The following is a 230,686-nucleotide window of genomic DNA, read 5'->3' on the forward strand; positions in this document are numbered from 1 at the left end:
CTAAATCCCCGTCATTGTCTAAGTCGCCATAGGCTGAGCCATTGGAAAAGGAAGGTTGAGCCAAGCCCCATTCAGCAGCCTTGTTTTCAAAGCTCAGATCACCCTGGTTCTGGAAAGCATAATTGGATACTGCCTCTGAAGGAATTAGATCAATCAGTTTGGTTATAATGTTTTTTTCTTTGTTGAGAATTTGCTGCCGGATATCTGAAGCGGCATTAGCCGTATGTTGTATGTAATCCTGATCGGTGATGTCTTTATAAATGCCATTGGCGACAAAAATATCTTTGAAGCCGTCGTTATCCAGATCAGTAATTAATGCGCCCCAGCTCCAGTCGGTGGCATGTACCCCTGCATACCGGCCTATTTCTGTAAAATATACTTCATTTGTCTTTCCATCTGCACAGGAAACAGGGCCAGAGTTAAGCTGTAGGGCATTGCGGATAAATTGCTTGTAATAGCCACTGGTAATGTTAGATTGATACTTATTCCAGTTTTCAAAAGTTGTTTTTGTTTTCATCCGGGCTTCCGTTTCCGGCAACATGTCGGTTACATAGATTTCCGGATATCCATCGTTGTTAATATCTGCAATATCGGCTCCCATCGAGTTCATACTTAACTCCCGCACATAAGTTTCTATGGCTTCTTTAAACGTGCCGTTTTGCTGATTGAGGTAGAGGTAGTCTCGTTCAAAAAAATCGTTGGAGACAAAAATATCCAGCCAGCCATCCTTGTTGATGTCACTCACCGTTACACCTAACCCAAAGCCAATGCGGCTGCTATAAATACCTGCATCCTTGGTAATATCCACAAAATGATTTTGGTCGTTCCGGTAAAACTTGTTTCCTCCTAAGGTATCGGCAATTGTCCGCTGGTCATAAATTAAGTCGTAATTTCCTACCGAACGGAACGAGTTGTTGAGCAGATAGCAATCCAAATCGCCATCGCGGTCGTAATCAAAAAATGCAGCATGTGTCGATAAGCCTGTATGATCCAGCCCATACTCCCGGGCACGTTCTGTAAAGTTGAGATTGCCATTGTTAATAAAAAGCTCGTTGCTCCGTTGCTTTCCGTTGGGGTCACCGGATTTGCATATATACATATCCAGCCAGCCATCTCCATTTACATCTACCATTGTAACGCCGGTAGACCACACACCATCCGAACCAACGCCTGCCTGCCCGGTAATGTCTTCAAACCGAAAATTTCCTTTATTGAGGTATAATTTATTGGATTGCTGGTTGTAGCAGAAAAACAGATCGGGCAGGTTATCATTATTGATATCGCCAATGGCTACCCCACCTCCATTAAAATAATTCCGGAAGGTATAGGGATTAAATTCTTCGGTATAGGTAATCGTGTTTTCTGTAGAAATACCAGTTTGCCGGGCAGGAAGCAGTGTAAAGAGAGTAGCCCCAGTAGGACTAGGAGCTATAGCATTGGGTGTAGAAGTATTTTTACAGGCGCTGAAGGCTGCAATACTCCACCAAATAATAAACAGGGTATATGTACGGTTACTCAAAAAAAACATGTCTTACCCCTTTCCTCAGCATACATCCGTTGCTGCTTCTTTACAAGATACTCTTTACGAGAGTAGTAATCAACTAAATTAAGGAAGAAATGCAAGTAAAATCACTTGCATTCCTGGTAGTATAGTGTCTGTACGAATAGGGATTAGTAGCCCGGATTTTGTTTCAGCTTCTGATTAGCATTAATCTGGTTTTCCGGTATAGGAAACAAGTTTACGTGCGGACTCGGATCTGCCGGATGGAAACGCCAGGCATTGTTGTACCTGCCAAAACGGAGCAAATCCTGCCTTCTGAAAGCCTCAGCAAACATTTCCCGGCCACGTTCTGCCAGAAAAATGTCTTCTGTTATCGCTGGAAAGGGCTCTACTCCACCATGCTCTGCCCGGATCTGGTTAACTATTGCCAGGGTATAGGCATCGTTCCAGTTGCCACTTTGTCTGGCTACAGCTTCTGCCCGCATCAACAAAATATCGGCATAGCGGAAAATTGCATAGTCGTTGCTAAGGTTGCCATTATTGCCTCTGTAAATTTCCCATTTGCCAATTCTTGCGCCAGATTGCCGCCAGGCATTGGGTTGCAATTCATTGATATAGGGAGTAAAGGTCATTGGCGGACCATTCGGATCAGCCGGATCAGCCCCACCATCCAGCACAGGGGAACCATCCGGAAAAGTTTGCGGACCTACAATAAAATTAGATAAGCGTTCATCCACAGTTCCGGTAGTTGGCGTTCCTGCCGGATCAAGTCCTATGACGCTGCCTTGTGGTCCAGGATTTTGTACAGGATCGATATAGGATTGGTAAAACTCCTGCACCGTAGCAAACCCATTCCATGGCTGGGCAGTCATGTTCAACTGGGCTTGTGAAGCCATGTGTAAGGTTATGTGAGGCATGGTGAAACCGGTGGCCTGAATTTCATCGTAGGGTATAGCCCATATAAACTCTGTGGAGCCTTTGTTGTCGCGCTTAAAATTATCGCGGTAATTGGCCATTAAGGCATATTTACCGGAATTAATAATTTCATCGCAGGCTGCAATAGCTTCTGCCCATTGCGGTGTTCCGGTGTATACTTGCGCATTCAGGTACAGCTTTGCCAGCACCGCTTGGGCAGTGTAATAGTTTACACGGCCATAGGTGGCCTCATCAGCCGGGCCAGTTTTCTGCAATGCCGGAAGGTTGTCCAGCAGTTCTTTCTCTATAAAGTTGTATACTTCTTGCCGGGTGCTATTGGTAGGCGCTTCGGTGGCTGTGGCATCTACACTCAGCGGCACGTTGCCATATAAATCTAACAACCAGTAATAATAAATAGCCCGAAGTGCTTTTAACTCTGCTATGTAGGCTTTAGAAACATCAGTACCCAATGGCTCCAGGGTAGCTAAAACCCGGTTGCAGGTATTAACGCCTCTGTAAAGAAAGTTCCAGGTGTTGGTAGGCACAGGATCTTGTGGCGTGTAGGTATGCAGCTTTAACCGGACCCAGTGGCCGCCATCGCCCCAGTCTGCCCCGCGGGTGGGCACTACTATTTCATCGGAAGTTACTTCATAGGCCGGCCAGATATGACTACTGCTACCAAATGCCCCGTACAAGTTTGAATAAGCTCCTCCAATGGCAGAAAGAAGTTCCTGGTCATTTTTATAGAAGGTTTTTGTAGTAACGGTGTCATAGAGTACATCTTCCTCGTCCAGGTCGGTACAGGCAGCCATCATCAGAAGTCCGATTGTGAATATTTTGGTTAGTGAAATGCGCTTCATCTGTTTATTAAATAGCTTGACTAATACAAAGTATGTGTTAAAAACCAAGATTAACTCCCAGTGTGTAAGAGCGGGTAAACACCCAGGTTTCTCTTCTGTCTACACCCGGAGCCAGTGCATTGCTGTCGGTTGGGCTAGGATTAAGTGAATTCTGACTGAGCTGATTGGTATTATCCGAATACCGTACTTCCGGATCAACCCCTGTATAGTCCGTAATCAGGAACAAGTTCTGGCCAGTTACATAAACCCGCAGCGTTTTGAAAGCTGCGTTTTTTGGAAAGCTGAAGTTATACCCAAGTGTAGCATTATCCATTTTTACAAACGATGCCTTTTCCACAAACAAGCTGCTAAATATTTGTCCGTCTGTAATCGCCGGATTAAAATACCGGCTGTTTACCACGTTATAGCTGCTGGCTACATTGGGGTTTTCGTAGAATGCCCGGTAGGTGTTGATAATATCGTGTCCTAAAGAGCCGCGGATGAAAAAGTTAAGGTCAAAGTTTTTATACTTGAATGTATTTGTCCAGCCAAATTCAAATTTAGGAAGGCCATTCCCAATCTGGGTGCGGTCGTTATCGTCAATTTTTCCATCACTGTTCAAGTCTCTGAACTTGTATTTACCTCCTTCATCCACACCTTCGTAAATGAATCCCCACAACATCCCTATTTTTTCTCCCCGCACGGCCCTGGTAATCTGGGTGGCTTCCTGGCCTGGTGTACCTAAGTTGGTGGCTCCTACATACGGGGCAGCATATCTGGGGTCTAAGCTGGCTAACGTTACACTATAGGTAGAAAAGTTACCGGCAGAATTCCATGTAAATGGCCCATCCCGTAATACATCATAGCCTAATGCCAGCTCAAATCCACTGCTTTTTAACTCACCAATATTCAGCCAGGTGGTAGAAACCAAGTTGGGTGGAACGGGAACCGTACCGTTAAAAATCAGATCGGATGTGTTACGTACATAGTAATCGGCTGTACCAGTCAAGCGGTTATCCAGCAAGGCAAAATCAACGCCGGCATCAAATTCCGCTTTCTTTTCCCATTTCAGGTCAGGGTTAGGATTTTTGTCCGGGCCATAGCTTGGCAGATACCGGTTGTTCCCTGCATAGAAAGAAGAGGTACTAGGAGATAAGGTTGGAAGCGATAAATACGACATGGGTGGCAATGCGCCGGTTACGCCATAACTTGCCCGGAACTTCAGGTTATCCACGCCAGGAATATCTATAATCCGGCTCAAATCAAACCCGGCACTTACGGCTGGGAACATACCCCACTTGTTGTTTTCTCCAAACTGTGTAGAGCCTTCCCTACGTAAACTAGCCGTTAAAAAGGCAATATCATTGTAATTCAGGTTTAATCTTCCAAAGAAAGCTACTAAGCGGGAGCCGTTTTTGTAACTATCGGCAGTAGCCCGTCCTTCTCTAAGATCCTGGGCGGTACCTAAATCTTCGGCAGAAACGTCTGTAAGGAAGTTACCTGCCCGGATGGAAAAACCTTTATTCTGGAAGTCCTGGTAAGAGTAGCCTGCTACCCCTGATATATTTAATGCACTGATATTAGTTGAGTAAGAAAGGGTATTTTCATATAACTGGTTGAAGCTTTCTTCATCCGCTTTATAAGCAAACCCTCCTCTGGCAAAACCACTTACGCCCAACAGGTTTCTGGAGTGGAAAGAATTTCTTGGGAAATACGACCAACGGTAATTGCTTACATGCTGTTGTGCATACCTGACTAAAAACTTCAATCCTCTGACTATTTCATATTCGGCAGATCCGGTAATATTCAGCCTTTTCAAATCCTGATCATTGGTGTTTTGCTCCATTACAGCCACCGGGTTGGCATAGTCCACAAAGTTGCTTTCAAAATAGCCGCTGCCGGTAAGGTCATACAAGGGGTCGGTTGTGCGGACCGGCGCTGTTGGATTAAAAATGGCGGCATACTTAAATGCTTCCGGAAAACCTAACTGGCCGGTTCTTTTGGTCATGTTCAGGTTCAGGTTCACCACCAGTTTATCTTTGAACGCTTTCTGTACCAGATTTAGCCGGCCATTCAACTGTTCAAATCCTGTATTAATGGCTACCCCCTGAAAGTCGCGGTAGTTTAACGAAGCATTATATGTTGTTCCGACTGACCCACCTGACAAAGAAACATTGTGTGTATGCGACAGAGCTGTTCTGGAAATTTCATCGTACCAATTAGTACTTGCTCCATAATCGGTTCCTTTACCCAAAGCACGGTATTCATCTGCCGTCATGTTAGGCGTAAATTTAGCTGGGTCTTCAGCCGTTAAAAAGCCATTATAAGTAAATTGGGGTGGCCCTACTTCACCACTGTTGGTGGTAATAATAATTACACCGGCTGATCCACGGGTACCATAAATAGCCGCAGAAGCTGCATCTTTTAACACATCAATGCTTTTTATATCATTCGGGTCAACAGTGTTCAGGTCGGCACCTATCTGGCCATCTATTACTACCAAAGGCTGTGTGTTGGCGCCTAACGTAGATAAGCCTCTTAGCCGGATGGCAGACCGCGAGTTAGGATCGCCACCTGGGCGGGCAATGGAAAGGCCGGCTACTTTTCCCTGCAACAAGCGGGAAACATCGGCTATATTTCCTTTGTTAAATTGCTCTGCATCTATTTTAGTAACCGCACTGGTAATTTCTCCTTTTTTCTGGGTACCATACCCTACGACCACTACTTCTTCCAGTGCTTTTACATCCGATGCCAACGTAACATCAATCGTAGTGCGGTTGTTGATGGGAACTTCCTGGTTAACAAATCCTATGAAGGAGTAGGCTAATGTTCCACTCCCATTCGGCACGGCTAAGGTATAGTCTCCATTTCCATCTGTAGAGGTACCGGTAGTTGTCCCTTTCAGCAATACGTTTACCCCAGGTATTCCTTGCCCCTGGTCATCAGAAACTTTTCCCTTGACTGTAATGCCTTGCGCATAAACCCCAGTCAGTGGGATGCAGAAAAGAAGTAGCAGTATACTATACTTCCATCTCAAGAGTAAAGAGTTAGGCATAGAAGTTATGTTAGTAGTAATAAGGTGAAAATATTTACAGGCACTGTGTTTTTCTTCGTACAGATTTATACAGACTTAGCTGTTCATGTATAAATCATAGCATCCTATGAGCAGGACTTACCTTATCTTTCAAAAAGCTGGAAAACGACTAGTTAAATCAATTTCTTTACTGCTACCTGGGTAACATATTCAGGGAAGAAATTCAACAACTAGCAACAATAAATTAGTTAAATCAACTAACAAAGGCCGTGTACATACCCTAGTCTCAACTTTATCACACATTGTACACTCATTAAAAATTAGTATAATGTAATACAATATTATTTAAATGCAAAATTTAAAAATATGCTGCTTTTAGCAATCTCTGACTGTATTTTGCTTTTTTTTTGCAACTTCCTACGCATGGAAGGTTAGGAAAGTGTTGATAGCTAGCCTTTTTACAGCAAATCATCTGATTTGAATTAGTGTATGGCAACTGGTACTGGCAATAGTTACAGAAGAAGAATAGCTCGAAACAACTATCCTTTTTTATGCATTACTCTGGTAATAAGCAGAAACTGGTAGAATAGCCTCTCTTATATATTGCTCGACTATTTTATATACTGCGCTACGTTCTGCTTTGTAACCAGCTCAAAGGGTATAAGTACTTGTTTTTCGTAAGGCTCTTTTTTTACAATTTTTACGGCTGTTTCAATGGCGGTAGCACCCTGTTGGTGGGCATTCTGGAAAACGGTAGCATCCAGCCGGCCACTTTTTACGGCTTGCAAGGCATCGGCTATGGCATCAATGCTTACCACAATTACTTTGTTTTTCAAGCCAGCATCTTCCAGGGCTTTTAAGGCACCCATACCCATTTCATCGTTATGGGCAAAGACCGCGTTAATCCCTTTGCCATGCGACTGAATCCAGTTTTCCATGAGTGACATAGATTTGGCCCGGTCCCACTCTCCGGTTTGTTCGGCTATCAGTTTCAGCCCTGGGTATTCTTTCAATACTTCTTTGGCCCCTTTCTCCCGTTGTATCTGGGCGGCTTGCCCCATATAGCCATGAATCATAATGACGTTACCTTTGCCACCCAATTTTTCTGCAATAAAACGCATCGCCATTCGTCCGGCTTCGGTATCGTCAGAACCTACAAACGCTGTGGGTGTAGTACTGGTAGCCGAATTTACATTCACGATTGGGATGTTGGCGGCCAGGGCCTTCTGTACAGCTGGCGAACTAGCTTCCACTTCACAGGGATTCAGCACTATTACATCTACTTTCTGAGCAATAAAACTTTCTACTTGTTCTACCTGTTTTAAGGCCGACCGCTGCGCATCATTCACAATCAACTCTACGCCCAGTTCTTCTGCCTTCTTCTCCATCTCATCATGTACATTTACCACAAACTCATTCTGCATACTCAGCATGGTAGCTCCTACCACAATTTTATTCTCGTCTCCTGCTTGCCCGCCACTTCCGGATGAATCGCAAGAAGTGGGAAGAATAGCTAATACAAGTAGTGTAGCTAGAAGATGAATGGATTTTATAAAATTGGTTTTAGTAGGCATGGAAAATAGCAGGTCTTGGTTATTAAATGTATCGTAGAGTATACGAAAGCTAAACATTGTTTTCGAACTATGCGCACCTATGGATAAAATTATGTTCATTTCAACTACGCACGTATCACTAATCCCCCTTCTTCCGGCTTATGGTATCTATGGAAACGGCTACAATGATAATAGCCCCCATAATTACCTGCTGATAATACGAACTGACATTGAGTAAATCCAGGCTATTGCTGATTACGCCAATTAGTAAAGCGCCCAGTAAGGTTCCGGTAATGCTGCCTACCCCACCAGACGTACTGGTACCCCCAATTACTGCCGCGGCAATAGCCGTTAATTCAAAGCCTGCACCTATATTTGGCTGACCAGTAGTAATGCGGGAGGCCAGAACAATACCTGCCAGGGCAGCTAATGCACCACTTAAGGTGTAGACAAATAGCTTTATATTGTTTACATCAATACCAGAGGCTTTTGCTGCTTGTTCGTTGCCCCCTATAGCATAGATATACCGGCCAATAGTAGTTTTCTTTAACAGCAGTAAGCAAATAATAAAAACCACACCTAGTAAAATAATGGGTAGCGGAATGCCGGCAATACTTCCTCCACCAATAAAGTTAAACGAATCAGACAAGTTAGATACCGGGCGGCCTTTGCTGAGTATGAGAGCCAGGCCCCGGCCAATGGTCATGGTACCTAAGGTGACAATAAAAGAAGGTACTTTTGCTTTGGTAACAATAAAACCATTGAATGCCCCAAATGCTATACCCACCAATAAACCTATGGCTAATGGCACAAGTAAGGGATAGGTATCCGGGTGGGCAAAAGATGCGGCTACTACGCCAGTAACAGCCACAATAGAACCCAACGATAAATCAATCCCTCCGGTAATAATTACAAATGTAACCCCAAATGCCAGCAGTGCATTTATAGACACTTGCTTAACAATTACAGAGATATTGGTAAGCGTTAGGAAATTGGGTGTAATTACAGAAAGAACAATACACAACATGACAAAGGCAATCAGAATACCATACTTACCTAACTTTTCCCGGTTAAACGCCTGAACAGAATTGTCAGATTTATGCTGAACGACCAATTTCTCTTGTTCCATTGAATTTTTATTAGGTACTGGTTCCGGCTTTTCAAATACCGTTTTCATCACAAATAATTTAGTACCGTGTTATTGCTCCATTGCATACTTCATAATTTTTTCCTGGGTGGCTTCCGCTTTAGGTATAATTGCCCGTTGCCTGCCTTTTGCCATTACCAGAATGCGGTCGCTGAGGCCGAGCACTTCCGGAAGTTCAGAAGAGATGAGGATTATGGCTATGCCTTTGGCCGTTAACTGATGAATCAGTTTATAAATTTCAGCTTTGGCTCCTACATCTATTCCGCGGGTGGGCTCATCCAGAATGATAATATCCGGTGACGAAAGCAATACTTTGCCAATGACGACTTTTTGCTGATTGCCTCCACTCAGGTATTTAACTGGTTGATCTAGGCCGGCGGTTTTAATGCGGAGTTCGTCAATCATTTTGCTGACTACCGCACTTTCTGATGTTTCATTCACAAACCATCCTTTGCTATATTTTTCCAGACTGGCTAGGGTAATATTCTGTTTAACAGACATGCCTGGTACTAATCCTACGCCTTTTCTGTCTTCGCTTACATAGCCTATACCCTGGGCAAATGCTTCTTTGGTAGAGTCTATTCTCACTTTTTTACCTTTCACATACATCTCTCCCCTATCTACCGGATCTAGTCCGCAAATGGCCCGGGCTACTTCGGTTCGTCCGGCACCCATTAACCCGGCTATACCCAGTACTTCCCCTTTGTGCACATCAAAAGTAATATGGCTGAACGTATGTTTCCGGTGAAGCTCTTTTACAGATAACATAATCTCTCCTTTCGTATGAGCTGCTTGCGGAAAAACAGTCGTTAGTTGCCGGCCCACCATCATAGAAATCAGGGTTTGGCTGTTAAGCTGGGATGCCGGTTTTGTATCTATGTATTTTCCATCTCTCAGCACCGTAATAGTATCGGCAATAGTAAAAATTTCGTCCATTTTGTGGGAGATGTAGATAATGGCTACTCCCTTTTTCTTTAGATCCGTAATAATAGAAAAAAGCGTTTCCACTTCCTTGTCGGATATAGCGGAAGTTGGCTCATCCATAATAATAATTTTTGCTTCATTGGAGATGGCCTTGGCAATTTCTACCATCTGCATTTCGGCTACCCGCAAGCGTTTGAGTTTTTTCTGAGGATCAATGTCTAAACCAATTTTCTGAAGTAAGGCGGTTGCTTGTTGATGAATACGTTTATCATTTACCCACCAGGGAAACCAGGTGATGGTTTCCTTCCCCAAAAACAGATTCTGGGCCACCGTCATTTGGGGTACCAGCAGCAGCTCCTGGTGAATCATAGCAATGCCTTTTTTTAAAGCTGCCTGTGTATGACTATGCTTGCTAAGTATAGGTTGCCCTTCAAAAATAATTTCTCCGGAATCTGCTGTATGCATCCCAATTAATATTTTCATAAAGGTAGATTTTCCGGCTCCATTCTCTCCCATTAAAGCATGCACTTCTCCCCTTTTTACTTTCAACTGCACTTGATCCAGAGCTTTTACCCCGGCAAAGCTTTTTGATAAATTTTGTACCTGAAGAATGTATTCCTGCGCTGAATCCATGTGGTAGGGTATGGTAAAGAAAATCTGACCTGCAAGGGCCTGGTTGTAAAAACGTGTAGGAACGTACCTTGGCACGTTCCTACCGCACTAGCAGAAGATGTATTTCAGTAAACTAACATGTTAAACTTCTTGCTACTTCTCTTTCCAATCCACCCCGGTATCTTTCCAGCTTCTGGAACGGGCCGATTCCAGCACCGCTTCACATACTTTTTGTGTTTCCAGAGAATCCTGGAATGTAGGATGGCAAGGTTCACCAGATTCCAGGCTTTTCAGAAAATCGGCCACCTGATGGATAAAGCTATGTTCATAGCCAATGCCTAAACCCGGCACCCACCACTTATTCATATAGGGCTGGTCGCCATCTGTTACGTGGATAGACCGCCAGCCACGCACAATGGACTCATCCCGGTGATCGAAATATTCCAGACGGTTTAGATCATGTAAGTCCCAGCGGATAGAAGCATTCGCTCCATTAATTTCAAAGGTATACAAGGCTTTATGTCCACGGGCATAGCGGGTAGACTCAAATAAGCCTAGCGATCCATTATCGAAATGGCAATGGAAAATACACGCATCATCAATACCTACCGGCTCCACTTTACCTGTCAACTGATGCATCCGTTGTTTTACGAAAGTTTCCGTTACAGCCGATACATCTTTGATACCTCCATTCAGCCACATAGCTGTATCGATGCAGTGAGCCAATAAATCGCCGGTTACACCAGAACCAGCGGCTTCTACATCCATCCGCCAGGTACCTGTTCCTCCCTGTGGTACATCGGCACTGATGGTCCAGTCTTGCAGGAAGTTAGCCCGGTAATGGAATATTCTGCCCAGTTTACCAGAATCAATAATTTGTTTAGCCAAACTAACTGCCGGAAGGCGGCGGTAATTATACCAAACTGTGTTATTAACGCCAGCTTTCTTGATGGCATCTACCATGCGTTGGCCTTCCGCTAAATTCCGGGAAAGAGGTTTTTCACAGAGAATCATTTTACCAGCTTCGGCAGCAGCTATGGCAATTTCTGCATGGGTATCGTTGGGTGTGCAAATATCAATGGCATCTATATCTTTGCGTGCAATCACCGCTTTCCAGTCCGTTTCGGCTGACTCGTATCCCCATTGTTCGGCAAACGCTTGTACCTTATCTTTACTGCGGGCGCATACGGCTTTTAAGACCGGACGATACGCCAGGTCAGGAAAAAAATCGCCCATCCGTTTGTAGCCATTGGAATGTGTCCGGCCCATGAATCCTGTGCCGATCAACCCAATCCGTAATTCTTTCTTATTACTCATTTGTTTTGAAGTGATTTTGTCAGTAGATAAAAAGTAAAGGAACCTTATAAATGTTATTCGTCAGCAGCACTATACTAACTAACAGACTAGTGACTATGAACTAACAGTGGCTAATTTTTCTTTCTCTGCTTCATTCCAGCCGTGTGCCTGACGTACTTTTAATAGGGTAGCCAGAATATCATTCCAGGTTTGCTGCCGCATCAATACCTCATTGGGGAACATACAGCCATCCCAGCAAATGTGCTTAAAGGCCTTAGTCAGGTTGCCATTTTCATCCCGCAGCCAGTAGCCTGCATCCTGTACTACATCCAGTTTTCCATTGGGATCAGTAGCCTGGCAGTGGCGGCCAGTTTTATCGTGTGAACCGGAACCAAATACGGTACCATCGTTCTGCGCTACGTGGAAATCAATGGTATAGGGCCGGAGTGCTTTGGTAATGGTTTTCAGGCCGTCAGTTAATGTTTTACGGTCGCTCCAGTCAAAGTTTTCTGGCAGGATACGGTCTTCCGGATGGTTGTAGCCCATCAGATACAATAACGTATGTGCCATATCTGCCTGGAAACCCATATTTGGCCTGTTTACCTGTTCTAAGGTGTTTAACATGGTTCGCCAGCTGTGCATCCCCCCCCAGCAAATTTCGCCTTCAGCAGCTAGTTTTTCACCATAATCAGCCGCTACATCACACGCCAGCTGGAAGGTTTGTACAATCAGTTTCTGATTGTTTACCGGATCTTTTTCCCATTCATGCGGAGAGCTTGCCGAATCGATACGCACTACACCATACGGGCGTATGCCCATATCACGCAGCACCTTTCCGAAGTGGCAAGCTTTGCGGACCATTTCCACAAATGTTGCGCGGTCTGCTGCACTTCCCAAAACCGGGCCGCCCCAGATGGGAGCCACCAGACTTCCTACCTTCAGATTCAGGTTGCCTATTTTTTCTCCCAGCCGTTTAATATCATCATCCGACATGTTAACATCAATATGCGGGTCCATCAGGCCAAGGTCTACACCATCGAATTTTACGCCATTTACTTCTGCCTTAGCTGTCATTTGCAGCATGGTGTCGAATGGAATGGCTGGTTCTGAATTAGCGCCTTTTCCTACCAGGCCAGGCCACATGGCGTTGTGAAGTTTAGGAAAATTGTTCTCGTTCATAAGTTTGGTTGATTTATTGGGGTTGAAATATTAGTAACTAAACATCTTTAAGAAATCAGTAAAATTTTAATAACTGACCTTACTTCAGCTTTTTGTCACTTTCTTGTCTTGATACAAGAAAGTAACCAAAGAAAATCAAGAAAAAATAATGCTTCCACGCTATAGGCTCCCCACACCCCGCTATTTTTTCATCCTAACACGCATGGAATATTGTTTTTATAATTTCAAGTCTGGGTTGTTGGGGCCGAAGTGTTTGAGCATGACGATAGGGTCGTTCTTAGATAGGTTGGTAATCTGGACTCCCTCTTTGGCTGCACTTTCTGTAACGAAAAATTCGTCATTGGTGAGTTGTCCGTACCGGATTAAGGCAGGCGTTTCTATATCCCACACACCCATTTTGCCGTGGCCTTGCATCATAATCAGGCCATAAGCAGCGTTATCTTTGATAGTTACGGTAGCCCCTGGCATAACGGTGAGTTCCTTGGCACTGTAGGCTTCTGACTTGTAACAAATCCAGTTTTCGACGTACCCTGCTGCTTTCATTTCATCCACCGAACGTACTGGTTTTGGACGCATAAAATGGTTTTCCATAAAGTTCGGGTCCACATTGGCTTCCCAGTCGATTACCTCTACTAGCTGGTCATAGTCGCCTATGCGTTCTTTTGGAGTACCATTCCACAACAACTCTTCCGGGATAACGGCATCGTTCACCAGAGACTGGTACATGGCAAATATATCAGATGCTTTCTGCGGCTCATAGGTACACAAACTGCCTGGGGCATGCAATATGCCTGGGGGCACATCCCAGCCGGTACCTGGTTCTAAGCGGTAGGCAGAAGAGAAGTTAGTGATTTTATTATCTCCTTTAGTAAAGTTGGCCAGGCACTCGCGGATTTGTTCTTTTGTGGTTCCCGGAGCTATGCCAAAAAAGGTATAAGGAAAATCGCCGCCATGGTTGTTTAATTGTGGAGGAAAATAATAGGCTTCCGGTTTACCCAATTGGCCCACCAGTTTTGCATGTTCATCGTTGTGGTGAATATGATGCGGAAGCGGCCCTTTGTTGTCGAAGAATTTGGAGTACATAGGCCATGATTTATACTGGTTCCATAAGCGGTCTCCAATGATGGCACTTTTCAACTCATCTATGGCATCTTTCAATAAGATTTGCACTTCTTTGTTTCCATCATTGAAAACAATGGCGCTTAAGCCTTCATTCTTGCCGGTTAAAGGACCATTTTTAGCTGGAGTAGTGGAAGAAAGCCAACGCTCATCGATACCGCCGCGTTGTCCACCCAGAACATAATAATCGTCCGGATGCAGTTTAATCCGTCTTCCTGGTACGCAGAAAGAACGGGGTACCCAGGTAGGCGCTAATCTCAAAATGCCTTTGCCCTGGTCTAATGCTTTTCCCGCTAAACTCGTTTTTTCAATAGTTTCCATAAAAAATTTATGTGTTAGGTATTCTAGATTGTTTTACAAATTCGTTGATTTTCTCTTCGGTATGTAACAGGTGTATTTCCAGATCGTATATCCTGCTTTCGCCGGGCTCCAGGTATATAAGGGCATTTTGCTCCCTGGCTTTGGCTTGTCCGATGGGGGGATTCGTACCTGGCTCCAGGCCTGTTACATATTCGCCTTTGCCCCAGTGCTGCCAGTTAGTGAGCCAGGGCAATTGTTTTTTATCAAACTGCATAGCCACCGCTATACCCAGCCGGCGGTTGTGTAAGCCGCAGGTCCACTTTCCGGCTTCATCCGTGTTAGGGATAATAAAGGCGGCCTCTTCTCCGCCTCCGCTATGTTCTTCTAAGGGTGCAGGGCAAGTACGGAAATTGTTTCCTTCGGTAAATAGTTTGTTGGGTTTGCCATCGTAGCGGGCTTGCCATTTTCCCTGCCAGATAATATCCGTACCTTCATCTACCAGAGGCCATCCGAAGTTAAAATGATAGAGCAGCATATGCGGAGCAGTAGTATTGCCCCTATTTACTACTTCATCGGTGATCCGGATAGTTGCCTGGCCTACTGTACTGGAGATGGTTCTTTTTAGCTCTAACCGGTCACCTAAAGGCTGTGATTGCTTAATCCTTCCGGTTATATGCATATCCAGCTTACCGGCTATTGGATCGGGTTGAATAATAGATTCTATTTCTGCCGGGATGTTACTCACCAGGCCATGCAAGCCCCGTTCACCATAGGCATCAGATTCTGGGCCTCCCACATGGCTCAGCCCGCAGGTAGTAAGCAGCCCCCCAGCAAAGGTCCTGAGCCAGTCTATGCCTTTATTGGAGAAAGGTTGTGGAGAAGTAATGCCTGCATGGCTTAACCAGGCCAGACTATGTTGATTATAAAACGCATCCACAATGTCCATAGCCCGGTCTAACACCACTTTATACCGTAATCCTGTGCCGGTATTAATCCAGGCGATACGGGTACCACGGGCGGTGCCATTATCCAGGACGGCGGTTTCTATGCCGCCCAGTTGTGCAGGATTTGATAGTTTATGTTTCCAGTCTGGCGGTGTTGAATTGGTTTCCATAGTGACTATTTCTCTGTTGACAGATGCGAAAAGAATTCTTTCAACATCAGGCTAACAAAAAGTGCCAGAGCTACCTCTGGCTCTCTACTTGATTTATAGTTGCTTCAGGCGGATATTCCGGTATTCTACTTTCATAGGCGGACCCACGTGTACTTGTACACCCAGGTAGCCTTCCATTTTGCGGTTGGCCGAGTCGTTATCTGTTACATCGCTCATCAATTTGCCATTGACATAGTGCTGCAGGCGGTTGCCTTTTACTACCAGATGTATCTCATTCCAGTCGTTGGTTTTTATATGCTTCTGTAATTCTTCGCGGTCGCCTAACGATCCGGTTTCGTTGAGGCCAGTCCAGGCGTTATTTTTCACATTATCGCGCAGGTTGGCACTTGGATTCTCCAGGGGATTGATGGTAGTAATCTGTCCACGGTAAGCCAGGGTAGTTCTTCCGCGTTCTTCGTAGTTCTGTCCGGTATAGCGGTTTTTTCCGTCAATATCCGCCTGGTAGCCTTTCAGGGCAAAGGGTGGATCGGATAGCTTTTCGCTGCGGTAGTTGATGCCGCTGTTACCGGTTTCGGTGATTTTACATTCCAGCTTTAACTCAAAATCGGCTGGTTGTGCTCCCTGATAAATAACAAAGGTATTGGCTTTTAACAGTTTATCCTGGGTAATTTCGCCTACCAGATTCCCGTTTTCCACCCGCCAGTAATTCGGGTCGCCTTCCCAGCCTTTCAGGGTTTTGCCATCAAATATCTGCACGAAGCCATCTTTCGATTTCTTGCCTTTAGACTGGCTACTTGCCGGGAGTGTACAGCTGGTAAAGAGGGCTATAAGCAGCAGAAAGGGTATATAGTTTTTTAATGTATTTGTCATGAGGTCGTTCAGGGTTAGGGGTTGAAATTTGAAAGCTCCATCAGGAAACCTAACAGGTTTCTACAACCTGTTAGGTTCAGCTACATACTTCCTTATTTACTTCGTACTGGCCGCTGCCTGTCCGTTTCCTTTGTACACCTGATGCTCTTTATTGGCGCCAGACATCAGATACGCCATCAGGTCTTTGAGTTCTTCTCCATTCAGGCGGTTAATCAATCCTGGCATCATCAGCGAAATACGGGACAATTTAGTATTTACCACCTGGTTCTTAGGGATTTCACGAATTACATCCGGAGCAAACGGATTTTGAGAGATGTAGTATTTCTCCTGGTCTTCATTCGTTAATCGGCCTAACACCGAGCTGCCATCTTTCATGGTAAACACGGTAGAGGCATATTGGTCTGATACTTCTTTATTCGGGTCGATTATATGCTCCAGCATGTTTTTAGTGGAGAACCTGGTACCCAGCTGTGTTAAATCCGGACCCATATTGCCTCCTTCTCCACGCATGGTATGGCAGGTGATACAACGGGTAGCCGCAAACATAGCCTTGCCTTGTTCGAAATTCCGGTTTGCCAAGCCACTGTCTACTACAGCTGTAGCCTCTTCTACGGTCCATCGTTTGCCCGGGCCTTTTGGCATCGGTGCACCCATTGCCAGGTCGTTTCCGGAACTGCTCAGCATGGAGCCGCCAGAAAGCGTATCGTAACGGGCCACTTGTGCTTTGGGTACATTGCTCAATGCCATCATACGGGCTTTGTTAATAAACCCTACATAACTCACTCCCCCTTTGTAACCAAAAGCATTTTTAAACCAGGCAAAATACTTATCCTGTAGTTCGGGCGTCCAGCCGGTTTTGGCTTGGCTCAGTACAGTAGCTAAATAGGTTTGCTGGGCTGGCGGCACTTTAGACAACATTCCGGCAATATCCATCCCATATTGCGGATTGCGCAAGATCAAATCCTGAGAGTTACTGGCTAGCTTTTCTCCCTGATCGTCTTTCGCATTTTCCATCAGAGCTACTGTTTTCTCTACGGCACCCGGGGCTTCTATATGCACCAGCACTTTAGCAAGCGACCGGTTCAGGGCATTGGTTTTAGCCGGATAATGCGGGTTTAAGTAGGCTACTACTTTGTCTTTAGCGGCACCATCTGGTTTCCCCATGCGGGCAAACACCAGTTCAAAGGCCCGTAACAGATCTATCTGCTGGGATTCTGACAATTTACCATAATCAATCGTGGTGAGTGAAGTAAGCAGCTGGTTTTTTACATCCTTTTTCCCCTGACGTGCTAGTGCAATGGAGGCTCCAATTAAGGTTTGCGGGTCTTTTTCATTCAGGGCACGCTGCTGCCACTCACTTACCGGCTGATGTTCTATGGCAATACGGGCGGCATAGCGGATATGGCGGTCGTCGTGCTTCAGGTTTGGCCAAGCGGCATCTACGGCTCCTTTTTGCGGTTTGCCATGGTATTGTTCCAGGCTTCTTCTGAGCTTAGTTTCCTTATTTATATCGGCAGTAGCGGCTTTGTTAGCTACCAGTTCTACTTTTTTCTGATCTTTTGCATTGCCATACGATACCCGGTACAGATCTGAATCTAAGCGGCGGCCACCGGTCAGAAAGTACATAGTGCCATCGGGGCCAAAAGTACCATCAGTTAACGGAAGCGGAGAACCAGAGATAAATTCTTCAGCTTTAGCCGTATATGAAGCTCCTTTGGGGTCAATCTGAATGGCGTAAATAATACCAAAGCTCCAGTCAAAGGCATACAACGATTTTTTGTATTTGTCGGGGAAGTTAGAAGTTTTGCCATGCTCTAAGCTGGTAGGCGAACCTTGTCCGATATCGATAATAGCTGGCAAGTTATCCGGATAGGCAGGCGACCATTTACTGTTTCCGGTACGCCAGCCAAACTCACTACCACTAGTTACGTGGTTGATACGTGTTGGACGGTACCAGGGCATTCCAAAATCCCACTCCATGTCAGCATCATACGCAAACAATTCGCCTCGTTCATCAAAGGCAATATCGAACGCATTCCGGAAGCCGGCACTGATCAGTTCCCAATTGTTTGTATTCGGATCTACTTTGGCAATCCAGCCTCCTGGGGCATAGCGGTCGTTGGCGTGTCCTCTGGGGTCTTTAATTAAGGGGAATATATTATCTTCCTGCCAGTTAGTAGGAAGGCGGTAGGCATCCATCTTTGGTACATCGGTATGGTTACCGGCTATCACGTACAAAGATTTACCATCCGGAGAAAGTTTAATGCTGTGCGGTCCGTGTTCGCCTTCTCCTTTCAATTGCTTTAGTAAGGTAACTTTATCGAACTGGTCGTTTCCATCCGTATCTTCCAGGCGGTAAAGGCCACTGAGTTTATCAAATTCTTTATTTTCGCGTTCGGCTGACCCACGGCTGTTTACCATTACAAACAAACTATTAAAGGCATAGAGCAAGCCTTGTGCATAGCCCATTCCTACTTTACTGGTAGTATCGCCGGGTTGTACCTGGCCAATAGCCAGCCGTTCTACTTTTGGTTTAGATGAATCCCCAACGGGCGGCAATTGCAGCCGGTATAACGCGCCATACTGGTCTGAAGTAATCATCCGGCCTTTGTCGTCAAAAGTCATGGCTACCCAGGAGCCTTGTTCATTTTCAGAAGGGCTATAGAGGTGCTCTATCCGGAATCCTTCCATGGACTTAATCTTATCAATTTTTGGATTGCCGGTAGTATTGCTCTGTACAGTAGACTCCTTCGTATTTTTTTCGCTGTCGCAGGATGTGCCGGCAAGGCCTAGTATTGCAACCGCTACTACTACTTTAAAACTTAAATAATTTCTAAACATATAAGAGAAGGTAAGTGTACGCTAGCTATTAATTAAAACTCAAAAATTTGCAAATCATAAGCTGGCAGCCCTATTGTTCATAGACTTCGCCAGCTTATGATCTGACAAATTACTTAAACCTGCGGAATAATACTATTTTTATAAATAGTAAAATTAAACAATGATCTTCAAAACTCATTTAGCTGACCGTCTTTATAAGAGAAACGGTCAGCTAGTTATTTTTAGAAATGAGGGCTTAGTGCTGCTTCATCTGCCGGAAGCCCATAATAGATGGATATATTGCTGAAAGCATTGCCACGTGGCGCTGTACCTTCCGGATAATAATAAGCCTGTGGATTGGCTTTAATTCTATTTCCATACGCAGTAATGGTTTCAATGGCTCTGCCTGTTCTTACCAGATCGAACCAGCGTTTGTTTTCAAACGCTAACTCTACCTGTCTTTCTTTGAAAATTGCTTCCTTCTGATCGGCTTCCTGTGATTCGCCCAGGCCGGCACGTTTACGTACCTGGTTCAGATAAAGAGCTGCTTCACCGTTTTTGCCTTGCTCATTTAAGGCTTCTGCTAAAAATAGCAATACTTCGGCATAGCGGTAAATAGGCCAGTTCATGCCATGATTATTATTCAATGCATGAGGAGAGGCGAATTTTTTAATGTACGGATATTCTTTGTTAAGCCTGGCACTTCCGGCCAGCGTAATAAATCCGATAGATGCCTCTTTGCGTTGATCGCCTGCTTCATAAGCGGCAATAATGTCAGGAGTTGGCGTATTGTTTCCCTCTCCATCCAAGGGTTGCGGATTAGTAGTGCCCATAATCGTTACAATCTCTGTCGGGCTGATAGGCCGGGGCATAAACTGATACATAAAGTTTCCGTTCAACCCGGCAGCGCCTTCCAGAAACTGTACTTCAAACACAGATTCTGCATTGTTCTTATTACTGGCATTTTCAGAAAAAGCTTCAGCATAGGTTGGCATTAGCGAATACTGATTGCTGTTTACTACTTCTTTCAGCACAGTCTCGGCTTCTGCCCATTTCTTTTGCTCAATATACACATTGCCCAGTAAAGTTCTGGCGCTGCCAGAAGTTGCCCGGCCGGCTTCTTGTGTTGATTTGGGTGGCAGTAATTGAATGGCTTCTTGTGCATCTTTTACAATCTGGGCAAATATCTCTTCCCGGGAGGCTAAGGGCAAAGCGGCTTCCTGCCGGTTAGGTACAGGAATTAAATGTAACGGAATTTTTTCGAAATACCGGATCAGCTCAAAATAGGCAAGCGCCCGTAAAAACATAGCCTGCCCTTTGATATTATTTTTTGAGTCGGCATTAAACTCTACGGCATCAATTTGCGACAGTACCTGGTTTGCCCGGGCAATAATCAGATAATCCTGACGGTAGAGGTTTAGTACGTGTACATTAGCCGTTACCCCATTAGCGGTAGGCACCGCAAAATCAGCGATATCTTCTTGTTGTTCAGTAGCGCCAAATAAAGGGTTCCGTGAATAATAGGTATTATCCGAGTGCATTTCTCCCAAAAGCCACGCCCTGTCGTTAACAATTGTCCGCAGGGGCACATAGGCTGCATTAACAGCTTGTTGGAAATCGGCTTCGGTTTTATAAAATATGGCTGAGCTTAATTCGGTTTCCGGAACTATGGTCAAAAAATCATCCTTACAACCTGTCAGCGACATGCCTACAAGGCAGGTGAGTATGAGTAGTTTCTTCATTTGTTGTACAGTTTAGTATTTTAAAGATCACATTAGAAATTGAGGTTTACACCAAGGCTGTAGGTGCGGGGAACCGGGTAGTTGGAAAGATCAATACCCTGGCTTAAGTTACCGCCATCGCCGTTACCATCGCCCTGGGCACTGGTTTCCGGATTAGGTCCGCCCCAGTATTTGGTGAACACGTACACCTGCTGCACAGAAGCATACACTCTGGCAGACCGGATAAACTTAGTAACCTGGCCAATATTAAAGCCCAATGTGATATTTTTGATGGTGAAGAAAGAAGCATCTGCAATGAAGCGGCTGTTCATCCAGTCTCTTTCGATACCAGTTACGTTACCTCCACCTACGGTTGTACCATAGAAGCCTTTACCTGGATTTTCCGGAGAACGGAAGCGGTATTTTACTTCGTCTACTAAGTTAAACACACCGTCCAGGTTGGCTGTGCTATACAAGTGGCGTACCAGCAATTGATTGCCATAGGAACCAGAACCTACAATGCTCAGGTCAAACTTGCCGAAATTGAAGCTGTTCGTAATACCATAGGTGAACTTAGGGAAAGGATTGCCGATAATAACCCGGTCGTCGAAGTCGCCACCGTTGGTAATGATGCCATCTCCGTTCTGGTCAGTCAGTTTGATACTACCCACGGTAGAGCGGCCTGGCACCTGTGGAGAATTGGCCAGATCTTCGGCATTCATATACACCCCTTGCGCCTGATGGCCATAGAACTGGCCGAATGGTTTACCTACCTGCGTAATGTGGAACGTACCATATACCCGGTCAATACCTTCGGCTAAGGCAACTACTTTGTTGCGGTTAATGGAAATATTGGCACTGGTGGTCCACCGTAATTTGCCATCTAAATTTACAGTATTCAAGGCTACTTCATGTCCCCAGAAATTGATCTCACCGATATTATCGTTGAAGTTACCAAAGCCGGATTCTTGTGGAATCTGTACACTATAAAGCAAATTGGTGGTTTTTTTGGTATAGAAATCGTACATCAGCTGCACCCGGTCGTTGAATAAACCTAAGTCTATACCGGCATCAAACTGAGTAGTGGTTTCCCATCCTAGATTAGGGTTAGCTAAGGAAACAATAGCTGCCCCAGGGGCTACGTTATTCCCAAACACTGCATTCACAGTATTGTTGATACGGGCATACTGGGTGTAATTACCAATGTTGTTGTTTCCGGTAACGCCATAGCTGGCTCTGATTTTGGCAAAAGATACTTTAGGTACTGCCTGGAAAAACGCTTCATCCGATAGAACCCAGCCTACAGAAGCCGAAGGGAATACCCCCCAGCGGTTGTTTGTGCCGAAGCGGGAAGAACCATCGCTACGTACCGCAGCAGTGAACAAATATTTACCTTTGTAATTATAAGTAAGTCTGGATAATAAAGACGTAAGGCTCCACTCCTGCACATCGCTTCTTGTTCCCCCCCGGTTAATATTGATACCGCCCTGTATGGTAGGCAGCCTGTCGTCGGCATAGGTATCTGCCTGAATACGACTCAAATCCCTGCGGAAACGCTGATTGGTAAAACCACCTAAGATTTCAAAATTATGATCGCCAAAACTCTTGGTATAGGTAGCCAGGTTCTCGTTCAGCCAGGTTACGTCTTCCAGATTTTCCCGGATAGAAACGGCTGTAGTAGGAATAGGTGTGTTAATAGCACTGGTAGCCGTAGAGGGGTTAAAGAAGAAAAACTTCTGATCCAGCATTTGTACGTTGAAGGTAGACTTTAGCACCAATCCCTTAACCGGTGAATACTGGATATATGTATTTCCCAACAAGTTCATCTGCTCGGTTTCATTCACCAGCTCATTAGCTGACCGCACCCAGTTTGGATAGGCAAAGATATTTCCTGTGTTGGCTGGAAAACGGTTAAATTTCGTTAATTCGCCATTTTCATCGTAAATAGGCATTACCGGCCAGGTATGCAACGCATTGAAAAGTATACCTGTTCCCCGGTCTCCGTCGGTTCTGGGTGTATTGTCGAACACATAGTTAGGCGCCAGATTCAATCCAATTTTTACTTTAGGAGAGATGTTATAATCCAGGTTTAAGCGGGCGGAATAGCGTTTGTATTCGTTATTCAAAACAACCCCCTGCTGATTAAATATACCGGCTACTAAAGCGGTGCTTAGTTTATCGGTGTTAGAGGTAATCGTCAGGTTGTAACTTTGCAGCGGGGCAGTCCGCAACAGTGCATCATACCAGTCGTTGTTTTTTCCTCTGTACTGGGAAGGGTCCTTGAATATATCCGGTACTGGGTCTGCTACCGGATTAGGGGAAGCTGCATTCTGATCTTCGTAGTATTCTTTTTTGAACTGAGCAAACTCTTCCGCATCCATCATATCGATCCGGCCACGCATAGGCACTTTTTGAATACCGGCAAACGTGTTGAAGCTAACATTGGTCTGGCCGGCTTTGGCCCGTTTGGTGGTGATGAGTACTACACCATTAGCCGCCCTGGAACCGTACAGTGACGTAGAAGCGGCATCTTTTAGTATAGTAATATCTTCTATTTCGTCTGGGTTAATGGCATTGATATTTCCTGTAATCGGAAAACCGTCTACGACATATAATGGATCACTCCCACCAGTTACCGACAACTGGCCGCGTATCCGTATGTTCATACCTTGTCCGGGCTTACCAGTGGTCTGGTTGATCTGCACGCCGGCCAAGCGTCCCTGCAATTTCTGGGCAACGCTAGATACCGGTATATCTCTCAATTCAGCAGCACTCACTGTTTGTACGGCACCGGTAACTTCTTTTTTCAGCTGGCTACCATACCCCACTACTACTACTTCACTTAAAGACTTAACATCGGCTGCCAGTGTTACATTAACGTTTGTGCGGCCATTGAGGGGTACCTCTTGCGTGGTATAACCTATATAGGAGAAAACTAACGTTCCATTCGCATCTGGAATAGAAAGCGTATAATTTCCATCCATATCTGTAGTAGTACCACTCGTGCTACCTTTAAGCAAAACGTTTACTCCAGGCAAAGCCTGGTTTTCTTCGTCTACTACTTTACCAGTAATAGTAACAGCTACCGGTTTGGTATGCTCATGTACCGCCGCCACTAATGAGGAGCGTACCCGAATTTGGTCTGCCGTAAGCGACTGGCTATAGGTCGGGCTACTTACCCATCCTGCCAGGGCTAGCAAGAGTAAATGTTTTAAGGGGAGTTCACATCTTTTCATAAGTTATCATAGATTAAATGGTATTGGTTTAGGTACTTAACTTCTCTGTTTCTGTTAAACTAGGTGCTGAACTGCCATAAAGCCAGTTTAAAATCAGACCTTGTCCTCCAAAGACTTTCTTTTCCAATAGCTGATTGCCAATAGTGATGTCCTAGAAAATAAACTAGCCTGCATAGGTTTCTTTATTTAAGGAAACTATTTAAATAAAAAATCCTATTTAAAATTAGCCATAAGACATCCTTTAACCTTCCTGTACTCTCCTGTTTTCAATAAAATAATTGAAAAATACAATTTTTGAGAAGAAACAGGCGTCTACAGAGCCACCCGTTTCATGTTGTACTGGTAATTTTCACCTACTTGCGGATCGTTTATAGCCATGGCGGCTCCTAAAGAAGATCCCAGGGGAGAGGGAGAGATAATGATATCGGTGGAGGGGAATTCTTTCCGCAGCAAACTGATAAATACATCACTTTGAGAAAAGCCTCCATCTAAGAATAACTTGTTGATAGGCATGGAACCGGCCGCCAGTTTAATGGCTTTGCTTTGTAGCTGCATCATCTCTATCATAAAACGATGAAATGCATCTTCAAAAGTAGGAAACAACTCCCAACGGGTTTCGCTGGCCGAACGAATGCTGTTATCGGGATACTGAACACTCTGCAGATGAAACAAGGGCTGATCAATTTTCGACCATTTTTCATACAAAGCTTCATCAAAAGTGATAATATGGTGATAATTATGCTCGGTGCGCCCAAAATGTTCAGCCATTAATTTGGTTTGAATGTTAAACTCATTTCCAAAAAATAAGCGGGAGGCTTTTACTGGAGACCCATCGGTACGCATAAAGTTCAGGCAATCTTTGTTGAGCTCTTCGGCTGTCAGCAACTCCTGGTTAAATGGGTTGAAGGTAATGCTCCAGGTACCAGTAGAGAGCAGCAAAAAGGGCTCTTTGCTTGAGAGCAGATACGGAATTAATGCAGCTGAACTATCGTGAATGCCAGTACCTACATCCAGTATCTGGTAGTATACAATCATTTTTGTTTTGCTGGTAGCCGGTACAGAGGCTGGAAATAAGGCTTCTATGCCTTGCTTAGCCACCCAGGGATGATACGTATGATTGGCATAATCCCACAACCCTGTATGGCAACCAATACTGGTATATTCGCAGAGCAATTGCCTGGAAAATACATAGGCGCAGTACTGTGGCAGATGTAACGAATATTTTATTCTCGCAAAGGCCTCTGGCCGCATGTGTTTCAGCCAGTAGAGTTGCAGGCCGGAATTGAGCATACCCAAAGAGGGAGAAGCCGTGCGCGCACAAAACGCATCCCTGCCGCCATTCTCTGCATAAAACTTTTCTAGCAAGGCCTCCGGAAACGGCTTTGTGTAATTATATAGAGGGGTAGCTAGCCTGCCACTACTATCCAGATGCACCATGGAGGCACCATAGGTAGAAAAATTAAGCCTGGATATATCAAATTTCTTCGACTTCATGGCTTTCCGCAGTACGCCCTTCATCCAATCAGTAAGCAGCGTAAGGTCTTCGGTGGGGTAGCCATCTTCGTCTTCTATCAGGGGCAAGGTTTCTACTTCCCGGTAGATTTCGTTGAGGTGTTCGTCGAATATGGAGAATTTCTTATTGGTTTTACCTATATCAAATATGGCCGTATGCATGTAGGTAGGTAGGGGTCGGTAGAAGTTCAGTAGATCAAAAAGAGATGTGTGATAAATGAGTGAATACCGAACAAGGAATTATGAATATTGAAGAAATACTGCTTCGTTATTCGGCATTCCTTGTTTGATATTCTGTAGGTAAAAAGGTTATCGCCTTTTCTATCTGGGGAAGACATTCGCAAGGCCGCCATCCACATTGAGCATGTTTCCGGTAGATTTGCTTAATAGGCCACCTACAAACGCATAGCAGGCATTGGCTATATCTTCCGGTAAGATAATTTCATTGAGCAGTGTCCGCTTAGCATAATAAGAAGGCAATTCTTCTACCGTAATGCCATAGGCTTTGGCCCGCCCTTCTGCCCATCCGCCTTGCCATATTTTACTATCGGCAATTACGGCATCCGGATTTACTATATTTACGCGGATTTTCTCAGGCCCCAGTTCAGCAGCCATCAGGCGGCTCATATGCATTTGTGCAGCTTTTACCGAGCCATAAGCCACATTATTAGGGCCGGCCATTAAGCCATTTTTGCTTACAATGTTCAGTATATCGCCACCTAACTGTTGTTTGCGCAGTACTTCCACGCCATACTTACTTACAATGAATTGGCCTTTCTGCATTACATTGTAGAGTAAAGCCCAGTCTTGTTCGGTATGTTCGGTTAAAGGCTTGGATACGCTTAATCCGGCGCAATTCACAATAATATCTACCCCACCAAAAGCCAGAGCCGATGCATTAAAGGCTTTTTCTACAGTTTCTGCGGACGTTACATCCAGGTGTACAGCTGATACGGCATCTTTTCCAAAGCTTTTCAGAAATTCAACATTGGCACTTTCCAGACGTTCGGCATCATTATCATTCAATAGAACACAAGCACCTTCTTCTATAAATTTTTTGGCAATGGCTTTTCCAATGCCGCCTCCACTACCAGTGATTAGGGCTATTTTACCGGATAAGGATTTAGGCTTGGGCATCCGTTGCAACTTGGCTTCTTCCAGTAACCAGTATTCAATATTAAAGGCTTCCTGCGGTTCCAGAGCTACATATTCCGACACAGCCTCTGCGCCCTTCATTACATTAATGGCATTGATGTAAAACTCACTGGCTACCCGGGCTGTCTGTTTGTCTTTGGCAAAACTGAACATGCCCACACCCGGATACAAAATAATTACCGGATTGGCGTCGCGTACAGCCGGGCTGTTGGGGTGTTTACATTTCTCATAATAGTTTTTATACATTACCCGGTACGACTCAAAAGCAGGCTCCAGTTTAGACCGGACAGCTTTTGCATCTGACAAGTTTTCGTCTGGTTGCAAGGTAAGTACTAGGGGGCTGATTTTTGTACGTAAAAAATGATCCGGGCAGGATGTACCCAGAGGGGCCAGTTTATCTATATCATGCGAGTTAATAAACTCCAGTACTCTGGCATCGTCTGTAAAATGGCCAATCATACGGGTTTCGGAAGAACACAGGCCACGCAGTACAGGAGCCAAAGCCGCTGCTTGCTCTTTACGCTTCTCGGCGGGTAGGGGCTTCGAACGCCATCCACCAAACACCGGACGCTTTTTGTTATAGTTATCCTGCAAATAGGCAGAATACCGTTCAATTACCTCCAGGGTATTAACATAGCTTTCGTAAGCCGTATTTCCCCAGGTAAACAGGCCATGGCCGCCCAGCATAATACCCCGCAGGTTCGGGCTTTCTTTAATACAGGCTTCCAGCTTCAGCCCCAGATCAAACCCTGGTCGTTGCCAGTCTACCCAGCCTATTTGTCCGCTAAACAGTTCGTGGTTAATTTGCTTGCCCTCTTTGCTGGCCGCTATGGCAATAGCAGCATCCGGATGTAAATGGTCTATATGCTTATAGGGCAAAAAGGCGTGAAGTGGTGTATCTATAGAAGGAGCTTTGGATTTAAGGTCGTAAATGCTGTGATTAAAAAGCTCTACCATCTCGTCTTCGTACTGCAATCCGCGGTATACTTTTTTCAAACTAAGCAAACGGTCCAGATATAAACCCGCCAACCCACTTTTCTTGAGTGTACCCAAATCACCACCAGACCCTTTTATCCACATTACATCTACTGGCTGTCCAGTTAAGGGGTCCTTTTCTACCGTTTTAGCACTAGTGTTCCCTCCTCCATAATTTGTCAATCGCAAATCAGCCCCCAGGAGATTAGAGCGGTAGATTAGTAAAGCTACTTCATCCTGACCCAAGGATGCTGCATATTCCTCATCCCACAAGTAGCTTACATATTTAAAATGTGATTGTATGTTTTGCATAACAATAAAGGGTTTGTTAGAAAGTTATATGGCAAATTCAATAATATTTATTACTTTTCCTTCCTGTACCTTCCTGCCTTTTCGAAAATTTTGTCTCAGGGCAAAAGGTCTTGTCTATAAAACACTGTTATTCAATAGGTAGCGTATCTTTTTTTGCCCGCATTTTATAGATCAGGAAGATTTTTACGTTGCTAGTTAATAGTTTTAACCTGTTTTTCAGCTTTTTTATTACAGTAACTTATTAAATACTATGTATCAGCTTAAGTTAAACCCCTCCGACAAAAAGCCCAAATACAAACAAATTGTTGAGTCTATTATTGATGACATTGAAAAAACGGTACTAAAGAACAACGAACAACTGCCTTCTATTAGTGAACTGAGTGAAGAGTACTACCTGGCCCGCGACACTGTTGAAAAAGCCTACAAAGAGCTTAAAGAACGGGGCTATATTACGTCTGTGCAAGGTAAAGGTTTTTATGTGGAAAAAAATACAACCAATAAACTCAAGATACTGCTGGTATTCAATAAACTGAGTTCGTACAAAAAAATAATTTATTACTCCTTCCTAAAAACACTTGGCGACAAAGCAAAAGTAGATCTGCAAATTCACCATTACAATGCTACCCTGTTTAAAGAAATTATTGAGAATAACCTGGGCAAGTACAACTACTATGTAATTATGCCTCATTTCTTCCAGGATGTAGACAAAGTAGATTACCTGAAAATCATTAAAAGCATACCTACCGATGAACTGGTGCTCCTGGACAAAAACTTGCCTGGGCTCAAAACCGATCACCTGGCCGTTTACCAGGATTTTGAGAAGGATATTTACATGGCTCTGGAGTCGGCTATTGACTTGCTGGAAAAATATAAAAAGCTTGTACTGGTTTTTCCAAGGGAGACTAACTATCCATTTAATTATCCCATAGAGATTGTACAGGGCTTCTGTCTGTTCTGCATTGAATACAACAAGGAATTTGACATTGTGGAAACGGCGTATGACCAGATTATCTATCCTGGTACGGCTTATATTACCGTAGAAGAAACCGACCTGGCTGAACTGATAAAAAAAGTACGGCAATCCAGTTACCTGCTTGGCCGCGAAATTGGTATTCTTTCATTCAACGACACCACGCTAAAAGAACTACTTTCCATTACGGTAATGACTACCGACTTTGAAACCATGGGACGTATGACGGCTGCTTTGCTGTTAGAAAAAAAACGCATACAGATTAAAAATACCTTCTCCATGATCAGGCGTACTTCTTTGTAGCCAGTAGCCTTTTGCAATAGCCAAATGAGTAAAATAAACTAGTTTATCTATACTAAAATCCTTCGGATGTTCCAACACACTTGGATGCTTCGAAGGATTTTCCTTTTACGTAGTGTAAAAACTCAGCCGAAATTTTTATCTATCTGCCTGATGACAGTTTAGTGGCTTACTTAAGTTGTTGCAGGAATATATTCTGCTTATTTTGGAAAGCATAAGATGTATCTATGAAACTAATTGAGCAGATCAGTCTGTGGAACCGGGAAGGCAGTTCCGATAAAGTGTATGAGGTAGATTTATGGGAGACAAGCCCTAATCAGTACGTAGTTAATTTCCGGTATGGCCGCAGAGGTGCTCCATTGAAAGATGGCACCAAAACTACCTTGCCAGTTTCCCTAACCGATGGCATACGTATTTTTAACCAGCTGGTGAATGAAAAGAAAAAAGGAGGTTATCAGCAGGCAGCCCATTTTAAAGCTAGCGAAACTGAAGCTGCCAGCCTCCCTCCATCAGGTATTCCTACTGGCGAAGCAACTACGGATAAAAGAAGTGTTATTATAAGTTCTTTGCAAAAAGCTGCGCAGCCTTCCTTTAACGATAAGAAGTGGCCACTTTCACGGATTATCTGGCGGGCAGGCGAATTAAAAATTAAAGAAGCTACGCCCCTGCTTATTCCACTGTTGTTGAAAAGTGATGCCTTGCAGCAATATTGTATATGCTGGTCGCTGGGCAGGTGCGGCGATGCGGCTGCAATTCCGGTACTGGAACAAGTCTATCAGGCAGCAGCTACTAAAGACTTTGTCAGAAGAATGGCCTTCACCAGTATACTAGCGTTAGAGAACGATGCTCATAAACGCCGTATACTAGCCAATAACTGGGTACAGAATATATCCTCTTTTCTGGAGAAGGCTTCTACAGGCCGCGAACAGCAAAGCGGACAAGAGAGCGGTGGTTTCTCCGCATTCTGGCGCAAAACCTCCGGGCAAATGGCGAATCCCACCCCTTCTGAGCAGCCTGGTGTAGATCCAGTATTGGAAAAAATAAGCACAAGCCTGAAACAAGCTATTGAAAGCGGAAAAGATGGGGCGCTAGCTGACATATTGAAACCGGTCATGGGCAAAGATATTACCTACAGCATTCTGGAAAGTATGTACCTGTTTTCTGTAGATTTTCCAAAGATAAGGCCTGCGGTTATTTATTTTTTACAGACAATTCCTTTTAAGCCGGGTTCATTTAAAACGGTTAGGCACATTTTTAAAACTGCCGAGTTCCGGGAAGATGCTGATATATTCGCTTTGTTACTTTACCGTATAGAAAAAGAAAAACCCTATTTTGCTTACGGCTATAGCCGCGAATATGGCGTACGTGATGCATCCTATAATTATATTCAGAGTCCGGTAAAGGAACTGCAAAAACCCAATGCCAGATTAGCCTACTCCAAGCTAACATCAGATTACTTTAAAAGAAGAGGCTGGCGTACCTTGCGAATCTTAGGAGAAGATGGTCAGGAAGCTTATATCTCTATGGCTTCTGCTGTATTGCTAAGTATTTCGGATACCAAAGATAAAGCGGCCGCCAGAGAAGCACGTACGGATACCTGGCACTACGACTCTCAAACTCGCCGGCACACACAGCATGTAACCATTACTCAGTATGACACGTATGCCAACTGGCTAACATTTAATTATATTCTGTATCAGAATAGCCCCAGGTATGAGTTAAAGCAAAATAACAAAGCCTGGCGTTGTAAAGAGGGCTATCTTCCCGGACAACCAGCACCAGACCAACGAGAAGAGGCATTTCCGGAATTGTGGGATAAATACCCTAAAGCTTTGTTGCATCTGCTTCTAACCAGCGATAACAACCGGGTACATGAATTTGCCGTCAGAGCATTAAAAGGCCGAACAGATTTGAAAGAGCTGATGGATTTAGATACATTGGTACAGTTGCTTTCCAGGCCTCATCCGGAAACTGTAAAACTGGCCTTAGCGGTAGTTAATTACTTCTATAACCCACAAAATCCCAACCTGAAATTAATCCGGATGCTGATTCATAGTCCATTACCAGAAGCCCATTTGCTGGTACAACAGTGGATAGAAGCCCAGCCGGAATACTTCCTGAGAAAGACACTTATTTTTGCTGATCTTATTGTTAATCCCTATGAGGAGATATGGGTATGGGTGAGACAGAAACTAGCAACTACTCCCTGGGAAGAAGAAAATGCCAAGATGCTGGCAGGCCGGGTAATTGCTGAACTACTAGCATTGCCCGCAGATAATGAGCTAGCCAATATAGCTGCTGCCGGGGCCGCCCAGACACTGCTTGATTTCTTCTTACCTTTATTAGAGGAAATAAATCTCGACGTGGCGCAAGACCTGCTCAAGCATCCGCTACCAGGTGTGCAAACCCTTGGTGCTGTTATATTGCTGCATCACCGCACAGCGCCAGAGCATCTACCGGCAGGTTTACTTTCATCTCTGATCCAATCTACCGTGCCTGCTGTACGGGAAGCCGGCATTAAATTGTTCGGGAAGTTGCCGGAATCTACGCTGCTGGGAAGTTTTGAGTTGATTACTGCATTTTGCCTCTCACCATTTGCCGAAATCAGAAAAGCCATTAGGCCCACAGTAGCTACGTTGGCTACAACACATGATGATTTTGGCAAACAACTGCTTTTTCAACTGCTCCCTTTTCTTCAACATAAAGAAACCTATGCAGGTTTGCAAGAGGATTTATATACATTATTCACCACCGTCTTGCATCCTTATCTGGTAGAAATAAACCAGGAGCAGGCACTACAAATGCTGCATGCAGGCAAAGGGATGACCCAGCAGTTAGGGTTGTTTCTGTTGACAAAGTATATCAATCCAGCTAACTTAACTGTTCGCCAGATTGTACGGATGGCCAGTCATGAGACGTTAGCTGTAAGGCAGTGGAGCTGGCAAACCTATACAAATGATCCTGCCCGTATGCGTTCTGATGCCGAAGAAGCTCTCCGGATTCTGGATGCCAGATGGGAAGACTCCCGGCAATTTGCTTTTGACTTTTTCCGCACCCATTTCACTGCAGACGAATGGACACCTACACTCTTGATCAGCGTATGCGATAGCACCCGGCCCGATGTGCAAAGTTTTGGCCGGGAACTGATAACCAAGTTCTTTAACGAAGAAAACGGAGAAACCTATCTTTTGCAACTCAGTCAGCATCCGGTACAAACGGTGCAAGTATTTGCTACGAATTTTCTGGAGCAGTTTGCCACCGATAATCTGCAAAACATAACGCAATTGGAATATTATTTTACTACTGTACTTTCTCAGGTAAACCGTTCTGGGGCGGCTAAAGCCAGAATATTTAGTTTTCTGCGTAAAGAAGCCTTAAAACACCAGACGATTGCCCAGCTTATTACCGATCTTATGGCCCGTCAGTCGGTAACCATGGCCGTAGCCGATAAAGCGGCCTGCATTGAAATTATGCGGGATTTGTCAAAAAAATATCCTGAACTTCAGATGCCGCTTGTCATCAAAAATGTAGCAGCCCGGCAGGTAGCTGTGAAATAAAGGACAATGAACAATAACTACTAATCTTATGCTTTTCGATTATAAATTTCATGGCAGCACTTCTGTAGAAAGTAATGCCCACGCTACCCAAATGTCCTTTGCACCGGATGTATCCAGGGAGCCTACGTATTTTATTGGAACACTGGCAAAAAACATTGCTTTCCGGGAAGCTATTTCGGCACTGAATGGGGTAGTAGTATCTGATTTGCGGTTTAAACCCAAAGACAAAACAGAATACAAGGCGTGGGCAGCTCAGCAGGAACTGGCCTGGCTGGCACAATTTACGGCACACCAACCAGAGGTAGAAGCTAAAATCAATACGATTAAAGAAGAACTAAGCACGATTGGTAAAACCCGCGAAACAGTATTGGGTCCGTACTACAAAGCCCGCAGAAAATATTTTGATTACTTGTATGAGAAAGAAAAGGATTTCTGGTTTGTGCTGGACCCAGTTATTACTGTACATCCTGACGAAGTATTTTTTGAATGCTTTAGCCAGGATGAATCTACCTATGGTAAGTTAGGCTGTAACTACGAAGTATTTAAAAATATACAAGAATTCGCTTGTGGCACAACCAATATAGATTATTCTGCTGCGCTGTACAATGAATTTCAAAAAATCAGAGACTACAAAGAAACGCAATTTACGGTTGAGCCTGCTGGTTTCAAGGTGCAAACAGCCAAAGAAGATGATTATACAGAAGTAAAAATAGATTTGCCAGATAGCTGGGTACGGGGATTTCTGCAGGTAAGTTCTGCCATGACATTACCCGCCCGAACGTTTGACCTGCATCCGATGGATGTACATAATATCTGTTATGTGTTACGCCGGCAGAAAGAAAAAACCGGTCCCCGTTCTATCCGCTTCATCCTAAGGCCAGGACAGCCAGTGGTATTACAAGTTGATCCCTGGAATTATAGAATTACCTGTCACCGCTCGATTTATCAGGGTACCGAAGCAGATGAAATACGCCTCTGGGGCCGCCGCCGGTTACTTATTCTAGAAAGGCTTATTCCCCTGACACAAAAATTTACGGTACATGTATTGGGTAGTGGTATGCCATCGTTTTTTATTGCCGATTTAGGCCATATGAATTTTACCCTGGGTTTATCCGGCTGGACAGCCAATGACTGGTCCAGGGCAGGCAACTTTGATTTAATGGCCCCTAGGGCACAGGTAGACAATTTTACGAAGGAGTTAGTATTTAAATCGTTGCGGGAAACCTGGCAGGAAAGTTCGCAATCATTAGCTAAACGATTAAATCTGGAGAAAAAACTGGTAGAAGGTGCACTCGCAGCCTATACACAAGCCGGGCGGGTAATTTATGATTTAGATAAAAAAATATACCGCTTACGGGAATTAAGCCGCGACCCACTTCCTATGGATAAACTCCGTTTCGACAATCCACGAGAGGCTACTGCTACTGAACTAGTGAACAACAAGCGGGTAACAGTAAAAGTAGAAATTTTATCCGATGGCACTACAGAACTTACAGGCACTGTAAAAGAGCAAAATCAATTGCTCCGTCCTTCCCTGGTTATAGATGCTGATGAACGGATGACACAAGCTACTTGTACTTGCTACTTTTACTCACAAAATAAGCTTTTTAAAGGTCCTTGTGAACATATATTGGCGTTAAGAATAGCCCATACTAAGGAGCATTGGTGGGCCAAGTGGATGCCTAATTAACAAGACAATAATTTCATTACATTTTCATACATCTTCTACTGCATACGGATTTGTTTTTCATTTAAAAACTTTACATTTTTAACCCAAAGCAGTGAGATAACTAACTCAAGACCTTGCAAACCGGGCGGTGTATCGCCGCCCATGTTTACAGACTACACTTACGTCACAGGCTTGCTCTTTACTATTGCCGGTAGGCATGGTATATGAGATTACGGTGTGACTTCAGGAAGTTAATGCTCATATACCATGCCTACCGGCTTCGAGTTGAGCATTCCCGTCCACAGAATGTACGAAGGTTTAGTTACTCACTGCTTTTTTAGTATCTTTTATGTCTGAACTTAGTAACCTTCCTCAGGGCACCAGGCCTGCTAACCGCCAGGATTTATACGATCTTATCCGGCAAACTTCCAAAGACGAATTTATTCTGCAAGACATGAAGCGTCTGGGCTTCTGGCCAAAAGACAACGGACAGCCTTCTCTTTCTGAACAGATCATTACCAGAGAAACAGAATTACACCGGGAATTGAGTGCATTGCTTACAGAAAAACGCCGCCTGGAAGATCAGCAAGCTATGCTGAAGGAATTGCGTAAACAAAGATTAGCCGAATCTAGAAAAAAGCGGGAAGAAACCAAGCAGAAACGGGAACAGCAGCGTAAAGACAAAGCAGAAGCCTGGAGAGCTAAAAAGCAACAGGAAATTATTTATTTAGGTGAACAGGTTTCAGGAGGCTTAAATGAAACGCTAACAGATACAGAAAAACTAACTAGCCGGAAGTTACCAGTTATACTAGATGCTGCTTCTCTGGCAAGTACTATTCATATTCCGGTAAATGAACTCCGCTTTCTGGCATTTTCCAGAAAAGTATCTAAAACTACCCACTACAAACGGTATTACATTCCAAAAAAGACCGGTGGCCAACGGCTTATATCTGCCCCGATGGCCCGCTTAAAGAAAGTACAACACTGGATTCTCCAGAATATACTCTATCCTATACAAATACATGAGGCTGCGCATGGATTTTTACCAAACAAGTCTATCGTTTCCAACGCAAAACCCCATGTAGGCGCTGAAATAGTCATTAATATTGACCTGAAAGATTTTTTTCCTTCGGTTACGTATCGGCGTGTAAAAGGGCTTTTTCAAACTTTAGGTTACTCAGAAGCAATAGCCACTATCCTTAGTTTGTTATGTACAGAGCCAGATACAGATGAGGCAGAATTGGATGGAGAAACCTGGTACATTGCTACTGGCGAACGGTATTTGCCACAAGGTTCACCCGCCAGTCCGGCTATTACCAATATTCTCTGCGCCAGGCTCGACAGCCGCCTAACGGGACTAGCAAAAAAGTTTGGTTTTACCTATACCCGCTATGCTGATGATATGACTTTTTCCACCTCCGGCGAAGGAACCAAAAACGTCAATATCCTCAAAAAGAACATAAACAAAGTTGTTGAAGACGAGGGCTTTATACTGCACCCCGACAAAACACTCGTCATGCGGAAAGGTAGCCGTAAAGAAGTAACTGGCCTTGTGGTAAATGAGAAGCCCAATATAGAACGCAAAACCTTACGCAACTTCCGGGCTTTGTTGTTTCAACTACAAACAGAAGGCCTGGAAGGAAAAAAGTGGGGCAATTCATCGGATATAGTATCGGCTATAGAAGGATATGCCAACTTTGTGTACATGGTAGATCCTGTAAAAGGTGCTAAGATGCAACTACAGGTAAAGGAAATTATCCACAAATGGGCCTCTACCCGTCCAAAACGTGCCAGGAAAGCATATCCTAAAAAGGCAGTTTCTCTAACGGAGCCGACGGTTCCTGCCAAAGAACCCGTAATACCACTACAAACCGGCTCTTTGCCATCGGCCAATAATACGCAGGATACCACAGAAGCCAAAAAACCATGGTGGAATCTGTGGAAGAAATAAATTATATTCTATAGCTCTGGTGCATGTTGTAAAGCTTTTAGAAACATCATTAATTAACAGATAATACATAAGTTAAAGCGAAAAATATTTTAACTATTACGCTTTGAAAATTTTACTTTGCAGACAATATACTAAACTTAGTGAAGCGTAGTTTACATGCCAAATCGATGTGATTTATTCTGGGTGTAACCATCAATCATAAAAAGTATATGTATGACGGTAAAACAACATTACGACCAGCATCTGGGCAACTTCTATAGCTGGATAGCAGGCGATTTTAACACACAGCAACAGCAATTTGAAAACTTTCTAAAAGAGCAAAATATCTTTCCTTCTTCTACCAAAGTAGCTTTTGACTTGGGAGCTGGCCATGGCATTCAAAGTGTTGCACTGGCTTACCTGGGTTTCCGGGTAAAGGCGATTGACTTTAATGAACAGCTTCTTATGGAGTTGAAAGCACAGGCAAATAACTTAGATGTAGAAACTGTGCAGGCAGATATGCGCCAGTTCAAAGAGTATATATCAGATACGCCAGAATTGATTATTTGCTGGGGCGATACACTTACCCATCTGGACAGCAAAGCAGACATTTATCAACTCATTCAGGATATTTCCCATACGTTACCCAGAGGTGGCAAATTGCTTCTATCCTTCCGCAACTATACAAATTCCTTAAGTGGCGATAACAGATTTATACATGTCAAGAGTGATGAACAGAGAATTGCTACTTGCTTTTTAGAGTATTTTACAGACTATGTACGTGTAACAGATTTGCTATACGAGAAAAATGGACCAACCTGGGTACAAAAAGTAAGTTCCTATAATAAAGTTATAATCAATCCGGAAGAAGTAAGGCAGGAAATTCAGAATAATGGCCTACGCCTGCTACACTGCGATACGCTGAACGGTATGATCAGAATTATAGCAGACAAATAAAAAGAGTAGCTAGTAAGAATTCCGTCTAGGTGGTTTCATACTTAACTCTCTATCAATACTATTCAAAATCCGAATATACAAAAAAAGTTGTAGCTATACCTTGACATTTTCCGTATAAATTTCATCATTTGTCTGATATCCTAAAAATGATGTAATATGCAGCCTTTTTACCTCTACTACCCTATAAATATACTTCCCAAAAAAACGTTACCCTTATTTGCTTGTAAGGTGTCTGCCGGCTTCCCCAGCCCGGCTAATGATTACGAAGAAAAACCTTTAAACCTGCACGACTATGTAGTAGACAATAACTCTACTACCTATTTTGTAAAAGCAGAGGGTAATTCTATGGTTGGGGCAGGCATTTTTGATGGTACTGTGCTAGTAGTAGATAAATCAGTAGAGGCTAAAACTGGAGATATTGTGGTAGCCTTTATCAATGGTGAATGCTTTGTAAAAAGGTTGCGCTACGAACGAGGCAGTGCATTTTTATGTCCGGAAAACGAAGGGTATCCTGTCTATGAAATAAAAGACAGGGAGCACTTTCAGATATTTGGCGTAGTGATAGCCGTATGCACCAAGTTTAACCGGAAAAGATAAAGCTATGTTTGCCTTATGCGATTGTAATAATTTTTATGCAAACTGTGAACGGGTATTCAACCCCTCTCTCAATAATAAACCTGTCATAGTACTATCCAACAATGACGGCTCCATCATAGCCCGGTCCAATGAGGCCAAAGCTTTGGGTATACAAATGGGCCAACCTTACTTTCAGGCCCGAAAAGTGATAGAGGAACACAAAGTAGCCGTATTTTCTTCTAACTACGAGTTGTATGGGGATATGTCTAACCGGGTCATGACCGTGCTGTCTGGGCTGGCGCCGGAAACAGAAATATACAGCATAGATGAATGCTTTCTGGGCTTTCCTGGATGGCAGGAGGCGGAGTTGCTAACCTATGCCCAGGATATTAAAGAAAAAGTAAAAAACTGGACTGGCATTCCTGTTTCTATAGGACTTGCCCCCACGAAAACCTTAGCCAAAGCGGCAAACAAAGTAGCCAAAAAATCAGAGAAAGTCTGTTTAATCAGAGAAAGTTCAGACATTGATAGTCTGTTAGAAAATCTACCCATTGAAGAGTTGTGGGGCATAGGCCGCCAATATGCGAAATTACTGAAAGCCAATAGCATTCATACGGCTTTACAGTTCAAAAATATGCCGGACGGCTGGATACATAAACACCTCACTATTATGGGTTTGCGCTTAGCATATGAACTTAGAGGAGTATCTTGCTTACCTTTAGAAAAGGTACAACAGACAAAAAAAGCTATTTGCACTTCCCGTTCTTTCGGACACTATGTATCCACGTATACTGAAATGGAGGAGGCAGTATCTTCCTTTGTTTTCAAGTGTAGTGAAAAGCTACGCAAGGAAGGTACAGCCGCTAGTGTAGTTACAGTGTTTATTCACACCAATACATTCAATACGACCCTGCCGCAATATAGCAACAGCCAGACGTTGCGCCTACCAGTAGCCACAGACAGCACACCCGAACTTATTCACTATGTATTAAAAGGCCTGAAAGCTATTTATAAACCCGGCTACGCCTACAAAAAAGCCGGCGTGATTGTAACAGGCATTGTACCCAACCATGCCATACAGCAGAATCTATTTGATGAGGTAGACCGGGCAAAACATACTCAGTTAATGACTACCATCGACCAGATTAATAAGAGGTTACGCAAACATACAGACAAGTTTCAATCACCTGTAAAATTTGCTGTACAAACACATTCCACCAAAGAAGCGAACTGGCCAATGCAGCGAAAATATCTTTCTCCTTGCTATACTACCCGTTGGGACCAGGTACTTAAAGCAAGCTGATCAACTACTTTATGCCTTCAACTGTATACATGGCTATTGCTATATTATCGATTTGACTGCTTTTCTTACCTGTAAATTTTGTATATTTATTCTTATACGCGTGTCCTATGAATCCACTTCAAGAAAGAGCTAATGTACTGAAAGCAAATTTGCAAAAGCAGGCAGAAGCTGAAAAAGGGTATCAACAGCAACATACATATACTGTTCAGGAGCAATTAGCTCATCTGTTTCAAGCAGCTTTTCCTGAGTTGTATCAATTACTTGTTCAATCCCAGGTGAGTATTACAGGAGAGGTAACTCCCCAGGGCCAGAAAGTAATGCTAACCGCTGCTGATAAACAACTCGCTGTTTTTTATGAAGGAGTAAAAAGGACAGCGGATATATGGCGTTTCTATGGAAAGGACTATCAAGCTTCCAGCAAAGAGAGTGAACAACAGCTTATTATCGCTTTGGCCGAAGGCTTTTCTCAAGCTCAATCAAAACGGATAGCCGGAAAATAAGGTATCATTTTCACACAGTAGACTTGTGCATTTCGTATATAAGACGTATAAAATTTAGCAGAATATTTTTTCAATCTTACAACAGCAAGATATAGCTGAAATGTGTACTGCCCAAGTCAAGAAATAGTTGCTAATTAGCTTTTCATAAGTTAATTATAAAACTATTACTATGGAATATTATTATAACTTAGCTGGTGGTTCGGGTATTTACGCCTACGAAATCGGCGACGACAACATTAAAGTTCAATTCAGCAGCGGCAGTATTTACATTTTCACGTATTCCAGCGCCGGACGTGAAAACATCGAGCACATGAAAAAACTGGCTGAAACAGGCAAAGGTCTGAACCGGTTTATTAGCCGGAATGTCAAAGACAAATACTCCCGGAAAATAAGGTCATAATTTACTCAAGCAACTACACCCTTAGATAAATTTCTGGAAATACTATCGCTGCTATAGCCTACTCTGTCTGGTGTTTTCTAAAACAGCATACTCTTCATGTAGAGGAATGGCATAGCCGTAGCTTCAAGGGCAGTCACTAAAGAGTAAATCTATCTTATACAGGTATATTGGTGTTCTAGGCGGACAGATATCAATATGTTACGTTTTTAAAACGAGGATTTGTCCCGTACTTAGTTCTTTCTTAGACTTACATTCATATAAAACTTTCTATTGTTAACCATTTCACTTGATTGATTGGCTTGGTAAGCTAAAAGCAAAACCCTGCAAGTGAGAAGCTTGCAGGGTTTTATTTAACCTTTGTAACTAGTATATCTTTGTAACTGGTACATGTGTCGTTCTGTTTAACTGGAGTTTCCCCAACACATATACAGAATTACTATATAGTATTACTGAATACTGTGTTTTATAGTTGCTTCCATTAATTCCTTTGGGCTCGCAAACTCCTCAACCGATATAGCTTTCAACTTTAATTCTCCTATTTGCTTCAGTATTAATCGGTTGAATTTATTTGTTCGTGCAATGAATTTATCTATCAGCTTTTGTTCGTAAGTAACCCGCTGGTGGTAGCCACTGGCTGTACGAATTCTTTCTGTCAGAAAATCAGCGCCTGCATATAACCAAATGGCCACTACCTTTTTATTCTGTATATTGCTTACCTGGTGAGGTAATAAGGCAGAACCCTCTATGACTATTTTGGTAGAAGTTTGTATGTGAGATTCTATAATGGTAGAAATCGTTGGCCAAAGTTTTTCATAATGTGCATAGACATCGGCTACTAATAGCTCAACCGATAGAGAACTATAATGTTCTTGTACATGAATGGGAACCACTTCTGGAGGATTTTTCCATGGCCTGCCCGGATGCCGGGCCAAATTATCAGTAGAAATCAAATTGGCATGAATGGTTGTGCTCATCAATTCAGCAAGTGTAGATTTACCACCATGAGAAGTTCCTCCGATTAAAAAGATTACAGAATCAGTTTCTATATTCAAAATTTAAATAGTAGTTTATCGATTGCATTACTAATCTGTTGCCAGCATATAGTGAAAATAACTACTGTTATTCAAAAAGCCATATGGGGCCAGGTTTTTAAGGTACAGAATACGGTACAAACCGTTTCTACTTTTCCATCAATGCATAAATCTGTCAGGCAAATAATGTATTACTTGCAAACATATAGGTATGGTTAAACGCATCGGGCCTTATTTTCTGCTAGTTATTTTAATGATGCAGACAGCTGATTTGTTTGCGCAACCCATTGCCCCTACCGTTAAACGGATTGTTTTTTTAGGCAACAGCATAACCTGGGCTGGCAATTACGTAAATTATCTAGAGGCATACATAAGAGCCCGGCATCCGGATAGGCAACTTGAGTTTATTAACGTAGGCTTACCCAGCGAAACGGTCTCCGGGCTTTCAGAAGAAGGGCATGCCGATGGTAAATTTCCCAGACCAGACTTGCATGAAAGGCTGTCACGCGTTCTACAGCAAACAAAGCCCGATATGGTATTTGCGTGCTACGGCATGAACGATGGTATTTATCTACCTTTTAATGAACAACGATTTGCCAAATTTAAGGAGGGTATCCACTGGCTTCATGCAGAGATAGAGAAAACAGGTGCCAGACTTATTCATATGACACCTCCGGATTACGATGAACTGCGGGGCAAAAAAGAAGGCTATGCTGCCGTGCTTGACCGGTATACGGACTGGTTATTGAGTAAAAAGACCGATTCCCGCTGGGAGGTAGTAGATATACATTACCCGATGAAAAAATACTTGCAGGCTCACCGCCAGGTAGATGCCACCTTTGGCTTACATGGCTTTGCGCTTGCTGACGATGGAGTACATCCCGGAGAAACCGGGCACTGGCTGATAGCCCGGGAAATTTTACAGTATCTAGGGTATAAAGAAGTGGCTAAAGCAGCGGATGTAGTAGAAAGTTTAAGCCAAATTGGGGACGCCCCGCAACTGGTAAAACTGGTAACCCAGCGGCAAAATCTGATGCGTGACGCCTGGCTGACAGAAACCAAGCATAAACGTCCCGGCCTGCCTACTGGCTTGCCGCTGAGTGAGGCCATGCGTAAGTCCAATGAGTTGATGCAATCGATAACAACTATTTTGCAGCAGAAGTAAGTAAGCTGGGCGATTATCTTTTTATCAGGCTGAATGCATAAAATACCTCTCTGGCAATTTGCCTGGTACGCTCATCATATTTGGCTTCTTCCTGGGAGGTTCCATCAAATTCCTTCGGATCGTCGTACGGAATGGCAATCCGGGTATCTGCTCCTGGAATAAACGGACAGGCTTCATCGGCCTGAGAGCAGGTCATAATGGCGGCAAAGTCTTTTTTGGGATTTCCTTCTCCATCATATACTTTTGAAAATGCTTTTACTGGCATCTTAGCATCGGTGAATTTTACCTGATAGATTGGATTTTTCTCCTCGCCGCTTTTATTGATTTGGAATCCTACCTTCGCCATCGCTTTTACAGCTCTTGGATTAAATGCCGTAGCTTCTGTACCACCGGAATAAGTTTCTACCCCTTGAAGGCCGTAATAATAAGCGGCTGTTTGTGCCCATATCTGCGAAATGTGGCTTCTGCGGGAGTTATGCGTACAAATAAACGTGAGCTTTACCCTCTTATTCTCTTGTGTCTTTGCCTGGATGTATTCTGATAGCTCTGTCAACAATTCTTTCCTTTCCTCAGGTATCTGGTCAAATTCTTTGGTAACGGAGCTTATGTAGCTTTGAATCGGATTATACAAGGAAGCAGGAACAATAGGTGTTTTCATAGGTTTTGTTTTAAAAGTAGCAGATGTATTAGTAAGGATTACAAACAGCATAACTAAGACAACATTGCGCGTAGAAAAGGTAAATTTCATACAGGATAAATAAAAAGTTTAGAAAGAAACACTAGGCAAGATGATATACAATAATTGCATATAAACGGTGCTGTTATGTATTAAACCTATCGTCAAATTGTAATAATACGATATAGTTAGGTAAAAAAACTTAACAGCAGGTATTTTTTGTAACTTTTGACATAAACAGGTTTACCAGCATATCTTTCGCTTCATTCCATACTTTATTATCTATACAATAGCATATGCTGGAGCCTTCGATCTCTCCTTTGATAATACCTACTTGTTTTAATTCTTTTAAATGTTGAGACACCGTGGCCTGTGCCAAAGGTAATTCATCCACCAGATCGCCACAGATACACGTTTGGTGTTTCAGCAAATATTCAATAATTGCCACTCTGGCCGGATGCGCCAGTGCCTTGGCATATGCAGCCAACTGGTTCTGACTTTTAGTAAAGTTTTCTGTTTTAGTGACTCCCATACATAAAAAATATTATCGCAATATTACGATAACACAAACATCTACGCAACAGTTGTGTAAGTTTTAATTTCATGTATGTAGCAGGAATGCAAAAGCAACCAATCAACATCACTTATTACTTATATGAATGATAAGTTGCATTCCGTTGAAATTTATTGGCTGAGATTCTTATTGCTTTTTAACAGGCTTGAACTGCTTAAAATCAATCTCTGTAGAGGGTCTGGTATCTGCTTTCAATAATTTACGCATCTGTTCCAGCGCATAGGTATTTTCCTCTTTGCTTTCTGAGGCCACACAATCACTGGGAATAACTAAGGAAAAATCACGCATAAAGGCATCATTTGCGGTGAACAACACACAGATATTGCCAGTAATGCCAGCCATAATTAAGGTTTTGGCTTTCAGATAATCCAACAGTACATCTAAGGTGGTAGAATAGAAAGCAGAATGTTTCGGTTTCAGCACAAAATAATCTTCCTCATCTGGCTGTAGCTTCTCTACGATTTTTTTGCCTTTTACACCTTCTTTCAAGCAGTGGTCAAGGAGTTTGCGGAAATCAGATTGCCACTTACCAAAGTTGTCGTTGACGTAAATTACAGGGATTCCAGCTTTTTTGGCTTTCTTTTTCAAGTTGACAATGACCTCTACCTGAGGCAACAGATTATTGTATATGTCATCTCCGTCTACAAATTCAAAGTCATTAATCAGATCAATTAACAACAGCACAGCCGGTGAAGAATCTGGTACATTGCCGTGTAAATCCTGGTTTTTAACTGGGGTTGCCAAAGTTGGGTGTTTCTGTTAAGTAAAAAATATGTATAAGCCGCTTGGCCATACCCTGCACCACGTAGTTCTACTGCGTAAAGTTTATGAATGTGCAGAAAGTACGTATGTACGTAAAAAATGTTGTGGGTATACTATTTTCTGTTTCTGACAGGCAAGGTAAGCGATTTAAATGTACGCGTTAAATTAGTTAACGATTCTTCTACCCCCATCCGTTCCAGAGAAGAGGCTCCTACAAATCCCTGCGCTGATGTCTGGTCCAGAACGATCCGTACATCCTCGGGAGTATTGATTGGCCCGCCATGGGTCAGGAAAAACAGATCAGGATTTATTTCCCTTGCGGCATCTATGATCTTCTGGGTCTGGGCAATGGCATCATCCATGGTGCAGGTAGCTTCTATTACACCAATAGAACCCCCTACGGTTGTGCCAACATGGGCTATAATGGCATCTGCACCGGCTTCCGCCATTAGCCTGGCTTCTTCGGGTTTGGCTACATACACAATAGAGAACAAATCCATTTTATGGGCTATGCGTACCATCTCTACTTCTTTATCGAAACCCATTCCTGTTTCTTCCAGAATCTTTCTGAATTGCCCGTCCACAATGGCATGGGTAGGAAAATTATTAATTCCTGAAAAACCCATTTCTTTCACTTTCAATAGATGATGCCACATCCGCCTTCTCGGGTCCGAGCCATGTACGCCACAGATTACCGGAACTTCTTCCACTACCGGCAATACTTCAAACTCGCCAATTTCCATAGCCACTGCATTGGCATCTCCATACGCCATTAAGCCGGCCGTAGAGCCATGGCCCGACATCCGGAAACGGCCAGAATTGTAAATGATGAGCAGATCGGCCCCGCCTTTTTCAATAAATTTAGCACTGATTCCCGTACCAGCACCTGCGGCAATAATAGCTTTCTGTTGATTGATGGTAGCACGCAAACGGTCTTTTACTTCTTGTCGTGTATAAGGATTTCCCTTACCTGTCCATGGGTTTGGCATAATTCAACGTTAGGTTGTCGGTATAGTATATTAATTTTTATTAAATATTCCTTTGTTGGCTTTGTATCAGCCTCAACAGAATCTGTACGGCTTGCTCGGCAAACACTTCGTCATTAATCGATGCATCCACTTCTACAACAGGTATGTGTTCTGCTATATGCTTTTTAATAGCTTCAAACAAAATTTTATCTGCTTCGGGCTGATGAAATACGCCACCGGCTATCCCTATCTGAGAGATGCCTTTCAAAGGTACTAAAATAGCAGCTGGGGCTGTTGACTGATTCACTTTTCTGGCAAGACTTTCGCCTAGCATGCTGTTCTCTTCCTTGTTGGTTCGCATTAGCGTGACGTCTGGTGCCCAGCTATATAGTTGCCTGCCTTGGTAATGGTCAGGTACAGTATCTAGTTGGGCAAAATTTACCATGTCCAGGCAGCCAGGAACAACTACTTGAGGGATTCCCTTCCGCGCAGCCGCATTCAACCGGTCTGGCCCGGCACTTAAGATGCCTCCACATAACTCGTCGGCTAGTTCTGTGGTAGTAATATCTAAAACAGCCGTAAAATAGCCCTCGCTTATTAATGATTCCATGGTTTTGCCCCCAATGCCGGTGGCATGAAAAGCAAATACTTCAAACCCCTGATTACGGAGCAGTTCACTGCACTTTTCTACACAAGCTGTGGTATTGCCAAACATACTTATGGCAATGCGTTTGCTGTTAATCGCTTCAGGCGTGGGCGTTATTGCTGCCATGGCACAAATAGCCGAAGCCGCCTGGCTAATAAGTAGCTGGCTAATGCTGTTGAGCCCTGAAAGGTCCACGATGGAAGGCATAAGGGTAATATCTTTGCTTCCCATTTGCCTGGAAACATCTTTAGCAGCAATGGTTGTTAAACACAGTTTAGGTATACCTAAGGGAATAGGTTGCATAGCAGAAAGGGCAATATAGGTTCCACCTCCTCCACCCATTCCAATAGCCGCCTTCATTCCTCCAGCTTCCATTAGCCGGGCTACAATGCTGGCAGCACCTTTTCCCATTATTTCTACGGCATAGCCACGGTCTTTTTTATCTCTCAGCTCTGCTATAGTGGTGCCCCCTTCCAAGGCTATCACATCGGATTCATAGTCTACCGGAAAAAGGTTGGTTGTTCCCATAACACCAGTGTTGAGGCTTATAACCCTTTCCCCTTGTGCCAGTATGCAGTTGCGAAGAAAAGAAAACAGTTCGCCTTTGGTGTCAAAACAACCAAGCAATAAAATATAGGTATCCGTTACAGCCATGTATGACTATATAATTGACTTATTGAATTAGCTTACACTTATACTTTCATGCATGCTGTACCGACCGAGATAGCCAGTGCATCTTCCAGCAGGGCAATACTTGCATCCGGCAGACCAGTAGTTTTCACCAGTTTTCTACGCAGATAAAAAAATGCATAACTGGCCGCTATAGCTCCTAATCCACCTAGCAAAGCACCCTTCACTTTTGCCGCGCCGCTTTCTTCACTACAGGCCATGCCCACCACCGCACCTGAGATAGTTCTCACAACTAAAGATGCAGGGATAATGCGGTTCGGCACGTGGGGTAACTTATCTGTGATCAGCTCTGCGAGGGCCAACACCTTAAAAACGGTGGCAACAGTTGAATGCTGCAAATAAGTAAAGGGCGGCGTATGAAGAGGCGGCCAGGCTGGTTTTGAAAGAAAATGGCTTAGAACGGCTGGTGCTGACATGGAACGCATACCGGCTACGGCACCCAGGCCTAAGGCTTTCACTCCTGATTGAGATAGTTTAGTGGTCATTGTGCATATAGTTTAACTAGGCAACCTATACGTAAGCCTATAGCCGTATAGTTACCAGGGTTGTTTTTCCTGTGGCACCCAAGTTACAAAATAGTAGTTGTAAAGACTTCTCCGTAGCTCTGGTAAAGATTTATTCACTGCTTTGCTCTGACAAAAACTGGTTTAGTTCAGCAGGTTTGATATTTTTCTTTACTATTTTTCCATTCTTATCTAACAAAACATTTGTAGGAAAAGCATTGATAGATAATTTATTGGCTTCTTTTCCAGCAACATCCCAGTATTGTGGCCATACAAGCTCATATTTAGCAATTATCCGCTGCCATGCCTCTTTATGTGCCGGTTTATCTGTAGAGATGCCTATAATTTCAAATCCCTTGCTTTTATAGGTGTCATAAATGGTTTTTAATTCATGAAACTGAGCAACACAGGGAGCACAGTTACTATACCAGAAATCAACCAGTGTATAAGTAGCCTTTGAAAATGAAGCTGTGCTATAGTTGTTAGCTTGTTTGTCTACTACTGGGAAAGAAGGAAATGGTTTTCCTATACTGAGTATACTTGCCGTAGCTAACCTGTCTGCGAGCACTTTTCCGGCATAGCTCCCTTTTATTGGACTGGAGAAGTGATAGTAAATAGTATCAAAAATAAGCTCATATCCAAAATTTAACAGGTAAGCAAACTTCCAGAAAGCAAACTGTGAATTCGGATGAGTTTTTACATATGCCAATAAAGTTTCATCATTTTTCTTATACTGCTCCTTCCGTTCCCGTTCTAAGCTAAGATTAACAGAAGCAGGTAATTTGCGTTCGTACACACGGTTTAAACTATCCCGTTTTTTATTCAGCAAATTTCTGTCCTGCCTTACTTGTTTAAATGCCGGAAGATATTCCTGCTCATATTCTTTCATTGCTACATTTTGTACATGCGGCGTTTGAAAGCTGGAGTCAATGTTGAAGTGTACAGCTTGCTTGCCCGCCTCAATTACAAATTCGCCTGAAACATAATTATCACTATACAGTAATTGAAAGCCTTGCGGCGAGGGAAGATAGCCGCTAAATGTAAATTGGCGGTTTTTTACGGGAGCTGTTAAATTCCGTAAAGCTTCCGGGTAAAAGCTGGGATCTTGCAGTAACCGTAATTCTATGGTGCCGATATCTGCATTGATTGTTCCATTCAGGGTAAAGGGTAGTAATTTCTGTGATTGCGCATGAAGGTTTACACTTTGCAGTACGAACAGGATACTTAGTAAATAAAATAGACGCATGAGGGTTGGTGGTTGGTCAATCAAGTATATTATGCATTCAGGTACTTTTTACTTCAGTTGCCGGCTAAACTATCCGCACTGCCAGTCACACACATTCCTGGAGATACTTTTTGTAAGGTAGCAAATATAATACAGTCATTGCCTGATAAATAATTTTCTACCCGGTGGCCGTAACTCAGCAAGCAACAAGCCATTGGATAAAGTTTATAAGGTAACTTACCATGAGAAAAGAGATAAGCAAACTCTGGTAAGTACACCAGATACATTTATATTTGCCTGCTCTTTGTGTTTTATTGATCTGACAGAAATTGCTGTACGGCCACCACTTTAATGGAGATTTGAAGATACAGCTATCTTATATAAAAGCAAGTATATGAGCTGTTTTACAGGCAATATTGATGGCTATACGAACATTGAAGAATACTTGTACGTTCAACGGAAGGTCTGCAGTTATCCGCCTGCCTTTATGGGCAGTGATGAAGCAGAAGTTGTCAATCGAAAACATATGAAAGTGAGCAAGAAAATAGTTCTCTCCAAAAAAATGGTAAATACGAAATGAGCACAGGTCTTCTCGCTCTATTAGATGATGTGGCTGCCCTGGTAAAAGTAAGCGCAGCCAGTCTGGATGATGTTCCCGCACAGGTAGCAAAAACTACAGGTAAAGTGTCTGGTATTGTTATTGACGATACGGCCGTAACGCCCAAGTACGTGGTAGGTTTGGACCCTAAACGTGAACTCTCCATTATTTATAAAATTGCCAAAAGGTCGCTGATCAATAAAGCACTATTGCTCGGGCCTGCGGCTTTGCTTCTGGGCTTTTTTGCCCCCTGGATTATACAGCCGCTGCTTATGCTGGGTGGCGCTTATCTATGCTTTGAGGGCTACGAAAAAGTGCATTCCATGTTCAGCAAGCATCCGGCTGCTCACGAGCAACAGGAAGAAGTAAAGGTAATTACACCGGAGGAGTTGGAAAAAGCCAGAGTAACAGGGGCTGTCCGTACAGACTTCATTCTGTCAGCTGAAATTATTGCCATTGCCTATGCCACTGTAGCCGAAGACCCTCTGGTAACACAAATTGTGGTAATGTTATGTGTAGCTGTGTTTATTACCGCCGCGGTATATGGGTTTGTTGGCTTAATTGTAAAAGCAGATGATATTGGGCTGCATATGGCAAAAAATTCTAAAAAACCCAACATTCAAAAAATTGGCAGGGGCATAGTAAAGTGGATGCCGCTGTTTTTAAAAACACTTGGCTACATTGGCACAGCCGCCATGCTATGGGTAGGCGCAGAAATTATTGCACACGGCATCCCGGTTTTGCATCATGGCTTGCAAGCTATAGAACATGCCCTTGCCGGAGTACCCATTATTGCATGGCTGGCGAAAGCTGTGGTGTGCGCTATTGGCGGACTCATCTTAGGGGCTATACTCGAAAAAATAGTGGTATTGGTACGCAGACTTATTAAGCCCACAGCAAAAGTATAAAATGTATAGTGCCTTTAAAATGCTTTAGGAATGTTTGCAAGCTATGCAAGCATTCCTAAAGCTCATAATCAAATTGAAATAACAGCCAAATTAACAGGAAAGGAAAACAACCTACTTTATCCGCTTAAATTTCAAATGCAGTATTCGTTGATCGTTTACCTGGAAACCGTTGATCTTACCTTTGGCATCTTCGGTAAAGATCAGGTTGCTCAGCCACCATTGTTTGGTTGAAAATTGGTTGGGACTTGTAAGAGTCAGCGGCATGTCTGGGTGTTTCCGGTGTCTTAATACGAGCTGATTATTTTCTTCCACCACCTGATATGTAGTCTCTAATTCATCACTATAATATGTACCTATATACGCTGCCCGTTTTTGAGGTGTAAGGGTAACAGGGGCAAATCTTTTTACATACATCTCCTGATCCCCAATTGTTTGCCTGATACCCGGAACTAAGCCGTTAACCGGGTTATCAAATGCAAAGGTAATGTAGCCATCCAGAATACTGAACTGATTTTTTCCGGTGGGTTTCATTAAAAAAGGTGTCTGATTAATTTTAACAAACAGGCGGCTGCTATCTACATAGATATTTCCTACAAACCCCTGGTCTGAGCTGTAGGAGCCAATATAGGATTTATAAAGTGTAGTATCTGTGGCAAAGTTGGCAGTAGAAGTAAGTTCGGATGTAGGAGCAGATTTATCTTCTAAAAACAAATCGGCTACCTGCATAGCCATTCCATACGGATTAGCGATTGATAAATTACTGAACAGAATAATACCTAAATCCTTTTCAGGAAAGCGGCAGGCTAACGTCCGGTAGCCCGCATCACCTCCGCCATGTGCAATCCGTTTCCATCCTTTATAGGTGTCAATGTTTAAACCTAAGGCATATTTTAATTTTTTGCCATTATTAAGTACCATCGTCTGATACATTTGCTCGATAGCCTCTTTACCTCCTACTTTGCCTGTCTGGTAATTCAGCAGCCATTTGGCTTCGTCCTCCACGGTGGTAAACAAACTGGTAGCGCCAACAGTCGAGTAACTTAATACACTGTGTGCATACTTGCCATTCTCTGCGGGTTGATAAGAATACGCCCTGTTTTTAACTATCTCTTCATAATTGTCGTGGAAATGTGTCTGCTTCATACCCAGTGGCTGAAAAATGTTTTGTTCTGCAAACTGTCTCAAACTCTGGCCACTCACTTTTTTAACAATTTCAGCAAGCAACGTATAGCCCGTATTACAATACATCATCTGGTCGCCCGGAGCAAAATTCAACTCTTTTTGGTGAGAGACCATCTTAATAACCTGCTCCTGAGTAATAACATCATCCATTTGCCAGCCGGCAACACTGAGTGCCTGCCACTGATCCCGAAGGCCGCTTGTATGGGTAAGCAGATGCCGGATAGTAATTTTCTTGCCAAAATCAGGCACATAGGGCAAATACGTACGGATATCATCCTCTAATGTCAGTTTACCTTTTTGTGAAAGCAGCACAATACAAAAGGCCGTAAACTGCTTAGATTCGGAAGCTATATGAAAAATAGTAGACGGGGTTATAGGAATATCATATTCCAGATTGGCCATACCATAGCCTCTACTAAAAGTCAATTTTCCATCTTTGACGATAGCCACTGCAAAACCCGGGGAAGCAGGGCTCTGATAAGGCTTGAAAAGAGAGTCTATTTTAGCTAGCGTAGCTGCTGGAATCTGGCAAAAAACATTGGTGACTTGAAGAAAAAAAGCAGATAGCAGGAGTATGTATTTCATAAAACAGGTGGTTAGGTAAAAGCAGAACTATAGCAAGCATAAAAAGCTTAAAACAGTAGAGATAGTATTGGGTTTCGCTTATGAATCTCTACTAATGTTGGCTTCAGCTACCAATGAATACTAAAGAAAAAATACGAACTAGTCAATACTTGTTTTCAGTATTTTCAGCAGCATATACAAAGACCCATACATTGCCTGAACAAACTCTTATTAATCCATCTGAAGAAAAAATACCCAGAAATGGGTATTTTTTCTTTGGTTTTTCTGTATCATCTTTACAAATGAATAACAATGGCTATATGGTATGCATGAACACCAGTCTCAATAGTGAATCTATATTTTTCAGACAAGCTATTATTTTTTATAGAGATTATCAATCCCCGTTTTTGCCCTTTGGCAGCAAATCAAAAGGCCATAAATGAAGATGTAGTTTCCTGACTAATACTATAACACTCACCTACTAGCTTGCTTATATTTTTTCCTAACCTTACCTATTTTATGCGTATTTCTTTAAAATTCCGAAGTTTATTGTTTTTTATGCTGGCATATAGCTCATTCTTTAGCTGCCAGCAATTCATTGAAATAATTAAACCTACACATCCTAAACCAGTGCAGGATACTTGCCAGGTTACAAAAATCAGCCAGGTAGGAAACGGATCATTTACCCAGTACACCTACGATTCCAAGGGGCGGCTTATAAAGCAAAATAATTCAACTGATAACTTTATAGAATATACCTACGATGCGAATGGCCGCGTAGTAAAAGAAACCAGTTCCTATGGAAATTTTACAGACTATATCTATGATGCGAATGGCCGGCTCACCAAGCGTGTGCACGATTCTAATAACGGCGATCCGGATTCATTCAGGATTATTACCGAAACCTATACGTACAATGAGCAAAATAAACTTATTGAATATAATTTCTCTGCTTACCGGGCAGGTACGCAAAGGAATTATACCTACGATACACAAGGCAGGATTATCAAAATAGTTACCGAAAATGACCACTACTTTGAATATGATCCTACTACCGAGTATAGCTACGATGGCAACACCATTATTGCTAAAACCACTGCTACCCATGACTTTGAGGACACAAAAACTTCTCAGATTACCTATGTATTTGAAAATGGCAATCTGGTAAAGCAGCGCATCGACAAGTCGCCTAATGGAGACAGCGATGGCTATGAAATTACTTACACTTATACAACAGATGTAGAGAAGCTCATTATTCCCAGTATAGTTGATCCAACGGATGTTACGGCAGACATGCTGAAAAGCAAAAACCTCATCTCTAAAACAGCAGATAGTGATGGCACAGTAACTACCTATGAATGGGAATTAAACAAACAAGGGTATCCGGTGAAAAGCACGGTTACTACTCCTACCAGTACTTCTCAGACGATTTATGAATATAGCTGTGGAAAGTAATAAGCCACTTTTTGCTTTCTTCTGCTCAAGAACCTCTTAATAAGATTAAGAGGTTCTTATTTTTTATATCAGAGCTGCGTAGTGAAAGGTTATATTTTATTCAACTCTTCCACAGTAAATGCTTTCTGGCGTCCTTTTAACTTCTCACGGGTTTTTACTACCTCCTCCGCTTTAACCGGCGCAGCATCATTCCGCCACGATTTCCGGATAAAGCTTAATAACTGAGCTACATCCTCATCAGATAAATCTTTATTATATCCAATGCCGGGCATATCGCCGTTTATTTCAGGAGCTTTGTACAGATGTCCTTTTACTTCTACCGGGCCCGTTAAGCCATAGAGCACAATAGATATAAGCTTTTCCTTGTCGCCGGTTACCCACTCCGATTGATTTAACGGCGGTCCCAGAGAAGCTACGCCATTACCATCCTGGCCATGGCAAGTCTGGCAAATGGTGGTAAACATAGCTACGCCCTTGGGGAACTGCTTTTTTAAGATTTCCGGATTGCGGCTTGCCTGCTTATTCTCAATATAGGCCGTTACCCGCTGCAATTGTTTATAAATAGCAACGCTGGTATCGGGTACACTAGCCGTTATCTGACTTAGAAATACACTTTCACGGCCTTCCAAATTGCTGATGACTGCATCTGCCACATAACTGTTGTTGGGATAGGTTTTTGTTGCTTTTGCCAATAACTGATCAGCTGCCGATGGGTCAAATGGCTGGATATAATGAGCTAAAAAAGCTACATAGGGAGCAGCTAACGTATCTTTCTGTTCGAGCATCTGTGTCAGCACTGGCAGGTATTGTGTGTAACTTGTTTTCGTGAGTACGGAGGGTAACACACTCAATGCCTGCATCCGCATGGGCCATACCTTTTCTTGTAACAGGCCACGTACTTCTTCAGTGGTAAGCGCACCTAATCCTTCCAGTGTCCAGAGTGCATGCATAACCAGCAAAGGTTTATTCTTTTCTTGTAGTGCTTGCCGCAGAGCCGGAATAGCTTCTGTCAGTCTCCCGTCAATTAGCTTTTGCTGTGCGTAATCCCGTATCCAGCCGTTTTCATGAGCCAGCAATTTTACTAAGCCTGTGGCATCTTCAGGCAGGCGGCTCAACTTTGCCTTTTTGCCTTTGGGAACCACTTTATATATGCGGCCACTAGTTAAGGGCTGTGTTAACTGGCGAAGGCCGATTTCCTTTTTGAGATAAGTAGTAAGATACGTTTTGTGTTGAATTATACCCCGGTACATATCTACGATGTATAATGCGCCATCCGGTGCATTGTGCAGGTTCACCGGCCGGAAACGTTCATCCAGGCTTCTTAGAAATTCTTTGTTCCGGTAGGCTTGGTTTCCATTCACTACATAGCCTTGTTCCGCTAGAATGTTTCGCTTGATCAGGTTAGCTGACGGTTCGGCTACAAAAACATTAGAGGCATAGGCTGGTCCAAATAACTCTCCCCGGTAAACTAATGGCCCACAGGCAGCCGTAAAATCTACCAACTGAAGGCTATCATTGAGCACTCCTTTCATGTATCCTCTGTTAACACCAGGGGTGGGCCTGGCCGGATACACCTTGTTATCGGCTACTATTTTCTTGACATAGCCTGCCACACTGCGCTGATTGGTGTTGGTAGCTCCTAGCCCAGGTGTAAAGTAATCGCCAAGTAAATTTTCGGAATTGGTATTGTAGTACAAGCGTCCGTAATTATCCTGGCTTATGCCCCACTGGCCCCGGAAATGGGTACGGTCTATTTCCCAGGTATTGCCTCTTTTGCGGTAGCGTTTCGTAGATTTAGCATTATAAATCCAGTTGTCCATAGCCCGGTATAACCCATTGGGTTGGTGCTCTACGTTGCCGCCTTCTGTATACTTATCATCGACTAATACTTTTTTGCCTGGCTGGTCATTGTTTATTGGGTAGTACCAAAGGCGTGGAGGTTCAGCAACCAGTATTCCATCTTCAATTAAACACATAGCCCGTGGCAGAACCAGCGAATCCAGGAACACTTTGCGGTTGTCGGCCATGCCATCGTTGTTGCTATCTTCCAGAATAACTATTTTGCCGCTGGGAATATCTTCACCCGTTCCAACAGTGTCAGGCATATAGCCATTCATTTCTACTACCCATATGCGGCCTTTTCCGTCAAAACTTAGGGCAACCGGGGCACTGATTAAAGGTTCGGCCGCAACTAATTTTACCTCAAATCCATCTTCTACCTGCATCATCTGAATAGACTGCTGTGGAGAAATTACCGGAGACGTAGTAAAATCTATTTTTTCGCTTGGCAATACTTTGTTTTCTGCAACGGCGACTGCCTGTTTTGATTCTTTGGGTTTATTGGCCTGGCAGTATACTAAAAAGCAGGCTGTGAGCAATAAAAGGAAATACTTCAGCAATTTATTCATTTTCAAACATTGTTTTTTACATGGCTACCAGATACACTCTCAAGCTGCAACGTTCGCTGATCCGGCGCATACGTAGCTGATCAATAAGTTAAACACAATAAATACTTCTTATACAAACACTTACTACAATCCTAATGTTTTACTAACCACAATATCACTTGATAAATTTCATTTTGTAGCAGTAATTCTCTTTTAAGGTAGCTGCTTTAGCTACAAGGCAATAGGCTTCATCCGGGAGGTAAGCAGGTGTATAATAAACCAGGCTACAAAATACGCTAGTCCGCAGATGATGAATAGTATATTATATCCAGCGCCGATGTTACCAGCCGCTTTGTAATAATCCAGTAACGATCCTACTAGCAGAGGAAACAATGTAGAGCCAATAGACCCCGCCATGCCGCCAATACCTACCACAGAACTTACTGCTCTTTTAGGAATGATATCAGAAACCACGGTGAAAATATTGGCACTCCAGGCCTGGTGTGCTGCCGCAGCAATACTTATAATGGCTACGGCCACCCAAATATTTGTAGCATACCTGGCCAGTATAATAGGTAGTACAGCAAAGGCCACCAGAAGCAGGGTTGCTTTCCGGGCTTTTAGTACTGGCCAGCCCCGTTTAATTAAGTAAGACGATAAATACCCTCCGCCGATACTACCAAACGTAGTAGCAGTATACACAACCGCTAAATGCATACTCGGCTTTGTCAGATCCAGGTTAAAGGTGGTGGAGAAATACGAAGGCAGCCAGAACAGGAAAAACCACCAGATGGGATCGGTCAGAATCTTGCCAATAATAAACACCCATGTTTGCCGGAAGCCCAGTAAGCGGCTCCAGGGTATAGCTAAAGTACCCTCAGGGGTAGCAGGATCGTGGTCGCTGTGGATATAGGAATACTCTGCCTGAGAGATTTTTTTGTGCCGGGAGGGAATTTCGTAGTAAATCCACCAGAAAAGCAACCATATGAAGCCTATTGCTCCTGTAATTAGAAAGGCTTCCTGCCAGCCATACGCCCCCAGAATCCAGGGAACCAGAATAGGGGCAGCCACCGCTCCAATGCTGGTGCCGGAATTGAAAATACCAGTAGCCAGGGCACGTTCTTTTTTAGGGAACCACTCGGCCACTGCCTTAACTGCTGCCGGGAAATTACCGGCTTCTCCGAAACCTAATAAGCCCCTTACCACCCCAAACCCGAATGTACTTTTTACCAGGGCATGGGCCATAGCAGCAATGCTCCAGATGATGATGGAAATAGAATACCCCAGTTTTGTACCTATTTTGTCGATGAAGTTACCGAATATAACATACCCGAAGGCATAGGAGGCAGCAAAAACCATTACAATATTTCCATAGTCGGTTTCACTCCAGCTGAATTCTTTTTCGAGGGTGGGTTTTAGCAGGCCGATCACTTGCCTGTCTATGTAATTGATGGTGGTCGCAAAAAAAAGTAAGGCGCAAATTGTCCAGCGGTAATTTCCAGTTTTAGTTTCTCCCATGGCGAAAGGTACAGATTTTATTAATTTAGTTTCTCAATTTTATCCTATTCATTTCAAAAATCCTACTAAACTAAATCAATCTAGGTATATCCGCATCATTCTATTAAAATAAGCGTATAGGCTTAAATCTTCTATATGGTCAATAAAACTAGCTCTTCTAGTGTGATTGTGTCCCTAGCTTAATGTAAATCACTGGATTACAACTGCTCACACTTGCGGGCATTAGCTGGCATGGGTAAAATGCAAAGAATAAATATCTTCCACCATCTTAGCTGATCCAATATACAAAGGTGCCCGCTGATGCATAGAATCAGGCATAATATCCAGGATACGGCGTTTTCCGTCACACGCCGCACCGCCCGCTTGTTCAACAATATAGGCTAAAGGAAAACATTCGTACATTAACCTCAGCTTACCTTCCGGATTCTTGAGGGTAGCCGGGTACAGGTATACACCTCCTTTGAGCAAATTGCGGTGAAAATCACCGACCAGGGAACCTATATACCGGCCAATGAGACGTTGTTCGCGGCACTTGTGCAAATACTGCTGAACAGCAACAGGAAAATCATCCATGTTGCCTTCGTTGCACGAATAGATATTGCCAACAGGGGCGGTCCTGATCTGGGGATGGGAAAGAAAAAATTCGCCTAACGAATAGTCATACGTAAAGCCATTGACGCCCCTTCCGGTAGTGTAGACAAGCATGGTAGAGGAACCATACAAAATATAGCCAGCCGCCACTTGCATGTCTCCTTTTTGGAGAGCATCGCCTATGGTGGGTACTGTCCCAGTGGGCGTTACCCGCCGGTAAATTGAGAAGATAGTTCCTACCGATACATTGGCATCTATATTCGAGGAGCCATCTAAGGGATCTATGGCTACAATATACTTTGCTTTGTTATTGCCAGTAGGAATAAGCTCTGTATCTTCTTCTGAGATAATGGCACATACTTCTCCTCCATTCTTTAAAGCCCGGATGAAGCGGATATTGGCAATTACGTCTAATTTCAGCTGGTGTTCGCCCTGAATATTCTGCGAACCAAACTGGCCGCTGATGTCCGAAAGACCTCCACGGTTAATGTCGCGGTTGACAATTTTTCCGGCTAAGGCAATATCCCGCAGCAATTGGGAAAGCTCGCCGGTGGCAAAGGGGAAATCGGCTTCGTTGCGCATAATGAAGCGGTCCAGGGTGATGCCGACAGGTAAGGCTAATTGGTCGTTCATGGGAGAGGCAGGTTTTAGGTGAGGTAAATTTGACGACTACAATGCAAATCAACTATAAAAAGTAAAGAAATGAATTGGTATCCACCGTAGAAATGGATTATAACAAAAAAGTAATACATACCCAAAAAAGGCGGCAGCTATATATGTACCCCTGCTATACTAATTTTGTACCCGGCTATCTAATAAGTACCGTCATGCTTTTGGGCCCATGTGCTCCCAATACCAAGGATTGCTCAATATCGGCTGTTTTAGATGGCCCGGCAATGAAAACGCCAAAACCATATTCCGCCAAGCCAATCCGGTTATAGGCCTCATGCATGTTGGGTACTATCTCTTTTGCATCCACAATAGCTACTAAATGTTCACAGATAAAAGGCATCACCCTGATTTTCAATTCTTCTTCTGTTACCCAAACAGCGCCGTTTTCTGCCACGCCAAACTGGGCTTTAATGATAGCCACATCTACATCCTGTAACGAATGGTGTACAATACTTTCGTATTCGTGCAGATAATGAACAGTAATAGAGGTATCTACAGAAACTACCCGTTTAGCATCCGGAAAGAGCTTGGCTATCACTTCAAGTACACCTTCTTCCTGGTTCAGCAGATAGGATTTTCCTCCAATTGATTCCAGGGTGTCACTAAACCGTTGCACGTCCCCAGGTACAGTAGAGACATAGTCTTGCTGGGGCAAAGGCAGCAGTTCCGGTTGGCTCTTTTTTACAGCGGCTAATATGGCTTCTCTACTGCTCATTTTTTTTCTTTCTGTTTTTTTGATACCATTCTGTAAACGATTCGTTGGGCGGCTCTGGCATTTCCCGTTCCTTATACCAGGGATTGTACTGGTTACTTACCACACCTGGCACCAGTTTCATAGCCCATCTGCCTGCTTTTCCGGCTATATTGAAAAACGTTGGCTTAGAGAGAGTAGTAGCCATGGCTTTCATCGCCATATACTTGGATTTGGGTTGGTAGCCTTCTTCTGTTAGTACCTGCCGCCATTGATACAATTGTTCGTGTATATTAATCTTTACCGGACATACATTGCTGCAAGAACCACATAAGGTAGAAGCAAAAGGCAAATCTTTATACTGTCGCATATCTAAATTAGGCGCTAAAATTGACCCGATAGGCCCGGCAATGGCATTGTGGTAACTGTGGCCGCCACTTCTCCGGTAAACCGGGCATGTATTGAAACAAGCGCCACACCGGATACATTTGAGTGAGTTCCTAAAATCTTCCCGGCCTAGCTGCGTGCTTCGTCCGTTGTCTACCAATACAATATGTAGCTGCTGTCCTTTCCGGGGTTTCTTAAAATGACTGGAATAGGTAGTAATGGGCTGCCCGGTGGCGCTTCTGGCTAATAACCGGAGAAATACACCTAAATTTTTCCGTTTAGGTATAAGTTTTTCTATACCCATGCAGGCAATATGTACATCCGCCAGATGAGCCCCCATATCGGCGTTTCCTTCATTGGTACACACCACAAACTCACCGGTTTCGGCAATGGCAAAGTTGACTCCGGTGATGGCAATACGGCGTGTTAAGAACTTTTCACGCAAATGCACTCTGGCGGTATTAGTTAGAAAAGAGGGATCTATTACGCCTTCCGGTGAACCTAAGTGCCGGTGAAATAACTCCCCTATTTCTTCTTTTTTCCAATGAATACAAGGCAAAACAATATGACTAGGCGTTTCCTCAGCTAACTGCACAATCCGCTCGCCTAAATCGGTATCTATTACATCAATGCCTTCTTCTTTCAGGTAATCATTCAGATGGCATTCTTCGGTAAGCATTGATTTGCTTTTGACAATCTGCTGAATGTTTTGCTTGGATAGAATACTGTGTACGATCTGGTTATGCTCCTTAGCATCCGCAGCCCAATGCACGGTCATGCCATTTGCTTGTGCATTTTTTTCAAATTCTTGCAGGTATTCACTCAGATTAGATAAGGTATGGGATTTGATACGGGAGGCTTCTTCCCGTAAAGGTTCCCACTCGTCTCCTAAGGACCAGGCCGCTTTATCCCGCTTCTGGCGAATCCACCATAAGGTGCGGTCATGCCAGTTTACCCGTTCTTCATCTCGGTTGAACTTCTCTGCTAATTCTGCATGATCTTTTGTTCCGTTGTGATTCATGGGAAGGAATGTTTGCTTACGTGTTTGATTTTATCATCCTGCATTTAGTATTTCCGCAATATGTTTTACCTGCACCTTACTTTTCTGTCGTTTTAAAATGCCTTCCATGTGCATCAGGCAACTCATATCGGCTGCTGTTATGTATTGAGCCCCATGCTCCACATGGTCCTGCACCCGGTCTTTTCCCATTTTGGCTGAAACAGCTTCTTCAAATACAGAAAAGGTGCCGCCAAACCCACAGCACTCGTCTTTCCTGTCTAATGCAATTAACTCAATGCCTTCTACCATACGGAGTAATTTCTCGGGCTTAGAGAAGGGTGCTGCCACTAATTCTGTCATTTGCGACAGATGTAAGCCTCTTTCGCCGTGGCAACTCTGGTGCATGCCTACTTTATATGGAAATTTGGCGTTGAGCTTTTCTACCTTTAACACATCCGTCAAAAATTCGGTTAACTCATAAATAGTATGGCGGATGCTGGCAGCGGCTGGCTCATTTTTTTGCGAATGTAAATGATCTTTTATATGCAATACGCAACTGCCAGACGGACAAACAATATGCGTGTACCCAGCAAAGTTTTTCGTGAATAGCTCATTACAATCCTTTGTTAAGGACTCATAGCCAGAGTTAGCCATTGGTTGGCCGCAGCAAGTTTGCCCTACCGGATAGTTTACCTCACAGCCTAGTTTTTCTAATAGCTCTAATGTTGCAATGCCTACCTGTGGGTAAAACTGATTTACATAGCAAGGTATAAAAAGGCCTACTTTCATCAATCTGGGTTAAAATAATTAGTTATGGGTTTATTTACAAGGTATTTTAAAATGCTTTGAACATCAGTTATACGGTTAAAACTATAAAGCTATAAGCCGGTAGCCACCGTTTTAAGGCCTCTTTCTTTAATCAGGTTTTCCCGTACGTTTAAACTACGGTACACTTGCAAAGGTTGTAAAGCAGCCCCAGCCCGTAAGCGTGCCTCGGCTACCAGCGGCCGCACATCAGTACGGTAGGCCTCTTGTAAAATTTCCTGCGCCCGCACCACATCATTGCTTTCTCTGGCCTTTTCCAGTTCCTGGGTATCTACCAGCAAGGCCTGTGCATAGGCTATTTTAATGGCTTCTACCGATTGCAATAAATCTTCTAAAGGATCTTTGATGTTATGAGAAGCATCAATCATCCAACCTAAGTCAGACGCATGATTCATTCCTCGGGCGTTCATCCCTTCTATCAGTTCATTGAAGATCAAAAACAATTGGTAAGGATTGATGCTGCCGACAGTGAGATCATCGTCGCCATATTTAGAATCATTAAAATGGAAACCGCCTAACTTGCCATCCATTAGTAATAAAGCCACAATTTGCTCTATGTTGGCATTGGGCAGATGGTGTCCTAAATCTACTAAGGTATAGGCTTTGGGGCCTAGCTTGTTGGCATAGTTTAAGGATTGTCCCCAGTCGCCAACGGTCATGGAATAGAAATTGGGTTCAAAAGCTTTGTATTCCACAAACAGTTTCCAATTGTCTGGCAAGGCAGCATATACCTCTTGTAAACAGCCTAAGGTTCTTTCAAAAGCTTTGCGGAAGTTTAACTGACCAGGAAACGAAGAGCCATCGGATAGCCATACCGTTAAAGATTCTGACCCTAACTCTATTCCATATTTGATTACTTCTATATTATGGTCTATGGCTTGTTTGCGTACGGCTTTATCGGTATGCTGCATAGAGCCGAACTTATAACTATGCGCTTGCCCTGCCTGGTCTTGAAAGGTATTTGAGTTCATGGCATCGAAACGTAAGCCATGCTGTGCAGCTAATGCTTTAATAGATGCGGCATTTTGAGGAATGTCCCAGGGAATGTGTAGAGAAATAGCTCCGCTTGAACCATTCAAGGCATGCAGCAGCCCAACATCTTCAATTTTTTCTTCCAGGCTGCGGGGTTCGCCACCACCAGAAAAACGGCCAAACCGGGTACCTCCGGTTCCTAACGCCCAGCTGGGGATAGCAATTTGAAAATCGATTAACTGCTGTAACAGTCCGTCTACGTTTTTTATTTCTGCCGCTACGGATTCAAATTTTTGCTGGTGACGCTGCAATTGATCTTCATTCAGGGATTGCAGTTTATATGGTTCTAGTTTCATAACGTAAAAAATACAAGAAATGAGTAAAAGAAAAATGATAAAAACAGGAGTTAGCTTTCTAAAGAATTGCCATAACCGACGATAATCACCGAGGCTAAAATAACCAGCAAACCAATGATAAATAGGCTCAATACTTTTCTGGGTACACCTTTCCATTCTTTCAAAAACAGCCCCCACATATTGGATATCAAAATAATAAAAGCCATATGTAAAATCCAGGAGGAGGCTCCGTTACCTAATTTGCTTTCACCCATCCCATAGAAGAAAAACTGCAGATACCAGGTAGTTCCGGCAAGGGCTGAAAACAGATAATTCGCTGTAAGAGGAGTTTTGTTGTCGGTATAATCGGTAAAGCTCCGGTTGCGAATATTCAAAATCAGGCACCAGATAAAGTTCGTCGTCAGTCCGCCCCAGAGCAATACAATATAAATTACATTATTCTGAAACAGAGGATTGTAGCCTTCTGCTACGGCCACGTCTGCCATGGGTTCGCCAGCCTCTATGCCATAGTTAAAACAGGCACTGAGTACACCCGAGATAATGGCAAAAGTTAAGCCTTTGGTGAGGTCAAACTCTTTAATGCTTTGCTGCTTTTGTTCCTCAGACAGACTTTTCTCTTTTTGGTTGCCGGCATACCCACAAATAGCAATACCTGCTAAGCAAACAACCACACCTAATAAGACTAACTGCCCTCCGGAACTATTAATCATATCAGAGAAGGTAACTTTCCCTGCTTGTGGCGCATAGTTGTAGTAGATAGAAGGCAGCAGCGAACCAAGAGCGGCTGTAAGCCCAAGCAAAATAGAATTACCCAGCGACATGCCCAGATAGCGGATACCCAGGCCATAGGTTAACCCGCCAATACCCCACAGTACTCCCCAGAAGTAGGTCCAGGCTAAAGTAGATGCATCCGTTTGACTGATGATAGAAGCAAAGCCAGGAACTGTTAGATATGCGGCCAGGGGAGGCACAATAAGCCAGGAAAACAGCCCGCCTACAATCCAGTAACTTTCCCAAGACCACTCTTTTACCCGCTTATAGGGTACATAAAAACTACCGGAAGCAAAGCCGCCAATGAGATGAAAGATAATACCTGATATGACTTGCACTTGATACTTGAAAGTTTAAGATGGATAAATCATTTTATGTTATATACTATTAGTTACTCACCTGGTGGATGATCTTTTTCTCCCTACCGGTATTCCTATTGAGCCGCCACACTCTCAGCAATTGATTTCTGTATAGCTGTCAGCAGCACTACCAGACCCATAAGACCGGACTCTAACAGAGGAGAGGCTTTGTTGTAATGTTGCCAGGTAGTAAAGGTTACTCTGCCCCCTGTAGGCTTGGGTTTACCCTGCTTATACCAGTCTGGCAGCTGTTCAATAGCCCCATTCGATAAGCTGGCAAATCCACTGGCACCTCCTCCAGGGGTATATTTATTTTCTGGTGGCAGTTGCTCATCGCCAATCAGGCGGTTGGGCCATAAATTGGTCACTTGAATTTCCACCTCATTTGTTCCTGCTTTTATGGCTTCCAGATCCAGTGTAATGCCTTCTTTGCTGACATTGCCGTTCATCCAGTGGTACCAGCACTGGGCAAAAGCCGATACTGGTGGATTTAAAAATTCCTCTTCTATTGCCTTATCAGATACTTCTTGAGCAAACCGTTGAACTACTCCATAGGGTGTAATGAGGGCTAGCAGACCAGCGGCGGAAGTGTTTTTTACAAACGTGTGTCTTTTCATAGTTCTAATTCACAAACCTTACTTAGTAACAGGCTACTGGTGCATGTCCAATATCATCGGTAGAAGTAACCCTGGTAGGTTTTGAAAACCTACCAGGGTTGAGCATAAGGTATAGTATAAAATGTATGTTAGTAAAGTACCAGTGTAATTCCATCTATAAATATTGGTAATAAAAAATGGCTTACCTTCCTGTACTCTCCTTGTCTGCTTTAGAATTTTGCCTCATTGTCTACTAATCACCATAAAGAAAACTTGACGGACAGATCAGGTATTTACAAGGCGTTTAAAATAACTGGCAGCTTTGCCCAAAATGCCCTTATTTATTTCTTTACATACCCTTGCATCTCCAGCCAATTTCCAAACCGTTCTACCCAGGTGTCTACCGGCAGGTTTTGCTTCCGCATGCCAAAGCCATGTTTTCCTTTCTCGTACATATGCAGCTCGGCAGGCTGTTGAGCCTCAAGCCACTTGGAATAAATATGGATACTGTGCGGAGCTAAGCCAAGATCATCGTCGCTGGCTGCGGCAATAAATATAGGCGTCTTTACGGATGGAACGGCAGAGCCAACAATGGCATTTTCGTAGGCATAAATGGGAGCAACAAAATTCGGGCGGCTCTCATCGGTAGCACTGTACACGACAGACATGGTTACGGTACCGCCGGCAGAAAAACCCATAAAGCCAATTTTATTCGGGTCAATCTTGTATGTGGCTGCATTCTGGCGGACATATTTTACAGCGGTTAACCCATCCTGTAAAGCAAGCTGCACCACCGGCGCATTAATGGAATCAAGTTTTTTAAAGTTTCTGGAAGCCATTAACGACTGCAGGCTGTTTTCAGGACGGGCAGGATCACTACGGACCAGGCGGTATTTCAATACGAAGGCTGTAATGCCTTTTTCATTCAACCATTTAGCCACCGCATTTCCTTCATGCTCGATAGCCAGAATATGAAAAGCACCACCTGGCGCAACAATAATAGCCGTCCCATTCGGATTGGAGGGTACATACGCCGTAAGCGTAGGTTTGGATACTTCAACAACCATGGAACCACCATTGGGAGAGTTGATCACTTTTTCATCCCAGGTCCATTTTTCTGAACCAGGAGCCGCGCCTTTATAAAGGGGTATCACTTGTTGTGCCCAGGCATAGGAGCTGATCAGCCATACTACACCAAAAAGGATACTATTTTTCATATGCTTTCCTTTCGTTACCTGTTTCTTTTAAGGTATATGCAGCCCTGAAATTATTGCCTGCATATACTTACTGTGCTGTTCTTCTACCGGCTGCTTACTTTATTCACCTTGGCCTCTTTGCCGCCCTCACTCAGCGATACTACTTTTACTGGCCCTAATAAGCCAGAAGGCAGTAATTTTGAATCGGCCTGGTAGAACGGCATGGTGGTATAGGTAATTTTGTTTGTTACCCCAGGTTGTGCATCGCCAATCAAGCGGTTCACCCATAAGTTGGTGACTTTTATTTCTATAGCATTTTGCCCTTTTTTTACAGCATCGGTAATATCTACCCGGAATGGCTTTTTCCAGACTGTTCCTATATTTTTTCCATTCACTATTACTTCGGCTATGTTTTTTACCTCTCCTAAATCAAGTACGTACCGGGCATTTTTATCTGGCTTAGTTACCGTGAAATGGTTGGTATAGGTAGCCGTACCGGAAAAATACTTAATGCCTGTATCTGCATTTTCTGTCCATGAGCTTAGCTGGGTAAATGTAGCACGTTGCGGGGCTCCACGTCCTTCCTGAAACTGAACATTCCAGGTACCCCCTACCTGCGCAACGCCAGATTCGGTTAGAGTTGGTTTAGTGTAGGAGGCGACAGTTGTATTTTCACGGAATACAATAAAGTAAGCATCCCATGATTCAAAATGCAGTGGGACGAGGGTACGCCCTTCTTTAATCTGATAGGATACTTTTTCAACGGCACCAGTCTGCGGATTCCATAGCTCTGGCACTTTACCTGTTACCCGGAAACTGATCTCGGCATCATTCGGGTTTTCACTCCGGTTGTTGAGCCAGTAAATATCTCCTTCTTCATTTTTTCGGTGCACATACAATACTTCGGCTTTGGCATTGTTCACTATTACATCTTCCGGCACATTTACTGATTGGAGTACCTCAGCAGCAGGCTTATTGGCTGATACATTCGGATTACTCCATAGTTCATTCACCAGTGCAGTAAATGCCGCCTGATCGTCAGATAAACTGGGTGATTTCTCGGGTTTACTACCAGTGACTTTCGCACCTGCTTTTATCAACTCTCCGAGTTTTTTCAGCACTGGTAAAGTCATCAGTTTAGCACTTTCATCCAGCACCAGTACGCTGTATGCCATTCCGCTAGGTGTTACGATTTTGCCATCTTTCACCTCCAGTACATTTAGCAGCGCCGTAGCATTCACAAAATCATATTCGTAGCCAGGAATACCAGGTAATTTGTTAGCAAATTGAGAAGTGATGTTATGATTTTCTCCATAGTAATACAGCACATCTACTACTGGTTTGCCTTGCTGAAGCAAATAGCAGCTGCGGCCCAGGTAATCCGTCCAGGCTTTGGCTTGCTCAGCCCATGTCTCCTGGCGACCAAAATACTGGCCAAAAGGCCCTAAGGAAAAACCAGGTTTTTTATCATCCAGCGGCTGATGCACCGAGGTATGAATAACAAACCGGTTCAGGCCGGAAGCCATTTCCATATCGGCAGTACGTTTCAATTTTTCCGGATGAAAAGAAAACGCATTTCCGATAGAAGTCATAGATTCGGCGGCTACAAAGGGTTTTCCATAGATGTGGGCTACCGACGCAGATTCCCGGATATCGGCTTTGCTTCGTACTTCCTCCTCACTGCCGCCAGCCAAACTACCTGGTGTCCACATGGCCGACATAGGGATATCGGCATTGCGTTTTACATCCATGCCATCGGCTAGGTAAATCCGTTTATTTTCATGCGATTCGGTGTAGCGTTTCATGCCACGTTGATGCAGCACTTCTCCAATAACATCGTAATGGTTTTCGGCAATCAGTTCGCCAATGGTTTTTCTAAAATCCCAGAGAAACTTTTCACTGTCTTCCATACTTTGTACCACACGTCCAGTCAGCACCGGAGTCCAGGGTTTGAGGTCATAGCCGCGGCGTTTGGTAAATTCCTCAGGCAGGGCTTTGGTCCAGGTCATGTGGCCTGCTTCGTAACTATCCAGAATCATGTATTGTAGTCCTTTTTCACCCATCTGTCCGCCGGTGGCATCTTTGTACATATCCAGGTAGGTATTAATGTATTTAGTGACTGCTTGCTTGTCGAGTTTATCTACTTCCAGGCCGGTCGCTTCCGGCGAGGCGGGGTGATTCTGGCGGCCTGTTAGTGAGTACCCCAGCCGGATAATTACCCAGTTGCCGGCTGGCGCTTTCCATGATAGAGAGCCATCGGCTTTTAGCTGAGAAGTCAGATCTATTACACTTTCAGCCGGAATGGCATCCGTTTGGGCAGTGGCTGGCAGGGTGCCTGTTTCTTTCCAGGGAGTAAACCCTGCCTTATCTTCAAAAAGGTGAATTCTGTCGGTGTTATGCAGTACAATTTCGGCTACGTTTACCCCTTCAGGTTTAGGTGCTTCAGGCTTTGCTCCCATCATAGCCGCAAACATATTGGGCTGGGGAGGCAAGGTTTTGAAAGTGAACCTGAAATATTTGGCGGTGGTAGGTGGAATACTCAAGGTATTTTGCGGCACAATGCTGCCTGGAACCGTGGCAATTTCCCGGAAATTCACGCCATCATCACTGACTTTCAGTGCCCGGTTCTCCGGGCCACCATTGAACTCCTGCAAGGCCGTCTGGCTGGCACCGGAAATAGAAAAGGCTTTGAAGGTTTGAGGTTTGTCAAATTCATACTGAATCCACATGTCCTGGCCTACTTCTGTAGGAGGCAAATACTTAGCATTGGTCAGGTTGCCATCGGTTAGTTCAGCCACACTAAAGGTGCCGCCGCTGGAAGTAACTTTCGGATTGAAGGAAGGAAAAGCTTTATCACTATCCGGTAACCGGTAGGCAATCACCAGCGCATCCTGATAATAGGTAGGCAAGGGCTTTGTAGAACCTCCCATCAGCGAGGAATTTCCCATTTCTACCTGTTGAAAAGGACCTGTGGCTGACGATGGCTGAGGCAGTTTGCCAGAAAAAGATTTGCCCCCAATAACACGGGTTTCCGTCCAGACGTATTTTTTCATGCCATCTTGTGGCTCTACCCAGGGGCCTCCGGTAACACTCCAGCCTGGAGAACCGGCAATGGCCATTTCGAGCTGTAATTTTTGGGCTAAGTCGGTGGTATGTTTAAAGGCATCTTTCCACTCAGGTGTCATAAACACAAGCTTTTGGGGCACTACCAGGGGAGTAAACAAGCTGGCATCAAAGTTCTGGAAACCACCGATACCAGTGCGGCTCATCCATTCGAGGTCTTTTTGAATACCTTCTTTGGTAATGTTTCCGTTCATCCAGTGCCACCATACGCGGGGCTTAGCTGCATTGGGGGGCGATTGAAAGCTTTGCTGCATTCCATTAGGTTCTGCCTGCTGTGCATTCATCGTTTGGTGAATGCTTAGAGAAAGCAGTGAAAGTAAAAATACTTTTTTGTAGGTACTCATTTTACTTGTGGTTAAATGGTGTTATTTATCACTAGGCACTCATAAAGTCAATCTGTAGTCTTACCAATCATAGGAGGAATAACGCACGTCAGACAGTAATAGGTAGCCACTATACTTAGGGTTTTGATGCAACTTTTTCAGCTAACTTTCTTGCCTTTGGAATAATGATAAATGCGGCTACATACGCTACTGGCATCATAACTGCCCATGCATTCACAAATTTATCAAACCACCCTTCCTCAAACCCATAGTTACGCAGGACACCAACAAAGGCCATAATTAACGTCATGGGTACGACAACAAATAAGGTATTGATATATTTAAAATACTTTCTTCTCATGTTTGTGCCTTGCCCAACAACTTATACAAGAACGGTATATCTTTCTGAGTAAACTTCCTTCCCTTTTGCTGGTAATCACCTTTTTAAATGTTTATCCAGGAAAGCATACACTTTATGCAGATTCTCCGGATCATCGAATAGAGAGCCGCCATGGCCTGCTCCTTCGAGCAACGCAACCTGTACCTTCTCTTTCCCTATAACCTTATATAATGCATCAGCCAATACAACCGATTGTAGATAAGGAATTAAGGGATCTTTTGTGCCATGCTGAATAAAAAATGGCGGGCAATCCGCTGAAATATACGTTTGCGGATCAATGAGCTTTACTTCCTCTGCCGCTTGGGTAATGGGTTTGCCAATAATTGCCGACTCAGGAGAATCCGGTGTGTTGTGCAACATTCCCTCTACTCCCAGCATGTGAAACTGATCGTCCATCGTTAAAAAGTTGATGGGGCCAAACCAGTCTACCACAGCCTGCACCCGGCTCGATTCCTCAGGGTTGCCTAACGACAGGTCTTCCAGCTCGGCTACATCGCCTGATGTTCCTAGGAGCGCAGCTAGATGCCCCCCGGCAGAGGGCCCCCAAACTGCAATTTTATTTTTGTCAATGTTATACGTCTGTGCATGAGCACGAACCCACCGGATAGCAGCTTTTACATCATGCACCATCTTTGGCGATTTAGCTTCGCCACTCAGCCGGTAGTTGATAGAAACCACAGCATATCCCCTGTTTACTCCTTCAAATACTGAACTAAGCTGTACATCTCCTTTATCACCAGTACGAAAAGCGCCCCCATGGATGGCGACAATAACCGGAAAAGGACCCTTACCTGTAGCAGGTAAGCGAATATCCAGTTTTTGTGCAGCTGATACACTGGCGTAGGCAAGGTCGTTCCACATACTTTTTGTTTCTGTATAAAGGGAGATATAGGTATTTACTGTTTCACGGTAGCCTTAGTGCGGAACCCCAGGTGGAATTGGAGGCCTTTCTACAAGTACCAGGTCCAGTTGCATAACCCGTTTAAAATTAGGACCCGGGCCAGGTACTTGTGGATACACATGGTCTGCATAAGGCGTTGCCGAACGGAAAAAATCTTCAAAAATGCCTGGTGTCAGCAAACCCACAAAACGGGTGTACGGACTTTTCAGCTGGTAAGCATGGATTACACCTGCCGGAATGGCTACAAAATCTCCGGGAGTAACTTCTAATAATGATTGATTTGCCCACATCCGCATTTGCCCATCCACACAGAAGAACGACTCTGAATGTTGCTGGTGAAAATGTTTCAGGATCATCTCTCCTGCCGGGCCTTCCGTTCCTACAAATAATAACTTGCCATCAGAAGTTGTATTGTCACTCAATATAGTAAACAACTGGTCGCCAATAATGTACCGGTCTCCTTCCCCAGCTGCCAGTACATAGGGTACAACCGCTTTTGGCAATTCTGTGTTGGTTACCCGCTGGGCCTGGCCGGTAAGCGGTTCCTGACCAAAAACAATATCAGCCACTTGTTGAGCAGGAACGAAATTTTGATCAGCTAACGGGGATATGGCATCCGAAGGCTGCACATACCCGGTATAGGGTTGGCCAAGGGTACGGTATAAATCACTCATACGATGGCCATTAGTGATAGATAGCACCTGGGTACGGTGCGTAGCCATCCGGAAAGCATGCGTTGTCTTGGGAGGAATGCTGACAAAATCACCTTTGATGCAGCGGTAAACAGTATTGTTCATCCATACTTCTACTTCTCCTTCCAGAACAAACAGCACTTCATGCGTTACCTGATGAACATGGGATGGAAAGAAAGCGCCTTTGCCACCGGTTATAACCACCCACTCATACAGATCACCTGTATCGCAACCCCGGGCAAGCATGTTTACTACTAGTCCACCAGCCAGGTACCGTTCTCCTTGTCCGCTACGAATGAAATAAGGCAGCTTCTGCCCGGGTAATTTATCTGTTGGCTCAACTGCTTGCATAGCCCCAACGCCACCCGGCATCTCTGCTCCTTTTTCAAGAATAGCTGCATGATGTTCTGCCCAGGTAAAATGGCTAGCGGATGTGTTTTCTGAAACCGCATTGCCGCCGGTGATGCCTGGGTTAAGTGGTTTTGTAGTTTCCATGGCCCTTCATTTTACATATTTCCAACCTCTGTTTCTGCTGATTTAACTAGCCTACTCATTTTAGTTAAAGATAGCAAACTAAATCATTGAGTTTATGTAGAGTAGATCAAATTTATTGTATTATTTTTTGTTAAACTTTATCTTTATTGAGATTTGTTTTGCACTTTTTGATATGGCTATTTCTACCTATGTTGCTAAACAATGTATGAAAAGGTATGGATAAATTGAGTGTACTGGTTTTATATAACTAAGATGATTTTTAGTTTAAGCACTGTATCTCTAGGTAGAGGTAAATGGAATAGATACATGCGTTGTAGAGTATCCTCCACATCACATAGGTAGATGAATCCAATTGCGCGGAAGGCAGATGTGCAATTCAATAGTACAGAAGTCATTAACCTGCCGGATAACAGGTAGATAAATAGGTTAGTCAGGCATAATGAAGGTAAAGTAGAATTATTTCCTAGAAGTTGATTTACAACAGTAGTTTTTCCCGGAGTTTATATTCCTCCAGGTCGAGTAAGGATAAGTACTTGCGGATCAATTCTTCATCAAAATCAGCATTATGGTTCATTTTATTCAATAACCTGCGTTGCTGCTCTAATAACTCCAGATACATACGCCCAAATTTTTTTTGCTCATTTTCACTTGTGTGGTCTAGCTCTTCCAATTCCCGTTGGAAAAGATGTAAATCAATCTGAAGTTTAGAAAATAAATTGTTTATATATTCATTTTGCAGCCGCTGCTCACCGTATTTTTCTTCTAATACTTGAATAGAGAACTGAGCTAATTTCTTTTGAATAATTAATTCCTGCTGATGTTCTGGGATAGCGGTTCTGTTCTCAGGTTTTACTTTCCGGATCAGCCAGGGAAGGGTTAATCCTTGAAAAACTAAAGTAACCAGAATAACAATAAAAGTAATGAAGAGAATCAGGTTGCGGTAAGGAAAAGCCTCTCCTTCCCCGATTAATAAAGGTATGGAAAGAGCGGCTGCCAGAGATACCACCCCACGCATACCTGCCCATCCCATCACGAGTGGCGCCCTCCATCCTGGATTAGCTTCGGCTACTGTAATAAACCGGCTCATAAACCGAGTAAAAAGGGAAGCTCCCAAGGTGCAAAACAGCCTGGTAAGAATCAATACCAGAGAAATAACTAATCCATAACCTATGGCCGTATATACGCTACTATCTCCCAGTTGCTGCACAATGGAAGGGAGTTGAAGCCCAATAAGCAAAAATACCAATCCGTTGAGTAGAAAGACCAGGCTGTTCCACACAGTTACGCCTTGAATCCGGCTCTGGTAGGTTAATATCTGCTGGCGCTTACCGGATAAGAAAAGTCCGCCACTTACAACCGCCAGCACACCTGAAAAATGGAAGTGCTCCGCGCAGTAATACATGCAATAAGGCGTAATCAGCGTTAAAACAATGGCTATACCGGTTGTGGTGGGCAGCCAGCGATGAATGCCATAAAAAATAGCTCCAACAAGTAAACCGATTACTATTCCCATAAAAACGACGACAAAAAAACTGGTAGCTGCCTCTTGAAAATGAAACTGGCCGCTAATTACAGCCAACAAAGCAAACCGGAATACAATCAGAGAAGAAGCATCATTAAGCAGGCTCTCCCCCTCCACAATGCTGACTAAAGATTTAGGCACGCTTACTCCCCGCATAATGGTGGTGGCAGAAATAGCATCTGGCGGTGAGATAATCCCCCCTAATAGAAATCCTAAGGCTAAGGTAAAACCAGGGATAAGGGCATTGGATACCAGGGCGATAATACAGGAAGTGATAATAACAATGGGAAATGCAAAGCTGGTGATCACCCGCCTCCATCTCCAGAATTCTTTCCAGGAAGTTTGCCAGGCAGCTTCGTAGAGAAGCGGCGGAAGAAAAATAAAGAAAACTAATTCCGGGTCAATGGTTACATGGGAAAAGATAGAAGTAAAGCTGAGTACTAATCCCCCCAGCACCAGTACAATGGGGTACGCCAGCCGAAGCTTATTGGCAATCATGACCAGTGCCAGAATAAGTATGATCAGAAAAACGTATTCGATAAAAAGGCCTTGCATGTATAAAGTGGTTCTTGTAACAAAAGAAGGAAAGCCCTGGTATGGGCTTTCAACTGATTCCAAAATATATAAAAATTTCCTGCGCTTTTTATATCCTTAAAATCTATCTTTTCTACAGGGAGTAGCTATGAGTTGGGTTGTTGAAATCCAAATTTACTGGCAAACGCTTTCTGGTAATCCAACGGACTTTTGCCGGTAATAGCTTTGAAATTTTTATGAAAACAAGTGAAGTTATTGAACCCGCTCTCGTAACAAAGTTGCTTTACACTCAGGTGTCCATCCAATACTAATTTACAGGCATACCCAATTCTAATCTCTGTTAAAAACTGTGAAAACGGTTTGCCTGCCCGTGACTTAAAATACCGGCAGAAGGAACCAGGAACCAGCCCAGCTACTGAAGCAATCTGCTCTAAAGTAATTTTTTGCTGGAAATGTTTTAAGGTATATTCATAAATAGCATTAATCCGCTCATTTTCTGCCAGAGAGAACTTACTTTGAAAACCGATGGAAGAAAGCACTTGTACGTCCGGCGAATGAGCCATGGCAAGCAAGCACTCCATCAGGTAAATGATCCGGTACGGACCTTCGGCGTGAGGAATTTTTTCAAAGCTATCCACTACCTGAGGGTTTGCCTGGCTGGAGAGAAGAATTCCTCTTTTTGCTTTTTCCAACAATGTTTTCAGAGGTTTATTTTCGGGCAAATTAATAAAACGATCACCCCAGAAAGTTTCCGTGAAATGAATCACCGTTGAATAAGGTGTTTTTGGTGCATCATCCTGAAAATAGCTATCATCGTAATGCCAGTAATGAGGCAGGTTCGAGCCGATGAGCACAATATCTCCTGCACCAAACCGCTTAATATGATCGCCCACAAACTGAGTGCCGCCGCCCTTATGAAACTGAATTAGTTCTACTTCCGGATGATAGTGCCAGCGGTTATTAATATTAGGCAACCTATCCTGCCGGACACTAAAGGAATAGACAGGACCAGTATGAACTTTTAACAGCTGCGGTTTCATAGCATGCGATAGATATACCATAAATATAGCTATTGACCAGACATTTATGTTAATATAACTGAATACCTGGATAAGTTTTCATCCAATCTTTCTATATAAATACTATTTCTTTGTATTATTCAACTTGTTATAAAAGCGTTACCTATCAATACACGCATAGTATGACAGTAACCAGTTATATAGGAACAAATAGTAATTTTCAATCATGCAAACCCTTGTCTGTACAAAGCCAGGTAGTTTCCAGTACCGCAGTTGCGAAAAACCAGAACTTAAAAATGGGCACTCAATTATTAAGATCACCCGTATTGGTATCTGTGGCACAGATTTGCATGCCTTTGAAGGTACTCAGCCCTATTTTAACTATCCACGTATTCTGGGCCATGAACTGGCTGGTGAACTGGTAGCAACAGAAGGGGCAACCGGTTTTGAAATAGGGGAAACCGTAACGTTTATGCCTTACCTCAACTGCGGCCATTGCATTGCTTGCCGTTCTGGCAAACCCAATTGTTGTGTAGAGCTGCAGGTAAGTGGCGTACATGTAGATGGCGGCATGGTGGAATATCTCTCTGTACCCTCCTTTGCATTGGTACATGGCGAAGGTTTACCGGTTGACGCCTTAGCGCTGGTAGAACCACTGGCAGTAGGCGCACATGGTGTACGCCGGGCAAATATAGCGCCGGGTGAGTTTGTGCTAGTAGTGGGCGCAGGCCCGATCGGCATGGGTACGATGGAATTTTCCCGGATAGCGGGAGGTAAAGTAATTGCGCTGGATATGAATGAACATCGCCTCCAGTTTTGCAAAGAAAATCTCAAGGTGGATCATATTGTCAATGCTTCTGCTCCGGATGTTCTCCAGCAATTGAAAGAAATTACCGGAGGTGATATGCCTACGGTGGTCTTTGATGTAACCGGAAGTTTAAAAGCGATCAATCATGGGTTTCAATACATGGCACATGGAGCACGGTACGTGTTAATTGGCTTACAGAAAGGAGATATATCTTTTTCTCATCCGGAATTTCATAAACGGGAAGGCACCTTACTGAGCAGCCGCAATGCCAACAGGCAGGATTTCGAACACGTACTGACTGCTATGAAAAAAGGAGAGATCAACCCTACAAAGTACATTACGCACCGGGTAACTTTTGATAAAGTAGCTGATGAGTTTGAATCCTGGCTGAATCCTGCCAGTGGTGTGATTAAAGCCATGGTAGAGATGCCGTAACATGGGAGAATCTTTTAATACAATAAACTACTTTAAAAAGATATTCATGCCTAAACCTACTAATCCCTTCAACTAATGAAGCATTTGTTTTGCTTATTTTTACTTACCATTAGTACTCTAGCCTTTTCGCAGAATAACCAGGGCTTAAAACTCTGGTATGATACACCTTCTGGCGATACCTGGGAAAATGCTTTACCCATCGGGAATGGCAGGTTAGGTGCTATGGTTTATGGAAATGTGGCAAAGGAAACACTTCAGCTCAATGAACATACAGTCTGGTCGGGCAGCCCCAACCGGAATGATAATCCGGATGCCTTAGCTGCACTGCCGCAAGTCCGTCAGTTGATCTTTGATGGCAAGCAAAAAGAAGCCGAAGATCTGGCCAATAAAAGCATACTTACTAAAAAATCGCATGGACAGATGTTTCAGCCAGTCGGCAGCCTGCACCTGACTTTTGAAGGACACGAAAATTTTACGAATTACTACCGGGAGCTGGATATTGAACGGGCCGTAGCCAAAACATCCTATATGGTTGGTGGCGTAACCTATACCAGGGAAATATTAACGTCTTTTCCTGATCAGGTAATTGCCATGCAGGTAACGGCAAGCAAACCGGGCAGCCTTTCGTTTACCGCTTCTTTTGCTACTCCTCAGACTAACCCGCAAATTAAAGCTTCGTCAAAAAATGAATTAACTATTTCCGGAACAACTTCTGACCATGAGGGGGTAAAAGGCCTGGTGAAATTCAAAGGCATTGCCCGCATGAAAACCGAAGGTGGTACCATTTCTTCCAATGATACCTCACTGATTGTGAAAGGAGCTAATACTGCCACCATTTACATTTCCATTGCTTCTAATTTCAATAATTACAAAGATATTAGCGGCGATGAGCAGGCACGGGCTGCTGGGTATTTGAATAAAGCTTATTCTAAATCCTATAAAGCCATTCTCACTCCGCATATAGCCGCTTACCAGAAATACTTTAACCGCGTAAAATTAGACCTGGGTTCCACGGAGGCGGCCAAGCTTCCTACCGATCAGCGGCTGAAAAATTTCCGCACGGCCAACGATCCGCAGCTGGTCACATTATATTATCAGTACGGGCGGTACCTGTTGATTTCTTCTTCGCAACCAGGTGGGCAGCCGGCTAACCTGCAAGGCATCTGGAACCACCGGATGAAACCACCCTGGGACAGTAAATATACCATCAACATTAATGCTCAGATGAATTACTGGCCGGCAGAAAAAACTAACCTTTCTGAACTGCATGAGCCATTTCTACGGATGGTAAAAGAAATGTCGGAAACAGGGCAGGAAACAGCCAGGGTAATGTACGGAGCCAGAGGCTGGATGGCCCATCACAACACCGACATCTGGCGCATCACCGGACCTATTGACGGTGCCCTCTGGGGAATGTGGGTAGCAGGTGGAGGCTGGACCAGTCAGCATTTGTGGGAGCATTATCTGTACAACGGCGATAAAACGTTTCTGGCTTCAGTTTACCCCATTTTAAAAGGAGCAGCCACATTTTATGTAGATTATCTGGTGGAGCATCCCAAATACAAATGGCTGGTGGTGAACCCTGGTACTTCTCCTGAAAACGCCCCCAAAGCCCATGGCGAGTCTTCGCTGGATGCCGGTACTACTATGGACAATCAGATTGCTTTTGATGTATTCAGTACAACTATCAGGGCAGCAGAAATATTAGGAAAAGATGCAACATTTATTGATACCTTAAAGCAAAAGCGCAGCCAGTTACCACCCATGCATATTGGCCAGTATGCCCAGTTGCAGGAATGGCTGGAAGATATTGATGATCCCAAGGATAATCACCGGCACGTTTCGCATTTGTATGGTTTGTTTCCCTCTAATCAGATCTCTGCCTACCGGACTCCGGAACTGTTCAGTGCCGCTAAAACAACCCTGATTCACCGGGGCGATGTGTCTACCGGCTGGAGCATGGGCTGGAAAGTGAACTGGTGGGCTAGAATGCAGGATGGGAACCATGCCTATCAATTAATTCAAAATCAACTCACTCCCTTAGGAACGAATCCAGGAGGGGGAGGAACTTACAACAACCTATTCGATGCACATCCACCCTTTCAGATTGATGGCAACTTTGGTTGTACCTCCGGCATAACGGAAATGCTCATGCAAAGTGCCGATGGTGCCCTTCATCTACTTCCCGCTTTACCCGATGTCTGGCCGGCTGGCAGCATCAGTGGGCTGCGGGCCATAGGTGGTTTTGAAGTGGTGAGCATGCAGTGGAATGGGGCAAAACTGACAAAGGTAGAAGTCAAATCCACCCTTGGCGGCAATCTTCGTCTGCGGGTTCCTAATGCCCTGCAACTAAGCAAAGGCGGAGAGCTGAAAAATGCCTCCGGGCAAAATCCCAACCCATTCTATTTCACAGAACCTACCCCTGCTCCGGTTATTTCCAATAAAGCCAATGTGCAGGTTCTGGCATTGAAAGAAACCTTGCTGTATGATATACCTACGCAACCTGGAAAAGTGTATACCCTTGTAGCCCGGTAACTGAATGGAAGAAGGGAAGCGTACTGTAATGATTGTAAGAGGAATTTCTATTTTTTAATTTAAATTAATAAAACCGATGGTAAAAATCTCCCTGATTATTTGTGCCCTATTCATGAATTGTGTTGCCTATGCACAATCTAATTTTAACAGTAAAACAATTGGCATTGGCGTAGTTGTCGCTGATATAGAACGTTCATTAGACTTTTATGTCAATGGCATTGGCATGGTAAAAACCGGCAATTTCACCATTAATGAAGAGTTTGGTAAACGTTCTGGGCTTACCAATGGCGTAGCGGTTGCCGTAACCATATTAAAACTGGAAAACAGTCCTGATGCCAGTGAGTGGAAACTAATGAGCTTTGGAAAAAAAGCCACGCATCCTAATGAAAAATACATTCAGGATGATACCGGCATGCAGTACATTACTATTCAGGTAAAATCCCTGAAACCCATCATCGAACGATTAAAAAAACAAAAGGTGACTTTCCTGGGAACTACTCCTACACCATTGAGTAAAGAGGCACACTTTGTATTAGTGCAAGATCCGGACGGAAATTTTGTAGAATTAATCGGACCATTGGAATAGAATCAAAAACTATGCATATGCAACCACCCTTATTTATCCGCTTAGTAGCCTTCCTGTTACTTTTGCTGGCTACAGCTTCGTTCGCCCAGCCACCCAGAGGCCCTCTGGTAGTATCCCCACAGGTAAATGCCGACAAAACCGTAACCTTCCGCTACCTGGCTCCCCTGGCAAAAGAAGTTCTGCTCAATGGCGGGCAATTCGGGTCATCAGCGGTGCCCATGACCAAAGATGAGCAGGGCATCTGGAGTGTGACTGTTGGGCCTGTGAAGCCGGATATTTATCCCTACAGCTTTGGAGTGGATGGTGTTACGGTGATGGATCCGGCCAATGTAGCTTTCTTTCCCAACGAACGATTTAAAGCAAGTCTGGTGGATATTCCGGGCGATACACCACTGGTACATGCCCTGAAAGATGTCCCACATGGCACCGTCTCGTATGAATATTATCCGTCTGTTTCCGGCACCACCGGTTCCGTGGTGATTTACACGCCGCCGGGATATACTAAAAACACCGCTCAAAAATATCCGGTATTTTACCTCATCAGCGGTACCACCGATACGGAAGAAACGTATTTCAAGGTAGGCAAAACTAACTTTATCCTGGATAATCTGATTGCGGAAGGTAAAGCCAGGCCAATGATTATTGTGATGCCCTATGGCAACATTGCCGCCAGAGTAGCCGAGCAAACCGGAAAACCCAAACCAGCTGACCCGGTAGTAAGAGACGATGCCGAAGCCGTAAGCCGGGCTAAAGCCTTTGAAACAGATTTATTAACGAATATAATCCCCTACGTAGAGAAAAACTACCGTACGATCAATAACCGCGACAACCGGGCCATCGGCGGCTTTTCCCGCGGAGGCGGACAAACCTTACGGGCTGCTTTCGGAAATATGGATAAATTTGCCTGGGTGTGCAGTTACAGTTCGTATCTGTCGCCGCAGGAAATGGACCGCAACTTTCCGCAGATTGGTGCCAATCCGGAAAATACCAATAAACAATTTAAACTGCTATGGGTGAGTGTAGGCAGTGAAGATTTCCTCTACAAAGGTACGCTTGAATTCATGGACTACCTGAAGGCAAAGAAGGTGAACTTTAAAAGCCTGATCACAGATGGCGGACATACCTGGATGAATGTGAAAACTTACCTGGCAGAAACTGCCCCTTTGCTTTTCAAATAAAAATTTGATCAGGCCTATGAAAATTAATTCAATTCTTGGCGCTTGTTTATGTATCGTTTTTTCGGCATTTTATTCACATATTACTGTTGCCCAGCAAGCGAAACGTATCTCAGTCTTAATTGTTGATGGGTTTAGTAATCATGACTGGCAGCAAACCACGGCTGTAACGAAGTGGATACTAGAAGAAAGCGGGCGCTTCAAAGTGGATGTTTCTACCATTCCTTCTGATAGTATGGCGCGGACAGCCTGGAAACCTGATTTTAACAAATACAATGTAATTGTTCAGAATACCAACAATATACAAAATCCGCGTTTGCGCTGGCCCAGACAGGCAGAACAGGAACTGGAAGCCTATGTAAAAAAAGGAGGTGGTTTATACATCCTTCATTCGGCCAATAATGCATTTCCGCATTGGAAAGAATACGATAAAATGATTGGGATGGGCTGGCGGCCCAGTAGTGGAGGTTATGCCCTGGAAATTAATTCAGACAAAAAAATCATCCGTATTCCGCCCGGAGAGGGTGAGGGAACGGGGCATGCGGACAGATTTAATGCAGTTATTCAGATCCTCAACCGGCATCCGATCAATAAAAACTATCCTGACCAATGGCAAACGGCCAATACAGAGGTTTATTATTTCCCACGAGGACCAGCCGAAAATATGACAGTATTATCCTTTGCCTATGATAGTACTGGTACCCAAAAAATGTGGCCTGTCGAATGGACAATTAACTATGGGAAGGGACGTGTATACAATTCAAGTTTGGGCCACCTCTGGAAGGGTGAAATTTATCCGCCGGCTTACCGATGTACCGGGTATCAAACTACTGTAATCAGGGTTACAGAGTGGTTGGCAACAGGTAAAGTAACGTATCCTGTACCCGTTGATTTTCCAACAAAAGATTCACAGAGCCTAAGAAATGAGCAGGAGTTTATAAACTCAGGCAAGCATTGAAAACGAGAGTTAATTTCAATCATTCATCTGAAACTAATGAAACAACACCTTCTTATCCTAACTATCCTGCTGTTTGTAAACGTTATGGCAAACGCCCAACGGCCACCAGCCCTTAATTCGCCGGAAGTACATCCCGACCACCGCGTTACCTTCCGCTATTTTTCAAAGAAGGCTAACAAAGTAACCCTGAGCGGCGAATTTCTGAAAGCGCCGTTGGCTATGAGCAAAGATACAGCCGGTATCTGGAGCGTAACCGTACCACCCGTTACCCCGGATATTTACCCGTACAGCTTCTGGGTAGACAGTGTGCAGGTTGCCGACCCTAGTAATACCTACATTTTTGCCAACGAACGATTTAAACGGAGCATAGTAGATGTTCCCGGCGACAAGCCGCTTATTCATTCGCTGCAAAACGTACCACACGGAAAAATTAGCTACCACTATTACAAATCCGCCACCCTGGGCACCACCCGCCCTTTACTGGTATATACCCCGCCCGGATTTAATCCCAATGGCAAAACCAGATACCCGGTATTGTACCTGATCCACGGTGGTTCGGACACGGAAGAAACCTGGACAAAAGTAGGCCGGGCCAATCTGATTGCCGATAATTTGATTGCGCAGGGCAAAGCCAAGCCGATGATCATTGTGATGCCTTATGGCAACGTACGCCCCAGCCCAATGCCTGATTTTACCAAAGACGTAGTGAATGACATTATTCCATTTGTGGAGGCCAACTATCCGGTATTGAAAGAAAGCAATGGCCGGGCAATTGCCGGTTTTTCCGTAGGCGGCGGACAAACACTTAATATCGGACTGACTAATCCCGATAAATTTGCTTATGTATGTTCGTATGCGCCTTATACCGCTACGGATGAGTTCAAGCAGAATTTTACCAATTGGTCGCCTAATTCGGAGCAGATGAACAAGCAATTGAAACTGTTTACTATCAGTGTGGGCACCGAGGATTTTTTGTATGAACCCGTAAAAGAAAATATAGCTATGTTCAAAGAAAAGAAGCTGAATGTGGAGCCGGTCATTGTACCAGGCGGACATACCTGGATGAACTGCAAACAATACTTAGCAAGCACCTTGCAGGCTGTATTCAAATAAATAAGACGTGCAGTAGTAAATTTAGTCATTCTCTGAACCTTAATTTTCTCACCGAAAACACTAAACTCATGATACGTAAAACAATAGCGGTACTTTTTGCCCTTGCACTGACTGCTGCAAACTGCCTGGCACAGGAAAGCCTGCCTGCCATAAAGGAAGATTTTAAACCATCTACCTTGAACCAGCCGGGGCAGGAATATCCGCAGGTAAACTCTCAGGGGTACGCAAGGTTCCGTATCCAGGCACCTTTGGCTGACAGTGTACGGGTAAGTCTGGGGCTGGGCGGACGAGGGGGTACCATCCTCACCAAAGGCGAAGACGGCTTCTGGACTGGCACTACGGAGGGCCCTATGGACGAAGGCTTTCATTACTACAATGTAAAAATTGACGGCGGAAAATTCAATGACCCCGGTGCCTTGAATTTCTACGGCTCCGTCCGCTGGGAAAGTGGCATTGAGATTCCGGCACATGATCAGGACTTTTATGCCTTAAAAGATGTACCCCATGGGAAGGTGGAGCAGATTCTTTTCCCCTCTAAAAGTACCAACACCTCCCGCCGGGCTTTTGTGTATACTCCGCCAAGCTATGAGAAGGACAAGTCGAAAAAATACCCGGTGTTGTACCTGCAGCATGGATGGGGAGAAGACGAAACGGCCTGGAGTAACCAGGGACGGGCCAACCTGATTATGGACAACCTGATTGCCGAGGGAAAAATCAATCCTTTTATTATTGTAATGACCTACGGCATGACCAATGAAATAAAATGGGGTGGCATACGGGATTTTAAGATTGATCCATTCCAGACGGTGCTGACTGAAGAACTAATTCCCTATGTGGATGCCAATTTCCGCACCCTGGCGAACCGGGATAACCGGGCCATGGCCGGACTTTCAATGGGTGGGATGGAAACCAGAATGATTACACTTAACAAGCCTGAGATTTTTGGGTACTACGGCCTGCTCAGCGGGGGCCTTTACTCGCCGGAAGACCTTAAAGACAAAGCCAAGCCGAAACTCGTATTCCTGAGTTGCGGCAGCAAAGAACGGCCTGATGGCGTAAAGAAAGCCTCCACCGATTTGAAAGCAGCCGGGTATAATGCTGTTTCTTATATCTCCGAGAACACCGCCCACGAATTCCAGACCTGGCGCCGCAGCCTGTACCAACTGGCTCCCTTGTTGTTTAAGAATTAGGAGTAGTATGTTATATGGTTGAATAATCAATATCGAACAAGGAATGTCGAATAAATACCTTCATTATTCAATATTCCTTGTTCGATATTCTTCTGTTATTTTAACAACCCCAATATAAGCATTCAAGAATCACTCCGGGAAATAAGCCGCCCAAATCACACAAAATAAGATTATGAAGAAAATACTCACGCTGCTGATAGCAATAGTAACAAGCAGCCACCTTGCATTTTCACAACCCACTGATAAAGAAGCGCCCAAGGGCTTTGATCAGGTACGCAGCGGTATTCCAACGGGCAAAATTGATACGATTCAGTATCAGTCAAAAACGGTGGGTACAACCCGGAAAGCCCTGATTTATACGCCGCCGGGGTATCAGAAGAACAAGAAATATCCGGTTTTATATCTCCTGCATGGCATTGGCGGTGATGAAAAAGAATGGCTGAAGGGTGCTAATCCGCAGGTGATTCTGGATAACCTGTATGCCGAGAAGAAGCTGGTGCCCATGATTGTAGTAATGCCCAACGGCCGGGCCATGAAAGACGACCGGGCCGTGGGAAATGTATTTGACCGGGAAAAAATAGAAGCTTTTGCCACCTTTGAGAAAGACCTGCTCAACGACCTCATTCCCCATATCGAAAAGAATTACCGGGTACTAACCGACCGGGAACACCGGGCCATTGCCGGGCTTTCCATGGGAGGCGGACAATCCCTGAATTTTGGCTTAGGCAACCTCAATAAATTTGCCTGGGTAGGCGGTTTCTCTTCAGCTCCTAATACTAAACAACCAGAGGAATTACTGCCAAATCCGGAGGAAGCGAAAAAGCAGCTGAAACTACTTTTTATCTCCTGTGGCGACAAAGACAACCTGATTTCAGTCAGCAAACGCACACACGATTATCTCTACGAAAATAAGGTGCCGCATATTTATTATATTGAGCCGGGCGTACACGATTTTAAAGTGTGGAAAAATGGCCTGTATATGTTCTCCCAGTTTCTGTTTAAGCTGGTAAATATTTCTTCTTTTTCTAAATACACCATCCTTGGTTCACCCGCCTCCACCAATGTCCGTTCGGCCGGCTACCCCCAGATTCTGCCAGATAACCGCGTGGTATTTCGTGTAAAAGCGCCTGAGGCCCAAAAAGTACAGATTGATCTGGGCAAAAAATACGACATGGCGAAAGATACCAGTGGGTTCTGGACGGTTACCACCGATTCTATCAGCCGGGGTTTCCATTATTACTCTTTATTGATTGATGGGGTAGCCCTGGCCGATCCGGCCAGTGAAACTTTTTACGGCATGGGGCGCATGGCCAGTGGCATTGAAATTCCGTATGCAGACGGCGGATTTTATGCCCTGAAAAATGTACCGCACGGAGATGTCCGGACGAAACGTTACTATTCCGCCGTAACTAATTCCTGGCGCAGGTTTAATATTTATACCCCTCCCGGATACGATGCCAATACAACTGAGAAATACCCGGTACTCTATCTGTTACACGGCGGTGGCGAAGACGAACGGGGCTGGGCAACTCAAGGCAAAACCGATTTGATTCTGGATAATTTGATTGCGGAGAAAAAAGCCAGACCCATGCTCATTGTCATGATGGATGGCAATATGGGGGGAATGGGTGGTCCGGCAGGCTTTAATGAAAACGTGTTGCGGGCCTTTGAAAATGAATTAAAGCAGTCAGTTATTCCGTTTGTCGAGAGTAACTACCGGGTAGCTACTGATGCGCAACACCGGGCTTTAGCTGGTTTATCTATGGGCGGATTACAAACCTTGCATGCGGGAATTAAAAATACGGATATGTTCTCCTCCCTTGGCGTTTTCAGCTCCGGCTGGTTTGCCAATAACCCTACCCTTTCTGATCCGCAATATGCCTTTATGAAAGACAATGCTTCTACGATAAATAACAACCTGAAGCATCTTTGGATTTCCATGGGCGGTAAGGAAGATATTGCGCATGAAAATTGCCGGGTGATGATGAAGAAGTTTGATGAGATGGGCATTAAGTACAGTTATAGCGAATATGCCGGTGGGCATAGCTGGCCAGTCTGGCGGCATGATCTGTTTGAGTTTGCACAGCTTTTGTTCAAATAATACAGGTATACAAACGAGGTAAATTAGCTAAACCAGTAGAAATGCAAGCAGAAAAATTTATCACCTACTTGATAGAGAAGCCCTAGCGGTAATAGGTGTGTGCAAGCCAGGCAAGGTATAATAGAAGTAGATTATTTATTCCAATAATGAGATTCTTCGAGTCAGCTGCTTTAATCTTAAACCGCTTGATTGACGCTATGTATTATCTGAACAAGATACCCTTTTTGCGAGCTCAAAGGCAATTCATCAGTGGCTCTGTTTAGCTCTCATAAGTGTAGCATTTGATAAGTATAGAAAATGTAAAGGTGAAATACAGATTAAATTTCTGAAAAGGAACACAAAAGCAAACAGAATATGAAACACTCTTAATATGCGAGCGTGTTATGGTTAAACTTATGTTTTGCTACCAAAATCAAAAGCCCTCTAGCTTCAAATCTAGAGGGCTTTTGATTTTGGTAGCCTCAACGGGAATCGAACCCATATCAAAAGTTTAGGAAACTTCTATTCTATCCATTGAACTATGAGGCCATAGGTCTGCAAAGGTACATAGCAAACGTACAAAAATCAACTTTCCTCCGCTTTATTCGTAAATACCTGGTCTTGCAGATAATTAGGGTAGATGGTGAAATAAATTCTGGAAACATGGGTTGATAACACTTCCCGCAGTTCTTCTATATTGATTTGCTGCGCAGCAGATATAAATACCACGTTTTCTGCGCCTTTGTTCATATAGGTTGCTTTTAACTCTTCTAAGCTAACCGGCACTTGTGTATCTACTGATTCCTCGTTTTCTGGCTGTTGGGGATGTTTGTTGAGCAAGTCTATTTTATTGAATACCAGAAGCATATCTTTATCTGCTGCACCAATATCTGCTAAGGTAGTATTAACAATTGCAATTTGCTCTTCAAAGGATGGATGGGACGCATCTACCACATGCAACAGCAGGTCGGCCTCCCGGATTTCATCCAGCGTAGATTTAAAACTTTCGATCAACGTGGTAGGTAATTTACGGATAAATCCTACAGTGTCTGTTAATAAAAAAGGAATACGGTTGTATACTACTTTACGCACGGTAGAGTCTACGGTGGCAAATAGTTTATTTTCTGCAAATGCCTCAGACTTCGATAATAACTGCATGAGGGTAGATTTTCCTACATTGGTATATCCAACTAAGGCTACACGCACCATCTTATCTCTGGATTTGCGCTGCGTTATACCCTGTTTATCTATTTTTTCCAGTTTGTCTTTTAACAAAGCTATTCTGTCTTTAACAATCCGGCGGTCGGTCTCCAATTCTTTTTCACCAGGGCCTCTGGTTCCAATCCCTCCTTGTTGCTTGGATAAGTGAGACCACATTCTGGTTAACCTTGGATACATGTATTCATATTGAGCCAGTTCTACCTGCGTTTTTGCCTGTGCCGTTTGGGCCCGTTTAGAGAAAATATTCAGGATAAGCAGGCTACGGTCCAGAATTTTGCATTGCAGTTCAGTTTCCAGGTTACGTACCTGGGAAGGAGAAAGGTCATCATCAAAAATCACCATATCTACTTTTTTATCTTTTACAAAGGCAGCCACTTCTTCCAGTTTACCTTTCCCTATAAAAGTTCTTGAATCTGGCTTTTCGAGTTTCTGAATAAACATATGCAGGGTTTCTACACCAGAAGTTTCCGCAAGGAAAGCTAATTCATCCAGATATTCCTGGGTCCGCTGCATGGGTTGTTTTGAACTGGCCAGAGCTATGAGAATGGCTGTCTCTTGCTTCTTGGCTGTATCATATAATTTCTTAGGAGTATTCATCGGTATACTAGCAAAGTTGATTAAAATCTATGTATAATTGCTTGCTCAATTAATAATGTTGACTCATATATACTCATTTTTTCTTACACTACCTCCCCCACTTACCAAAACTACATGTTCACCTACCAACTCATACAAATTCCTATCTTGCACTCATTGGTTCCTGATATCTGATAGCATACTGTTACCATTTATCTTTGTTGCCGGAATAATCACTTTTATTATTTGTTCTTAGGGTTTATTTTGACCATTCGTATGAAGATTGCCATTGTTATTAATGCTTCCTGGAATATATATAATTTTAGAATGGGGCTGATAGAAGCGTTTATGGAAGCAAGACATGAGGTATACACCATTGCACCGCCTGATGAATATTCGGATCGCCTGGTAGCAGCAGGTTGCCATTATGTACCTGTTGCCCTTGACAATAAAGGATCGCATCCCTTAAAGGATCTTCAATTTACGTATAAACTTCACCATTTATATAGACAAATACAGCCTGACGTGGTGTTGCATTATACCATAAAGCCTAATATCTATGGTACCATGGCTGCCGCCTTATTGGGTATTCCGGTCATCAACAATGTATCGGGGCTGGGTACCGTGTTTCTACGCGACAATTTAACCAGCAAAATTGCACATGTACTGTATAAGCTTACTTTCTGGTCGCCTAAGAAGATCTTCTTTCAAAATCCGGATGACCGGGATTTATTTATCCAAAAAAAACTGGTAAAACAACCTATTACTGATCTGCTACCAGGGTCCGGCATCAACCTGAGTTTATTTAAACCAGAACCTTTTAAACGAAACGCAACTTTTTCTTTTCTGCTAATAGGCCGTTTGTTGTACGACAAGGGCATTGTGGAGTATATAGAGGCCATTAAACTATTGAAACAAAAGGGTATACGGGCTACCTTTTATCTGTTAGGATTTAAAGACTATAGTGCAGCAGGTATCCCGGAGACGTTGCTCAAGGAGTGGTTAGATAATGGATGGGTAACCTACCTGGGTACAACCGATGATGTAAGGATTTTTATTAAAGAAGCTGATTGTGTGGTATTGCCATCTTACCGCGAAGGCACCCCCAGAACCCTTCTGGAAGCCGCTGCCATGGCAAAACCGTTGATTGCTACGCGGGTACCTGGCTGCGTGGAAATAGTAGACCATGAAGTAAACGGCTACCTGTGCGAGGTGAAGAATGCCGCAAGTCTGGCAGAGCAAATGCTGCGGATGTACCTGTTAGAAAATGCCAAGTTGCAGAAAATGGGCCTGGCTAGCCGACAAAAGGTAGAGGAGAAATTTGATGAAAAATTAGTTATCCGTAAATACATGGATGCTTTGCAAGACTGTTAAATGCTTATCTTTTGGTCTATTCTATGCAGACTTACCGGTGTTTACTTCTGCTTGTTGCTCAACAAATGAAACTTATAGGCTATTGCTGGTTTCATACAGGTATTACTGGCTCTGTTTCTGCGGCATTTGGTAGAAATTGTTAATTTTACAGTTTACAGCAATAGTACTAACTCATGCATTTCCAGCAAACACCTATAAAAGGTTTAATTGAAATTACTCCCAGGGTCTTTTTTGATGAAAGAGGTTTCTTTTTAGAAACGTATCAACAGCAGGTATTCGCCGACCACGGAATTCCTTACAGATTTGTTCAGGATAACCGTTCTTTTTCCAAAAAAGGGGTAGTACGTGGGTTACACTTTCAGAAAGAGCCTTTTGCCCAGGGAAAACTCGTGCAGGTAATTACAGGCAAAGTATTGGATGTGGTGGTGGACATCCGTCCGGGCTCCTCTACATTTGGCCAGCATGCCAGTTTTATTCTGGATGGAGAGAAAGGGAATATGCTCTATGTGCCGGAAGGCTTTGCTCATGGATTTGCTGCCCTGGAAGATACGGTGTTTGTCTATAAATGTACGAATTTTTACAATAAAGCAGCTGAAAGCGGAATTGTCTGGAACGATCCGCAGTTAGCTATTAACTGGCAGCTGGCTAATCCGGTGGTATCGGAAAAAGACCAACTGTTGCCCACTTTCCAAACAGCTATACACGTATTAACTTAACCCGGCCTTGTGAATTATTTTCCTGTTTATCTGCTTCTTTCTCATAATCTGTAAACTATATGTCTTTACGTATCTTTTTGTGTATACTTTGCCTGTCTATGATTTCGTGCAGAACCGTGCGGGAAAGTATACTTTTCAAAACAGATCATGAGCAGCTGCCAGCAGGATTGTCTCAGAATGTGCAACAGGCAGAAAGAAATTATATAATTCAGAAGAACGATTATCTGGAAATATTTTTATATGCCAATAAGGGAGAGCGGCTGATAGACTTTAATATTCAGAATAATCCAACAGGCAGCAATACCTCTGGAACTACGCAGGCTGTTGCACAAGCCCCCCGTTTTCTGATACAGGAAAATGGCTATGTACGGCTTCCACAAGTAGGAATGATGTACCTGGAAGGACTTACTTTACAACAAGCAGACAGTGTACTGGAAAAAGCCTATACTACTTTCTATATTGATCCGTTTGTAACTACAAAGTTTGCTAACAAACGGGTAGTAGTTTTAAGCGCCAATCAAGGGCAAGTGGTACCCCTGGTGAACGAGAACATGAACCTGATTGAGGTGATAGCGCTGAGTGGCGGCGTACAAAACAATGAAAAAGCCAGCAATATCCGCCTGATCAGAGGCGATCTGAATAATCCGGAAGTACATATTATTGATTTGTCTACTATTGAAGGCATGGCAAAAGCTAACTTGCGTGTACAACCGAACGATATTATTTATGTAGAACCGGTCCGGAGGGTATTTGCGGAATCTTTGCAGGAAATCAGCCCTGTACTAGGTATTATTTCTTCTTTAGTTACTTTAGTAGTATTGGTCACCACCAGGTTTTGATAGCAGGGAAAATTAACAATTATGTCAGGAACGAACGGCAATATACCAGCAGATAATGAAGAAGTTGGCGGCATGGTGTCTTTTAACCGGCAAGCCGAACAAGACGAAGAAGATACCCTCCTGGGAGGTCTTGATCTTATCCGCCTGTATCAGATTCTAAAAAAGAACATCATCTGGCTGATCATGCTTCCGATCATAAGCCTGTTGTGCAGCTATATTTACCTCAGATACACCAAACCACTGTATGAATCTTCTTCCAGCATTAAACTGGAAGTGAAGCGGGAAGCCAATGTCCTGGGTTTAACCGGCGTAAATACCGTAGAAGATGTAGCCGCCAACCTGCCCGGAGAAATAGAACTGATCCGTTCTAATCTGATTTATGAGGAAGTAATCAAACGGATAGACATGGGTATAAGCTACTTTGCATATGGCAATATCCTGGAAGAAGAACGATACAAAAATTCGCCGTTTTCTGTAAAATACGAGTTGTATACTGGTTTTGCGTATGACCGGGTATTTAACGTAACCCTGCTTAATAACCAGCAGTACGAGTTGAATTACCAGGTAGGCGAGCAGGAAATTTCGCAAACCTATACCTTTGGCCAGTCTGTAAAAACGGCCGATTTTCTGTTTGTGGTAGATACTACTCAAGTTTATTCGCCTGAATTGCAGAATACCAAATACTATTTTAAAATAAATAGTGCTGGTGCGCTTACTAATTACATTGCCTCTAATGTGCGGGTAGATATTCTTAACCCGGCAGCTAGCATACTGGGTATATCCTTCACCGATCACAATATTGCTAAAGCGCGGGATATCGTCAATACTATCGACAGTGTGTATCTGACAAAAACACTGGAGATTAAAAACAAAGCCAATAAGCAGAAATTAGAGTTCCTCGACGAACAGTTACGTAATACAGAAGCCAATCTGGAAGAATATGAATCGCAGCTGGAAAGCTTTATTGTCAAGAATAAAACAACGGACATAGAATCGGACGTAGGTAAATTTGTTACCAAAATTGAAGAACTCCTTAACCAGAAAACACTCCTTAACAGCCAGCTGGATCTGTTGCGGAAATTACAGCTTTTAATAGATACCGAAGGAGACCTGGAATCGTTTATCCCTTCCATCCCGCTGCTGACTGACCCGCAACTCGCCGCACTCACTACCGAGATTAACCAGCTACAGCAAGACCGTTCCATTGCGTTGTCTTCCCGCACCGAAGCTACGTTTGCCGTACAGGCTAAAAATCAGGCCATCGGAATTGCCCGGAAAAACATATCTACCCTCATTGTAAAAAACAAAGAACTAGTGATTGATAATGTCCGGCAGATCAATAATAAAATCAGTGAACTGGAAAACACATTTGCCCTGCTTCCTTCCAAAGGTACCGAATACACTAAAATTAAAAGATTTAAGGACCTGTACGACAAGTATTACCTGATGATGATGGATAGAAAGGCAGAGTTAGGTATTGCCGAGGCTGGTACGGTTCCTGAGTTTGTTATACTTTCTCCAGCAAGTACACCTAGCAAACCAATTGCCCCCAACAAAATGATGATTTACGGCAGTGCTGGTGCCTTTGGCTTGTTGTTAAGCATGTTGTTGCTGAGTCTGCGGTATATTTTGCACGATAGCATTTCTAACCAGCGCGAACTGGAAAGAACCACACAAGCTCCTATTCTGGGTGCCATTCCTACCTACCTCAAGGAGAAAATGGATGTATCGCGGTTAATTATCAACAAAAATCCCAAAGCCTCTATCAGCGAATCTTTCCGTACTATCCGCACAAACATGGAGTTTCTTTTACCTAGTAAAAAGAAAAAACGGATAATAACCGTGACTTCCACGGTAAGTGGCGAAGGCAAAACTTTTGTGTCGCTGAACCTGGCGGGCGTAATTGCCTTGTCAGACACCAAGGTTATTATTTTGGATCTGGATATGCGGAAGCCTAAAATACATCTGGCTTTTGATGACGAAAACTTTGCAGGCATTAGCACTATTCTCATTGGCAAGCACAAAATTCAGGATTGTATCCGCAACACAAGTATCCGGTCACTGGATTATATTGCTGCCGGACCTACGCCGCCCAATCCTTCCGAGCTTATCCTGAGGCCTGAGTTTGATACGTTGTTAAAAGAATTGCACCAGTTCTATGATGTAATTGTGATAGATACACCACCGGTAGGCCTGGTTACAGATGGTATTCTAGTGATGAAGAAAGCTGACTTACCTGTATATGTTGTGCGGGCAGATTATTCCAAACGATACTTTATCAAAAACATTAATAAGCTTATAAAGAATAACAACTTTGGCAGACTTTCTATTATCTTGAATGCCTTTAAGCATTTGAGCCAGTATGGGTACGGCTATGACTATAGTTACTACCAGGGCTACGATGAAGATGACAACAGTCCGGCATCTAACGGGCTTTTCAAGAAAAAGAAAATGATCGGGCAAAACTAAATGATGTCTTTCTTTAACAAACTTACTGGTAGATCTGACAAAGGGCCTCCCAAACGAGTGCTGACATCAGATATGCATGCTCACTTTTTACCTGGCATAGACGATGGGGCTTCTTCTATGGAAGAATCTTTGTTCCTGATAAAAAAACTGATGGACTGTGGCTATACAAAACTTGTGGCTACTCCCCACGTGATGAATGATTTTTTTAAGAACACACCTGAGATTATTTATAGCAAGCTTTTTGAGGTAAAAGAAGCAGTAGTAGCTGAAGGCTGGGACATAGAAATAGAAGCAGCGGCAGAATACTACCTCGATGAATGGTTTATGGGTATGCTGCAGAATAATAACCCGCTGCTTACCTTTGGCGACCGATACCTGCTGTTTGAAACTTCTTTTATTAATCAGCCGGCTCAGCTACATGAAGCTATCTTTTTGATGCAGTCCTTAAGCTATAAACCTGTACTGGCACATCCCGAAAGATATGTATACTTCCAGGATAACTTTGAAAAATGTGCCGAACTTTATAGAAACGGGGTCTTACTTCAGATAAACATCAACTCTTTATCCGGCTATTATTCTACGCCGGCACAACTCCTGGCAGAGAAGTTAATAGACAAGAAAATGGTGCATTTTGCAGGCACTGATTGCCATGCTCTTAAACATGTAAAAGCTTTAGAACTAAGCCGCACAAAAAAATACTACACCAAATTACTGGATTCTGAACTGCTCAACTACGCACTCTGATTTTATACATCTTTAAACTAATATTTCTTTCACTACTTTACCGGCTACATCTGTCAGGCGGTAGCGGCGGCCCTGGTGTTTAAATATTAGTTTTTCATGATCAATGCCCAGCATATGCATGATAGTAGCCTGAAAATCGTGCACATGTACCGGGTCCTTTACCACATTGTAACCAAGCTCATCTGTTTCTCCATAAGTAAAGCCGGGTTTTATGCCTGCGCCAGCCATCCATATAGTAAAGCTCCGGGGATGATGGTCGCGGCCGAAATCTTCGGGAGTTAATTTACCCTGCGAATAATTGGTCCGGCCAAATTCCCCGCCCCATATTACCAATGTATCTTCCAATAAGCCGCGTTGCTTTAAATCTTTAACCAGTGCTGCCGATGCCTGGTCTACACTTTTGGCCATAATCTTAATGTCGTTGGGCAGGTTTCCATGCTGATCCCAGCCTTGATGGTAGAGTTGCACAAACTTTACATCGCGCTCGGCTAAGCGGCGGGCTAGTAAACAATTGGCAGCGAACGTTCCTGGCTTGCGGGAGTCGGGTCCGTACATGTCGTAGATATAGTCTGGCTCTTTGGATATATCCATGGTCTCCGGTACAGACGTTTGCATGCGGTAAGCCATTTCATACTGCGATACTCTGGAATTTATTTCCGGGTCAAGCACATGTTCGTATTGCTGCTGATGAAGTTTGGCCAGATAATCCAGCATTCTGCGCCGGCTGGTTTTATCAATGCCATGTGGGTCATTGAGATACAATACCGGATCTTTCCCTGACCGGAACATAACCCCTTGATGCTCAGATGGCAGAAACCCATTACTCCACAGTTTTGCATACAAGGGCTGGTCGCCTTCCCGCCCTTTGGAGAGGAGCACACAGAAAGTAGGTAGATTTTCGTTATCAGACCCTAGCCCATAACTTACCCACGAACCAAAACTTGGACGCCCGGCCTGCTGAGAACCAGTTTGTACAAAGGTAACAGCCGGGTCGTGGTTAATAGCCTCTGTATGCATAGATTTTATGAAACAAACTTCGTCTACTATCTGCCGGTGATAAGGTAGCAAATCGCTTATCCAGGCCCGGCTCTTACCATACTGCTGAAACTCAAATTTTCCAAATGCCAGGGGAAAAGACCGTTGCCCGGATGACATACCTGTCAGGCGTTGGTTACCCCGCACAGAAGGTGGCAACTCCTGGCCAAACATTTCCCGCAGCTTAGGCTTGTAATCAAATAACTCCAGTTGAGAGGGAGCACCGCTTTGAAAAAGATAGATTACCCGTTTGGCTTTGGGCACAAAATGCGGCAACTCAGATTGTAAGGCTTCTAAACCAGTAGCATTCCCCCTTCCAAAAACGGAGTTAGCATTAAGCAGTGAACCTAAAGCAGCTGCACCTAACCCTAACACACTTCCCTTTAAAAATTCCCGCCGGTTTAAGCCCTGGCTCACTTGTTCTGCAAAATCTTTATCTTTCATAACAAAGCAATTTATAAGTTGGAGATTTGTGAATGTAAAAACTTAGAAAGGCGCCACTTATCTTCCCAAATTTTCATATTTCCTCATTTTCACATTCAGGTATCTATCTTTTTACAACAAACTCATCAAAATTCATAATGCTGGAAGCTATAATAGTACAGGCAGCTACTTCATTAGCATCCAGGCTTATATCCCGTTTGTATTCCCCGACACTCAGTAGTTGCCCGGCACGTTTAGGTTCTTTCGTAAAGTCTCTTAATTCATCTTCATACAACTGTTGAAGCAAGGTAAGTTCCTCTGCTCTGGGAGCCCGGCTGGTAAGTGCCTTAAACGCAAAAGCAATTCTTGATTCTGGCGTTTGGCCACCCTCTTTTATCATCCGTTCGGCCAGCAGCCGGGAAGCTTCTATATATTGTGGGTCGTTCATTAGCACTAACGATTGCAGGGGAGTAGCGGTTTTCTGGCGTTTTACAATGCAGATATAACGGTCTGGTGCATCAAAGTTCATCATAGAGGGCGGCGGCGAACTACGCTTCCACACGGTATATAAGCTTCTCCGGTACAAATCATCCCCTTTGCCCTGTTCATAATGCGTTTTGTTACGGGTAGCCAGCGCTTCCCAGATGCCTTCCGGCTGGTACGGATATACGCTTGGCCCGCCTACTTCAGGAACCAATAACCCACTAGCCGCCAGGGCATTGTCGCGGATCATTTCGGCGCTTAAGCGGTAGCTCGGTCCCCGGCTATACAAGTCATTGTTTGGATCGGCTTCGATCACTTTGGGAGAAACAACTGATGCCTGTCGGTAGGTAGCCGACATAACTACCATTTTCATAAATGCTTTTACATCCCAGCCACTATGCATAAAAGTGGTTGCCAGGTAATCTAACAAATCCGGATGTGTAGGTAAAGCCCCCTGGTTACCAAAATCATCCGGCGTGCTGACTAAGCCTTGGCCAAAAGCCATCGCCCAGAAGCGGTTTACAATTACTCTGGAAGTTAGCGGATGTCTGGTATCCAGCAGCCATTTAGATAAGCCCAGGCGGTTCTTAGGTTGTTTTTTATCGAAAGAAATTAGTTTGCCTGGTGTATTGGGTTCTACCGGAGTTTTAGGCGCATCGTACGCACCTCGATCCAAGATGTAGGATGGCAGGGGTTCCTTTCTTTCCTGCATAACCATTACCTCAGGCTGGTCAGTCAATAACTGGTTTTCTTCATCCCGCAGTTTAGTAAGTTTGGCCAAATGCCCGGCATAGGTTTCATCTTCATTCAATAAATAGTACTCGAATAATTGCGCTTGTTCAGCTTTACTAAGCTCAGCAGCTGGCTTCTTTAGCAAGGTGGCTATAGCCTCCTTCTGCCCGTTGATTTCTTGTACTTCTAAAGCCGAGAGCTGGCGTTGGTATACAGCCATTTCATCTACCATTACATTCTGGATACTGCCCCGCATATCACGGCCAATCATGAAAGGCATTTCGCTCCAATGGGTTTTCTTTTCGCCATATAAAATACTCTTATGCAAATTATCTGTGACTACTTTGCGCCCGGTTTCTTTGCCATCCAGGAACAACTTTACACCAGATGCTTTGCTGCTGCCATCGTACGTTAATACCAGATGGTGCCAGGTATTGGGCTTAAGTTTTTCTTTGATGCGCAGATCAATACTATTGGCAGGCCACACGTAACTAAAGCTGACATCTAGGGAATTATCTTTCTTGAGCAGAACACGGTAACCCCGGTAGCCTTCAAATTCCCCGTTACATTTGGCAAATAAGGTTCCTTCTTCTCCCCCTCCCAGTATATTGGTCCAGATGCTGATGGAAAAGGGTTGATGTCTGTCGAAGTCAACTTCTTTGGTGAAATTAATGCCAGCATCGCCAATCAGTTTCCGGCCATTGCCTTCTATTCCTGGAACAACCACCGGTTTTTTATCCATATCTCCGGCAACCTTACCAGTTAGTTTGGTTTTAACCGCATTTTTAAACTCTTTCTCCTGGGCAGGTTCTTCAAAATGAAATAACCCAATTAGCTGCTTTGTATTCAAGCTATACTTATCTGGCGACGTGCGGGAAGCCGCCAGCCATTTTTCGAAATTTTGCTGGTAGTTGGTTGGTTCTATGGCTTTCTGTAGTGGAGCCATTTGCTCCCGGATAAAGGATAATTTTTTATCTGTTTCTTCATTGGTTAGAATAACTGTAGGAGACGCTTCGCCATTATAAGGAATAATGCCCGATTCGTTGTTACTATTGAAGAAAGCAAATAAAGAGTAATAATCTTTCTGGGTAACCGGATCATATTTATGGTCATGGCAACGGGCACATTCCATGGTAAGACCTAAAAAGGCTTTTCCAAAGGTATTGGTCCGGTCAGCTACATACTCTACCCGGTATTCTTCGTCTACTACGCCGCCTTCCTGTGTTTGCGGATGATTCCGGTTAAACGAAGTAGCAATTAGCTGCTCTTTGGTAGGATTAGGTAGCATATCGCCGGCTAGTTGCCAGGTAATAAACTTATCATACGGCAGATTCTGATTGTAAGCATTGATTACCCAGTCGCGCCAGGGCCAGCTGTTGCGCATACCATCGTCCTGGTAGCCATGCGAATCTGCATAACGGGCAATATCCAGCCATTCCACGGCCATCCGTTCGCCATAGTGCGGAGAGGCCAATAGCCGATCTACGGCTCTTTCGTAGGCGTTGGGTGAGGTATCTTTCATGAAAGCATCTACCTCTGCTACTGTTGGAGGTAAACCAGTAAGATCAAATGATACGCGGCGGAGCAATGTTTCTTTACTTGCTTCCTCAGCAGGCTTCAATCCTTTTTGCTCCAGACGGTTCAATACAAAATTATCGATCGGATTTTTTACCCATTCTTTTTGAGTAACTTTTGGCACTTCCGGTTTTGTGGGCGGAATAAAGGACCAATGTTCTTTCCATTGAGCACCTTGTTCTATCCATTTAGTTAGTATACCTATTTCGTAGTCATTCAAGGTAAGATTAGAATTGGCAGGCGGCATCATCTCATCCGGATCTTTAGATACAATCCGCTGGAAAAGCATACTTTTGTCCAGATTGCCTTTGACAATAGCATGACGCTTGCCCAGGCTATCAATAGCCGCAAATGCGCCTTCCTCTGTATCTAGCCGTAAGTTTCCTTCACGGGTATTAGGGTCTGGCCCATGACAAGCAAAACAACGGTCCGAAAGAATGGGTTTTACATGAAAATTAAAATCTACTTGATCAGGTAGCACCGCTTGCAGGCTATCTGAAATTACACTGGAAGATTCTGTACGGTTACAACCTCCCAGGCTGTAGAACATAGCTCCCAGAAAAAGGATAATAGCAGATAGGGATATAAAATTTGTTAATGGCCGCTTCATAAAAGAATATTTACCTGTCAACAGACACATTCTAAAAATATAAACCCTTAAATTTAAGCTTTATATAAAATTTAATCAATATTTCCCTGGAAAGATTCCATTTCGGCTGGTAAAAATTCCTGATCCCTCTTTTTGCAGCTATTCTTTTTTCACAAAAAGCTAAAAATAATGAAGCCACTGAAGTTTATACCTTCAGTGGCTTTATAAAAAATAAGTTGATAATTTTTACTGATGCATTGGTATTTGCTCACTTTTTCCATCTATGGTGAGTGTAGCCAGGTTGTCGCATTGGCCATTGCCGAAATCGTAAACTGCTTCACTGTACCCTTCAGCCGTTAATAAGTATGTACCTTTGGTTATGCCGTATGCACAATAAACATCTAGAGATAATGGAGAGGTAATCTGTGCGGAGAATGCTTTCCCCTGACGGTTAAGACCCGTTATGCCACCGGTCATTTCCCAGGTTATGATAGGCGTATCATTTTCGGTTTCACCCATATCATAACCAAAGTTGATTACGTAATTGCTATTCCATGAGATCTTTGAGCCGTCCGCATAAGTAAGCACGGCATTTTTAAAGTCGTAGGTATAGATCATAGAATTGACCGCATCATTGATAGTGATGCCCACCGTATAATGGCCATCTAGCTTTTTGCTGTTAGCTTCATAGCCTACAAACTCTGCGTTCATCTGTACGCCATTACCTTCCGCGGATACAGTTACGGTAAAAATAATTTTACCTTTACGCAATACGTCATCTGCACATCTTTGTCCGCTACCATAGTCAACAGTAATGGTACCTGCACCAGTTTCTTCATTTACCTGGTGATTTACTGTACCACAAGGTAGTTCCTTTATAGCGGCAATTCTTCCTGTAGCTTGCGGCGAAGCAGAACCATCCATAGATACTGTCATGGCCAGATCATTTAGATTCTGTAATTCTTCAATTACTTCGAGCGTTGCTTTAGCTGTAGTAAAATTTTGCTCGCTTGTGGGTTTTGTTGTGTTGGCAGGACTTACTTCTTTGTCTTTGTTACAACTCGATAAGGTGCCTATACCCAATAACAGAGCAATAGCTGGAATGTAATACTTACTTTTTTTCATGTGTTTATTGTATGATTGAATAAAAGGCTGTTGGCTTAAAAAAGTAACTTATGCCATACAAGGCTCTTTTCCGTGGATACAATCAGCAGAAAAAAAAGTAAGTGAAACAGAAAAGAGTTAGTAAAAAAAGCAGGTAATAAAACTTGTACAATAGCCTGGAAAATGGAAGGGTATTTTTAAAATACGCTGCAAAAGACTAGTAATAAAAATGTATACTATCTTGCTGGGCGCATGTTGTATTACTTATACACTTGCTTCCTTCAGAATGAGTAATCTGTGAATCCATTTGCCAGAAGCCTGAAAACAAGCATTTTCTACAGTAGCACGAACACTAGAGAAACGCCTTCTGCTGCATTATACTCTTTCTCTAGCTATGTAAAATACATCTCAGTTTATAGATGTTCAGCCAGGCGGCTAAGTATGTATTGATGTAAATAGGTACGCAATACTTTTCCATTTTTTACCTCTACTCCGCACACAACAAAACAGATAATTTCTAGAGAATATCACCATCTATTTTATTGTACTTGTCATTACCTGAAATGGAGATGTTTAATGTGAGAGCAAAACAACAGTTGTTAACGCTGCCATTAGCTATATACAAAGCAAGAGTAAGAAGAAATAAAATTTTGTCTATTCATTAGGGGCTTGGTTTATGCGGTTTCCGCAGGCCATGTAAAAATAAAGGTTGCTCCTCTTCCCTGCGATTCTACCCAGACTTTGCCTCCTTTTTCAGAAGTAATTTTCTTGATAATAGATAAGCCTAGCCCGGTACTATCATTGGAGGAAGTATGTAAGGAATAATACATCTGGAAAATTTTCTCGTGGTATTCTTCAGGGATACCCGGGCCATCGTCTTTTACGGCAAACTCAATAAACTTTTCTTTCTCAATGGCACTTATGGCTATAATTCCTTGCTGGGTATCGTGGTACTTAATGGCATTTTCTATCAGGTTTGTAAATATCTGACGCAAATAAATTTCTTCGGTATGCAGCACTGGCATCTCACTTAGTATCTGTACTTCCAGGCCAGCTGGCAAAGCCACAGATGCAATAATTTCCAGAAGCAAATTTTTTACATCGACGGTGGTTTGCTCTATATATTGACGGCCGGATTTAGAGTACGACAGAATACCGGTGATCAGGCTATCCATCCGTTTTACCTGTTCGTTGAGCATTTCAAAATGCATGTTCGCTTGTTCATTGCCCGAGGCCTTAACAGCTTTGTTTATCAATTTGGCAATGCCTTGAATATTGCGTAGCGGAGCTTTCAGATCATGCGAAACAGTGTAGGCAAATTCCTCAAGCTCTTTGTTCATTTTCTGCAACATCCCATTCGCTTCTTCTCTTTCTTTGAGCAGGGCTGATACATTGTTGTGCAGAGATTTAATTTCGTCCATCTGGTGCTCGGTTTGCATCTGCTTAATTCGCAAAGCTTCCATTACTTCCAGCAGTTGTATATTTTGCTGTTTTATTTCTTCATAGGGAGAGATACGGGATTCATTATTGAAGTATTCATTCCAGCCTTCTATAATTGGTTTATTAATTGGAGGATGGTTGGCAGGTATTTTTTTCAGCAGCTTAACTTTTGTGCCATTGTTGAGCTTGCTTTCTATAAAAAACTGATCTACCAGCTTCTTTGCATTGGCAATACCCCACCCCTTACCGCCCAGGGGCTGTATATTTATTTTCAGAATTTCTTCAATATTGGGAATGCCCCGGCCATAATCAATAATTAATGCTTCCACATACAAGTGCTTATCTTGCTCTATAATGCTGAATACAATGCTGCCTTCGCCTACATGTTCCAGCACATTGCGGCATATTTCCGATACAGCGGTCGCAAACTTGGTTTGGGTAGGAACAGGCATGCCCGTTAATTGAGTTAGCTGCCTCGCCCGCTTATAGGCAAGCACAATATCTAATTCATTGGCTATACCTACTTTAACAATGTTCTGGTACGCATATTTATGCATGGGCTTTATTTCTTTTGCTTTCCGGCTATTACTAATATATCATCTATTTTCCGGGTGTGATCTTTGTACAAAACAGCTGCCATTACACTGGGGTCGTGCAGGCGCAGGAGCGGATACTTGCTGAATTCCCACCGCGATTTTAGCCCATCTGAATGCAACAATACAATGGAGGTATCACTCCAGGAGAACTGGTGATTATGAATGGTGTTCGGAATATTGTGTCCCAGAATCCCGTTATAGGATATCAGGCTTTTATTTACTTCCAGAGAAAGCACCTTGCCGCCAATATTACCTATCCCACAAAAAGAAACTTTCCCAGCGGCAGACTGAATGAAGGCAACGGCTCCTACAGCTCCTCTGGTCCGTTTTATTTCCTGATGAATAATTCTTAAGGCACCGGCCGGGTCAACAGCCAGACTTTCGGAAAGTACAGCCACCGCCTGCGTAGAAGCCATGTGTGCTTCTTCGCCATGCCCCAGCCCGTCAGCAGCCATTATTACACACCCATCTTTCACAGGTAAGGCTCTCCAGGCATCCCCACAATAGGTTTCGCCAGTTTTGGCTACCATCACTGCCCGTACGTCTAGTTGATTGAATCCAGTATTTTTTTTCCGGTCTTTTTCGGTGAGATAGATCCGGGATAAGACAACCGTGCCTTGTTCCGGCTGAGAGTATATATCAAATTCGTGCGACAGCCTTTTTATGGCTCCCAGGCCTTCTCCCTGTGAGCCTACTGTAGAAACGCCATCCTGCATCATCCGCAGCACATCTACCATGCCGGGGCCATTATCTACACTGATAATTTCAATACCGGCAGCCCGGCCCATACCCAGGGCTTTTACCAGTATTTCTCCGCCTGAAGTAGTATGTTTGATTAAATTGGAAGCTAGCTCAGAGGCAACAATATCTATTTTGCCTAGTTTGGCTTCTGTAAAGCCATAACTTTCGGCCAGTTTCTGTATCTCCCTTTTCGTCAGGCTAAGATAGCTTCTATCCGATACCGGAAAGCAGTGGTGTGCGTTAAATTCCATTTTTCCAGCGGATGATCGTAACAGTTGTTCCTTTGCCTACTTCACTTTTTATATCAAATTCATTTACTAACCGTTTGGCTCCCGGCAAGCCCAACCCCAGACTTTTACCTGTAGAGTATCCATCTTTCATCGCCAGGCGGATATCGGCTATGCCAGGGCCTTTGTCTGTAAAAGTTAACCTAATGCCGGTTACCCTGTCTTTGCCTATAATTTCCAGAATTACTACGCCGCCATTGGCATATTTCAGCATGTTGCGCACCAGTTCACTTGCAGCCGTTATTAACTTAGTCTGATTGAGCAAACTCATGCCTATTTTGGTGGCAAACTCCTTTACACGGTTTCTGAATAAAATTACATCTTGTTCTTTTAGAATCTGTAGCGATTCCTTAGTCATTACTATCATAATCCTCTTCCTCTCCAGTCTGGTCTTTGCCAATTCTCTTCTGAAGAAGCTCCATCCCCTTTTCTACATTCAATGCCGTGTGTACGCCTGAAAGTGTTAACCCTAACTCTACCAGAGTAATAGCCACGGCAGGCTGCATCCCCACCACTACTGTTTCCGCATCCATAATCTTAGTCATAGAAGCAATATTGCCCAGGATACGGCCCATAAATGAATCTACAATACTTACGGCAGAAATATCGATAAGCACTCCTTTGGCATCTACCTGGCTTACCATGTTAATCAGGTCGTTTTCCAGACTAAGCGCTAAGCGGTCATACAAATCTACCTGAATGGTAACCAGCAGAAAATGCCCCATTTTTAGTATTGGTATTCTATCCATTGTTCTGCCGGTTTTTTTCTACTCGTTTTACTTCCACATTAAGCATAGAGAAGGCTAATTTTAATGCACTAGCCAGGGAGGCCTTGGTTTTTATATGAGAAAGATCTATGCCCAGGTGAACAATCGTTTGGGCAATTTCAGGGCGTATGCCACTAATAATACATTCGGCACCCATTAACCTGGTAGCACTTACCGTTTTCAGCAAATGTTGAGCCACTAGGGAATCTACCGCAGGCACGCCGGATATATCCAGTATAGCTATAGTGCTGCCGGTATTTACAATCTCCTGCAACAGATTTTCCATCACTATCTGGGTACGCATACTATCTAAGGTACCAATAATAGGCAGGGCCACTACGCCTTCCCATACCCGGATAACCGGTGTAGAAATTTCATTCATCTCATCTGTCTGCCGGATAATTACTTCTTCGCGTCCCTTAATGAATGTTTCAAACGTTATGATATTCAGGCTATCTATTAACTTATTGATAGCAATGTAGGAATCAAGTAATACTTTGGGGTCATCGGTATACTCTTTTTCAAGGGTTTGGGTGAGGGCTTGTTTCAGGCTCAACACAAACTGCGCTGTTTCGCGGGGCGAAAATCCATGCCTTGCTCTGGAAACCGAAATGTCGCTTAAAATTCCGCTTACCTGTTCAAAATCCTTAGACTGCGTATTATCTATGTTATCTGAGTTGAGTGTTTTCAGTAGTGCCGTCAGCAACTCATCTGACTGGTTTCTTAGTTCATCATTGGACATCAAATCTTCCCGTAACGCCTGATCCTCCATTTGATTACTCATCCAGGTTTCTAATAAATGCTTTTTACTCTTCTGCAGAAATTTTAAGCTTTGGTTCTTCATAAATGTTAGCGTACGGAATACGATGGTTAGATTATCGTAAGATTGGAAAAATTTGTGTAAAACTACTAATAAAAAAGAACCTATATAGTAGAAATTATTACGAAGACTGATGAAAACTGTATAAACCAGCAACCCCTTTAGTAAAAAAAGTCTACAGCAAAAATATAGAATACTATGCGTATGAACTATCTTTATTCCCGGCTTCTCTGCTAAAAAGTAAAACCACGCCTGGTTAGCAGCCTTGCTTGATTCAGCACTACATTCTGGCAAATTCTTCTGGTATTAGCCCAACAGGCGTGTTGAATCTATTGAGTCTGTTTTCCGCATCTTCAACAACATACCTTCTTCCTTTTCATCTCTGTTTTTCCTTCGCATACACGCGTAAAATAAACGTTGTTATGTCTGGCTATTCTATTGCCACAAATGAATGATAGGCATAAACTTTTGGTTCCTGTCTATAAAGCATGGTTACAGTATTTCTACATATCCTTCAGTTCCATGGACACGAATTGGTTGTCCGTTTTTTATCAGGTTAGTAGCATTTTCCACGCCCACAACAGCCGGCAAGCCGTATTCACGTGCAATTACTGCTCCATGGGTCATCAGGCCACCCACTTCCGTAACCAAGCCTTTTATGGATACAAACAAGGGAGTCCAGCTAGGGTCAGTAAAGGTGGTAACTAATATATCCCCCTCTTCCAAATGGGCATCTTCCATAGTTAAAATAACACGTGCCCGCCCTTCTATTATGCCGGAAGAAACAGCCAGGCCAACCATAGCTCCGGCAGGGAGGTTTTCCCGTTTGTACATACCTGTAACAATTTCACCATCAGACGTGATCACCCGTGGCGGGTTTAGTTTTTCATATACTTCATATTCATTTTTTCGCTGACGAATAAGCTCGTAATCCAGTTGATGGGTGCGCACAGTTTCCCGAAGTTCTTCAAACGTGAGATAGTAGATATCTTCTGTTGAATGAATAATACCAGCTTGCAGGAGGTGCTCCGCTTCTTTCAGCAAAGCCTGCTTATATACGAAGTAGCGATTAACCATGTCGTATTTTGGATATTCCCGGTAACCACTCAAACTCCGGATCAGGCGGATCATTTGTTTTGTATCCCTGGCTTTTTGTTCGCCATCCGGTAATGCCGCCAGCTGTGCTATTAGTTCCTGTTCTTTTTTCAATGCTTCCTGCCGCCCCTGCTCAAATTTCCGCTTGCCGGCACCAGGCGCCAAATTTTTAATGTTACTCAGCATCAGAGGCACAAGTAATTTTGGGTTTTCGCTCCAGCGGGTTTTGGTAATATCTATTTCTCCGGTACACCGCATGCCGTATTTGTTCAGATACGCATCTATAGCTTCCCGGGCTTGCTGTCCGCCTGTAAATTTTACCAGATCATCTAAAAAATTATTATTCTTTACCTGTTGCAAATACTCAATTACTTCCGGATACGGGCGGAGCACGTCGGCAACCTCTACTAGTTGCAGACCCATTTCTGAGGTAATATTGTTTGGCACAGACTGAGAAAGGGTATCTGCCACGTTTTTTTCGCCCAACCACTCCTGTATGTGTTCATTAATCCAGGAGAAAGCATTCATGGCAGCCATAATTACCCTGTGGCTTTGTGGATCAAATAAGATCTTCTTTAACTCCTGGAGATCTTCCAGAATAAAATCAAATAGCGCTGATCCCTGTTTCGCCTGAATGTTTTGTTTTAATGCTGCGATCGAAGTTTGACTACGCCCGATCAGATGGGAAACCACAGCCGGACCATTCTCAAGTAGTACCTGGAAATCCAAAGGAGGCACCCCTTTATTGCTTTTTTCTCCTTCTTTTTCATCCGGCAGTGACGGTTTTATAAAATCTCCCCGCTCAATTACGGTCATAAGTGCGTCTTTTATGAGCGGATCATGTTGTCCCAAAGTTTCTAGTATCTGTTGTCTGCTGCCAGGTGAAGCCAGCATAGGCGTAACATCCACAAATAACCTTCCACCGGCTGTACGCATGGGTGCACGAGTGGTTAACAGAAAAAAAGAGAGCCCTAAGGGTTTTATGGCATCGGTCATCATTTGTTGATGGCCGACAGAAATATAAACATGATTTTCCTGGTCATCTGCCTGGGGCACCGGAAATAAAGTAGTAATTGGCCGGCTCTGAACAATATAAAAGGTATCATCTACCAGACACCATTCAATATCCTGGGGGTGGCCGAAATGCACTTCAATTTCTCTGCCTATGTGGGCAAGCTGCAAAATCTGCTCATCTGTAAGCGCCTGGCTACTCTGCCGCTGAGGGTCAATTTCCTGTGCTGCTGTACCGCCACCTTTTAAAGCATAGCTTGCGAGCTTCTTGGCAGATACCCTTTTATCGATAATCTTGCCGTTACATACTTTATAGGTATCTGCATTTACCAGGCCGGAAACCATGGCTTCTCCCAATCCGAAGCCCGCATCAATGGATAATACCTTCCTGTTACAGTTGACGGGATCGGCTGTGAACAAAATGCCTGAAGCCTGCGGGAAGACCATTTTCTGGACAACCACCGCCAGGTGGACTTTACGGTGGTCAAAGCCATTTTGAAGGCGGTAAATAACTGCCCTCTCAGTAAACAGTGATGCCCAGCATTGGCTGATATGCTTTAAAATTGCCTTCTTGCCGGTTATGTTCAAAAACGTGTCCTGCTGCCCGGCAAAGGATACGGTAGGCAAATCCTCTGCTGTGGCGCTGGAACGTATGGCATAGGCATCTCTTTCGCCGAGTTGTTCAAGCTGCCGGGAAATCTCATGCGTAATAGAGTCCGGAATCGTTATTTCTTCAATCTCCTTCCGGATTTTTGCACAAATTTCACTAATACTTTTCCTATTGTCTGCTTTCAGCATAGCCAACTCATCCAACAGTGAATTAACTGCTTTACTATTTCCAATAATTTCTTTGTAGACTTCTGTAGTAATGCAAAAGCCTTCAGGCACTTGTATCTCCACAATCCGGGATAATTCGCCCAGATTGGCGCCTTTGCCCCCCGTTACTGCATGCTTTGTTTTATCGGTTTCCTGAAAACTGAGGATGTAGGTACGCATATTAGTTGTTTGTGAGCTTGTTGGTTGTTTCGTTCATTAGTTCAATTGCCGCTAAAAAGTAGGCTTCCAAGATTTTGAGTTCCTCCTCTGCAAATGAAGCAATAAGGTTTTCTGATTTGCTCCGGAATTCTTTATAAAGCGGTGCCAAAAGGGCCATTATGGCCGGGGTGTCTGGCTCAATGATAACCTTCCGTCTGTCATCCTGGGCAAACTGCCGTTTAACCAGGTTTTTCTTTTCAAGCCTGTCTATTAAACCTGTAACAGCACCTGTTGTCAGCCCTGTTAGTGTTGCAAGTTCCCCTGCAGTCATTTGTCCTCTTTCTATCAGAAATCCCAGGTATTTATGGTCAGTTCCGGAAAGACCTGCTTTTCGGGCAACGGCTTCATGCATTTGAATAGAGGTATAGGCATAGTGTTGAATCAGTTTCCTCAGCCGTTTAATTAACTCATCATCCATAATATCTTAGTTACTAAATATCTTATTTACTAAGATAGTATAAATATGCATTGTTTCAAATTATTTTTGATAAAAATCACAGGAACTAGTAGAAATACTGATGGAAGGGAATTATTATACAAAGCTTGGTAAAAGAATGGAAGCTATATGGACTGCAAATTTACCCAACATAAATCACTTGTAACGCTTGAGCTAAGGGCAGGATATGCTTTTGGCGGACAAAGGAGAAGCACTTGAACTTATTGGAGCACCAGAGAAAAGTCCGGGGTGAGAAATAATGTACTACCGTGAAAAATTGATTGAGTATTAGCTGTAACACTTTGGTTTAACGTAGTTAACGTTTACCAAAATTGCTTGGCAGAAGTTTCGCGTGGGAAGTAACTACGTGCGGATTTTATACAGGGGGTCGAAAAAACAAGATTTGCCACCGAAAAGGCAAAACAACTACTGATATGTATAGGGAACTATGGCTTTTATTATAGTACAAAAGGGCAACAAACGAAAAGTCTCTATATAGCGTGTCTACCAATTCCACCATTCCGGAGCTCTCCGAAAGCAGGACTCGAACCTGCACGTTCTTGCGAACACTAGCACCCAAAGCGAAGAAATACTTTTCTACGGCACCTTTATAAAATAGGGGTAACAAACAATAAGTCGCTTATGTTGCTCTACCACTGAGCTATTCCGGCATATGAGGTAATAGAGCCGGAAGCGGGATTCGAACCCGCGACCCACCGATTAGATTCGAAGTAAGACTTATTTACGACACCCTGTAGTGTGCCCGGAGGGATTCGAACCCTCGACCCCCTGCTTAAAAGGCAGGTGCTACTAACCAGCTGAGCTACGAGCACAAAATGTTTATTGGTTTGCCCACAGCCATCAGCATTAGTTGCCGGACTAGTTACTTACGGGCAATATATTGGTTTCTTATGGTCCTTTTTCATAGACATCTTATTAAGTTTTTGAACTTTGCATACTTCATAAGCAACGAAGGAGTAACAGGCAACCTGAGTAGCGGGGCAACGCATGCCGGGAGTTGAACCCGGATACCTTTGCTGCACAGTGGCAACTATGATATTCCTCCCCTGAGTGCGCGAAGTAACCCATGTTTACGACATCCTTCTTTACTTACCATGAAAGGGCAACGGCCGAAGGGCGTACAAGTTGGCATTCTACCATTGAACTATCTTTTATTTGCATAAAAGGTGGGAATCGAACCCACAACCTCCAGCGTGACAGGCGAAGTAACGCCCTTCTACGGCACCTTTCTATGTCTGGGGTAACAAGCGGGCAGCCTTCTTTTCATTGCTCTAACCACTGAGCTACTTCTAACTTTTGCCAGAAGGCAGGGCTCGAACCTGCGTCCGATGAGGTCAAACGAAGTATTGCTACCCTACGACACCCATTTTATTTTAGCAAACAGAGCAACAAACAAACAGTGTGTTTTCAAATTACACGTCTGCGATGAAACGCTACTCTACGTATGTGCTTATAACTTTTGTTTTTTAAAAACAGAGAAGGGCTACTAACGAAAAGTCCGTACAGGAATTGAACCTGACTGTCTTTGCAGACAGTTGCAACCAAAAGCGAAGGAATACTTTTCTACGGCACCTTCTCTGTTTTCTATACTTCTATTTTTTGTATCTCTGCTAGGGCATTGCTTCCATCTTCAATAGCCGACAACACATCAAACACCTTGTCAGACCATCCGGCAAGCAGGTATACATCGTTTTGCTGTAAACGGATAGGCGATTGCCCGTAACCCATCAGATCGAACAGGTATAACTTAGCCTGGGGAGCTACTTCTTTTTTGTAGCGGGCCCATGCAGCGCTTAAACTATCGCCTCCATTGCGGCTATCCCACATCTGCAAATCGGTAAAGAACAGCACTTTGTCCATTACTTGTTTTCTGTTGATCAGATCGTTAATTACCAGGTGGCCGTTAGTGGCGTATCCTACCTGGCCTTGCATACTGCGGAGCTTGGCCACATTTGCCAGCACATTTGATTCTGGCAGGTTCACCGTCATCCAGCGTTCGCCGAAAATACCTGTTATCACATTTTTAGACCGGCTACGCAACAGCATACTCAACACCAGGCCAATATCGTAGCACTGAATGGCGCTGTTCTTAGACAAAGGACTGTACATAGAACCAGACACATCGGAAGCAATTAAAACTTTGGTATGCAAATCGAACCCACGGATGTTTTCTGCACTGATGATTATAGCCTTCTCCAGACATTCCATGATATAGCCACTGTAGGAAGATTTTACCTGCTCTATTTCGCGGTAAGCTGCTAGGAAACGGAAAGGCAACTGCTTGGATTTCCGTACGCCCGCCGCACTAGTCAGTGTTTTTCCTACCAACTGTATATGCTCACTACTTACCTCGGCCTGCAAAATATTCCGCAGGTTACGCATCAAGGCCATATATCCCAGTTTTCCGCTGCTAATCAACTCTTCCCATGTTGAGCGTACCGCCTGGCTTTTTTCTTTTTCCGAAGCAAATGACTGCTGACCCAGTTTAGATAATTCTACTTCCCAGGTATAGGGTACTTGCAAGGTGTCGTTTACTATTTTAGTAAAAATGGCCTGTTGCGCTTCATCTTTTGCCTTTGGGTGAACCAGAAATAAGGCATCCCGTAAAGAAACAACGGTATCACGGTTATATTTGGCAAACTGGTATTCATCGAACTTGTTAAAAGCTTCTGCCAACCCTTTTTGCACTTGCTTGGATAATTTGTTCAGTTTTTTAGTACCATTGCGCTTGTTTGCCATCTGGTAATAGGCCAGTAACTCCGTAATTTCATCTGCCCGTCCCACTACGCGGGTGATCATATTTTTCACCAGATTGTCGCCGTTATGCACTTTGGCCAACTCTACCGCCAGCACCATTGGGATGGTACGTAAATACATTCTCTCCCGTGTATAAACTGCTAGCTGCGCCAGAAAACGTGTATCTACTTTGGCAACAAGCTCTATAATGCGGTTTACCCGTTCGCCTCCTTTTTCATAAAAGTTATCAGATAAGCTGGCTGTAACCACAGCTGTATACAGTTCCAGTTCTTGCGTCATGGAGAATGCGCTGGCTCCTTCATGGTTAACTATCTCCGCTGCTTTTGCTTTTAGTGTATTGAACCGCATAATGATACGTGTTTTGTGTATTGTTTCATTTGATGATTCAAAGTTGGGGGGCTCCTGCGCAGCCTTTTTGCGTAGTGAATACTTTTTTCAGATTTTTTTCAATTTTTTTAATTTGTCAGCTAAACACCTGAGAAATGGAGTAACTGCAACATGCGTAGAGATTAAAATTAACCGGCAACAGCTTTTTACAGCAGAATAGATCTGCTTTTTAGGGATTAAGATAAATGGCTTTTACAGGTACCTGTTGTATAATTGAGCTACGCTTCGCCAAAACATTCTCCGAAGGCGTAAGAAAGATTAGCGTGAAAACCCCAGCCCATGTATTCGGAATCTGTAACAATCTGCCGGCAGCGGTCTTTAAACTCCGTATGCAGATTGCTTTTAGTAATTAACTTCAGGGCTTCGTCATAGGAAGAGGTAATGGATGTATAAAAGGCTTCGTCTATGCCGCCAAACGTTTTGCTGTACGCAATTCCATTTTCTACCCGGTATAGCAATAAATCCACTACATCGAAATCGAATACAGCTACTTTTTTAAACTTAGAAATAAGCCTGCGGATGGCAGAAGCTCTGGGATAGCGGTATCCTCTGGCCGGAAAATAAATAGCTTTGATTTTTTTCTTGTAACTATCTACAAAAGCTTTGGTATCGTCGCTTAGCTCCATCTGGTAAAACTCCTTTACCTGGCTAAACTTACTGTATAATTTAAGTACCTCTTCCACTAACTCTTTTTTATCTAACTCATCCAGGTGTTTTTTCAGGGATACCTTTGTTATTTTTGCCATAGTTTTTGAGACAGATTCCACTTCTTGAACGCAAGTTAACAGGTGGTGCTAATTTTATAAGAACTCAACAAAGTATTAACGCTTTTATATTTTGTACGTTTGAATAAATCAGTTATGGAAGCCAAACTTACAGACACTGAACCTCAGGTTGCACTAAATGATGTATTAGCTACAGAACGGACGATCATGGCCAACGAACGGACGTTTCTGGCCTATTGCCGGACGGCTTTTTCCCTGTTTATTGCCGGCCTCAGCTTAATGGAATTTACCAAGACCCACATTCTTATCGCCATCGGTATTTTATTTATTCCCCTGGGCGTAGGTGTGTTTGTATTTGGTTTATGGCGATTTACTAAAAAGAAAAAGGCCATCCGTGCCGGTAAGCTGCTGGGCAACAAGAGATAAAATTCATTTTCTATCCTGTATTTCTTCTGTTCTCCGTAACTTGCAGCAAGTTGTATCCAGAACCGTTCTCCCGGTGATACTATTGTTCGCTATGATGTATAAAAAAATAAACAAATCTTATTGGTATTTTGGAATTATATGCCTGCTGGCTGCGTGTACGCAATCTTCTGAAGCTTTTCTGGAACGTGCCCGGCAATTAATGAATGAGCAAAAATTTAACGAAGCCCTTACGTTTCTCAACCGGGCCATAGAAAAAGATGTAGATAATTTTGAAGCTTTCAATACCAGAGGTGTAGCATATTATGAGCTGAAACAATATCAGGAGGCTTTAATGGATTATGAACAGGCCATTAAGCTGAATCCGCAGTCGTATAAACCCTATTATAACCGGGCACGGGCTAAAATAGCTATGCAGGATATAAAGGGAGCCCTTACTGATTCTAATGAAGCCATCCGCCTGCAACCCGACTCGGCAGATTTATACATTAACCGTGGTTTTATTTATTATCAGCAAAAACAGTTTAAAGAAGCTATGACCGATTTTGATAAAGCCATTTTACTGAATCCGGCCGATGCCAATGCTTACTACAACCGGGGTATTGCCAAGTTTGAAATGCAGGAACTGAAAGGCAGCATTGCCGATTTTAAAGAGAGTGTGCGCCTGGATGGGAAGTCAGGCAAAGCCCGGTTTAGCCTGGGTATAGCCCAGCTGCTAAATGAGGAAAAAGAACAGGGTTGTTCGCAGCTGAAACAAGCCGAACGGCTTGGGCACCCGGATGCAAAAAGTGCCTTACTTACCTATTGCGAGGAGGCTAAAAAATAAAAGGACTTTAGATAAACTAAAGTCCTTTCTTGTAACAATTGCAGTCTTTTTCGAATTCTGATCTATATATTATAGGGGCCTTACATCGATTGCTTTGCTACCTCTTTTGTCTTCGGTAATTTTGTAGGAAACGCGGTCGTTCTGACGGATTTCTTCCTGAATACCTGAAACGTGCACAAAAATGTCTTGTTGTGTCTCATCGTCTACAATAAAACCAAAACCTTTTGTTTCATTGAAGAACTTTACTGTACCTTGTGGCATAAATTGTAATGAAATGTATTAAATAGTAATTTAAAAACACAAAGGTATATATATAGTTTATAATATAAAAAATTTAGTCTGGGTAAATAGCCACCCGTGAAAGTAAGATTTTACTCAATGATTCATCAATTTGCAGGCCGTGTGAGGCATTTTTTCTATATACTGCTTGTATGCCTGATTGCCTGTACCGAAAGCAAAACTTTTGAAAATTTTGATGCAGCCACCTGGAAACAAGATAAACTTGGCTGCCAGGGCGAGCGTAAACGCTTAGCCGGAGACTTTGAAAAAATCCGGCGGGAGTTGTTGGGGCTGACGCAAGAAGAAGTGCTGCGTCTGCTGGGAAGGCCAGATTTTCAGCTGTTACTGGAACGGACGCAAAAAGCCTATGTCTATTTTGTAGAACCTGGCGTACAATGTGAGGGAGACCGGGAGAACTCTAAAGCCCGTACTGTCTCTTTCCGGTTTAATGCCGTAAACCGGGCAACGGAAGTAGTATATGGTGAAGGAAAAATTTTCTGACAGGCTAATTTTCTATTACTGTAATTTATAAACTTACTCTTTATGAAAACAATCCATTATAATCCCAGTCTGATTGAAATAGAATTTGCCAAAATTATAGCGGACCTGCGGGAGGAAATCCAGAAAAAATCGGCTGTCAATACCATTGTCGACATCACGAACAACAGCACGAAAGATAATCCCAATCTGGTACTGAAACTGGAAGATAAGGATGGCGATAAACATGAACTGATCATTCAGTTTATTCAGCGCCCGGATGACCTGGTAGCTAAGTAATTTTTTTATTTCAAGATTTATCTTCTTAAAAAAAATTCCTATGGAGGCCAAGCGCTTTTTCTATTGAAATAGATTACTAGAATCTATCTGCAGAAATTTACTGTCTTGGCCTTCAACTAATTGATAATTCTAATTTGAATGACTGCACTTTGACACAAAGCCAAAGAAAGACTTTTGAAAAAGCCCTTCCTGAAAAACAGGAGGGGCTTTCTTTATAATATATAAACGGAGGTTGATACAAAACTAATTATCAAGCTCAAGTTCTCTAAGAAGTGATTTAGGAAGCTTCTCATACTTTACTAATTTATTTCTTCTGCCATTGCCATATACAAATTTTCCTTGCGGTTTTCCTGCCTCCCAATTTCCCCTGAATACTAATTGACCTCTTTCATTGAATAAAGCAACCGCACCATCCCCATCTAGTTTGCCATTGGTATATTCTTTACGTAGCCTCATCCTTCCATTAGGGAAAAAGTATATTTTTCTTTTGTCAGTAATATGGCTTGCCGGAATACCTGTGTCATACCATGACTGGCTGATTTTTTTATTGTTCGAATAACTAATTTGATAGGAAAGGTTGCCATTTAAGTGAAATGATTTATAAATAAGCGTTTGGCCATCCTGATAAGTTGCCTCTGAGTCCTTTCTTCCAAATAGATCGTAGTATCTAAACAGTCCCTGCTTCTTAAAATTTTGAAACTGTCCTATTTGAGCAACCGTTACACTATCCTCATAAAAGATAGTCCAGTTACCGTCAGGGACTTCTTTAGTCCAGTAAATTTCTTTCCAGTCTGCTTCTGTATGCATAGAATGAAATGGAATGTATGAATGTACATAAAAACTATCTGTACCTACCAAAACTTTCCGGTGATCTTGGCCTATAGCCACAAAAGCTACTTGTATAGTACAAAAGAAAAATATTGACAATCTTTTTATTAGCATAGATGGTCTACAAGCTATTAGGAAAATAAAGATTTCCGTTCACCTTATTTTTTAGAAAAGGTGAGCTACCACAAATTACCGGATAATTTTTATCCCAATGGAATAGACTTTCTCTGTTCCTTTTTTAATCTGCACAGAGGCAATAAGAATGAGCACAGAATTGAGGAGATAAAGCACACCAGCTAACATAACGCCATAGATAGGGGTCCAGGGAGTGGCTCCGGGTAAACGAAGCAGGGTGCTAAAAACCAGTATAAATAACGAGCCAAACGTTAAAACAGACCATACAATCTGGAAATTTAATATCCGTCTGCCCAGTTCGGCGGCTCCTTTTATCTTGTCTTTTTTCATCACCCATAAGATCAGCGGAATAAAGATATTGCCCAGCGGAACAACCCAGAAAGAAAGCGTTGACAGATTTAATAGCTGTAAAAATTCTTTGTCTTCTTCTTTCGTAAAATCAATCAACTCCTCCAGTGGGCAGTCTAAGGCGAGTGCTAGCAAACGGAGCGTTTGCCCCCGGGGTTCTGTTTCTCCACTTTCAATGCGTTGAAGGGTACGTAAATTAATAGAAGCTTTTTCTGCCAGTTGTTCCTGCGACATACCTTTACCTTTTCGCAGAGCTACAATCCTGGCGGCCAATACTGTATGTTTCATACTTATGTCGTTTACATACAAATGTAGGTCTACCTTGGCTCTATTGTAACGGTTCGGTTACGGCATTTCTACGGCATTTGTGTCATTTGATTATTTTTTGTAGTTGGCCGTACTTTTCCGGCTTTTTTACACCTTAATAATAATCCGCTTGTTATACATAATCCATAAAATACCGAGCCATACCAGTACAAAGGATATAGCCCATGCCAGGGAAGCATTTATTGGAGAAAATACAGATGTAAAAAGGGTATTATACAAATACGTTTGCAGGCCTACTTCTGTACCATCCGCATTCGTTACTGTAATCATGCTTAGGATACGTGGAATAAGTCCAGACAGAAAAAACACCGTAATTGCATTTACCCCATACACTACAAAAGGCTTTGTCCATTTTGTAAATCCCTGTATATCAATTAACCAGTAGCAGACGGCCAGTACATGTAAAGCCAAACCAGAAGTATATAGTACAAAAGAACTGGTCCATAGAGCTTTGTTGATCGGAAATACCCAGTCCCAGATAAGGCCGGTAAGAATGGCCAGATTGGCTGCTACAAATAGCCAGGTTAGTTTGCGGGCAGGGTCAATATCAAACCGCAGCCATTGCCCGGCAAGCATACCGGAAATTCCGGTAGCAACCGCAGGTAAGGTGCTCAGTATTCCTTCCGGGTCCCAGGTATTGGTTTGCTTCCATAGATGGCCGTGCAGCAACAGATTATCCAGCCAGGCAGCCAGGTTTTTTCCTGGTTCTAAATAGCCAATACCTACGCCCGGTACAGGCACGAGTGCCATCAGGAACCAATAACTGAGCAAAATAGCTGCCATAAGGTAGGCCTGCGAGCGGATACTGGTTTTCAGGAACAATACAGCACAAATAAAGAATACGATGGCAATCCGCTGCAACACGCCCGGAATACGTACGGTAGCAAAATCGAAACTGGGAAACAAGTGCAGAAACAACCCCAAACCAAATAAAATCAGGCTACGTTTGCCAATTTTGGCTATTAGTTTAGCATGGCCCGATTCTTCGTATTTACGCGTAGATAAGGAGAAAGTGATAGACACACCCACAATGAACAAAAAAAACGGAAATACCAGATCAGTAGGGGTAGCTCCATGCCACTCGGCATGCCGCAAGGGTGGATAAATAGCTCCCCAGTCACCAGGATTATTCACCAGGATCATGGCGGCTACTGTTAGCCCTCTAAAAACATCTAAGGATAATAAACGGCCCGGTGTATGTGTCCCGGATAATTGCTTTTCTAACTCTGCGGCTGATTTAGGAAGTGTACTGGTAGTTGAAGTCCGGCTCATAGGGATTAGGGTACTTTTATACGTGTACTAAGATACATTTTATTATTGGCTTTTCCTCTACCTCACCTGTGTTGTACTTTAAACCTTAAGCAGGCTGCCTATAAAAAAACATGCAGGCCTGAAACCTGCATGTCATTTTCTCTCATTACCTATTTTCAATTTTTACATTCTCAAACGTAAGTTCAGCGAAGCTAAATTTCCAACTTACCTTAATTTCCCATTTTTATCCGGTTCTCTTCAGACTCTAGCCCGGTAGCGCGTTTGCGGGCAGGTTTAATATCATTTTTGCCAAAGCGGTAGGTAAAGGTAACTCTGGCCTGGCGGCTCTCCCATTTATTGGAAATTCTCAAGTCCATATTGCTGTAGTTAATAGCGCCTCTGAACCGCATCATATTAAACACATCATTCACATTCAGTTTCAGGGTTGCTTTTTTGCTCATAAACGACTTTTGCAAGCCAAAACCTACGGCATACATCGATTGTCCGCGAAGGATACCTTCCACAAAGGGAGAGTTATAAAAACCCGATACCTCTGCGGTGAAATCTTTTGGTAAAATAAATGTATGATTCGTATTGACATTTACAGCCAGCTGGGAATTATCTAGTTGCTCATCCAGGAAAGTTGACTGAAACTGGTTATAAAACACATTGACATTATTGTTTGTAGACCACCATTTGGTAATAGGAATGGGCATACTCAGGCCTAAGCTATAGTTCTGGCGGGTATCCAGGTTGGTCATGGTAGCTCTGGTAATCTGGGTTTGGTCATCCTGAATAGTTACCTGCGTAAATATATCTTTGGTATGGCTGTAACCCAGGGTAGTGGTAAAACCGCCTTTATAGGTATGCGACACCTGAAAAGAATTGGTAAACTGTGGTTTCAGGAATGGATTGCCCTGGAAGTACGTATACAGATCCAGAAAATACACAAACGGATTCAAATCCTGGTAACTTGGGCGGTCAATCCGGCGGCTGTAAGAATAGGCCATCTGGTGGTCTTTGCCAATTTTCTGGGATAAAAATACACTGGGGAAAAACTCCAGATAATTCCGGTCTACTACTTTATTTAAGGTGATAGAGTTGCCTTTAGAAATGGTTTGTTCTGCCCGTAGACCCAGTTGTAAACTCCAGATTTTACTCAGTTCTTTGCTGAAGTTTACATAGGCTGCGTTGATATTTTCCGTGTATTTAAAGTGATTGGTTTTGGTCGTATCTACTTCCCAGCTGTTTTCCCGGAACAGGTCAAACTTTACATCATTATCAGTAACTACATAGCTGCTTTTTACCCCTGCTTCCAGCTTGGCCGTTTTACCTAGTGGATGAATATAGTCGGCTTTGAATGATTTAATATCCACTTCAGAAGGAATATCACTCTTCAACAGCAGCGGCACTTGGGTTTCTTCCCCAACTGAATTATAATAGTAATTGCGGATGTTGTCGTTGCCTTGTCCCATAAATTTAGAATAATCTACATCTGCCGTAAATTCCCGGCCAGTGCTGTCGAAAGTCCGTTTATAATTCAGGTTGTAGGCCATGCTTTTCCAGGAGTTTTCAATGTTATTCAACAAAGCTACATTCGATTTCAGATTTCCGCTGCCATCCATTATATCCGTATTGTTTACCACATTCATCTTCCCACTATTCAAAAATCCATTGGCCATAAATCCAAAGGTATTTTTCTTATCCAGATAATAATCCACGCCTACTTTGTAAGAATTATTGTTGAACCTGGAGGTGCGGCGGTTGTACTGGTCAAATAAGCTAACTTCATTTTCGTAATTCACTACGCGGTTCAGTTCAGTTGTGTTAAACCGTTCGTTGTAGCCATAGTTATAATTACCAAATACATTAAATTTACCATTGCGGTAGTTCAAATTAATTCCGCCATTATACTTAGGCAATTTTCCATATCCGGCACCAGCCGTAAGATTGCCGTTCATGCCCATATTTTTATTCTTCTTTAGCTTAATATTAATAATGCCAGAGTTGCCAGCCGCATCGTATTTGGCCGATGGATTGGTAATAATTTCTATCTGCTCAATGGCATTACTCTGCATATTCCGCAGCATATTACTCACCTCTTCAGCCGACAAATAGGTTTGTTTGCCATCAATCATAATAATAACCCCCTGTTTGCCTTTCAAACTGATTTTATCATCTTTATCTACCATAATTCCGGGGGCTTTTTCCAGTACTTCCATGGCTGTACTTCCACTGGAAACAATGCTGTTTTCTACGTTCACCACCGTTTTATCCAACTTCTGTTCAATAAAAGGCTTCTGCCCGATTACCACTACTTCTTTCAAGTTTTTGGCATCTATTTCCAGCTGCATTACTGGCAAAGCTACCTGCAGATTGGCTTGGCTGATAGAGAAAGGCTTGGTATAGAGTTTTTTGTACCCTACCATAGATGCCGCTATTATATATTTTCCTTCCGGTATCTGGTCAAACTCATAGTTGCCATCTACATCGGTAACGGCTCCTTTTACTAAGGAAGAATCCGTGGCGTGTACCAGCATCATGGTCACAAATTCGGCGGGCTTTTTATTTTCATCCAGCATGGCGCCGGTTATTTTGCCCTTCTGCGAACTTTGAGCAAAGCTGCTTAAGCTTATCAGGCAAATACATAAGGAGTAAATATATGTTTTCATCGTATCTCAGGTTGATTAAAGTATGTGAGTTATATCTGATTACTATGCAAAGATAGGTAGTGTGTAATGCATAGAACATAGTATTACACAAGTGGTAATTTTTATGGCTGATGTGTTCTACGAGTGGATAGATGAACAGCAGAAAGACAGAGCCAGAGAATATAAGAGGTATACATTTTTACATGTACAAGCCGATCTTTCTATCTGAGTAGTAAAATAAATCCATCGGTGGATGATATGATATTATTTCCTTTTACTTAAAAGGCCAAGGCAAACGTTGAAAGGAAACAGAAGCAGCTATATTTGAGTTAAACCTATATAAACTAAATGACTGGCAGAATAAACCATACCTATTCTTGTCAATACATGGTAGAACATATAATTTATTTAAACGAGCAGTAGTCCATTGTATGAAAGAGTATCTGGAGTTACGTATCCGTAAAATTATCCGCGAAACGAAAGAAGCCATTACATTACTTTTAGAACCTACCGATGGAGCAACCGTGGACTATAAGGCAGGCCAATTTTTAACTATCCTGCTACGGAATGGAGAAAAGGAATTGCGGAGGTCATACTCATTAAGCTCTACACCAGGTATAGATTCAATATTGGCTGTCACCATTAAAAGAGTAGTGAATGGCGAAGTGTCCCGATACCTGATAGATCATCTAAAGGAAGGAGATATTTTAACTTGCTTGCCCCCTGCCGGAAGATTTACCCTGGAACCTCAGACGGACGTGCAGCGGGATATTTTTTTGATCGGAGCTGGCAGCGGGATTACACCGCTGTTATCTATATTGAAAGACCTACTGGCCCATGAGCCGCAAAGCCATTGCATCCTGATTAAAAGTGACACGAGTGAAGATACCGCCTTATTTCCCAGGCAACTCAGCGAACTGGCTACCCAATACCCCAGCAGATTTAGCTACCATCCACTGTGCAGTAATCCTACACAAGCTGGCACCCACCCTGCCCGGCTCAACATTGGTTTACTTCAAACCCTGATTAAGCAATACTTGCGGCACGATGCATCCCTGGCTCAATTTTATATGTGCGGCCCTTCTACCTATATGCGCATGGTACGGATGACGTTAACCTTTATGGAATTCCGCCAGGAGCAAATGCATCAGGAGATATTTATTACCGAAGAAATACCCGAAACGGCTATACCTGTATTTCAAGATACGTCTCCTAAAAAAATTGAATTGCATTACCGGCAAAACAAATATGCACTAGAGGCCCCTTACAACCAGTCTATCCTGAAAACGGCCCAGGCCAATGGCATCCAACTTCCGTACAGTTGCTTAGGGGGTGTATGTTCTACGTGTGCTGCCCGCTGCACTCAAGGCAACGTGCACATGACGCTTAATAAAGTATTAACAGATAAAGAAGTAGCCGCAGGATGGGTACTTACCTGTGTAGGGTATCCGCTCAGCAGGGAAATAACGATAACATTTGATTAATTTCTATTTTTTACTAATTTTCTCATCTTTATCATTTCTATTCAGAAGCAGAATTTATGTCTTTGCCAAGCATACAATGCCCTTCCTGTGGAGCCCAGCTGGACCTGCAATACCGGTACTCCAAAATGGTAGTCTGTAGCTATTGCGGGCAAACCAGTTATATTAATGCAGGTGCCGCCAGTGCAGCCGGGCAACCAATTTTACTGGCAGACTATGGCTCTGTAGTGTCTGTAGGAAAACGGGGGAAATTAAAAGGCAAATTATTTAGTGTACTGGGCAGATTACGGTTCAATTATGAAGATGGTTTCTGGGATGAATGGCTACTATGGTTTGATGGTGACGAATACACCCAGTACGGGTTGCAGGAAGATGAAGGAGAATTTATCCTATTCAGCAAAAAACCCTTAACCTCGCAGGCACCGGTATTTGATGCCGTGAACGTAGGAACAAACATTTCGGTTAATGGTGCCACGCTGTTTGTAACAGAAAAGAACAGGGCAACCATTAATGGTGGAGAAGGTGAACTACCCTTCCAGGTTATTCCGGGTGAAAAAGCGGATTATATAGATGGAATATCCAATGGCAAACCTGTCAGCATCGAGTATATGCCTGGAGAAACAGAATTCAATACAGGGGAAGCCCTAGCCTTAACAGACTTTCAATGGTTATAACAGGTACACCTAACATCTTTTACCTACTCAATCTTTAGCACAGCTTTCTCATGAGCAGCATTCAACCACAGGGTTACTTCCAATCGGTCAGGCAGTTCCGTTGTACGAATTGTGCCGGAGAAATTACGTTAATTAACAAACGGACCAACTATGTAGGCTGCCAGTACTGCGGAGCCGTGTTAGATGCAACGTCTGAAGCACATCAGGTAATTACCAAACTTCATGCACCTTCCAAATTTCCTCCAAAATCCTTTATCCGCCTAGGCATGAAAGCTGTTTTTCATGGAAAAAAACATCAGGTACTGGGCCGGACCCGGTGGCAGTCAGACTACAAAGAGTACTGGTCTGAAGAGGGTGAAACTGGCTATTCCGACGAACGCTGGGAATACGATGAATGGGTACTGATGAGTGAAGACCGCACCTATTTTTATCTGATTGAAGATGCAGACGGCTATGCTATTTCTACTTCCTTTTTACCCCAGCATCCGAATTTGCCTACAGGCACCAACATCCTTAATTTTCGTACGGCCCGGAAAGAACGGGTGATAGAATATGGCGACTCCAAGGTACTTTATTTTGAAGGTGAATCCACGTACCAGATAAAAGCCGGCGACCAGGTAAAGTTTGCCGAGTATACCTCAAGTGGGAAGAGTTATATTGCGGAGTGGCGGTTGCTAGCTAACAGCAAAGAAATTAAAGAAATAGAGTTTTTCGAAGAGACTTCTATTCCGGAATGGGAAGTACTAGCTGCTTTTGAGGATAATGCGGTAATCCAGGAGGCAAAACAAAAGATTGGCCAGATTAATAAACGCAAGCGGTTCTGGCGGATCACCTACTGGCTAACGGCTCTGGCTTTTGCTATTCTATTAATTCACTCCTTTACCCAAGGCAGGGAAATTTATTCGCAGCAGTTTACCGTTCCGCAAACTAACAAGCCAGCAACAGAAGACGATGACCCTAAAGTACTGGCTACTACTCAACCTATTCCAATGCAGGCCATTAAAAAAATATACCAGCTGGAATTATCAGCCACCATACCCGACAACACCGATCTGTGGACTGGCCTGGAAATTCTGAATGAGCAAGGCCAGGTAATAAATGTGATGGAAGGAGACTTTTTCCGGGCCTCCGGCGATGAAGCCTGGCAAGAAGATGGCGAAAGCGGCGTAGAGCATTGGGAAGAAGCTGAACTATCTAAGTCTTTGCTCTACCGCTTGGATCAACCTGGCACGTATACTGCCCGTATCTTAGCTCTTCCTACCACGGCTCCGGATGCTACCGTAAAACTAACATTAGTGGAAGGGAGTGTTTTAAGCCGTTATTACACCATTGGCCTCATCATTTTTACATTAATAGCTTTGGTAAACAGTGTATCTGCTTCTATGGCTAAGCAGGTAAATCAGCATATCAGGAGTTTGTCCTAGCCTACATTACTTGAAAGGTATGTGTATTGTAGTAAAAGAATTCTTTTCAAAATGGACTTTAGGGCGGTACTGGAATGTTAATTTTTTTATCTTTATCCGGATTTTCTGTGTATGCAAACCTTTACCCGTGTATTGATCATTTGTGGTTTACTCTTCATACTAGGAGTGGCGTATGTTGCTTCCACCCAAGGAGTAGGTGTGTCATCGTTAATAGATCAACAGGTAGTGGAACAAACAAAAACACAGTCTGGTAGCACAGGCAGGAGCTATTTTCTGGGCAGAACAGTCAGGGGAGGCGGGCCAAGATATGGGAAATAAACCTATTCTCTTCAGTATAAGCGGCCATCTGTAAAAAAGAATTTGTTTGATTTTACTCCTGCTTTCGTAGTAAGACATTATTAATAAGTAAAATAGATATTTCTGAACTTCTACACCGTTTAACTCAGCACGTTGACCTATGTCTATTCTTCTGTTTCTGTTACAAGTGCCTATCGTTCCTGCTATTGAGAGAGGAATAATTGGTACGCTGGTTTATTCAGCCATTGGCATTATTATGTGTGTAGTAGGCTTCAAAATTGTGGACTGGCTCATCCCTGGCCATATGGCTAAACAAATTGCCGAAGATAAAAATATGGCTGTAGCCATGGTAGCCGCTGCCATGATTTTAGGTATCTGTATTATTATTGCTGCCGCTATTGCCAGCTGATGGCATAATTTCACCAGTCTATTAGCCCAGGATACGTAATCTTGAGCAATCTTATTAAATAAGCATTCCATCCATTTGTCAGACGAACAACCGCACAAACTTCCCACAGCTGGTTTACCAGTATTACTTACCTCTGTCTTCATTATTGCTACCTGCGGTATCCTGTATGAGTTACTGATCAGTAGTATTTCCACCTATTTTCAGGGCAGCAGTATCTTACAGTTTTCCCTTACCATTGGGCTATTTATGTCTTTTATGGGCGTAGGTTCGTATGCCTCTAAATATTTTCAGGATCACTTACTGGATCACTTTATTACTATAGAAATCCTACTTGGGTTAATTGGCGGCTTATCCGCTTTTATCTTGTATTTTGGTTATTCACTCACCGAAAACTATTATCTCCTGGCTTTTTTACTCATCAGCACCCTGGGAACGGGTATTGGCCTGGAAATTCCACTGGTAACCCGCATTGTGCGGAGTTATAGTAGCTTAAAAGATACCGTAGCCCAGGTACTTTCTTTTGACTACATCGGAGCTTTGCTAGCCTCTATCATTTTTCCTCTGGTGTTGCTCCCCTATCTGGGCACCATGCGTACCTCTTTTCTGATAGGCGTTTTGAACCTGAGTGTAGCTGCCTTTAACAGCCATGTTTTCAAAGATGCTTTGCAGAATGGACGGAAGCAGTTTCAGGTATCTGTATTTCTGGCAATTGTACTGCTGGGTGGCTTTTTCTATTCATTCCGCATTACCAGCTTTTTTGAGCAGTATGTATATCAGGATGAAATTATTTTAACAGAGCAGTCGCCTTACCAACGGATTGTATTGACTAAATGGAACCAGGACTACCGCTTATATATTAATGGGAACTTACAATTTTCTACAGTAGATGAGTACCGCTACCATGAGCCGTTGGTGCATATTCCCATGGCTTTGGTCAATAAACCAGAACGTATTCTGATCTTAGGCGGCGGCGATGGCCTGGCGTTACGGGAAGTACTGAAATATCCATCTGTACAACACATAGATTTAGTAGACCTGGACCCGGCCATGACGCAGTTAGCGGCCTCCCATCCCATTTTCCGGCAGCTCAATACCCAGGCACTAAGTAATGCCAAAGTACATGTATTTAACGAAGATGCCTTTACATTCGTGAAAAATGCCTCACAGCTTTATTCGCTTATCCTGATTGATCTGCCCGACCCGAATGATACCGGGTTAGGTAAGCTGTATGCCAAGGAATTTTACCATATGCTGCAAAAACGGTTAACGGCCGATGGTCTGGTAATTACCCAAGCTACTTCGCCCTATTTTGCGCCGGATGCTTTCTGGTGCATTGCCCATACGATGGAAGAAGTATTTTCACACGTAATTCCCTTCAATAGTTATGTACCTTCGTTCGGCCAGTGGGGGTTTGTAATGGCAGGCAATGCGCTGAAATATGATACTGTTTCAAAAGACGCATTTTTTGGCCGCATTAATAGCCATTTGTTTACTAAAGAACACAAGAATGGCTACCGGTTTTTAACGCCCCAGTTGATTCCGGGCTTATTTGTATTTGACAAAGATACCGAAGAGCGGCCCACAGAAATAAATACCCTGGAAACCCAGATACTGGTAACCTATTACGAAGAAAGCCTGCAAAACTGGGAGTAAGATTGATTACAGCATATAATCGTTATGAAAAACACTATTTAGTAGAAACGCGAACTGCTTATCTGGCAAAATATTCAAAGTGATGTGCTACTAGAGAAATCACACGGCTATTGCCATATACATGTTGGTTGGAGAAATGATAAAATATACGTAGTAAGCCTAGGCGATTAATGTAAATGCTCAGAAGTTTAGTATCTTGTTCCATATTTCATACTACAACATATATGGTGGTTATACTTTTTGGCGTAACAGGCTCAGGCAAAACAACCGTAGGCAGCCTCCTCTCCGCCACCCTCGACTGGAAATTTTATGATGCCGACGATTTTCATCCGAAAGCCAATGTAGAAAAGATGCGGCAAGGCATTCCTTTAACCGACGAAGACCGTACGCCCTGGTTGGCTAGCCTGCGCGAGCGTATACAAAAAAGCCTGGACGAAGGAGAACATGCGGTGCTTGCTTGTTCAGCCTTAAAGGAAACTTACCGGCAGTACCTCCATATATCGGAAGATGTAAAATTTGTGCATCTGAAAGGCTCTTTTGATCTTATACGTGATAGGCTGAGCAAACGCATTGGTCATTATATGAATCCTGGCTTGTTGCAAAGCCAGTTTAATACCTTGGAGGAGCCTAAAACACCAGTTTTTGTAGCCAATATTGGTAAGTCTCCTGCAGAAATTGTGGAAGACATTATTCAATATATCAAACCAATCTGAGTAGATCAATTCCAGCCACACTGGCTTATTTTCTAGTTTACGCTTTAGCAGTAGTACTATATGAATACACGTTTCTTTCTCCTCACTCTTTGTGTGCTTGTTGTTGTTTTCTTTACTAATACTGCTTCCACGCCGCCCGCCCGTACATTGGATGTATACTGGGTAGATGTAGAAGGCGGCGCAGCCACATTACTAGTAACCCCGGCAGGTGAATCGGTGTTGATTGATACCGGGAATCCGGGTGGACGGGATGCCCAACGTATTTATCAGGTAGCCACAGAGGTAGCCGGACTCAAACAGATAGACCATTTAATAGTTACCCATTTTCACATAGACCACTATGGCGGAGCAGCCGAACTGGCTAAAAAAATGCCCATAAAGCGCATCTATGACAAAGGAATTCCTCAGACATTACGTGAAGATGCAGAATTTGCCAGCCGCATTGCGCCGTACCGGCAAATTCAAGCTGAAAGAATAACCTTGAAACCTGGTACGCAGATTAAATTAAAAGCTTTACCGAAAAGAGTGGCCAAGCTTGCTCTGTGGTGCCTGGGACTAGACCAGAAATTTGCGGATAAAGCCGATCCGCAAGCTAATACAGCCAATTGTGATGCCGCTACCGATAAACCTGTAGATACTTCAGATAATGCCAATAGTACTGTGTTTATGATGGAATTTGGCTCTTTTCGCTTTTTTGATGGCGGCGACCTTACCTGGAACGTAGAGAAAACCCTTGTTTGCCCGGATAATCTGCCTGGGGAAGTAGATGTATTTCAGGTAAACCACCATGGCCTGGACCAGAGCAATAACCCGGTATTGGTAAAAGCTTTATTACCCACAGTAGCGGTCATCAACAACGGTACCCGCAAGGGATGCGGCCCAGATACGTTTACTGCCTTACAAAATACGCCTTCCATTCAAGCCATTTATCAGCTTCACAAAAATTTACGGGAAGACGGTGCTACAATTAACACTCAGCCAGAGAAAATTGCTAATATGGAAGAGAATTGTGCAGCTAATTATGTAAAACTTTCCGTAGAGGCTGATGGAGAAAAGTATACCCTATCCATTCCGGCAACTAAACACCAGCAGGTATTCACCACTAAAAAGTAAGTGGATATGGGAAGCAAGCTTGTTGAGATAAGACTACCAGCAACACCTCTATGAAAAAACCAGCTAAACCGGATTTTATTCCGGAATTTAAAGGAAATCTGCGGAGTAATATTATCCGGGTACCGGAGGTCATCAGTGAAAGTAGCGGTATTATTATCTTGGGTAAATGTATTAAATCGCTGCTTTTCAGTACCGATGTAGCAATTATCCGGAATACCAATGCAGATGCCATTATTGCCGTATATCCGTTTACTCCCCAGCCTATTATTACGCATGCGTTGATTCTAGCGGCCGACAAACCTATTTTCTGTGGCATAGGTGGCGGACTTACTTCCGGCAAACGTTCGCTGGAAATTGCCTTGGATGCCGAGTTTCAGGGGGCATTAGGGGTGGTATTGAATAAACCTGCCACCAATGAATTAATTGAACGGTTAAAGAAGAAGCTGGAAATTCCGGTAATTGTAACTACCGTGTCGGAAGAAGATGACTTTGCCGGAAGAATAAGTGCCGGAATAGATATTTTCAACGTGTCCGGTGCCGACCGTACGGAGGCCATCGTAAAAAAGATCCGGACTATTAGTGCTACCATTCCTATAATTGCAACTGGTGGCAAAGATGAGAACAGTATCCGGAAAACCATAGAAGCAGGGGCAAATGCCATAACTTATACGCCTCCAACTACCGGGGAACTGTTCAGAATAATTATGAACAAATACCGGAAAGGCGAAAACTATAAATAATTTATTTTTCTTCGCTAGGAACCAGAATCCATTTCCCTTGATCCCGCATTACCCGTTCAATTACATCCCGTACGGCTCCCCGTCCGCCACTAAAAGGAGAAATGTAGTGGCAAAGAGCTTGTATATCGGGCATGGCATCTTGCGGACAAGTAGCCAGTACACCTGTTTTCAGTACCTCATAATCTGGCATATCATCGCCCATATACAGAATTTCTTCCTGTGCGAGACCATGCTCTTGGATAAACTGTTTAAATACTTCCAGCTTCCGGTCTGTGGCTACACCCAGGTAAATATACGGCACCTTCAGAAATTCCAGGCGTTTACGCACGCCCATTTGGTTGCCTCCGGAAATAATCGCTACTCTGTATCCGGCTTGCAAGGCTTTTTCTATACCAAATCCATCCCGTATATGAAAGGTGCGGGCTTGTTCTCCGCTTTCCAGCGCTAGTAATGTACCATCGGTGAGTACGCCATCTACATCAAAAATAAATGTGCTGATTTTCTTAAAATCGTAGTCAATAAAATTCATAATGCAGCCGTTGAAGAAAAAAGTTTAGCAGGCAAATATCCGGAATGATCTTTTATTTTTCTAATCAGATATTCTTCTCTTTGGATTCGGCATGAAAGGCTTCTATGTAATCATTCAACTCCGATAGCGGAATCAGTTCCTCGCTGTTCTTTGCTTCTGCTAAATCCTTAAAATCATAATACCGTACTTTGGTAGCTACATTATATTCACCCATGACTTTATCCAGCATAATCATGCCGTAATGTGCCAGTTTAGTGTACTTGTATTGGCTGAAGCCTAACCCATAGACAATTATATCTAATTGGTCGTTATCCTCCACTGGCAAAAAATACAGTTCTGAGGGAGTGAGTGTAATTTCTTCGTACTGCAAAGTAAAATCTTCCATTCTGGGTTGACGGAAAGCCGTAACATCCCACTCTTCCAAGGCAGGCGCTTTGCTAACTATTTCCTCTACCAGTGCAAACCTGGAAGTATCGCCTTCCGCAGAAATGACTATCTCTTGTATTTCAGAGGCTATTTCTACTGAAAGCTCTGAATCAATGTCGTGCAGTTTATCAATAAGGATACTTAATTTGGCTGCCTGGTCTTCTTGGGTAAGGTTTGCATATTGCTCTTTATTAGTGTCGAACCATTGCCAGAAAGCGGCTATTTTTTCTTCTCTGGTTTTAGAACAAGAGCAAATCCAGAGGAGAGAGATAAAAAACAAAAGGCTTTTTTTCATGTATGTTATTTGCTATGCCTAATGCTTTCGGTTAGTGTGCGGTATATATGCTGTTCAGACGGATAAGCAGACAAATAGTCTATATGCTGATCAATAATTTGCTGGTCGTTCCGGTTGGCAGGGCCTGTTTGTACATAGGCCGGGTGACCGGCATGAAGGGCTTTTTGCACGGTTTCCTGGATGAGTGGCTTCAGCAGGTCAAACTCCAGGTCTTCGCGGTCGAGTATATTTTTGGCAATCCCCAGTAAGTGATTAGTAAAATTACAGGCAAATACAGCTCCTATATGTAGGACCTTGCGCTCCGCTGAATTTACCAGATATACCGTCTGGCTGATCTGTTGCGCCATTTCTACTAACAGTAGTTCAGTGCTTTCGTCAGAAGTTTCCAGGCAAAAAGGCACACTATGTATATCTAGTTTCGTATGCTTGCTAAAGGTTTGAAGAGGGTAAAAAACGCCTCTATATTCATGGTCCTGCAAAACCTCTAAGGGCAGTGAGCCAGATGTATGTGCTACAATTGCCTTTTCCGGTACTTTCAGGGCGGCAGCGATCTGCGCTACCTGGCTATCGGGTACGGCTATAAAAAAAACAGTTGCTTTGCTTCCAGAAAAGTCCAGTGACTGGGTAGGAGTAGCATTATATAATTTATCGGCCAGGGCTGTAGCATGTTCCAGGGTACGACTATATATTTCCCGCACCTGGTATCCGGCGGCTTCTAAGGCTACGGCCAGATGCCAGGCCACATTTCCAGCTCCGATAAAGGATATGTCTACCTCACTATGCATTCACCTCTACTTCTTTGTTGCGCATTTTGGCAAACTCTGAATACCTTCTGCTAATGGCTAAAATAAAGCCAATGGTCATAATGAATGTTCCAATCCACAGCACATTAATAAAAGGCATTTCTCTGGCTTTCATAATGATCCAGTCTTTCTGTGTGGTGTTGGTTCCGAAGGTGAAAGTGCCTTTGGCAGGGTCTATATTGGTGAAGGTGATTTTTAAGCCTAAGTCTTCTACCTCTTCGGGAATACGGCCCACCATCCGGTCTTTAATCAGATAGGTTGGGGTTACTTCATACTCCCTTTCGCGGCCCAAAACACGGATTTGTGCCTTTACGGCAGCATCTTCGGAAGTTAAGCTAATACCATCTACTTCAGAAACTCTTAGCACGTTATCTAATACGGCTACATAATCGTTTACAAAAAAGGTATCGCCAATGCTTACAATTTGCTCTTCCATCTTGCTCCATTCTTTAGCAGCATCCGGGTCGGCTACCGCATTTACGTGTGTATAAATATCGCGGGTTACAGTGTGTTTAATATCCGGAGAAGCTAGTATACCACCCATTTGTTCGTTAATCTGGGCTCTGGGATATAAATTAAACACTCTGCCTTTATCGTCGCGGTACTCCACCTGGTAATAGGTGTTTTCTGCATAGATTTCCAGGGTATCTCCTTTTTTGTAGTAAGTTTTTCCGTTCTGCACAATGTCTTCTTTCGCTACTACCTGGTAATCTACCTTTGTAGAGGCAACCTGATTTCTGTGCAGGTACCCGGGTACACCCCTGGCTTCTATGCGTTTGCCGCGGTAGGTAATCCAGTAGTTATCCATCCGGGTAGGCTGATTGATGGTAAGGAATACATTTTCCTTGGTTTCTTTATTATCATCTTTCTCAAAAAACTCGCCTGGTAACAACAAGCCACTTGTGTTGATAGATACTACTTTAGAGTACCCGGATGAAAACATAATGCCGATCATCATCATGGCTACCCCAATATGTGCCACGGCTCCACCAGATAATTTATAGTTGTTTTTGGCTACGTTCAGCAGAATTTTTCCGTTGGCTACGATAGAGAAAACAGACGTTGTCAGCAACACAATATACACCAGGTTATCTACCGGGGCTAATACAATAACCAGGGCCGATACCAATAAGGTAATCAGTACGGGAGTGGTTAATGAACTAATCAGTTTGTTCTTATCGATTTTTTTCCACCAGAAGAACTGCCCGATAGCCGAAAGCACCGTGATGATGACAGCAAACCACAACTGAAATTTCGTATAGTGTGCCACCTGGTCGGCTGGTGGCGCCATATTCGATACAAAGCCCATTGCCTCAATAATGGCATTGTACACCGGAATAGAAGTCGAAGCAAATACCTGGAAAGCCGCCAGACACAAGGTAGTAGCTCCAATAAATATCCAGAATTCCCGCGAGTAGGTAGATAATTCGGTATCATCGGTAGGTATTTTTTTCCATTCTTTAATGGATAATCCCACAGATAACACCAGGAAGGTTAATAAATAGATCAATAACTGGCCGGATAAACCCAGGTCAGTAAAGGAGTGTACAGAAGCATTGCCCAAAATACCGCTTCTGGTCAGGAAGGTAGCGTACAAGATCAGGATAAAAGAAGCAATTACCAGCACCACCGAAGTACGCAAAGCAGTGCCCCTTTTCTTATACATAATCATGGTATGAATACCAGCTACTAGCACCAGCCAGGGAATATAAACGGCATTTTCTACCGGGTCCCAGTTCCAGTATCCGCCAAAGTTCAAGGTTTCATAAGCCCAGTACGCACCCATTAAAATGCCTACGCCCAATACCATGGCTGCAAACAATGCCCAGGGTAAAGCCGGACGTATCCATTCAGAATACTTTTGTTGCCACAAGCCTGCGATACAGTACGCAAATGGAATAATCGGGATGGCATAGCCCAGGAAAAGTACAGGCGGGTGAATAACCATCCAGTAGTTTTGCAGCAAAGGATTCAGGCCATTGCCATCTTCCGGTACAAAATTAGGGTTGGTAGCAAAAATGGGGGCATCCTGCATGGCATCGCGCAGCAGAATAAAAGGTGAACTTCCTATTTTAAAATCCAGGCCTGGAATAACCACACCCAGGATCATAGAAGCCAGAAAGGCTTGTATCAGGGCAAATATAGTCATCACCGGGCCTTCCCATACTTTATTGGAATTCATTAACCATATACCTAGCAAGGCATTCCAGAATATCCACAACAGAAAACTTCCTTCCTGTCCCTCCCAGAAGCAGGAGATCATAAAATGGGTAGGAAGGCTCCTGGAAGAATGGCTCCAGGCGTAATGGTACTCAAAATAGTGGTTATAAATAATAAAGAATAAGCTGGCGACAATACCGAGTACGCTGAATAAATGTATGTAAAAAGCACTTCTGCCTAATTTCCGCCAGGCGTTGGATTCCAGCTCTGGTACACGGGCAAGCTGAAAATACGCATAGGTTGCCAGTAAAGCGGACACAAATGCTGTAATAATGAGTAGATGCCCCAGATTACCTATAAATGTATGAACCATTATTTAGTTAGATATATAATTTACTTTCCTGTTATTTTCTCCAGCACCAGCAGGCACTTTTTAACGTACACCTGCTACTATTTTATATGCCAGTTACAACACTTGTATTGGTGTAAAAACCGGCATTCTTTGTTAGCTAATTACAGCTTAGCTTCCACGCCTTTGCTATCGCTTCCATTTACTTTTATCTCATTCTCCTGATATTTTGATGGACACTTCATCAGGATTTTGTCTGCTTTAAAGGTTTCTCCTTGTATGCTTCCAATAACCACAATTTGTTCGGAACGTTCAAAATCCTGTGGCTTAGGCTGATTATAAACCACCTGGCGTTCTTCATTATTCTGGTCTACCAGGACAAACTCAAAATGATTAGCATCCAGGTGTGGCTGATAAGTCATGCCTATAATCTGCCCGGCAGGATCTTTTTTCAGTTTGCCCACCACATGCACCTTTTTATCTTTTCCATCTTCCGATAATTCGGTAGCTTCTTTAAACGAGACATAGGAACTGGCATCGCCGGCTGTAGACATGATAACCCCAATAGCTACAGCAATGATAATAATGACGAAAATGTGTACCTTTTTCATGTGTATAAATTTATTTTTCAATGGTCACATGGAGTGGCCATTTCATAAGGATATAAAGGATATATAAACTAATACTTACACCGTTGCCGGATGTTCAGCTAAAAAATGGCTTACTGATTTTCGCCTCTGGATTCTTTTTCCAGCTTGGAAATTTTAGTATCTATTCGTATTAAGTATAACAAAACACCCAGCAAAATAATGCTTAAAACTGCTACAACTACATAAATTTTTCCATCAGCCCGTAGCTGGTCTGCCATTTCAACTTCCTGTTGAGCCTGAAGGTTCAAAGAAAGCAGAGTAAAAATAAAGGCCAGTATTTGTTTCATAAAACCCTGATATACAATTATTTTATTAGTATACGCTTGTTGTGTAACCTATTTTCTGCCAACTATATTTTTCTGCACCCCTCTGCTCATTACCGGCTATGTACCACCGCTTTTGTAGTGCCTACTTCTTCCCGGCGGCGTTGCCAGGCCTTAACCCGGTAACTTACTTGTGTAATCCACACACCCAGTAACATCCATCCGATTACTGCCGGGTAAAACACCAGCCGCATTTTGTTATCCAGGTCATAGCTGCTAAATCCTGGGTTGCCTCCATTTCCGGGATGCAAAGAATCGGTAAGTCTGGGCAAAATAAACAGCAGCGGTACCAGGGTAGAGAAAGCAAAAATGTTATAAATAGCCGAAATGCGGGCACGTTGTTGTTCGTCTTCCAAAGAGTTGCGAAGCACCACATAGGCCGAATAGATAAGCATGCCAATGGCAGCACCGTTCAGTTTAGGATCGTTTACCCACCAGTCGCCCCAGGTATATCTGGCCCAGGCCATACCGGTAGCGAGACCAAGTAAGCCGAACAAAATACCGGTATGTGCGGCACTTACAGCAAAATCGTCGAGCTTGGGGTCAGACTTTTGCAGGTACCGGATGGAATACACCACCGACATAAACATAATGGCAAGCATGCCAAACCACATCGGTACATGAAAATACAAATTGCGTATACTTTCGTTGAGTATCGGCAGCCTTGGTACGCTTAAAAGCAATCCACCAATAACGGTGTATACCAGTAGCACGATACAAAGAATTTTCCACCAGGCTAATTTCATAGAAGTATTATTTTATGGCTGTTGGCTAGAAATAGCACGTATAGTTTAAAATAAAGCCTACCAAAAGTTTCAACAAATTTATAGTTTGTTCCACTCCCTATCCCCAACTCACGGTCATTTGCCGCTTCTTTTCTTAACTTCTCCAAAGATACGGAAACAAGACGTAAGATAGTGAAACTACAATCGCATTAATTGCCAGAAGGGTGAGTATTTCGTCAGAACTGGAAGCTCTGTCCAGTCCATCCATTGCATTCTTAGATACCTTCATCAGCATAAGCAGCATAGGAATAATCACCGGGAAACTGAGTATAGCCATTAGCACACTATTGTTGCCTGCTTTAGAGGCGATTCCTGAAACCATAGTAAGGGTGGTAGAGAAGCCAATAGCTCCCAGCAGAATACTGCAAAGAAACAGCAAATGATCTTGTACCGGATTACTGAGCATGAGTGAATAAAAGCCGTACCCCACCAGCGCCAACAGCAACATTAATAATGAATTATACACGATTTTAGACAAAATAATTCCCTGCGGACTTACCAGTGTATAATAATAAATAAAGCGCCCGTACCGCTCCTGCATAAAACTTTTGGCTACTGCATTTACAGAAGTAAAGAGCAAAATAATCCAGTAGACTGTGTTCCAGGTAGGCGGATTCATGGCGCTGCCCCGCAAATTAAAACTCATATAACAGATGAGCACCGTGCTCACTATATAAAGCAGCATACCATTCAGGGCATACCGCTGACGCCATTCAAGCAATATTTCTTTGTAAATTAAGGATTGTATTTCTTGTATCAGCCCCATGAATTATCTAAAAAAAGGAAACCTTGAAAAGGCAGAAATGCAGGTAACAGCTCTGGAAACCAGTTAAATGTGTATGGCAAACCGGCCAGGGCAAGCTCGCGTGAGTTACTCATAGTTGAATTTTTTATAGCTGTATATCTTTACGGTTCCAGAATACATATACTTTGCAAGTTAGCCTGAAGAAATTATAAATAAGGTTACAAACTTTATTTTTTCGGAAAGCAATACCCTGCAAATGTAAATAATATAAGAACAAATTAGATAATTAGGGCATTCGCTACTAATTTTGAATTTGCTTTTACCAAATAGTCATAAGTATTTAGTTAATTTGTGAGATTTCAAAAAATCCTGTAGCAACCACCAAAATTCACAGAGGCAATCTATTAATCAGTCAACAACTCACCATGTATAACAGGCTCTACAAGTAGTATGATAAGTAAAAGAGGCCGGTACATGAATTTATAAAAATTTTTAAGAGGAAATCTCCTTGAACTGAATCCACCCAGAGGGTTGAAAATAAAAAGGAGATTCCTTCTGGCTATAAAAAAATCAATTATTTACAGATGAATTACGAACTATCAAACATTCCTGAGCGTACCAGCAAACCTCGCCAGACAGGCTATACCATGGTAATGGACAAGGGGCTAAGTATCAGAGAAGCGGAAGATTTTTTAAGTGTGGCAGGCCAGTATGTAGATATAGTAAAATTAGGATGGGCTACTTCGTATGTTACCCCTAATCTGAAAGAAAAATTAGCCATCTATCGCGATGCTGGTATACCTACCTATTTTGGAGGCACGCTGTTTGAAGCTTTTATTATCCGCAAACAATTTGAAGACTACCTGCGCGTACTCGATAAGTTTGATATGACTTTTGCTGAAGTATCTGACGGTTCGCTGGAAATGCCTCATGAAGAAAAGTGTGAGTACATCCGCAAACTTGCTTCCAAAGTTACTGTGCTTTCAGAAGTAGGTTCGAAAGACGATCAGAAGATTATTCCGCCCTATAAATGGATTGCCCTAATGCAGGCAGAATTAGATGCCGGAGCCTGGAAGGTTATTGGGGAAGCCCGGGAAGGCGGCAATGTAGGCTTGTTCCGTTCTACAGGTGAAGTACGTTCAGGTCTGGTTGAAGAGATCCTGACAAAAATTCCGTTTGAAAAAATCATCTGGGAAGCTCCTCAAAAAGCCCAGCAGGTATGGTTTATTAAATTGCTTGGCTCTAATGTGAATGTGGGCAATATAGCTCCTAACGAAGTTATTCCGCTGGAAACCATACGCCTCGGCCTGCGTGGCGATACGTTTGATCATTTTCTGAAAACGACTAAATAAGCAACACACTCATTCATTATTCTTTTTACAACCTTTTATTTTTTGTATGATTAGAAATTTCAAAGAAAATATACTTTTATTTTCTAAAGGAATTGCCATGGGTGCAGCCGATGTAGTGCCTGGCGTATCTGGCGGAACCATAGCCTTCATTTCGGGTATTTATGAAGAATTGCTCGGCTCTATCCGCTCAGTTAATGGAACTGCTCTTAAACTGCTGGCTTCATTCAAAATCAAAGAATTCTGGAAACATATTAATGGTAATTTTCTGGTGGTTTTACTGGCAGGCATTCTCACCTCCGTTCTCTCACTCTCCAGACTTATTGTGTACCTGCTGAGCAATCATCCGGAAATGCTCTGGTCTTTTTTCTTTGGCCTGGTGGTAGCCTCAGCTTTGCTGGTAAGCAAGAAAATTACCCGGTGGACAATAGGTGTAATTATTGCCGGCCTTATTGGTACAGTCATTGCCTATTATATTACCATTGCCTCGCCTGCTGAAACACCAACCGATACCTGGTTTATCTTTTTATGTGGTGCCATCGCTATTTGTGCTATGATTTTGCCCGGCATTTCCGGAAGCTTTATTCTGGTGTTGCTTGGTAAATATGAATACATCCTTAACTCCGTAAAAGATCTGAAAATTACTACTATCCTTACCTTTGTTTTAGGATGTTTAGTGGGTATTTTGTCTTTCTCACATGTGTTAAACTTCATGTTGAAAAGGTATTTTAATATTACTGTAGCCTTGCTTACTGGTTTTATGATAGGTTCGTTAAACAAAGTATGGCCCTGGAAAAGAGTGCTTACAACGTATACCAGCAGCACAGGAGAGTTAAAACCACTGTTGGAAGAAAACGTGTCGCCCCTGAATTATTTCGACCTTACAGGAAAAGAAGCCTATCTGGTAGCTTGTGTAGTGCTGGCAATTTTTGGCTTTCTACTGGTATATCTGATTGAAAAACTCTCGTCCCGCAAGGAACAAGCCTTGGTATAAAACTTTTGTCAGAAAAATGATTTCCGTTTCTATCACCCGACTTAGCAGTACTAGTGAATGAATGTATTTGGCTTAATTGGTTACCCGCTCACCCACTCTTTCTCCAAAAAGTACTTTACCGGGAAATTTCTTCAGGAAGGTATTACAGATACTGTGTATGAACTGTTTCCCCTACCTGAAATAGAACTGTTACCCAAATTAATTGCCAGCCAGCCTAACCTGCGGGGGCTAAATGTAACTATTCCGCATAAACAGATTGTACTCCCCTACCTTACCAGAATAGACCCGGCGGCTGAGAAAATAGGCGCTGTCAATGTGATTAAAATTGCTGCGGATGGCACTACTACCGGCTACAACTCAGACTATTTTGGGTTCAAAGAAACCTTAACCGATTGGTTTATCAGGATACACGGAACCAATGGCCGGGCTACCCTGGAGCAGACGAAAGCTTTAATTTTAGGTACAGGTGGAGCCAGTAAAGCTGTAAAAACAGCCCTAGACGACTTGCAGATCGAAAGTTTATTCGTATCCCGCACGCCAGCATCCGGGCAATTAGCCTATGATTCGCTGGACGAGAAGGTATTACAGGAGTACAGGTTGCTGATCAATACCACGCCATTAGGCACTTCGCCAGCCATAGAAACCTTTCCTCCAATTCCGTATCAGTTTCTTACTCCGGCCAATTACCTTTACGACCTGGTATATAATCCGGAAGAAACCACGTTTATGAAAAAGGGCAAGGAGAGAAATGCCCAGGTGCTGAATGGCTTGCCAATGTTATATAGCCAGGCAGAAAAATCCTGGGAGATCTGGAATTCCTAAGATTAGTACTGCTGACAAATTGAGGTTAACAACCTTTCATAGATAAAATATATTTTCAGGCCTTGCAACCATTCCTTTCTCAGGTGGGTCATGGGTGTATAAAGCTGCTGTATGATCAACTTTTAAAACTTCTTTTCTTGCATGCACTATTCCGAAGAGGAACTACTGAACGGATGCATTAAAGGCGACCGCCTGATGCAGAAAATGCTTTACGAGCGTTTCTGCAAGCGGATGCTGGCTATTTGTTTGCGGTACTCCAAAGCGCAGCAGGAGGCAGAAGATATTTTACAGGAATCGTTCATAAAAGTATTCGAGCACATTAAGTCATTCCGGAAGGAATGTCCGCTGGAACAGTGGATAAAACGTATCGTGATTAACACTGCGCTGAAGCATAACAGAAGCAAGCTGTATATGTACCCTGCCCTGGATATTGAGGATTTGGAAAGGCCCATAGACGAAAATATTACCCTTTCTGATTTTCACTACAACGAGTTGCTGGCCATGATCCAGCAACTGGCCCCCCGTTACCAGGTAGTCTTTAACCTGTACGCCATTGAAGGTTTTCAGCATAAGGAAATTGCCAGTATGCTGGGAATTACAGAGGGCACATCTAAATCGCAGTTTGCCAGAGCCAGAGCCTTATTGCAGCAGATGATTGTTGAAAAAAAACGTGTAAACTATGAAAGATACACCTAAGCATAGTTTTGAGGATGAGTTTAAGAAGGCCTTTGAAGAGGCAGAAGCTACACCATCTCCAAAGTTATGGGCACAGATTGATGCAGAGTTAGCCAACAAAGAAGCCAGTATTTACAAGCGTAAGCTGTATATATACAAGCTTCGGGTGGCAGCTGCTGCCGTACTGGTAATTAGTTTTATGGGTATCTGGGTACTTAGCAGCCAGTTCTCCAATGATGTGTTGACCTCTGTACCTGAATCTGCCAATGGCCAGCAAAGCCATACTCCGGCAACTACCAAAACTGGTACCTTACCAGAAAAATCTGCTTCCCATACCGGAAAGGGTACACTTCCACCAGCAGAATCACCTGTGCTGGCGCAGAAAGAAACCGCTCCCGAATCCGGCTCTTCTAAAGTGACCGAAGAACATACGTTACCTACTGAAAACTCCGGCAAGACAAAAAATAACTCCTCTGGCAATACCAGTGTGCCTCAACAACCTGCTACCCCAAACATTCCTGAAACCATAGCTCTGGACGCAAACAAAGAAAATAACCCTGCTTCAACCAGCAGACCAGCTAAACCAAAATCAACTATACCACAGCCTAACCCTGCTACCCTAACTACCAGAAGCCAGGAAGCGCTTGCAAAACAGCACCCAACCAGCACATCTACAACTCCGGTAATCCGTGACGAGAGGGCAGCAGGAGAACAGACCTACCGTAATTTGCTTTCAGAAAAGGCAAATAGTGGCTTGAACAATCCGGCAAGCAATACTTCACTAGCCAACCAGACACCTGATAAAGGACAAGCGCTTGCCAACGATAGGTTTTCAACACAAACGTTTAACCGTATTCCTCAGGATGTTCCCTTACTGGATAACGCTATAGCTTTACAGGCTCCAATCGTTTCAGTAAAACCAAATCCTGCTGTATGGGTAGAAGAGAAAGAAGAACGAGAGCGTAACCAATCGGCTTCGCGCTGGGCAGTGGGCTTGGCTTTTGCGCCTAGTCAGTTTAATCCCAACATGCAGGTAAACCCACAGGCTTCTGCTTCATTATCGAATGCACGCAATATGTATTATAACCGCACGGCTGCACCGGCTCCTGTTAATACGTTCCATACCCTGCAAAGCAGTGCCAGTGTAGGCAAAGAACTGGAACAAGCAGAAAATATAAACCTTTCTTATAATGTGGGGGTGGATGTAGGCTATGCTTTATCCGAAAAATTCTCATTGCACAGCGGCTTGCTTTACTTACATAATAACTCCCAGATTACTACGGACAATTACCTTCAAAACAGTAGTAATCAGGAGAAATACCCGGAATTTATGGCGCTAATTCAACCATCTTTTTCCAACACCAATGCAGATTATGCCTATGCGCCTGCGCCGGTAAATATACCTGCAAATACACAGTTCCAAACATTGGAAATGGCTATTGCCAACAAATATTCAAATGCTTACCCTGGCGTAACAGAAGTAATTGTATACAATACGTATCAGTATTTGAGTATACCGCTCAGCTTGCACTATCTGCTACTTGATAAAAAAGTAAGCACCACCCTAGGCGCCGGTGTATCCGCTGACCTGTTTATGAAAAATACCATCGGCAATCCGGACGATAATGTTATCAATCAGGAATTTACCAGAAGCGACAACGGTCCGTATAAAAACATGAGTTTTAGTGGCCTGGTAAGCGCCAGAGTGAATTATAAAATTTCTTCTAAGTATAGTATTTATCTGCAGCCTAGCTACCGTACTGCTTTAAACTCTGTTACTAATTCGGCTTTGGTCAGCAGCAAGCCCAACGCCTTTGGCATAGGCACAGGTTTCCAATACCGCTTCTGATTATTTCAGAAATATGCTACTTAGAAGCCGGAATAAATAAATTATTCGGCTTTTATTTTTTTGCCAAATATTTTTTAGCACATGCAACCATCCGTTTTGTGCAAGGGTCATATCTATATAAAGCTACCCTATAGCTCATTTCTTACCACAACCAATCATACGATGTGCATATGATTACGCTAAAACCAAAATACCACCGCAAACTCAAAACATACGCCGATCTGGGCGTATACATTTTGTTATTGATTTTGTCGCTTGTGCTGCTGGGTACCGTTACCTCCTGCCAGAAAAATGAACTAGCCTTGCCAAATGCCTGCGGAACGATGGCCACAATTAAGGACCTGCGAGGCCTGGATGGATGCGGATTCGTTCTGGAACTGGATAATGGAGAAAGGCTGGAGCCAGTATATGCGTATGGTTTTTGCGGCACGCCTCCCCTGCCGGCTCCTACCATCGATAATGTAGATTTTATAGACGGAAAAAGAATAAGCATTGCCTACAACGTGTTGCCAGACAGAGGCAGTATATGCATGGCTGGGAAAGTAGTAGAGATTACTTGTATTAGCGAAACCGGAGATATTGCCGAATAAGTACTGTTATGCCTGGTGCTGAAAATGCACTTTTGTTAGTATACCCGATCGGAAATAAAACCTGGAAGTGGTATCCTAGCTGATATGAATGCCTTTTGACGTTGCCTCATCCTTTGTACATATTTAACCTTACTACCCGTATGATCAGACTTCTTTACTATGCCCAGAAAAGAGCATTTTTCCGGTTTTGCGCCTTCCTGATCCTGACAGCTTTAGTTGGCGGTTGCCAGGATACCTGCGAACGTATGTACACCTATACCTTGTATGAGCCTATTTATATGTCATTCGACGAGTTGCGGGCAGCCGTAAAAACAGAAGCTCCGCAAGATATACAGCAAGCAGGTAAAATTTACATTATCGGGAAATACTTATTGGTGAACGAGCCTAACAAAGGCATCCATATATTCGATAACTCCGATCCGGCTGCACCAAAAAACCTGTCGTTCATCAACATTCCCGGCAATATAGATATGGCTGTGAAAGGCAATATCCTCTATGCTGATAGCCACATAGATTTAGTAGCTTTTGATATCAGCAACCCAGCTAGCATTACAGAAGTAGGCCGGGTAGAAAATATCTTTCCTTCCTGGAACAGAACATTTGCCAATGCCCAGCAGGTAGATTTCAACAAAGGCATTATTGTAGACTTTAAAGAGTCCCGTACTACCCAGATCAGCGGATGTGGAGAAACTTCCATGCAACCCTATTTCTGGTATGAAGGTCATTTTGCCATAAGTAACCGGGCAGATTTTGCGGCTAGCCCTGTTTCTGCTATGCCTTCTTCGTCAAGCAAACCTGGCATTGGCGGCTCAATGGCCAGGTATACGATTTATGATAATTTCCTCTATACCATTGATGATGCCAATATGCAGCTGTTTGATATTTCTTCTCCGGCAAATCCGGCATTTTCAAGCTTAATTAATGTTGGCTTCAATATTGAAACCATCTATCCATACAAAGACAAGCTGTTTATCGGTTCGCAGACCGGCATGCATATTTACGACAATGCTGACCCAGCCAATCCAGTGCGGCTGTCTACGTTTGCCCATGTCAGGAGCTGCGACCCGGTGGTAGCCGATGACAAATATGCCTATGTAACCCTACGTAACGGAAACACATGTGGCGGCATTGTCAATCAACTGGATGTGATAGATATTACCAATCTTTCTTCGCCTAGGCTGATAAAATCATACCCCATGAGTAACCCGCATGGCCTGGGTTTAGATTATGATAACAATACCCTGTTTGTGTGTGATGGCACTTCCGGGCTGAAGGTATATAATGCCAATAGTCCCCTTATATTAGATAAAAACATTCTCAGCCGCAAAACCGGCCATACCTACGATGTAATTCCCTATAAAAACATTGCCATTGTTACCGGCAACGATGGCATCTCTCAATATGATTATACTGATCCGAAGAACTTGAAGCTGCTCAGCAAAATTTCGGTGGTAAAAGCAGAGTAAAAGAACTTTCGTTGCAACAGGATTAAACAATGGATGGGTACATGATAAAGCAAACCATTGCTGTCGTAAGTATTCTTCTGCTCCCTATGCTGACAAGCTATGGACAACAGAATACTATATATGTGGGCACATCCATTTCTTTGCATCACGAAATCCGCAATAAAATGATTTACGGGCCGGGCAGAGTTAATACAACTAGTGCTACCAGCTTTTTTGGTACAGGAATCAGACTTCAGAAGAAAATTAGTCAGAGCTGGGGAGTTAACACAGGAATTGGTTATGTCAAAAGGCACTACGAAATGATAGTTCCCTTTAACTACTGTTCTTTTCTAGAACCCGGCGAAAGCTGCCCTTATATATTAGCTCATACCAACAAATTTGGATACAAGACGGCTGAAGTTTCCCTGGGAATAAATAAATACCTGATAGCACAGAACAAAGTTGAACTTTACATAAATCTAACTTCCCTGGCAGCATTTAATTTTCAATCCTATTACTATTCATTTACCCCAGCTGTTGGAAGAAAGAACATGGATCAACTAAATGTATATTCAACTTCGTTACTAAGTGGGTTGGGCTGTAGTTATAGCCTGACAGAGCGTATAAAAGTAACTATTGAACCTTTTATAAGACTTATTCATATGCGACGGCAAGACCCTATATTACTTACTGGCCATGAAAGAAGACGTACAAATTTTGACAACTATGGAAGCCATTTGCTACTGATGTTCCGGATATAAACACCTATTAATCAAACTTTTAACTCAATTGTAAAATGTAGGCATGTATTTTATTATGTGCCTACTTCACTTTCCGAACAAGTCCTATGATTAAAGTTTACTTACTGTATTTACCGGCAATGGTTTTTATCCTCCTGCTAACTGTATCTTCTGCTTCTGCCCAGAGAAACTTGGAAGATGTACTCTACCTGAAAAATGGCAGTATGCTAAGAGGAAAAATTACCGAACTGAGTGCCGATACCATTAGCATCGAAATAGTAGGCGGCAGTGTATTTGTTTTCCCATCCTCCGAAGCCAAAGGGATTTCCAGAGAGAAAAAACTCGTGCGTTACAAAGAGTCCGGGTATATGTTTGTATTGGAAACCGGACTGCTAGCCGGCAAACGTCCTGGAAATAGTCTTACCCGTGCAAATGAAAGCATTAATAGTTTTACCCTCCAATGCATAAACGGGCATGAGTTCAGACCCGAACTGGCACTGGGAATCGGAACCGGTATTGACAGTTATCAGAACTTTACCATTCTCCCGGTGTATTTGCGGCTAAGTGGCTCCTTTCCTAAAGTAAGCCAGAAATTTTCTCCGATGTATATCGTAGATGGTGGATACGGTTTTTACAGCCGCTTATTTAACGGCAACAATATCACTAACGGAAATGGCGGCCTTATGCTGAATCCGGCGGCAGGGGTACGTATCCGGTTAAGTAACAGTAGTTCTTTTATTCTGAATGCCGGATACCGGTTTCAGAAAGGCAGTACAGCCAACTTTTTCGGTACCCCGGGAGATGGTATCCGGGAGAAAATTACCTTTAACCGGGTTTCTATACGCGCCGGATTTATGTTCTAACCTTTTTTACTTGCATTCTTGCTATAGCTGTATTATGTACCATAAACTATATCTGGTTCTTGCCAAGGCACTATTTATATCTATACTGATAGTAGTATTGCCATCCTGTAAAAAAGAAGATGGAGAGGTCTTTAAAAAACCGGTTGGGCAAGTGCAGTTGAAAGAAATTCGTGTAGACAATCAAATCCGCCATAGTTTTATCTATCATCAGACAGAATTAGCGGAAGAAAGATGGTTTGGATTTGATTGTAAAAACACCCCAACGGATGTATTTATTTATGTTTATCAACAGGGCAAACTAACTTCTTTAGAAACTACCTTGCGAAGTTTATACTCCAGTACAGCTGCCCTCTGCGATCCCAACACTGGCATAACAACGGAAGAAAGCTACGAATATGATACACAAGGAAGGCTACATAAAACCATCCGGGATAATAGCTATACCATTTATGACTATACTACCAGTGGATTGGTAGCAAAACAAACCCTGTATTCTTCCAGTGGCACAATAATAAGTACTACTCATTTCCGGCATGATGCCAGAGGAAATATTATCGAAGAGCAGGATGCGCAGGGAAATAGCACACAATATGAGTACGATGATCAGCCAAATCCCTTCTACCTGATCAAGCAAAAGCCCGGCTGGATAAGTGCCTATAACAAGAGCCCCAATAATGTTTTAAAAGCAAGCGGAGCAGTTACTTTTGACAGAACTATTGAATACTTTCCCAATGGCCTGCCCAGGCGTGTGTTAGAGAATGGGGTATATTATACATATCATTACGAATAATATACGCTATGCAACTCTTCATAGGTTTTCGAAACCTGTAAGGGGTTTTTACAGGTACACCTATCATTCTTATTTTTTCTCAGATCAACTTTTCGCTTCTTTTTGGTGTTAAATTTATATTGGCTCTGCCAAAACAGCAGAAACTATATGAAGTAAATCAAAAATGGCAAGAGGCTAGTTTAATTTTCTAATTTTCATATCTTCAAATTTCCTAATTCCTTATATTCTTATACATGGCATTTCAAATTACTTCTGAGTATGTGCCTACCGGCGATCAGCCCCAGGCAATTGACCAGCTAGTGCAAGGCCTGGAAGCAGGCGAACCAGCTCAGACACTGCTGGGTGTGACCGGATCGGGCAAAACGTTTACTATTGCCAATGTAATACAACGCGTTCAGAAACCCACGCTCATACTGAGCCACAACAAAACCCTGGCAGCCCAGTTATATGGCGAATTCAAGCAGTTTTTCCCAAATAATGCAGTAGAATATTTTATTTCGTATTACGATTACTACCAGCCGGAAGCCTACATTGCCACTACCAATACCTATATAGAAAAAGACCTTTCTATTAATGAAGAAATAGAAAAACTCCGCCTGAGTGCTACCTCTTCTTTAATGTCTGGCCGGCGGGATGTAATGGTTATAGCTTCCGTATCGTGTATCTATGGTATCGGGAACCCGGATGAGTTTGGCAAAAGTATTGTAAAATTAGCTGTGGGCGATGTTATCAGCCGGAACCGCTTTCTGTTTTCCCTGGTAGATATTCTGTATAGCCGAACCGAAGCAGAATTCAAACGCGGCAACTTCCGGGTAAAGGGAGATACAGTCGATATTTTTGTAGCTTATGCTGATTTTGCCTACCGTATATTCTTCTTTGGCGACGAAGTAGAAGCCATCCAGCGGATAGATCCTGCCAGTGGAAAGAAGCTATCTGATGAGCAGCAAATTACCATTTTCCCGGCCAATCTTTTTGTTACCGGAAAAGACGTATTACATACAGCTATTCATGAAATTCAGCGGGATCTGGTATCGCAGATTAAATTATTCGAACACGAAGGACGTTTTCTGGAAGCACAACGGATTAAGGAGCGTACCGAGTTTGATATGGAAATGATGCGGGAATTGGGCTATTGCTCTGGTATCGAAAACTATTCCAGGTATTTCGACAGGCGATTACCAGGCTCACGGCCTTTCTGTCTGCTGGATTATTTCCCCGACGATTTTCTATTAGTAATTGATGAGAGCCACGTAACCTTGCCTCAGATCCGGGCTATGTGGGGAGGCGACCGTTCCCGGAAGGTGAGCCTGGTAGATTTTGGGTTCCGTTTGCCTTCAGCTATGGATAACCGGCCGCTTACCTTTCAGGAGTTCGAAGATTTAAGCAGTCAAGTAATTTATGTAAGTGCTACGCCCGGTGATTACGAGTTGAGAAAATCCGAAGGAGTTGTGGTAGAGCAGATTATCCGCCCAACAGGTCTGGTAGATCCTGAAATTGAGGTACGTCCAAGTTTGAATCAGATAGATGATTTGCTGGACGAAATAGAAGAACGCATCAAGCGGGACGAACGTGTGCTGGTAACCACACTTACCAAACGCATGTCGGAAGAATTACATAAATATTTAGACAAACTTAACATTAAAAGCCGCTACCTGCATTCAGAAGTAAAAACATTAGACAGGGTAGAAATTCTGCGGGAACTCCGGCTGGGTGTGATAGATGTACTGGTGGGTGTTAACTTGCTACGTGAAGGTCTGGACTTACCGGAAGTATCGCTGGTAGCAATTATGGATGCTGATAAAGAAGGTTTCCTGCGCGACAACCGTTCACTGATACAAACCATCGGGCGTGCGGCACGGAATGAACGGGGCAAAGTAATTATGTATGCCGACCGCATTACTGGTTCTATGAAAGAAGCTATTGACGAAACCTACCGCCGCCGGCAAATTCAACAAGAATATAATGCAGCCCATGGTATAACTCCTAAAACGGTTATTAAATCGAAAGATGCTATTATGAACCAAACCCGGGTTGCTGATAGTGGAAAAACAACCAAATCGTACTATGTAGAACCGGAAGAGCACAGTGTAGCCGCCGACCCGGTAGTAGCTTATATGACCAAAGACCAACTAGAGAAGTTGATACAAAAGACCCAGAAATCTATGGAAAAGGCGGCCAAAGAACTGGATTTTATGGAAGCTGCCAGACTACGCGATGAGTTAATGGAATTAAAGAAGATGCATCAGGGCCGATAAGCTTGTATATTTTTTTATAAAAAAATGGCGGATAGTCTCCGCCATTTTTGTTTTAGCACCTAGGTTATTTCCATAAAAACAGAAATTTTCAGCGCAGATAGTTGAGCTTTTCATATTCTATGCACAACTTGTGCTTTTACTAAATGAAACCTGCCCATGAAATCCATTGTCACCATTACCCTGAATCCGGCCATAGATAAAAGCACCTCAGCGGATCATATTGTACCCGAACATAAGATCAGGTGTGCCAAACCTATATTTGAAGCCGGCGGTGGGGGTATTAATGTTTCCAGGGCTATAAAAAAACTGGAAGGGGATTCCCTGGCTATATTTCCTGCCGGAGGCCCTCCGGGAATGCTGCTACAAGATATTCTGAAAAAAGAAGGAGTAAAATACCAGGCCATTCCTGTAACTCAATGGACCCGCGAAAACTTTATTGTGGTAGATAGTTCCACCAATAGCCAATACCGCTTTGGTATGCCAGGACACGAACTAACAGAAGCTGAAGCAACCGCTTGTCTGGATGCTTTGCGTACCATTACGCCCAAACCAGCGTACATAGTAGCCAGTGGCAGTTTGCCTCCCGGCTTATCTTCCGACTTTTTTGCCCGCATTGCCCGGGTAGCAAAAGAAGTGGGCGCCCGGTTTGTTCTGGATACGTCAGGCGAACCCTTGAAACTGGCGGCTAATGAGGGAGTATACCTACTTAAACCGAACCTGGGTGAGCTTAGCAAACTGGCCGGTGTAGAAACAATCGAAACGGAAGGCGTACACAAATATGCCCGTCAGATTATAGACAAAGGTAATTGCGAAGTAGTAGCTGTTTCATTAGGCCCCGGAGGCGCTATGCTGATAACCAAAGATCTGATTGACCATGTACCAGCGCCCACGGTACGTAAACGGAGCACGGTAGGAGCTGGCGATAGTATGGTAGCTGGTATGGTATTAAGCCTGGGCTTGGAAAGAAGTTTGCGGGAAATGATCCGGTATGGAGTAGCCTGTGGTACGGCAGCCACCATGAACTCTGGGACAGAACTCTGCAAAAAAGCTGATGTAGAGTACTTATACGAATGGATCTGCAAGTTCAGTGCACCAGTAAACAGCTAGTGCCCTCTTTATACATTACTTCTCCGGACAGTATCTTTGCTCTCCATTTCTTGCACAGCGGTTTGGGTAATCACATCGCCGCCTAGCTTTTGGTATAGCTCAGGGTCTTTGTGTTTTACTTTTCTGGTAAGAAACGGAATAATCACTTGCAACTCCTGGATTTTCCAGTCGTGCACACGAAGCCTTCTGTAAAAGGTATCTTTGGTGAAACCAAGCCTGGTCCATATTTCGCGGTGCCGTGCTCCGGAAGCCTCAATAAGTTCGGCAATAGACATTTGCAATTGCCTGTACGATAAAATAATACTTTGGTACGCCTTAATTATATTATAGTTCAACATACGATTATCTTTATACATCACAAAAAGCTGCCTGATTTAGTAAAATAAGCAGCATATAAATAACTATTCCCTTCAACTACGCACACAAAAGCCCACTGCTACGCTTGGTAGAAGAACAGTTGAAATACCTGAAAATTACATATAATTACAAGCTAGCCTATACACCGTTCATTGATGAACCAATGCTATGATACTGGGGAATGAAAGTATTAATTAGCTAGCCTTCAATAATTTTTGGAACTCACCATGTATACGTAGGGCACAAAATGAAGGTTATAGCGGAATATACAGTTTAATTCGCATCTTTAAAATGACTATACGTTTGAATAGTTTCTATAACTTTGCAGCCATAGCTACTTTCGTAATGACTCTCAAACCTCCTGTATTCTTGCTTTTTCTAGCCTTTGTGCTCTTTGCTGGCTGCAGCAAATGGGAAGAAGAGCCAGTGATTAGCCAGTTATTAATAGTGAATGCCTTTCCGGATGCAGCCAGCCTCAACATCCGGGTAAATACTGATGCAGAATCTATTCTGGATTTTGGCGCGGCTACGCCTTATCAGCCACTACGAGCTGGTCAGAGCACTTTGCAAGTGAACATCGGAGATAGAACTCTAAGAAGTGGATATTTAAGGTTGGCAGAAAATAGAAATTACTCATTATATATACTGAAAGGAATAGAAAATCCAGATCTATCAATTAACCGTCCTGATTCAATAATTATCCGCATAGATACCTTGCCTGCGCCAGAAGTAGGAAGAGCTAAAATTCGTTTCGCCAACTTAACGCCACTGTCTGAAGGATTAGACTTACGTTTGCGAGTAATTGGCCCTACGAATGATACAGTAATATTGCCTGCACGTACTTCTCCAAACTATACACCTTTTTCCACGGTTGATGCATCAGCACGAGGATTTAGTTTGAGTCTGTTGAGAGGTACTGAAGTTGCAGCCACTCTTTCTATTGATACGCTTGCCTCAGAACGAACCTATACCATAATAGCCACTGGGTATAGCACGCCTCCACCTGGCAATCCAAGGGGGCTTACGTTGCGGGTTGTGGCTAATCGCTTGGAGAGAGAATAATTGCAAAAAATTGATTACTAACGGAACTATACCCGCCGCATATCACTATATACTGTGTAGATAAATGTAGAATAAACGTGCATTTATTCTGTTAATTTTGAACTCATTAAACCCATTTGTTTCCGTACATTGAACACACAACCGAAACTGGTAAAAGTAGGGCTGATACAAATGTCCTGCACCAAAGAACCAAAAGAGAATTTAGAAAAAGCTATTGTAAAAATAAGGGAAGCGGCAGCTAAAGGTGCCCAAATTGTTTGCTTACAGGAGCTATTTACCTCTTTGTATTTCTGTGATGTAGAAGACTATGAAAACTTCAAACTGGCAGAACCTATTCCCGGCCCTTCTACCGATGCTTTGTCTAAAATAGCTGCTGAGTTGAATGTAGTAATTATTGCCTCTTTGTTTGAAAAACGGGCACAAGGCATTTACCATAATACTACGGCAGTGCTGGATGCAGGTGGAAAGTACCTGGGCAAATACCGCAAAATGCACATTCCCGATGACCCTGGTTATTACGAGAAGTTTTACTTTACTCCCGGCGACTTAGGCTACAAAGTATTCCATACCAAATATGCCCGCATAGGGGTGCTTATCTGCTGGGATCAGTGGTATCCGGAGGCTTCCAGAATTACTGCTCTCATGGATGCAGAAATTCTGTTCTACCCTACGGCTATTGGCTGGGCATCCAGTCAGGAAGTAGATACGAATACTGAGCAGTATAATGCCTGGCAGACGATCCAACGTTCACATGCCGTAGCGAACGGTTTGCATGTGGTATCGGTGAACCGTGTAGGCGATGAAGGCCCGATGAAGTTCTGGGGAGGCTCTTTTGTTGCCAATCCTTTTGGAAGAGTATTATACCAGGGTTCCCATGATAAGGAAGAAATACATGTGCAGGAGCTGGATTTAAATAAAACAGATTCCTACCGGACACACTGGCCTTTTATGCGTGACCGCCGTGTAGACTCTTACCAGCAGATCACTAAGCGTTTTATAGACCAGGAATAACCGGGTATAGTGCATGGCACAGAGGGATACTCCAACTTGTTGCTATGCCTATATAATCTTGTCACTCAACTATATTATCACCATTTATATCCATTGTAACCTGTTAGGTTTTTATAACTTAACAGGTTTATTTTGCTGCCATGACTAACAAACTTTCCGGACAATTTCCTGCGGATTTAGGCTATTACTTTCCTGCTGAGTGGGCAAAACATACGGCTACCTGGCTCAGCTGGCCACACAAAGAAGCTTCCTGGCCTGGTAAACTAGAAACCATTTTTTCTATCTATAGCCAGTTTATTAAAGAACTTACCGCCGGCGAACATGTATGCATTAACATCAGCGATGAAAAGATGCAGGCCTTTGCCATTAATCATTTACAGCAAGCTGGCGTAGATTTGAAGAAGGTGTCTTTCTTCAGGCATCCAACTAATGATGCCTGGTGCAGGGATCATGGCCCGGCTTTTCTGATCAATCCGAAAGCTGATAGTAAAAAGGTAGTAGTAGACTGGGGCTATAATGCCTGGGGCAATAAATACCCACCCTATGACCTGGATGATATAATTCCGACCTTAATTGCCAAGCATTACAATATTCCGGTAGTTCATCCTGGTATCGTCATGGAAGGCGGCTCCGTGGAATTCAATGGGCAAGGTACGGTACTAACCACTACAGCTTGTTTACTGAATCCTAACCGCAATCCGCACCTGAATCAGGAGCAGATTGAAGGGTATCTGCGGAACTACTATGGGGTGGAACAAATCCTCTGGCTAGGCGAAGGCATTATCGGCGACGATACAGATGGACACATAGACGACATTACCCGGTTTGTCAATGCAGATACGGTGGTAACCGTAATCGAACAGAATAAGGCGGATGAAAACTATGAAATTCTGCAGGACAACCTAAAAGAATTAAAGAAGATGCGCCTGCTTAATGGAAAACAACTGAATATTATAGAATTACCTATGCCTTCGCAGGTTATTCACGAAGACCAACTATTGCCGGCATCCTATGCAAATTTTTACATTGGAAATGCAGCCGTAGTAGTGCCTACTTACCGGGACGACAAAAATGATCAGTTAGCGTTGGATATTCTAACCAGCTGTTTTCCCGGCAGAAAAGTAGTGGGCCTGGATTCTACCGATATCATCTGGGGCTTGGGAAGTTTTCACTGCCTGAGCCAGCAAGAGCCTGCTGTATAAGGCTAAGCCAGTTCCAGGTATACTACATGCCTGATAAAAACAAACCGATTAGATTCAATTATCTAATCGGTTTGTTTATTTGTGTAGGTACCCAAGGCATGGGTTCTTTATTTATTATTTCCTGTTTTGGTATACTTGAAATAGAGTACAGCCAATGGAGGCAAGGTAACGGCTATTGCATTATCTTTCCCGTGTATAGGTAAAGCCACCGATTCAAGTGTTGACGAATTTCCAATACCGCTTCCGCCATATACTTCATCATCTGTATTAAGCAGCAAAGTATAAGTACCTTTTTTAGGTACACCAATCCGGTAATTTTCTCTGGGTACCGGGGTAAAGTTTGCAATGGCTATAATGGTATCTTTATCGGATTTGCCTTTTCGCATCCAGCTGATTACACTATTCTCTGAATCGTTGATATCTATCCACTCAAACCCACTTTCCTCAAAACTGTATTCGTACAAAGCGGCCTCTTCTTTGTAAAGAGTATTTAAGGTGCGCAGCAACGCCATTATTCCCTGGTGAGGTTTATAATCCAGTAAGTGCCAGTCTAAGCTCCGTTCGTGGTTCCACTCACTTGTCTGCCCGAATTCTCCGCCCATAAACAACAATTTGGTGCCTGGGTGAGCAAACATATAGGCATATAACACCCGCAGATTGGCAAACTGCTGCCAGTGATCCCCGGGCATTTTGTAAACAATAGGCTTCTTCCCGTAAACTACTTCGTCATGCGACAGAGGTAGCATAAAGTTTTCGGTAAACGCATAATAGATACTGAAGGTGATTTGGTTCTGGTGATACTTGCGGTAGACAGACTCCTTAGAGAAATAATCCAGGGTATCGTGCATCCAACCCATCATCCATTTCATGCCAAAGCCTAAGCCACCAATGTAGGTTGGCCGCGAAACCATAGGCCAGGCGGTAGACTCTTCCGCAATAGTTTGCACATCTGGGAAGTTGCTATACACAGAAACGTTAAATTCCTTTAAGAAACTGATTGCTTCCAGGTTTTCCCGTCCGCCAAATTCATTGGGTATCCATTCGCCTTCTTTACGGGAATAATCCAGGTATAGCATAGAAGCCACCGCATCTACCCGCAAGCCATCGGCATGATATACATCCAGCCAATACAAAGCATTGCTGATTAAGAAAGAACGTACTTCGTTGCGGCCATAGTTGAAAATATAGCTTTTCCAGTCGGGATGGTAGCCTTTGCGCATATCTGCATGCTCATACAGGTGTGTGCCGTCAAAATAAGCCAGGCCATGTTCATCTGATGGAAAATGCGAAGGAACCCAGTCGAGTATTACGCCTATGCCTTCCTCATGCAAGGCATTAATAAGGTACATAAAATCTTGTGGCGTACCAAAACGGCTGCTAGGTGCAAAGTAACCCGTAATTTGATACCCCCAGGAGCCATAGAAAGGATGCTCCATAACAGGCATAAATTCTATATGTGTAAAGCCCAGATCTTTTATATAGGCAGGCAGTACATCCGCCAGTTCGCGGTAACTCATGGAGCGGTTATTATCTTCTGGTACCCGCTTCCAGGAGCCCAGGTGCATTTCATAGACCGAATAGGGTTGTGGCTGCCCTTTTAATTTCAGGCGTCTTTCCATCCAGTGTTTGTCCGTCCATTTATAGGTCATGTCCCATACGATGGAAGCAGTTTGCGGAGGCGTTTCCCAATGCATAGCATAGGGGTCGCCCTTTTCTACACTGAAGCCATGTTCCCGCGACAGAATAAAATATTTATAGATAGCCCCCTGCCCCACACCCGGAACAAAAGCCTCCCAAATTCCAGAACTGTCGTATCTGGGGTACATTGGATGAGAACCCCGGTTCCATCCATTAAAATCCCCAATTACGGATACCTTCTCGGCATTGGGTGCCCATACGGCAAAATAAGTGCCCATGGTCCCTTCATACTCCATAATATGCGAACCCAGTTTATTGTATAGATGATAATGTTTTCCTTCCCGGAAAAGGTATATATCAAATTCAGTAAACCGGCTTACGCCTGCTACAGAAGTAATTGGATTTGGCTGTTTTGTATTTTCATTTTCGGCTGCAATCATAATCTGTCTATTTACTTTTTATTTTTTTCCTGGCTCATTAAATATTTACTCATAATAGATTTTATTCCTTTAATCGGAATAAGCACCCAGTCTGGCCGGTTGTTTAGCTCATATCCTAATTCATATACGGCTTTCTCTAGCAGGAATACCTGTAGCAGCATATCAAAATCCTCTTTTTTCTTAGGAATAAAGTTCTGCCCGCTGGTATACTCCAGATAGGATTTCAGGTAATACCCACTGATATAGTGATACCATTGTTCGGCCCACTGTACCAGATACGGTGTATCTTCTTCTCTTACCGATGGGTGCTTGAGCAACGCATTATAGGCCGCATAATGAAACGACCGGATCATGCCGGCTACATCCCGCAGGGGCGAACGTTTTAAGCGGCGTTCACTGAAAGACCTGGCCGGTTCGCCTTCAAAATCTATAATAACAAAATCTTTCCCTGTAAATAGTACCTGGCCTAAGTGATAATCTCCGTGTGTACGGATTTTATCGGTATCTATTTTATGGGCGAAAATACGTTGCATGTTCTTTAAAATATCATTGCGCATGCTTAGTACTTCTTCGGCTTCCGCTTTTACATTAGCCGGCAAATTCTTCATATTTTTCTCCATGCTCTGGTAGGAGCCTCTCACCAGTGACTGTAAGGAGGAATATAAAGACCGCTGATAATGCAGCGAGAAAGCTTCCGGCTCAAAGTTTTTCTCATCCGGGTGGGCGGCCAGTGCCAGATGCAATTCAGCGGTGCGGCGGCCAAGCAAATGTACCCGTTCTACATAGGCCCCTCCGATCAGGTTCTGCAACAAGGGCGGCGTATCCTCAAAACTTACCGGCTCCGATAAATTACCTACAGGTGCGATAATATCTTTAAAATGGCCATCACTGAGTACGCGTTCAAAATAGCGCTGCAACGAATCACTGAAATATTCCCAGGCATCTCCCTGGTTGGGTACCATTTCCTGCATCATACCAATGCTGATAGGCGCCTGGCGGGGCAATTGATGCTCAATAGCTCCAATAAACCTAGGTGTCTGGCTATAGGTAGCTTTATCTGTGAGGTACTGAGAAATTTCTACATCCGGATTTAGTACCCGGTCCAGTTTGCGGTATAATTTCAGGAAGAAGGTATTCTCAAAGGTGATGGAGGTGTTACTCTGTTCAGCACTTAACAACCTGGAAGTTACTTTAGCGCCTTTTTGTTTCAACAGCGATTCGGTTTCTTTGGCTGCATAGAACACCAGTTCGGCATCTCCTCTGTCTTTCAACCGGCGTTTTTTTGCCATCATGGTAAACAATGCTCCCTGGAACTCTTCGTTATACACTGCATCGTACAATACGCCTTTTTCTCCTTTGACGGATATAGTAGCAATTACACTTTTCGGACAACCATCTCTCAACTTTTTCTCAAGGTCGCCTGTGGCGAAGGCAATGGGCAGCATATACATCTCTGGTAAGCCTTCGTTATAGCTTACTTCCACAATCAGCATGGATGCTGTTTCTTTATTGAAAGGAATGGCGATATTCTCCAGCACTTTCATGCTTTGTACGGTGCGGGCTTTTCCGCCAAACCAGCGGCATGATTTTATATACGCCGGCAATACTTTTTGCTGCAACCGCTGCATATTTGCAGACTCCACCATGCTCTCCCATGTAGTAAGGTTGAGTTGCGGTGTATCGGTATCTAAGCCTTGACCTAGTTGCACCCGTTCGTCTTGGAGCAAGAACCAGTAATAAGCATGGGAGCCTAAGGTAAATAAGTATGGTTCCTCTTTAATAGCTGGAAAGCGGTTCTGGCTGAATACTTCTATGGGAATAAATCCTTTGTAGGATGGCAGATCCAGTTCAACAGCTTGAGAAAATCTGGATAAGTTGGCAATAACTAATATAGTCTCATTTTCATACGTCCGGGTAAAGGTAAGGACCTTGGCATTGGCAGGCGACAAGAACTTAATATCTCCCCGGCTAAAGGCTTTGAAGCGTTTGCGCATCGCAATTACCCGCTTCATCCACCAAAGCAGCGACGATAAATTTTTCTGCTGGGTTTCTACGTTTACTGATTCATATTTATACTCCGGGTCAATAATTACCGGTAAGTATAGCTGATGTGGATTTGCTGATGAGAAACCTGCGTTGCGGTCTACGCTCCATTGCATAGGTGTACGTACGCCATCCCGGTCGCCCAGATAATAATTATCTCCCATGCCAATCTCATCGCCATAGTATACCACTGGTGTACCCGGCAGGGAGAACAGCAACGTATTCATCAGTTCAATCTTTTTCCGGCTGTTATCCAGCAGAGGTGCCAGCCGGTGGCGGATACCCAGATTGATACGAGCCTGGGGATCTTTTGCATATACCTTATACATGTAATCCCGTTCCTCATCGGTTACCATCTCCAGCGTAAGTTCGTCGTGATTACGCAGGAAGATAGCCCACTGGCAGGTTTCGGGAATTTCAGGTGTCTGGTCTATAATATCAGTAATAGGGTACCGGTCTTCCATCTTCACTGCCATAAACATACGCGGCATAATGGGGAAGTGGTAGTTCATGTGGCATTCGTCTCCATCGCCAAAATAGGCAGCAGAATCTTCCGGCCACATATTGGCTTCGGCCAGTAAGAGTTTACCAGGAAAGTGCTTATCTACATGAGCCCGTAGTTTTTTCAGGAAGGCATGGGTTTCGGGTAAGTTTTCACCATTTGTTCCCTCTCTTTCAAACAGGTAAGGCACGGCATCCAGACGGAAGCCATCTACCCCCATATTCAGCCAGTAATCCAGCATTTTGAACACCTCTTTCTGAACATTGGGGTTATCGTAGTTGAGGTCCGGCTGATGCGAGAAAAAGCGGTGCCAGTAATAGGCATTGGCTACTGGGTCCCAGGTCCAGTTGGAACGTTCGGTGTCGGTAAAAATAATGCGGACATCTTTGTACTTGTTGGGGTCGTCGCTCCATACATAGAAGTCGCGGAAATTGGTACCAGGCTTTGCCCGGCGTGCCCGCTGAAACCAGGGGTGCTGATCGGATGTATGATTGATTACCAGTTCGGTAATTACCCGCAAGCCACGCCTGTGCGCCTCTTTAATAAAGGCTTTCAGGTCGTTGATATCGCCGTATGAGGGATTGATATTATAATAATCGGCAATATCATAGCCATCGTCGCGTAAAGGCGAGGGATAAAAAGGTAAGAGCCATATGGCCGTTACGCCCAGATCTTCCAGATAATCCAGTTTTTCCAGCAGGCCTTTAAAATCGCCTATACCGTCTCCGCTGCTATCTTTGAAAGCTTTTATATGCAGCTCATAAATAATTGCATCTTTATACCAATGTATGTTATCGTCGATAACACTTTTCTCTTTTGCCATATAGCGCTACAGCTGTTTTAAGGGTTTATTTAATTTTTTATCATTCACTATCTGTAGATGGCAGTCCACAGACAAAAGTTTTTTTAATCAATTATTCATCTTTTACGCACCGGTTAGCTAAATACATTTTGCTTTACTCAATCCGGAATACGTGTACCGGCATTAAGGTAGGGTGCAACTCTATATAATTCCACTCATGATGCCAGTTATAGCGGGCTCCAGTAATAAGATCGTGTACTACATACGAGGAACCCGGATTCATCCCAAAATAATATAGGGGCACTTTTACATAGCCAGCCTGCAAATGATACGGGTCCAGATTAACAACCATTAACATACGGTTGGTCCTGGCATCATCCATCTTCGCATATGCAAGTAATCGTTCGTTATCTGTATCTGCAAATTCGATGTTCCAGGTGGTTTGTAAAGCTACATTTTCCCGCCTAACCCGGTTGATGCGGATCATAACATCTTTAATTTTTGTTTCGGCATTCCAGTCCCAGAGTTTTATCTCATATTTCTCTGAGTCAAGGTATTCTTCTTTGCCGGGAGTCATAGGTGCATTAATACCAAATTCATAAACCGGACCATATAAGCCATAATTAGAGGATAGTGTAGCCGCCATTACCAGCCGGCTAATGAAGGCCGGTTCACCGCCTTGCTGGAGTGAAAAGGGCAAAATATCCGGTGTGTTGGGCCAGAAGTTTGGGCGGAAATATTCCCGCATGTCGGTTTTGGTAAGTTCAGTCATATACTGCTTTATCTCATACGCGGTGTTACGCCAGGTATAATACGTATATGATTGCGTAAACCCGATTTTTGCCAGGCGTTCCATTACCCGGGGGCGGGTAAATGCTTCTGACAAAAAGATTATCTGAGGATGTTCGTTCCGGACTTCACGTATCAGCCACTCCCAGAAATTAAATGGTTTGGTATGCGGATTATCTACCCGGAAAATATGTACGCCTTTGTCTATCCAGTAATCTACAATGCTTTTAAGTTCATACCACAGGTTTTGCCAGTCTTCTGTTTCAAAGTTGATGGGCAATACATCCTGGTATTTTTTAGGTGGATTTTCGGCGTATTGTACTGTGCCATCGGGCCGCCACTTAAACCAGTCTGGATGCTCTTTTACGTAGGGATGGTCTTGTGAACATTGCAAGGCCAGGTCCAAAGCTATCTCCAGTCCCGATTCTCTGGCCTTATTTACAAAGCTGACAAAATCTTCTACTGTACCTAGTTCCGGATGAATAGCTTTGTGGCCGCCTTCCGCAGCCCCAATAGCCCAGGGAGACCCAGGTTCTCCGGGCTGAGAGGTAACATTATTGTTTTTCCCTTTCCGGAAAGCCCGGCCAATCGGATGAATGGGTGGCAAATAGAGCACATCGAAACCCATTCGTACCACATGTGGAATCAGGGCTTCACAATCTTTGAATGTACCGTGTTTACCCCATTCCTGTGAGGCAGATCTGGGAAATAACTCATACCAGGAACTGAAAAGGGCTTTTTTCCGCTCTACATCTACCACTAATGTGCGTTTGTAGATACCCGATTCACTTTTGTCTCCATACAAAGTCATCAAGCGGGATACTTCCGGACTCAATACCTGTTGTACTTCTGCAGACATATTGGAAGGTTGCCTTAAGAAATGAGCTCGCTCGTAGAGCATAGCCCGTTCCTGCTCGGGAGCGCGTTCGGCCGCTTCCTCTATCAGCTGAGCTCCAATTAAAAACTCCACTCTGAGATCTTGTCCGGCATCAAATTTTTTCTGCAGCCCTTTCTGCCAGGTAAGAAAGTGATCAATCCAGCCAGCTACGGTGTATTCATATTTCCCTGGTGCATCCAGACTGAAAGAAGCTTCCCAATGGTCGTTTCCCAGAAAATTCATGGGTATTTCCTGCCATTCCTGGCTTGAAAGGGGGCGGTATTTCAACGATACCTGCACTGCATCGTGTCCATCGCCGAATACGTCGGCTTGTATTGTTATTTTTTCTCCTACAACGCGTTTGATCGGGAATTGTCCACAATTAATTTGAGGGGTAACATGTTCAATAATGGCTCTTTTTCTTCCTTCAGATTCTTGCATAATTTGCTTTAGGTTATGGTAGGTTTGTTAGTTTTCCATAATTCATCCCACAATCTTTCCCGTTCTTTCCAAATACTGTCTTCTGATCGTCAATTACTTTGCGAATTACTGAAACGATCGGTAAAAAATAAAATTTATTAAAAAATATTCTATAAACTGGTTTTCCTGGAAGCTATCTTCTCTTTTTTTTCTGGCTTATTTTTTCAATGCGCTTGGTTTTTATCCAGCCCAGATATTTTTGTAATGGTTCCGCTTGCTGCAATACAGGTATACTATTATACCTGTTGGCCAGTTCGGTATTGCTGAACGTAACATGCAATGTAGTATGGCAAGGCTGACATAATGGAACAGTCTCTGTATGCTTTCCTCCTTTTTGCTTTGGTATCAGATGATGATAGGTAACCTTTTGTACTTGCCGCTCACACAACGCACACATGGTTAACTCTGCTCCGGATTTCATACCTCTGTTTCGTCAAACCTTACATACTTGTACGTTATTAAGAAATAATGTTTCAATAAATTTAAATTCGCATACAAAGGTAGATATTACTCAGCCATAGCTACTTTTCAGGATATCTACTAAATTACTGTAACAGGTTAGCCTATTACTTCTAAGGTAGAAATTTCTCCGGATTACTATAAATCTTATTGATAAATGTAGGATCAGCCATATTTGGCTCAACTTACCGCATCTAATGTACTAGGATTAACAAGATATTGACAGCTCTGTACAGATATTTTTTTCCTTTATCTATAGGATGTAATAAAAGAATATTATTTACATTTATCGAATGGAAAGTATATAACCCAAAAATAAATATCACATTTATCTTATCCAGGTTACGTCGTATGCAGAGTAATGTTTATACACAGCAGTTAGTAGATTATCTTGCCAAGGAGCAGCATATTATTTGTATGCAGCAGAAATATTATTTGAAGAATGCTATCTGCCCTTCTCTTTCAGAAAACAATATTTATGTAAACACCCTGGTTGGCCTGGAGCTTAGCAATGAGCTTACCCGGAAAAATATACAGATGAAGGAAATCTGCTTCTATAAGATAAAAATGATGAAAAATGAGTTGAATAACCTTGAAAAAAAACTGGAGGAATTTAAAGGAGCACTAAAAATTTACTCTGAAAAGTTTAATGATACTAAAAAAGAAATGTAGTGCTTTAGGAATTTCTTATATAGAAAAGGCCGCTATTTACGAGCGGCCTTTTGTTGTTTATTGGCTGTTGGTAGTGTCTGCCACACTAATAATTTCATTGGCAGGAGCATCGGATGCCAAAGTATCGGCTTCCTCTACCTTAGGTAAAATAGTTGGGCAATAGTACCGTTTGGTAATTTTAACAGGCGGTTTAGGAAAAGGCCCTTTGGTAACTTTTAAGTCTGCATCCTTATATATCCGCTCCATAAACTTGCCATACACTGGCATAGCTGTTTTAGATCCTTCGCCTAAGGCAGATGTCCGGAAGTGAATGCTGCGGTCGTCTCCCCCCACCCATACACCAGTAACCAGGTCTTTGGTTAAGCCCATAAACCAACCATCGGAGAAATTAGAGGTAGTACCTGTTTTGGTTGCAAACTGATTGCCCTTGCCCCATATGTCGTACGACCATAAATTTTGTGCCGTGCCTCCTGGCTCTTCTATCCCCCCTTTCAGCATATGAATCATTAGCCATGCGGTTTCCTGGCTGATTGCTCGGTTTTGCCGGGGCGAAAACTGATGCACAATATTACCGAAGCGGTCTTCGATACGGGCAATAAAAATAGGCTCCATCCAGGTACCTCCATTAACAAAGGTGCTGTAAGCGCCTACCATTTCATATACCGAAACGTCGCTGGAACCTAAACCTACGGAAGGGACGGGCGCTATTGGGCTAGTAATACCTAATTTGTGGGCATATTCTACTACGGTTTCTTTGCCAACTTTTTCGGTGAGCTGAGCTGTTACAGTATTGATAGAACGGCCGAGTGCATGCCGCAAAGTCATGTTCCGGCCACTGTACACCCAGTCGGCATTCCGTGGTGTCCACGATTTTTTCTCCCCATTTTCTACATAATTAATAGTAACCCGGTAGTCGGTAATACGGTCGCAAGGTGCAAAACCATTGTCGATGGCGGCTACATATACAAATGGTTTAAACGTAGACCCAGGCTGCCGACGGCCCTGTTTTACATGGTCGTACTGAAAATGCTTAAAATTAATGCCGCCTACCCAGGCTTTTATATGTCCGGTAAACGGGTCCATCGTCATCATGCCAGCATGCAGGAATTTTTTGTAATGCCGGATAGAATCTATCGGGCTAAGGGTAGTATCTTTTTCTCCGGCCCAGGTAAATATCCGCATCTTCTTAGGCTTGTTCATGGCTATATCTACCGAGTCGGGGTGGTTTTTATACCTGGCCTGCAACATTCTATAATAGCTGGTACGCTTAGAAACCATTTCAATAAATCCGGGAATTTCGCGGTCGTTTTCGTCAACCCACGGATTTTTGCCCCGCCAGTGCTGATCAAAGGAATTTTGCAAGGCCCGCATTCGCTCTTCCAGGGCTACTTCTGCATGTTGCTGAAAACGGGAATCTATGGTAGTATATATTCGGAAGCCATCTGTATACAAATCGTATCCTCTGGATTTGCACCATTCATTCAGATAATTGGTAATGGTATTTCCATAATAGGCAACGGTTCCATCCTGATAACTTTCTACGGTGTAATCCAGCTTAATAGGCAGCTTGCTCAGTGAATCGTATTCAGAGGGCTTTATAAAATTATATTTAGCCATCTGCGATAATACTACATTGCGGCGTTTTAAAGCTCTGTCAGGATGCAGAAGAGGACTGTAATAGGTGGTAGCTTTTAACCCGCCTACAAGTACAGCAGCATCTTGTATAGCCAAGCTATCGGGTGTGGTATTGAAAAATGTTCTGGCAGCGGTTTTTATACCAAAAGCATTACTGCCGTAATCCACAGTATTCAAATACAGTGTCAGAATTTCTTCCTTGGAATAGGTACGTTCTAGTTTAATGGCTGTAATCCATTCTTTGGTTTTAATAACCAGTGTCCGCAGACCCGGCACTTTGTACAATAATCCTTCTGAGTCTTTTTCACGGGTTTTGTACAAATTTTTAGCTAACTGCTGGGTAATGGTACTGGCTCCTCTGCCATCTCCGGCCAGAGCATCAGCAAAAGCAGCTACTACACCTTTGGGGTCTATCCCTGAGTGGTCGTAAAAACGAATATCTTCCGTGGCTATTAATGCTTTTACCATTACCGGTGCAATTTTGTTATATGGCACTGGCGAACGGTTTTCCCGGTAATATTTCCCTATTAATTTCCCATCGGCTGTATAGAGTTCGGAAGCCATCTCTATTCTGGGGTTTTGCAATTTGTCGAGGCTGGGCGTTTCGCCGAATAAATTAAACAGGTTCTTATTTACACCGACAAAAAAGAAGATCACTAAGGCAACACTTATTCCAAATGCTTTCCACAACAGCGAAACCATTGTTTCCGGGCCCCTGGCTTTCCGCCACCGCCGGTAGGCCTGCCATCTGGTTTTCAGAAAATAGGTTGTTTTTTCAAAAATATCTTTTGCTGCGGTATTCTGCACGGATAGTATAAATTAGGTAGATGATTCTCAGTTCAATAAATCTGATTCTTATAACGGCAAACTATCAGAATTGGTGCAAATTTATGCATAATTAATGACGCACGGTTAGCTCTGTAGCTAAAGGGCTTGGAATATGGAGCACCGGACAAACCCAGCCAAGACCGAAGCCAGGATTTATGGATAAAAAATTAGTTAACCACTATTCATTAGTTACTTATCGTTTTTTTAAAACTATCCTGAACAGGCAAAATATTCCGCACAGATATGCCCCTTCTTGCTTTATCTAAATAACCTTTTAGTAAAACTTACACTTTCCTGTACACCGCCGGGGTTACCTGCCCTTTTAAGACTAATTAACAGGGAAAGCAATTTGCTATTTAGCAAGGTAGTTTTGGCAAACGACAATTCATAGGTAACCGGAATTTAAACAACAAGATTGGGCATGGGAAAAACACGTTTAATAAGAAATATTCTCTTCATAGGGCTTGGCGGAAGTATACTGGCATTTTCCGTACTAATGTTTACCAAAATACTACCCTATTTCTCGTTTGAAAGAGGAGCTTATTTCTTGTCTACCAAAACGGATAAAGTGCTGGACAATCCGGTGTTTTTAACTGGCTTTTATCTGCATATCACCAGTAGCTTGTGGGTAATGGCAGCTGGGGTATTTCAATTTATACCGGGTCTTTTTCATAAGAACAGAAGCTTACACCAGAATCTGGGCAAATTGTATATTTTATCTATACTACTGCTTGCCGCTCCCTCAGGCTTAATTCTGGCTTTTTATGCCAATGGGGGCCTGCCTTCCAAAGTAGGTTTTACGATGCAATGCATTGTCTGGTGGTTTACAACCTTACTTGCCTGGAAAGAAATACTCCACAAACAATGGCTTTCTCATATAGAATGGATGATCCGCAGCTTTGCTATAACCCTGGCTGCTATGAGCCTGCGCCTGGAAAGTTATATAATGTACTATTTCCTGGGAACGAAGCCTATTGAAACGTATCTCACAGTTACCTGGCTTTCCTGGACCGGTAATTTACTTATAGCTGAAGTGATGATTCGCCTGGGTGTGGCAAAACAGCTATTATCGGCAGTAAAATCAACCTATACAGCTAAATTTCTAACCCATCATTCCCTATAAAATGGCTGTGCCCATGTATAATTCTTTTATCACTAAGTCAGCCTTTAGATTTAACCAATAAACAAATGAAAACACACGTATTTGTACTTTTAGTTACCGGAAGTTTTTTGGCAAGCAGCTGTTCATCTGGCAATAAACCGGAGAGTACCACCGGGATCGTGCCGGCAGCTATGGCTACTCAACCGGCAACAGCTGAAGCTATAGATCAGGAACCTGAGCTAAGCCCGGAAGATGAGTTTGCGGTGTACCCACCTGTGCCAGTGCAGAAACTGGAAACCATTGAGCTATCGCAGGAGAATACTACGCAATTTTTGCAAAAACATAACCTGTCTACTGTGTGGCTGGGGGCTATCCAGTCGGAAGATGCATCGGCCAGTGTATTTAACGGATTTTATGGGGAAGACCGCTACCGGATAGAGATGTATTTGGCGTCTGTAGAAAAAGATGCCAGGCAACCTAATTTGTACCGAATTACCGGCAAAAGCCGCTTCAAAGATAACATTGTGCCTTTTAGTGGCCAGATTACTATTGAGTCTATCGGTCAGGTTCAGGATACTAGCCTTACCCGGGAAAATTTAGAGAACTGGGGGTTTAAAGAAATTTTCGTGGCAAAAGGTAAATTTACATTAAAAGAAGATGCCTCTTTTAAAGGCTCAGGTGTATTTGCAGGCGAGGTATTTATAGATTTGGGTATCCGTAACTTTGAAGAATCTTATGAGGCCAATGAAATAGATACCTGGACTGCCTTTTATAAGGAAATTGACGAGGATTCTGGCATTCAACTAACTGGCCTTAGCCGGGGCTCCGGATTTTTACTGGATGGCAACTGGACCAGCTATGAAACCAATAAAGTAAAGCCGGTGCTGGTAGCCAAAGATATATTTTTGATCTCTAATAATATTCTGGAGAATTTTATGATTGGCGAACGGGATGTAGTAATCAACCCTAAGTACCGCCAGTTGGGTTGGGATACCTATTGGTCGAATGATGAATGGTGGAATGACGCTAAACCTATTCTTTAATAATATTCACATCTTAGTTTTTACTTGTTTTGTAAGTAAAAAGCTTGTCAGGTTTATGGACTTGACAAGCTTTTTATTTGTACACTTAGTATGGCTATGGAGCAAAGGTTTTTACCAGAAGACGGTATATAAAGCGACAATTACCCCCACAACAATCATAGCTCCTACGGTAAAGCTTGGGTGTGGCCGGAACATAGAAGCATCTATTTCCAAACCCTTCGGACTATTTTGGCGGTCGGCCAGTAAAATAATCATGAGTACGCAGAAAATAAAGACAAAGCCCATCCGGTCCAGGAATGGAATTTCATAGAGCCCTGACTCTGTGTTTATCACGGCGAAACCTGCATCACTTAAAAAGGAAAGATCTACCCCCCAGGTCGGTAAAAACTTTAATATAATGGATAATATAAATCCCCCGATAATAGCAGCTAAAGCTCCTTTGGAATTTGCCTTTTTCCAGAAAAATCCTAGCAAAAACACTGCAAAGATTCCTGGTGAAACAAAGCCTGTATACTCCTGAATAAACTGGAACCCTCCTTTTTTATCAATCCCCAAAGAATCGGATATAGCCACAGCTACAATCATTGCTACCAGTACCGCATATCTACCAACATTTACCTGTTTCTGTTCGTTGGCATCCCGGTTAATGTATTTTTTGTAAATATCCAGGGTATAAATGGTAGAAATACTGTTGGCTTTACCGGCTAAGGATGCCACAATGGCGGCGGTTAATGCTGCAAAAGACAATCCTTTTAACCCGACAGGCAGTAAGTTTAGCAGTACCGGGTAGGCATTATCCGGGTTCAGTTCTCCTCCTGTTAACATTTCTGCCTGGAACATACCTTCCTGGTGAAGCACCATAGCCGCAATACCTGGGAATACCACAATAATTGGCATCAGTAACTTCAGAAATGCGGCAAACAAGATACCATTACGGGCAGTGGGCAAATCTGCACCCAGGGCACGCTGGGTAATGTATTGATTACATCCCCAATAGTTCAAGTTTACAATCCACATACCGCCAATCAGAATGGTTAACCCCGGCAGATCCATATAATTGGGATTTTCCTCATTAAAAATCATATGGAAATGCTCCGGTGCTTTACGCATCATATAATTAAAGCCGGTAAGCACCCCTGTCTCGCCGAATTGCTCGGAAACAAGATTCAGGGCAAGATAAGTTGTGGCCAAGCCACCCATAATCAGGAAAAACACCTGGATTACATCAGTATAGCCAATAACTTTCATACCACCTAGGGTAATAATGATGGCAAAAATGGCTAGGCAGACCATACACAACCAGAAGTTGAGCCCGGATATTGTAGAAACAGCTAATGCCCCCAGGTAAAGGATAGAGGTAAGGTTAACAATTACATACAATAACAGCCAGAAGATAGCCATAATCATACTTACCGTTTCATTATACCGCTGCGTAAGGAATTGGGGCATGGTAAAAATACGGTTCTTCAAATAAATGGGCATGAAAAAGATAGCCACGATCATAAGTGTAGCAGCTGCCATCCATTCATAGGTAGAAATAGCCAGACCCATTTTAAAGCCTGAGCCCGACATTCCTATAAATTGTTCCGCGGAAATATTAGAAGCAATAAGCGAGGCACCAATAGCCCACCAGGTAAGGGAGCCCTCTGCTAGAAAGAAGTCTGTGGTGCTTGCCTCTTTTGACTTTTTTCTGTGATAAATCCAATAGCCGTATCCGGCTACAATACAAAAATAAACCAGAAAAACGATGTAGTCTAATGTTTGTAGTCGTTGTAGTCCCATTTAATGAGCGATCTGAAATCAGGTTGAGGTTAAATTAACTTAAGGTGATAAAAGTACTAGATAATCCTGCTAAAATGCAGATTGTTTAGCTGCTATGCAAATGTAGTACAAAAAAGAATTCGCTGGCTGTACGGTTACATACAAGGATTACTTAAATAAAAGTACTAATAAATCAGACAAATTTTGTTCTTTTGCGTTTTAAGAGTTAAGCCGCAATCTAATTATGCAGAAAATTGAGTGTGTATTACTTGTAGACGATGACTTCGCCAGCAATTATCTTACAGAAATGATCATACAGGATATGAATTTTACAAGTCAGGTTTACAGTGTACGGGATGGAAAGGCGGCTCTGGAATTTATGCAAAACCATTGTGTACCTGCCAAAGGAAATAATGGCTACCAGTGCCCTGACTTGATTTTGCTAGACATTAACATGCCTGTGATGGACGGGTTTGAGTTTTTAGATGAGTATGAAAAACTTCAGTTCAACAGGCAAGAACCTATATTTATTATTTTGCTTACCACCTCTACCAACTTACGGGATGTAGAAAAAGCTAAAAAGTATAAGGTAAGCGGCTACCTGGAAAAACCTTTATCAGATGAAAAGCTGAAGAAAGCCTTGGCGCAGTATAATATAGAAGGGCTAACCGGCTAGCAACCGAAAAGGATGAATGCCAGATGCCAGTTTACCAACCATACAGGGAATTATCTTTACATTAATCCTTAATTAAGTAATTTATAGTTTCCTGTGGACGCATTTATTTCGTACTTCCCATCTGTGCGATTACCCATTCCATTTCCCGGCCTATTGAAGAGAGCAAATCTACTTTAATAGCTTTCGGCAACACTTCCCATGTATAGGTTTCTACCTCCAGATGAGAGGTTACTGGCTGCTGATTATTCAGGCGGAGCACCTCCACAATATCTTCCTGGGTAGATTGCAGATCCTGAAAGTCGCTGACAAATACTGGCACATGAAAATGTGTACGCCACTCGGCCATTTCATAATCGTTGATATGCGCTAATGCCTGCGGCAAGTCAGGAAACTGTACAAAGGTACCATCTCCTTTGCGGGCTACTACCTGGTGCAGATAGGTAGATTCGGCCAGCGACTCAAACCTCTGGGCTATCTTTTTCCGGCGTTCAGCTTCTACGGGAAGCATGGCTTTGAGGGCGGCACTTATCTGAATTTTACCAATTTTAATTCCGGCCTTAGCAAACTCGTTAAATACATATGCGGGACTCTCATATTCCACTGCAAAATGGCAAACATCATAGCATACTTGAATATGTCTACGGATAATATCTTCTGCCTTGGTAGATTTTATACCCAGCTTTTGCATGAGATAGCCACTCCCAATTGGCAAGAGAGAATGTGTATAAAAATTGACCATCTCGGCTGTGTTCTCCAGCAAGCAGTCTGGTTCTGGTTCTATATCAATATGGATGAATTTACCTGTAGCAATACCTATGGCGGTGAGTTCTTCTACTACTCTTGTTAGGTGCATAGCTCCTTTTTCAAAAGCTTCTTTACGGGCATTTTCCGATTTAAACCATGGTTTGTATGAAACAGGAACGGTTGAAATTCCTCCTTCCATTCCTTCCGGTAACAGATACGCCAGAATGTGACATAAACGGATCGTATAGGCTACTCTTTCTTCGGTACGCCAGTCGGGTGCATATACGGCATCTTTTACTACCTGCCGGTGAAATCCACCATAGGGAAAACCATTCATGGTAAACACATATAGCTCATGGGTATCCAGCCACTGTTTAAATAGCGCCAGATTATTGTCTTCCACTAATGTGCGGCTTGCCTGGTCTGACAGCCTTAATCCTACGCCCATGGGTTTGCTGGGTGACAAACGGCTTTTCAGCGGCAGCAAAAACATTTTTAACGTATGAAATACATCTTCCCAGGTTTCTCCGGGGTGGATATTGGTACAATAGGTAAGATGGGTAGATTGTCCGAATTGCATGGGTAAGGATAAAAAATAATCAGCAGAAACTCAAATTAAACTATAGTTTATCTGAATAGCTAGCTGTGCAAGAACAGCCATTAAAAATGACAAGTTTACACGACTAGCTTATAACCTGCTCTCTGCCACAACCGTATATGTTGGTGTTGCAGCCATTGCTCACGTAATGCCTAAACAAAGCAGGCTGTCAGCACACATCGTATACACCTAACCCTTATTCGGCTACTCCTATGATTGAAGACCTCTGGTACAAGAATGCTATTATCTACAGCTTAGATCTGGAAACATTTATGGATGCTAATGGAGATGGCATCGGCGATTTTGAAGGCCTTGTGCGGCAACTGGACTATCTGCATTCTCTGGGTGTGACTGTCCTTTGGCTGGCTCCTTTTCAGCCAACTCCCAACAAAGATAATGGCTATGATATTTCGGATTATTATGGAGTAGATCCACGACACGGGTCCAGTGGCGAGTTTGTAGAGTTTATTCATGAGGCCCACAAACGTGGCATCCGGATAATCATAGACATGGTAGTCAATCATACTTCCGATCAGCACCGCTGGTTTCAGGAAGCTGTTAAAAGCCCGGATTCCTTTTACAGGGACTGGTATGTATGGGCAAAGAAAAGGCCCGATAACTGGAAAGATGGAGTAGTTTTTCCTGGTGTACAAGAAGCTACCTGGACGCTGAATAAAAAGGCTGGAGAGTATTATTTTCACCGGTTTTATGAGTTTCAGCCTGACTTAAATACGAACAACCCACACGTAAGAAATGAGATAAAGCGGATAATGGGGTACTGGCTGCAAATGGGTGTGGCGGGCTTCCGGCTGGATGCCGTACCTTTTATTATTGAAACACCAGACAAAGACGGAGGAGAACAAGAACAGGCATTTGAGTATCTGCATGAGATGCGGAAATTTTTACAGTGGCGCAAGGGCGATGGCATTCTACTAGGCGAAGCCAATGTATTACCTAAAGAAACCATTCCCTATTTTGGCGATATAGGCCAGGGTATTCATATGATGTTTAACTTTTATGTAAACCAGTTTCTGTTTTATGCACTGGCCAGCACGAAAATAAAGCATTTAGTTAAAGCCCTGAACGAAACCAAAGAATTACCTGCAACTGCCCAATGGGCGCAGTTCCTGCGTAACCATGATGAACTGGACTTAGGCAGGCTAACAGAAAAACAACGGCAGGAGGTTTTCGCCAAATTTGCTCCCGAAAAAGACATGCAATTGTATGAACGGGGAATCAGGCGGAGGCTGGCACCCATGCTGCAAAACCGCCAGCAACTAGAAATGGCCAATAGCCTGATATTTTCGTTGCCTGGTACGCCGGTTATCCGCTATGGGGATGAACTAGCCATGGGCGATGATCTTTCCCTTCCCGAACGTGAAGCCATCCGTACGCCTATGCAGTGGTCAGACGAAGAGCAAGGAGGTTTTTCGGTCAACAAAAAAACAGTACATCCAGTGATCAGCGAAGGAGAATATGGGTATAAGAAAATAAACGTAGCCGCCCAACGGCGCGATCCGGAATCTTTTCTTAACTGGACGGCAAAAATAATCAGGCTACGCAAAGAATGCCCAGAGATAGGCTGGGGCAAATGGGAAATTCTGGAAACCGGCTCGCCACATGTATTAGCCATACAATATGAGTGGCGGGGAAACTGTATTCTCACAATGCATAACTTCAGTTCCGATGCACAAGCGGTGCAGGTAAAGCCCATAGCTGACAAAGGACAAACCATTTACCATCTGATGGACGAACAGCAAAGCAACTCGGATGAAAAAGGCATACATCACCTGCACATAGAGGGCTATGGCTATTACTGGTACAGAGTGGGCACGATGGCCTATACGCTACACCGTCAACGGGAATAACTAACAGATATGCTAACTGAATGAATAATGTCTTTATCATTCAGTTAGTTACTTTACTCAGCGGCTCCATTATACTTGCCAGATCATAGATGGGGGCCTGCTGAAGTTGTGTGGGCGTATAGCCTGTAAAATGCTTAAATTCTTTAATAAAGTGAGTCTGGTCATAATAGCCATTAGCAATAGCTACGTCCAGTAAGTCGGTAATGCCCACTTTTTTATAATGAAAATAGGTATGAATAAAGCGGGTTAGCCTGGAAAACTCCTTGGGCGAAGTACCAGTATAGTGCATGAATTTTCTTTCCAGCCATTTGTAATTAACAGATACCTTCCGGGCTATTTCATCAATGTGCTGCTGTCCGTTAGTCTGCCGGATTAGTCGTACTGCCTGCCTGAACTTTCTGTCTGGTGCTTCAGAGGTCCTGCTATATTTTCTCAGAAAAGTTTCCAGTAGGTGTATTCTCTGGAAACTATCGGTTGCCTCTCTGATTTGCTCAGTTAGGGCAGACACCTTGTTCCCGACTACTATTTCTGCATTCCACACTGGTTGCAGGTTCAACCCATTCATGGGTTCTTGCAGCAAATAATATAACCCATCTATCGTAAACTTTACCCCAAACATTTTCTGTGCAACTGGACTATTCCCGGCATACAACCCTTTGGTAAAAGCACCACAGATAAAAGCTGTTGAGGCAAATACATATTTTTGATCGGCTGATTTGAGAGCATAAGGCTGGTGCAAGGCAAAACTTATACCCGGATTTCCATCAGACAAAGCAAACTCCTCGGCCAAAGCCTGGGTTGTATTCTCATACAAGAAGTAATAATTTACCAGATGAGCTAAGTCAGCACTGGGCCTATATACCTGGTAAATACTTTCTGTTTGCTTGCACATACCTATAGTACAGATTCTGTTAAACTAAAAACTATTCGTACACCTTGTTGAGTATTATATTCAATAAGCCACTGTCTAAATTTTACTATCCAATACCCTTTCTTACTTGTTTCTTTGCAGCAAAATACATACAAACTACTTATATGGAAAATAACAATAGGTTAGCCGGCAAAATTGCTTTGGTTACCGGAGCAAGCCGGGGTATAGGAAAAGGTATCGCCCATGAATTAGGCATAGCAGGCGCTACCGTACTCATTACTGGCCGTTCTACCAAAGCTAGCCCCACTGATGCTGATAAGCCGGGTACGATAGAAGATACAGCCAATCTGGTAACCGCGGCTGGAGGCAAGGGCATAGCTTTTCCCTGCGATCATACGGATGACAACCAGGTAAAAGCCTTATTCGATTTTATTCGTGCAGAATATGGCAGGCTGGATATTCTGGTAAATAATGTCTGGGGAGGCTATGAAGAACATGAAGGCAGCATTTTTTCAAAGCCTTTCTGGGAACAAGACCTTAAATACTGGGACCGTATGTTTGTGTCTGGGTTGCGGGCACACTTCACGGCAAGCTATTATGCAGCACCTCTAATGATCGTTCAGCAAAGTGGCCTGATCATTAACATATCTATTGGGGTAGGAGATAAATACCTGGGCAATGTAATGTACGACACCTGTAAAAAAGCGGAAGACCGTCTGGCTTTTGCCATGGCGCAGGAACTGAAGGAATACAAAGTAGCCGCCTTATCGTTGTATCCTGGCCATACCCGCACCGAAAGAGTAGAACAGATTTTGACCCGAAATAATAACCTGGAAGAACTAGCTACTACCCATTCTCCCAGATATGTAGGCCGGGCTGTGGTTGCACTGGCAACGGATGCACAGCTGCTACAAAAAACTGGAAAAGCCCTGGCAACCGGCGATCTGGCTAAAGAATATAATTTCACAGATATTGATGGCCGGTATATTCCAGCATTTACATTCTAATGGACTTACTCGGCATAGAGCAAGTATTGTTTACGCAAAGCTTTATAGGCAGTTAAATCCTCTTTCCAGGTTTCCCGGATCTGCGCTTCCGTCATACCGGATTTAATCTGATTACGCAACTGATCGTTTCCGGCTAGTTTTTCGAAAAAACTATTAAAAAACTTGTCTTTGTTGGCAGCTTTCTGGTAAAAATCAATCAGGTATTTTAACGAGAAATGGCTTAGGGTATCTTCCCGCAAATCAAGACCGTAACATAGCTGATTCAGGTAAGGCGGATTCTTGGCTCCAGGAACACTTTTGGGTGTAAAGGTAAACGACCCATTCGCTGGGTTAGGCGAGCCAATCATCTGGAAAGGGAAGTCTGTGCCTCTGCCTACACTGATAACCGTACCCTCAAACAAGCAAAGAGACGGATACAACCGGATGGCCTGCTGGTTGCTTAAGTTAGGCGAAGGCCGGACCGGTAAGGTATAAGGGGTGTGGTGCGTGTAGTTTTTATTTTTAATGACTGTTACATCGCATTGTACCCCATTTGCCAGCCACTTTTGTCCGTTAATCATGTTGGCTAGTTCGCCTACGGTAAGGCCATGTACAACAGGAATAGGGTGCATTCCTACAAAAGATTTAAAAGCAGGCTTGAGTACCGGGCCATCAAAATAACTTCCATGTGGATTGGGTCTATCCAGAATAAGTAGTTTTTTATTATTTTCTGCACAAGCCTCCATCACATAATGCATCGTGCTGATATAGGTATAAAACCTTGTGCCCACATCCTGAATATCAAAAACGACCACATCCAGGTCAGCCAGTTGTTCTGCTGTAGGCTTCTTGTTAGAACCATACAAAGATATAAGCGGCAGATTGGTTTTTTTATCTACCCCACTGCTTACATGTTCACCAGCATCGGCATCGCCCCGGAAGCCATGTTCCGGAGCAAATATTTTTTTCACTGGTACCTGCAGGCTCAGCAAGGTATCTACCAGATGCGTATTACCCACCAGTGAGGTGTGATTAACAACCATTCCAACCCGTTTTCCGCTTAGGTGAGGCAAGTATTGAGAAATTTGTGCAGCACCAATCGTCAGTTCTTCTGCTGATGTAGCTATAGGAGCCGTAGCCACTGGTGTAGCCGCGGGCTGGGAAGAGGGTTGCCCGGAAACCGTCTGCGAGGAGCTAGACTGAGTGCAACTGCCGAGCAAAAAAATAACAAGAAGATAAACTAACCGCATGTATAAAAAATAAGTAATAGTCCGTAAATGGGAAATGGAAACAAGAACAGGTACGCCATCACAAATTATGCCATAACAATTGGGCAAATTTTGCGTTAATGTGGTGAATTTTACTTTTTTCTATTGTATTTCTCATTTGCCGTTTAGCAAATTAATTAGTTACTTGGCACATTCGCAAATAGGCTCATTGCATTGAATATCTCTTTATTTATTGCCCGGCGTATCCAACACACCCAGGGCAAGTCGTTTTCTTCTACCGTTAACCAGATCGGAATTGCGGGCATTGCCATTGGTATTGCCGTAATGATTGTTTCCTTTGCTATTTTGGGAGGCTTTAAAACAGTTATCCGCAATAAAATATTTAGCTTCGGCGCCCACTTGCAGGTGAGCCGCTTCCACATGAACCGTTCTTTCGACGAAAATCCTATTTCTACCAATACCGAACTTTATACTGCATACCAGCAAATACCAGAAATAAGCCACATTCAGGTATACAGCCACAAAGCCGGGTTACTAAAAACGGATGAAGAACTTTCCGGTGTGATATTAAAAGGCGTGGGAAAGGATTTTAACCTGCCTGCCTTCCGGCAGAATATGGTAAAGGGAACTTTTATTTCCTTTCCGGATACAACCTATTCCAGTGAAATAGTAATCAGCCGTAAAATTGCCACTCAACTCAAGCTGGATATTGATGAAAGTGTACTTTTGTATTTTATTCAGAATATGCAGAGCCGGCCACGGGTACGGAAACTGACTGTTAGCGGAATTTATGAAACCGGCATGGAGGAGTTTGACGAAAGCATTGTGATAGGAGACATCCGGCTGATTCAACGGTTGAACGATTGGAGCGATACGCTGGTAGGCGGCTATGAAATCTACCTGACTGATTTCAGAAATATAGACGAAGGCGCAGAAAAAGTATTCGACCTGATGGACTATGACATGCAGGTAGAAAAAATCACAGATAAATATATTCAGATATTCGACTGGCTTTCGCTGCTGAACCGGAATGTAGCTATTTTTCTGGCGCTTATTCTGTTTGTCGCCTGCTTTAATATGGTGGCTATTTTACTCATCCTTATTATGGAGCGTACCCAGATGATTGGTATATTGAAAGCGGTAGGAGCTACGCATAAGCAGGTAAGGCAAATATTTTTGTGGGGGGGTGTACGTCTGGTACTCAAAGGCTTGATCTGGGGAAATCTGATTGGCATTGGGTTTTGTGCCCTTCAGTATTACTTTAAATTAATTCCCCTGGATGTAGAAGCCTATTACATGAGTACGGTTCCTATAGACTGGGACTGGAGCCTGATTGTGTTGCTAAACCTGGCTGTATTGCTTATGGTATCTCTGGTACTGATTATTCCCACGGTCATCATTTCCCGTATTCAGCCAGTACAAGCCCTGCGGTTTGATTAGCTTTTAGCCACCAAATACTAAAATAATGTTAGAAACTCTCAAGTTTCAGCTAATGGCTAATACACTTATCCTAAGGATTTTTCCAGCTGGCTTACTCTGGGAATAAAATTAGTTTCCGTGGCGTAATTCTTGAAAAAGCTGCTGGCTTTCATCTTCAACACACCAAAAATGGCTTCGTTGAAAATTTTCTTCGACATTTTAGACTGCCCGCGGGTGCGGTCGGTGAAGATTATCGGCACTTCTTTTATCCGGAAGCCATATTTCCAGACGGTAAATTTCATCTCTATCTGAAAAGCATAGCCTACAAATTTAATTTTATCCAGATCTATACTAGCCAATACTTTACTCCGGTAACACTTAAATCCGGCAGTAGTATCGTAAATGGGCATGCCTGTAATAAACCGTACATAGCGGCTGGCAAAATACGACATTAGTACGCGGTTCATGGGCCAGTTTACCACATTTACACCCCGTACATATCTGGAACCTATAGATACATCATAGCCATCCTTAGCACAGGCATTGTATAGCTTCAGCAGATCTTTTGGCTTGTGCGAAAAATCAGCATCCATTTCAAAAACATACTGATACCCATTAACTAAGGCATATTTAAAGCCTTGAATGTATGCGGTGCCTAACCCTTGTTTGCCTTGCCTTTCCAGTAAAAATAATTGATCCGGATAATGTTGCTGCAATTGTTTCACTTTATCAGCCGTACCATCCGGAGAGCCATCATCAATAATCAGCACATGAAATTGCACAGGTAGATCAAATATTTTGAGTATAATTTTCTCAATATTCTCTATCTCATTGTAGGTGGGTATAATCACGATACACTCTTTCATGGGCAACAGATGGTTGATGGCAGTCTAAATTAAAATATTTAAGGATAATTTAGTAGTTTTTTAACATAATTTTTTGCGACGCCTTCCATAGTACCGGAAATAATCTGGCAGAAAGTATATCACTGATTATGGTACGTATGTAAGAAACGCAATGGAGAGGGGCGGTTACCTTTTCAAAACAGCCTGTTTTCCTACTCCTACAAGGGTATAACTCATTTTGTGTTTGGTTGTTTAACTGCCTTTATTGGTAGGAATAATATTTTTTTTGATGCAGCGTCTTTTCTATAGGCAATATTACCTCATCCCTTTTTAGCCACACTGCGCCATTTTGTACAACATCAAGGGGTATATTATTTTCAGAAGTTGCCCTAATCCAAACAGGTGTAGATCAATTTCCATACATCCGGCTGCAATGGGCGTTCTATACTTTTACCTCGTTTTTTGATCGTTCATTTTTACAAACTATGCAGGTAGTAAATCTTTCACTGGTTACTAAACTCAGGGTAGCTTTTCTGGCAGTACCCTTCTTACTTATACTAACGATTACCATTTATTCCGGGCTGAATCTGGCTGCTAATGAAAATCAGCTAAAGGCGGCTACGGCTATACAAGTTTCCAGAAGTGTAATGGAGAAAGTAGACCGGAATTTCTATGAACGGTTTGGCGATGTGCAGGCCTATGCTGCCAACCAGCTGGCCATTGAAATGGCATCAACCGATAGTGTTTCCCCGCAGTCGCAAAAGTTTATTAATACCATGACGGCCTATTATGTACTCTACGACCTGATGTTGGTTGTCAACCGGGAAGGCAAAGTCATAGCCGCCAATACACAAGACAAAGCAGGTAATTCACTTGCTACAGATGTATTGCTGGGTAAAGATTTTTCTACGGAAGCATGGTATGTAGCCTGTATGTCGGCTGAAGGGCCCAAGGGAGGTGCCTGGTACTCTGACTTTCAGGTAAACCCACATGTTGCTGCTATTCACCGAAGTAACGGTTGGGGTATGGCCTTTGCCGCACCCATCAAAAACGACAGTGGCCAGACAGTAGGCGTTTGGTATAATTTTGCCAGTTGGAAGGAGGTTACCCAGGGAATAAGACAGGAGGCTTTGCAGGCATTACAGGCAAGTGAAGCTGGCAGCGAAATACTGTTAGTCAATCAGCAGGGAAAGATCATAGATGCTTCTGATGAACGGGTAGTGCTGAACCAGTCCCTTGTGTTAGACAGTTTAAGCCATCAACTAGCTACAACAGCTCTGCTACCTGATTTTCTTCAGGGGAAAGAATATGCTTCAGGAACTTTTGCTTCTACAGGTGCCTATACCTATGCTGGCAAACACTGGCAATGCGTAACGGTTATTCCCAAAGCAAGCTTGTCATTGGCTTATTTCTTTACGAAAGAACTACTTTTCATAGATATTACTTTTCTGCTGATTGCCTGGTTTGCGTCCAAACTAATCTCAGGTAATATTGTAAGCCGGGTTTACCAGCTCAGAGATATCATTAGCAAGCTTAGCAAAGGTGATATACGGAATGTTGATCTGGCTATGACCGGAAACGATGAACTGACTCAAATGGCTACCGCAGTTAGTAGTCTGGCAGATGGCCTAAAACGCACGTCTGCATTTGCTGATGAAGTTGGAAAGGGAAATTTTAATGCAGTATTTACACCGCTGAGCGAAGCCGATACCCTGGGTAATGCATTACTTAAGATGAATAACAACCTGAAAATAGCTGCCGAAGAAGACCGTAAACGTAGCTGGGCAAGTGAAGGGCAGGCAAAATTTGCAGAAATACTGCGTTCTACTACTGATCTTTCATTGCTGGCAGAAAAAATTATGTCGGGCTTAGTAAAATACCTGCAAGCAAACCAGGGTGGCTTATTTATCGTGCAGGAGAAAGACGGGCAACTGCCTGAATTAGAATTACTGGCCTGCTATGCCTACAACCGTAAAAAGTTTGTAGAAAAGACGATACCTATTGGCGAAGGCTTATTGGGCCAGGCATATCTGGAAAAAGATACCCTTCTCCTCACCGAAATACCTGCCGGTTATTTGCAAATAACCTCTGGCCTGGGAGAAGCCAATCCTACCTGCCTGCTGATTGTGCCCTTAAAAGTGCAGGATAAGGTAGAAGGTGTGCTGGAATTAGCTTCATTCAATAAATTTGAAGCCTATGAAATTGCTTTTGTCGAAAAACTAGCCGAAAGTATTGCTTCAACTATTGCTGCTGTGAAGACTACCGCACGTACACAAAAATTGCTACAAGAATCGCAGCAGCAGGCAGAAGAATTAAGGTCTCAGGAAGAAGAAATGCGCCAGAATATGGAGGAACTAGTAGCCACACAGGAAGAGATGAAGCGGAAAGAAGCGGAATATGCTTCCTTATTGACTCCCGATGTATCCACCCATCTGTTTGCGTAGCAAACGTTTGATCTTCCGGTGAGTAGGGCCAACGTTGGTCTCAACTATTAATATTTATCCCAATACACTTCACTAAAGCATTAGCTAGGCTCGCTGGTGGCAAAATAAAATCCGGACTATCGGCATTGATAGCCATTTTAGGCATGCTGTTGAATACGGTAGAGTTGGGTTCCTGTACCATGACATGCCCGCCATAGTGGTGAATCGCTTGCACACCATGGGCCCCATCCGACCCCAGGCCTGACATAATGATTCCTACGGCCTTCTCTTTCACATCCCTAGCCAGAGACTCAAAAAATATATCCACCGTAAGATTAATCTTCTCATCCGGCAATCGTTTTCGCAGGTACAAATGCCGGTTACGAATGGTAATTACTTTGTTTTCAGGCAGGATGTATACAGCATTCATTTCTACAGGCTGGTTGTGCTGTGCCCAGTAAATGGAAAGGGATGTATGTTTAGCTAATAATTTATCGGCAATACTCCGGTACTCTCTGTTTAAATGCTGCACAATGACAAAGGCAGCCCCAGAATCTGGTGGAATATTCGAAAAAAACTCCCATATAGCCTGGTAGCCACCTGCAGATGCGCCTACCCCTACAATATAAAAATTGGAATGCGACATAGACAAATCAACGTATTGTCATTCTCTATACGTAAATGCTACATGATTGATGCTACTTACCGTAAGGGATGAATAGCTATGCTTAGCACTAGCACGATAGTTTCTTCTTCTCCCTACCAACTACCCAGCAGCCGCCGCATAAGGATAATCTGCCCGGTATGGTAGCTGGTATGGTCTGCAATCAGAAGAGCTTCCCGGAATAAATTTTGCCCGTTTCCATACGCAAAAGGCTCCAGCAATTGAGCTTTCCGGGCCTGTAAGAGTTGAATAAAAGCTTGTTTGTCGGCTTGTATCTGCTGCAAGGAATGTTTCCATGCAGCTTCACTTGAAGGAGAATCTGCCTCCGGCCAGTATTCGTCGGGCCATTTCGGCGATTGGTGATCTGGTCCTTCAGAAAACTTCAGGATATCCCATTGGGCAATGCGGATATGTTCTACCAGCTGCCAGATACTATAGGGCATTTTATGAGGCTTTAAACCTCTCTGCTCTGCCGGTAAACCTTTTATCGATTCTTCAAAAGTTACATGTGCATTCCCTTGGGTCAACAGTTGCGTTAGCTGATCTATCAGTGGCTGTGAGTTCATATAAATAGCTTAAAAGTTGTATCACCTATAATTTTCTGTAGTATACGTGATTTAAAACTATGAATACAAAAAGCAACTTATTAGGCTACTACCAATCCACCAGCTTCCGCTAATCGGGATTGCAAGGTCTGAGAGTGTATTTCTGTAGTTTTGATATCCCAGCCGAAATAATTTGCCATATATGCCACTACGCCCTCCTGCCACTGGCGTACCCAATCTATATTAAAATATAAAGCACCAGTACGGCGGATAAAAAAATCGGTGGGTGTGGCCGTCAGTTCTTCTTCCAGGCTGTATTGTAACTGCACTACTAATTCTGGAGGAAGGCCAAAGGTGTTTGTTTCGCCAGTACTATCTTTTAGCCGGGAAAACAGTTGTTCCACATTTGCGCCATACATTTCTGACCACTTTCTGGCATATTTCTCAGACAAACCAAGGCTTATTCCTTGTTGCGTTTTCTGGTTCACAAACTCTCTGAACTTTGCTGCGCCTCCCACGTTGCCGCCAGATACAGGAATCTTGGCTGTCTGGCAAGCAGGTACTGTTTTTCCTTCATCCTTGCTGAACTGCTCCGACAGAATATTGACCACACGTTCAGCCATTTTACGGTAGCCGGTTAGTTTACCTCCGGCAATGGTAATCAGGCCAGATGCATATTGAAAAATCTCATCTTTCCGGGAAATTTCTGTAGGTCCTTTGCCGGGCTGCCGGATCAACGGACGCAGGCCAACCCAATTAGACTCAATGTCGGAAGCCTGTACTTTGGTGTCAGGAAACATATACCGGATAGCGTTTATCAGATACGTTTTATCCTCTTCGGTCATTAGTGGGTGTTCCATTTCGCCTTTGTACGTAGTATCTGTTGTACCTACATAGGTTTTGCCTTCTCTGGGAATGGCGAACACCATCCGCTTGTCTGGCGCATCAAAATAGATGGCCTGCCTGATCGGGAGTTTGGCATGATCCAGTACAATATGTACCCCTTTGGTAATATGCAATTTATCGCCTTTTGATGGATCATCTTTGCTATCCAGGGTATCTACCCATGGACCAGTAGCATTTACTACCTTTTTAGCATTAATCTCATAGGTTTTACCTGTTAAGCGGTCTTCTGCCTGTACGCCGGTTATTCGTTTTTGTGCATTGTAGATAAACCCAATTACCTTAACGTAATTTAAGGCAACCGCTCCCTGTTGAACGGCTTCTTTCAAAATCTCAATAGTTAGGCGGGCATCGTCGGTGCGGTATTCAAAATAATATGCTCCGGCTTGCAGAATATCTGGCCGCAATAAGGGCTCCCGCTGCAAGGTCTCCTGCGCTGATAACATTTTACGCCTCTCACTGCTTTTTACACCTGCCAGCAAATCATATACACTGAGGCCAATAGAGGCGCCTAATTTGCCTAAACTACCATTTTTTACTAAGGGCAATAACATAGGCTCAGCTCTGGTTACGTGCGGGCCGTTTTCATACACAATTGCCCGTTCGCGGCCTACTTCGGCCACCAGGCCAAACTCAAACTGTTTCAAATACCGCAATCCGCCATGCACCAGTTTAGTAGAACGGCTGGAAGTACCGGCAGCAAAATCCTGCATTTCGAGTAAGCCTGTTTGCAAACCTCTGCTTTGCGCATCCAGAGCAATACCTGCTCCGGTAATCCCTCCGCCAATCACCAGCACATCGAGTACGCTGGCTTGCATTTGTTGTATGTACTGGTTCCGCTTGCGGGAAGAAAAAGAATGTGGCATGTAGCGAATTTATTTTTTTACAGGTTTAAATGCCATAGCCGCTTTTACAGCCATTTTCCAACCTTCATATAAGGTATGCATCTGGTCCTGTGGCATTTGTACGGCAAAGGTACGGTCTGTTTGCCAGTTATTAATAATATCATGTTTATCTTTCCAGAAACCTATTGCTAAACCGGCCAGGTAGGCAGCCCCTAAAGCCGTAGTTTCGTTTACCTTCGGCCTATCTACTGGTACACCCAGAATGTCACTCTGAAACTGCATGAGAAAGTTATTGGCTACCGCTCCCCCATCCACCCGCAGACTTCTAAGTTTGATTCCTGAATCGGCCTCCATAGCTGCCAGTACATCTTTGGTTTGATACGCCATTGATTCCAGGATAGCCCTGATAAAATGTTCCTTTTGTGTGCCGCGGGTAAGGCCAAATACAGCGCCCCGGACTTCACTATCCCAATACGGCGTACCTAAGCCCACAAAAGCCGGTACAACGTACACCCCTTCAGTAGAAAGGACCCGGCTGGCATAGTCTTCACTTTCTTTGGAATGTTTCAGCATCCGCAGCCCATCCCGGAGCCACTGCACGGCAGAGCCTGCCACAAAAATACTTCCTTCCAGCGCATACTCTACCTGGCCATCTATCCCCCAGGCAATGGTGGTAAGTAAACCATTTTGCGACCGTACGGCTTTCGTGCCAGTATTCATTAGCATAAAACAGCCGGTGCCATAGGTATTTTTAGCCATTCCGGGTTCAAAACAGGCCTGCCCGAACAAGGCTGCCTGCTGATCGCCAGCAATTCCGGAAATAGTTACTTTATGTCCACTGAAAATACCTGCTGTTTCGCCATACACCTCTGAAGAAGACCGTACTTCCGGCAGCATGGATTTAGGTACTGTTAATATTTCCAGCAGTTCATCGTCCCAGCGGAGTTCATGAATATTATACATCAGCGTACGGGAAGCGTTGGTATAGTCGGTTACATGTACCTTGCCACCGGTTAATTTCCAGATTAGCCAGCTATCAATCGTACCAAATAATAAATCTCCGTTTTCTGCTTTCTTTCTGGCTCCGTCCACATGATCTAGTATCCATTTTACCTTCGTTCCTGAAAAATACGCATCTATTAATAAACCAGTTTTAGAGCGGAATGTTTCTTCATGGCCCTGGGCTTTTAGTTCTTCACAGATGCCAGCCGTTTGCCTGGATTGCCAGACAATGGCATTATATACTGGCTCTCCGGTGTGTTTATCCCAGACAACGGCGGTCTCCCGCTGGTTAGTAATGCCAATGGCGGCAATTTTAGTGGCTGGCACATAGGTTAATATTTCTCCGATTACCGATCCTACCGAACTCCATATTTCTCTGGCATCGTGCTCTACCCAGCCGGCTTTGGGGAAAAACTGGGTAAACTCTTTCTGGGCCATATGTATAACAGCTCCGGACTTATCGAAAAGGATGGCTCTTGAACTAGTGGTGCCTTGATCTAGGGATAGAATATAGGATTGGTCCATGGAAGTATAAAGGGTTTGTTATAGCTTGATATTTCGTTCGTGCATCAGGATAGGCGCTGAAAAGCCGAAGCGATCTGTTGGCTATGTATTTGACAGATTGCTTCGGCTTATACTCTGCAAAGTTTCACACAAATGGTTTTTACAGGAAAACAGCGAGTTTGAATAAGCTTATATTTCTTCTACCATTAGTTTGCGCCAGCGTACTTTGATGCCACCACCATCGTGAATCTGTAAGGCGATTGACCCATTGCCGGCACCTATTTTTTCATCTTTCAGGTCTACCATTTGCTGTCCGTTCAGCCAGGTAGTTACCTGATCGCCTTTTACCCGTATGCGCATTTTATTCCAGTCGGTTGGCTTCAGGTATTTTTCTTTTTCATCCGGAATTTTCTCCAGCCAGCCTCTGCCATATGACTCATAAATGCCGCCGGTATCGTGGTTAGGTGGGGCTACTTCTACTTGCCATCCACTCACTTTAGTTCCTTCAATAGTAGACCGGATAAATACCCCGCTGTTGCCGTTGGCTTCCAGCTTAAACTCCAGCGTAAGGTCAAAATCTTTATACGGTTTGTCGGTGGCCAGATAGCCATATTGTTTATCCGGGCCACTTTCACAGACCAGTTCGCCGTTTTCTACGTACCATTTTTCGGTGCCATATACTTTCCAGCCAGAAAGATCTTTGCCATTAAACAAGGATACTTTTTTGAAGGAAGGGCTTACCCAGGCAGCGCTTACAAGCAGTACACCCAGCATAATCAGCAGTAAAGGGTTGTTCTTAACAAAGGGAATCTTCATAAATAATTCAAAAAAAATAAGTAAATGAGAAAAAGGTAAGGTTTAGTACACTGCCCCAACAGGAGGGCTTTACAAATTTTACAAAAAATTTAAATAATAAAAGTTTTACTGGCAATATTTTCAGTCACCGGCCTATTCAACACTTCCTTTGCCAGAAAAAGTTACTTTTGTTCTGCTTTCCATCTACCTGTGTTTTGTTTGTTCCAGCTGGCTTCTGATATACGCTACTATTTGTATGTAAGCCTCCGGATGGAACCAATGTATCTGCGGATCTTTAGAAAACCAGGTAAGTTGCCGCTTGGCATACCGGCGCGAATTTCTTTTGAGTAACCGTACCATTTCTGCATAATCATATGTACCTGCTAGGTAATCAAATACTTCTGTATAGCCTACCGTTTGCAGGGCATTGTGTTCTTTGTATGGCAATAAATGTTTAGCTTCCTCTACTAGTCCATTCGCTAACATTGCGTCCATCCGGGCATCTATCCGATTATATAGCTCTTCCCGGTTACGGGTAAGGCCTATTTTTACCAGATGAAATGGCCGGATAATTTTATTCTGTTTGCGGAAAGAAGAATAAGGCTGCCCGGTGCTCAGGCTGACCTCTAGTGCCCGGATAACCCGTTGCGGATTGGCCCGGTCTACTTGCTGGGCATATAGAGGGTCCAGGGTATCTAATTGAGTTAGTAAAGGTTCAAGCCCATCTTGCTGATACTGTGTGGTGAGGGCCTCGCGGATGGCAGGGTCTGTATCCGGAATTTCGTCTAGTCCTTCGCAAAAAGTCTTGATATATAATCCCGAACCACCAGTAAGAATGACTACATCTTTCTTCCGGAAAATTTCTTCTGCAATAGCTAACGCATCTTTTTCAAAAGCAGCAGCATGATAACTTTGGGTAATTGAATGAGAATCTATCAAATGATGTACGATGCCTTGCCTTTCTTCTATGCTAGGTTTGGCAGTACCTATGGTCATCTCCTGGAAAAATTGCCTGGAATCGGCAGAAATAATTTCTGTCGCAAATTCTTTTGCCAGCCGGATACACAAATCGGTTTTGCCTACGGCTGTAGGGCCTACTACGAGAACAACAAATTTATCTGGTATCTGGGGTAGCGGTAGTGTCATGGGATAAAATTCGGTTACTTGAATTTTATAGTTTTAAACATGCTGACGGCGGCTTTCTCGTCCTGTAAATCATACCCTGAGATTACCAGGTGGTTATTACTAGCTACATTTTTAAAGTACACACCGGTAAGTCCCCTGCCTTTCCTTTTCGGACGCACGAGTATAGCCTTTTTTCCCTGCACGAGTTCACTGGTGAAAACATGTTCAAGGGTTGTTTCGCCCTCAAAGTTATAAGAATACATGCCATAATCGAAATATAATGTGTCTGTCAGGTTTGTAATTTCACCAATATAGCTGTCATAGCCTTTGCGCCGGATATAGCGGTAGGCCTTAGGGGTTTCAATGGTAAATGCACCCAGTTGGATAATGTGACAATCCGGATGTGTACTGGCTAGATAATAACTGGGTTCATACACCATTGCATTGTAGGGTACAGATATGCGGTTAACTGATTGATACAGCATATACAAGGCGGAAGGGATGGCCAGAAAAATAACGATTATGGCAACAGTGAAGGTAGCATGAAATTCTTTGAGGGGGTGCTTCCGTAGCATGTGTACCTATAAACGAAAAACCAGCCTGAAATCTTATAAATTAGGAGTTACGCAAAAAGGGTAAATTAGCTAAAAGCGCTAAAGATGCAAGTCGAAGAATATATTGCCTATTTGCTGAGTAGCCCTAGGAACAGTAGTTGTGTACAAGCAGGAGATGTGCTGCAAGTGTCCCATGATGAGGTGAATCGCTTTTTACTTTCAGGGGAGTATCAAGGGGAAGATTTATTTAAAGCCGTTGCCTCAAGTATTGAATTAACTGGTGGTACCTTAACAGTAGATGATACGGTGCTGGATAAGCCCTACACAGAGTTGAGCAGTACAGAAGTAGTCGGCTATTTTTGGTCAGGCAAGCATCACAAAGCCGTTAAAGGAATTAATCTGATTGTGCTCCTTTATACCACCGTGAGTGGCTACAGTGTACCGGTGAATTTTCGTGTGTACCGCTCAAGTGAGGGCAAAACTAAAAACGATTATTTTCAAGCGATGCTTCAACAAGTATGGCAGTGGGGACTACGACCTGCATGGATTACGGCTGACAGTTGGTACAGTTCATTAGAGAATTTAAAATTCTTGAGAAACCTGGAAGTAAATTTTATGGTGGGCCTGGAGAAAAACCGCATTATTTCTACTCAACCTTCCCTTTATGAGCAGGTAGGCCAAGTAGCCATCCCCCAAGAAGGACTGTATACTCACTTAAAAGGATTTGATTTTATAACAGTGTTTCGGACGGTTTGCCAAGAAGGAGACGAGAGGCACTACGCTTTATATGAGAGCGGCCATGATAGGGCTTTACCTGGTTTGCCGGCCAGGGCAGAGTTTGAAGCCCTTCGCCTCAGACACTGGCAAGTGGAGGCTTTCTTTCGCTGTATCAAACAATGTTGTCAAGCTGAAAAATTCTTTGTGCGTAATACCACGGCTATTCACACCCATTTATTTTGTGTGATGAGAGCTTTCCAGAAGCTAGCTGCTTTAACACTAAATAACTTGATTGATTCTATGTATGCTTTGCATAAAATGATCTTTCTGCAAGCTCAACGACTATTCATTGCAAACTTTGCGTAACTCCTATAAATAATCTTTACCAAACTCAGTTGCCAGCCTGTGCATCAGAAAAATAACAGCTAGCTCTGCCTGGCTTTCCTGGGATACGTCTTTTGGGATATACAGAGTATATTCTTGTGTAGCCGTATCGCCAGCTTTTCCATTGCCTGCCTTCTGAATAAGGGCCAGCAGTTTATTATTGGCTAGCAGTTCATAGGTATTTTTTGGATTTACCGGATTCAGCGTATATACCTGATACCCAATCATCCCTTCTAGATTTCTGGCATTTAGCACAAAATCACCTGCCAGTAATCCTTGCGACATACACCTGATCTGTACGTGGGCTTTTGGCACTTGCATAGCACCTGCAGCAGCAGCAGGAGCACTTTGCCAGTTGAACTGCATCCAAAGCTGGTAATCCGTCTGACTTACTGTTTCTGCAATATCTACTCTGGAAGAATAATTATTATCCGGGCTCTGTAAACTGCCAGTATATACCTGCATCAGATCAATGGGATAGGTTTTTCCGGATTTAGTATCCGTATAAATATATTTACTTGCATGTGGCTGCCCTTTTTGTGCCGGAATATTGGATTGCAATGCTTGAAGCGTATATCGATTGGCTTTTTCCAGAAATGCTTGATAGTCCGGATTAGTCAGGACAGGCCTATAAAAAGTACGCAACGGGAGCCGCTTAGTCTCAGCTTTAAAAACCGCCGCTAATGATTCAAGAAAGAGGTCTTTCCAGTCCTTTTCGCTCAGCTCTGTTTCGCCATACAAACCCTTCTCCGGATTTACAGTGGTCCGGAAAGGAAGAGTTACTCTGTGCGTATATACCGATTTGCGGTCTTGATCTTCTATTTTTACTTCGGCTACTGCCTGATAATGCCGGATGGGCAGCCCACTTGTTTCTATCGCTGTGGTAGTAAAAGCAATGGTATGAGTAAAAGCCACAAAATAAGCAGCGGTAGTACGATCAGTAGTAACAAGCTTCAGCTTCGCAGGCAGGGGTGTAGCTGAGTAAGCAAATGTTAGCCAGGCAGCTGAATCCTGCGGGTAGACATGGGTAACTTCCAGTTTTTTACGTACCTGCGTTTGTAGTTCCTGCCATACAGTTTGTTGCCAGCTGGTATCCTGGGTAAAATAATCCGGAAAACTTTGTTCACTGAGCAAACTTCTCAACGACGGATACAACTTTACTTCCTGCTTCACATCGGTAATAACGGCTACTTTTTCCTGCCCATAACTTCTGTAGATGAAACCCAAAAACAAAATTCCTATCCAGAAAAATTTATTCATACGTGTATAGCATTCAGCGGGCAAATATACCGGTTTATTTCTGCTTTACAGGTAGCTTCGCCCACTAACTTGCCCTGGTATAGAACCTCAAAAACAGATTTCTACGGCCTAAAAACACTCATCAAATAATAGCTATAACAGAGCAAAGTACATTATGGTTAAGAATATTATGTATATTTAAGCCCAAAACCACTTTTTTATCTTGGAGATACTTGCCCTGATTACATACAGCTTTTTACTGTTACGTTTCGGTATCACTCTCATTAATTTTTTATCCAGGCCGCTTCTGCCTGTAAAACAACAAACTAGTTATTCTGATAAAGTCTCTATTCTGGTACCTGCCCGTAACGAAGCTGCTACGTTGCCACTGTTGCTGGCAAGCATAGACAAGCAAATGCATAGCAATTATGAGCTGCTTATTCTGAATGATTTTTCTACAGATAGCACCGCCGATATAGTTTCAGCTTATGCAGCAGTAAATGACAGGTGCCGTTTACTTACGGGAGAAGAATTACCCGAGGGATGGCTGGGCAAAAACTGGGCTTGCCATCAACTGGCCAGCCGGGCCAGCGGCCAGTATCTGTTGTTTATAGATGCCGATGTACAGCTTCAGCCAGACTTTATTGCTTCTGCTTTATATCAGATGAAAAGTAAAAATCTGGCACTGCTTTCCGTATTCAACGACCAGATTATGCATTCATTGGGAGAAAAACTGGTAGTGCCGCTGATGCACTATCTGTTGCTTACCCTGCTTCCCTTACGGCTGGTCTACGGCACTAAAGATGCCCGGGTAGCCGCCGCTTCTGGCCAATGTATGCTTTTTGATGCAGCACAATACCAGACCTATCTTTTTCACCAGGAGCAAAGAGACGAGGTAGCTGAAGACATACAAATTATGTGTAGTGTAAAAAGTAAAGGTTTAAAAGGAAATGCCTTACTGGCCAATGGGCTCATCCGATGCCGGATGTACCAGTCATACACCGAAAGTATAGCGGGTTTTAGTAAAAACCTGATTGCCGGCTTTAATAAAAGTGCTTTATTGTGTACGCTGGTGATCTTTTTATGTACAGCTAGTTTTGGAGCTTTTCTCTATCCTTTATCATTTGTTGAAGTTTTATCGCAAACCGGTAAACAATTATTCTTTTTGTCGGTCATTGTATACAGTATAGGTATCCGCATTATGGTTTCTGTTTTAAGCAACCAGCCCATCGTAGCCAATGTGGTGCTGCATCCGTTACAAATGCTTTCATTCTTTATTTTGTTATGTACCGCTTTATACAAACACCTCACCAACACCAACCGATGGAAAGGAAGAGTAGTGCTTACAAGATAGCGCTGGCTTTACTCATTGCCATGCATCTGGCGGGTCTTATGGGGCTACAACATCCGGTGAGCCGCCCTTTTTTTGAGCAGTTGATTGCCTTTAACTTAGTTGTAACTGCAGCCATTGTATTTTATTTTCATAACGATTTCAACCCAAGCTTCATACTGTTTGCGGTAATTACTTTTCTGGCAGGTTATTTTGTAGAAGTGGCTGGCGTACACACAGGGGCCATTTTTGGCCACTACCAATATGGCCAAGCACTAGGAATTAAACTATGGGATGTGCCCTTGCTTATCGGCTTGAACTGGCTGGTTTTGGTGTATTGCACTGGCGTAATCACTCATAAACTACCTGTGCCAGTAGCCGTAAAAATTATTGTGGGGGCTTTATTAATGGTAGCAATGGATTACCTCATCGAGCCTGTGGCCATCCGGCATACCTGGTGGACCTGGCAGGGAGAAAGTGTTCCCTTACAAAACTTTTCCGGATGGTTTATTTCAGCGTTGGTGCTACTAACTTTTTTTCATATACTGCGCTTTGGCAAAAACAATTCTTTGGCTCCTCTGGTATATGTTATACAATTTTTGTTTTTCTTATTTCAATTTTTTTTAAACAAAACTTCCTTTTACGGGTTTTAATGGCTGGAGGTTATTATATAAATTTATGAGCGTTTATTCTATCAAAGATCTTGAACATTTATCTGGGATCAAGGCTCATACATTGCGCATATGGGAGCAACGATACAACATTATCTCTCCTAAGCGTACAGACACAAACATCCGCCTGTACGACGATGTGGATTTGAAACTTGTCTTGAATATATCGCTGCTGAAAGATCATGGATTTAAAATATCTGAGATCGCTAAAATGACAGCGGATGATATGACCGAAGAGGTACGTACTATTACGGAGAAGCAGTTACTATACCCCGACCAGATACAGGCACTCACCCTGGCTATGATTGATCTGGATGAGGATAGATTTGAGAAGATAATGTCTGTGAACATACTGCAGCAAGGTTTTGAGCAGACGATGATTAATATTATCTTCCCTTTTCTGAATAAAATAGGTATGCTCTGGCAGACAGGGGCCATTAGCCCAGCTCAGGAGCATTTTATTACCTACCTTATCCGGCAAAAACTGATGGTAGCCATAGACGGGCAAATCCCTAGCAAGAAGGTTCATCCAAAAAAATATATGCTCTTTCTGCCGGATGGCGAACTACACGAAATAAGTTTATTATTTGCTAATTTCCTGTTACGCTCCAGGCAGAACAAAGTGGTATACCTGGGACAGAGCTTGCCTTTTCAGGATCTGTGCGGGGCCTATGATATTCATAAGCCACACTATATCTTTTCTATTATTACCTCTACGCCTAGCCATCATGAGGTACAACCCTATGTAGACAAGTTAGCCGCCAGGTTTCCACAAGCACAAATTTTGCTGACCGGCTATCAGGTAGTAGCTCAGGATATAACCATTCCAGATAATGTAACCATCCTGAAGTCTATTGGAGACATGATTGATTTTATAGAAATAAATGAATAACCCCGTTGTCTACAACTCAGCTTTGCTGCACGATACCTGTTGGGCTTACCTTTGTCAGGCTTTCAGAAAGCTACTAACCGTTGCCCCATAGTATCTTGCATATATACTTTTTTTGTATGGGTTAAAGCGATACCTGTATAAAGAAAAAGCCCCTCCGGAATCCCAGAGGGGCTTTTTCTTTATAGAATGAGTATATCTACATCGTATATACTAATTCTTGTACACTTATTTAACCTAAACCTTTTAACCAGTATGATCCGATTTTGACCTTTATGAAACAATCGTTGGGAAGTAACCCTGTTTTAAAAAAATGTTTAAAAAAATTTTTAAGCCTGATAGTAAAAAATTTGTACCTTAGAGGGTTACCCTGAGGTAATTTGACCATAAAGATTCGAAATTGATTATGTTTGACGCCAGTGTTATACAAGAAATTAAGAACGGCAACGAAAGTAAGCTGACTAGTGTATACCGGGCCTATCGTGATGAGTTCATCAGTTGGGCGATTAGGAATTACCAGTGCCCGGAAGAGCATGCCAAAGATGTATATCAGGTAACTATCGTCATATTCTATGAAAATATAATGTCGGGCAAACTGGTAAGTCTGCAAAGTTCGGTGAAGACCTATATTTTTGGCATAGGAAAAAATAAGTTGCTTGAATACCAGGCTTCCCTGCGGAAGCAGCAAAACTTCCAGGAAGCGTTTATCCGGGAGCCCATGGAGGAAGAAATTCCGGAGGAGAAAGAAGAAGTATATGCTATGTTGGAAGCAGCCATGCAAGAGTTAGGGGAACCTTGCAAAACATTACTGCAATTATCGTATTACAAAAATTACAGTACCGATGAAATAGCTTCTGCCTTAAATTATAAAAGCACAGATTCAGCCAAAACCCAAAAATATAAATGTCTGGTGAGGCTCAAAAAAATAGTACAGCAACAAGCTTCTCCGTTTAGGGAATAGAAATAAAAAATAATAAGACATACAAACCATTGGTATATAAATGAAGTTGTACAGGTATTTATAAAACGTTATGATAGAGAACATTGCCCTTACCGAACTAATAGACAAATATTTAGGCGGTGAACTTAAGCCAGAAGAGAAAGCAGCCTTTGAGAAAAGACTGGCTACCGAGACAGCCCTTTCCGAACAGGTAACTCTTCACAGGCAAATTACAGCCAGCTTTAAATCTTCCGGCAGAGCAAGTTTGCTTGCCATGTTAGAAGAGGAAGATGCCAAGATGCCAGCATACCAGGAAGTAACAGAAGAAGAAAATAAACCAGAGGCAAAAGTAATTGCTTTCAATAACAGAAGCAGGCAAATGTATTACTGGGCGGCAGCCGTTATACTTCTATTGCTGGTACCTTTCATTTTCATTATCCGGAATAACACTGCTCCAGACCGCCTGGCTGGCAAATATTTCAAACCCTATGGAAATGAGTGGGTGCCTGCTAACGGGGACACAGCCGATTTGTCTACCAAAGCGATGAAGCACTATGAGGAAAAGAACTATGCTATGGCATTGAGTGCCTTAGAAAAGATGCTGGGAAGCGATGAAGCAGAAGTGCAGTTTTATAAAGGTAACTCTCACTTAGCATTAAATCATCCTCAAGATGCCATTACTTGTTTTGCAGCCGTATTAAATATGCCTGCAAATAAATATACTGAAGAAGCACAGTGGTACCTGGCCTTAAGCTATATCAAAGCAGAAGATAAAGCCAAAGCCAAAGATTTGCTTAATACTATTGTAGAAGTTGAAAATCATCCTTTCCATAAAGATGCCACAGAACTTCTGAAAAAACTCTAATTCCCTATACAACTTTCAACAAAAAAGGCTGCCCGTAAGCAGCCTTTTTATTTTTACCAATTCGCCAGCCAGCTAAGCAGGTTCTGCGACCAAATTTTCAGTTTTGGATCATCAGGTGCCAGGCCTACCCCATGCCGGCCTTTCGGAAATACATGCAACTCTACTGGTACCTTATGTTCTACACAAGCCTGGACAAAAAACAAACTATTTTGTACAGGCACCGCACTATCGTCAGCTGTGTGAAACAGGAATGCAGGCGGTGTATTGGCGGTTACCTGTTTATGGTTGGAAAGCTGCTCCACCAAGGTAGGATCAGCCTCTTTCCCTAGTAAATTATCTTTTGAGCCCATATGCCCATATTCGCCAAAGGTAATAACCGGATACCCTAGTATCACTCTGTCTGGGCGGGCAGAGGTAGAAGAAGCCAGGTCATCCAGGGGGTCTTTGTACAATTCTGGCTGGGTAGCTACAGTAGAAGCCAGATGCCCACCGGCGCTGAACCCCATAATACCCAGTTTTGTTGTGTCAATTCCATACTTTGCAGCATTTTTACGCAGTAAGCGCATAGCCCGGCAAGCATCCGCATAAGGTGCCGGATGCTGGTGGGTGCGGTGACGGTAAAAGAGTACGGCACTTACTATACCCTGGCTGGCGAATAACTCGGCAACTTGTTTGCCTTCATGGTCTTCGGCAATGGCATAGTACCCGCCACCTGGGCAAACCAAAATAGCCGGGCGGCTGGTTTTAGCATTCTGCGGCAGATATACTTCGATTTTAGGACGTTCACTTTCCTCAGTAGGAAGATCATTTTTAGATCCTTTTTCCCACAAATAAATAGTTTCTTTTTTCACAGCAAGAGGTTTAACAGCCGGTTTTCCGGAACCTAAAAAGTTCCAGCCCAGCAGGCCGGAGAACAGAGAGGTTTTGGCAATAAAATTTCTTCTGGTGGTGTGCATAGGTATTGGCTTTCAATAATGGGATTGCCGGTGAGTTTACTGGTTATTTCAGAAGAATCCAAATGCACAAGTTTTTTTCTTTAACCGGGAGAATAACTTTCGGTTCATCAGTAAGTGCTTGCTTAATCAGCTACCTGTCAATAATAGCAGTTTTTTTGCTCCGGCCTAAATTCAGACCAAACCCGGATAAGCTGATCGACAATGGGTTCTTTGTCTTTCCTGAATTGCTTCCAAAAGCCCAGATTAGTTACTATGGCATATTCCGCTTCTTCAAACACAGCTTTTACTTTCTCTGAATCCGCAAGAATAGAGGTTAGATACACCAGTTGCTCATCTATACTTTTATTAGCCAACGGCCCTTCCCCAATAGCAGGGCCACTGTATTGGTTGGAGTAACGGGAGGCAACCACACGAATGTGCCCTACAATATTAGCATTAAATGCGTCTAGCTCTTCTGCCGGAATCCAGTATTCGGTATGTATCTGGCCTCCTACAATTTGTTCCTGGTATTTCGATAAGTGCTCCTGGCTGATATCAAACTCGGTAACAAAGCCGCAATAATCTCCATTAGACACAACATTCCATTCTCTGGTAATTTGCTCGGCGTAGGCGAAGTTGGTAACCGGATAGAAAATTGGCTGCCAGTACAGCCGGGGAGGATACGTCCTATATCCTGAATCAACAATCAGTTTTAATTCTTTGAGACCCAGTGGCCTCCAGAGTCTTACAGTAGTCATTGCAATTTATCTATGTAACCTGCAATATATTAATAAAACCTGGATGCTACTTTTTCTTTTGTTCTGTTGAGGAATTCTGATTAGTGGTGCCAGTAGTGCTGTTGGTGGGAATCGATTGGGTAGTAATATCTTCTTCTTCAGCATCTACTACCGGAGCTTGTTTTTTCTTCTTTCTCTTGAAAGAAAAGATATCCTTGAGGTTATTAAAGTTTTGCGAATGCAATAAACTAACCCCTGTAACCATATTGGTGTTACTCATATCAGAGATCACTACATTCTGATTATAGCGGTTAAACATTTTTAACTTCAGCCGGCCATCTTTACTTAAAATGTACTCTACTGTCCAGTCGCCCAGCATAGAGCGGCTATCCGACTGGCCGGTTACCCGAAGCCTTCCATCAAACATCGAGTAAGACAACCGCAATTGAAGGGTATTTAAGGCATTTTGGTCCATGGTGTTGAGGTTCATGTCTATTTCCAGGTTTTCGTCAATAGCCTGAGATACCCAGTAACTCAACTGGTTGGATAATAACTCACTTAAACTACTTCCCACCGAGCCTTCCACCCCACTGAATGCCCCCTCTTCAGACAATCGCCGCAAAACAAGCAGACTAAATACCTGTTTGTTCAACTCCTGTTCATCAGTCATCAGGCGTGATTTATAACTCAGGATAGACGCCATAAAAATAGGATCATTCTGCGGATAATCGTCAAAGTTTACGCCCAGGTCGATATCTGGCGATAGTAGGTCTCCTGTAAGCTTCATCAGCACAGTAACCGGATAGCGTCTGGTGTATTGCGGTGCTGGGTTTTCTCTATCTCCGGTTAGCGCATTTTTTATGATGGGAAACAGCGAAGCCGTTTGTTCATAGGTGGCGTTAATATCCAGTATACCTCCGTAGGGATCGCCCGACCAACTAATGCGGCTGCCTTCCTTAATCTTAAATTCTTTGTTAATGGCATTCAACAGCGTGAAATTATACGCCCCTTTACTGATTTCATAATCACCGAACATGGTAAAGTCACCTTCTGTATCTATCTGCATCTTGATTTTCCCATTGCCATTACCCCGGATAATGTCTCCGGATTTAATGTCAAAAATAATTTCACAATAGGCATCCGGGGTTATTTCAAAATTGAAATCAAGCTTGATGCCTGATAAATTCACGGATGCTTTGTTTTCTGTTACCACCGTATCCCCTATTTGTGACTTACTGATAAAGGTGATAAAATCCTGTTTTTGCTCTACTGTTTTGGAGGTACCGCCAATGGGTATATAAATTTTTGTGCCTTTATTACTTAAGGCATTGGCCGTAATAGTTAAGTTGCTGATAGAACCCAAAATAGAAAGGTTGCCTGTTGCATAGGCTGTTCCATAAAACAGATCATTGTCTTTGGCTGTGGTATTAAGCACCTGGAAGCTCTGCATGGTAGCACTCAGGTCTATTACAAAATCTCTGAACCCATCATGAAAGACCCCCCCTTTCAGGTAGGCCAGGTTATTATCCTGATCATACAGTTGCAGTTGCCTTACCCCTATTTCATTTTCACTGAAGTAAACTTTGTCGTTAAAGTGGTAGGTAGTATTCAGGTAATTGTATTTAAATCTACCTCCATTTACCGTTAATGCGCCCTTCAACATGGGTGCAGTAAGCATACCAGTAATTTGCAAACGGCCACTGGCGGTACCTCCTATGTTGGAAACATGTTCTTTAAAGAATGGCTCTAATATCTCCAGGTCGGTTTTATTCAACGAAGCTTGCATAGCCAGGGCATTTTCTTCCGCCTGTGGATCGTAAAAGCCAGACAAGGAGAGAATCCGGTTTCGCATCCGGTAAACCTGGTAATTTACACCAATCCGTTTGTTAATTACATCCCAGGTAGTTTGCCCGCTGATATCACCAATCAAGAAATTATCTATTACCAGTTCCCCTACTTCCAGTTCACTTTGCACATTTACATCTTTGTAAAAATCTTTAACTTTTACAAATACATTTGCTGTGCCCAGCAATTGACGGCCAATTATCGGGTTAAGCGTCTGCATTTTAAATTCCTTCACTAAAAGCTCCACTTCTTTTTCCGGATTATCGGAAATGGTGCCGTTAACAGAAATGACCTGGAAACGGTTAGAAATGGTCAGGTTATTGAAATTGATGTCTTTCTTCTGGAAAGAGATTTTGTTTTCTTTGGCAATGTGCCACTCCTGATCGAGTACCTGAAAATGTGACGGCTTGAAAACCAGTTCTATTACCTCGGGTAAGATCTGTACATTCCCCTTCAGGCTGGCATAATTAGAACTGGCTGTTTGCCTGATGGTGCTATTGAAGTCAATCTGTTTGTTGCCCCAGATAGCCTCTACGGTTAGTCCTTCGGTGGCTGGTGCCGAGCCTAGTTGTTGCCTGTCGGAATGAATATACGCCTGGGCCAGTACATTGGCACTATCTGCCAGCTTGGAAGTAGTAATATCAACAACCGAGTTATAAAACTTATATTCTTTAAAATGCAGGGAATCTACCTGTGTATTAAAAGAAACAATAGAGGCAGCCCCGTTGGAAAATACCCCTTCGGCTTTTGTCCCTTTCGATACATACAAGGAGGGATAGAACATAACCAGCAGGGGATTTATATCTTTAAGTTCGGTAGTTATATCTATTTTATAATTTTTAGCTGTGCCAAGCCGGGTTTTATTCTTTTTCTGGTAATAGCTTTCTGCAGCGGCGGCATCAGCAAAACTTAGTTTATATTCTTGCAACAACTGGGCTCCATCTTCCAAAACTCTGGAAAATTCAAAATTTCCCTGCAAACCGGCGGAAGCAAAATCGGAATCCAGATAAACGGTTCGGCTAGTTTCATCTTTGGAGGCAAACAGGTATACCGAATCTATGATTAAATCGCGGTTGTTATAGAGAACATAGGAATCTGTGAAAAGAGCTTCACCTACCATATCATCCAGCTTTATGCCCTGGAAGTTCACATTTAGCTTAGTGCGGATAATGGCTTCCTTATCAACAAATTTTAGTGCATACAGGTTGGCATTTTGCAGGTCTGCTTTTATGTCAAACAGTTTTTTGCCATCTCTCAGATCCACTTCGCCATCGGCTGTTAATACAAGATTTGTATCTCTGACGGCAATGTTTCCTTTAAATTGCTGGCGGCTAAAATGCCCTTTCACCCGCATATTTTTATAATCGTACTGCTTCAGCCCAAGCCGCCTGACGGTGGCATTCAAATCCAGGGAGGCATCTTTGATGGAAAGACCTTTGCCTTTTACTTCGCCACTCATATCCAGTAACTGGAGTAACCCGGGTTCGCCGGATAGATAGCCGATGTTTAAGCCATAGGTACTCAACTTGCCAGAATAAGTAGATTGTGCACTTTTTTCCTTCAGCTTCAGGTTTACGTCCGATACGATCCGGCCTATTTCGGTAGAGAAGTTGCCATTCGCCACAAAGTCGTTGGTAAAGCCCAGGAATTTCGCCTTCAGTGCAATTCGCCCAAACTTCTGGAAGGTAGCATATGCACTGGCATCTGGAATGTACTGTTTCAGATCTACAGGCTCTACCGAAGAGGGCTGCAAATCCATATCAATAAAGGTTTCTTGAATGTTGGGTAAGCCTGTAAAGCTAATATCTCCATTGATAGAGCTGTATTTTCCAAAATGTACCCGGGCATCTTTTAAACGGAAGCGGGTAACTTTGCCGTTAAACTCTCCACTTACAATCCATCGTTCCTCATAGCGGTTCAGGTAGGGAGCAAACAAACCCAGATCCTTTGAATAAATACTGGTGCTGTCCATGTGAGCTACCATGGTAATTTTATCATTAAAGTCACTCAAATGGGACGGGCTCTCATAGTTGAATTCAACATAATTCCCTATAATGCTATTTCCAACGTGTGCAGAAAAGCCGGACAGGTACATGGCCCTTTTGGTATACCTGTAAAAACCGGTGAGTTCTTTTACATCCAGGTGAGTTTGTCCGCTGGCATCACGGCCCCGCATCTGATCTATATCTACTTCTATTGTATCGGCGGCCACCCGGAAGTTAAAGGTGTTGGCATAAATACTATCGATGGCAATATGCTGGTAATCGAAGCCATCGGTAATGGAGTCTTTCCGCTCGTCGTTGTAGGAGAAGTAAACATTGGCTAGTTGTACCCGGTCAATAGAAAATACAGGCACTTTGCCGCCTGTCTTGGTGGTATCTTTCGGGCGGGTTAGTTCATTAATAGCAATAATAAACTCATCAATATTCAGGTTATTATCTTTTTTGCTTTTGATCAGGCGTACTTTGCCATCCGTTAGTATTACTTCATCTATATTGATGTGGCCTTTGGTAAGCAAGGAAGGCAGGTCAAAATCTACAGCCAGCTCAGGTACGTCTATCATGCGATTCTCTTCCCTGTCAGCAATCAGCACCTCTTCAAACAGCGCATTGTCAAACCAGCGAATATGCACCTGGCCAATGCTAACGGGAAAACCTAAGGCTGTTGAAATTTCTTTGGCGGCTTTTTGTGCCAGTATGGTTTGAACAGCAGGAATTTGCAAGGCAGTTACCAGACCTACTATCAGCACCAGTGCAAATACTAGTGTGAACAGCAATGTTCTGATAATTGTTTTTGTGATAACTTGCACCATTTACCTGTTATTCTGATTATTCAAGAAGCGGCTTGCCTATGCATGACCGGATTTAGTTTATTAATAAATACAAAGGTGGTAACCCTGGTTAACTAGTGTAAAACAACAAAAACAGGGCTATGATTCAGCAAGGTACACTTGTTTTATTATAAACTTACTCCCGTTTCTTCTTGTTAACGACTACAAAGCGTATGAATTATACAATTTTAGCAATAGAATCTTCCTGCGATGAAACGTCAGCTGCCGTTTGCATAAATGGCAAAATTCAGTCCAATATCATTGCCACACAAACCGTTCATCAAAAATATGGAGGCGTGGTGCCGGAACTTGCTTCCAGGGCACACCAGCAACATATCATTCCTGTTGTAAATCAAGCAATAACGGAAGCAAAGATAACGAAAAATGACTTACATGCTGTAGCTTTTACACGTGGTCCGGGATTATTAGGGGCCTTACTTGTCGGGAGTTCATTTGCCAAGGCGCTGGCACTTGGATTAAAAATTCCGCTAATCGGCGTAAATCATATGCAGGCGCATATTCTGGCCCATTTTATAGATGATCCTGCTCCACGGTTCCCCTTCCTTTGCCTGACAGTAAGTGGCGGCCATACCCAGATTGTAAAAGTGAACGATTACCTGGATATGCAGATCATCGGTGAAACACAAGACGATGCTGTAGGAGAAGCCTTTGATAAAACGGCTAAGCTTCTGGATCTGCCTTATCCGGGTGGCCCGTTGATAGACAAATATGCGCAAAGCGGTGATCCTAAGGCTTTTACTTTTCCTAATGTAGACATGCCCGGCTTGAGTTTTTCATTCAGTGGCATTAAAACCTCTTTTATGTATTTTTTGCGCGATAAAACCCTACAAAGGTCAGATTTTATCCAAAATAACCTCCCCGACATCTGTGCCAGTATCCAACATACCCTCATACAAATTTTAATGAAAAAGCTGGTAAAGGCTTCTAAAGAAACTGGTATCCAGGAAATAGCCATTGCCGGTGGCGTATCGGCGAATTCAGGCTTACGCAAACAACTTACCGAAACCGGAGCCCTGTATAACTGGAAGGTATATATCCCAAAATTTGAATACTGCACTGATAATGCTGCCATGATTGCTATGGCTGCTCATTACAAAGCATTGGCCGGACAGTTTGCCTCACAGGATGTAACCCCTTTACCCAGGATGGATTTTTAATTCTCTTGCTCATTTGTGATGTTTTGTGTGTATTTTTGAACAAATATAACCTTATGACCTTTCAAGTCCGCAAGCAACTTATTTTATCTTCTCTGGAGCAGAATGGCAGTGTGGAAGTAAAAGAACTGGCTCAAAAGCTGAACACCTCTGAAATTACTGTGCGGCGGGATCTGACTTTATTAGCTGAAAAAGGCTTGCTGGTACGTACACATGGGGGAGCCGTAACGCTAAGTTTAGCTAAAGATCCGGTGCATTTCAGCAATAAAGTAGCTACTAGGCAAGAGCAAAAAGAATATATCGGCCGGCTGGCTGCTGAACAGATCAACGAAGGAGATACCGTGTTTATCGATTGCGGCAGTACTACTTTTCAGCTTTGTCCATTTATTCGCCACTTGAAAATCCGGGTTATTACTAATTCATTGCCTGTGGTAGAGGAACTAATGGGCTCTTTGGTTGGGGTAAATATTATGGGTGGTGAAATTGATGCAGACAGGCAGGCCGTACATGGGTTTATGGCCATTGAACACCTGAAACGCTACAGGGTAGACAAAGCATTTATTGGCGTAGATGGCCTTTCGTTGCAATATGGATTAAGCGCCAACAGTGAAAAAGAAGCTTCTATTACGCTGGCTGCTGCAGCCAATGCCGGTCATGTATATTTGCTCTGCGATTCCAGTAAACTAGAGAAAGATAAATATTTCCGTTTTGCTCCGCTCTCCATAGTTCACACATTAATTACCGACCAACAAGCCCCCGCAGATTTAGTAGAACAGTATACGCGGAGAAATTTACAGGTATTAAATTAAAACCGTTTTGTTCAAAATTGCAGGTAGTTTATACCTTGTCGGCTCAAAAGCTTATTTCTTCTACTGAAGTAAATACCTTTTTGCTTAACCTTTTTGCTGTAATCACCATCTGATCGGCTCCCTGCGATGGGCCGCCGGTCCGCAGTACACCGTCGCAATGATGGATAAGATCAACGGCTATAGGATGAAATATCTCATTAAATATTTTGTCTCCTATCTGTTTGGAACCCGCCTGTTCAATAAGTGGCAAGGCAAACCACTCGCCAAGCAGAGGGATAAATCCTTTATTGAACACGTGCAGCGCTGCTTCATTCATCACCTCCATATTGGCGGCAATTTTAGCCGGATCATCGCCGGTACCGGAGCGGTAAGGGCCTGCAATCAGGATCATTTCTTTCTTTGGCATACTACATTAACTTTCGAGAATTTTATGCAACTGCAGGTATTGAATCAGCATAATGGTTTTACCATCTATAATTTCGCCACCGGCTACCATCTGCACGGCTTCTGAAAAGGGTATTTCCAGTACTTCAATATCTTCGTCTTCTACTCCCCCGCCACTGGTAATTCTATCCGACTCCTCATATTGGGCAATGTAGAAAAACAACCTTTCTGTTACCGATCCCGGACTCATGTAGGCTTCAAACACTTTCTGCACCTCTCTTACCTTGAACCCGGTTTCCTCCTCTGCTTCCCGGCGGATAGCCACCTCCGGCTGGTCCTGGTCCAGCAAGCCGGCGCAGGCCTCTATAAGCATCCCTGTAGGATTACCATTTATATAGGTAGGCATTCTGAACTGGCGGGTAAGAATAATTGTCTGTTTCTGCAGGTTGTACAGAAGAATGGTGGCTCCATTTCCCCGGTCATACGCTTCACGGGACTGTGTTTCCCTTTTGCCATTTTTGTGCTGGTAAGCGAAGGTTATTTTTTTGAGTGTATACCAATTATCTGATAATACTTTCTCTTCCTGAATGGTAATAACAGGGTTTCTTACTTCTTTGATCATTTTATTGTCTTTATGATTATTTATGATCAAAATAAAACAAACTGTTTCTCATTTCCAACTATCACAGAAACTATTTTCTTGCGGAACTCACTCCTGGTTTAGCAGTTCCTCAAATAAACTGATATACTGCCCCACATGGAAGCCATCCATTAACGCATGATGCACATGAATAGAAACAGGCATCTGCTTTTTACCCTGCTGCTCTGTTACCTTTCCGAAGGAGATTTTTGGAATACTGTCTTTATAAGAAAAGCTCCGGGCATGCGATAAGCTGGTAAAATTGATCCAGGGAATAGACGAATAATGAATTACATTTTCGCTTTGCATGGCAGGTACCAGGCCTTTCTCCTGTTGAACCTTCTCTATCTCTTTTTTGGCAGCTAGCATGAATTCTTCCAGAGTAATTTTGTAATCCATATAGGCAAATCCAAACGTTCCGTCGGGGCGGTTGATGGTAGGTGAGGCATGTACTGCATCGTATATCACTACTTCATCTGCAAGAATTCTGTAGCGGAAAGGCTCTATGGCATTGGCTGCTTTCAGGGATTGGTAGAGATAATACAGGAAAAAGGAATAGCCCTTGGCTTTGGCTACTTCATAAGCCCGGGTACAATCTATATTGATACAAACACCGAAAAATGGCTCTTCAAATTGTTTAAAGAAATGAAAATGGTCTTTTCTGGCCCAGGTAGTTAGGTCTAGTGGCTTTTTCATAAGAAAGAGGTTTGAAATTGAAGAGTAAATGTTTAGATAAATAAGATTGATGAGGAGTTCAGGACAGCAATAATGAATCCCGAACAAGGAATAATGAATACATACATGCTATTTTCTTCATCATTCGATATTTATTCCAAGTAGCTAGTATTTTACCAACATACAATTTATCCTATACCTGATGCTCAACCCTGTTAGGTTTTGAAACCTAATAGGGTTACTTCTATCGATTATATGGGAATATGCACTAATAGAAATTAATCCTGAAATGATCCTTTTCCACCTTCCAATCTCTATTTATGCCAGCACAAAAGGCAATATTTCTGAGAGAGTCTTTACCTGCCTGAAATTCTGATGCTCTATGTGATGATCAATATGCTCGTGTGCCCAGGTGATATGATACGGCACGTGCACCCCATGGCCGCCAATAGCCAATACCGGCAATACATCAGATTTTAAGGAATTTCCAATCATCATAAATTCATCTGGCTGTATATCCAGGCGCTTAATTAATTTTTCATAATCTATTTCTTTTTTGTCACTCATAATCTCAATGTGGTGGAAATAATGCCCTAAGCCAGATTTTCTCAGTTTGCGTTGCTGATCAAGCAGATCTCCTTTGGTGGCTACTACCAGGCGGTAATGTTTCTGCAAAGCTTGCAACACTTCTTCTACACCTTCCAGCAGTTCTATGGGTTTTTCCAGCAATTCTTTTCCATAATGGATGGCTTTTTCTATCACTTCTACATTTAAAGTTTTTTCGGACACACGCAGGGCAGTTTCCACCATGGAAAGCATAAATCCTTTTACCCCGTACCCATACAGCGGCAGATTATCTATTTCTGTCTTAAAAAGTTCCTGGGCTACGGTATGCTGCGGCAGGTAATCTTCCAGCAACTGGCAAAATTTAATTTCTATCTCCCGGAAATAGGGTTCGTTCACCCATAAGGTATCGTCGGCATCAAAAGCAATTACTTTTATAGTCATCAGGTGGTATGGATTATATATAGGTAAATAAAGGATCAATTACGGATGCAATATGTGCGGAACAAATTTTAATGTCAACACAGAAAAATAAAAGGGCAGATATATATCTGCCCTTTTATTTTTCTGTTGCTAAGGTTAGAGGTTATTTAGTGCCTGCATATCTTCGGCAGAGAGCTGAATTTCGGCGGCTTTATAGTTTTCTTCTAGATGTTTCACTTTAGACGTACCAGGAATCAGCAGGATATTCGGTGAATGATGCAGCAGCCAGCTCAGGGCAATCTGATGGGCTGATGCATTATATTTCTGCCCAATCTGGGTAAGTTTATTTACGGCCTGCACATTGCCTGCATTCAGTGGATACCATGGAATAAAAGCAATATTTTTCTGCTGGCAATACTCTAGTTCAGCTTCCCACTTACGGTTATCTACACTATACATATTTTGCACCGACACTACTTTTATATAGTCTTGTGCCTGCTTAATTTGCTCTACACTTACCTCAGAGAGGCCAATATGTTTTACCAGGCCCTGTTCCTGAATTTTCTGCAAAAACTTAAAAGTCTGATCGAATGGCACATTCGGATCTACGCGGTGCAATTGATAAAGGTCAATTTTATCTAATTTCAGCCGTTTTAAGCTTCCTTCCAGGGCTTCCTGCAGGTGATCGGGGTGGGCATTTACCGGCCACTGGTTCGGACCTGTACGTAATAAGCCCCCTTTTGTAGCAATTACTACTCCTTTAGGATACGGGTACAAAGCCTCGGCAATTAACTCTTCTGAAATATACGGGCCATAACTATCGGCCGTGTCAATAAAGTTAACCCCCAGTTCTACAGCTTTTTTCAGTACCTGGATAGATTCGTCATGGTCTTTGGGAGGTCCCCAGATGCCTTCTCCGGTGATACGCATAGCTCCATAGCCCATGCGGTTTACTTCCAGGTCGCCGCCAATGGTAAATGTTTGGTTAAACGTGCTTGTGTTTGCCATTTTTTATAGTTGATTTAGGTGGATAAAAAGAGATGCCCCAGACTATTTCTAAGGGGCATACTATCTATTTATTCCATAAACTATTTGCGTACTAGATAGTTCATGTGTGATGATTTTTTTAGAACTACCAGGTTATATCCCCTAAGAAATCGATAAAACTAAAAACCACTCAGTTGTATAGTCTGAATGGTTGATTAACAAATAGCCGGGATGAAATAGCCTGTAAACCTGATGCAAAACAGAACACTATAGATTCTTTGCTTTTTCTAAAGCAAGCGCCTTTGGAAATAACAGGTTGTTTTCCAGATATTCATGCTGATAAATATCCTTTTCAAACGTCGATAGCCACTGGAACAGCAACTCATAGGAATGGCAAACCTGTGGAGGAAGTGTAAAATTTTGTGTTAACCGGCGAATTTCTACCAGTCCCTGTTCAATGCTATGATGCTCTGCTTCCAGTTCCTGCAATAAAATGGATAAGGAGGTAGTAGCACAACAATCGTCTTTGGCTTTATCTTTCGGTTTAGCCAGGATGGTGATGTAGGGAAACAACATCATTTCTTCCTTCCGCATCTGGGAGATCAGTTGCATGGATACCGAACGGAAGGTTTGATATACCTGCTCCAGCTGAGGATGAATTAAGCCATATTCCGTTACTACTTTCTCCAGCAAACCCATTATTCTGGGCAGTGCATCGGTTACATAAAAATGATGGTTCTGCAAAATATAATCTACCAGATAGGGCAACGGCCACTTCCCGGCTGATAGATATAGTAGAGTGTCTGCTTCTGTAACAGGGGGTAAAGTAGGATTTTGCAAAGCTGATTCTGATGATATATTCGTTGCCATTTTATGTCTGATTATACTAAGCCGTAAAAGTATAGGCTAAGTGTATGCTCAGAAATGACAAAAATCATCTTTTGCTATGATATTCACTCCTTGCGGTTAATAGCCTATTTAGGCAGAGTGCAGCATTTTGTCATTTCTACGGTCTATGAGGTAGATAACAGCTCCCAAACCAATAATTCCCATGCCGGCCAGGCTTTCAAAAGGCCTGTCGTACAGCATATAGAGAATCACCCACAGGCTGAACAGTACATAGATAAGCTGCAGATACGGTGAAAAAGGACTTTTAAAAGCTGTGGGTTTTTCCTTTACAAATAAGGAGGATAAAATAGTAAGCGTACCCATTAGCTGCAATACAAAGCCTGCATACAACAGCACCTGTTCAAATGAATTGGTAAGGGTAAGCAAAATGCTGATAGCTGAATTGAACCACAATGCCCTTACTGGCACACCAGTCCGGCTGAGGACAGCTAATGGACGCCATAATTTATAATCTTTTGCCATAGCATAGGTTATCCGTGGCCCAATCCATATATAGCCGCTAATGGTGGCAATGAGCTGAATGGATATAAACAAACTGACCCAGGGGATAGCGGCTCCAGAAAACAGATTCCCAAACGAAATAGTAGCTACTTCTACCTTGCCGGCTAACTGCTCATAAGAAGCATGTTTGAGAAAAACCACCTGCAACAACACATATAAGACGGTTACCAGTACGGTTCCACTAATCAGGGCTTTGGGCAGGCTTTTTACCGGCGATTCTATTTCTTCAATAATGTAAGCAGCTGAATTCCACCCGGTATACGCATAAGACACATAAATAAGCGATACTGCAAATCCGGGAAGCAATAATTCTCTTTTCCAGCTGGCATCAAAATTCAGGCTTGTGCTTACCTGTGGCGCATACGCAACGCCCAGTATGATCAGCGCCAGTACAAATAACACTTTAACTGCGGTAAACAGGTTATGAAACAATCCGCTGTGCCGGATACTTACGGAATGAAAAATGCTTACGATAACAATGGTGGAAATAGCCAGCACATTTCCGTACCTTGTCTCAATAAACGGACTCAGGTAGTACACCATAGCCATGGCAGCTATGGCAATAGGGGCTGAAAACCCAACCGTCAAGGAAGTCCAGGCATAAAGGTAGCCCAGGGAGGGGTGAAACGTATGCGAAAGAAAAACATAATCGCCACCTGAATTTTTGAAATGGGTACCCAGCTGGGCATAGACAAAAGCCCCAATTAATGCCAGAAATCCCCCGATCAGCCATAAAGCTATAATAGACCAAGTGTTTTGTACATCTACCAGCTGAAATCCCAGACTGGTAAATACACCCGTTCCGATCATATTGGCTACCACCAGACTGGCAGCCGTTTTCCAGCCTATTTTCGCTTTATGCAGCATTACCTGAGAAGAATCAGAGATTTGAGTTATAAAGGAATGAATCTAACTACTGTAAATACCTTTTATATTTTTATTTAGAAAACATGAATTTCAGCCAGTTCCAGAGTTAAATGAGTGTTCTTTCTTACAATTTTGAAAGTAGCTGTTAGATCACTCCATTTGCCATTCAAAGGCAAGTCATACCAAATCTGTCCAATAATTTCAGCTTCTTTCTCCTCATAGGGCAGTGGTTCCTCAAGATAATTAATTTCATGTTGTGGTCTTCTACCATCTTCAGTAGCTGTATCACTACAGGTGATTCTATAAACTTCTCCATTTGCATGAAGTACTGGTAAGCCATAGCCATAAATCACTGCTTGGATTAACTTAGGAGACCATTTATAGTATGTATTTTGTTCTGTATATTCATAGGCAGATTGATAATCTTCCTGTTCTAATAACTTTACCCATCCATCAACCGCCTTTAGTATTTCTATTGGAGCAGGATTCAAAGCTAGTATAATTGCCATTCAATTTATTGATTCAACTTTTATCCAATGGCCGGTTTTAACGCAAACGGGTGTTTTTTATAACATACTTAAATAGGCAACTCAACAAATCTACCAATCTTGCATAATATTAAATTTTCTTGTGGCACAGTATCACGATAGAACCAAAAATCAATACCGCTATTTGTTTTGATAGTAGCATCATTTGTAATTTGATAGTCTATAGCTGACTCATTTAATTTATTAGTCACTTCAATAAAGGCCATATTTCCCTTAACCCAACCATACATATAGCTTATTTTTCCGCTTGGTGCAGGAGAAATATTTGGTTGAATTATTATTCCATTCAATCTATTATCTTCTGTACTGATAAAATAGAATTCAACTTTATCATATTTTAAAACCGTGGGATACTTATCCTTTTTTCTGCTCTTACCTTTAAACGTAGTCTCTCCCAAGAGCGCAATGAGTTTTTCTCTTGTTATAGAAAAATCAATACCTTCCATTTTCCCACTCCTAATAAAATCGACAATGCTGATCACTTATACTCTTTCTATTAAAGAATTACAGACATATTTATTGACTCACACCACAAAGTCTAAATTTTCAGTTATCCGGCTGCCTTTACTTTGTAAAGTATCTATATATAATTTAATGCGTTGAGCTGCTACATCGGCATTCATATTATTAAGGTTAATGTTGAGCAGGTCAATAAACCAGGGTGGCTTGGTCTCATGTAGCACATAGGTATTTGCTATCTGGCGGGCAATGGGTAAGGTGGTTCGCTTGGAGTCGTCGTGTACATCTTTGTTACCGGCCTTAAGTAGCTTTTCATATTCTTCTTGCATCAGCCGAGTATACAGCTCTTGCGAAAATACGTCTCCGGCTTTTACACCTGTTTCCGGATCATCCTCTGTTAACCTGGCTTCTTTGTGCAGCCATTCCCATAGAATACTCAGGCGGATTTCACCGGTAGCCATGTCTTCCATCAGGTAGAGTATGTCGTCATTGCCAAAGAAATCGGCGGGTTTCAGCGCTGCTGCCTGCATGCCTTGCCCAAAGGCATTTCCATACTGCAAAGCCACACTCAGCAAGTTACGGGCACCGCGGATAGTTCCGGGAGCTTCCTCTAATTGAATCAAGCCATCGGCATCTTGCTGTGTATAGGTAAGGGGTGGAAACTTTCTGCCTAATCCATTTACTTCGCCTATTTTCTCCCACACCGGCCGTACAATATGCACCATTTTCCAGTGAGCCACCCATTTGCCACTGGCTCCTTCCCGCTGTTCCCGCTCGGCTCCGGCTACGGCTTTCTGCATGCTGGCCGAAACACCGGCTTGTGAACCTACCGGTATATTGGGTTCCATGCCTCCCTGCCACAAGGCAAAATGACCATGCTTATCAGGCGTATTTACGGCCCGGCGGACCCGGTCTTCATAGTTGCGCATGTAGCCATAGGTCATGGTAATGGCTTCTATGTTGGGATTAATAAAGGTTTTGTCCCAAGCCATGGCATCAGATACACTATTGATATAGTCCCAGCGGCCGGTGTTGTATCCTACAAAATGTTTCCCTAAAGCTGCCCGGATCTCCATTAACTGGTAGGTGGCTTCCAGTTGCTCGACCAGTACATATACTTTAATAGTACCTACTGAAAGACCCAAATGCATTTCCAAAGCAGAGAGCATATCGTTCCATAAGGCAGCTTCTCCGGCTGTCTGGATTTTGGGCAGGTATAGTACAATGGAGGAATTGGCTTGTTGTAGTTGCTGGTAATTGTTTACCACATACAAGATCATATCTACCAGAGAGGCAGCCATCGCCACGCCATTGGCATCGCGAATATGGCGGTCGTCCAGATGCAGGCCCCGGGCACGAAAGATTTTGGTAGTAAAGTTGAGTTGCTGCTGCCAGTCGCTGATGATATTCCGGCCAAAGAAATCCATGGACCAGCGGTTCATTTCACCGGCTACCTTTTCGGCTGCTTGCATAAATACCGGATCTTTGCCGATAGCCAGCTTCAGGTTCCGCTGATTATCTAGTGACATGGCATTGGTCTGCCCCAGGGCATCTTCTCCATCGAACATCCAGCCATCGGCACCAGAAAGTAACGCATAGGCCACATTGCGGATGCTGCTTTCCAGGGGAGCATTGGGTTTAGCAGCAGGTCCGGTGCCTTGTATCCATTGCCGCTGTAAATCTGGCGGAATAAGTGAACCTTCAAAATTACCGACTCTGGCATCTTTTACGGTAATACTGGTACGGGGAATAGTACTCTCCGGGTCTAAAAAAGTAATCCGCTTTTTATTTTGCTGCCGTTGTTTCCGCCTTTCCATACGGGCAGCCATCGCTTCTTTAATGTCTTTATTAAAATGAGCCAGGGCAGCAAGAGCCGAAAGGACTTCAGGCGTATATACATCACTATAGGTTTGTTGAAGGTTGTTGCGGATGATTAGATTATGGTTTGTCATTCAGTATTATGGGATTAAATACTTGTTATTACTCAATCATTGCATTATAAAAACCGTCATAGAGATGGGGCCGTGGGCTCCCAGGACGAGGGCTTGTTCAATATCAGCCGTTTTGGAGGGGCCGCCTATAAAAGCACCAAACCCGTATTGCCCTTCACCTATCAGCCCATAAGCCTCGTGCAGGGTGGGAACAATATCTTTTACTTCTACCACCACAGCCAGATGCTGGCATATATACGGGATAATCCGCTGCCCCATTACTTGCTCTGTCAGCCATACAGCGCCATTTTCGGCCACCGCCAGATGAGCTTTAATTACGGCCAACTCCACATCCTGAAACGTATGCGGATCAACAGTTGGGGAAAGCAGTTCTATCGGATCTGCTAGTTCCGGCAAAGTAGTAATGATACGTTTGCTGGTATCAAAATTCTCCTGAATCAGCTGTTTTATGTCATCTGCGGAAGCACCCTTAAACACACTGCCTCCAATACTAATAAAGGTTTCCATGTACTTTTCCACAATCCCTTCTGTAGCACCTTTAAATGCACTCATATCAGGTAAAGGACTTTTAGAGGGCTGATTTTCCAGGACGGCTGCCAGTATTTTTTCTCTGCTGCTCATGTATAGAACAAGATTTTCTTCTTTCAACAGAATTTTCTGCTATACCAAATGACATAAAAAAATAGAACATATACAATATATAGTAGTACAATAGTTTGCTGCTTACTGGCTAGCTACTACTAAGCATTTCCCTTCGCCTGCTGGCAGGTAGATTTAAGCAAATAATACTTAGATAAAAAGCCTGTTCTCAAAACACCTATAGCTTTTACAGTGAACTAGAAACCTGTTAAGTTTTCAAAACCTAACAGGGTTTAGCGTAAAGCTCAAGTAATTATTTGCTAAAAAACTATAATTGAAAGACCTGTATAACTTATTACTTTTCAACATTTACTTTTTACACTTCAAACAGGCTATTTAGCATTTGAAAACTGCTTCCATTTTATAGGCCAGACGAATGCTATATTTTTGTAAGGCATTCTTAGATAAACTATAGCCACTCCAATCAATCCTATTTTCTCTTATGAATACTCTTAGTACTGATCTTCTGATTCTGGCAATAACCATTGTTTGCTGCTTTCTTTACAACTTTGTTTTGTACCGGCATCCGGAATATGCTTCTAAAAAGGGCTTTACGTATTTTCTGGTATTTCTGGCAATGTACCCCCTGCTGAACATGATGGCTCACCTGATTGCCATCACTACGTTTGCCGTTATCCGCATACAGGCAGGCGTGTTCCAGTACGATATGAAATTCTATACACTTATTCAGTTTGGGGTGCTGTTAGTCCTGATCAATGGCTATTTACTGCATGCCATTCAACAGCTGAGCCGCGGAAACAAAACAGTTTACCGGTCTGTTGTGCTAGCCTGTGTGTTGCAAAGTGCCATTATTCTGCCTCTGTTTCCGTTTAATCCGATTAGTCTGCTACCAGTGATCACCTCAGGATTATTACTCCTGACGCTGACTTTTACATTGAAAGGTAGGAGAGTTACTCCAGGCAATTCGGTGTTAATGGAAGCAAATAAGCCGGCTACGTATGCTTAAATTGGGAATCCGTTAGATAGTCTACCTGGTATTTCGTGAATAAATGGTAATTTACATAAGCAATAGTGTTACGTACGCACCCCTGGTATATACATGGAGAAACTGAATGATAGCAGACTTTGGGCCTGGGGCATGCTCATCCAGAATATTATTTTCTTCTTGTTTTTCTATCTGCAACGCATTCTGGTGGATCAGCAGCCGGCAATGTTAGTGATAGGCTGGCAACTGCTTTTTACCTGGGTGATGTGGATGGCTACCCGGCTGGCCATACGGTTCAGCAGGTCCCTATATCCTGGACTGAAGCGGATACGGGCACGTTTGCTATGCCTGGGGGCTGCACTCGTATTATCGGCTATAGTAATTGGCTCCTGGCATGTGTGGGTGGAAATATGGATAAAATTCTGGCAGCCGGAAGAAATAACTCTTTTCAGTTATCTCTACAGCATTGGCATGACCTTGTTTTTTTGCCAGTTAATTGCCGGGATCTATGAAGCGCTGTACTATCTGGAGCATTGGAAAAAATCAGTAAGTGAACGGGAAGCACTGGAAAAAAAGAACTTACAAAGCCAGCTGGAGTCGCTCAAAAACCAGGTGAGTCCGCATTTTTTGTTTAATAGCCTTAATTCTCTTTCGGGCTTAGTGGAAGAAGACCCCAAACGGGCCGTACGCTTTATCGAAGAACTGTCTACCATCTACCGCTATCTTCTACAAAGCAATGAGAAACAACTAACCTCCTTAAGAAAGGAGCTGGAGTTTATAGAGGCTTACTTTTATCTGCTACAAACGCGGTTTGAAGAAGGGCTTTCGCTGGAGACAGACACAGCCCCTGGCCTGAACGATTATTTGTTGCCTCCGCTCACCTTACAGATATTGATAGAAAATGCCGTAAAGCACAACATGATTTCGGAAGCTATGCCCCTACATATCCGGATTTACACAGACGAAGCAGGCAACCTGATTGTATCGAACAACCTGCAGAAGCGGAAGCATTCTGTTCCCTCTAATAAAATGGGATTAGTGAATATTTCGGCTAAGTACCAGCTGTTAAATCAGCCAGATATTATCATCAATAAAACCAGCACACATTTTCAGGTAATTGTACCGCTCATTAGTCATAAACAGGATGAACTTAGTTATAGTAGAAGATGAATCGATAGCCGCCCGCCGGATTAGTAAAATGGTGCAGGAACTAGCTCCCGGCACACAGGTGCAGGCTGTGCTTACGAGTGTGGCTGACTCCGTACACTGGCTGCGGCAAAACCCGCCTCCGGATCTGATGCTACTGGATATAGAACTGGTAGACGGACAAAGTTTTGAAATTTTTGAACAAGTAGAGGTGCTGTGCCCGGTAATTTTTACCACGGCGTATGATGAATATGCGATCCGGGCATTCAAAGTCAACAGTATTGATTATCTGCTCAAGCCTATCCAAGAAAAAGAACTACAGCAAAGCCTGCAAAAGTTGCAGAGTCTTAAGAAAGTATATGGCGATAATAATCCGTCTTCTGTCAATATGGACATTCTGTTACAGGAGTTGCGGACTCAGCGGAAGGCCCCCATTCAGGAAAGCCGCGACAGAATTTTAGTGAAACAAGGGCAGCGAATGTTCCCGGTTGCCACTACAGAGGTGGCCTGTTTTTTCACCAAGGACAAGCTAAATTATGTGCGTACTAAAAGCGACAAGCAGTATTTAATTGATTACACCCTGGATGAATTAGAAAAATCGCTGAACCCCAAAAACTTCTTCCGGGCAAACCGGCAATACATTATTGAATTTCATGCGGTAACCCGGGTGCATCACTATTTCCAGAGCAAATTAAAAGTAGAGATTACGCCAAAACCGGATGAAGATATTATTATCAGCCGGGAGAAAGCCGCAGAACTCCGGCTGTGGCTGGGAGAGTAAAGCAGAGGCTATCGGTGATACAAATAATATATGTGTAAAAACCTGATAACAGCCTTCGCATAAGCCACCTTATATAATCTTTGGCATAGGGAGCAGGTTGTGCGGATTGTATAAAGAGGCGTTGCAAAGGCGAGGCCCGCCCGGCCTTGAGGGCAAAAGCTTTCTATTCCGTATGTAGTCAATGATTAAAATACAATGTGAATTATATAATAGATACACGTATTTCTCTCCTGCTTAAACAGAGAAATAGCAGTTACTCCCCATCCCTATACCTATTGTTATAGAATAGAATGCCTATGTTGCCGGGAGATTACCCTATCCTTCCTTTTTGCCGTTCTTTTTGTTTTTAACAAACCATTCTGAAAACGACTCTTTCGGGCTATCAGGCATATCCCGTTGTTTGTACCAGGGATTCAGTTTGTTATTAATAGCTAGTGGTATATTAGCTAACACCCACCGCCCGGCTTTGCCTGCCGTAATGTAAGACCCCGGAGAAGATAGTGTCCAGGCGATTGCCTTCATCCCCAGGGCTTTGGTGTTAGCGGCATAGCCTTCTTTTACTACTACCTGCCGCCACTTATATAATTGCTCATGAATATTGATTTTTACCGGGCAAACATTGGAACAGGAACCACACAGTGTAGAAGCAAAGGGAAGGTCGGCATGCCGTTTCATATCCAGGTTAGGAGCCAGTATAGCACCTATGGGGCCTGCAATGGTATTATGGTAGCTATGTCCGCCACTTTTCCGGTAAACCGGGCAGGTATTCATGCACGCACCACATTTAATGCATTTCAAAGAATTCCGGAAATCTTCGCGGCCCAGCTGCCGGGTCCGTCCGCAATCCACCAGAACAATATGCATCTCCTGACCCGGACGCGGCTTCTTAAAATGACTGGAATAAATAGTAATGGGTTGGCCGGTGGCACTTCTGGCGAGTAAGCGTAAAAATACGCCCAGGTGCTTCTTTTGTGGAATAATCTTTTCCAGGCCCATAGAAGCAATATGTACCTCCGACAAATGGGCACCCATATCGGCATTGCCTTCGTTGGTACATACCACAAATTCGCCTGTTTCGGCCACGGCAAAGTTAACGCCTGTTAAGGCTCCACGCCTGGTCATAAATACATTCCGCAAATGTTTCCGGGCAATCCGGGTAAGGGTAGTAGGGTCTGATTCTCCTTTTTGTGAGCCTAAGTGTTCATGAAATAATTCGCCAATTTCTTCTTTCCGTTTATGGATACAAGGCAATACAATGTGACTTGGCGGCTCTTTGGCCAGTTGCTGAATGTATTCACCCAGGTCAGAGTTGATTACATCTATGCCCCGTTCCTGCAAGTATTCATTCAGATGACATTCCTCCGTTAGCATGGATTTACTCTTCACCAACTGGTTTATTTCTTTGGCTTTCAAGATAGAATACACAATAGCATTGTGTTCTTCGGCATCGGCTGCCCAGTGTACGGTTATTCCATTCTTTTTGGCATTGGCTTCAAACTGCAACAGGTATTCGTGCAAATTTGAAATTACATTGCTTTTGATACCAGAGGCAACTTCCCGTAGACTTTCCCATTCTGGAATCTGTTTAGCTACCTTATCCCGTTTCTGCCTGATCCACCACAAGGAGCCATCATGCCAGTTTACCCGTTCTTCGTCTTTAATAAATATCTCTGATAAGGCCGCATGGTCTTTTGTTGCAGGTTGCATCATATACGTGAGTTTAATATTTCGGCAATGTGTACCACTTTTACGTTGCTTTTATTCCGGTGAAGAATACCTTCCATATGCATGAGACAGGAAAGGTCGGAGGAGGTAATATATTCCGCGCCATTTTTCAGATGATCGGTTACCCGGTCTTTGCCCATTTTTACAGATACGGCTTCTTCGGCAATACAGAAGGTGCCGCCAAACCCACAGCATTCATCGCCCCTGTCGAGTGTTACCAGTTCCAGGTCTTGCACTAAGTTGAGTAATTGATGAGGTTTTGAGAAGGGTGCGGCATTTAATTCACTCATTTGTGCCAGATACAATCCCCGTAACCCGTGGCAGCTATGATGTACCCCTACTTTATGCGGAAACCGGGCATTCAGCTTTTCAACTTTTAAGACATCAGTTAAAAACTCTACCAGTTCATAGATTTTATTTCGTATGCCAGTAGCTGTTTCTTCCTGTTCAGGCGAGTGTAAATGATCTTTTATATGCAATACACAACTGGCCGAAGGAGCCACGATATAATCGAACTGGGCAAAATTCTGGATAAACAGGTCATTGCATTTTTGCGTCAGGTGTTCAAAACCAGAGTTAGCCATGGGTTGCCCGCAGCAGGTTTGTTTGAGCGGATATACTACATCTACATTCAGTTGTTGAAGCAATTCTAACGTAGCTATTGCCGCAGAAGGGTATAACTGATTTACATAACAGGGTACAAAAAGTCCGACGGTCATAGGGTACAGCTATTGTATGTCCAATAAGCAATTTTCAAAGCAGGATAAAGTACTAACTAATCTTCAAAAATGAAAAGATTTTGTAGTTATTTTAATATAAGCAAAAGCTACTATGTATCATGGAGCCTTAATTTATTAATTAAGAGGCAATTGCACTGTATATTTGCACAACAGATTAGTAGAAAAAACAGAAAGCCCGTTTAACAGATGTAGTCTGAGTATTACAGCCGGTTTACTAAGATTAATATTTTAGCGACACTACAAAAACTACGACAATTATACTACCATACTTTCTTAGAATAGCACTAAACAATACAAAACCTGCGACGAAACTTTCGTATATTTAGAGGTTATATGGTATTTTAAGGGACAACCGTGAACCTAATAGGAAAATATTTTGGCAGACACGTTTTTTGGTTAGACTATGACAAGTTTGGCAACCAACTTCCTGATAAGGATTGGATTTGCCTTGCTATTGCCAACAATGAACCTGACATTGATAATTTTGACACATTTGTTCGAACTTCTATTTCAAAAAATATTTTAGAGTTTAAAGGACACGGGCATTTCGGAGAAAAACTTCATGACCTTTTTGACGAAACTATGGTCATTATGGAAACAATGGAAAATCATAACGAGATTGGCCTAATGACCACTTGGCATAATGACGATACATTAGCAGACACTTTTTGGCAATGCTTTTTTGCAACTTGCTTACCCGAGACAGCAGATCTTGAGAACCTAAAAATCGTATGCACAGACTTAGACGGTATTAACAGATTCGACGAACTTAAAAGTTATATTGAAGAATTTGAATTGGGTTGGTTGCCTTCTGACAATGTAAAACACGAAATTTGGGAAGACCATAAGGGTTTGACTACACTTTGTTTAGCAGATGAACGTGGTAACGATTGTAGAAAACTATTAGAGTCCGGCAGTAAATTAATTCATACTTTTTATGCGAGTAGTCATTATGACGCTATGACTATTTACTATAAGTTTATGGGTTGGGGAACATATACGACAGAATTTGAAATGGACAAAGAACCGTATGAAAAGAAAAATGCGCCATAAAAAAGTCTTGCCAAAAGCAGGGTAGACGTAACGCATTTCAGCAAAAGGGATACTATTTAACTTTTGTAGGTTTTCCAGGCTTACGTATTCCAAATTCCCCGCATTCAGCAACACCTTCTCCATTATCGCCATTTTATTCTAAACACTACCTATTGACAAAATACTTAAATAAGACACTATGGAAATTAAAGTAGAAGTACCGTTTCAACAACTATTGTCAATGGTAAAGGCCCTGACACCGGCACAGAAAGCCAGATTGCGTAAGGAACTTGATGAAGAAAAGCCAGCTTCTGACAACAAAGAAGATGACTTCATTCACTTTTTGCTCAATGGCCCGGTATATAGCGACAAAGACATAGCCATTATTGAAGAAAACAGAAAAAGTATTGCAGCATGGCGGACAAAAAGTTAATGATTGATACAAGCATTCTTATTGACTATTTCCGCAAGACAGACAAGGCAAATTCAAGGCTCGTTGCACATTTCAGGCAATACAACCGGCTTTATATTTCAAGTATTACCGAATTTGAAGTATATAATGGGGCCACCCAATTACACAAGCAGTTTTGGGAAGGAATGCTGCTAAGGCTGACTGTTTTGGACTTTGACGGGAAGGCAGCCAGACAAGCAGCAGAAATTGTCGGGCAACTCAGGACCAAGCGAAAAACCATAGACAAGCCTGACCTATTTATCGCTGCTACAGCAATTGTACATGGCTTAGCCTTTGACACCCTGAACCTCAAACATTTTGTGCACATTGACAATTTAGCCTTGCTTACGACAAGAAATGACGGCTGACCAATAACCTTCAAATCCCGTTTATCTTTGGTAGAGCAGTATAGAGTAAATTCATGAGCTCTAGTTACGCCATTGAATAAAGCCCCAGAACGTTACCGGCTATTTTAGGCGACAAGCAATAGTCTATAGATACTTTATTTAGTAATCAAATTTTCTCCCCGGTCGGCTTTGGCCTTTTTATTAGACCAGATAATGGCGGCACTAATACTAGCTAATACACCTGCCAGGGCTAGCAGATATAGATAGCCTGTGGATACATCAGGAACAGATAACTTCCCATTAGGGTCAAGCTTCTGGTAGGCAGGAATGAGCCCGGTAAAGACATAGGCTTGCAATAACACCAACACACAGATAAATGCCAGCATAATAAAACTGTGCTTTACCGTAAAGCGGAATAGCTCCGATTCTTTGCCCACCAGATGTCCGGCAGCAGCTGCTACGGCTATAGATTGGGGAGAAATCATTTTACCCACTACGCCACCAGAAACATTGGCCGCTACGGTAACCACTGGGTCTACCCCTATGGAGGTAGCCGTAGCCGCTTGCAGTTTGCCAAATAAAGCATTGGCCGAAGTATCGGAGCCAGTAATGAATACGCCTAGCCAACCTAGTACCGGAGCAAAGAACGGAAACAACACGCCAGTATTGGCCAGTGCTTCGGCCATGGTAATGGTAATGCCAGAATCATTTACAATGTAGGCAAAACCCAAGACCGAAGCGATAGTAATAATAGGAAAGGTAAGTTGCTTCAGTGTTACGATAAACTGTTGTACACCTTCTTTAAAAGTCAGTCCCAGGATGGGTATGGCCATAATAGCTGAAAGCAAAATAGCTGTTCCAGAAGCAGAAAGGTAATTGAATTTGTAAATATGGGGCAATGTGCTTCCATTCTTGTCTACGATTACATTGTGCAGCTGCGGCATTTCAAACTGCACCAGACCAATGGCATTCAACACATCTTTTACCGGTTGCAATCCCCAGGCAATAATCATAATGGTAAGAAATATAAAGGGAGACCAGGCCCGGATGATCTGCCCATTCGTATAGGTAATTTCTGTATCAATGGTGGGAGCAGGTTCATTGGCAAAACGCCAGATGTTCTTGGGTTTCCATAGCTTCAAGAACACAATCAGGCACACAATAGAACCAATCCCGGCAATAACATCTGGCAGGGCAGGACCTAAATAATTGGAAGAAAACCACTGCAAAAAGGCAAATGAAAAACCTGATACCAGGATTGCTGGCAGCACTTCCATAGATTTTTTGAAGCCTGACATCAGCATTACCAGATAAAAGGGCAGCAAGATAGATAAGATAGGTAAGGTCCGGCCTACCATCTGGGAAATAGCCATTTCCGGGATGGAAGATACCTGGGAAGCAACCGTAATAGGAATACCTATAGCACCAAAAGCTACTGGCGCTGTATTGGCAATGAGGCATATTCCCGCGGCATATAATGGATTAAAGCCTAAACCTACCAGCATAGCTGCTGTAATGGCTACCGGAGCCCCAAAGCCTGCCGTACCTTCTAAAAAAGACCCAAAAGAAAAAGCTATGAGTAAGGCCTGCAACCGCCTGTCGGAGGTAATAGAAGCCATGAAGTGTTTAATAATTTCGAACTGGCCGCTTTTCACCGTAATGTTGAACAGGAACACTGCACTGATGATGATCCAGCAGATAGGGAATAAGCCGTAGAGTATGCCATTGGCCGTAGATAGCAGGGCTAACTTTACTGGCATTCCATATACCAGTATAGCTATCAGGATGGCAATGCCAGTAGCTAATAAACTTGCCTGGTAGCCTTTCATCTTTTTAATGATCAAGGCCCAGAAGATTACCAGTATGGGGATGATGGCCACCAAGGCCGATAAAGCCATGTTATTAAATGGGTCTATGACTTGTGTCCAGTTCATGAATGAGGCCTCCTGTAGGTTTAATGATATGGATAGAAAATGTTAGGTTTACAGTCTTGTATTGCTATAAGAAATACAGCTAAACATTGCCCTACTCTTTATAGATAGCTTTTGCACTCGTAGCCGGGCAGGCCTCGCTTTTGCAACATTACTCTATAGAATCCGCACAACCTGCTTCCTATGCCAAAGACTTGTCCTGTAAGGATCGCATAAGGTGCCTTTTGCAAAAGCTGTTATCGTTTCCTCATCTGTAGTCTTTTACTGCACTTTGCTGTAAGTCATAGAAGTATTGCAACTAAGCCAGATCCAGGGCAATTATTTCCAGGTCGTTTATTTTGGGTACGGTAAGGGTGAGTTTGCCCGCATTAATTTTGAAGGCAGGCTTTTGTCCGCTTACCAGTAGCTGCACAGCATTTACTTTTGTATTTGCCGGAACATGGATACTGACTTGTTGGGCATCCAGCGGAATGATCTCCCGGAATGGTCCTTTCATCATCATGGGATTGGTCAGGTTTACCAGGTGCACGGTCATGGAGTTTTTTTGCTGCCAGGCAGTTACATCTATTATTCCTTTGCCTTTTACTTCTACTACCGGGTCTTCATTTAAAGCCCAGCGGATGGTATTGCAAAGCAGTTTTCCATGATCAGTGCTCATCAGTTGCCAGAACGTACGGTCTATATCCCCTGGAATATAAGCTATGCGTCCTTTGCCAATTTCCCGCAAATAAAGCCCCGGCGTATTGCCTTCCGGTTCACGCATGTATACGTCTTCCATCGGCAAATCCGGATAAGTCGGGATAATGGTTACCGGGGCAGGAAAAGCCATATCTGAGACCACTTTTACCTGATGAACTGTGTTGATCATCCGGTAGGCATCTTCCAGGCCACTAAGTACGGGATGAAACTTTTTAGTTCCGGCATCACTTTTCAAACGCAGATAGCTGTTTCTCAGGGGCCCTTCTACTTCTTTATTAAAAGACACACCAAATAAATCCTTCAAGCCAAAGTCTGGCCGCTGCTTGCCTTCTTCATCGTACAAGGATGTTTCGTAGGTAGCTACCAGGCTTCCACCCTTAGTTACAAATTCCTTTAATTGGCTGCACTGCGCATCCGACAAGGCGGCAATATTAGGTAAGATGAGTAGTTTATAGGGTTTGAGGTGTTCCGCATCTAGCAACCCATCGTTTACCATTTCAAAAGGAATCCGTTCTTCTATGAGCGCATGATACATACCATAGGCATGATCTTCTGTTTTCTGTTGCCAGGGCTTTCCGCCATAGTTCCGGTTGGTTTGTTCTGAATATACCATTCCTACTCTGGCTATAGGCGCTGTATTCCGCAAGTACCGTTCATGCTTGTGATGTAACTGGTAAATTTCGGCTACGGTGTCCATCCAACGTTTGTCGTAAATGAACCCACCGAACTTCACAAAGCAGGGAAGCAGGCCATTGGCTGTACCTTCGGCCACCCATATCCTGATTTCCGCCTCATTTTGTACAGAATCTTTCCAACGGTATGGTTCTTCTATGCCCACACTAAAAATACCTACTTGTGGTTTCATCCCCATGGTAGCCCGCAGTTCTTTGGCATGCTTGCCATTCGACCAGGGAGGAATAACGCCACTTCTGGCCTGCTGATCGGCAAAAAAGAAATCGGAATGTTTGCCGGTGAGGAGCTTATCGGGAAAGCCGTTGGGAATAAACCTGGCCGATGATTTTTGCTTGCGGATTTCGGCATCCCAGAGGAACCACAGTTCTTTCAGCCGTTCGGTCCGCCACTGAACGTATTTGCGGTACGCCGGGTCAGATTTATCCCCGGCAGCCATGGCCGTGCTAAGCCCGGAAGAAGTGGTAGGCGGCAATTGATACCCAGAATAGGCTTTAAAATTCCGCTTGCAGTGTTCGCAGTAACAGAGTCCATGGCCAGACCAGCGGTTAGAGAAAATGGCTTCCGGCTGGTACTGCTCCATAATTTCCCTGTTCACGTTGGTCATAAAATCAAAATTATAAGGACCTAAGGCACAGGTTACCCACAAATCCGGATTGGCCCAGTGGCGGCGTTTTTCTCCCTCAGCGGTTGTATGAATATAATCTGGATGGGCCTCATACATATCCTGCCTGGTAGCATGCGGATCTGTCCGCAGAATTATGTTCATGTTCATTTTCCGGCATCCTTCCACCAGATAGCCCAACGGATCAGAATTACCCATCCAGGGACTTTTGTGATGCAGCGGAATATTAGTTGGATAAAAGGCCACTACCCCACCGGCACTTAACAATACTCCGTCGGCATGGATACGTTTGAAATAGCTAAGCCAGAAATCAGGATCGTAGCGGCCAGGGTCATTTTCCACAAAGGCCAGTTGGGCCCACCGCATGGAACGGTTGAACCAGAGCTGTTCATCGGATATATGAATAGTGGCTGGTACCGTTAGTCCTACCAGAGAACTGGTTCCTCCCAATAAGGCGGCTCCTCCAACTAAGGAAGTAGCTTTCATAAAATTTCTTCTGTGCATAGGTGGATTGATTAACTAAAGCAACCCTGCCCTTATCTGTAAAATGCAAAGGTTTTTCTCAAATAATTTATACATAGTATTCAATCAATCCTATTTTTAGGTAAGATAAAAAAACCGGTATGTATACGAAGGGAGCTTCTTATATGTATAGAGATAAATCTTTCATTTTACCCTCAAAGATTTTCGTGTTTTTTACATCCGGGTAAATATTATTTCCTTAGTTGCCACATCCTTCAGAGCGTAGAGAAGGATGTTCAAACCTGGGCTTGAGCCTCAAAGTGGGTTAGGCTAGATCATGGGTCTATTAAATAAATTGATTCTCGGTTTTTATGACCAGCATGTAATTATATAAATGTATCTACTTTAATTAGATACCAAGTCTCCTTTTCCCTTTGGAACTCAAAATAATAAAAAGTATTATTGTATATCAGTAATCTTTTACCACCGGTCATTTCCCCGTCAAAATTATCATACAATATAGTTTCAAAATCCATAGGCACGTTTACATGTTTAGGTTCTTTCCATGTTTCCTCCTTAACTAATTCATAATGTTCACCTATCCATACTTTATATGGTAATGGTAACCCTATGTGTTCTTTCTGATAAGTTGAATCCGTACTAAATAAGTGGTAGAAGGTATCAAAGCTATCATAAGAATCAAAAAAACGTGGTTTAAAAATTTCATATTTGTAATGCTCCCAAACACTATGAAAAGTCCATCCTAATATTAAACTTAAAGAGATTAGGGTTAATAATTTAATTTTCTCTTTCATACTTTTGGTGTAAATAATCCGAGAATCATTAAAAATAAAATACTCATTGCTGCTCAAATACAAGAGATAGAAACACATTACTTTTCCTCTTTTAGAAATGCCTGAATGTTCCGTCCGACAATGTCCATTAGCAAGGTACGGGCTTCTATGCTTGCCCAGGCAAAATGAGGGGTTAAGGCGAGTTTCTCTTTATTTTTTACCTGCAACAGCGGATTTTGCAAGGCAATAGGTTCTTTTTCATACACATCAATTCCTGCTGCGGCAATCAAATCCTCATTCAGGGCTCTGGCTAAATCGGCCTCATGAATAATGCCGCCTCTGCCTGCATTTAATAAAATGGCTGACTTCTTCATTAGTCGCAGGCGGTCGTAGTTGATAAGGTTGGCTGTGTATTCATTTAAGGGGGCATGAATAGAAACAATATCACATGTTTGGAGAAACTCATCCAGTTCCAGGCGCAGGTAAGGCTGATCGGTATTCCTGCCGGATGCTGAATAATAGACCACTTCTGCGCCAAAGGCATCGGCAATTTTTGCCACTTGCCGGCCAATATTGCCTAAGCCAATAATACCAAATCGTTTGCCATTAATTTCCCAAAAAGTCCGGCCAAAATGGGTGAATATATCTGTCTGGGAATAGCCGCCACTTTTTACATAGCCATCAAAATAATAAACTTTATTTAACAGGTGCAGCAATAAGGAAAAAGTTGCCTGGGCTACACTGTAGGTAGAATAATCGGCAGCGTTTTTTACTGGAATTCCCCTTTCCTGGGCAGCTTCTTTATCTACATTATTAGTTCCGGTGGCCGATACACAAATCAGTTTCAGATTTTTGGCTTGCTCAATAATGCGTCTGTCTACCACTACTTTGTTGGTAATAATGATATCTGCCTCCTTCACCCGTTCCAGTGTCTGATCCGGATTGGTGGTCTGGTAATAGGCAACGTCGCCGAACTTATCTAACAGGTGCAGGTTGGGAATATCTCCCATGGTTTTGGTATCCAGAAAAACGAGTTTCATATAGTATAAACTTGCTTGTAACTATGTAGACTATTGTAGCATATTCTAAAGAGGGAGATCTATATATCTGCCCTTCTTATCATCTTTTAGTTCTTTTCTAAAAGCTTTAAGATAGTAAATCCCATTTCATAAAGCCCAGATTAGATAAAGAAAGTACTAAATACTGGTTTAAACAAGAATAGAACAAATTATGCAAACTAACCCCTTTGCTAAAAACAAGACTTACCTAATTTTTGTATTATTCAAATTTTTTGTTTTACTTATCAACCAATTCAATCTTCCGTATTTCTAGCCTATCGTATAGTGAACTTTTACCTACAAAGAATTTTATTCTTGCTTTTAACTATTTTCTTGCTGCAAAATGCCAATGCTCAAATTCAGAACAGCACGCCCATTTCTATTACTGCTACCTATACCAATCAACCTTTACAGGAGGTAATTACGGACCTGGAAGGAAAGTACCCCATTAGATTTTTTTACAAAAAAGAATGGATAGGCAATATGAAGATAAGCACTTCGCTATCCAATGAGCCAGTAGCCGGAGTTGTGGAAAAGATGCTCAGCGGAACCGGATTACGTTTTGTCTTATATGACGAACAAACCATTGTTCTGCTAAGAGAGGCTGCTCCAACCAATACACCTGATAGTTCAATAGCCTCTACTCCGGCACCAAATAGTCCTTCAACTGAACAGTCCGTTACGCCAGACCCTCCTTCGGCGGCAAACACCCAAGCTACTTTCAGAAAATTCGGTCCGGATAAAAATGGGCAGAAAGTGAAAATCAGCGGCAATATCCGCGAAAAAAGTACCGGGGAGTCTATTATGGGAGCAACTATTTATGTGGAAGAATTAAAAGCCGGCACTGTCACCAACAATACCGGATTTTATTCTTTAACCATTCCTTCCGGCACCTATACTATTACCTTCAACTATATTGGCTATAAGCCTGAGAAAAAACAAGTCAACATTAAAAATAACCAGACGCTGAATGTAGAGCTATTTGACCAGGCCGTAGAAATGCAAGAAGTTACCGTTTTTGGAGAAGCTGCCGACCGGAATATAGCCAAACCAGAAATGAGTGTGGCCCGGCTCGATATTAAAACCATCCGCAAAATGCCTGCCTTGTTGGGTGAGGTGGATATTGTAAAAAGCTTATTGCTGCTGCCTGGCGTTACTACCGTAGGCGAAGGAGCCACCGGCTTTAATGTGCGGGGTGGTAGCACCGATCAGAACCTGATTCTACTGGACCATGCACCGGTATATAATTCCTCCCACTTATTCGGGTTGTTTTCTGTATTCAATCCAGATATTGTAAAAGATGTTACGCTGTACCGCGGAGGCATACCGGCTCAATTTGGCGGCCGTATCGCTTCTGTATTAGACATTACCTTGCGGGATGCCGCTCCTAAAAAATGGACAGGCAAGGGCGGAATTGGCCTGGTATCTAACCGTCTGGCGCTGGAAGGCCCAATCATTCCTAATAAGCTTGCGGTAATGGTAGCAGCCCGGGGTTCATATGCCGACTGGCTGCTGAAAATGGTGCCTAATGAATCGGTTAAAGGCACGCAGGCCCATTTTTATGATATTAATGGTAAAATAGACTATCTGCTGAATGATAAGAACAAACTATCTATCTCCGGCTATCTGGGAAAAGATGTATTCAGGTTACCGGCCGACTCTATTGCTACGGTGGCAGTAAATTCTTCCAGCACCGTTTTCAATTGGGGTAATTCCAATGCTACCCTCCGCTGGACACATGCGTTCAGCAAAAAACTATTTTCCAATGCTGTAGCCGTGTATAGCAAGTATACCTCTAAAATCACCAATCCGGAAGGACCTAATGCATTTGATTTGCCTGCTAAGATTGATTACCGGAACCTGGAATATAGCCTTACGTATTTCTCCGGCGATAAACACAAAACAGATGCCGGCGCTAGTGTGATTCAATATATATTATCTCCAGGCAGCCTGGTACCCCGCACAGGCTCCCTTACCTTGCCAGTCTATCTCAATAATGAACATGCCCTGGAATCGGCTTTGTATTTAAATGATGAGTTCCGGATAAATCCGGTACTGACGCTAATGTATGGCGTGCGGTTTTCGATGTTCCAGAACAGAGGACCAGGCCAACGGTATACCTATGAAGAAGGTGTTCCACGGGAAATTTATACCATTGTAGATACTACCACCTATAGAAACGGACAGGTAGCCCAGCAGTACCAGGGATTCGAGCCCAGAATATCAGCCAAAATCAGCCTCAACAGCAACAGTTCTATTAAACTGAGTTATAACCGGATGCGCCAGTATATTCACCTGATCTCCAATACAACCGCTGCTGCCCCTACCGACCGCTGGAAATTGAGTGACCAGTATGTACAACCCCAGATTGGCGACCAGCTAGCCCTGGGATTATTCAAGAACTTTTTCGGCAACGCCTATGAAACGTCTGTAGAGGTGTATTATAAGCAGATCAATAATATTATAGATTATAAAGATGGGGCAAGTCTGCTGCTAAACCAGGCTATTGAAGCAGATTTACTGGCAGGCAAAGGAAAAGCCTATGGCCTGGAAGCCCAGGTGAAGAAAACTGTTGGCCGGCTTACCGGGTGGGCCAGTTATACGTATTCCCGTACCTTTATTCAGGTAGATGGCCAGTATCCGGAAGAACGCATTAACCGGGGAAAGTATTACCCGGCCAATTATGATAAGCCGCACAACTTGAATGTAGTAATGGCTTTTCAGAAAAACCGCCGCTGGAACTTATCTGCCAACTTTGTGTATAGTACTGGCCGGCCGGTAACCTATCCGGAATCTAAATATGTGGTGGGTGGCGTGTCGGTAGCCAATTATGACTTACGCAACCAGAACCGCATTCCGGATTACCACCGCCTGGATGTATCGGCAACCGTAGATGGCAACCACCGGCGTAACAAAAAATGGGATGGCAGCTGGACATTCTCCATTTACAACGTCTACAGCCGCAAAAATGCGTATTCTGTCTTTTTCCGGGCTACCAATGGAGCCACTCCCGAAGCATATAAGCTTTCCATTTTTGCTTCTATGTTCCCCTCTATTACCTATAATTTCAAGTTCTGATGCCTGTTATGAAAAGATTATTTGTGTTGCTACTTCCGATTTTACTGCTCACTACCTGTGTACAGCAGATAGGGGTAGACCTGCCAGATGCCAGCGAAAAGTTAGTGGTTGATGGATTAATCAGCACTTTACCGGGGCCGTACACCGTTAAACTTACGAAAACTGCCAAATACACTACCGGCAGCGACGGCACCAATTTTTTGGTACCAGGGGCCACGGTGCGCATCAGTGACGATGCCGGAACTAGTGAAATTTTGCAGGAAACAAGCCCGGGTATCTATAAAACTCAGGCTGGGGGTATCCAGGGACAGGTAGGCAGAAGGTATACTCTATCTATAGAAACAGCGGATGGTAAAAAATATCAGTCCCAACCAGAATTAATTAAAGCTACGCCGGCTATTGAAAACATCTATTACGAATTTGTAGAAGGGTCGCCGGGCATCGAAGAGGGTTTTTATGTATATGTGGATACCAGAGACCCAGCAGCTACAGAAGACTTCTACCGGTGGAACTGGGTGCATTATGAAAAAATTCAGTATTGCTTCAATGAAACGGTGCCTCCGTCTACTACACCTACTATCCTGACTTGTTGCAGCGATTGCTGGGAAATAAAACGGTGTAATGGGTGTGTTAATGTAGCTTCCGACAGGCTGACAAATGGTGCGCTTATCAGCCGGCAACTGGTGGCTGTTGTGCCTTACAACTCCAGATCCAAGTATTTTCTCTACTACGAACAACATTCCTTAACCAGAGAAGCCTTTAAATTCTGGCAAGCCCTGGAAGATCAAAGCAAAAATGTGGGCGGCATCTTCGATAAGCCACCTGCCACCGTCCGGGGAAATATAGGTAATGTAACGGATGCAGAAGAAATTGTACTAGGCTACTTTGGCGCATCCGATATAAAAGCTAATGGGATACAGATAGACCGGTCTACAGTAGCAAAAAACCCTTCCGGCCCCCTACCTGTAGTAGCACCTCCATCAAGTGGGCCTCCGCCGCCTTGTTACCCTTGTTACGAAAGTATCCTGCGTACCCCTATTACCCCTCCTTACTGGGTAGAATAACCTATTACTAATTCTGGCATTATGTTCACTCACAGCAAATATTACTCTTTCTGCCTGGCTTTTTTGCTTCTACTAGCTACTGGGCTTGTGGCCTTTCAAGTACCTGACTCCCCGTTGATTCAAACTATTAAAGCCAGGCTAGCTACGTATACTGAACATTACCAGCCAGACAAACTTTATCTGATGACCGACAGGCCCTATTATACATCCGGGGAAACTGTTTGGCTAAAAGCTTTTCAGGTAGATGCAAGCGAACATACCCCACATAGCAGGAGCCGGGTTATCTATGTAGATTTGCTGAATGATGCACAGAAGCTAATCCACACACTTAAATTGCGGGTAGAAAACAATGGAGCCTCTGGCGATCTAGTGCTCCCTGCCGGCTTGCCTTCCGGCAAATACACGCTTAGGGCATACACTAAATGGATGCTAAATGCAGGTACCCATTCTGTTTTTTCCAAGTCTATCCAAGTTTATCAACCCGATCAGCCCACTACATTGGTTTCCGGGGAAGCACTTCCCGTAGCCGATTTACAATTTTTCCCGGAAGGTGGCAATCTGGTGAGTGGGTTGACAAGTACGGTGGCCTTCAAAGCTGTAAACAAGCTAGGTAAAGGAGTAGACGTACAAGGCATCATCACCAGTCAGCGTGGTGACACAGCGGCAAGTTTTCAAAGTTTCCATGCAGGAATGGGAGCTTTTCAACTGCAACCGCAAACAGGCCAGACGTATACCGCTACCCTGGTAACATCTGTGGGCGATACGCTCTGGTACCCGCTGCCTGTTCCGCTGAGTGATGGCTGGGTTATGACAACCGATAATACTTCTTCGGACGTTATAAAAGTACAGCTTCAGTCAAAAGGAAATGGATTATCACAGGCAAGCATCATTGCTCAAGCCAGGGGAAAAGTGCTTTTCTCGGCAACTTCTTCCTCTGCAGATGCCCTTATTTCTATTCCTAAACATACGTTGCCAGAAGGCATAGTACAGATCACCGCCTTTGATGAGCTGGGCAATGCCAGATGTGAAAGATTAGCGTTTGTAAAGCATGGAGAATATGTACGTATACAGGTATCACCAGGAAAAAAAATATATAACCCTAGAGAAAAAGTAAGCCTGGATATTACAGCGCAGGATAAAAGCGGCAATCCGGTGGCTGCTACTATGGCAATGGTGATTACCGATGCAAGCCAGGTAACCAGGCCGGAATATACACAAACCATCCGCAGCTATCTCCTGCTAAGCTCCGATTTGAAAGGATATGTGGAGCAACCTGAATACTACTTTTCCGCAGATACCAAAGCCGATAAAGCCTTAGATTACTTACTATTGACGCAAGGATGGCGAAGGTTTTCCTGGAAAGAAGTACTACAAAGTACATTACCCGGTATCCGCTATGATATGGAAAATGGCCTCTCTCTGGCAGGCCAGTTAATAAATGCCTCTACTAAATCGCCAGTTCCTAATCAGCTGGTCACGTTGTCGGTGCCTGGGGGCAATCCCGCATTTTATCAGGAATACACAGATCAAGATGGGAAATTTGAATTTATGGATTTCAATTACTTTCAGGATAAGGATGTGTTTTTACGGCCCATCAGCCAAACTGGTTTGCAATCAATACTGGATACCAGCCTGGCTATTTCCCTGCCTCCGGTACCCTTGCAGGATTTTGCTCAGGAGAAGGTTACAAACTTTATTCATAAAACCAGCCAGTTATCAAAAATACAAGCAGCTTATAAAACAGAAGAAGATAGCCAAGAGCCACAAGCGACAGAAGATGATAAACAACCTGTGCGGATGACTGTGGCCGATGTGCCCGCCGATCACATCATTGAGCTTGACAAGTACAATCAGTTTCCCAGTATGCCCGAAACCTTAAAAGAGATTGTACCTGGCCTAATTATTAAAGATAAGAAAGGCGTGTATAGCCTGAGAGTGCTCAACATCAAACGCAAAATGTATTTTACAGAAGAACCTGTTTATTTTGTAGATGGCTTGTTGTTTACTACGAATGATATTCTTCTTACGCTCGACCCGGCATCCGTACAAGCGGTTGAAGTATTTGGTAGGCCCGAGAAATTAGCCCGTTTTGGCAACTTCGGGCAAAATGGAGTTATTGCTGCCTATACCCGCAGTGGAGACTTTTATCCGGCCGATCTACCGGGCCTGATGAAAATTCCTTTCAGGGGCTACTCCCAAACCAGAGAATTTTATTCACCAGTATATGACAATCCCAACGCAGAACGGCAAAAACCAGATCTCCGGCCACTTATCTACTGGAATTCTTCCATCACAACAGATGCTAATGGGAAAGCCCAGGTAACCTTTTACAATGCTGATAACATAGGCACTTATGAAGTACATGTTGAAGGAATTTCTGCGGAAGGGCTACCAGGCTCCATGACTACCAGCTACGATGTACACTTACCAGTCCAAAGCAAAAGATGATTTCCTGACTAATACCCGGTATGAGAAAAAATTAGAGAATACAAGCAACCTTCAGCTATAGAATTACATCTGAGACATGAATCAATCACCTGAATCGCATGAAAGAGCTACT

187 protein-coding genes and 4 tRNA genes (1 of these 191 cut by a window edge) are annotated in these 230,686 nt (G+C 43.2%); 81 read left to right on the forward strand and 110 right to left on the reverse strand.

The genetic code is table 11. The features are described 5' to 3' along the window. The 16 genes from Q0590_RS04455 to Q0590_RS04530 form a co-directional block, all read right to left on the reverse strand. Positions 1-1,519 (reverse strand): FG-GAP repeat domain-containing protein (locus Q0590_RS04455; RefSeq protein ID WP_302036294.1); only part of this gene is annotated, 1,519 nt, incomplete at its 3' end. Positions 1,520-1,671: 152 nt separating this feature from the next. Further along, positions 1,672-3,276 (reverse strand): RagB/SusD family nutrient uptake outer membrane protein, encoded by a 1,605-nt coding sequence (locus tag Q0590_RS04460; protein WP_302036295.1) that lies wholly within the window; start codon positions 3,274-3,276, stop codon positions 1,672-1,674. Positions 3,277-3,313: 37 nt separating this feature from the next. Further along, complete coding sequence (locus Q0590_RS04465; RefSeq protein ID WP_302036296.1) at positions 3,314-6,310, reverse strand: SusC/RagA family TonB-linked outer membrane protein; 2,997 nt, start codon at positions 6,308-6,310, stop codon at positions 3,314-3,316. Positions 6,311-6,900: 590 nt separating this feature from the next. After that, positions 6,901-7,842 (reverse strand): sugar ABC transporter substrate-binding protein, encoded by a 942-nt coding sequence (locus Q0590_RS04470; protein WP_302036773.1) that lies wholly within the window; start codon positions 7,840-7,842, stop codon positions 6,901-6,903. A 139-nt stretch (positions 7,843-7,981) separates the two neighbouring features. Further along, positions 7,982-8,869, reverse strand: coding sequence for an ABC transporter permease (locus tag Q0590_RS04475; RefSeq protein ID WP_302036774.1), 888 nt, complete (start codon positions 8,867-8,869; stop codon positions 7,982-7,984). 171 nt (positions 8,870-9,040) lie between these two features. Beyond that, positions 9,041-10,546, reverse strand: a complete 1,506-nt coding sequence (locus Q0590_RS04480; RefSeq protein ID WP_302036297.1) for a sugar ABC transporter ATP-binding protein — start codon at positions 10,544-10,546, stop codon at positions 9,041-9,043. Between the two features lie 132 nt (positions 10,547-10,678). Beyond that, positions 10,679-11,842, reverse strand: coding sequence for a Gfo/Idh/MocA family protein (locus Q0590_RS04485; RefSeq protein ID WP_302036298.1), 1,164 nt, complete (start codon positions 11,840-11,842; stop codon positions 10,679-10,681). A gap of 93 nt (positions 11,843-11,935) precedes the next feature. Then, a complete protein-coding gene (locus Q0590_RS04490) occupies positions 11,936-13,000 on the reverse strand; it encodes a sugar phosphate isomerase/epimerase family protein (RefSeq protein WP_302036299.1) in 1,065 nt (354 codons plus the stop codon). Between the two features lie 216 nt (positions 13,001-13,216). Beyond that, positions 13,217-14,440: a cupin domain-containing protein gene (locus Q0590_RS04495; RefSeq protein ID WP_302036300.1), complete on the reverse strand. Its 1,224-nt coding sequence runs from the start codon at positions 14,438-14,440 to the stop codon at positions 13,217-13,219. Between the two features lie 7 nt (positions 14,441-14,447). Continuing rightward, a complete protein-coding gene (locus Q0590_RS04500; protein WP_302036301.1) occupies positions 14,448-15,533 on the reverse strand; it encodes an aldose 1-epimerase family protein in 1,086 nt (361 codons plus the stop codon). Between the two features lie 93 nt (positions 15,534-15,626). After that, positions 15,627-16,403 (reverse strand): 3-keto-disaccharide hydrolase, encoded by a 777-nt coding sequence (locus Q0590_RS04505; RefSeq protein WP_302036302.1) that lies wholly within the window; start codon positions 16,401-16,403, stop codon positions 15,627-15,629. Between the two features lie 96 nt (positions 16,404-16,499). Then, positions 16,500-19,244 (reverse strand): c-type cytochrome, encoded by a 2,745-nt coding sequence (locus tag Q0590_RS04510; RefSeq protein ID WP_302036303.1) that lies wholly within the window; start codon positions 19,242-19,244, stop codon positions 16,500-16,502. A 221-nt stretch (positions 19,245-19,465) separates the two neighbouring features. Continuing rightward, a complete protein-coding gene (locus Q0590_RS04515) occupies positions 19,466-20,965 on the reverse strand; it encodes a RagB/SusD family nutrient uptake outer membrane protein (RefSeq protein ID WP_302036304.1) in 1,500 nt (499 codons plus the stop codon). Positions 20,966-20,997: 32 nt separating this feature from the next. Beyond that, positions 20,998-24,180: a SusC/RagA family TonB-linked outer membrane protein gene (locus Q0590_RS04520; protein WP_302036305.1), complete on the reverse strand. Its 3,183-nt coding sequence runs from the start codon at positions 24,178-24,180 to the stop codon at positions 20,998-21,000. Positions 24,181-24,492: 312 nt separating this feature from the next. Beyond that, positions 24,493-25,854, reverse strand: coding sequence for an FGGY-family carbohydrate kinase (locus Q0590_RS04525; RefSeq protein WP_302036306.1), 1,362 nt, complete (start codon positions 25,852-25,854; stop codon positions 24,493-24,495). Positions 25,855-26,013: 159 nt separating this feature from the next. Further along, positions 26,014-28,134 (reverse strand): bifunctional aldolase/short-chain dehydrogenase, encoded by a 2,121-nt coding sequence (locus tag Q0590_RS04530; RefSeq protein WP_302036307.1) that lies wholly within the window; start codon positions 28,132-28,134, stop codon positions 26,014-26,016. A gap of 250 nt (positions 28,135-28,384) precedes the next feature. On the opposite strand from Q0590_RS04530, the gene Q0590_RS04535 reads away from it, so the two are divergent. The 9 genes from Q0590_RS04535 (at position 28,385) to Q0590_RS04575 (ending at position 40,296) form a co-directional block, all read left to right on the forward strand. Next, positions 28,385-29,407, forward strand: coding sequence for a GntR family transcriptional regulator (locus Q0590_RS04535; RefSeq protein ID WP_302036308.1), 1,023 nt, complete (start codon positions 28,385-28,387; stop codon positions 29,405-29,407). A gap of 224 nt (positions 29,408-29,631) precedes the next feature. Beyond that, positions 29,632-32,961: a WGR domain-containing protein gene (locus Q0590_RS04540; protein WP_302036309.1), complete on the forward strand. Its 3,330-nt coding sequence runs from the start codon at positions 29,632-29,634 to the stop codon at positions 32,959-32,961. 28 nt (positions 32,962-32,989) lie between these two features. After that, a complete protein-coding gene (locus tag Q0590_RS04545) occupies positions 32,990-34,651 on the forward strand; it encodes an SWIM zinc finger family protein (protein ID WP_302036310.1) in 1,662 nt (553 codons plus the stop codon). 328 nt (positions 34,652-34,979) lie between these two features. Beyond that, positions 34,980-36,581: a reverse transcriptase domain-containing protein gene (locus tag Q0590_RS04550; RefSeq protein WP_302036311.1), complete on the forward strand. Its 1,602-nt coding sequence runs from the start codon at positions 34,980-34,982 to the stop codon at positions 36,579-36,581. A 213-nt stretch (positions 36,582-36,794) separates the two neighbouring features. Beyond that, positions 36,795-37,517 (forward strand): class I SAM-dependent methyltransferase, encoded by a 723-nt coding sequence (locus tag Q0590_RS04555; protein ID WP_302036312.1) that lies wholly within the window; start codon positions 36,795-36,797, stop codon positions 37,515-37,517. 156 nt (positions 37,518-37,673) lie between these two features. Further along, positions 37,674-38,114, forward strand: coding sequence for a LexA family protein (locus Q0590_RS04560; RefSeq protein ID WP_302036313.1), 441 nt, complete (start codon positions 37,674-37,676; stop codon positions 38,112-38,114). Positions 38,115-38,118: 4 nt separating this feature from the next. Beyond that, the gene (locus Q0590_RS04565; RefSeq protein ID WP_302036314.1) at positions 38,119-39,396 is read left to right on the forward strand and encodes a Y-family DNA polymerase; all 1,278 of its coding nucleotides are present in this window, start codon (positions 38,119-38,121) and stop codon (positions 39,394-39,396) included. 107 nt (positions 39,397-39,503) lie between these two features. Then, entirely contained in the window at positions 39,504-39,896 is a 393-nt protein-coding gene (locus Q0590_RS04570; RefSeq protein WP_302036315.1) for a hypothetical protein, read from the forward strand. Between the two features lie 169 nt (positions 39,897-40,065). Beyond that, a complete protein-coding gene (locus tag Q0590_RS04575) occupies positions 40,066-40,296 on the forward strand; it encodes a hypothetical protein (RefSeq protein WP_302036316.1) in 231 nt (76 codons plus the stop codon). A gap of 446 nt (positions 40,297-40,742) precedes the next feature. Here Q0590_RS04575 and Q0590_RS04580 read toward each other — a convergent pair whose 3' ends face one another. Further along, a complete protein-coding gene (locus tag Q0590_RS04580; RefSeq protein ID WP_302036317.1) occupies positions 40,743-41,348 on the reverse strand; it encodes a hypothetical protein in 606 nt (201 codons plus the stop codon). Positions 41,349-41,538: 190 nt separating this feature from the next. Here Q0590_RS04580 and Q0590_RS04585 point away from each other — a divergent pair, with 190 nt between their 5' ends. Continuing rightward, entirely contained in the window at positions 41,539-42,492 is a 954-nt protein-coding gene (locus tag Q0590_RS04585; RefSeq protein WP_302036318.1) for an SGNH/GDSL hydrolase family protein, read from the forward strand. Between the two features lie 13 nt (positions 42,493-42,505). Here Q0590_RS04585 and Q0590_RS04590 read toward each other — a convergent pair whose 3' ends face one another. From Q0590_RS04590 to Q0590_RS04620, 7 genes are all read right to left on the reverse strand, one after another. After that, positions 42,506-43,150 carry an arsenate reductase/protein-tyrosine-phosphatase family protein gene (locus Q0590_RS04590; RefSeq protein ID WP_302036319.1) on the reverse strand — a complete coding sequence of 215 codons (645 nt, stop codon included), beginning with the start codon at positions 43,148-43,150 and terminating at the stop codon, positions 42,506-42,508. A 220-nt stretch (positions 43,151-43,370) separates the two neighbouring features. Continuing rightward, entirely contained in the window at positions 43,371-43,700 is a 330-nt protein-coding gene (locus Q0590_RS04595) for an ArsR/SmtB family transcription factor (RefSeq protein WP_302036320.1), read from the reverse strand. Between the two features lie 168 nt (positions 43,701-43,868). Further along, positions 43,869-44,486, reverse strand: a complete 618-nt coding sequence (locus Q0590_RS04600; RefSeq protein WP_302036321.1) for a cysteine hydrolase family protein — start codon at positions 44,484-44,486, stop codon at positions 43,869-43,871. A 131-nt stretch (positions 44,487-44,617) separates the two neighbouring features. After that, the gene (locus Q0590_RS04605; protein ID WP_302036322.1) at positions 44,618-45,493 is read right to left on the reverse strand and encodes a phosphoenolpyruvate hydrolase family protein; all 876 of its coding nucleotides are present in this window, start codon (positions 45,491-45,493) and stop codon (positions 44,618-44,620) included. A gap of 40 nt (positions 45,494-45,533) precedes the next feature. Next, positions 45,534-46,772, reverse strand: coding sequence for a Tm-1-like ATP-binding domain-containing protein (locus Q0590_RS04610; RefSeq protein ID WP_302036323.1), 1,239 nt, complete (start codon positions 46,770-46,772; stop codon positions 45,534-45,536). 38 nt (positions 46,773-46,810) lie between these two features. Continuing rightward, positions 46,811-47,293 (reverse strand): DUF4126 family protein, encoded by a 483-nt coding sequence (locus Q0590_RS04615; RefSeq protein WP_302036324.1) that lies wholly within the window; start codon positions 47,291-47,293, stop codon positions 46,811-46,813. Positions 47,294-47,423: 130 nt separating this feature from the next. Then, a complete protein-coding gene (locus tag Q0590_RS04620) occupies positions 47,424-48,557 on the reverse strand; it encodes a TlpA disulfide reductase family protein (RefSeq protein ID WP_302036325.1) in 1,134 nt (377 codons plus the stop codon). A gap of 373 nt (positions 48,558-48,930) precedes the next feature. On the opposite strand from Q0590_RS04620, the gene Q0590_RS04625 reads away from it, so the two are divergent. Together Q0590_RS04625 and Q0590_RS04630 are read left to right on the forward strand one after the other, a co-directional pair. Next, entirely contained in the window at positions 48,931-49,116 is a 186-nt protein-coding gene (locus Q0590_RS04625) for a hypothetical protein (RefSeq protein WP_302036326.1), read from the forward strand. Beyond that, a complete protein-coding gene (locus Q0590_RS04630) occupies positions 49,113-50,042 on the forward strand; it encodes a DUF808 domain-containing protein (RefSeq protein ID WP_302036327.1) in 930 nt (309 codons plus the stop codon). Before Q0590_RS04625 ends, Q0590_RS04630 begins: the two co-directional genes overlap by 4 nt. Before the next feature lie 111 nt (positions 50,043-50,153). Here the strand turns inward: Q0590_RS04630 and Q0590_RS04635 are convergent, their stop codons facing one another. Continuing rightward, positions 50,154-51,809: a serine hydrolase domain-containing protein gene (locus Q0590_RS04635; protein WP_302036328.1), complete on the reverse strand. Its 1,656-nt coding sequence runs from the start codon at positions 51,807-51,809 to the stop codon at positions 50,154-50,156. Between the two features lie 113 nt (positions 51,810-51,922). Between Q0590_RS04635 and Q0590_RS04640 the strand changes: the two genes are divergently transcribed. Both Q0590_RS04640 and Q0590_RS04645 read left to right on the forward strand, forming a co-directional pair. Then, positions 51,923-52,231, forward strand: a complete 309-nt coding sequence (locus tag Q0590_RS04640; protein ID WP_302036329.1) for a hypothetical protein — start codon at positions 51,923-51,925, stop codon at positions 52,229-52,231. Positions 52,232-52,307: 76 nt separating this feature from the next. Then, positions 52,308-53,243: a hypothetical protein gene (locus tag Q0590_RS04645; RefSeq protein ID WP_302036330.1), complete on the forward strand. Its 936-nt coding sequence runs from the start codon at positions 52,308-52,310 to the stop codon at positions 53,241-53,243. An 89-nt stretch (positions 53,244-53,332) separates the two neighbouring features. Here the strand turns inward: Q0590_RS04645 and Q0590_RS04650 are convergent, their stop codons facing one another. From Q0590_RS04650 to Q0590_RS04725, 16 genes are all read right to left on the reverse strand, one after another. Then, positions 53,333-55,651, reverse strand: coding sequence for a DUF7133 domain-containing protein (locus Q0590_RS04650; RefSeq protein WP_302036331.1), 2,319 nt, complete (start codon positions 55,649-55,651; stop codon positions 53,333-53,335). Positions 55,652-55,861: 210 nt separating this feature from the next. Beyond that, on the reverse strand, positions 55,862-57,148 hold the full coding sequence (locus tag Q0590_RS04655) for an MFS transporter (RefSeq protein WP_302036332.1): 1,287 nt from the start codon (positions 57,146-57,148) through the stop codon (positions 55,862-55,864). Positions 57,149-57,370: 222 nt separating this feature from the next. Continuing rightward, positions 57,371-58,372, reverse strand: a complete 1,002-nt coding sequence (fbp, locus tag Q0590_RS04660; RefSeq protein WP_302036333.1) for a class 1 fructose-bisphosphatase — start codon at positions 58,370-58,372, stop codon at positions 57,371-57,373. Positions 58,373-58,547: 175 nt separating this feature from the next. Continuing rightward, positions 58,548-59,126, reverse strand: a complete 579-nt coding sequence (locus tag Q0590_RS04665) for a LutC/YkgG family protein (protein ID WP_302036334.1) — start codon at positions 59,124-59,126, stop codon at positions 58,548-58,550. Further along, complete coding sequence (locus tag Q0590_RS04670; RefSeq protein WP_302036335.1) at positions 59,116-60,510, reverse strand: lactate utilization protein B; 1,395 nt, start codon at positions 60,508-60,510, stop codon at positions 59,116-59,118. Before Q0590_RS04670 ends, Q0590_RS04665 begins: the two co-directional genes overlap by 11 nt. Before the next feature lie 33 nt (positions 60,511-60,543). Beyond that, positions 60,544-61,278, reverse strand: coding sequence for a (Fe-S)-binding protein (locus tag Q0590_RS04675; protein WP_302036336.1), 735 nt, complete (start codon positions 61,276-61,278; stop codon positions 60,544-60,546). 89 nt (positions 61,279-61,367) lie between these two features. Continuing rightward, complete coding sequence (locus tag Q0590_RS04680) at positions 61,368-62,642, reverse strand: sugar isomerase (protein WP_302036337.1); 1,275 nt, start codon at positions 62,640-62,642, stop codon at positions 61,368-61,370. Between the two features lie 50 nt (positions 62,643-62,692). Continuing rightward, a complete protein-coding gene (rhaT, locus tag Q0590_RS04685; RefSeq protein WP_302036338.1) occupies positions 62,693-63,751 on the reverse strand; it encodes an L-rhamnose/proton symporter RhaT in 1,059 nt (352 codons plus the stop codon). Between the two features lie 95 nt (positions 63,752-63,846). Beyond that, positions 63,847-64,389 (reverse strand): glycosyl hydrolase, encoded by a 543-nt coding sequence (locus Q0590_RS04690; protein ID WP_302036339.1) that lies wholly within the window; start codon positions 64,387-64,389, stop codon positions 63,847-63,849. Between the two features lie 320 nt (positions 64,390-64,709). After that, the gene (locus tag Q0590_RS04695; RefSeq protein ID WP_302036340.1) at positions 64,710-65,585 is read right to left on the reverse strand and encodes an alpha/beta hydrolase; all 876 of its coding nucleotides are present in this window, start codon (positions 65,583-65,585) and stop codon (positions 64,710-64,712) included. An 83-nt stretch (positions 65,586-65,668) separates the two neighbouring features. Continuing rightward, positions 65,669-69,031, reverse strand: a complete 3,363-nt coding sequence (locus Q0590_RS04700; protein WP_378410402.1) for a glycosyl hydrolase — start codon at positions 69,029-69,031, stop codon at positions 65,669-65,671. A 115-nt stretch (positions 69,032-69,146) separates the two neighbouring features. Then, positions 69,147-69,371: a DUF2798 domain-containing protein gene (locus Q0590_RS04705; protein WP_302036341.1), complete on the reverse strand. Its 225-nt coding sequence runs from the start codon at positions 69,369-69,371 to the stop codon at positions 69,147-69,149. Positions 69,372-69,446: 75 nt separating this feature from the next. Next, positions 69,447-70,271 (reverse strand): alpha/beta hydrolase, encoded by an 825-nt coding sequence (locus Q0590_RS04710; RefSeq protein WP_302036342.1) that lies wholly within the window; start codon positions 70,269-70,271, stop codon positions 69,447-69,449. Positions 70,272-70,325: 54 nt separating this feature from the next. Then, on the reverse strand, positions 70,326-71,498 hold the full coding sequence (locus tag Q0590_RS04715) for a quercetin 2,3-dioxygenase (protein WP_302036343.1): 1,173 nt from the start codon (positions 71,496-71,498) through the stop codon (positions 70,326-70,328). Between the two features lie 475 nt (positions 71,499-71,973). Next, positions 71,974-73,575 carry a Na+/H+ antiporter gene (locus Q0590_RS04720; RefSeq protein ID WP_302036344.1) on the reverse strand — a complete coding sequence of 534 codons (1,602 nt, stop codon included), beginning with the start codon at positions 73,573-73,575 and terminating at the stop codon, positions 71,974-71,976. A 125-nt stretch (positions 73,576-73,700) separates the two neighbouring features. Further along, positions 73,701-74,594 carry an AraC family transcriptional regulator gene (locus Q0590_RS04725; protein ID WP_302036345.1) on the reverse strand — a complete coding sequence of 298 codons (894 nt, stop codon included), beginning with the start codon at positions 74,592-74,594 and terminating at the stop codon, positions 73,701-73,703. A gap of 205 nt (positions 74,595-74,799) precedes the next feature. On the opposite strand from Q0590_RS04725, the gene Q0590_RS04730 reads away from it, so the two are divergent. The 8 genes from Q0590_RS04730 (at position 74,800) to Q0590_RS04765 (ending at position 85,474) form a co-directional block, all read left to right on the forward strand. Then, the gene (locus Q0590_RS04730; RefSeq protein WP_302036346.1) at positions 74,800-75,816 is read left to right on the forward strand and encodes a zinc-binding alcohol dehydrogenase family protein; all 1,017 of its coding nucleotides are present in this window, start codon (positions 74,800-74,802) and stop codon (positions 75,814-75,816) included. A 75-nt stretch (positions 75,817-75,891) separates the two neighbouring features. Then, a complete protein-coding gene (locus Q0590_RS04735; RefSeq protein WP_302036347.1) occupies positions 75,892-78,351 on the forward strand; it encodes a glycoside hydrolase family 95 protein in 2,460 nt (819 codons plus the stop codon). Between the two features lie 76 nt (positions 78,352-78,427). Then, positions 78,428-78,937 carry a VOC family protein gene (locus Q0590_RS04740; RefSeq protein WP_302036348.1) on the forward strand — a complete coding sequence of 170 codons (510 nt, stop codon included), beginning with the start codon at positions 78,428-78,430 and terminating at the stop codon, positions 78,935-78,937. A 17-nt stretch (positions 78,938-78,954) separates the two neighbouring features. Next, positions 78,955-80,115: an esterase gene (locus Q0590_RS04745; RefSeq protein ID WP_302036349.1), complete on the forward strand. Its 1,161-nt coding sequence runs from the start codon at positions 78,955-78,957 to the stop codon at positions 80,113-80,115. Between the two features lie 16 nt (positions 80,116-80,131). Further along, the gene (locus Q0590_RS04750) at positions 80,132-81,070 is read left to right on the forward strand and encodes a ThuA domain-containing protein (RefSeq protein WP_302036350.1); all 939 of its coding nucleotides are present in this window, start codon (positions 80,132-80,134) and stop codon (positions 81,068-81,070) included. A gap of 36 nt (positions 81,071-81,106) precedes the next feature. Next, entirely contained in the window at positions 81,107-82,183 is a 1,077-nt protein-coding gene (locus Q0590_RS04755) for an alpha/beta hydrolase (protein WP_302036351.1), read from the forward strand. Positions 82,184-82,251: 68 nt separating this feature from the next. Continuing rightward, a complete protein-coding gene (locus Q0590_RS04760; RefSeq protein WP_302036352.1) occupies positions 82,252-83,373 on the forward strand; it encodes an alpha/beta hydrolase-fold protein in 1,122 nt (373 codons plus the stop codon). Positions 83,374-83,545: 172 nt separating this feature from the next. Continuing rightward, complete coding sequence (locus Q0590_RS04765; protein WP_302036353.1) at positions 83,546-85,474, forward strand: alpha/beta hydrolase-fold protein; 1,929 nt, start codon at positions 83,546-83,548, stop codon at positions 85,472-85,474. A gap of 453 nt (positions 85,475-85,927) precedes the next feature. Here Q0590_RS04765 and Q0590_RS04770 read toward each other — a convergent pair. Both Q0590_RS04770 and hflX read right to left on the reverse strand, forming a co-directional pair. Then, positions 85,928-86,002 (reverse strand) — tRNA-Arg (locus Q0590_RS04770). A gap of 36 nt (positions 86,003-86,038) precedes the next feature. Next, positions 86,039-87,271: a GTPase HflX gene (gene hflX / locus Q0590_RS04775; RefSeq protein ID WP_302036354.1), complete on the reverse strand. Its 1,233-nt coding sequence runs from the start codon at positions 87,269-87,271 to the stop codon at positions 86,039-86,041. Positions 87,272-87,526: 255 nt separating this feature from the next. On the opposite strand from hflX, the gene Q0590_RS04780 reads away from it, so the two are divergent. The 5 genes from Q0590_RS04780 (at position 87,527) to Q0590_RS04800 (ending at position 93,392) form a co-directional block, all read left to right on the forward strand. Then, positions 87,527-88,624: a glycosyltransferase family 4 protein gene (locus Q0590_RS04780; protein WP_302036355.1), complete on the forward strand. Its 1,098-nt coding sequence runs from the start codon at positions 87,527-87,529 to the stop codon at positions 88,622-88,624. Between the two features lie 173 nt (positions 88,625-88,797). Then, complete coding sequence (rfbC, locus tag Q0590_RS04785) at positions 88,798-89,340, forward strand: dTDP-4-dehydrorhamnose 3,5-epimerase (RefSeq protein ID WP_302036356.1); 543 nt, start codon at positions 88,798-88,800, stop codon at positions 89,338-89,340. A gap of 98 nt (positions 89,341-89,438) precedes the next feature. Further along, a complete protein-coding gene (locus Q0590_RS04790; RefSeq protein ID WP_302036357.1) occupies positions 89,439-90,179 on the forward strand; it encodes a polysaccharide biosynthesis/export family protein in 741 nt (246 codons plus the stop codon). 21 nt (positions 90,180-90,200) lie between these two features. Beyond that, complete coding sequence (locus Q0590_RS04795; protein ID WP_302036358.1) at positions 90,201-92,648, forward strand: GumC family protein; 2,448 nt, start codon at positions 90,201-90,203, stop codon at positions 92,646-92,648. Then, positions 92,649-93,392, forward strand: coding sequence for a tyrosine-protein phosphatase (locus Q0590_RS04800; RefSeq protein WP_302036359.1), 744 nt, complete (start codon positions 92,649-92,651; stop codon positions 93,390-93,392). 12 nt (positions 93,393-93,404) lie between these two features. On the opposite strand, the gene Q0590_RS04805 is transcribed toward Q0590_RS04800, so the two are convergent. The 15 genes from Q0590_RS04805 to Q0590_RS04875 all read right to left on the reverse strand — a co-directional run bounded on the left by Q0590_RS04805 (position 93,405) and on the right by Q0590_RS04875 (position 111,472). Further along, on the reverse strand, positions 93,405-94,871 hold the full coding sequence (locus Q0590_RS04805; protein ID WP_302036360.1) for a DUF1501 domain-containing protein: 1,467 nt from the start codon (positions 94,869-94,871) through the stop codon (positions 93,405-93,407). Between the two features lie 103 nt (positions 94,872-94,974). Further along, a complete protein-coding gene (locus Q0590_RS04810) occupies positions 94,975-98,250 on the reverse strand; it encodes a DUF1553 domain-containing protein (RefSeq protein ID WP_302036361.1) in 3,276 nt (1,091 codons plus the stop codon). A gap of 225 nt (positions 98,251-98,475) precedes the next feature. Beyond that, a complete protein-coding gene (locus Q0590_RS04815) occupies positions 98,476-99,354 on the reverse strand; it encodes a hypothetical protein (protein WP_302036362.1) in 879 nt (292 codons plus the stop codon). Between the two features lie 653 nt (positions 99,355-100,007). Then, entirely contained in the window at positions 100,008-101,330 is a 1,323-nt protein-coding gene (locus tag Q0590_RS04820; protein WP_302036363.1) for an ATP-binding protein, read from the reverse strand. Positions 101,331-101,335: 5 nt separating this feature from the next. Further along, positions 101,336-102,361, reverse strand: a complete 1,026-nt coding sequence (locus Q0590_RS04825; RefSeq protein WP_302036364.1) for an ATP-binding SpoIIE family protein phosphatase — start codon at positions 102,359-102,361, stop codon at positions 101,336-101,338. After that, a complete protein-coding gene (locus Q0590_RS04830; protein ID WP_378410400.1) occupies positions 102,351-102,764 on the reverse strand; it encodes an anti-sigma regulatory factor in 414 nt (137 codons plus the stop codon). The genes Q0590_RS04825 and Q0590_RS04830 overlap by 11 nt, the downstream gene beginning before the upstream one ends. Further along, complete coding sequence (locus Q0590_RS04835) at positions 102,748-103,146, reverse strand: STAS domain-containing protein (protein WP_302036366.1); 399 nt, start codon at positions 103,144-103,146, stop codon at positions 102,748-102,750. The genes Q0590_RS04830 and Q0590_RS04835 overlap by 17 nt, the downstream gene beginning before the upstream one ends. Next, positions 103,139-104,008: an STAS domain-containing protein gene (locus tag Q0590_RS04840; RefSeq protein WP_302036367.1), complete on the reverse strand. Its 870-nt coding sequence runs from the start codon at positions 104,006-104,008 to the stop codon at positions 103,139-103,141. The genes Q0590_RS04835 and Q0590_RS04840 overlap by 8 nt, the downstream gene beginning before the upstream one ends. Before the next feature lie 468 nt (positions 104,009-104,476). Then, positions 104,477-107,086, reverse strand: a complete 2,610-nt coding sequence (gene ppsA, locus Q0590_RS04845) for a phosphoenolpyruvate synthase (protein ID WP_302036368.1) — start codon at positions 107,084-107,086, stop codon at positions 104,477-104,479. Position 107,087: 1 nt separating this feature from the next. Beyond that, complete coding sequence (locus tag Q0590_RS04850) at positions 107,088-107,543, reverse strand: MarR family winged helix-turn-helix transcriptional regulator (protein ID WP_302036369.1); 456 nt, start codon at positions 107,541-107,543, stop codon at positions 107,088-107,090. A 547-nt stretch (positions 107,544-108,090) separates the two neighbouring features. Next, a tRNA-OTHER gene (locus tag Q0590_RS04855) sits at positions 108,091-108,231 on the reverse strand. Positions 108,232-108,319: 88 nt separating this feature from the next. Beyond that, a tRNA-Lys gene (locus tag Q0590_RS04860) sits at positions 108,320-108,394 on the reverse strand. Positions 108,395-108,740: 346 nt separating this feature from the next. Continuing rightward, positions 108,741-108,876 (reverse strand) — tRNA-OTHER (locus tag Q0590_RS04865). Positions 108,877-109,166: 290 nt separating this feature from the next. Then, positions 109,167-110,687: a TROVE domain-containing protein gene (locus Q0590_RS04870; RefSeq protein WP_302036370.1), complete on the reverse strand. Its 1,521-nt coding sequence runs from the start codon at positions 110,685-110,687 to the stop codon at positions 109,167-109,169. A 257-nt stretch (positions 110,688-110,944) separates the two neighbouring features. Continuing rightward, complete coding sequence (locus Q0590_RS04875) at positions 110,945-111,472, reverse strand: DUF6155 family protein (protein WP_302036371.1); 528 nt, start codon at positions 111,470-111,472, stop codon at positions 110,945-110,947. Positions 111,473-111,586: 114 nt separating this feature from the next. On the opposite strand from Q0590_RS04875, the gene Q0590_RS04880 reads away from it, so the two are divergent. Continuing rightward, the gene (locus tag Q0590_RS04880; RefSeq protein ID WP_302036372.1) at positions 111,587-111,877 is read left to right on the forward strand and encodes a YidH family protein; all 291 of its coding nucleotides are present in this window, start codon (positions 111,587-111,589) and stop codon (positions 111,875-111,877) included. Positions 111,878-111,968: 91 nt separating this feature from the next. Continuing rightward, complete coding sequence (locus Q0590_RS04885) at positions 111,969-112,700, forward strand: tetratricopeptide repeat protein (RefSeq protein ID WP_302036373.1); 732 nt, start codon at positions 111,969-111,971, stop codon at positions 112,698-112,700. Between the two features lie 69 nt (positions 112,701-112,769). On the opposite strand, the gene Q0590_RS04890 is transcribed toward Q0590_RS04885, so the two are convergent. Continuing rightward, positions 112,770-112,961: a cold-shock protein gene (locus Q0590_RS04890; protein ID WP_302036374.1), complete on the reverse strand. Its 192-nt coding sequence runs from the start codon at positions 112,959-112,961 to the stop codon at positions 112,770-112,772. A gap of 117 nt (positions 112,962-113,078) precedes the next feature. On the opposite strand from Q0590_RS04890, the gene Q0590_RS04895 reads away from it, so the two are divergent. Together Q0590_RS04895 and Q0590_RS04900 are read left to right on the forward strand one after the other, a co-directional pair. Beyond that, complete coding sequence (locus Q0590_RS04895) at positions 113,079-113,480, forward strand: hypothetical protein (RefSeq protein ID WP_302036375.1); 402 nt, start codon at positions 113,079-113,081, stop codon at positions 113,478-113,480. A gap of 42 nt (positions 113,481-113,522) precedes the next feature. After that, complete coding sequence (locus Q0590_RS04900) at positions 113,523-113,756, forward strand: hypothetical protein (protein WP_302036376.1); 234 nt, start codon at positions 113,523-113,525, stop codon at positions 113,754-113,756. 243 nt (positions 113,757-113,999) lie between these two features. On the opposite strand, the gene Q0590_RS04905 is transcribed toward Q0590_RS04900, so the two are convergent. From Q0590_RS04905 to Q0590_RS04920, 4 genes are all read right to left on the reverse strand, one after another. Continuing rightward, positions 114,000-114,563, reverse strand: coding sequence for a toxin-antitoxin system YwqK family antitoxin (locus Q0590_RS04905; protein WP_302036377.1), 564 nt, complete (start codon positions 114,561-114,563; stop codon positions 114,000-114,002). A 210-nt stretch (positions 114,564-114,773) separates the two neighbouring features. Beyond that, positions 114,774-115,355 (reverse strand): helix-turn-helix domain-containing protein, encoded by a 582-nt coding sequence (locus Q0590_RS04910; protein WP_302036378.1) that lies wholly within the window; start codon positions 115,353-115,355, stop codon positions 114,774-114,776. A gap of 126 nt (positions 115,356-115,481) precedes the next feature. After that, on the reverse strand, positions 115,482-116,666 hold the full coding sequence (locus Q0590_RS04915) for an acyltransferase family protein (protein WP_302036379.1): 1,185 nt from the start codon (positions 116,664-116,666) through the stop codon (positions 115,482-115,484). 209 nt (positions 116,667-116,875) lie between these two features. Next, positions 116,876-119,317, reverse strand: coding sequence for a TonB-dependent receptor (locus Q0590_RS04920; protein ID WP_302036380.1), 2,442 nt, complete (start codon positions 119,315-119,317; stop codon positions 116,876-116,878). Between the two features lie 410 nt (positions 119,318-119,727). On the opposite strand from Q0590_RS04920, the gene Q0590_RS04925 reads away from it, so the two are divergent. From Q0590_RS04925 to Q0590_RS04965, 9 genes are all read left to right on the forward strand, one after another. Then, positions 119,728-120,780 carry a 2Fe-2S iron-sulfur cluster-binding protein gene (locus Q0590_RS04925; protein ID WP_302036381.1) on the forward strand — a complete coding sequence of 351 codons (1,053 nt, stop codon included), beginning with the start codon at positions 119,728-119,730 and terminating at the stop codon, positions 120,778-120,780. A gap of 56 nt (positions 120,781-120,836) precedes the next feature. Continuing rightward, entirely contained in the window at positions 120,837-121,451 is a 615-nt protein-coding gene (locus Q0590_RS04930; protein WP_302036382.1) for a DUF4178 domain-containing protein, read from the forward strand. 50 nt (positions 121,452-121,501) lie between these two features. After that, positions 121,502-122,875, forward strand: coding sequence for a hypothetical protein (locus Q0590_RS04935; protein ID WP_302036383.1), 1,374 nt, complete (start codon positions 121,502-121,504; stop codon positions 122,873-122,875). Positions 122,876-122,986: 111 nt separating this feature from the next. Then, complete coding sequence (locus Q0590_RS04940) at positions 122,987-123,193, forward strand: hypothetical protein (RefSeq protein WP_302036384.1); 207 nt, start codon at positions 122,987-122,989, stop codon at positions 123,191-123,193. Between the two features lie 139 nt (positions 123,194-123,332). Then, on the forward strand, positions 123,333-123,581 hold the full coding sequence (locus Q0590_RS04945; protein ID WP_302036385.1) for a DUF350 domain-containing protein: 249 nt from the start codon (positions 123,333-123,335) through the stop codon (positions 123,579-123,581). A 75-nt stretch (positions 123,582-123,656) separates the two neighbouring features. Further along, the gene (locus tag Q0590_RS04950; RefSeq protein ID WP_302036386.1) at positions 123,657-125,234 is read left to right on the forward strand and encodes a polyamine aminopropyltransferase; all 1,578 of its coding nucleotides are present in this window, start codon (positions 123,657-123,659) and stop codon (positions 125,232-125,234) included. Between the two features lie 224 nt (positions 125,235-125,458). Beyond that, a complete protein-coding gene (locus Q0590_RS04955; protein WP_302036387.1) occupies positions 125,459-125,947 on the forward strand; it encodes a gluconokinase in 489 nt (162 codons plus the stop codon). 60 nt (positions 125,948-126,007) lie between these two features. After that, positions 126,008-127,060, forward strand: coding sequence for a ComEC/Rec2 family competence protein (locus Q0590_RS04960; protein WP_302036388.1), 1,053 nt, complete (start codon positions 126,008-126,010; stop codon positions 127,058-127,060). 50 nt (positions 127,061-127,110) lie between these two features. Further along, entirely contained in the window at positions 127,111-127,800 is a 690-nt protein-coding gene (locus Q0590_RS04965; protein ID WP_302036389.1) for a hypothetical protein, read from the forward strand. Position 127,801: 1 nt separating this feature from the next. Here the strand turns inward: Q0590_RS04965 and Q0590_RS04970 are convergent, their stop codons facing one another. The 8 genes from Q0590_RS04970 to Q0590_RS05005 form a co-directional block, all read right to left on the reverse strand. Beyond that, positions 127,802-128,329 (reverse strand): KdsC family phosphatase, encoded by a 528-nt coding sequence (locus Q0590_RS04970; protein WP_302036390.1) that lies wholly within the window; start codon positions 128,327-128,329, stop codon positions 127,802-127,804. A 64-nt stretch (positions 128,330-128,393) separates the two neighbouring features. Further along, entirely contained in the window at positions 128,394-129,050 is a 657-nt protein-coding gene (locus tag Q0590_RS04975; RefSeq protein ID WP_302036391.1) for a hypothetical protein, read from the reverse strand. A 5-nt stretch (positions 129,051-129,055) separates the two neighbouring features. Next, positions 129,056-129,835 (reverse strand): Rossmann-like and DUF2520 domain-containing protein, encoded by a 780-nt coding sequence (locus tag Q0590_RS04980; protein ID WP_302036392.1) that lies wholly within the window; start codon positions 129,833-129,835, stop codon positions 129,056-129,058. Next, complete coding sequence (locus Q0590_RS04985) at positions 129,828-132,386, reverse strand: heme lyase CcmF/NrfE family subunit (protein ID WP_302036393.1); 2,559 nt, start codon at positions 132,384-132,386, stop codon at positions 129,828-129,830. The genes Q0590_RS04980 and Q0590_RS04985 overlap by 8 nt, the downstream gene beginning before the upstream one ends. Positions 132,387-132,526: 140 nt before the next feature. Further along, entirely contained in the window at positions 132,527-132,973 is a 447-nt protein-coding gene (locus tag Q0590_RS04990; RefSeq protein ID WP_302036394.1) for a cytochrome c maturation protein CcmE domain-containing protein, read from the reverse strand. Between the two features lie 110 nt (positions 132,974-133,083). Continuing rightward, a complete protein-coding gene (locus Q0590_RS04995) occupies positions 133,084-133,299 on the reverse strand; it encodes a CcmD family protein (protein ID WP_302036395.1) in 216 nt (71 codons plus the stop codon). 89 nt (positions 133,300-133,388) lie between these two features. Beyond that, positions 133,389-134,081, reverse strand: coding sequence for a cytochrome c biogenesis protein (gene ccsA, locus Q0590_RS05000; RefSeq protein WP_302036396.1), 693 nt, complete (start codon positions 134,079-134,081; stop codon positions 133,389-133,391). Between the two features lie 133 nt (positions 134,082-134,214). Continuing rightward, positions 134,215-134,886: a heme exporter protein CcmB gene (locus tag Q0590_RS05005; protein WP_302036397.1), complete on the reverse strand. Its 672-nt coding sequence runs from the start codon at positions 134,884-134,886 to the stop codon at positions 134,215-134,217. A 563-nt stretch (positions 134,887-135,449) separates the two neighbouring features. On the opposite strand from Q0590_RS05005, the gene Q0590_RS05010 reads away from it, so the two are divergent. The 12 genes from Q0590_RS05010 to Q0590_RS05065 all read left to right on the forward strand — a co-directional run bounded on the left by Q0590_RS05010 (position 135,450) and on the right by Q0590_RS05065 (position 148,344). Beyond that, the gene (locus Q0590_RS05010) at positions 135,450-136,217 is read left to right on the forward strand and encodes a phosphosulfolactate synthase (protein ID WP_302036398.1); all 768 of its coding nucleotides are present in this window, start codon (positions 135,450-135,452) and stop codon (positions 136,215-136,217) included. Between the two features lie 46 nt (positions 136,218-136,263). Beyond that, positions 136,264-137,208: a polyprenyl-phosphate transporter gene (locus Q0590_RS05015; RefSeq protein WP_366970312.1), complete on the forward strand. Its 945-nt coding sequence runs from the start codon at positions 136,264-136,266 to the stop codon at positions 137,206-137,208. Between the two features lie 57 nt (positions 137,209-137,265). Then, positions 137,266-138,030: a shikimate dehydrogenase family protein gene (locus Q0590_RS05020; RefSeq protein WP_302036399.1), complete on the forward strand. Its 765-nt coding sequence runs from the start codon at positions 137,266-137,268 to the stop codon at positions 138,028-138,030. 141 nt (positions 138,031-138,171) lie between these two features. Next, positions 138,172-138,726, forward strand: a complete 555-nt coding sequence (locus Q0590_RS05025) for an RNA polymerase sigma factor (RefSeq protein ID WP_302036400.1) — start codon at positions 138,172-138,174, stop codon at positions 138,724-138,726. After that, positions 138,710-140,554, forward strand: a complete 1,845-nt coding sequence (locus tag Q0590_RS05030) for a hypothetical protein (RefSeq protein WP_302036401.1) — start codon at positions 138,710-138,712, stop codon at positions 140,552-140,554. The genes Q0590_RS05025 and Q0590_RS05030 overlap by 17 nt, the downstream gene beginning before the upstream one ends. 170 nt (positions 140,555-140,724) lie before the next feature. Continuing rightward, on the forward strand, positions 140,725-141,144 hold the full coding sequence (locus Q0590_RS05035) for a hypothetical protein (protein WP_302036402.1): 420 nt from the start codon (positions 140,725-140,727) through the stop codon (positions 141,142-141,144). Between the two features lie 140 nt (positions 141,145-141,284). Beyond that, positions 141,285-142,610, forward strand: a complete 1,326-nt coding sequence (locus Q0590_RS05040; RefSeq protein WP_302036403.1) for an LVIVD repeat-containing protein — start codon at positions 141,285-141,287, stop codon at positions 142,608-142,610. 41 nt (positions 142,611-142,651) lie between these two features. After that, positions 142,652-143,350 carry a hypothetical protein gene (locus tag Q0590_RS05045; protein ID WP_302036404.1) on the forward strand — a complete coding sequence of 233 codons (699 nt, stop codon included), beginning with the start codon at positions 142,652-142,654 and terminating at the stop codon, positions 143,348-143,350. Between the two features lie 86 nt (positions 143,351-143,436). Continuing rightward, positions 143,437-144,192 carry a hypothetical protein gene (locus Q0590_RS05050; protein ID WP_302036405.1) on the forward strand — a complete coding sequence of 252 codons (756 nt, stop codon included), beginning with the start codon at positions 143,437-143,439 and terminating at the stop codon, positions 144,190-144,192. A 34-nt stretch (positions 144,193-144,226) separates the two neighbouring features. After that, entirely contained in the window at positions 144,227-144,982 is a 756-nt protein-coding gene (locus Q0590_RS05055; protein ID WP_302036406.1) for an RHS repeat domain-containing protein, read from the forward strand. Positions 144,983-145,215: 233 nt separating this feature from the next. Next, complete coding sequence (gene uvrB / locus Q0590_RS05060) at positions 145,216-147,237, forward strand: excinuclease ABC subunit UvrB (protein ID WP_302036407.1); 2,022 nt, start codon at positions 145,216-145,218, stop codon at positions 147,235-147,237. A 156-nt stretch (positions 147,238-147,393) separates the two neighbouring features. Further along, positions 147,394-148,344: a 1-phosphofructokinase family hexose kinase gene (locus tag Q0590_RS05065; protein WP_302036408.1), complete on the forward strand. Its 951-nt coding sequence runs from the start codon at positions 147,394-147,396 to the stop codon at positions 148,342-148,344. 8 nt (positions 148,345-148,352) lie between these two features. Here Q0590_RS05065 and Q0590_RS05070 read toward each other — a convergent pair whose 3' ends face one another. After that, positions 148,353-148,682, reverse strand: a complete 330-nt coding sequence (locus Q0590_RS05070; RefSeq protein WP_302036409.1) for a hypothetical protein — start codon at positions 148,680-148,682, stop codon at positions 148,353-148,355. 364 nt (positions 148,683-149,046) lie between these two features. Here Q0590_RS05070 and Q0590_RS05075 point away from each other — a divergent pair, with 364 nt between their 5' ends. The 3 genes from Q0590_RS05075 to Q0590_RS05085 all read left to right on the forward strand — a co-directional run bounded on the left by Q0590_RS05075 (position 149,047) and on the right by Q0590_RS05085 (position 151,976). After that, positions 149,047-149,763: a DUF4397 domain-containing protein gene (locus tag Q0590_RS05075; RefSeq protein ID WP_302036410.1), complete on the forward strand. Its 717-nt coding sequence runs from the start codon at positions 149,047-149,049 to the stop codon at positions 149,761-149,763. Between the two features lie 129 nt (positions 149,764-149,892). Further along, positions 149,893-150,774, forward strand: a complete 882-nt coding sequence (locus tag Q0590_RS05080; protein ID WP_302036411.1) for a carbon-nitrogen hydrolase — start codon at positions 149,893-149,895, stop codon at positions 150,772-150,774. 140 nt (positions 150,775-150,914) lie between these two features. Next, positions 150,915-151,976: an agmatine deiminase family protein gene (locus tag Q0590_RS05085; protein WP_302036412.1), complete on the forward strand. Its 1,062-nt coding sequence runs from the start codon at positions 150,915-150,917 to the stop codon at positions 151,974-151,976. A gap of 107 nt (positions 151,977-152,083) precedes the next feature. Here Q0590_RS05085 and glgB read toward each other — a convergent pair whose 3' ends face one another. From glgB to Q0590_RS05105, 4 genes are all read right to left on the reverse strand, one after another. Then, positions 152,084-154,054 (reverse strand): 1,4-alpha-glucan branching protein GlgB, encoded by a 1,971-nt coding sequence (gene glgB, locus Q0590_RS05090; RefSeq protein ID WP_302036413.1) that lies wholly within the window; start codon positions 154,052-154,054, stop codon positions 152,084-152,086. Between the two features lie 11 nt (positions 154,055-154,065). Continuing rightward, positions 154,066-157,422, reverse strand: a complete 3,357-nt coding sequence (gene treS, locus Q0590_RS05095; protein ID WP_302036414.1) for a maltose alpha-D-glucosyltransferase — start codon at positions 157,420-157,422, stop codon at positions 154,066-154,068. Between the two features lie 133 nt (positions 157,423-157,555). After that, positions 157,556-159,508 carry an alpha-1,4-glucan--maltose-1-phosphate maltosyltransferase gene (locus Q0590_RS05100; protein ID WP_302036415.1) on the reverse strand — a complete coding sequence of 651 codons (1,953 nt, stop codon included), beginning with the start codon at positions 159,506-159,508 and terminating at the stop codon, positions 157,556-157,558. Between the two features lie 172 nt (positions 159,509-159,680). Then, positions 159,681-159,968: an HNH endonuclease gene (locus Q0590_RS05105; protein ID WP_302036416.1), complete on the reverse strand. Its 288-nt coding sequence runs from the start codon at positions 159,966-159,968 to the stop codon at positions 159,681-159,683. 389 nt (positions 159,969-160,357) lie between these two features. Here Q0590_RS05105 and Q0590_RS05110 point away from each other — a divergent pair, with 389 nt between their 5' ends. Next, complete coding sequence (locus Q0590_RS05110) at positions 160,358-160,678, forward strand: hypothetical protein (RefSeq protein ID WP_302036417.1); 321 nt, start codon at positions 160,358-160,360, stop codon at positions 160,676-160,678. A gap of 57 nt (positions 160,679-160,735) precedes the next feature. Here Q0590_RS05110 and Q0590_RS05115 read toward each other — a convergent pair whose 3' ends face one another. Further along, the gene (locus tag Q0590_RS05115) at positions 160,736-163,120 is read right to left on the reverse strand and encodes a penicillin-binding protein 1A (protein ID WP_302036418.1); all 2,385 of its coding nucleotides are present in this window, start codon (positions 163,118-163,120) and stop codon (positions 160,736-160,738) included. Positions 163,121-163,562: 442 nt separating this feature from the next. On the opposite strand from Q0590_RS05115, the gene Q0590_RS05120 reads away from it, so the two are divergent. Continuing rightward, positions 163,563-164,264 (forward strand): DUF2306 domain-containing protein, encoded by a 702-nt coding sequence (locus Q0590_RS05120; RefSeq protein WP_302036419.1) that lies wholly within the window; start codon positions 163,563-163,565, stop codon positions 164,262-164,264. Positions 164,265-164,329: 65 nt separating this feature from the next. Then, entirely contained in the window at positions 164,330-165,286 is a 957-nt protein-coding gene (locus Q0590_RS05125; protein ID WP_302036420.1) for a hypothetical protein, read from the forward strand. 111 nt (positions 165,287-165,397) lie between these two features. Here the strand turns inward: Q0590_RS05125 and Q0590_RS05130 are convergent, their stop codons facing one another. Next, entirely contained in the window at positions 165,398-167,068 is a 1,671-nt protein-coding gene (locus Q0590_RS05130) for a sodium/sugar symporter (RefSeq protein WP_302036421.1), read from the reverse strand. A gap of 223 nt (positions 167,069-167,291) precedes the next feature. On the opposite strand from Q0590_RS05130, the gene Q0590_RS05135 reads away from it, so the two are divergent. Next, complete coding sequence (locus Q0590_RS05135; RefSeq protein ID WP_302036422.1) at positions 167,292-167,723, forward strand: response regulator; 432 nt, start codon at positions 167,292-167,294, stop codon at positions 167,721-167,723. A gap of 103 nt (positions 167,724-167,826) precedes the next feature. Here Q0590_RS05135 and eboE read toward each other — a convergent pair whose 3' ends face one another. After that, positions 167,827-169,047 (reverse strand): metabolite traffic protein EboE, encoded by a 1,221-nt coding sequence (gene eboE / locus Q0590_RS05140; RefSeq protein WP_302036423.1) that lies wholly within the window; start codon positions 169,045-169,047, stop codon positions 167,827-167,829. A gap of 230 nt (positions 169,048-169,277) precedes the next feature. Here eboE and Q0590_RS05145 point away from each other — a divergent pair, with 230 nt between their 5' ends. Then, entirely contained in the window at positions 169,278-170,933 is a 1,656-nt protein-coding gene (locus Q0590_RS05145) for an alpha-amylase family protein (protein WP_302036424.1), read from the forward strand. Positions 170,934-170,973: 40 nt separating this feature from the next. Here Q0590_RS05145 and Q0590_RS05150 read toward each other — a convergent pair whose 3' ends face one another. Next, positions 170,974-171,825, reverse strand: a complete 852-nt coding sequence (locus tag Q0590_RS05150) for a helix-turn-helix domain-containing protein (protein ID WP_302036425.1) — start codon at positions 171,823-171,825, stop codon at positions 170,974-170,976. A gap of 143 nt (positions 171,826-171,968) precedes the next feature. Between Q0590_RS05150 and Q0590_RS05155 the strand changes: the two genes are divergently transcribed. After that, positions 171,969-172,811: an SDR family NAD(P)-dependent oxidoreductase gene (locus Q0590_RS05155; protein ID WP_302036426.1), complete on the forward strand. Its 843-nt coding sequence runs from the start codon at positions 171,969-171,971 to the stop codon at positions 172,809-172,811. A 5-nt stretch (positions 172,812-172,816) separates the two neighbouring features. Here Q0590_RS05155 and Q0590_RS05160 read toward each other — a convergent pair whose 3' ends face one another. After that, complete coding sequence (locus tag Q0590_RS05160) at positions 172,817-174,040, reverse strand: exo-beta-N-acetylmuramidase NamZ family protein (protein ID WP_302036427.1); 1,224 nt, start codon at positions 174,038-174,040, stop codon at positions 172,817-172,819. A gap of 192 nt (positions 174,041-174,232) precedes the next feature. Between Q0590_RS05160 and Q0590_RS05165 the strand changes: the two genes are divergently transcribed. Then, positions 174,233-175,459: an ABC transporter permease gene (locus tag Q0590_RS05165; RefSeq protein WP_302036428.1), complete on the forward strand. Its 1,227-nt coding sequence runs from the start codon at positions 174,233-174,235 to the stop codon at positions 175,457-175,459. Between the two features lie 65 nt (positions 175,460-175,524). Here the strand turns inward: Q0590_RS05165 and Q0590_RS05170 are convergent, their stop codons facing one another. Then, positions 175,525-176,304 carry a polyprenol monophosphomannose synthase gene (locus tag Q0590_RS05170; protein WP_302036429.1) on the reverse strand — a complete coding sequence of 260 codons (780 nt, stop codon included), beginning with the start codon at positions 176,302-176,304 and terminating at the stop codon, positions 175,525-175,527. Between the two features lie 464 nt (positions 176,305-176,768). Between Q0590_RS05170 and Q0590_RS05175 the strand changes: the two genes are divergently transcribed. After that, the gene (locus Q0590_RS05175) at positions 176,769-178,727 is read left to right on the forward strand and encodes a GAF domain-containing protein (RefSeq protein ID WP_302036430.1); all 1,959 of its coding nucleotides are present in this window, start codon (positions 176,769-176,771) and stop codon (positions 178,725-178,727) included. Between the two features lie 40 nt (positions 178,728-178,767). On the opposite strand, the gene Q0590_RS05180 is transcribed toward Q0590_RS05175, so the two are convergent. From Q0590_RS05180 to Q0590_RS05210, 7 genes are all read right to left on the reverse strand, one after another. Next, positions 178,768-179,352 (reverse strand): chemotaxis protein CheB, encoded by a 585-nt coding sequence (locus Q0590_RS05180; RefSeq protein ID WP_302036431.1) that lies wholly within the window; start codon positions 179,350-179,352, stop codon positions 178,768-178,770. 113 nt (positions 179,353-179,465) lie between these two features. Then, complete coding sequence (locus Q0590_RS05185) at positions 179,466-179,936, reverse strand: DinB family protein (protein WP_302036432.1); 471 nt, start codon at positions 179,934-179,936, stop codon at positions 179,466-179,468. An 80-nt stretch (positions 179,937-180,016) separates the two neighbouring features. Beyond that, positions 180,017-181,684, reverse strand: a complete 1,668-nt coding sequence (locus Q0590_RS05190; RefSeq protein WP_302036433.1) for a glycerol-3-phosphate dehydrogenase/oxidase — start codon at positions 181,682-181,684, stop codon at positions 180,017-180,019. A 9-nt stretch (positions 181,685-181,693) separates the two neighbouring features. Then, positions 181,694-183,190, reverse strand: a complete 1,497-nt coding sequence (gene glpK / locus Q0590_RS05195; protein WP_302036434.1) for a glycerol kinase GlpK — start codon at positions 183,188-183,190, stop codon at positions 181,694-181,696. A gap of 168 nt (positions 183,191-183,358) precedes the next feature. Continuing rightward, the gene (locus tag Q0590_RS05200) at positions 183,359-183,943 is read right to left on the reverse strand and encodes a 3-keto-disaccharide hydrolase (protein WP_302036777.1); all 585 of its coding nucleotides are present in this window, start codon (positions 183,941-183,943) and stop codon (positions 183,359-183,361) included. 225 nt (positions 183,944-184,168) lie between these two features. Then, positions 184,169-185,110 carry a tRNA (adenosine(37)-N6)-dimethylallyltransferase MiaA gene (miaA, locus tag Q0590_RS05205; protein WP_302036435.1) on the reverse strand — a complete coding sequence of 314 codons (942 nt, stop codon included), beginning with the start codon at positions 185,108-185,110 and terminating at the stop codon, positions 184,169-184,171. 14 nt (positions 185,111-185,124) lie between these two features. After that, the gene (locus tag Q0590_RS05210) at positions 185,125-185,664 is read right to left on the reverse strand and encodes a hypothetical protein (protein WP_302036436.1); all 540 of its coding nucleotides are present in this window, start codon (positions 185,662-185,664) and stop codon (positions 185,125-185,127) included. A gap of 84 nt (positions 185,665-185,748) precedes the next feature. On the opposite strand from Q0590_RS05210, the gene Q0590_RS05215 reads away from it, so the two are divergent. After that, on the forward strand, positions 185,749-186,726 hold the full coding sequence (locus Q0590_RS05215; RefSeq protein WP_302036437.1) for an IS701 family transposase: 978 nt from the start codon (positions 185,749-185,751) through the stop codon (positions 186,724-186,726). Positions 186,727-186,729: 3 nt separating this feature from the next. Here Q0590_RS05215 and Q0590_RS05220 read toward each other — a convergent pair whose 3' ends face one another. Then, positions 186,730-188,004 carry a hypothetical protein gene (locus tag Q0590_RS05220; protein WP_302036438.1) on the reverse strand — a complete coding sequence of 425 codons (1,275 nt, stop codon included), beginning with the start codon at positions 188,002-188,004 and terminating at the stop codon, positions 186,730-186,732. Positions 188,005-188,206: 202 nt separating this feature from the next. On the opposite strand from Q0590_RS05220, the gene Q0590_RS05225 reads away from it, so the two are divergent. The 5 genes from Q0590_RS05225 (at position 188,207) to Q0590_RS05245 (ending at position 192,678) form a co-directional block, all read left to right on the forward strand. Then, positions 188,207-189,337 carry a glycosyltransferase family 2 protein gene (locus Q0590_RS05225; protein ID WP_302036439.1) on the forward strand — a complete coding sequence of 377 codons (1,131 nt, stop codon included), beginning with the start codon at positions 188,207-188,209 and terminating at the stop codon, positions 189,335-189,337. Further along, positions 189,307-189,966, forward strand: a complete 660-nt coding sequence (locus Q0590_RS05230; RefSeq protein WP_302036440.1) for a carotenoid biosynthesis protein — start codon at positions 189,307-189,309, stop codon at positions 189,964-189,966. The genes Q0590_RS05225 and Q0590_RS05230 overlap by 31 nt, the downstream gene beginning before the upstream one ends. Before the next feature lie 25 nt (positions 189,967-189,991). Next, positions 189,992-190,876 carry a MerR family transcriptional regulator gene (locus Q0590_RS05235; protein WP_302036441.1) on the forward strand — a complete coding sequence of 295 codons (885 nt, stop codon included), beginning with the start codon at positions 189,992-189,994 and terminating at the stop codon, positions 190,874-190,876. Positions 190,877-191,279: 403 nt separating this feature from the next. Further along, positions 191,280-191,834: an RNA polymerase sigma factor gene (locus tag Q0590_RS05240; protein ID WP_302036442.1), complete on the forward strand. Its 555-nt coding sequence runs from the start codon at positions 191,280-191,282 to the stop codon at positions 191,832-191,834. A gap of 70 nt (positions 191,835-191,904) precedes the next feature. After that, a complete protein-coding gene (locus tag Q0590_RS05245; RefSeq protein WP_302036443.1) occupies positions 191,905-192,678 on the forward strand; it encodes a tetratricopeptide repeat protein in 774 nt (257 codons plus the stop codon). Positions 192,679-192,731: 53 nt separating this feature from the next. Here Q0590_RS05245 and Q0590_RS05250 read toward each other — a convergent pair whose 3' ends face one another. From Q0590_RS05250 to Q0590_RS05260, 3 genes are all read right to left on the reverse strand, one after another. After that, on the reverse strand, positions 192,732-193,634 hold the full coding sequence (locus Q0590_RS05250; protein ID WP_302036444.1) for an alpha/beta hydrolase: 903 nt from the start codon (positions 193,632-193,634) through the stop codon (positions 192,732-192,734). Positions 193,635-193,771: 137 nt separating this feature from the next. Continuing rightward, entirely contained in the window at positions 193,772-194,371 is a 600-nt protein-coding gene (locus tag Q0590_RS05255) for a hypothetical protein (RefSeq protein WP_302036445.1), read from the reverse strand. Positions 194,372-194,417: 46 nt separating this feature from the next. Then, positions 194,418-199,007, reverse strand: coding sequence for a translocation/assembly module TamB domain-containing protein (locus tag Q0590_RS05260; protein WP_302036446.1), 4,590 nt, complete (start codon positions 199,005-199,007; stop codon positions 194,418-194,420). A gap of 191 nt (positions 199,008-199,198) precedes the next feature. Here Q0590_RS05260 and tsaD point away from each other — a divergent pair, with 191 nt between their 5' ends. Next, entirely contained in the window at positions 199,199-200,203 is a 1,005-nt protein-coding gene (gene tsaD, locus Q0590_RS05265; protein ID WP_302036447.1) for a tRNA (adenosine(37)-N6)-threonylcarbamoyltransferase complex transferase subunit TsaD, read from the forward strand. Positions 200,204-200,256: 53 nt separating this feature from the next. Then, positions 200,257-201,009 carry a DeoR/GlpR family DNA-binding transcription regulator gene (locus tag Q0590_RS05270; RefSeq protein WP_302036448.1) on the forward strand — a complete coding sequence of 251 codons (753 nt, stop codon included), beginning with the start codon at positions 200,257-200,259 and terminating at the stop codon, positions 201,007-201,009. Between the two features lie 43 nt (positions 201,010-201,052). On the opposite strand, the gene Q0590_RS05275 is transcribed toward Q0590_RS05270, so the two are convergent. From Q0590_RS05275 to Q0590_RS05325, 11 genes are all read right to left on the reverse strand, one after another. Continuing rightward, complete coding sequence (locus Q0590_RS05275) at positions 201,053-201,415, reverse strand: DUF4406 domain-containing protein (RefSeq protein ID WP_302036449.1); 363 nt, start codon at positions 201,413-201,415, stop codon at positions 201,053-201,055. Positions 201,416-201,421: 6 nt separating this feature from the next. Next, positions 201,422-202,015: a GDP-mannose pyrophosphatase NudK gene (gene nudK / locus Q0590_RS05280; RefSeq protein WP_302036450.1), complete on the reverse strand. Its 594-nt coding sequence runs from the start codon at positions 202,013-202,015 to the stop codon at positions 201,422-201,424. 87 nt (positions 202,016-202,102) lie between these two features. After that, complete coding sequence (locus tag Q0590_RS05285) at positions 202,103-202,729, reverse strand: chloramphenicol acetyltransferase (protein WP_302036451.1); 627 nt, start codon at positions 202,727-202,729, stop codon at positions 202,103-202,105. Positions 202,730-203,026: 297 nt separating this feature from the next. Beyond that, on the reverse strand, positions 203,027-203,716 hold the full coding sequence (locus Q0590_RS05290; RefSeq protein WP_302036452.1) for an HAD family hydrolase: 690 nt from the start codon (positions 203,714-203,716) through the stop codon (positions 203,027-203,029). Positions 203,717-203,851: 135 nt separating this feature from the next. Further along, complete coding sequence (locus Q0590_RS05295) at positions 203,852-204,703, reverse strand: aldo/keto reductase (RefSeq protein WP_302036453.1); 852 nt, start codon at positions 204,701-204,703, stop codon at positions 203,852-203,854. Positions 204,704-204,949: 246 nt separating this feature from the next. After that, positions 204,950-205,552 (reverse strand): hemerythrin domain-containing protein, encoded by a 603-nt coding sequence (locus tag Q0590_RS05300; protein ID WP_302036454.1) that lies wholly within the window; start codon positions 205,550-205,552, stop codon positions 204,950-204,952. A 108-nt stretch (positions 205,553-205,660) separates the two neighbouring features. After that, positions 205,661-206,959 (reverse strand): APC family permease, encoded by a 1,299-nt coding sequence (locus Q0590_RS05305; RefSeq protein WP_302036455.1) that lies wholly within the window; start codon positions 206,957-206,959, stop codon positions 205,661-205,663. 74 nt (positions 206,960-207,033) lie between these two features. Next, positions 207,034-207,468: a hypothetical protein gene (locus Q0590_RS05310; RefSeq protein ID WP_302036456.1), complete on the reverse strand. Its 435-nt coding sequence runs from the start codon at positions 207,466-207,468 to the stop codon at positions 207,034-207,036. A 68-nt stretch (positions 207,469-207,536) separates the two neighbouring features. After that, entirely contained in the window at positions 207,537-207,953 is a 417-nt protein-coding gene (locus Q0590_RS05315; protein WP_302036457.1) for a hypothetical protein, read from the reverse strand. A gap of 78 nt (positions 207,954-208,031) precedes the next feature. Beyond that, positions 208,032-209,918 carry an aldolase/citrate lyase/malate synthase family protein gene (locus Q0590_RS05320; protein ID WP_302036458.1) on the reverse strand — a complete coding sequence of 629 codons (1,887 nt, stop codon included), beginning with the start codon at positions 209,916-209,918 and terminating at the stop codon, positions 208,032-208,034. Positions 209,919-209,954: 36 nt separating this feature from the next. Then, the gene (locus Q0590_RS05325) at positions 209,955-210,539 is read right to left on the reverse strand and encodes a LutC/YkgG family protein (RefSeq protein ID WP_302036459.1); all 585 of its coding nucleotides are present in this window, start codon (positions 210,537-210,539) and stop codon (positions 209,955-209,957) included. A gap of 460 nt (positions 210,540-210,999) precedes the next feature. On the opposite strand from Q0590_RS05325, the gene Q0590_RS05330 reads away from it, so the two are divergent. The 3 genes from Q0590_RS05330 to Q0590_RS05340 all read left to right on the forward strand — a co-directional run bounded on the left by Q0590_RS05330 (position 211,000) and on the right by Q0590_RS05340 (position 213,430). Beyond that, complete coding sequence (locus Q0590_RS05330) at positions 211,000-211,524, forward strand: hypothetical protein (protein ID WP_302036460.1); 525 nt, start codon at positions 211,000-211,002, stop codon at positions 211,522-211,524. 93 nt (positions 211,525-211,617) lie between these two features. Beyond that, a complete protein-coding gene (locus Q0590_RS05335) occupies positions 211,618-212,673 on the forward strand; it encodes a sensor histidine kinase (protein WP_302036461.1) in 1,056 nt (351 codons plus the stop codon). Then, positions 212,648-213,430, forward strand: coding sequence for a LytR/AlgR family response regulator transcription factor (locus tag Q0590_RS05340; protein WP_302036462.1), 783 nt, complete (start codon positions 212,648-212,650; stop codon positions 213,428-213,430). Before Q0590_RS05335 ends, Q0590_RS05340 begins: the two co-directional genes overlap by 26 nt. A gap of 315 nt (positions 213,431-213,745) precedes the next feature. On the opposite strand, the gene Q0590_RS05345 is transcribed toward Q0590_RS05340, so the two are convergent. Beyond that, complete coding sequence (locus tag Q0590_RS05345; RefSeq protein WP_302036778.1) at positions 213,746-215,137, reverse strand: lactate utilization protein B; 1,392 nt, start codon at positions 215,135-215,137, stop codon at positions 213,746-213,748. Further along, on the reverse strand, positions 215,137-215,874 hold the full coding sequence (locus tag Q0590_RS05350; RefSeq protein WP_302036463.1) for a (Fe-S)-binding protein: 738 nt from the start codon (positions 215,872-215,874) through the stop codon (positions 215,137-215,139). The genes Q0590_RS05345 and Q0590_RS05350 overlap by 1 nt, the downstream gene beginning before the upstream one ends. Positions 215,875-216,249: 375 nt before the next feature. On the opposite strand from Q0590_RS05350, the gene Q0590_RS05355 reads away from it, so the two are divergent. From Q0590_RS05355 to Q0590_RS05365, 3 genes are all read left to right on the forward strand, one after another. Beyond that, positions 216,250-216,948 carry a DUF7684 family protein gene (locus Q0590_RS05355; protein ID WP_302036464.1) on the forward strand — a complete coding sequence of 233 codons (699 nt, stop codon included), beginning with the start codon at positions 216,250-216,252 and terminating at the stop codon, positions 216,946-216,948. Positions 216,949-217,126: 178 nt separating this feature from the next. Next, positions 217,127-217,360 carry a hypothetical protein gene (locus Q0590_RS05360; RefSeq protein ID WP_302036465.1) on the forward strand — a complete coding sequence of 78 codons (234 nt, stop codon included), beginning with the start codon at positions 217,127-217,129 and terminating at the stop codon, positions 217,358-217,360. Continuing rightward, positions 217,342-217,746, forward strand: a complete 405-nt coding sequence (locus tag Q0590_RS05365) for a type II toxin-antitoxin system VapC family toxin (protein WP_302036466.1) — start codon at positions 217,342-217,344, stop codon at positions 217,744-217,746. Before Q0590_RS05360 ends, Q0590_RS05365 begins: the two co-directional genes overlap by 19 nt. Positions 217,747-217,880: 134 nt before the next feature. On the opposite strand, the gene Q0590_RS05370 is transcribed toward Q0590_RS05365, so the two are convergent. The 4 genes from Q0590_RS05370 to Q0590_RS05385 all read right to left on the reverse strand — a co-directional run bounded on the left by Q0590_RS05370 (position 217,881) and on the right by Q0590_RS05385 (position 223,966). Further along, positions 217,881-219,659, reverse strand: a complete 1,779-nt coding sequence (locus Q0590_RS05370; RefSeq protein ID WP_302036467.1) for an L-lactate permease — start codon at positions 219,657-219,659, stop codon at positions 217,881-217,883. A gap of 295 nt (positions 219,660-219,954) precedes the next feature. Beyond that, complete coding sequence (locus tag Q0590_RS05375; RefSeq protein WP_302036468.1) at positions 219,955-222,174, reverse strand: beta-galactosidase trimerization domain-containing protein; 2,220 nt, start codon at positions 222,172-222,174, stop codon at positions 219,955-219,957. A 344-nt stretch (positions 222,175-222,518) separates the two neighbouring features. Beyond that, complete coding sequence (locus Q0590_RS05380; protein WP_302036469.1) at positions 222,519-222,947, reverse strand: hypothetical protein; 429 nt, start codon at positions 222,945-222,947, stop codon at positions 222,519-222,521. A gap of 77 nt (positions 222,948-223,024) precedes the next feature. Next, a complete protein-coding gene (locus tag Q0590_RS05385; RefSeq protein ID WP_302036470.1) occupies positions 223,025-223,966 on the reverse strand; it encodes a D-2-hydroxyacid dehydrogenase in 942 nt (313 codons plus the stop codon). A 333-nt stretch (positions 223,967-224,299) separates the two neighbouring features. Here Q0590_RS05385 and Q0590_RS05390 point away from each other — a divergent pair, with 333 nt between their 5' ends. The 4 genes from Q0590_RS05390 to Q0590_RS05405 form a co-directional block, all read left to right on the forward strand. Next, complete coding sequence (locus tag Q0590_RS05390) at positions 224,300-227,062, forward strand: TonB-dependent receptor (RefSeq protein WP_302036471.1); 2,763 nt, start codon at positions 224,300-224,302, stop codon at positions 227,060-227,062. An 8-nt stretch (positions 227,063-227,070) separates the two neighbouring features. Next, positions 227,071-228,126 (forward strand): DUF4249 domain-containing protein, encoded by a 1,056-nt coding sequence (locus tag Q0590_RS05395; protein WP_302036472.1) that lies wholly within the window; start codon positions 227,071-227,073, stop codon positions 228,124-228,126. Positions 228,127-228,147: 21 nt separating this feature from the next. Beyond that, complete coding sequence (locus Q0590_RS05400) at positions 228,148-230,574, forward strand: MG2 domain-containing protein (protein WP_302036473.1); 2,427 nt, start codon at positions 228,148-228,150, stop codon at positions 230,572-230,574. 98 nt (positions 230,575-230,672) lie between these two features. Continuing rightward, positions 230,673-230,686 carry the 5' portion of a hypothetical protein gene (locus tag Q0590_RS05405; protein ID WP_302036474.1) on the forward strand. Its footprint extends 424 nt past the window's final position, so 14 of the gene's 438 nt are visible here — the first part of the coding sequence; its start codon is at positions 230,673-230,675; the stop codon falls past the right edge of the window.

The organism is Rhodocytophaga aerolata (assembly GCF_030503435.1).
GTDB lineage: Bacteria > Bacteroidota > Bacteroidia > Cytophagales > 172606-1 > Rhodocytophaga > Rhodocytophaga aerolata.

What these genes read in the sequence shown, in the direction of transcription:
- Q0590_RS04460 (WP_302036295.1), bottom strand. Translation starts at nt 3,276, where the DNA reads ATGAAGCGCATTTCACTAACCAAAATATTCACAATCGGACTTCTGATG.
- Q0590_RS04465 (WP_302036296.1), bottom strand. Translation starts at nt 6,310, where the DNA reads ATGCCTAACTCTTTACTCTTGAGATGGAAGTATAGTATACTGCTACTT.
- Q0590_RS04475 (WP_302036774.1), bottom strand. Translation starts at nt 8,869, where the DNA reads ATGTTGTGTATTGTTCTTTCTGTAATTACACCCAATTTCCTAACGCTT.
- Q0590_RS04480 (WP_302036297.1), bottom strand. Translation starts at nt 10,546, where the DNA reads ATGGATTCAGCGCAGGAATACATTCTTCAGGTACAAAATTTATCAAAA.
- Q0590_RS04485 (WP_302036298.1), bottom strand. Translation starts at nt 11,842, where the DNA reads ATGAGTAATAAGAAAGAATTACGGATTGGGTTGATCGGCACAGGATTC.
- Q0590_RS04490 (WP_302036299.1), bottom strand. Translation starts at nt 13,000, where the DNA reads ATGAACGAGAACAATTTTCCTAAACTTCACAACGCCATGTGGCCTGGC.
- Q0590_RS04495 (WP_302036300.1), bottom strand. Translation starts at nt 14,440, where the DNA reads ATGGAAACTATTGAAAAAACGAGTTTAGCGGGAAAAGCATTAGACCAG.
- Q0590_RS04500 (WP_302036301.1), bottom strand. Translation starts at nt 15,533, where the DNA reads ATGGAAACCAATTCAACACCGCCAGACTGGAAACATAAACTATCAAAT.
- Q0590_RS04505 (WP_302036302.1), bottom strand. Translation starts at nt 16,403, where the DNA reads ATGACAAATACATTAAAAAACTATATACCCTTTCTGCTGCTTATAGCC.
- Q0590_RS04510 (WP_302036303.1), bottom strand. Translation starts at nt 19,244, where the DNA reads ATGTTTAGAAATTATTTAAGTTTTAAAGTAGTAGTAGCGGTTGCAATA.
- Q0590_RS04515 (WP_302036304.1), bottom strand. Translation starts at nt 20,965, where the DNA reads ATGAAGAAACTACTCATACTCACCTGCCTTGTAGGCATGTCGCTGACA.
- Q0590_RS04520 (WP_302036305.1), bottom strand. Translation starts at nt 24,180, where the DNA reads ATGAAAAGATGTGAACTCCCCTTAAAACATTTACTCTTGCTAGCCCTG.
- Q0590_RS04525 (WP_302036306.1), bottom strand. Translation starts at nt 25,854, where the DNA reads ATGCATACGGCCATATTTGATATAGGTAAAACCAATAAGAAATTCTCC.
- Q0590_RS04530 (WP_302036307.1), bottom strand. Translation starts at nt 28,134, where the DNA reads ATGCAAAACATACAATCACATTTTAAATATGTAAGCTACTTGTGGGAT.
- Q0590_RS04535 (WP_302036308.1), top strand. Translation starts at nt 28,385, where the DNA reads ATGTATCAGCTTAAGTTAAACCCCTCCGACAAAAAGCCCAAATACAAA.
- Q0590_RS04540 (WP_302036309.1), top strand. Translation starts at nt 29,632, where the DNA reads ATGAAACTAATTGAGCAGATCAGTCTGTGGAACCGGGAAGGCAGTTCC.
- Q0590_RS04545 (WP_302036310.1), top strand. Translation starts at nt 32,990, where the DNA reads ATGCTTTTCGATTATAAATTTCATGGCAGCACTTCTGTAGAAAGTAAT.
- Q0590_RS04550 (WP_302036311.1), top strand. Translation starts at nt 34,980, where the DNA reads ATGTCTGAACTTAGTAACCTTCCTCAGGGCACCAGGCCTGCTAACCGC.
- Q0590_RS04555 (WP_302036312.1), top strand. Translation starts at nt 36,795, where the DNA reads ATGACGGTAAAACAACATTACGACCAGCATCTGGGCAACTTCTATAGC.
- Q0590_RS04560 (WP_302036313.1), top strand. Translation starts at nt 37,674, where the DNA reads ATGCAGCCTTTTTACCTCTACTACCCTATAAATATACTTCCCAAAAAA.
- Q0590_RS04565 (WP_302036314.1), top strand. Translation starts at nt 38,119, where the DNA reads ATGTTTGCCTTATGCGATTGTAATAATTTTTATGCAAACTGTGAACGG.
- Q0590_RS04570 (WP_302036315.1), top strand. Translation starts at nt 39,504, where the DNA reads ATGAATCCACTTCAAGAAAGAGCTAATGTACTGAAAGCAAATTTGCAA.
- Q0590_RS04575 (WP_302036316.1), top strand. Translation starts at nt 40,066, where the DNA reads ATGGAATATTATTATAACTTAGCTGGTGGTTCGGGTATTTACGCCTAC.
- Q0590_RS04585 (WP_302036318.1), top strand. Translation starts at nt 41,539, where the DNA reads ATGGTTAAACGCATCGGGCCTTATTTTCTGCTAGTTATTTTAATGATG.
- Q0590_RS04590 (WP_302036319.1), bottom strand. Translation starts at nt 43,150, where the DNA reads ATGAAAACACCTATTGTTCCTGCTTCCTTGTATAATCCGATTCAAAGC.
- Q0590_RS04595 (WP_302036320.1), bottom strand. Translation starts at nt 43,700, where the DNA reads ATGGGAGTCACTAAAACAGAAAACTTTACTAAAAGTCAGAACCAGTTG.
- Q0590_RS04605 (WP_302036322.1), bottom strand. Translation starts at nt 45,493, where the DNA reads ATGCCAAACCCATGGACAGGTAAGGGAAATCCTTATACACGACAAGAA.
- Q0590_RS04610 (WP_302036323.1), bottom strand. Translation starts at nt 46,772, where the DNA reads ATGGCTGTAACGGATACCTATATTTTATTGCTTGGTTGTTTTGACACC.
- Q0590_RS04615 (WP_302036324.1), bottom strand. Translation starts at nt 47,293, where the DNA reads ATGACCACTAAACTATCTCAATCAGGAGTGAAAGCCTTAGGCCTGGGT.
- Q0590_RS04620 (WP_302036325.1), bottom strand. Translation starts at nt 48,557, where the DNA reads ATGCGTCTATTTTATTTACTAAGTATCCTGTTCGTACTGCAAAGTGTA.
- Q0590_RS04625 (WP_302036326.1), top strand. Translation starts at nt 48,931, where the DNA reads ATGAGCTGTTTTACAGGCAATATTGATGGCTATACGAACATTGAAGAA.
- Q0590_RS04630 (WP_302036327.1), top strand. Translation starts at nt 49,113, where the DNA reads ATGAGCACAGGTCTTCTCGCTCTATTAGATGATGTGGCTGCCCTGGTA.
- Q0590_RS04635 (WP_302036328.1), bottom strand. Translation starts at nt 51,809, where the DNA reads ATGAAATACATACTCCTGCTATCTGCTTTTTTTCTTCAAGTCACCAAT.
- Q0590_RS04640 (WP_302036329.1), top strand. Translation starts at nt 51,923, where the DNA reads ATGAATACTAAAGAAAAAATACGAACTAGTCAATACTTGTTTTCAGTA.
- Q0590_RS04645 (WP_302036330.1), top strand. Translation starts at nt 52,308, where the DNA reads ATGCGTATTTCTTTAAAATTCCGAAGTTTATTGTTTTTTATGCTGGCA.
- Q0590_RS04650 (WP_302036331.1), bottom strand. Translation starts at nt 55,651, where the DNA reads ATGAATAAATTGCTGAAGTATTTCCTTTTATTGCTCACAGCCTGCTTT.
- Q0590_RS04655 (WP_302036332.1), bottom strand. Translation starts at nt 57,148, where the DNA reads ATGGGAGAAACTAAAACTGGAAATTACCGCTGGACAATTTGCGCCTTA.
- fbp (WP_302036333.1), bottom strand. Translation starts at nt 58,372, where the DNA reads ATGAACGACCAATTAGCCTTACCTGTCGGCATCACCCTGGACCGCTTC.
- Q0590_RS04665 (WP_302036334.1), bottom strand. Translation starts at nt 59,126, where the DNA reads ATGAGCAGTAGAGAAGCCATATTAGCCGCTGTAAAAAAGAGCCAACCG.
- Q0590_RS04670 (WP_302036335.1), bottom strand. Translation starts at nt 60,510, where the DNA reads ATGAATCACAACGGAACAAAAGATCATGCAGAATTAGCAGAGAAGTTC.
- Q0590_RS04675 (WP_302036336.1), bottom strand. Translation starts at nt 61,278, where the DNA reads ATGAAAGTAGGCCTTTTTATACCTTGCTATGTAAATCAGTTTTACCCA.
- Q0590_RS04680 (WP_302036337.1), bottom strand. Translation starts at nt 62,642, where the DNA reads ATGAAACTAGAACCATATAAACTGCAATCCCTGAATGAAGATCAATTG.
- Q0590_RS04690 (WP_302036339.1), bottom strand. Translation starts at nt 64,389, where the DNA reads ATGAAAAGACACACGTTTGTAAAAAACACTTCCGCCGCTGGTCTGCTA.
- Q0590_RS04695 (WP_302036340.1), bottom strand. Translation starts at nt 65,585, where the DNA reads ATGAAAAATAGTATCCTTTTTGGTGTAGTATGGCTGATCAGCTCCTAT.
- Q0590_RS04700 (WP_378410402.1), bottom strand. Translation starts at nt 69,031, where the DNA reads ATGAGTACCTACAAAAAAGTATTTTTACTTTCACTGCTTTCTCTAAGC.
- Q0590_RS04705 (WP_302036341.1), bottom strand. Translation starts at nt 69,371, where the DNA reads ATGAGAAGAAAGTATTTTAAATATATCAATACCTTATTTGTTGTCGTA.
- Q0590_RS04710 (WP_302036342.1), bottom strand. Translation starts at nt 70,271, where the DNA reads ATGTGGAACGACCTTGCCTACGCCAGTGTATCAGCTGCACAAAAACTG.
- Q0590_RS04715 (WP_302036343.1), bottom strand. Translation starts at nt 71,498, where the DNA reads ATGGAAACTACAAAACCACTTAACCCAGGCATCACCGGCGGCAATGCG.
- Q0590_RS04720 (WP_302036344.1), bottom strand. Translation starts at nt 73,575, where the DNA reads ATGCAAGGCCTTTTTATCGAATACGTTTTTCTGATCATACTTATTCTG.
- Q0590_RS04725 (WP_302036345.1), bottom strand. Translation starts at nt 74,594, where the DNA reads ATGAAACCGCAGCTGTTAAAAGTTCATACTGGTCCTGTCTATTCCTTT.
- Q0590_RS04730 (WP_302036346.1), top strand. Translation starts at nt 74,800, where the DNA reads ATGCAAACCCTTGTCTGTACAAAGCCAGGTAGTTTCCAGTACCGCAGT.
- Q0590_RS04735 (WP_302036347.1), top strand. Translation starts at nt 75,892, where the DNA reads ATGAAGCATTTGTTTTGCTTATTTTTACTTACCATTAGTACTCTAGCC.
- Q0590_RS04740 (WP_302036348.1), top strand. Translation starts at nt 78,428, where the DNA reads ATGGTAAAAATCTCCCTGATTATTTGTGCCCTATTCATGAATTGTGTT.
- Q0590_RS04745 (WP_302036349.1), top strand. Translation starts at nt 78,955, where the DNA reads ATGCAACCACCCTTATTTATCCGCTTAGTAGCCTTCCTGTTACTTTTG.
- Q0590_RS04750 (WP_302036350.1), top strand. Translation starts at nt 80,132, where the DNA reads ATGAAAATTAATTCAATTCTTGGCGCTTGTTTATGTATCGTTTTTTCG.
- Q0590_RS04755 (WP_302036351.1), top strand. Translation starts at nt 81,107, where the DNA reads ATGAAACAACACCTTCTTATCCTAACTATCCTGCTGTTTGTAAACGTT.
- Q0590_RS04760 (WP_302036352.1), top strand. Translation starts at nt 82,252, where the DNA reads ATGATACGTAAAACAATAGCGGTACTTTTTGCCCTTGCACTGACTGCT.
- Q0590_RS04765 (WP_302036353.1), top strand. Translation starts at nt 83,546, where the DNA reads ATGAAGAAAATACTCACGCTGCTGATAGCAATAGTAACAAGCAGCCAC.
- hflX (WP_302036354.1), bottom strand. Translation starts at nt 87,271, where the DNA reads ATGAATACTCCTAAGAAATTATATGATACAGCCAAGAAGCAAGAGACA.
- Q0590_RS04780 (WP_302036355.1), top strand. Translation starts at nt 87,527, where the DNA reads ATGAAGATTGCCATTGTTATTAATGCTTCCTGGAATATATATAATTTT.
- rfbC (WP_302036356.1), top strand. Translation starts at nt 88,798, where the DNA reads ATGCATTTCCAGCAAACACCTATAAAAGGTTTAATTGAAATTACTCCC.
- Q0590_RS04790 (WP_302036357.1), top strand. Translation starts at nt 89,439, where the DNA reads ATGATTTCGTGCAGAACCGTGCGGGAAAGTATACTTTTCAAAACAGAT.
- Q0590_RS04795 (WP_302036358.1), top strand. Translation starts at nt 90,201, where the DNA reads ATGTCAGGAACGAACGGCAATATACCAGCAGATAATGAAGAAGTTGGC.
- Q0590_RS04800 (WP_302036359.1), top strand. Translation starts at nt 92,649, where the DNA reads ATGATGTCTTTCTTTAACAAACTTACTGGTAGATCTGACAAAGGGCCT.
- Q0590_RS04805 (WP_302036360.1), bottom strand. Translation starts at nt 94,871, where the DNA reads ATGAAAGATAAAGATTTTGCAGAACAAGTGAGCCAGGGCTTAAACCGG.
- Q0590_RS04810 (WP_302036361.1), bottom strand. Translation starts at nt 98,250, where the DNA reads ATGAAGCGGCCATTAACAAATTTTATATCCCTATCTGCTATTATCCTT.
- Q0590_RS04815 (WP_302036362.1), bottom strand. Translation starts at nt 99,354, where the DNA reads ATGAAAAAAAGTAAGTATTACATTCCAGCTATTGCTCTGTTATTGGGT.
- Q0590_RS04820 (WP_302036363.1), bottom strand. Translation starts at nt 101,330, where the DNA reads ATGCATAAATATGCGTACCAGAACATTGTTAAAGTAGGTATAGCCAAT.
- Q0590_RS04825 (WP_302036364.1), bottom strand. Translation starts at nt 102,361, where the DNA reads ATGGAATTTAACGCACACCACTGCTTTCCGGTATCGGATAGAAGCTAT.
- Q0590_RS04830 (WP_378410400.1), bottom strand. Translation starts at nt 102,764, where the DNA reads ATGATAGTAATGACTAAGGAATCGCTACAGATTCTAAAAGAACAAGAT.
- Q0590_RS04835 (WP_302036366.1), bottom strand. Translation starts at nt 103,146, where the DNA reads ATGGATAGAATACCAATACTAAAAATGGGGCATTTTCTGCTGGTTACC.
- Q0590_RS04840 (WP_302036367.1), bottom strand. Translation starts at nt 104,008, where the DNA reads ATGAAGAACCAAAGCTTAAAATTTCTGCAGAAGAGTAAAAAGCATTTA.
- ppsA (WP_302036368.1), bottom strand. Translation starts at nt 107,086, where the DNA reads ATGCGTACCTACATCCTCAGTTTTCAGGAAACCGATAAAACAAAGCAT.
- Q0590_RS04850 (WP_302036369.1), bottom strand. Translation starts at nt 107,543, where the DNA reads ATGGATGATGAGTTAATTAAACGGCTGAGGAAACTGATTCAACACTAT.
- Q0590_RS04870 (WP_302036370.1), bottom strand. Translation starts at nt 110,687, where the DNA reads ATGCGGTTCAATACACTAAAAGCAAAAGCAGCGGAGATAGTTAACCAT.
- Q0590_RS04875 (WP_302036371.1), bottom strand. Translation starts at nt 111,472, where the DNA reads ATGGCAAAAATAACAAAGGTATCCCTGAAAAAACACCTGGATGAGTTA.
- Q0590_RS04880 (WP_302036372.1), top strand. Translation starts at nt 111,587, where the DNA reads ATGGAAGCCAAACTTACAGACACTGAACCTCAGGTTGCACTAAATGAT.
- Q0590_RS04885 (WP_302036373.1), top strand. Translation starts at nt 111,969, where the DNA reads ATGATGTATAAAAAAATAAACAAATCTTATTGGTATTTTGGAATTATA.
- Q0590_RS04890 (WP_302036374.1), bottom strand. Translation starts at nt 112,961, where the DNA reads ATGCCACAAGGTACAGTAAAGTTCTTCAATGAAACAAAAGGTTTTGGT.
- Q0590_RS04895 (WP_302036375.1), top strand. Translation starts at nt 113,079, where the DNA reads ATGATTCATCAATTTGCAGGCCGTGTGAGGCATTTTTTCTATATACTG.
- Q0590_RS04900 (WP_302036376.1), top strand. Translation starts at nt 113,523, where the DNA reads ATGAAAACAATCCATTATAATCCCAGTCTGATTGAAATAGAATTTGCC.
- Q0590_RS04905 (WP_302036377.1), bottom strand. Translation starts at nt 114,563, where the DNA reads ATGCATACAGAAGCAGACTGGAAAGAAATTTACTGGACTAAAGAAGTC.
- Q0590_RS04910 (WP_302036378.1), bottom strand. Translation starts at nt 115,355, where the DNA reads ATGAAACATACAGTATTGGCCGCCAGGATTGTAGCTCTGCGAAAAGGT.
- Q0590_RS04915 (WP_302036379.1), bottom strand. Translation starts at nt 116,666, where the DNA reads ATGAGCCGGACTTCAACTACCAGTACACTTCCTAAATCAGCCGCAGAG.
- Q0590_RS04920 (WP_302036380.1), bottom strand. Translation starts at nt 119,317, where the DNA reads ATGAAAACATATATTTACTCCTTATGTATTTGCCTGATAAGCTTAAGC.
- Q0590_RS04925 (WP_302036381.1), top strand. Translation starts at nt 119,728, where the DNA reads ATGAAAGAGTATCTGGAGTTACGTATCCGTAAAATTATCCGCGAAACG.
- Q0590_RS04930 (WP_302036382.1), top strand. Translation starts at nt 120,837, where the DNA reads ATGTCTTTGCCAAGCATACAATGCCCTTCCTGTGGAGCCCAGCTGGAC.
- Q0590_RS04935 (WP_302036383.1), top strand. Translation starts at nt 121,502, where the DNA reads ATGAGCAGCATTCAACCACAGGGTTACTTCCAATCGGTCAGGCAGTTC.
- Q0590_RS04940 (WP_302036384.1), top strand. Translation starts at nt 122,987, where the DNA reads ATGCAAACCTTTACCCGTGTATTGATCATTTGTGGTTTACTCTTCATA.
- Q0590_RS04945 (WP_302036385.1), top strand. Translation starts at nt 123,333, where the DNA reads ATGTCTATTCTTCTGTTTCTGTTACAAGTGCCTATCGTTCCTGCTATT.
- Q0590_RS04955 (WP_302036387.1), top strand. Translation starts at nt 125,459, where the DNA reads ATGGTGGTTATACTTTTTGGCGTAACAGGCTCAGGCAAAACAACCGTA.
- Q0590_RS04960 (WP_302036388.1), top strand. Translation starts at nt 126,008, where the DNA reads ATGAATACACGTTTCTTTCTCCTCACTCTTTGTGTGCTTGTTGTTGTT.
- Q0590_RS04965 (WP_302036389.1), top strand. Translation starts at nt 127,111, where the DNA reads ATGAAAAAACCAGCTAAACCGGATTTTATTCCGGAATTTAAAGGAAAT.
- Q0590_RS04970 (WP_302036390.1), bottom strand. Translation starts at nt 128,329, where the DNA reads ATGAATTTTATTGACTACGATTTTAAGAAAATCAGCACATTTATTTTT.
- Q0590_RS04975 (WP_302036391.1), bottom strand. Translation starts at nt 129,050, where the DNA reads ATGAAAAAAAGCCTTTTGTTTTTTATCTCTCTCCTCTGGATTTGCTCT.
- Q0590_RS04980 (WP_302036392.1), bottom strand. Translation starts at nt 129,835, where the DNA reads ATGCATAGTGAGGTAGACATATCCTTTATCGGAGCTGGAAATGTGGCC.
- Q0590_RS04985 (WP_302036393.1), bottom strand. Translation starts at nt 132,386, where the DNA reads ATGGTTCATACATTTATAGGTAATCTGGGGCATCTACTCATTATTACA.
- Q0590_RS04990 (WP_302036394.1), bottom strand. Translation starts at nt 132,973, where the DNA reads ATGAAAAAGGTACACATTTTCGTCATTATTATCATTGCTGTAGCTATT.
- Q0590_RS04995 (WP_302036395.1), bottom strand. Translation starts at nt 133,299, where the DNA reads ATGAAACAAATACTGGCCTTTATTTTTACTCTGCTTTCTTTGAACCTT.
- ccsA (WP_302036396.1), bottom strand. Translation starts at nt 134,081, where the DNA reads ATGAAATTAGCCTGGTGGAAAATTCTTTGTATCGTGCTACTGGTATAC.
- Q0590_RS05005 (WP_302036397.1), bottom strand. Translation starts at nt 134,886, where the DNA reads ATGGGGCTGATACAAGAAATACAATCCTTAATTTACAAAGAAATATTG.
- Q0590_RS05010 (WP_302036398.1), top strand. Translation starts at nt 135,450, where the DNA reads ATGAATTACGAACTATCAAACATTCCTGAGCGTACCAGCAAACCTCGC.
- Q0590_RS05015 (WP_366970312.1), top strand. Translation starts at nt 136,264, where the DNA reads ATGATTAGAAATTTCAAAGAAAATATACTTTTATTTTCTAAAGGAATT.
- Q0590_RS05020 (WP_302036399.1), top strand. Translation starts at nt 137,266, where the DNA reads ATGAATGTATTTGGCTTAATTGGTTACCCGCTCACCCACTCTTTCTCC.
- Q0590_RS05025 (WP_302036400.1), top strand. Translation starts at nt 138,172, where the DNA reads ATGCACTATTCCGAAGAGGAACTACTGAACGGATGCATTAAAGGCGAC.
- Q0590_RS05030 (WP_302036401.1), top strand. Translation starts at nt 138,710, where the DNA reads ATGAAAGATACACCTAAGCATAGTTTTGAGGATGAGTTTAAGAAGGCC.
- Q0590_RS05035 (WP_302036402.1), top strand. Translation starts at nt 140,725, where the DNA reads ATGATTACGCTAAAACCAAAATACCACCGCAAACTCAAAACATACGCC.
- Q0590_RS05040 (WP_302036403.1), top strand. Translation starts at nt 141,285, where the DNA reads ATGATCAGACTTCTTTACTATGCCCAGAAAAGAGCATTTTTCCGGTTT.
- Q0590_RS05045 (WP_302036404.1), top strand. Translation starts at nt 142,652, where the DNA reads ATGATAAAGCAAACCATTGCTGTCGTAAGTATTCTTCTGCTCCCTATG.
- Q0590_RS05050 (WP_302036405.1), top strand. Translation starts at nt 143,437, where the DNA reads ATGATTAAAGTTTACTTACTGTATTTACCGGCAATGGTTTTTATCCTC.
- Q0590_RS05055 (WP_302036406.1), top strand. Translation starts at nt 144,227, where the DNA reads ATGTACCATAAACTATATCTGGTTCTTGCCAAGGCACTATTTATATCT.
- uvrB (WP_302036407.1), top strand. Translation starts at nt 145,216, where the DNA reads ATGGCATTTCAAATTACTTCTGAGTATGTGCCTACCGGCGATCAGCCC.
- Q0590_RS05065 (WP_302036408.1), top strand. Translation starts at nt 147,394, where the DNA reads ATGAAATCCATTGTCACCATTACCCTGAATCCGGCCATAGATAAAAGC.
- Q0590_RS05070 (WP_302036409.1), bottom strand. Translation starts at nt 148,682, where the DNA reads ATGTTGAACTATAATATAATTAAGGCGTACCAAAGTATTATTTTATCG.
- Q0590_RS05075 (WP_302036410.1), top strand. Translation starts at nt 149,047, where the DNA reads ATGACTCTCAAACCTCCTGTATTCTTGCTTTTTCTAGCCTTTGTGCTC.
- Q0590_RS05085 (WP_302036412.1), top strand. Translation starts at nt 150,915, where the DNA reads ATGACTAACAAACTTTCCGGACAATTTCCTGCGGATTTAGGCTATTAC.
- glgB (WP_302036413.1), bottom strand. Translation starts at nt 154,054, where the DNA reads ATGATTGCAGCCGAAAATGAAAATACAAAACAGCCAAATCCAATTACT.
- treS (WP_302036414.1), bottom strand. Translation starts at nt 157,422, where the DNA reads ATGGCAAAAGAGAAAAGTGTTATCGACGATAACATACATTGGTATAAA.
- Q0590_RS05100 (WP_302036415.1), bottom strand. Translation starts at nt 159,508, where the DNA reads ATGCAAGAATCTGAAGGAAGAAAAAGAGCCATTATTGAACATGTTACC.
- Q0590_RS05105 (WP_302036416.1), bottom strand. Translation starts at nt 159,968, where the DNA reads ATGAAATCCGGAGCAGAGTTAACCATGTGTGCGTTGTGTGAGCGGCAA.
- Q0590_RS05110 (WP_302036417.1), top strand. Translation starts at nt 160,358, where the DNA reads ATGCAGAGTAATGTTTATACACAGCAGTTAGTAGATTATCTTGCCAAG.
- Q0590_RS05120 (WP_302036419.1), top strand. Translation starts at nt 163,563, where the DNA reads ATGGGAAAAACACGTTTAATAAGAAATATTCTCTTCATAGGGCTTGGC.
- Q0590_RS05125 (WP_302036420.1), top strand. Translation starts at nt 164,330, where the DNA reads ATGAAAACACACGTATTTGTACTTTTAGTTACCGGAAGTTTTTTGGCA.
- Q0590_RS05130 (WP_302036421.1), bottom strand. Translation starts at nt 167,068, where the DNA reads ATGGGACTACAACGACTACAAACATTAGACTACATCGTTTTTCTGGTT.
- Q0590_RS05135 (WP_302036422.1), top strand. Translation starts at nt 167,292, where the DNA reads ATGCAGAAAATTGAGTGTGTATTACTTGTAGACGATGACTTCGCCAGC.
- eboE (WP_302036423.1), bottom strand. Translation starts at nt 169,047, where the DNA reads ATGCAATTCGGACAATCTACCCATCTTACCTATTGTACCAATATCCAC.
- Q0590_RS05145 (WP_302036424.1), top strand. Translation starts at nt 169,278, where the DNA reads ATGATTGAAGACCTCTGGTACAAGAATGCTATTATCTACAGCTTAGAT.
- Q0590_RS05150 (WP_302036425.1), bottom strand. Translation starts at nt 171,825, where the DNA reads ATGTGCAAGCAAACAGAAAGTATTTACCAGGTATATAGGCCCAGTGCT.
- Q0590_RS05155 (WP_302036426.1), top strand. Translation starts at nt 171,969, where the DNA reads ATGGAAAATAACAATAGGTTAGCCGGCAAAATTGCTTTGGTTACCGGA.
- Q0590_RS05160 (WP_302036427.1), bottom strand. Translation starts at nt 174,040, where the DNA reads ATGCGGTTAGTTTATCTTCTTGTTATTTTTTTGCTCGGCAGTTGCACT.
- Q0590_RS05170 (WP_302036429.1), bottom strand. Translation starts at nt 176,304, where the DNA reads ATGAAAGAGTGTATCGTGATTATACCCACCTACAATGAGATAGAGAAT.
- Q0590_RS05175 (WP_302036430.1), top strand. Translation starts at nt 176,769, where the DNA reads ATGCAGGTAGTAAATCTTTCACTGGTTACTAAACTCAGGGTAGCTTTT.
- Q0590_RS05180 (WP_302036431.1), bottom strand. Translation starts at nt 179,352, where the DNA reads ATGTCGCATTCCAATTTTTATATTGTAGGGGTAGGCGCATCTGCAGGT.
- Q0590_RS05185 (WP_302036432.1), bottom strand. Translation starts at nt 179,936, where the DNA reads ATGAACTCACAGCCACTGATAGATCAGCTAACGCAACTGTTGACCCAA.
- Q0590_RS05190 (WP_302036433.1), bottom strand. Translation starts at nt 181,684, where the DNA reads ATGCCACATTCTTTTTCTTCCCGCAAGCGGAACCAGTACATACAACAA.
- glpK (WP_302036434.1), bottom strand. Translation starts at nt 183,190, where the DNA reads ATGGACCAATCCTATATTCTATCCCTAGATCAAGGCACCACTAGTTCA.
- Q0590_RS05200 (WP_302036777.1), bottom strand. Translation starts at nt 183,943, where the DNA reads ATGCTGGGTGTACTGCTTGTAAGCGCTGCCTGGGTAAGCCCTTCCTTC.
- miaA (WP_302036435.1), bottom strand. Translation starts at nt 185,110, where the DNA reads ATGACACTACCGCTACCCCAGATACCAGATAAATTTGTTGTTCTCGTA.
- Q0590_RS05210 (WP_302036436.1), bottom strand. Translation starts at nt 185,664, where the DNA reads ATGCTACGGAAGCACCCCCTCAAAGAATTTCATGCTACCTTCACTGTT.
- Q0590_RS05215 (WP_302036437.1), top strand. Translation starts at nt 185,749, where the DNA reads ATGCAAGTCGAAGAATATATTGCCTATTTGCTGAGTAGCCCTAGGAAC.
- Q0590_RS05220 (WP_302036438.1), bottom strand. Translation starts at nt 188,004, where the DNA reads ATGAATAAATTTTTCTGGATAGGAATTTTGTTTTTGGGTTTCATCTAC.
- Q0590_RS05230 (WP_302036440.1), top strand. Translation starts at nt 189,307, where the DNA reads ATGGAAAGGAAGAGTAGTGCTTACAAGATAGCGCTGGCTTTACTCATT.
- Q0590_RS05235 (WP_302036441.1), top strand. Translation starts at nt 189,992, where the DNA reads ATGAGCGTTTATTCTATCAAAGATCTTGAACATTTATCTGGGATCAAG.
- Q0590_RS05240 (WP_302036442.1), top strand. Translation starts at nt 191,280, where the DNA reads ATGTTTGACGCCAGTGTTATACAAGAAATTAAGAACGGCAACGAAAGT.
- Q0590_RS05245 (WP_302036443.1), top strand. Translation starts at nt 191,905, where the DNA reads ATGATAGAGAACATTGCCCTTACCGAACTAATAGACAAATATTTAGGC.
- Q0590_RS05250 (WP_302036444.1), bottom strand. Translation starts at nt 193,634, where the DNA reads ATGCACACCACCAGAAGAAATTTTATTGCCAAAACCTCTCTGTTCTCC.
- Q0590_RS05255 (WP_302036445.1), bottom strand. Translation starts at nt 194,371, where the DNA reads ATGACTACTGTAAGACTCTGGAGGCCACTGGGTCTCAAAGAATTAAAA.
- Q0590_RS05260 (WP_302036446.1), bottom strand. Translation starts at nt 199,007, where the DNA reads ATGGTGCAAGTTATCACAAAAACAATTATCAGAACATTGCTGTTCACA.
- tsaD (WP_302036447.1), top strand. Translation starts at nt 199,199, where the DNA reads ATGAATTATACAATTTTAGCAATAGAATCTTCCTGCGATGAAACGTCA.
- Q0590_RS05270 (WP_302036448.1), top strand. Translation starts at nt 200,257, where the DNA reads ATGACCTTTCAAGTCCGCAAGCAACTTATTTTATCTTCTCTGGAGCAG.
- Q0590_RS05275 (WP_302036449.1), bottom strand. Translation starts at nt 201,415, where the DNA reads ATGCCAAAGAAAGAAATGATCCTGATTGCAGGCCCTTACCGCTCCGGT.
- nudK (WP_302036450.1), bottom strand. Translation starts at nt 202,015, where the DNA reads ATGATCAAAGAAGTAAGAAACCCTGTTATTACCATTCAGGAAGAGAAA.
- Q0590_RS05285 (WP_302036451.1), bottom strand. Translation starts at nt 202,729, where the DNA reads ATGAAAAAGCCACTAGACCTAACTACCTGGGCCAGAAAAGACCATTTT.
- Q0590_RS05290 (WP_302036452.1), bottom strand. Translation starts at nt 203,716, where the DNA reads ATGACTATAAAAGTAATTGCTTTTGATGCCGACGATACCTTATGGGTG.
- Q0590_RS05295 (WP_302036453.1), bottom strand. Translation starts at nt 204,703, where the DNA reads ATGGCAAACACAAGCACGTTTAACCAAACATTTACCATTGGCGGCGAC.
- Q0590_RS05300 (WP_302036454.1), bottom strand. Translation starts at nt 205,552, where the DNA reads ATGGCAACGAATATATCATCAGAATCAGCTTTGCAAAATCCTACTTTA.
- Q0590_RS05305 (WP_302036455.1), bottom strand. Translation starts at nt 206,959, where the DNA reads ATGCTGCATAAAGCGAAAATAGGCTGGAAAACGGCTGCCAGTCTGGTG.
- Q0590_RS05310 (WP_302036456.1), bottom strand. Translation starts at nt 207,468, where the DNA reads ATGGCAATTATACTAGCTTTGAATCCTGCTCCAATAGAAATACTAAAG.
- Q0590_RS05315 (WP_302036457.1), bottom strand. Translation starts at nt 207,953, where the DNA reads ATGGAAGGTATTGATTTTTCTATAACAAGAGAAAAACTCATTGCGCTC.
- Q0590_RS05320 (WP_302036458.1), bottom strand. Translation starts at nt 209,918, where the DNA reads ATGACAAACCATAATCTAATCATCCGCAACAACCTTCAACAAACCTAT.
- Q0590_RS05325 (WP_302036459.1), bottom strand. Translation starts at nt 210,539, where the DNA reads ATGAGCAGCAGAGAAAAAATACTGGCAGCCGTCCTGGAAAATCAGCCC.
- Q0590_RS05330 (WP_302036460.1), top strand. Translation starts at nt 211,000, where the DNA reads ATGAATACTCTTAGTACTGATCTTCTGATTCTGGCAATAACCATTGTT.
- Q0590_RS05335 (WP_302036461.1), top strand. Translation starts at nt 211,618, where the DNA reads ATGGAGAAACTGAATGATAGCAGACTTTGGGCCTGGGGCATGCTCATC.
- Q0590_RS05340 (WP_302036462.1), top strand. Translation starts at nt 212,648, where the DNA reads ATGAACTTAGTTATAGTAGAAGATGAATCGATAGCCGCCCGCCGGATT.
- Q0590_RS05345 (WP_302036778.1), bottom strand. Translation starts at nt 215,137, where the DNA reads ATGCAACCTGCAACAAAAGACCATGCGGCCTTATCAGAGATATTTATT.
- Q0590_RS05350 (WP_302036463.1), bottom strand. Translation starts at nt 215,874, where the DNA reads ATGACCGTCGGACTTTTTGTACCCTGTTATGTAAATCAGTTATACCCT.
- Q0590_RS05360 (WP_302036465.1), top strand. Translation starts at nt 217,127, where the DNA reads ATGGAAATTAAAGTAGAAGTACCGTTTCAACAACTATTGTCAATGGTA.
- Q0590_RS05365 (WP_302036466.1), top strand. Translation starts at nt 217,342, where the DNA reads ATGGCGGACAAAAAGTTAATGATTGATACAAGCATTCTTATTGACTAT.
- Q0590_RS05370 (WP_302036467.1), bottom strand. Translation starts at nt 219,659, where the DNA reads ATGAACTGGACACAAGTCATAGACCCATTTAATAACATGGCTTTATCG.
- Q0590_RS05375 (WP_302036468.1), bottom strand. Translation starts at nt 222,174, where the DNA reads ATGCACAGAAGAAATTTTATGAAAGCTACTTCCTTAGTTGGAGGAGCC.
- Q0590_RS05380 (WP_302036469.1), bottom strand. Translation starts at nt 222,947, where the DNA reads ATGAAAGAGAAAATTAAATTATTAACCCTAATCTCTTTAAGTTTAATA.
- Q0590_RS05385 (WP_302036470.1), bottom strand. Translation starts at nt 223,966, where the DNA reads ATGAAACTCGTTTTTCTGGATACCAAAACCATGGGAGATATTCCCAAC.
- Q0590_RS05395 (WP_302036472.1), top strand. Translation starts at nt 227,071, where the DNA reads ATGAAAAGATTATTTGTGTTGCTACTTCCGATTTTACTGCTCACTACC.
- Q0590_RS05400 (WP_302036473.1), top strand. Translation starts at nt 228,148, where the DNA reads ATGTTCACTCACAGCAAATATTACTCTTTCTGCCTGGCTTTTTTGCTT.